Origin of the sequence: Sinorhizobium numidicum (assembly GCF_029892045.1) — a bacterium.
GTDB classification, from domain to species: domain Bacteria; phylum Pseudomonadota; class Alphaproteobacteria; order Rhizobiales; family Rhizobiaceae; genus Sinorhizobium; species Sinorhizobium numidicum.
The window spans coordinates 2,714,975-2,941,558 of the sequence record NZ_CP120368.1; the positions used below are offsets into that span (position 1 = coordinate 2,714,975).

Genomic DNA, 226,584 nt, shown 5'->3' on the forward strand with positions numbered 1-226,584 from the left:
TCGCCCGCTCCGGCGAGCGGATCGGCTGCCCGGGCGTAATGGAGCCGGTCTCCGCCCGCAACGCCGCCGAGCGGCTGGCAACCGCTATCATGCTGAGCCCGCTCGCCGAAGGCCTGCCCGGAACCAGCATGATCCGCGGCACCAGCGATCTGGTATTGATCGGTGACTTTCTAGACCCCGCGGAAAAGGTGATGGACCGGCTCGGCCCGCTTGCCCGCCGCGGCCTGCGCGGACATGTCGTCGAGATTGCCGACCCCGCCGAAGAGGTTTTCCCCTATGCCGGTCGCACCGAGTTCACGGATCCGGAAACGGGAGAAAAGCTGACTGCCGGTCGCGCCGAGATCCTCCGCGACGACTATCAGCGCGCCTATCTCGCGCGCCGCGACAGCCTGGGCACGAACCTCCGTCATCTCGGCTGGACCTTCATCCCCCACAGAACCGATCGGCCGGCATCCGAGGCGCTGGTGGCCGTGCATATGTATCTTTCGGGAATGCCCAGCCGGGCGACGCATGGGGGAGCGCTATGATCGGCGGCCTTCCCTTCCTCTTTGCCAACCCAGCCGTTCTGGCGGCACTTGTCGCGCTGCCGGTGATCTGGTGGCTCCTGCGCATGACGCCGCCAAGACCTGCAGCCGAAGTCTTTCCGCCGCTGCGCATTCTCGCGTCGGTGCTGAAGCGCGAGGAGACGCCGTCGAAGAGCCCGTGGTGGCTGACGCTCCTCAGGATGGTGATGGCGACCGCCGTCATATTCGCGATCGCCGATCCGGTCTTCAATCCGCGCAGCAACGCGCTCTCTTCCTCCGGTCCCTTGGCGCTACTGATCGACAACAGCTGGGCGACGGCACCCGACTGGGAGCAGCGGGTAGAGGCCGCCTCGGCGCTGATCGATGACGCCGAGGCGAAAGATCTTCCCGTGTCGATCGTCTTTACCGGCGATCGACAGCATGACGCGACGCCCGGATCGGCGGGAGCCGCGCGCAACCGGCTGGCTGCGGCCGCGCCCGAGCCGCTGCCTGCCGACCGAGGATCAGCGATCGCTGCCTTGCAAACGGCATTTGAGAACGCCCCGCCAGGGACGATCGCCTTCGTTACCGACGGCATCGAGGCCGCGGACGGCAAGACCATGGCACCGCTGGCCCAAATAGGCGCTGCCGCCCTCAAGGTCATCGAGGCGGACGGCAGTCAGGCGATAGCGCTCACCGGCACCAGCAACGACTCGACCGGCATGTCTGTCACCGCAACGCGCTTGAAGACCGACGACCGCCGCTCCTTGTCCCTTGTCGCCTACGACACGCGCGGCCGTGCGATCGCCGACGGCACGGTCGAATTCGCGCCCGGCGAGGCGACCGCCAAGGGAACGATCGAGGCTCCCTTCGAACTGCGCAACGACTTCGCCCGCATCGGCATCGAGAATGCCGCGACGGCCGGTGCCACCCACTTGCTTGACGACGGCTTCCGCCGGCGCCGCGTGGCGCTGTTGAGCGGCGAAGCGCGCGACCTCTCTCAGCCGCTGCTGTCGCCGCTCTATTACATCAATCGGGCACTGGCTCCCTACGCCGATCTGGTCGAGCCGCGGGAAACCGATCTGGCTGTGGCGATTCCCGAGCTCCTCGAACAGCGGCCGTCGGTTCTGATCATGGCCGATATCGGCCGCCTGCCGGAGGAGACCTACCCGCTTCTGACGAAATGGATCGAAAATGGCGGCACATTGATCCGCTTTGCCGGGCCTCGGCTTGCCGCAGCCCCCGCAGATGATCCGCTGGTTCCCGTCACGCTCAGGCAAGGAGAGCGTGCGCTCGGCGGCGCCCTTTCCTGGTCCGAGCCGCAGCCGCTTGCCGACTATCCCGTCAACAGCCCCTTTGCCGGCATGGCGCGTCCTACCGATATTTTCGTCAAGCGGCAGGTTCTGGCCGAGCCGACTGCCGATCTTGCCGAACGCACCTGGGCAAGCCTTGCCGACGGCACCCCGCTCGTGACGACGGCGGCACAGGGCGCCGGCCGCATCATCCTCTTCCATGTCAGCGCTGAAGCGACCTGGTCGAACCTGCCGATCTCAGGGCATTTCGTGGAAATGCTCCGTCGCAGCGTCCAGCTTTCGCGCAGCGGCGGCGTCGCCGGCGAAGGTAAACAGGTGCAGGCACAGGCATTGCCGCCTTACCGGCTCCTCAACGCCGATGGCCTGCTCGTGGCTGAGACCGGCAATGCACGTCCGCTCGACATCCTCCCGGGCAAGACACCGGTCGCGACACCGGAGAACCCGCCAGGGCTCTATGGCTCGGAAGACGGCTTCACCGCGCTGAACCTGCTGCCGCGCGACACGGAACTCAAGAAGATCGACATGACGACGGCAGGCCCCCATACCTTCGAGCGGCTGGCCGGCGCGGAAAGCTGGTCGCTGAAACCGGCGCTGCTGACGGCCGCGCTGCTTCTGCTTCTCGCCGACGCCGTCATCGTGCTCTTCATGAGCGGCGCTTTTTCGCGCATCCGTGTGGCGAGGGCTGCGGCGACGATGATCTTTATGCTGGCTGCGTCCGTCGTGCTCCTTCCGCCGCAAGCCTTCGCGGATGACACGCGCCCCGATGATCAGCGCATCCTCGAGCGATTGGATACAACGCACCTCGCCTATGTCGTCACAGGTGAAGACGATGTGGACCGTCTTTCCGAACGCGGTCTCATGGGGCTCACCGATTTCCTGACCTACCGCACGACGCTTGAGCCCGGTGCTCCGGTCGGGCTCGATATTTCCAAGGATGAACTCAGCGTCTACCCAATCATTTACTGGCCGATCTCTGCCAACGCGCCCATGCCGAGCCCACAGGCCGTCAGCCGCATCGATGCCTACATGCGCGCAGGCGGCACGGTATTGTTCGATACGCGCGACCAGTTTTCCTCGCTTGGCGGGTCCTCAGGCGGAACCAGCCCCAACGCGGAACGTCTCCAGGCCATTCTCGGCAATCTCGACATACCGCCGCTTGAACCTGTTCCCGCAGATCATGTTCTGACCAAGGCCTTCTATCTGCTTGCGAACTTCCCAGGCCGCTACACCGGCAGCCCGCTCTGGATCGAGGCGCAGCTCGACAACAGTGAGGAGCCGAGCAATCGGCCGGCGCGCGCGGGCGACGGGGTAACGCCGATCATGATCACCGGAAACGATTTTGCCGGTGCCTGGGCGATCGACGCAAACGGCGTCGCCCTGTTGCCGACGGTTCCGCCGGACGAGATGCAGCGCGAATATGCCTTTCGCTCCGGCGTCAACATCATGATGTACATGCTGACCGGCAACTACAAGGCCGACCAGGTGCACGTACCTGCTCTGCTCGAGCGGCTCGGACAGTGAGGGCCGATCGATGACCGTCGACTTTTCACCATTCCTTCCCTGGCCCTATCTTGCAGCGCTGACGCTCGTCGCCGCAGCCCTTGCGGCGTTCGGCATCTGGCGGCGCATTCGCGGAGCCTGGGTCAGGACGGCGGCGCTCGCCGCATTCTGCCTCGCTCTTGCAAATCCCGTCCTTTTCCAGGAAGAGCGCGAGCCGCTCTCCACGATCGTCGCTGTCGTCGTGGACCGCAGCCAGAGCCAGGATAACGCCGGCCGACGCGAACAGACGGACAAGGCGCTCGCCGACCTCAAGGAACGCCTCGAGCGGTTCCCGCAGATCGAGGCGCGTATCGTCGAGGCTGCGGACGGTCAGGAGAGCGAAGCGCCATCGACGAGGCTGTTCAGCGCACTGGCGACGGCACTTGCCGACGTGCCGCCTGCCCGCGTCGGCGGCGCCATCTTCATCACGGACGGCCAGATCCACGATGTGCCGGACGTCAACCAGAAACTCGGTTTCGATGCGCCCATCCACGGCCTGATCAGCGGCAAGCCGGGCGAGTTTGACCGCCGCGTCGAAATCGTCAGTGCTCCCCGCTTCGGCATCGTTGGCGAGCAGCAGAAACTGACTTTTCGCGTCGTTGACGATGGCGCGTCCCCCGGCGGCGGAGCCGAAGTCACGATCCGCCTGAACGGCAACGAGATCGCCAGGGAATACGTCGAACCCGGCACGGATATGCCTTTCAGTTTCACCGTGCCGCGCGGCGGCAACAATATCCTCGAATTCGCGGTCGATCCGGTTGCAGGCGAAGTGACGGAGGCGAACAACCGTGCCGTCCACGTGCTTGACGGCATTCGCGAGAACCTGCGTGTGCTGCTCGTCTCCGGCGAGCCGCATGCGGGCGAGCGTGCCTGGCGCAACCTCCTGAAATCCGATGCCGCCGTCGATCTCGTCCACTTCACCATTCTGAGGCCGCCGGAGAAGCAGGACGGCACGCCGATCAACGAACTCTCGCTGATCGCCTTTCCGACGCGCGAGCTCTTCGTCGACAAGATCAGCGAGTTCGACCTGATCATCTTCGACCGCTACCAGCATCGCGGCGTTCTGCCGATCCTCTATTACGACAACATCGCCCAGTATGTGCAGAACGGCGGCGCGTTGCTGATTGCAGCAGGGCCGGAGCACGCCGGAAACGATTCGATCGCGGCGACGCCACTCTCGGCCGTGTTGCCGGCAAACCCCACCGGCGTAATGAATGAAAAGGCCTTCTTCCCGCGGCTTTCGGACGAAGGAAAGAAGCACCCGGTGACGCGCGGCCTCGAAGGAGCGTCAAGCGAACCGCCGGGCTGGGGCCGCTGGTTCCGTACCGTCGACGTCGACAGGCCGCTCGGCCAGACGGTCATGGAAGCGGCCGACGGCAAACCGCTGCTCGTCCTCAATCGCGTCGGCAAGGGACGCGTGGCCATGCTGCTTTCCGATCAGGGCTGGCTCTGGGCCCGCGGCTTCGAGGGCGGCGGACCGCACGTTTCTCTCTATCGTCGCACGGCCCATTGGCTGATGCAGGAGCCGGCGCTCGAGGAAGAGGCGCTTACCGCGCGCGCCTCGGGCCGGACGTTGGAGATCACCAGGCAAACGATCGAAGGCGATCCCGGTCAGGCGACGCTTACCCATCCATCCGGCAAGACGGAGGAGATCACTCTTAGGGAAGGTGAGCCGGGCCTCTACAAGGCAGAGGTCAAGACCGACGAAATCGGTCTCTTCGAAGTGGCAAACGACGAGCTGACGACGCTGGTGCACGTCGGCAATGTCGATGCACCGGAATTCAAGGCCGCGATCTCCACCGAGGAAAGGCTGAAGCCCTGGGCGGAAAAGACCAAGGGCATCGTCCGCCGCCTCGCGGATGCGGACGGACCGGTCGATCTCCCGTCGATCCTGCCGGTGCGCGGCGCCGTGCGTGTCGCAGACGACCAGCGCCTGTCACTGCGCATGACCGACGAGACGGTTTTGAAGGGCATCAATTCGCTGTCGCTCTTCGCCGGCCTGTTCGGTCTTGCGGCGCTGCTCTTCCTGATCTCCGCCACCTGGTATCGCGAGGGCCGGTGACGAACGGCGAGATCACGATCACGGACCTGCGCAATGCTCCGCAGTTTGCGCCGGACATTGCCGATCGCATCTGGCGGGCCTGGTGGAGACCGAACGGATTCCCACTAGAGCACATCACCGCGTTGATCGGGGAGAATCTCGGCAACGGTCCACTTCCCTTCGCGATCGTCGCGCATCAAGGATCCACTTTTGTCGGCACGGCTTCGGTCATTGCTTCGGACATGGAAGAGCGGCCGGACTACACGCCTTGGGTGGCCGGGTCTGGGTCGATCCACCCTTCCGGCAGCGTGGCATCGGCAGCGCTATCGTCGACCATGCCGTACGTGCGGCACTCGCGACGGGCGCCAATCCCATCTATCTCTGCGCGCTGCCCACCAAAAGGCGCTTCTATCAGGGCTTGGGATGGTCACTGCATGAACAGGACGTCGGCGAACACCGGCTCGACGTTTTCACGAGTATCGGCTCGTTTCGGAATTCCGCGTCCGTTTCTGCGGATTGAAGATCAGGCGGCAGCGCCCTCGGCGGGCCGCCCAACAGGTTCGCAAGCAACAAGCGCAGCGCTGTCGTCGCGCCAGGCGATGACGCCTTCGAGCCGCGCGTGAATATCCGCCGCCATCGGCACGACCAGCACTCGGGCCGGATCGACGGGACCCGGGAAATCGAGTGCGCCGTAACGCACCTTCTCGAAACCGAGCGGTTGATAATAGGGTGGATCGCCAACCAGAATGACGGCCTCGGAGCCCTTCCGCCGCGCTGCCTCGACGGCGATGCGAACGAGTTCGCGGCCGATGCCCTTGTTCTTGTGTGACGGCCTTACGGCGAGCGGACCGAGGAGATGTCCGCTTACGGAGCCCGCCGTCACCGGGGTCATCCGCACCGAGGCGATCGTTTCGCCATCATCGGCGCAGATGAAGGACAGTGAACGGTCATGCGGCCCCTGCTCGCGGATTCGCGCCGCGGCCCGCGCAAAACGGCCCGGGCCGAATGCCTCTTCATTGATGGTTTCAATGGCTGTGTCGTGGGATGCGTCTTCGGTCAGATAGACGAGATCGTGCTTTTTCATGGATGTCGAGAACCGGCGTGCGAACGAGAATAAGGATGACTCGCCCAGAAGGGCGTTGGCAGCATCAGCGTCGTCGCAGGGTTCCCCACAGGATCATGGTTTTGATCGCTTCCGAAAATGAAAAAACTTGCCGATCGCCGATAGCAGAAAATCGCCGCCTGTCAAAGCCTAAAACGCACTGTTCGGAATTTGACACCTATCGGCGGCGCTGCGCTGCATTATGTATGAACAGACGGAAGGATCAGAAAGGAGCTCGGTCATGGGAAGGCTGGTGGATGGCGTCTGGCAGGACGTCTGGTACGACACGGTTGAAACGAACGGTCGCTTCAAGCGCAGCGTTTCGCAATTCCGCAACTGGGTTACCGCCGATGGGTCGCCCGGCCCCTCCGGCGAAGGCGGCTTCAAAGCCGAGGCGAACCGCTATCACCTTTACGTGTCGCTCGCCTGCCCCTGGGCTCATCGCACGCTGATTTTCCGCAAGCTCAAGAAGCTCGAGGAGATGATTTCGCTCTCCATCGTCGATCCGCTGATGCTCGCCCAGGGCTGGGAATTCAAAGGGGAGAACGGCGGCAGCGTCGATCACCTCTTCGGATCGAAGGCGCTCTGGCAAGTCTACGTTCGCGCCGATCCTACTTATTCCGGCCGCGTCACCGTGCCGGTCCTATGGGACAAGAAGACGAATACGATCGTCTCCAACGAGTCCGCCGAAATCATCCGCATGTTCAACTCGGCCTTCGACCACCTCACCGGCTCGACCGCGGATTTCTACCCGGAAGAACTTCGAGGTGAGATCGACGAGCTCAACGCACGCATCTACGACGCGGTCAACAATGGGGTCTACAAGGCGGGCTTCGCGACCAGCCAGGAGGCTTATGAGGAGAGCGTCACGGCGTTGTTCGCCATGCTGGACGAACTGGAAAGCCGCCTCGCCTCACAGCGCTATCTTATGGGAAGCCGGATCACTGAGGCGGATTGGCGGCTGTTCACGACGCTCGTCCGCTTCGATCCGGTCTATGTCGGCCATTTCAAATGCAACATCCGCCGCATCGCCGATTATCCGAACCTCTGCGCGTACCTGCGCGATCTCTATCAGGTGCCGGGCATCGCCGAGACGGTGAACATGCGCCACATCAAACAGCATTATTACCGCAGCCACACGATGATCAATCCGACCGGCATCGTGCCGGCCGGCCCCGAACTCAACCTCGCGGCGCCGCACGGGCGGGACAAGCTGTAAGCGGCTACCAGAATGTGTCAGGCGTTGCCGTTCCGGAGAGTTCGGCGAGCCGGCGACGGGTCGCGGGCGTCGTATCCTCCGGCAGGTCGTCGAGGGCAAAGAAATCGGCGGCGGCGATTTCCATGTCCGCCGTCTTCGGCCGCTCCTGGCGGACATTGTCGCAGCGGAAGAAAATGACATGGTCGCGCTTGCTGGTGTTGCGGTTGTAATAGACCTGGAAAAGCAGCGGCGGCGCCGTCAGTTGCAGATTGCCTTCTTCCTTGAGTTCGCGAGCGAGCCCCTCCACCGCCGTTTCATGCCGATCGAGACCGCCGCCGGGCAGATGCCAGCCTGGCAGATAGGAATGCCTGACGAGGAAGACCCGGCCCTGCTCGTCGAAGCAGGCAGCCCGCACGCCGAGCGTCATGCCACGCGACAGCGCAAAATAGCCATGGGCCAACCGCGTCAGGAGACGGAGCCGCCAATTGCGCAATTCCGGCGGGCGGTCCTGCTTCACTCGCCGCTCCTTTCGGCTCTACTGCATGATTCCTCGGAACCGATTTAACGAACATGCAGCAATTCAAAGTCTACGGCGAGCTTTGCGCGTCGCGCTGTAGGTCATCGGGATAACCCATTCAAGTGATTCCCCTTTCGCGGAATATGCGCTAGACGGGGGCGATGTTCAAACTCGCGCATATTTCCGACGTCCATCTCGGACCCCTGCCCGACCTGTCGTTTCGCGAACTCGCCTCGAAGAGGATCACCGGCTTCGTCAACTGGCACAGGAACCGGGCGCGCCATCTTTTCCCCGGCACGCTGGCGTGTCTGATGGACGATATCGAGAAGCGCGATCCGGACCACCTCGCGATCACGGGAGACCTCGTCAATCTTGCCTCGTCGCTGGAAATCGAAGCGGTCACCGAGTGGCTCGCGGAGGCAGGCGACCCACAGAACATTTCCGTCGTTCCCGGCAACCATGACGCCTATGTGCCCGGTGCTTACGAGAACACGACCCGCGCCTGGTATCCCTATATGCGCGGCGACGACAGCCCGCCCGTATGGACGAAGAACCGTCACTCCTTTCCCTATATGCGGGTCCGCGGCCCAGTAGCACTCATCGGCTGCTCGACGGCTGTCGCCACGCCCCCCTTTGCGGCAAGCGGCTATTTCGGTCCAAGACAGGCGCGCGCCACGGTGAACCTGTTGCGTGCGGCAGGTGAGGCCGGTCACTTCCGGGTCGTGATGATCCACCATCCGCCGATCCGAGGCGCGACCTCGATGCACAAACGCATGATCGGCATCCGTCGCTTCGCCGCGACGATCTCGTCCGGCGGCGCCGAGCTCGTTCTCCATGGCCACACGCACCTCAACACGGTCTACTGGCTGAAGGGTCAGACGGCGCCCGTGCCGGTCGTGGGCATCGCTTCGGCTTCGCAGGCGCCGAACGGTAGCAAGCCTGCAGCAGCTTACAATCTTTTCGAGATAACCGGAGAGCCTGGAAATTGGCATCTGACGCGCGAGCGCTACGCCCTCAATGCCGACGCAACCGGCGTAACGCTCGCGGAAACCACGCGTTTCTAGACGCCTGCAACCGCGAACATACGCATCGCGCCGTCAGAAATTTCCGATCGAGCCGAATATTCGACGGGCCTCACGCGTCTTAATCGCGTTCGAGGCCAGTGATCACCCGGGCGACATCCACGTCGGCCGGTTCCCGACGGGCGATGTTCATAGGAGACAGGCATGATCAACCGCACGACCGTTCTCTTCACCCTTGCTGCCTTTACGGCCTCGATCGCGAGCCAAGCTGCGATGGCCATCGGCGAGGACAATAGCGAGCCGCCCAAGAAAACGAAGACGAGCACCGAATGCCGGGAAGGACAAGTCTGGGACGCCAAGAGGAACAGATGTGTCGACGCGAAGAGGAGCGATCTCAGCGACGATATCCTGTTCGATGCCGCTCGCGAACTGGCTTATGCCGAGCAGTATGAAAACGCGATCGAGGTTCTCGGTGCCATGAAAGATCAGCAAAGCGCCCGCGTGTTGAACTATCTCGGCTATGCCAACCGCAAGGCCGGGCGCACGGAGCTTGGCATGCAATACTACAGGCGCGCACTTCAGGCCGACGAGAATTACATTCTCGCACGATCATACATGGGACAGGCCTTGGTCGAGCAAGGCCGGATGCAGGAAGCGAAGCTCCAGCTCGTCGAAATTCGCGACCGCGGCGGCGAAAACACCTGGGCCTACAAGGCCCTGCTGCAATCTCTCGGCGGTATCCGACAATATTGAGCGGCCGCCGGTAACATCGTGACCCCCGGCCGTTCAGAGTCGAGCACGCCGCTGCAGCCGCATTGAGCGATTACGGTGAGGCCAAGAGGGAAATCTGGATCCGGAATGCAAAACCTCCCTCCGTTCCCGCTCTCCCTTGCAGACTTCGGATCAAATGTTTCATATCATGCGTCTATTCGCGATCCTTTTCGCACGGCGAATAGACGCTTGATCCGGCACGTCTCCATTGGAAGAGCAATGCGCCCAGCGGCAGAAACGAAGGACTTCAGACGGGATTTGGTCAGCCTGCTGCCCAAATTGCGCCGTTTCGCAATGACGCTGACACGCAACCCCAACGATGCCGACGACCTTGTCCAGGAGGCTTGCGAACGGGCGATCACGCGCAGCCATCTCTGGAACGGCGAGGGTCGGTTGGAGAGCTGGATCTACGCGATGACGCGCAATCTCTGGGTCGACGAAATCCGCAAGCGCAAAGTTCGCAGCGGCAGCGGAACGATCGGTATTTTTGACCAGGACGAGTTGAATGTCGACGCTGCCGCTGAAAAAACAGTCTATGCCAACCAGTTGCAGAAGATGATCCTCTCCATGCCGGAGGGATTGGCCAGCGTGTTCCTGCTCGTCAATGTCGAAGGCCACAGCTATCGCGAGACGGCCGACATACTCGGGATTCCGATCGGCACCGTCATGAGCAGACTGTCGACGGCGCGGCTGCGGCTTGCGGCCATGCTGTCCGAGAATACGGAAAGGAGGGCCTGACCGTTGCTGCAGACGAAGGGTCTAGCGCTCGAAGTGCGGTTGTCCGCTTATATCGACGGCGAACTCGGCGAAGCCGAAAAGTCCGAACTCGACGCGTTGCTGGCGCATGATGACGACGCAAAGGCGCTGTTGGACCGCCTGAAGGCCGGCAATGCGTTTGGAAACAGGGCGTTCGAGGATTTCCTCCACGATCCGGTGCCGCTGGCACTGGTGCGCCAGATCAAACAGGGTCCTGGCATCAATCCCAGGTCCGAGCGTGTGACGACCTCCAATCTTCCCGCACGACACGCTCCCATCTGGCCGCGCATCGCGATTGCCTCATTAGCCCTGCTGCTCCTTGGCGGCGCTGTGGGCTTTGTTATAGGCAGCGCGAACATGACCCCCGAACCGGCGGACCAGGCCACTGCGCGTCCCTGGATCGAGGAGATTGCCGACTATCATCGCGTCTATTCCCGCCAGAAGCAGCACCTCGTCGAGCTGCCGGCTTCGCAGGCAGCCGAGATTGAAACCTGGCTCAAATCGAGCGTCGGCGTCGCCTTCAAGATTCCCGATCTCGCCCACAAGGACCTCACCTTCGAAGGCGCAAGGCTCCTGGTCGCCGACGGCAAACCGGTCGCCCAGCTCGTCTACCGCGATCGCGAGGGCGAGGTTTTCGCCATCTGCTTCCTCAAGGACGCTGGCGCGCTGCAATCGGACCAATTCGAGGAAAGCATTCGCGGCGATCTCGGGCTCGTCTCCTGGCAGAAAGGCGGCGTTTCCTTCGTGCTCGTAGGGCCGTCGTCGAATGCGGGATTGCAGGATCTCGCCGAAACGGCAGCGGCGAACATCTGACCCGGATTGAAGGGAGCGCTGGCGGCTTTCCGCCGTCATCCGCTGCCGGCACTCTCTCCCCGTTCCTGAGGAGAGAAAGGACTCGCCGTGAGCGCTCAATCCCTCTCCCCGCCTGCGGGGAGAGGGTCAGGACGAGGGGCAATCCACAGCCCTAAACCGAGCTAGATCAAAACCCTGCTCACTTCGCCATCGTTTCCAGGACCCGATTGGCGGCCGAGACGATCGCCTCGAGCGAGGCGGCGACGATGTTGGTGTTGATGCCGACGCCGAAGAGCGTACCGCCCGGATATTCGACCTCCACATAGGCGATGGCCGCGGCATTAGACCCGTGCTGCAACGAATGCTCGGAATAGTCCGCGACCGAGAGTTCGATGCCGAGATAGATCGACAGCGCGTTGATGAAGCCGTCGATCGGGCCGGTACCCTTGCCCTCGATCCGTCTGGTTTCGCCATTGTCGGTGATCTCGGCGGCAACCACGCGCAGGCTCTTGTGGTCACCAACCGGATAGGTGTGGTGGTCGACGAACTTGATGCGGGCGCCCGGCTGCTCCACGTAGCGTTCGAGGAAGCGTGCATGGATGCGCTTCGAGGGAAGCTCCTTGCCCTCCTCGTCGGTAATCCGCTGAATGTCCTCGCGGAACTCCACCTGCAACTTGCGCGGCAGATTGATTCCGTAATCTTCCTGCAGAATATAGGCGATGCCACCCTTGCCCGATTGGGAATTGATGCGGATGATCGCCTCGTAGCTGCGGCCGACGTCCCGCGGGTCAATCGGCAGATAAGGCACCTCCCAAAGCGGCTTATTGGCCTGCTTGATTGCCTTCATGCCCTTGTTGATCGCGTCCTGGTGCGAGCCCGAGAAGGCGGTGTAGACGAGTTCTCCGACGTAAGGGTGGCGCTCCGGAATGACCATCTGGTTGGAATATTCGTAGACTTCCTTGATCCGCTCGATATCGGAGCAGTCGAGCTTGGGGTCCACCCCTTGCGTGAACATGTTAAGCGCCAGCGTCACCACATCGACATTGCCGGTACGCTCGCCGTTGCCGAAGAGCGTGCCCTCGACACGATCGGCACCCGCCATCAGGCCCAGTTCCGTCGCGGCGATCCCGGTGCCGCGGTCGTTGTGCGGATGCAGCGAAATGATCAGGTTCTCGCGGTTGTCGAGATTGCGGCACATCCACTCGATCTGGTCGGCATAGACATTCGGCGTTGCCATTTCGACCGTCGACGGCAGGTTGATGATGAGCTTGTTGTCCGGCGTCGGCTTGACGACCTCGATGACCGCGTTGCAGATCTCCAGCGCCACCTCCAGCTCGGTGCCGGTAAAGCTCTCTGGGGAATACTCGAACCGGTAGCCGCCGCCCGCCCTCGCTGCCATGTCGGTGATCATCTTGGCCGCGTCGGTCGCGATCTGCTTGATGCCGGCGACGTCCTTGCCGAACACCACGCGGCGCTGCAACTCACTGGTCGAGTTATAGAAGTGAACGATCGGCCTGTGAGCGCCCTGAAGCGCCTCGAATGTACGCGTGATCAGTTCCGGCCGGCACTGCACCAACACCTGCAAGGACACGTCGGCCGGGACATTGCCTTCCTCGACGCACCAACGGGCAAAGTCGAAATCTGTCTGCGAGGCGGACGGGAAGCCGATCTCGATTTCCTTGAAGCCCATGTCCACGAGCAGGTGGAACATGCGCGCCTTGCGATCGTGACCCATCGGATCGACCAGCGCCTGATTGCCGTCACGCAGATCGACCGAGCACCAGACCGGCGCTTTGGTTATCGCCTTCGAAGGCCAGGTGCGATCCGACAGCGCGACCTGCGGGTAGGGCTGATATTTCATCGCGGCCTCGGGCATGCCGGTCTTGATGGAATGCGATTTCAGAATCATTGCAGCTTCTCTTCGTCACTGGAGCGTGGTTTGCCGCCTGCAATAACCGATCACCGGGGACATTGCGATGGCGAACGCCGTGCGGACCGCGCCTCTATGTTTAGCTCTTTGGGATTCGAGGAGCATCTGCCGGCAAGGCTTTTCGGCCGCCGGGCGCTCCTCAGCGAACCCGGCAACCGCGAGTAAGGCCGAGAAGAAGAAGCGAAGCGAAGGCGCGCGAAGGGGCACGGTTGTCACCGTGTCCGAAGAAGATCGCTGCGATCTTTTGTGCATTCGCCTGGGTCATGGGAAAGCCTATACACGGCTTGCCGCGCCAGAGCAAGGGAGGCGACACGGGGATATCTGCTTACTCCGCAAAGCAAAAAGGGCACCGGCGTTCGGCCGATGCCCTTATATTTTCTACAGCGCCGTGCGTCTTTTCAGACGCACAAAGGTCGCTGTAGCACTTTGAATTGCTGCATCTTTTTATCCTTAAAATCGGTTCCGATTTAAGAAAACATGCAGCAGTCGTCCTGACGAGATCAAATATCCGCGATCGACGTGATGATCTTCGAGACGAGGCCGTAAGCCTTCGCTTCGTCGGCGCCGAGCCAGTAGTCCCGGTCGGTGTCCTTGGCGATCTTCTCGACCGGCTGACCGGTCGCTTCGGAGAAGATGCGGTTCAGGCGCTCGTTCATCTTGATGATTTCGCGAGCTTGGATCTCGATGTCGGAGGCCATGCCGCGTGTGCCGCCGGAGGGTTGGTGCAGCAGAAAGCGGGTGTTCGGCAAGCAGACGCGCCGCTCCTTCGGCGGGGCGACATAGATCAGCGCGCCGGCAGATGCGACCCAACCGGTACCTATCGTCCAGACTCTCGGTTTCACGAACTTGATCATGTCGTGGATGCTGTCACCGGATTCGACATGACCGCCGGGTGAATTGACGAAAATACGGATATCCTCGTCGCTGGCCGAGGCCAGCGCAACGAGCTGCGAGCAGACTTTCTGCGCCAGCTCCTGGGTGATCGTTCCGTAGATGAAAATCGAACGCGACTTGAAAAGGTTCGCCTCGGTTTCCTTGCCCAACGGCAATTCGGTCTTCTTCTCTTCCTGTTCGTCGTCGTTCATCCGCATTCTCCGGACTCCTCATGAATGTCTTCCAAACCAGATAATGCGACTCGACGCCGAAAACAATGCGGATGGGCGGGCGAAGCAGGTCGTGCACGACGAACGCTGCCACCACGGTAAAATGCGATAACGTCAAATGCCGTATGGACAGCGGGCAGAAGCCCAATAAGATCAGCGATGTCGTTAGGGGCGGTGCAAGGTAGGGGGAACGACGCCTTTGCCCGCTCCAAGCAGAGAATCGATCAGCGGATGCCGAACAGACGCAACATCGGCGGCATCGGACCAAGGCAGGCGACCTCCCAAGCCTGTCGATCAGTGGGGACCAGAATGAAGAAACGCATCCTTATCGCCGCCGCCGTGTTCGGGACATCCGCCGCGCCAGCCTTCGCCCATCTCAATCCCTCCGAGCACGGCTCGCTGATGGCGGGCCTTTCCCATCCGCTCCTCGGGGCGGACCATGTTCTCGCGATGGTCGCCGTCGGCCTCTGGGCGGTCCAGATCGGCAGGCGGGCACTATGGGCGGTTCCAGTCGCCTTCGTCGCAGCAATGGCGCTGGGTTTCACACTCTCGGTCGCCGGCGTCGCCCTGCCCTTCGTCGAACCGGCGATCCTCGCCTCGGTCGTGGCACTCGGCCTGGTCGTCGCGATGGCCGTGCGACTGAGCCCAGCGAGTGCGGCAGCCGTTGTCGGACTCTTCGCGCTCTTTCATGGCCATGCCCATGGCGGCGAGCTCGGCGCGGCTGGCGCTTGGACCTTTGCCATCGGCTTCACGATCGCAACCGCCCTGCTCCATGCCGCCGGCGTTGGCCTCGGAGCAGCGTTTTCCCGGATCTCGAGCGGCGGCACTTTCGGCCGAATTGCCGGTGCCGTCACGGCGCTCGCCGGAGCGACGCTCATCCTTGGCTGACATGCGCGGTTGATCCGCAGCTCGGAATTCGTCGTAAGCATTCGCCCTCTACGACGAATCTTTTCCTCATCCCCAGGTCAGCGGATCCAGCCGAAGATAGAAGGCGAGCCGTCCGAGATCGGGGGCTGAAATCCCATGAATGTCGAAGAGCCTGTCCCGTGCGATTTGCGCGTCGTCCGGTCGGACCCAGCTTTCACGGGCGCTTCCGAGAAGAAGGGAAAAGTCGACATAGCGGTCCGCCGTCCCGAGCCGGCCCAAATCGATCAGCCCCGTACAGTTATGCGTTTCCGGGTCGACCATGAAGTTTGGCAGGCATGCGTCGCCATGACAGATGACGAGGTCCCGCGACTCCTCGGTGAGCCGCTGTGGCAACTCTCTCCGCAGATCGGCAAGCAGCTTACTTGGTGGCGTGTCCTGGAATTCGGGGTCCAGAAAATCCGGATTGACCGCGTCGCGAGCAACAACATCGGCTGCACGGTGGAACATAGTCTCGAGGCGCCGGTGGAATGGGCAGCCCCCTGCGGGCAGATCGTGAAGCAACTTGAGTTGCCGAACCATCGACGGCCATGCCAGCCGAAGATCGGGCGCGGACAGATCGCTCGCCGGCACGCCCGGCACGGCACTGGTGACGAGGCACGCCCCCTCCTCCGATGCGATCCAGTCGAGTACCGTTGGCGAACCTATACTGAACGCGGCCAACCATTCCGTTCGGCTGCGTTCGTTATCGAGCAGCACGGCGCCCTTGCCGCTCGATATTTTTGCATAGGCGCCGCCGCCGTTTCGGCGAAACACCCGGTCGCCGGATTCACCCCACCGGACGGGTGTCCATTCCGTTCCGGTGGGAAGCAATCTTTCGGCCGCATCGTTTCGTCTGTCCATGCAGGAAGAACCGTTTGGGGCAATCAACCGCGGCCACGATAGGTCGGCACGCCCTGGTCCGGCAGCCAGACGCCCTCCGGTGGTTTACCCGTCTGCCAGAAGACGTCGATCGGAATGCCGCCGCGCGGATACCAATAGGCCCCGATCCTGAGCCATTTCGGTGAAAGCAGCGACACCAGCCGCTTGGCGATGTCGATGGTGCAATCCTCGTGGAAGGCCCCGTGATTGCGGAAGGAATGGAGGAACAGCTTCAGCGATTTCGATTCGACCAGCCAGCCATCCGGGACGTAGTCGATGACGATGTGTGCGAAGTCCGGCTGGCCGGTCATCGGGCAGAGCGAGGTAAATTCGGGCGCCGTGAAGCGGACGAGGAAGTCGGTCCCGGCATGATTGCTCGGCACCCGTTCCAACACCGCCTCCTCCGGGCTTTGCGGCAGATCGACCTTTGCTCCCAGCTGTGAGAGTCCTGTTACGTCGGTTTTCGTCATTTCCGTGATGCTCCACAAGATCACGATGATTTTGGGTCATTAACGTGATCGATCCTAATAAGCTAGAGCGGGATGCGGGCGGAAGACCACATACAGTTCCTCACCCCGCTCTGCTGCGTGATTCCTTAAATCGGAATCGATTTAAGGCCAAAATCATGCAGCAATTCAAAGTGCTACAGCGACCTTTTTGCGCGTCTATTTAGACGCGCGGCGCTGTAGTCTTGACGCGCACCCCGTGCGCCTTTTCGCCTTCCGGCTCGACATGAATTGCGATCCTCGCGCCCGGATGAACCACGCGTATGGCATCCTCGATGCGATCGCAGATATCGTGTGCGTCGCCGACCGGCATCGCCTCCGGCACGACCATATGAAAATCCACGAAGATCGCCGGACCGGCCTGCCGCGTCTTCAAATCGTGAACGCCGAGCGATCCGCCGGCGGTTGCCGCAATCGCCTGCTTGATCGCTTCTTCCTCCTCCGCTGGCACGGCCTTGTCCATCAAGCCGTCGATAGACCGCGAAATGACCTTCCAGCCCTGGAAAAGAATATTGCCGGCAACGATCACCGCCAGCAGCGGATCGAGGATCGCATAACCGGTGGCGATGGCGAGAAGAAGGCCGACGATCACGCCCGCCGAAGTGATGACGTCAGAGAGAATGTGATGTCCATCGGCGCTCAAGGCCGGCGAGCGATGCCGCATGCCGGCGCGGATCAGGACATAGGCCCAGATTGCATTAATAACGCTGGCGGCAAAGTTGATCGCGAGACCGAGCGCCGGCGCCTCCAGCAGGACCGGCGCCCTCATCTCCGGCACCGCCTCCCAGATGATCAGCAGCGCCGCGGTCACGATCAGCACACCTTCGATAACCGCGGAAAAATACTCCGCCTTGTGGTGCCCGAACGGATGGCCGGCATCTGCCGGCTTTGCCGCGTAGCCGATCATCGCATAGGCGATCAGCGAGGCGATCACGTTGACGATGGATTCCAGCCCATCGGACAAGAGCGCCACGGAACCGGTCAGCCACCAGGCGAGCATCTTCAGGCCCATGACGCTGAGAGAAAGCGGCATGCCCCAGAAGGCGAGCCTCAGAATTGCTCGGTTGTCGGATCCGGCCATCTTCATTCCTCATGCAGATGCAAACGAGTTGCAAATGCAAGCCCATTCAAACGCAAAACCGCCCACGCGAATTTTCGCGCAGGCGGGTGATAGAGACCATATGGGCGATAACGAACGGCTTGTCAAAGGGTCGATCGGCCATGCGACTTCGCTCAGGGGGCCGAAGCCCAAAACAGCGCGCCTGTCTCCGGTGTTACGCTGCCTTGATCTTTGCCCTTTTCGCAAGATGCGCCACCACGTTCTCGATCATACGCATGCCGGCATCGCCGCCGAGCGTCATGATCGATTCCGGATGGAACTGCACGGCCGCGACCGGCTCCTTCATGTGCTCGATGCCCATGATCGTCCCGTCCTCGCTTTCGGCGGTGATCATGAACTCGAGCGGCAGGCTGGACGGATCGGCGAAGATCGAATGATAGCGTCCGACCGTCACCTCCTTGCCGAGGCCGGAGAAAACGATCCCGGGCTCCAGCACGCGGATGCGCGAAGGCTTGCCATGCATCGGGATCGCCAACTGGCGCAGATTGCCGCCATAGGCTTCGGCAAGCGCCTGCAGCCCGAGGCAAACGCCGAAGATCGGCAGTTCGCGCGCCCGTGCCTTCTTGATCGTCGCCTTGCAATCGAAGTCCTTCGGGCTGCCCGGACCGGGCGAAAGGACGACGAGGTCCGGCTTCACCCGGTCGAAGATTTCCTCTGCCACCGGCGTGCGGACGGTCGTGACCGTTGCTCCCGTCTGACGGAAGTAGTTTGCGAGCGTGTGGACGAAGCTGTCCTCGTGATCGACAAGCAGGATGCTGACGCCGGCTCCGACCGGGGCGACATCGCGCCCCGCCTTGGCGCTGTTGGCGGATTTGGCGTCGCGAATGGCTGCAATCATGGCGGAGGCCTTGAGTTCGGTTTCGGCTTCTTCTTCGTCCGGATTGGAATCGTAAAGCAGCGTCGCGCCCGCCCTCACCTCGGCGATCCCGTCCTTGATGCGGATCGTGCGCAGCGTGAGCCCGGTATTCATGTCGCCGTTGAAGCCGACCATGCCGATTGCGCCACCATACCACGCCCGCGGGCTCTTCTCATGGCTCTCGATGAAGCGCATCGCCCAAAGCTTCGGCGCGCCGGTGACCGTCACCGCCCAGGCGTGGCTCAAGAACCCATCGAAGGCATCCATGTCATCGCGCAGGCGTCCCTCGATGTGGTCGACCGTATGGATCAGCCGCGAATACATCTCGATCTGCCGGCGGCCGATCACCTTCACCGAACCCGGCACGCAAACGCGGCTCTTGTCGTTGCGGTCGACGTCCGAGCACATGGTGAGTTCGGACTCGTCTTTCTTCGAGTTCAGGAGCTTCAGGATCTGTTCGCTGTCGGCGATCGGATCGTCGCCGCGCTTGATCGTGCCGGAAATCGGGCAGGTCTCGATGCGGCGGCCGGAAACGCGCACGAACATCTCCGGCGAGGCGCCGACGAGATATTCCTGGTTTCCAAGATTGATGAAGAAGGAATAGGGCGACGGATTGATCGCCTTCAGCCGGTTGGAGATCTCCGAGGGGCGGCTATCGCAGCGCTCGTAGAATTTCTGCCCCGGTACCACCTCGAAGAGGTCGCCGCGGCGGAAGCTTTCCTTTGCCTTGACGACGAGCTCGGCATATTCGCCCGGGCGATGGTCCCCATGCGGCGGAATGCTGTCGACCGTGCGGAACGGCTCGGGGGCGATCTCTTCCGCCTTGCCCTCAGTCGACAGGCCATTTTTGGCAAAATCATAGCGATCGATCCAGGCCTTCGCAGCATAGTGGTCGACGACGAGGATTTCATCCGGCAGGAAGAGGACCATGTCGCGCTGATCGTCCGGCCGCTTCAGTTTGAGCTCGATCGCGTCGAACTGGAAGGCAAGGTCGTAGCCGAAGGCACCGTAAAGGCCGAGGCTCGCATCCTCCTCCGAATGGAAGAGGTTGGTCACCGCGCGCAGTACCGTGAACACCGTCGGCATTTTCGAGCGCTCTTCCTCGGTGAAAACGCGATCCGGCTCGTTGATGGTGAGATCGAGGCGATGGGCGGTCGACGCGCCGAGCGTGATATCGGCGACCGATCGCAGGTGCTCGGCGATCAGCGCCAGCAGAACTTCGCCACGCTCATTATAGGCCTCGATCCAGAGCGAACGACCGAAGGAGGAGATAGCGAGCGGCGGATCGACGATAGCGGTGTCCCAGCGCGTGTACCGGCCGGGATATTCGTAGTTCGAAGAGAAGACGGCGCCACGCCGCTCGTCGAGCTTATCGACATAGCCGGAGATCGCGTCGGTGTAGGAAGCATCGCGCCGCCTGCGGGTGACCACAATGCCGCCCTTGCTGGTGTAGGTTTCCGCGCCGTCTTTCAGAATTGCCGTTGCCATTCGCCTCGCTCCGTCAAAGCCCGGTCTCTCCACGCGGCCCGAACACGAAAAAGCCGCCTCGAAATCTCGGGCGGCTCCATCTCTCAATCACGCATGACTGGTCAAGGCCGCCTCAGCGAGCCCACCACCAGACCGAAATGTTCTGCGCGATCGTCATGGGCGAAGTGTTAGCGCGGCTTGCGGGCGCGCGCAAGCGGGAAAAACTCGGGCCGTATCTGGAGGCACCAAAAAAGAAAGACGGCCAAAGCAGCCGCCTTCTCAATTGGTTCGCCTCCGGTGCTCAGAAGCGCTGCGTCAGCGAGATCTTGAAGGTACGACCGGGTTCCGAATAGTACTCAGCAGGCTGCGTGAACGTGTTCTGAGTGTTGACCGCATCCCAATAAGTCTTGTCGAAGACGTTGTAGACGCCCGCATTCACCCTCAGACCCGGCATCTGTTCCGGTTCCCACCACCCCGTGAGATCCATGAGGCCATAACCCGGCGCCTTGAACGAGGACGTAGACTTCTCCGAGACGGATTTCACCGCGGTAAATATGAGATCGGTCCCCCATGTCTCGGTCGCGTAGCCGAGACCAAGCACACCCTTGAGCGGCGCTACGGAGCCGAGCACCTCGTCCGTATCGAGGTCCTTGCCATAGGCGTAGGCGAGCGCGGTGCGCACATGGAAGCCGTTGCTGAAGACTTTATGGGCGGATACTTCAACGCCATGAATGCTGACGTTGGCGCGATTGATCGCCTCGGTAATGCCGCGCGGATAGATGTCGTTCGGATCGTCATAAGTACGCTCATCAATGAAGTTCTTGTACCTGTTGTAGAAGGCACTCACACGCCCGCCGAAATCCTCATCCCCAAGCTTGGCGCCGATCTCGAAACCGTTGCTCGTCTCAGGCTCCAGATCGGGATTGCCAATGCGCAGATAGCTGCCGGGCGCGCCGTAGTTCAGATAGAGTTCCTGGGTAGTCGGTGCTCGGAAGCCCATGGCCCATTGCGCGTAAAGCTCGACCTGTTCGGCAGCCTGATAGGTGCCAAGCAGCTTCGGCGAGAGTGCGTCGCCGCTCTGCCCCGGAGGCAAACCGTCATAGTTCGGATTGCGCATATACGCTGCAGTGTTTTGCGGCGAATATTCATACCAGTCATAGCGAAGGCCGGGCGCTATCGCGAAGGGACCGTCACCGACCGAAATACGATCCTGCAGGTAGATGCCGAACTTCTTGCTGTCGACGTCAGGCGAATCCGACTGGTTCGTGTGAAGGAACCCGCAGGCAGGACTCGGGGCCTCGTCGCAACTATCATCACCCGACGAATATTGGTGAAGCTTTCCGATTGCGAATTCTCCGCCGAGCGTCACACGGTGCTGCAGGATGCCGGTGTCGAAGAACTTCTCCACATAGCCGCTCGCGCCGTAGCTCTCGTCCTCCGCCTCATTCAGGCGCGAATACTCGCCGATCACCGATGTGCTGCGGAATGCATCGGCGCCGTTTTCGCGCAGCAGGCGCTGCCAATAGATGACCGCCGAGGCATTGTCGAACCAAGCATCATCATCGACTGCCTCGAACTTGTAATCCAAGGACAAGCGTTCCCGTCGAGTGTTATCGAGCTTGTCGTAATCGCCGGGCCGGTAGTTGCCGAGAAGGCTTTGGCCGGCCATGAAATCAATGTCCTTGTCGCGATCGAAGCGTTCTGCCGTCAGCCCGAAGGTATGGCCGCTGTCGGTGTATTGTCTGACCTTGAACAGCAGATTGTTCTGATCGTAATCGGCGGGATCGGCTTCGGTGCGTGTCACGGAATAACCGCCGACATCGCCATTGCTTTTCCGTTCATGTCCGCGCTTGTAGCCGCCCTGGAATAGAACCGCCGTGTTGTCATAGCGGGCGGCCACGGCAGCAGAACCGCCGAGGCTCTCGTCTTCGCCGTCATAGGCGAATTTGAATATGCCGCCCCAAGTCTTGCCCTCGCCGATCAGGTCTTCCGGTTCGAGCGTGCGCAGGACGACCGCGCCCCCGAGCGCACCGCCGCCGGCCCGGCTGGAATCGGCGCCGCGAACGATGTCGATGGTCGAGAGAGCAGCGAAATCGAAGCTGTCGATCCCGCCGTCGGCATCGCGCGCTCCGTCATCGAGGAATGGAATGGCAATGCCGTCAATGGTCGTCAGCACCCGGGCGCCCTCGAGGCCACGAATATTGACGCTCCCATTCGTGCGGTTGAAGTTGACGCCCGGTTCCAGGTACCTACCCAAGTCTTCGAAACTCGATATCTGATGGTCATCGAGTTCCTTTTCCGTCACTTGCGACGCGAGTGGCGTGTCGGCTATGCCCTTCTTCTCGCCGCCCTTGACCTCCAGCTTTTTCAGCAGCGTCACGCGTCCCTGCTTTTCGGCAGCGGTCGCTTCATTGCTGGTGGTTGATTGCGCATGGGAGACGGCGATGCCGGCCAGGGTGACGAATGCCGTGCATGCGAGAAGAGCCAGGCGATGATGCCGGTTGAGCATGGACCAGTCCTTTTGAAAGTGTTGGCCGGGCTTGCTGTTGAGCGGCGAACTCAAGGGGCTGGCTGGGCAGTGTCGGGATCCGGCATGACGGATATGTCATCGCCTTATTTAGGCCACATAAAAAACATGAGTGAAATTGTCAATATAAATTTAGTGGTGCCACGGCCACCCCTCTCCGGCGCAACCGGCCTTCTCCTCAGTTTCAGCACATTTTGAAAGAGGATTGCTTCTCATGCGTTCCGGCCGCTTCGGCCACGCGGGGAACGGGAGGGACCTGCATGCGACCTGCCGCGGGAATGATGCTGCTGTCTACCATGATCCTTTCGGGGGTAAGCCTTCCCGAAAAGGGTCCTCTGCCGGTCGAGAAGCCCTCGACCACGGACGAACAAGCACCGCCGACGCCGACGCCGAAGCCGCTTGCGCCGCGCGCGAGCGAGCGCCCTGCGAGCAATCAGGGGAAGACGGGCTCCCTAGGCGAAAAAAAGACCCGGCAAGCGGAAGACGGTACAGCCCTCGATCCCGATCGTGACGGCGCAGAGTTGAGGGAGCCAATCCTCCGCGTGGAAGAGGAAGACCCAGCGGCGCATGCCACCTGCCTGGCTGCGCTGAAAGCGATCGGCAGCACCTACAGCGATGCTGCGCGCATCGATGAGCGCAATGGTTGTGGTATCGACAAGCCTATCGACATCACGGAAATTTTGCCCGGCGTCTCCGTGAAACCGGAGGGAAAAATGCGCTGCCAGACGGCATTGGCGCTTGCCCGCTGGACGAAGGAAACTGTCATCCCTGCCGCTCAAACCGCCTTTGGTTCGGAAGCCCGCGTTGCTGCACTGAACCAGGCCTCTGCCTATGTCTGCCGCTTGAGGAACAATGCGGAAACGGGCAAGATATCGGAACACGCACGCGGCAATGCAGTCGACATCGCCTCCTTCACGCTCGAAGGCGGCAAGACCATCAATATTCAGCCGCGCGACGAGGACGGCACGCTGGCCGGCGCGTTCCAGCGCGCGGTCACAGCCACCGCGTGCCTCTATTTTACGACCGTGCTCGACCCCGGCAGCGATGCCGCGCATGAGGACCACCTGCATCTCGACGTGATCGAACGGAAGAACGGCTATCGCTATTGCCGCTAGAGCATCCCGCTTTCAAGCGGAACCGCTGGAAGCGGACAAGATGCTCTAGAATCTAGAGTGCTAGAGCGTCCTTCGTGCGTTCACTTGAACGCACGGCGCTCTAGCGGGAGCACCGGGCGTGGTTTTCCGCGCCGCGAACGCCCTTATCCGCCTGCCGGCGCCTCCTCCCGCCTACGGGGAGAAGGCTAGGGCATGGGCGGATCTGGCCAATACGCCCGCACCAATCGATCTCCGCATTTCTAACTGGCCCCTACCGCCCCATACCCAAGCGCCACGAATTCGCCCGAGAAGAACCCTGCAATCTCTCCCTCGCCGCTGAGTTCGGCCGTCATCGCGAGGCGCGCCCTGCCCCGCCGCTCGAGCAGGCGCATGAAGCCCGGCCATTGACCGCTATCTTCAAGGCTCGAGCGAGCCGAAAAGGATCTGGCGATGGGCTTCAGATAATCCATGCGGTTGCTCTGTATGACCAAGCGACTGGAGATGCCGCTCAAGCGGAGCCGCACGTGCAGAAGCGACCACGCGGAAAGGATCGATAGCGCCGATGCGCTGCCGCCGAAGACCGTTTCGCGATGGTTGATATTCGGCGCCAGCGGTGCCCGAAGCAGCACATGGTCCCATTCCAGCGCGGCCACCTCGACCTGCATGGCAGCGGAAAGGGGGATGTGGGTGTGAAGGTAGGCCTGCAACTCCGAATGTGTCATGGTGTCTCCGTGTGGCTGCCTGAGAAGGCGGCTCTCCGCGCGTCAGTCGAGAAAAGGTAACTCTGGGGCGAGAGCAAATCGAGCGCTCGCATCGCCACAGCCGTTTTGCCGCACGAGGATCGTCCGCCTCGATTGAAACCGCCTCGGACCGACACGATCTATGGATCGGCGATGCGGACGAAAGTCCGGCGTTTCGCTCGTGTCCACGCCTTCGTTTCAAGGCCCGCTATCGAGGAGCAATCCATGCCGCTTACAATGTACAGACTTTCCATACCCGCCTTCACGCGCGGCTTTTCCGCCCTCGGCGGGATCCTCGACAAGGCCGAGGCCTTTGCGTCGGACACCGGCATACCGCTTGCCGAGCTCTTCGAGGCGCGGCTGGCGCCGGACATGCTGCCGCTTGCCGGCCAGGTGCAACGGGCAAGCGATACCAGCAAGAATGCCATCGCGCGGCTGACGACGCTGGAAGCGCCGCGTTTTCCGGATGACGAACAGAGCTTCGCCGATCTGCGCGGGCGGATCGCCAAGACCGTCGCATTCTTTGAGTCGGTCAAACCCGCCGATCTTGAAGGGAGCGAAAGTCGCGAAGTGACGCTCAACTTCACCAAGCTCAAGGTCAGTTTTAGCGGCGAGGATTACCTTCTGAAGTTCGTGCTGCCGAATTTCTACTTCCACGTCACCACTGCCTACGACATTCTCCGCCACAAAGGCGTGCCGATCGGCAAGCCCGACTATATCGGCAGCCTCGACTGAGCTCGCGATTCTAAAGGTTAGAGCGGGATGCGGGCAGAAAGCCGCGCACACTTTTCCTCATCCCGCTCCCGATCACGATGACTTTGGGTCGGGTCGGCCCAAAGTCATGAACGTGATCGATTCGATGAGTGAGAGAGCGGGATGCCGGCGGAAAACCGCGCACACTTTTCTTCATCCCGCTCTAGAACAGTCCCTCTATATTCCCCTCTTCATTGAGATAGATTCTCTCGGACGACGGCGCCTTCGGCAGGCCTGGCATCGTCATGATCTCGCCAGTGACGACGACGATGAAGCCGGCACCGGCGGCAAGCCGGACCTCGCGGATAGGCACCGTGTGGCCGCTCGGCGCGCCGCGCAGATTGGGGTCCGTGGAGAAGGAATATTGGGTCTTGGCCATGCAGATCGGCAGATGGCCATAGCCCTGGTCTTCCCAGGTTCTAAGCTGATCCCGCACCAGTTTGTCGGCGATGACTTCGCTTGCGTGATAAATATCCTTGGCGATCGTCTCGATCTTGTGGAAGAGCGGCATGTCGTCCGGATAGAGCGGCGAGAATTGCGAGTGGCCCGCATTGGCGAGTTCCACCACCTTCCGTGCCAATTCTTCGATGCCCTCTGAGCCTTGCGCCCAGTGTTTGCACAGAACGGCCTCCGAACCGAGGGTCGCGACATAATCCTTGATCGCCTGGATTTCCGCTTCCGAATCCGAGGTGAAATGGTTGATCGCGACGAGCACCGGGACGCCGAATTTCTTGACGTTCTGCACGTGCCGGCCGAGATTCGCGCAGCCCTTCTTCAGTGCCTCGATATTCTCTTTGCCGAGGTCCTCCTTCTTTACGCCGCCGTTCATCTTGATCGCCCGCGCGGTGGCGACGACGACGGCAGCGTCGGGCTTCAGGCCGGCCTTGCGGCACTTGATGTCGAAGAATTTCTCGGCGCCGAGATCCGCACCGAATCCGGCCTCGGTCACGACATAGTCCGCCAGCTTCAGCGCCGTCGTGGTGGCAATTACCGAATTGCAGCCGTGCGCGATATTCGCGAAGGGCCCGCCATGGACGAAGGCGGGATTGTTTTCGAGCGTCTGTACCAGGTTCGGCTGCATCGCATCCTTGAGGAGGACGGTCATCGCCCCATCGGCCTTGATGTCGCGGGCGTAGACCGGGCTCTTGTCGCGGCGATAGCCGATGATGATGTTGGCGAGGCGTTTTTCGAGATCTTTCAGGTCCATCGCAAGGCAGAGGATCGCCATGACCTCGGAAGCGACGGTGATATCGAACCCCGTCTCGCGCGGATAGCCATTGGCGACACCGCCCAATGAGCCGACGATCTGGCGCAGCGCCCGGTCGTTCATGTCCATGACGCGGCGCCAGGCGATGCGGCGGATATCGATCGCCTGTTCGTTTCCCCAGTAGATGTGGTTGTCAATCAGCGCAGCGAGCAGGTTATGCGCCGCGGTGACCGCATGGAAATCCCCGGTGAAGTGAAGATTTATGTCCTCCATTGGCACGACTTGGGCGTAACCGCCGCCCGCCGCACCGCCCTTGCTGCCGAAACAGGGGCCGAGCGACGCCTCGCGTATGCAGACGATCGTCTTCTTGCCGATGCGATTGAGGCCGTCGCCGAGGCCGACGGTGGTCGTCGTCTTGCCCTCGCCCGCCGGTGTCGGGTTGATGGCCGTCACCAGAATGAGGCGGCCGTTCTTCTTGCCTTTCTGCGCCGCGATGAATTCGGCGCTTACCTTCGCCTTGTCGTGGCCGTAGGGCAGCAGGTGTTCCGGCGGAATGCCGAGCTTGGCGCCGATCTCCTGGATCGGCTTCTTGCTCGCAGCGCGTGCGATCTCGATATCGGACTTGGCTCCCGCCATGGCGGCTCCCCCCAGCTTGCATTTCGCTCCGTCTCCACTGCGGAGCGCCTGCCCTTCAATTTCGCTATTTTTCGCCCGTCAGCGGGCGAGAATGTCGCGCATTTCGACAATGTTTGACCGCACCCGCAGGATGTAGAAGCCCATGGTCGCAAGATGCGTCGGCATGATCCAGCCGTCTTCGCGGCCGTTAGAGATGATAAGCGGCTGGATGCGGAGCGCCGCACGAAGCTGCTTCAGCGTCTCGGTGTAGATCGGCGTCAGGCCACGCTGCGCGACGACATTCTCGAAGTCGGCCCCGGCCGCTGAGAGAATGCCGTAATAGCCGTAGAGCTGGCCGAAGGCGAACCAGAAGCGGTCATCCGCGCGCGTATCGAACCAGCCGCCATTATGGAATTCCGAGCGTTCGCGGATGATCGCCGATGTATTGCCGAGGTCGTTCGCGACGCGGTCAAGAAACTCGACCATGTTGTCGGAGCGGCCGTCGAAGATCGCCTCGCACCTGCCGAGCGAAACGTTGAACTTCCGGAAATCGCGCATGGCCGCCCGATAGAAGCTCGGCGTCGGCGTCTTCGGGCCGAAGGGATTGACGCCGAAATACCAGGTTTCCTCATCGAACTGGATATTGCCGCGGGCGCTCTGCAGGTCGTTGTTGACGCCGGACGTACCGCGTACGCGCCCGAGCGAGTCGACGAGCTCCACCGCGGTGCGGCGCACGGCCTGATTGATGCCGCGCTGGAACGAAGCCTTGTTGTCGAGCCATGGCGTGTCGTCCCAATCAAGCCCGAACAGACCGAGCTTGTAGAGCAGCATCGAGGATATCCAGGCGTTCTGGTTGACGTTGAGGTCGATGAGATCGGCCGCGACGTCGACGATCGCCGAGGTCTGGCAGACCGTTCCCGCCGGCAATTGCACCGCTGACAGCGCTTCCGTCGTCGAAGTGTCCGCCACGGTCGCCTGGCTGGCGGCTGCCGCCGCACCGGTCGCTTGCCCCGTCGTGGTTGCGCCGGGCCCGCCAATCGGCGAGCCGGCCGGCACCTTGCGCTCCGCGAGCTTATAGCGGTCGACATAATCCGGATTGAAATTGGTCCAGACCTGCGTCTGCCAGATGAAGTAGCCGTATAACAGGATCAGGCCTAGCAGGATGAGACCGATCGGCCCTTTGATGATCCAGCTTCTGCCTCGGTACCAGTTCCCGAATGCGACAAAGGGCCAAAGGAGCCAGGCCACCGCCATGCCGATGCCACGGCCGATCGCCGTGAAAACACGCTGGAAAAACGCAACGATCGGATCGAACATGTTTTATTCCTCTTTGAGGCCGTAGAGCTTGTGGCGGAAGGCGGCCTTGTCTTTGAGATATGTGCCGGTGAGCGTCGCAACAACATATTCCCGGAACTTTTCGCTGTAGCGTTCGTAGGCGTCATAAAAGCCCTCTTTGTCGAACACGAAGCGCGAGACGAAGTCACGCGGGACGAGTTGCGAGATCAAACGATTGACCAGCCATTGATCCGGATGAGCGGGTCCGGCCCTGACCAGCAGGAAACGATTTTCCGGCGCTATCTCCTGCATCTTGATCGTGCCGGTCGCCGCGATCATTCGCGACATTTCCTGAAGGAAGGGATAGGTGCCGTCGCGCGCGACCAGCGCCGCGTTGCGATGAATCCACGTCTGCAGCCAGATCCGATCGGCGTTGATCAGTTCGGTGGTCGGATCGGCCTCGTTGATCAGCCCCCGAATGATCATGTCTGCCCGATGCTGGAAAAGACCGGAGTCCTGCACCCACGACGCCTGCGGCAGTTGCAGCCGGTTTGTCGCCGCCAGGAAATCGTAGATGCGTGCATGATCGGTGACGGCGATATAGCTCACCTGCCACGGCCGCGACCGCCGGAATCCGGGGACCGAAGGATCGCAGATCACCGTCGTCGTCTTCTGATCCAGGAAGACGTAGACGCCGCCGAAGTGATTGGCCCAGAACGCCTGGTGGCGGAAGACGAGCTGATCGGGCACCAGCGCATTCTGCCGGATGTCGCCGGTTGTCTTCGCGAGTTCCACCATCCGATTCAGCATCGCATCGTCGGACCAGGCGTTCGGCACCTTTTTCAGCCGGTCGACAAGCTCGCGAAGTTCGGTCGCCTTGCCGAGCATGTCTTCGGCGGAAAGCACCCGAAAGCGGACTTCGTTGATCGACAGGAGATCGTCTATATCTTCGACGACCGAAACCGAGTCCTCGATCTCGCCATAGAGGGCGTCCTTGATCGTGATCGCGTTGATCGCGCGGCTGTTGGCATTGAAGAACTCATGCATCAGCGCCGCGGTGTTGGAAAAGCTCGTATGAACGACCGGTAGCTCCACCTGCGCGGGCGTCAGGATGATGAAGCGCCGGTTGACCCGGTTCGGGTCGAGGTAGTCCCGGTCGCCAAGTTCACCGGCGATCTCGGGCGAGAAGCCGGTCATGTCGATGCTGAACCGCTCGAGCGCCGTCGGCTTCAAACCGAAACCCTCGAGCGCCTTGTTGTAGCGCGCAATGAGGTGCGGCTCCGAAATGTCGAGCAGCCGGCCATAGATCAGTTCGGCTTCGAGGAGGCGCTTCATAAGTGAACGCTCCGCGGGGTGTGGAGGCGGAGATCACGTCCCCTCTCCCCGCCTGCGGGGACAGGGTCAGAGTCACGGGCAAATCGCTGCAGGACGGCCGTCAACTCTGCCACCTTCCCTCCCGCTTCATCGTTTCGATCTCGCGGATTGCCCTTTCGCGTTGGCGTTCGCGGCGGATGACCTCGGCGACGGCCGCGTCGTCGGACTTGTCGGTGTAGCGGAACTCGCTGTCGGCATAGCGGTTGATTTCCTGCAGCACCATCTCGATCGTGATCGGCCCGCGCAGGTCCGCGATCATGGCACTCTTCTCGTCGTAGGACTTGTGCATAAAGGAGCCGGCATCCCTGAACCAGTCGTCCGGCAGTTCGACATCCATCGCCCGCATCTTGATCGCATCGGTAATGTTCCGGATCGCCCGGCCGGTGAAGCGCGGTTCCGCCTGCTTGATCATGTGCAGGTAGGCGCCGACGTCAGCGAGCGTCGCGATCTTGCCCTTTTCCTTCACGTAACGCTCCCAGACGGCTATGAGACCGTCTTCCTGCGGCCGGGCGTGCGTTGCATAGGATTGCGAAACGGCACGCTTGATCTCCTGGCCGGCATAGAGGTCGTGCTGGCCCAGCGGGATCTCGTGGTTCTTGCCGACAAGCAACGCGAAGATATCGATATAGTCGCCTTCGGTCTGCGGCCCGTCGACCAGCCACCGGGCGCCGGCGCGCTGGCGCAGCGCATCGTCGACATTCTCCGGATAGTTCGAGAACATGCCGAAGGTGCAGTTGCCGCGCACCACCGTCGAGGCGCCGCCGAAACTCTCCATCAGGACCGCCGTCACCTCATGCTGACCGGCCGAGGCGCGATCATCCGATCGTTTCGCCGCCACCTGATCAACATCGTCGATCGTGCCGAAGCCGATCGCCCGAGGGTTCATCACGTTATTGACGAACTCCTTGCAGTTCTGGCCGGACTTGCCCTGGTAGGAGGAAATCTGGTCCACGCCGAAGTTCTCGTAGTGGAAAGCATAGCCGGCGACGCCGCAATACTCGTGGAGCAGGCCGGCGAGCATCTGGATCAGGATCGTCTTGCCGGTGCCCGGCATGCCGTCGCCGATAAACGTGAAGAGAAAACCTCCCAGCTCGACAAAGGGATTCATCTGCCGGTCGAAATCATAGGCCATCAGCATCTTGGAAAGCTTCAGCGCCTGATATTTGGCGATGTGATTGCCGATGATTTCCTCGGGTTTCTTGAAGGTCATCGTGAGCGGCTTGCGCTTCTGTCCAGGCGCGACATCGAAGCCGTTCAACGTGAAATCGTCCTGATCGAGCCGTATGTGGACGGTCTCGAAGTTCTGCAATCCGGTGAAGCGCGCCTTGCGGGCGATCAGTCCTTCTATCGCGACGCGGGAGAAGGCCCGTGCACGCGCGGTCAAGGCACGGTCGTCCGGCGCACCGGCTATGCTGCGATCGAGTGCCGCGACCAAGCTCTTCAGCGCGTCCTGCGGCGTATCGAAGAGGAAATCCGGCTCCACCGCGTCGTCCACCGGCTCGCCCTCTCCCTGCAGCGTCGCGCCGAGATAGGCGGCAAGCGTGAAGGCGGCGACGTAGGCCAAAGCCGAAAGCAGCGCCTTGAACTGGCCCGCCTCCTCGCCGGCAAGCGGTGAGGTCGAATTGCGCGCCTGCAGCTGTTCGAGGTTCGTCTGCCGCGCGAAGACATCCGAGACGGCCAGCGCCACCTGAATGCCGCGGCGGGTGCGGTAGAGCACGGCGTGTTGCGCTGGTGAGAGCAGCGGATCGGCGCCGCGCACGGACTGGATGGTGCGCGCAAGCTCGATCTCGCGGGTGCGACGCTGGCCGCCGGTCGAGACGGTGGAGACAAAACGGCGGCCGGTGCCGGCAAGCGGTGTCCCTGCTGAAGTGTCGTCCCGTTCCAGGATGACCAGCTTGCTAACCAGGCTCTGCGCGGTCGCCTGATGCTTGGCGATATCCTCGTCGTGCAACGTCGTGAGGCCTGCGTTCAAAGTCATGGCTAAACCTCGCTCACCACCTGGTTGCCGGAAATGACATGCACTTTGTAGTCGCCGAAAACCTGGGCCGCCTCCCCGGCCGCATAGAGCGCCTGGTAAGCGTCGTGCGGTACCAGTGCGTGTTTCTCATAGGCGCTTACGCCCATGCGCGCGGCCTCGAGATTATCGGTATCGATGTGGAATTCCTCCTGCGCCGGCGTCGAGGACCAGAAGCCGCGGCTTGCCGGGCGTTCAGCCTTGGAAAAGACCTCCTGCACCGTCCAGGTCAAGAGCCAGGCATTCTCCGTCTTGCGTACCTTCGAGAGGATGTCGTTGATCCGCGCATTGTTCTCGGTGATCCCTGCCGAATAGAAAGGCCCGAGCACGATGCGCCGCAGCTGTTTCGGGTGCAGTTCCGGAAAATCCTTGTCCAGATTGGTGGCAATGGTTACCGGCGTCAGCGAATAGGCGCAGTTTTTCGAGGCGAAATCGTCGAAGCGACTTGCGAGCTCGGGATTGAGAAGTCCGCCGACCGGCAGCGGGATCTCGACGTCCGGATTGAGCTTGCCGTCGGCGGTAACCAGCATTTCGACGATCTTTTCGGAGGAATCCTCGATCGTTGCCATGTAGACCATCGGGAGCGTCTGGGTTCCATCGAAGGCACCCCAGGAGACGACGTAGTAAGGCCGCATCGTCTTCGGATTGACCGCAACTCGGATCGTCTCCGGCAGGATGAAAGGCGAGAAGATATCGCCCTTGCCGATCTGCTCGAGATAAAGCCTCTCCGCCATGCGGGCCTGCAGCGCCTCCGGAAAGGCCTTCTGCCGCAAGATGAAGTCGGCCATCTCCTCCCGCAGCGCATCGGCGGCGGGAATGCTCGCCAGACGCTTCTCCGCACTTTGGCGGTCGTTTTCGAGCTCCAGCACGTTCTGGAAGACCGGAAATCCGCTTTCGGCGCGCGAGATCCGGAAGTGCTCGACGAACCCGATGCGGTTTTCCCAGCAGGCGATCGAGGCTTTCAGCCGCGCGAGATAGGGAACGATAACCTCGCCTACGACCGTGTTCCGATAAAGCGGCGAATTGCGGTCGCCGAGAAAGAGCTCGAGCCCAGCCAAGGCGGCGCGGATGGAGGTGAAATATTGCCTTACGGCAACGGAGACGGCGGTGTTCATGCAAATCCCTCCGGCAGGTGCCGAAAGGCGCTCGAAGATCTGGTCATTGCCGCCTTGCCGATCACTGCTTCACGTAGTTTGCGGCATTATGCTTGTCCATCACCGCCTGGAAGCGACGGGCGAAGGCGTCGTCGGCCAGTTTCTTGCGCCGCTGAATCTCCTGCGTCGCCAGCATGTTCTTCTCATGCATTTCGAGCAGGTCGCCGATATGGCGCTGTGCGGCCGCGCCGATCCCGGCCATGGTCTCTTCGGCGGCCGTGTCGACCTGGCTGCCGAGCGTGTTGATCTTATGGGCGACATCCTGCTGCGCCGCCGTCTTCAGCGAATCCTCCAGTGCTTTGTAGAGCACGATGCGCTGTTCGGTATCGATCGTCAGTTTATTGATCAGCGTGTTCTGCGCAGCGATCTGGTTATTGAGCGAATCGACGAAGGTCTGGAACATCGCAGTATAGCGTTCCAGCGTCTGGCTCTCGGCAAGAAGCTCCTGCTCCTTTGCCTGCTTCTCGTTGTACTCGGTCGCGAGTTGCGAGCGCTCACCTTCAAGTTCGGTGCGGGTCTTCTGGTCGGTCGATGCCGCGATCCTGTTCTCGATGTCGAGCAGCAGCGGGTTCAGTTCCTCGATACGCTTCTGCGTCTCTTCAAGTGCAGCCATTGTGCCCTTGCGGCGTTCGATCACCTGGATGAGGCTCTGCTCGGAAGTCTTGTAGCGCTGATCGAGGATCGCCCTTTGCTCCTTGAGGATGCCGACAATCATATCGGACTTGGAGAGAAGCTCCTGAAGATTTCCGGCAAGCGACATGTTGCGCACGCGGTCGGTGCGCATGCGTTGCATCTTCTGCTTGGAGAAGATGCCGATGAGCTTCTCGTAGCCCGTATAGCTCTTCATGCTCTCGAATTCGGCACCGAAGACGTTGGTCGCGTCTTCCAGTCCGATGATCAGATCGGCGATGTTGGCCTCCATCACCTTCTGCTGCTTGATCACGTCCTGAATGCGGGCGTTCTCAATGTCGAAATCGACGTCGCCGAGCTTCGTGTCCGCCTTGGCGAACTGTTCGAGGACCACACCGGATTGTTCGAGCTTGCTGCGCATCTGCTCGACAACACTCTTCGTCTTCTCGATCTCGGCGTCAAAGTTCTGAAGAGTCGCCATTTCGTTCTCCCCTCGATCCACATAGGCCGATCTCTCGGCGCGCCGAATTATTCAGCCCTCGATTGCAGTTATATAAAGGACGTTTAGCCGGTCAGGACAAGTGTCGCGCCCATGCTTTTTCGCGCAGGGCGTTCTGCTGCCAACGAGTGATGAGGCGCCGGCTATTGGACCATTCGAAGATCCCTGAGATAGGCAATCACATCGGCGAGATCGACCGGTTTCTTCGCATGAATCGAACCCTTTGCGGGCAGCCTCATCTTCATTGCCGTTTCGCAAAGGCTCGGCCCTTAGCCTTCGCGCATTCGGTCTTCCCAATGGCGGCGGCAATAGGAAACATATTTCTCGTTGCCGCCGACATCCACCTGCGCGCCCTCGCGCACGATCTTGCCGGCTCCGTCGAGGCGCACCACCATCGTCGCCTTGCGACCGCAATGGCAGATCGTTCTGACTTCGCGCAATTCGTCGGCAATCGCAAGCAGAGCCATGGAGCCGGGAAAGAGCTTGCCCTGAAAATCCGTCCTGAGGCCATAAGCCATCACGGGTATGCCGAGACGATCGGCGACACGCGCAAGCTGCCAGACCTGGCCCTCCGCCAGGAATTGCGCCTCGTCCACGAAGACGCAGGCGATCTCGCCGGAGCCGTCACCGTTCAGGCGGTGGATAAGAGCGTAAAGATCGTCTTCGCGGTTAAACGGGATCGCCTCCGATTCGAGCCCAATGCGCGAGGCGATCCGGCCGGTACCGGCGCGATCGTCGAAAGCGGCGATCAGCATCACGACGCGCAAGCCGCGCTCCTGGTAGTTGTAGGCGGCCTGCAGGAGCAGCGTGCTCTTGCCCGCATTCATCGTCGCATAGCTGAAGTAGAGTTTGGCCATGTTCCCCGTCTCCGGACGTCGTGTCCCCGGGGTAATGACGGGGCTTGCGCCCGATGACCAGAGCATGGCCGCACCACCCACAGCTTTTCGCGCGACGCCGGCTAGACAGCCGCCTTTGCACATGAGCCACGGGCATGGGGGACCGCAGAAGCGCCATTTCGTGGGCATTGCGACATGGGGCGTCGCATTGTGCACCCCGTTAATGTACTGAGGCAATACACTTCCGTCGGCACTAAAGCGCTTGAACTCAAGCGCCATTGGTGTTTGGCTAAAATAATAACATAGGCAGGGGAACGACAACGATGATAAGGATGCTCTCTCTCAAATTCATGATGGCAGGTGCCGTTTGCATGGCAGCCCTGACTGCCGGAACCGCTGTCGCTGCCGAACCGGAAAGCTGTGGCACCGTCCGCTTCTCCGACGTGGGCTGGACCGACATTACCGCAACCACGGCTACCGCAACCACAATCCTGAAAGGGCTCGGCTACGAGACGGACGTGAAGGTGCTATCGGTCCCGGTGACTTATACGTCATTGAAAAACAAAGATATCGACGTTTTCCTCGGTAACTGGATGCCGACGATGGAGGCCGACATCGCGCCCTATCGTGAAGACAAGTCGGTCGAAACCGTGCGCGAGAACCTCGAAGGCGCGAAGTACACGCTCGCGACCAACGCCAAGGGCGCCGAGCTCGGCATCAAGGATTTCAAAGATATCGCCGCTCACAAGGACGAGCTTGACGGCAAGATCTATGGGATCGAGCCCGGCAACGACGGCAATCGCCTGATCATCGACATGGTCGAGAAGGACACATTCGGCCTCAAGGATTTCGAGGTGGTGGAATCCTCCGAGCAGGGCATGCTGGCGCAGGTCGCCCGGGCGGAGAAGGATGGTGAGCCGATCGTCTTCCTCGGCTGGGAACCTCATCCGATGAACGCCAACTTCAAGCTCACCTATCTTTCCGGTGGCGACGATATCTTCGGACCGAATTTCGGCGGCGCAACCGTGCACACGAACGTGCGTGCCGGCTACACCAGCGAATGCCCCAACGTCGGCGCCCTGCTCAAGAATCTAAAATTCTCCCTGCAGATGGAGAACGAGATCATGGGCAAGATCCTGAACGACGGCGAAGAGCCGGAGAAGGCCGCCGCGACTTGGCTGAAGGCCAATCCGGCCGCGCTCGAGCCCTGGCTCGCCGGCGTCACCACTAAGGATGGCGGCGATGGACTGGCAGCCGTCAAGACCGCGCTTGGTCTTTGATCGTAAGGCGGGGAACACCCCGCCTTTTTTCACCGCTTCGCGCGATCCTGTTTTTGACCTGACAAGACGGATTCACCTTCGTGGAATTTCTGACTGAAAACCGCATTCCCATCGGGGGCTGGGCCAAGGCGTTCGTGGATTGGCTGACAACGAATTTCGAACTGTTCTTCGATCAGCTCGCAAATTTGCTGTCGGCAATCATCTCCGTGCTGCTCTTTGTGCTCCAGACGCCTCACCCGCTCATCGTCATCGCCGCCGTGACCGCACTTGCCTGGTGGTTCCGCCGGTCGGTCGGCATCACGCTCTTCACCGGTCTCGGTCTGCTGCTGATCGTCAACCAGGGCTACTGGAAGGAAACGACGGAGACGTTGGCGCTGGTCCTTGCGGCTAGCTTTGTGAGCATGGCCGTTGGCGTTCCGCTCGGCATCGCCGCAGCGCGACGCGCCTGGATCTATGCCATCATGCGCCCGATCCTCGACCTAATGCAGACGATTCCGACTTTCGTTTATCTCATTCCGGCGCTGATCCTCTTCGGCCTCGGCATGGTTCCGGGCCTGATCGCCACGGTGATCTTCGCCATTCCCGCACCGATCCGCTTGACCCGCCTCGGCATCATCTCCACGCCACCCTCGCTGGTCGAAGCGGCCGAGTCCTTCGGCGCCACCCCTTGGCAGGTGTTGCGGAAAGTGGAACTGCCGTTTGCGACCCCGCAGATCATGGCCGGCCTTACCCAGACCATCATGCTGTCCCTGTCGATGGTGGTCATTGCCGCGCTCGTCGGCGCCAACGGCCTCGGCGTTCCCGTCCTCAGGGCGTTGAACTCAGTCAACGTGGCCAAGGGCTTCGAGTCCGGCCTCTGTATCGTCATCCTTGCCATCGTCCTCGACCGCCTGTTCCGCTCGTCCGATGAAGGAGATGGTGCATGACCGACACGGTTGTTTTCAAGAACGTCGACATCATCTTCGGCAAGAACCCTCAGACGGCCCTGCAGATGGTCGATCGGGGGAAAACCCGCGATGAGATCGGTGCCGCCACAGGTCTCGTACTCGGTGTCGCCGGCGCTTCGCTGACGATCAATGAAGGCGAAATCCTCGTCCTGATGGGCCTCTCCGGCTCCGGCAAGTCAACGCTGCTGCGCGCCGTCAACGGACTTGCGCCGGTCGTGCGCGGCGAGGTTGAGATCAAGACCACGAACGGCTCGTTGAACCCGTACCGTTGCAACGCCAAGTCGCTTCGCGACTTCCGCATGCATACGGTTTCCATGGTGTTTCAGCAATTCGCGCTGCTGCCTTGGCGGACCGTCGCCGACAATGTCGGCTTCGGTCTCGAACTGGCCGGCGTTCCCGATGCGGAACGAAAGAAACGCGTCGGCGAACAGCTTGAGCTCGTCAACCTGACGAAATGGGCCGACCGCAAGGTGAACGAGCTTTCGGGCGGCATGCAACAGCGCGTCGGCCTCGCCCGAGCCTTCGCCACCGGCGCCCCGATCCTCCTGATGGACGAGCCGTTTTCGGCGCTCGATCCATTGATCCGCACGCGGTTGCAGGACGAATTGCTCGAATTCCAGCGGCGGCTGAAGAAGACGATCATCTTCGTCAGCCACGATCTCGACGAGGCTTTCCGCATCGGCAATCGCATCGCCATCATGGAAGGCGGACGGATCATCCAGTGCGGCACACCTCAGGAGATCGTGAAGAACCCGGCAAACCAGTACGTTGCCGATTTCGTCCAGCATATGAACCCGATCACCATGCTGATGGCGAAAGACGTCATGCACACCGGCGTCGAACGCGCAGCGACGATCGCCGGCGTGACGGCAACTGCCAAGCCGACGACGCCGCTTGTCGACATTCTCGATGCCATGTCCCGCCAGCCGGGCAGCATCGGTGTGGTCGACAACGGCTCGGTCGTCGGCACGATCGACGCGCAAAACATTGTCGAAGGGCTCACGCGTCATCGCAACAAAAGTTGACGCGATCCGCCAAGGGGCCAATAAAACCCGGAGCGGCCGCTCCGGGTTTTTTATTATCGGGGAAGCGGTCGTTGGCAGAAGGAAGCGAATCATGAGCGACAAACCCAGCGTACTGCGCGAAACTGATGACGAGGCCCGCAAACTCGCCCGTGTCTTGCTTCGTTCGGCACGAAGCGGCGCGCTTGCGGCGATCGAGCCCGAAAGCGGCGGATTCCCTTTCGTCAGCCGCGTGCTGACCGGCATCGATGTCGATGGCGCACCGGTCATCCTTGTCTCTCAACTGTCGACTCACACCAAGGCGCTGCTTGCCGATCGGCGCGCGTCTCTCCTGACCGGCGACCCGGGCAAGGGCGACCCTCTCGCCCACCCCCGCCTGACCGTCCAATGCGACGCCGAAGAGGTTTCGCGCGAATCCGCGGCCCATGCCCGCATTCGCGAGCGATTCCTTCGCCGCCATCCCAGGTCCAAGCTTTACGTCGACTTCCCGGATTTCGGCTTCTTCCGCCTCAATCCGCTGCGCGCAAGCCTCAACGGCGGCTTCGGGCGCGCCTATGCACTGACGGCGGAGGACCTGATCATAAGCTCGCCCGCCGTGACCGCGCTCGCCGAGATGGAAAGCAGCGCGATCGAGCACATGAACATCGATCACGCCGACGCGGTGAAGCACTACGCGACAGTCCACTGCCGTGCATCGGATGGCGATTGGAAGGTCGTCGGAATCGACGCGGCAGGTCTCGATCTTTCCGATGGCGAGCGGCTGAAACGGCTCGAATTCGATGCGCCCATCCGGGATACAGCCGAATTGCGGCCGCTTCTGAAAAAACTTTACCGTTAATCGCCACTTAGCTACCCCCATTTCTTGCAGTGGGTGGTTGCCCTTTTATGCATCACGGCTAATTATCGTGCTTCGTCAAACATAACTACGTGTGATGTAATTTTCGCATGGAGCACGCAATGCAGCCTCTTTCGACTGAAAAACACGAGGAAGCCGAGATAGCAGCCGGTTTCCTCTCGGCCATGGCCAATCCAAAACGCCTGCTCATCCTCGATTCTCTGATCAAGGAGGAAATGGCGGTCGGCGCATTGGCCAACAAGGTCGGCCTCAGCCAGTCGGCTCTTTCCCAGCACCTTTCGAAACTGCGTGCCCAGAATCTGGTTAGCACCCGTCGTGACGCACAGACGATCTATTATTCGAGTTCTTCTAACGCAGTCATGAGGATTTTGGGCGCGCTCGCTGAAATCTACGGCGAAGACACCAAGGCCGTGGAAGAAAAGCCCCTCGTCCGCAAATCGGCGTAGTCTCCCAATACGTCCGCCGAGCTGGACAAGCCCCTAAAGCCCCGACGAGCAATCGTGCGGGGCTTATGTTTTTTCAGCGGCACGAGCGACGACGCCGAGTGCTGTTCTCAAAAAAGCTTCCGGCGCAAGGCGCCGGATCCGTGGGCTTGACGCTCATGGGCGCGCTGATAGTTTGACCAACGGGTAAAGAATCCGGCTTGGCCAGCAGTCAACCCGCCAGCAGTCGCCGAGGAGAACAGACATGTCGAACCGCCTTAACACAACGCCGAACGATCTGCGTGCCTTCTGGATGCCGTTCACGGCCAACCGGCAATTCAAGAAAGAACCGCGCCTCTTCGTCGGCGCCAAGGACATGTATTACACGACCCATGACGGGCGGACGGTGCTTGACGGAACTGCCGGGCTCTGGTGCGTCAATGCCGGTCATTGTCGGCCCAAAATTACCGAAGCGATCCGCGAACAGGCGGGCGAGCTAGACTATGCGCCGGCATTCCAGCTCGGCCATCCGAAGGCCTTCGAGCTGGCCAACCGGCTCGTGGATATCGCACCCGAAGGCTTGAACCATGTTCTCTATACCAACTCGGGCTCCGAGTCGGTCGATACCGCTTTGAAGGTGGCGCTCGCCTATCACCGCGCCAAGGGCAACGGCTCGCGCTTCCGGCTGATCGGTCGCGAACGCGGCTACCATGGCGTCAACTTCGGCGGCATCTCCGTCGGCGGCATCGTCTCCAACCGCAAGATGTTCGGCACGCTTCTGACCGGCGTCGATCATCTGCCGCACACGCACCTGCCCGGCAAGAACGCGTTCACCCATGGCGAACCGGAGCATGGCGCCGACCTCGCCAGCGAGCTGGAGCGCATCGTCACGCTTCACGACGCGTCCACCATTGCCGCCGTCATCGTCGAGCCGGTCGCCGGTTCCACCGGTGTCCTGATCCCGCCGAAGGGCTATCTCCAGAAGCTGCGCGAAATCTGCACGAAGCACGGGATCCTGCTGATCTTCGACGAAGTCATCACCGGCTTCGGTCGTCTCGGCACACCCTTTGCCGCGCAATATTTCGACGTGAAGCCCGATATCATCACCACCGCCAAGGGTCTCACCAATGGCGTGATCCCGATGGGCGCAGTGTTCGTGACGTCGGAGATTCACGATGCCTTCATGACCGGTCCGGAACATCTGATCGAGTTCTTCCACGGCTACACCTATTCCGGCAACCCGATCGCATCGGCAGCGGCGCTCGGCACCCTCGACACATACAAGGAAGAAGGTTTGCTGACGCGGGCGGCCGAGCTTGCCCCCTACTGGGAGGAAGCTCTGCATTCGCTGAAGGATTGCCCGCATGTCATCGACATCCGCAACATCGGACTGATCGGCGCGATCGAGCTCGAGCCGATTGCCGGCGAACCGACGAAACGCGCCTTCTCCGCCTTCCTCAAAGCCTATGAAAAGGGTCTGCTGATCCGCACGACCGGCGATATCATTGCGCTGTCGCCGCCGCTGATCATCGAAAAAGGACAGATCGACGAACTGTTCGACAAGCTGCGCGACGTGCTGAACAACAACATCTGAGGCTCGTTCTCGCGACCTACTGCATGTTTCGTGAAGTCGGAACCGATTCAAGGATGAAACCATGCAGCGATTCAAAGTGCTACAGCGTCCTTGTGCGTCTGAAAAGCGCACGGCGCTGTAGGACCCATTCCCCGCACGCGGGCAGAGGGTTACTGTTGTGAATCAAAATGAAAAGGCGGAGTGCACGCATGTCCGAGGCGCTGGAACGTTTTATCGATCAGGGCGTTGGCCGCAAGCCGGCAGACATCGTGCTCAAGGGAGGGCGGTTCTTCGATCTCGTCACGGGAGAGCTCGTCGCGTCCGATATTGCGATCTGCGGTGACCGGATCGTCGGCACCTGCGGCGATTATCAGGGACGCGAGGAAATCGACATTACCGGCCGCATCGTCGTTCCCGGCTTTATCGACACCCATCTGCACATCGAATCCTCGCTCGTCACGCCGCATGAATTCGACCGTTGCGTTCTCCCACTCGGCATCACCACGGTGATCTGCGATCCGCACGAGATCGCCAACGTGCTCGGCACCGAAGGCATCCAGTTCTTCCTCGATTCGGCGATGGAAACGATTATGGACATCCGCGTCCAGCTTTCGTCCTGCGTGCCGGCGACGCACCTCGAAACGGCCGGCGCCGACCTGCCGATCGAGCGGCTCGTACCCTTCCGCAACCATCCGAAAGTGATCGGGCTTGCGGAATTCATGAATTTCCCCGGCGTCGTGCATAAGGATCCGGTCTGCCTAGCAAAACTCGATGCCTTCCAGGGCGGTCATATCGACGGCCATGCGCCGCTGCTTCGGGGGAAGGAACTCAACGGCTATCTCTCGGCAGGCATTCGCACGGAACACGAGTGCACCAGTGCCGATGAAGCGCTCGAAAAGATCCGCAAAGGCATGCACATCCTCGTGCGCGAAGGCTCCGTCTCCAAGGACCTGCATGCCCTGATGCCAATCATCACCGAGCGGCTGTCTCCCTATCTGGCGCTCTGCACGGATGACCGAAACCCTCTCGACATTGCCGAACAGGGACATCTCGATCACATGATCCGAACGGCGATCGCCGCCGGCGTCGAACCTCTCGCCATCTACCGTGCCGCCTCGATTTCGGCCGCGCGCGCCTTCGGCCTTAAGGACCGCGGCCTGGTCGCGCCCGGCTGGCGCGCCGATCTCGTCGTCGTTGACAGCCTGAAAAACTGCAAGGCGCAAATCGTCTTTTCGGCCGGGCGGCGGGTGACGGATGCGCTCTTCGCCGGGCGCAAGCCGGTGGAGGCCGTTGGGCTCGACAGTGTCAAGGCGGGTGAGATCAAGGCCGCGGACTTCGGCATTCCCCATGCCGAGGGCGACACCTCGGTGATCGGCGTGCTGCCCGGGAAGATCATCACCGAACATCGTCGCTATCACCTGCCGGCCGAGGGTAACCAGACCGGCGTCGATCTCGACCGCGACATCATTAAGGTCGCCGTCATCGAGCGCCACGGCATCAACGGAAATCATGCCAACGGCTTCGTCCAAGGCTTCGGCCTGAAGAGGGGCGCAATCGCCTCCACCGTCGGGCATGACAGCCATAATATCTGCGTCGTGGGCGTCAACGAGGACGACATGGCGCTCGCCGCCAATAGGCTTGGCGAGATCAAAGGCGGCTTCGTCGTCGTGGATGGCGGCCGGGTGACAGGCGAGATTGCTCTCCCCATTGCCGGCCTGATGAGTCTGGAACCCTATGAGCGCGTGAGCGACATACTGCACCATTTGCGCCAAGCCGCCTTCGCGCTCGGCGCCACCCTGGAAGAGCCTTTCCTGCAGCTGGCCTTCCTGCCGCTGCCGGTGATCCCGCACTTGAAGATCTCGGACCGCGGCCTCGTCGACGTGGACAGGTTCACGCTGATCGGCTGAGCGATGGAGGGATGAGGAATACGCTCGCGCTTCGGTATTCCCTTCTCTCCGCATGATTGCTCAAGCTTAGACAAAGGCGCCCAGCACCGTCCCCACCGTCATCCTCGGCCCTGACCCGAGGATCCGTCCACAGGCTGCCAAAGCATGCTCGATCAGGTGGCGGCTTGACGTGATGCAAAGGCGCTGCCCCGCTTGGCGGCCGCGATATCGCCAGCGTCACATCGCGTTTGGGGCCCGCGCCGCTCCCCCGCTCATCGCAGCCTTCCGCAGAAAACGTCCAGGCCGGCGAGCGCTATTGCGTTGTCGGCGAAGGCCGGTGCAAAGCCGGGCATCGGCTGGACTTCGGCAACGGCGGTGTCGATCGCAAGCTGGACTGTCTGCGGTTCCCGCGTCAGATTGAAGACGAAGAGCAGCCGCTCGCCGTTCCCCTCCCTTATGAAGGTGAGGACATCCTGGTTTGAACCGATGAACGTCATATCCCCATCGATAAGCGATTGATGGGCTCTGCGGAACTCCAGCGTCTGGCGATAATGCTCAAGCACGGAGCCGGCAATGCCCGTTTGCGCGTCGACCGCCAATAGCCGCTGCGCTTCGCGCACCGGCAGCCAGGGAATGCTGGTGGAAAACCCCGCATTCACCAGATCCCTTTCCCAGACCATCGGCGTCCGGCAGCCGTCGCGGCCCTTGAATGCGGGCCAGAAACGGATGCCGTAGGGATCGCGCAGCTCGTCGAAGGCCAGCTCAGCTTCCGGCAAGCCCAGCTCCTCGCCTTGGTAAAGGCAGATTGAACCGCGCAGGACTGCAAGCAGGGAAATGGCAAGCTTCGCCACCTTCTCCTCCTCCACCTCGTGCTGCGCGAAGCGGCTCACGTGACGCATGACATCATGGTTGGAGAACGCCCAGCAGACCCATCCGTCGACGACGGCCGACTGGAAACGCTCGACGCAGCGGCGGATATGGCGTGCGGTGAATTCCGGCCCGAGAAGGTCGAAGGTATAGCACATGTGCAGCTTGTCACCGCCGCTGGTATAGTCGGCAACGATCCGCAAGGAGCGCGCCCCGTCGCCGACCTCGCCAACGGTGGCGCGGCCGTCATACTCATCGAGCAGCGCCCTCACCCGGCGGAGGAAGCCGATGTTCTCCGGCTGGCTCTTATCGTGGAGATGATCCTGCATCCCGTAAGGATTGACGTCCGGCGAATCTCTGGTCGTCGCATCCGGATCGGGAACAAGCGGCGGGTTATCCCGCAAATGCAGGTCGTGGAAGTAGAAGTTCACGGTGTCGAGCCGGAAACCATCGACGCCGCGATCGAGCCAGAACCGGACGGTCGACAGCACCGCCTCCTGCACCTCCGGATTATGGAAGTTGAGATCGGGCTGCGAGCTCAGGAAATTGTGCAAGTAGTATTGCTTGCGCACGCCGTCCCATTCCCAGGCAGGGCCCCCAAAGACTGACAGCCAGTTGTTCGGCGCCGTGCCATCCGGCTTCGGATCAGCCCAAACATACCAGTCGGCCTTCCGATTGGTTCTGTTCGAGCGGCTCTCGATGAACCAGGGATGCCGGTCCGATGTATGTGAGATCACCTGATCGATGACGACTTTCAGGCCCAGCCGATGTGCCTCCTCCAGCATCGCGTCGAAATCAGCGAGCGTGCCGAACATCGGATCGACGTCGCAATAGTCGGAGACATCGTATCCCATGTCCGCCTGCGGAGACCTGAAGAACGGAGACAGCCAGACGGCATCGACGCCGAGCGAAGCAATGTGCGGCAGCCGCCGGGTCACACCGCGAAGATCGCCGATACCATCGCCGTCGGTATCCTGGAAGGACCGCGGATAGACCTGGTAGATCACCGCGCCGCGCCACCAGTCTTCACCCGATCTCGATACAGTCTCCATCCCGCAAGTCCTCGTCGTTTCGGCCGTTCCGTAGCAGATGTATCTTCGGGAAATCGCCGAGTAAACTCAGCCCCGCAACATTCGCTTGCTGCGGGGCCAACAGATCGCTAACGCATTCTGGGAAGGGCAATTCGGAGAGGAGAAGCGAATGGCTGGCAGCATGCTGTCGATCGGTGAGTGCATGGTCGAACTGATGCAGGCGGAAGGAGACATGCTGCGCAAGGGCTATGCGGGCGATACTTTCAACACCGCCTATTACGCTCGCCTCTTCTTGCCGACCGATTGGAGTGTTGATTATTTCACCGCCGTCGGCACCGATATCGTATCGAGCGAGATGCTGGCGTTTATCGAAAATACCGGCATTGGAACGGGCCACATCCGCAGGATCGAGGGCTTGATGCCGGGCCTCTACATGATCCATCTGAAGGAAGGCGAACGCAGCTTCTCCTATTGGCGCTCGGCCTCGGCCGCGAAGCTGCTCGCGGAGGATCCCGAGCGGCTGCGGGCGGCGATCGAAGCGTCCGACGTCGTCTTCTTTTCCGGAATCACACTCGCGATTCTCGCGGCTAACACCGTCGAGACGCTGCTCACGGAACTGCGGCGGGCAAGAGCGAGCGGCAAGCGGGTCGTCTTCGATCCGAACATTCGCCCGCGACTTTGGGGCGAGCCGGCCCGGATGCGCGCGACCCTGGAGGCGGGCGCGCGGGCGGCCAACCTGGTCATGCCGAGCTTCGACGACGAGGCAGCGCATTTTGGCGACGAGTCGGTCGAAGCAACGATCGACCGCTATCGGGCACTCGGTGTCGAAGACGTTGCAGTCAAGGACGGCGCCCGGGGCGTCACGCTTCACTTTACCGGCGAAGAACGCGTCCATGTTCCCGCCGTGGCGGCGGCGGTCGTCGACACCACCAGCGCCGGCGACAGCTTCAACGGAGCGTTTCTTGCCCGCCTTGCGGCAGGCGACAGTCCGGCCGAGGCAGCGGCCTTTGCTGTGCGTGTGGCCGCGGCCGTGATCGGCCATCACGGCGCATTGATCCGGCGCGACAAGCTGGTGCCAGACCACATCCTTTAAGGCCGACGTGCAGTGTCCGCCCGCTTGCGGGTAGAAGGTGGCCGGCAGGTTGCGCGCTTTCTCCGCTCGCCCCCAAAACACACCCGCTTGGACCACGGTGATTCTGACTAGAATTCAACCGGCGGCCGATCGTCTCGGCACTGGCGCTCGATGAGGAAAAGTGTGCGCGGTTTTCCGCCCGCATCCTGCGCTAACTTATCAGAATCGATCACGTTCATGATTTTAGGTCGATCCGACCTAAAATCATCGTGATCTAGAGCGAATTTACTCAGCAATCGCCCGGAGCAGGATATCAGCGCCTCTTGCGCGCCTTGGATTCGTAGGGATTTTCCGACGCGCGGAAATGGATGCGGATCGGCACGCCGGGCAGGTCGAAATCGTTGCGCAGGCCGTTGATCAGGTATCGGGTGTAGGACTCCGGCAACGCCTCGGGACGCGTGCAGGAAATCATGAACCCCGGCGGGCGCGCCTTCACCTGGGTCATGTATTTGAGCTTTAGGCGGCGGCCGGAGACTGCCGGCGGCGGATGCTGCACTTGCTGCGCTTCCAGCCAGCGGTTGAGGCGAGCCGTCGAAATGCGGCGGTTCCAGACCTTGTCCGTCTCGATGATCGCCTGCATCAAGCGGTCGAGGCCGTAGCCCGTATGGCCTGAAATCGGGACGGCACGGATGCCCCGGGCCTGCGGCAAAAGGCGTTCTGTCTTTTCGCGGAGGTCAGCGAGCACCGTCTGCCAATCCTCGACAAGATCCCACTTGTTGAAGGCGAGCACGGCGGCGCGGCCTTCGCGCAGCACCAGATCGACGATCTGCAGGTCCTGCTTCTCGAAAGGAATCGTGGCATCGAAGACGATAACGACGGTTTCGGCGAAGCGGATGGCTCTCAGCGCATCGGCGACCGAAAGTTTTTCGAGCTTCTCCTGAACCTTGGCCTTGCGGCGCATGCCCGCCGTGTCGAACATCTTGATCGTTCGGCCACGCCACTGCCACTCGACCGAGATGGAATCGCGGGTGATGCCCGCCTCCGGTCCGGTTAGAAGCCGGTCTTCGCCGAGAAAGCGGTTGATGAGGGTCGACTTGCCGGAGTTTGGCCGTCCGACGATCGCAACCCGCAGCGGTTTGGTCTCGTCATAGACGGGCTCGGATTCGTCGTCCTCGTCACCGGTCGGACGGATATCGACATCGGTCTCGGCGACGTCGTCCCTAGGCGGAAATGCTCTTTCCTCGCCGAGCGCGGCGACGATCGCGTCGCGCAGGTCGAGCATACCCTGGCCATGTTCGGCCGAGATCGGACACGGTTCGCCGAGACCAAGCGTGAAAGCGTCGTAAAAGCCGCTATCGGAGCCGCGCGCCTCGGCTTTGTTGGCAACGACGATGACCGGTTTGCCACGGCGGCGCAGCATTTCCGCGAGCGTCTCATCGGCCGGCGTCAAGCCGGCCTTGGCATCGATCACGAAGAGCGAAAGATCGGCTTCGTCGATCGCCGCTTCGGTCTGCGCCCACATCCGCCCCTGCAAACTATCGGGCGCCGACTGTTCGAGACCGGCGGTGTCGATGATGCGAAACTTGAGGTCGACGAGCTTGGCGTCGCCCGGACGCCGGTCGCGGGTGACGCCCGGCGTGTCGTCGACAAGCGCCAGCTTCTTGCCAACCAAGCGGTTGAACAAGGTGGACTTGCCGACATTGGGGCGCCCCACGATGGCGACGGTAAAGCTCATCTCGAAATCCGTTTCTGCCTCTACAGTGCCGGCGTCTTTCAGACGCACAAAAGTCGCTGTAGCGCTTTGTTTTGCTGCATGTTTTATCCCTTAGACCGGTTCCGATTTAAGGATCATGCAAGTAGCGGCGCAAGAAAAAGCGTGAAGCGGTTCTCCGTCCGCATCCAGCTCTAACTCGTTAGCATCGATCCCGTTCATAATTGGGCTGATTAAACCCAAAATCATCGTGATCTAGGCTTTGCCGCTCGCGGCGATCACGTCAAGCAGCATCTGCGCGCGGTTCATGACGCCGCGCGGGCTCTCGCGGTCTTCGGCGATCTGCTGGAACCAGCTCTTCGCCTTGGTGTAATCGCCCGCCTTGTACGCCGCAAGGCCGAGCGCCTCGCGCGCGGAATGACGCATCGGGTTCTGCGGCACGGCCAGTTGCTCGACCTCCGAGGAGACCTGCTCATAGCTCCCGGCATCGACAAGCAGATAGGCCGCCCGCAGCCGCGCCACATCGCGAAGGGCAACTGGTATGCGGCTGTCCTTGCCGACCTCGGAAAATGCCGCGATCGCCGCGTCGGTTTCACCCTTCTGCGCCTGCAAGGTCGCCGCACGCAAACGTGCGAGGACCGGATAGGAGCCGTAGCCTTCCTGCTCCAGCTTCGTCAGCGCCGCAAGAGCCTCGTCCGACTTGTTTCCCTTTGCGAGATCAAGCGCCGCGAGGAAGGCATCACCCGACTGCGAAGAGGAGGATTCCTGCCAATAATCGTAACCGACCTTGCCGACGGTACCGAGAACGATCAGTGCTGCCAGCGCGACGATAAGGCCGCCGAACCGCATCCAGATAGCTCGCATCTGATCCGAGCGGAGTTCTTCATTCACCTCGCGGATAAAGCTGTCGTCTTGGTTCGCCATGTCCCGTCCCGGCTTCCCGGCCTTATGCTGGATTTAATCTAGAGCGAGATACGGGCGGAAAACCGCGGAAGCGTTTCCTTATCCCGCTCTAGGAATTTTGCGCCTTCTACCCGATTTTGCGCCGCTTGTAAGGGGGAAAGCGCTATTTACGCGAGAACGATCGGGGCGACGCCGATCACCAGCTCGTGCAGCCTCCAGACGATCACCCCATAGAGCGCCGCGCCGATCAGCACTGCCGCCACATCATAGTTATAGGAAACAAAGGCCGGATAGGTGATTTCGCCGGCGCGCCAACGCTTTTTCATCGAAATGCGGAGGATGACGCCCCATGCGAGGAAGGCGCCGAATAGCAGGACGGAGGACGTCTCGCCATTCGCAAGCAGATGGGCGAGCGCCCAGATCTTGATCGCCAGGATCGCCGGATGCTTGGTCGCCACCCGTATCCTGCCGGCCGGCAGGAAGGCTGCCACAAAACAGATGGAGGCGATTAGCATCAGCGCCACGGCAATATGCGCCAGTAACACCGGCGGCGTATAGAGCACGCCGGTCGTGGACCGCGCCTGATCGAAGCCGATCGCGATCAGCGCGAGGCCGACGATTGCCGCTATGCCGTGAATGGCGTGCCAGGTTCCGGTGCCGCCTCGCTTGATCACCGCCGCGCGAACGCCCGGCGCGAAACTGCGAACAAGGTGGATGCCCAGAAAGATCACGATACCCAAAACCAGAAGCGCCATGTCTCACTCCGCTGGATCACGACGACTTCGGGTTCAACCCAAAATCGTGAACGCGATCGATTCCAGAAATTAGAGCGGGATGCGAGCGGAAAGTCCGCTTCAATAGGTTTCCGCATCCCTTTTTATTCCTTCGTTTACCATCGCATAACGTTATCAACCGTGAATTTCCAGTCAGATCAAAGGATTGCCGCATTGTTGAAGAAGGGACGGCGCAAGCAAATCGTCGCAGTTGCCGATTCTCCCCAGAAGCCTCCCAAGAAGCCTCCGAATGCTCCAAAAAATTTTCGCGCTCTCATTCTGTCTTTTTCCCGCTCTCGCGCATGCCGCACCGCCGGCAACCCAAAACGACAAGCAGCTTGTCATCGTCTCCTTTGACGGCGCGCACGACAACGCGCTGTGGGAAAAGAGCCTCGCCATGGCAAAGCGCACCGGCGCGCACTTCACCTATTTTCTCTCCTGCACCTTCCTGATGACCAAGGCTGACGGGAAGCAGATCTACAAGGCGCCGGGCCAGAAGGCAGGCCGCTCGAATGTCGGGTTCGCGCAAAGCCGTGAGGAGATTGCGTTTCGCGCCGGCCATATCTGGCGGGCGCATCTCGAAGGACACGACATCGGCAGCCATGCCTGCGGCCATTTCGACGGCAAGGGGTGGAGCAAGGCCGATTGGCAAAGCGAATTTGCGGCCTTCCGCACCGCACTCCTCAACGTGTGGAAGAAGGCGGACAAGCCGGCGGCCGAACCTGAGGGCTGGGCGGATTTCGCCCGGACCGGCATCAAGGGTTTCCGCGCCCCTTACCTGTCTCTGAGCGACGGCTTGCTGCCCGCACTCAAGGCAGTCGATTTCACCTATGACGCCAGCCTTGTCACCAAGGGACCCGGCTGGCCTTCGGCGAAGGAAGGGCTGCCGCGCTTCGGCCTGCCGCTCATTCCCGAAGGCCCCTCGCGCCGGCCGGTGATCGGCATGGACTACAATCTCTTCGTCCGCCACTCGATGGGCGTCGAAAACAAAAGGGGCAGCACCCGCTTCGAGGAACGCACGCTTGCCGCATACCGCGAAGCCTTCCGCAAGGAATATCAGGGCGAGCGCATCCCGCTTCAGCTCGGCTTTCATTTCGTCGAGATGAACGGCGGCGCCTATTGGCGGGCGCTCGATCGCTTTCTGACGGAGACCTGCGGCAAGCCGGATGTCGCCTGCGTCAGCTATGCGGAAGCTTTGCCGCTGATCGAGGACGCAAGAAAGAAGGCGGATCGCTCCGCCTTCTGATTGCCGCCGATTAAAGCGCGAGTTCTTCCTTGCCGCCCACTTCAATGAACTGCTGGTCGATCTCCGGCAGCGGCTCTTCCTCGAGTATCGACTCGAAGGCACGCAGGCGCTTGTAGATCGACATCAGCTCGACGATCGTCGGCCAGGAATTCACCAGATACTGGAAGGACGAGGTAACCTGGCTGAAGGCACCGGAAATCTGGTTTAATGCCCCGAGCGAAATCTTGCCGGCAATGATCGACGGCGCCAGGATCAACAGCGAAAAGATATTGTTGATCTGCAGGTAGAAGATACGTGCGACATTGAAATACAGATAGTGGAAATAGAGCCGGAAATAGTTTCGGCGCACATTGTTGTAAAGCTCCGCGACAGTCGGCGGCTGCGCGCGATCGGCGTGATCTTCGCCATAAACCAGTTCCTTGCGGTAGGCCGCTTCCACGCGCTGGTTGCGGAACTCCAGCCCCGGGAGCTTGATTCCGACCACCGCCAGAAAGACAGTCCCAAAGAGTGACCACAACACGGCCGCCGTCACCAACGGATACGGAATGATTCCGACAATCGGGAGTTCGGTGACATTGGCTGACAGTCGAATGAGCACAGGCGTGAAGGCGATCAAAGTCATGACGCTATCGATCAGGCTGACGCCGAGGCCTTCGACAGTTGTCGAGAAGCGCATCGTATCTTCTTGGACGCGCTGCGATGCACCCTCCACGTGGCGCAGTTTATCCCAGTTCGCCATGTAATATTCATTCATCGCGGTGCGCCAACGGAAGATGTAGTGGCTGACGAAGAAGCGCGTCATCACCGCGACCGCAACGGCCACCATGGCAATCGCTAAAAACGTACCGATCTGCCCATAAAATTCCTCGGCCGTCACCACTGCTGCCTTCGAAACGGCAGCCTGAACAAGATCCCAGAAGGGGCCGTACCAGTTGTTGATCGCCACACTCACCTGGACCTGGAAATAGGTGACGAACAGGACGAGAGACGACCCCAATATGGACCAGCTTTGCCAGCGATGCGGGGAATAGACATACCAAAAAGCCGTGAATATCCCAACAACCAGCCCAAAGTAAATGTAGAACCACACGAAGGCCGGCGACCAGAAGGCCGAGATGCCGACGATCGGCGGCGCATCAGGCGGCGCGGGTGGCAGGCCGACGACCGCGCCCAATCTTTCACCCCAGGCATACCAGAAGGCAATGGCGATCAAAGACCAGAGAACGACGGAGATAAAGAACTGCTTTGGTTTGGGATAGAACGACTGGAACAAGGGACGGCACTCTCATTTTCTTGGAGGTCAATAACTTGCCTCCTGATGCGCCGAAACTAGGGCAAATCCCCGTACGCAACAATTACGTAATGCGGATGTTACAGTTATTTCATCAAGCTGCGCGAGTGCCGGCACGCCTCCACCACAGCCGTTAATGCCATGCAGGAACGCGTCACCGGCGGAGCGCAGCCCCAATGTCGCGCAGTTCCAGCACCATGACGACGCCGCAGCAAAGCAGAACGACGGCGGCCACCAACGTCGGCAATGCAAAGCTTCCGGTCCGCTCGGCAAGCCAACCGGCGACCAGCGGCCCGATGATCTGGCCGATGCCGAAGGCGGCGGTCATGAAGGCAAGGGCCCGGCGGGGGCTTTCGGGCGCAAGTTGGCGGCCGATCTGCAGGCCGTAAGCCGTGATCATCATGAAGGTCGCGCCCAGCATCAGACCGCCAGCGAGCGGCGCGAAAGGCAGGGGAAGCGAGACCGTCAGCACCAGACCGGCGGCCTCGACAAGGAGCCCGATGGCATAGACGCCTGCCAGACCGAAGCGCGGCACCACGAAGCGCCAGAGATGCACCGCCAGGGCGGCGGTGATGCCTGTCAGCAGCCAAGCGAGAAATTCGATGCCGCCGTGGCCGCCGCTTGCCCCACGCGCCATGGCGACGAGGAATGTGGCGGTAATCACATAGCCGAAGCCGAAAAAGCCATAGGTGAGCGTCATGACCGCGAGCGGCCGCGTCCAGGTGAGCGGCGCCTCCCGCTGCCCTCCATTGGCGGCGTGGTGGCTGCCCGGCAGCAGCGCGGCCACAAGAACAGTGCCGGCAAGCGCGACAAGCGCGCCGGTAAACCAGTCGGCCTCAGAGGCGGAAAAGCCGGCGACGCCCGTCAGCGGCGACGCCCAGACACAGATTGACGAAAGTGCAATCCCGAAGCCGACGCCGCCGAAATGCACCGACGGCACATGTTCCGATTTGGCAAGCAGCCCCTGCCCCAGCACGATGCCCGACACGAAGATCATGGCGAAGGCGCTCGCAAGGCCCGCGAGGAAGCGGATGATGCAGTAGGCGAGAACGGACGAGGTCAGCCCCATGGCTGCGAGCAACAGCGTCGTTGCCGCGAGCGCCGCAAGGCCGATCCGCCGTTCGTGGCCGTGCGCCCAGCCGTAGGCTGCGAGCACAGCGCCCGCGAGATAGCCGACGAAATTCGCCGAGGCGATCAGGCCCGCATCCGCCGGCGAAAGCCCGGCGTCCGCCATCATCGCCGGCAGGATCGGCGTATAGGAGAAACGCCCGAAGCCCATCGCGACTGCCATAGCGATCGCACCGGCAACCGCCGTTGCCGCAAGTTCGCCGTGGGAGGCGGAATGAGCGGAAACGGGTGGCGATTTTACGCCTTCGCCTTGCCCTGTCATGGAAAGATCGGCCGCACCATCAGTTCTGGATTGCCGGGACCCGCCGCGATCCTGCCGTCTCTTGAGATTGCTCATGCTTCTCTTATTGCATCGCAATAAGAACGCGACAAATCATTATAATTGAACGTTCCATCGACGGAATCGAACGCTTCATCCCGACGCGGCGCAGGGCGTAAACTCCCGCCGGCCACCCGTTAGCCCGGCAGCGTCACCACAAGCGGCCCGCCGCGGGTCACCACGACCGTATGTTCATATTGCACGGTCGGTGCGCGCGGTTCGCTATAGAGCGTCCAGTCGTCGTCTCCGCCCTCTGCCCAGTGGGCGCCCATCGACAGAAACGGTTCGACGGTGAAAACCATGCCCTCGGCCATCCGCCGCCGCTCGGAAGGATCGGGCCAGGTAGCGATTTCGCCGGGCTCCTCGTGCAGCGACCGGCCGATGCCATGGCTCGCAAGGTTGGTGACCAGCGAATAGCGGTTCTTGCGCGCGAATTCGCCGATCGCATTGCCGATCGCCGCCAATGACTGGTCCGGCCGCACCTGCTTCAGCCCGACCCACATCGCACGCTTGCCGTCCCGGCAGAGCCGGTCGATCACGGCGGTGACCGGCGGCACCGGAAACGACGCGCCGGTATCGGCGAAGATGCCGTCCTTCTCGGCCGAAACATCGATATTGACGAGATCGCCGCCGCGGATCACTCGATCGCCGGGAATGCCGTGAGCGATTTCCTCGTTGACGCTGATGCAGGTCGCACCAGGAAACTTATAGCAAAGCTCCGGCGCCGAGCGCGCTCCCGCCTCCTCCAGCACCTTGCGGCCGATGAGATCGAGTTCCGCCGTCGTGATGCCGGGTTCGAGGGCTTCGCCCATAGCCTGAAGCGCATTGGCGCAGATACGGCCGATTTCCTTCAGCCGTACGAGGTCTTCGTCGTTGTTGAGAGTCATGGCGTCTCGCTTTCGCGCCCACATGTAGCCTGTCGGCCGCCGATATTCCAGCGCCGAGAGCGGCGCTCACGCGCTTGCGGGCTGCGCCTGGCTATCCTCCGCCAGCGCTTTCCGGACCAGCGGCGCCACCTTGGTTCCATAGAGCTCGATACCGCGCATGATCTGGTCGTGCGGCATCGCGCCGATCGCCATCTGCAGCAGGAAACGGTCGTTGCGGAAGAGCTTATGGTGGGCGACGATCTTCTCCGCCACGGTCTCGGGATCGCCGAGGAAGAGGTTGCCGGTGGGGCTGCGCGCCTGATCGAAATGTGCGCGGTTCGTCGGCCCCCAACCGCGCTCGCGGCCAATGCGGTTCATGACTTCCGCCTGCGGGCCGTAGAACTGATCGGCGGCTCTTTCCGTGGTGTCGGCGATGAAGCCGTGCACGTTGATGCTCGTCTTGAGCTTGGCCGGATCTCGGCCTCCGCGCCGCGCCGCCTCCCGATAGAGATCGAACAGCGGCGTGAACCGACGGGGTTCGCCGCCGATGATTGCAAGCGCCATCGGCAAGCCGAGCGCACCGGCGCGCGCGACCGATTGCGGTGTTCCGCCAACAGCAATCCACAGCGGCAAGGGGTTCTGCAAAGGACGCGGATAAACGCCGCGATCGTTCACCGGCGGACGCAATTGGCCTGACCAGGTGACCTTCTCGCGCTCCCGCACTGCCATCAGCAGATCCAGTTTCTCAGAGAAAAGCTGGTCATAGTCATCCAGCGATTGACCGAAGAGCGGGAAGGACTCGATGAACGACCCGCGCCCGGCCATGATCTCGGCGCGGCCGTTGGAGAGAAGATCGAGCGTCGAAAACTGCTGGAAGACGCGGACCGGATCGTCGGAGCTGAGAACCGTAACGGCACTGCTCAGGCGAATCCGGCTGGTGCGTGCTGCGGCTGCCGCCAGGATCACCGCCGGCGCCGACGCCGCATAATCGGGCCGATGATGCTCTCCGAGGCCAAAAACGTCGAGCCCGACCTGGTCCGCGAGCTCGATTTCCTCGAGCAGATTGGCAAGCCGACGGCGCCCTTCAGCGCCCTTGTCGACCGCGTTTGGATCCACGTCCGCGAAAGTATAAAGCCCGAGTTCCATGACGCCTTCCTGTTGCCGATCACTCAGAAATAGTCGGCGTCCGAGCAGGCCGCAAATGCGCGTATGAGAAACAGAGCGTTTCCCCTACGGCGGGCAATTTGCTGCTTCTCATCCCGCTGCCCCAAAAAGTCCTCTCGACCTACGCCGCCATCAGCGTCCGCTTGACCGCACTGCGCCAGCCCTTGAGCTTCTCCCTCCGGGTCGCACCATCCATCTTCGGCTCGAAGCGCCGGTCGCGGGCCCAGGAGTTGGCGAATTCATCCTGGCTCGGCCAGACACCGGCGCGGCTTCCGGCGAGCCAGGCGGCGCCGAGCGCCGTCGTCTCGAGGATGATCGGTCGGTCGACCGGCGCGTCGAGAAGATCGGACAGCCGCTGCATCGTCCAATCGGACGCCACCATGCCTCCGTCGACGCGAAGCACCGTGTCCTTTCCGTTGCTGCGCCAGTCCCGGTGCATGGCATCGAGCAGGTCGCGCGTCTGGTAGCAGACGGACTCCAGCGCCGCGCGAGCGAACTCCGCCGGGCCGGTGTTGCGCGTCATCCCGTAGATCGCACCGCGCGCATCCGGGTCCCAGTGCGGAGCGCCCAGGCCCGTGAAGGCGGGAACCAGATAGACCTCCTGCGAGGGGTCGGCACTTTCGGCAAGCGTGCCGGTGTCCGGCGCCGCCTTGATGACCTTCAGCCCGTCGCGCAGCCATTGCACCGCGGCGCCCGCGACGAAGATCGAGCCTTCGAGCGCATAGGTGGTTTCGCCGTCAAGACGATAGGCGATGGTGGTCAGCAGCCGGTTCTTCGAGCGGACGATATCCTTGCCGGTATTGAGCAGCGCGAAGCAGCCGGTACCATAGGTGGACTTCAGCATGCCGGGCTTGAAGCAGGCCTGGCCGATCGTTGCCGCCTGCTGATCGCCGGCGACGCCGAGGATCGGGATCACCGCGCCGAAGTGGGACGGGTCGGTGACGCCGAATTCCGCGGCGCAGTCCTTCACTTCCGGCAGCATCGGCCGCGGAATGCGCAGGATTTCGAGCAGTTCGTCGTCCCAGGCATTTTCGACGATATTGTAAATCAACGTGCGCGAGGCGTTGGTGGCGTCGGTAACGAAGGACTTGCCGCCGGTGAGCCGCCAGATGAGGAACGCATCGATGGTGCCGAAGCAGAGCTCGCCCTTGGCGGCACGTGCCTGCGCGCCCTTCACATTGGAGAGGAGCCAGCTGAGCTTGGTGCCGGAGAAATAGGGATCGAGCAGCAGGCCGGTCTTCTTGGCGAAGGTCTTCTCCAGCCCCTTCTTCTTGAGCTTGTCGCAGAAGGCAGCGGTACGGCGGTCCTGCCAGACGATCGCATTGTGGATCGGCTTGCCTGTTTCACGGTCCCAAACGACCACTGTCTCGCGCTGGTTGGTGATGCCGATCGCGGCGATGGCACTTGCGGAAATGCCGGCCTTGTCGATCGCTTGCTTGACAGTGAAGACGACGGTTTGCCAGATTTCCTCCGGGTCATGCTCGACCCAGCCGGATTTCGGAAAGTGCTGCTTGAATTCCTTCTGACCGACGCCCGCGATTTTCTGCTTGCCGTCGAAGACGATCGCCCGCGTCGACGTCGTACCCTGATCGATCGCGAGAATATATCCGCCCATACACCCCTCCTCCGCAGCCATTTTAATCAGTTGGAGCAGGATGCGAGCGGAAAACCGCACACACTTTTGCCCATCCTGCACTTTTCGCCCTTCCTCAACGGCGACATTCGCAAGACTTCAATACGAGGGGAAAACGAATGTCAAACGAAAACAAAACGCAAGCCCTCTCGCCATTGCGGTGGACGTCAACTCTGCGTCGCCTGCCCCAAAAAACACAATTGTCACTGCCGCGCATTTGCGCGTAGGCTGAGGCTGTTGCGTCGCAAAAGAGGCGAGCGTGTGCAGAATGCAGGCCCGATTGAACTGAAGAGAGTCGGCCGACGACGCAGAGGGGGATACGAGAATGACGAAGACCGCGGTCATAACGGGTTCGACGAGCGGCATCGGGCTGGCGATTGCCAAAGCCTTCGCCAAGACCGGTGCCAATATCGTGCTGAACGGCTTCGGCAAACCGGACGAGATCAGGGCAGTGACGGACGAGATTGCCGGGCTCGGATCCGGCACAGTCATCTACCATCCCGCCGATATGATGAAGCCGGATGAAATCGCCGACCTCATGGGAACTGCAGCCTCGCGCTTCGGCGGTACCGACATCCTCGTCAACAATGCCGGCGTGCAATATGTCGAAAAGATCGAGGATTTTCCTGTCGAGCAATGGGACCGGATCATCGCCATCAATCTCTCCTCCTCCTTCCATACGATCCGCGCGGCAATTCCGGCGATGAAGCAGAGAGGCTGGGGCCGAATCATCAACATCGCCTCGGCCCACGGGCTGGTCGCGTCGCCGTTCAAGTCTGCCTATGTCGCGGCCAAGCATGGTATCATGGGGCTCACCAAGACGGTCGCGCTTGAGGTGGCCGAAAACGGTATCACCGCGAACTCGATCTGCCCCGGTTACGTGCTGACGCCACTCGTCGAAGCGCAGATACCGGACCAGGCGAGGACGCGCGGCATCACGGAGGAGCAGGTGGTAAATGAAGTGATGCTCAAGGGTCAGCCGACGAAGAAATTCATAACCGTCGAGCAGGTCGCCTCGCTTGCGCTCTATCTCGCCAGCGACAATGCCGCTCAGATTACCGGCACGCATGTCTCGATGGATGGCGGGTGGACGGCGCAATAGAGCGGGGATAACGGCATGGCACAGGCATCCGATAGCATCCGTTTCATTCTGAACGATACGGAGGTGGCGCTTTCGGACGTTGCCCCGACCACAATACTGCTCGACTACCTGCGGCTCGAACGCCGCCTGACCGGCACCAAGGAAGGCTGTGCCGAAGGCGATTGCGGCGCCTGCACCGTCCTCGTCGGCCGCCTTGCGAGCGACGGCCGAGGCGGCGAAAGCCTCATCTATGAAAGCGTCAACGCCTGCATCCGTTTCGTCGGCTCACTGAACGCGACACATGTCGTGACCGTCGAGCATCTGGCGGCCAGCGATGGTACGTTGCATCCGGTGCAGCAGGCGATGGTGGATTTTCACGGCTCCCAATGCGGCTTCTGCACACCGGGATTCGTCATGTCGCTCTACGGGCTATGGCTGACGAACGACAATCCAAGCCGCGCGGCGATCGAAAAGGCGCTGCAGGGCAATCTCTGTCGCTGCACAGGATACGAGCCGATCGTTAGGGCAGCGGAGGCAGCCGCCAAGGAGCGGCCATCGGCGATCTTCGACCCGATCACCCGCACGCGGGAGACCGTAACGGCGCGGCTAAAGGCGCTCCGCTCAACGGAAACGATCGTCATCCGCAACGGCGAGGACTGTCTGATCGTGCCGGCTGACGCCGCAGGCCTGGCGACCGTGCTTGCCGAGTATCCGACGGCGACGATCGTCGCCGGTTCTACCGATGTCGGCCTTTGGGTGACGAAGCAGATGCGGTCGCTCAATCCAGTCGTCTTCATCAACGGCATCTCCGAGTTGCAGCAGATGGGGGGGACTGAGGCAGGGCTGACGATCGGCGCCGGCGTCAGCTACACGGCGGCTTTCGAGGCTTTGTCTGACATCCATCCTGCCTTCGGCGGGCTCATCGACCGCATCGGCGGCGAACAGATCCGCAACATGGGCACGATCGGCGGCAATATCGCCAACGGCTCGCCGATCGGCGACAGCCCGCCGCCGCTGATCGTCCTCGGCGCGACGGTAACCTTGCGCTCGAAGGACGGCATGCGCATGCTGCCGCTCGAGGACTTCTTCATCGCCTATGGAAAGCAGGACCGAATGCCGGGCGAGTTCGTCGAAAGCATCTTCGTTCCCGCGCTGCCGCCCGGCGACCTTTTCGCCGCCTATAAGATTTCAAAGCGCCGCGACGAGGATATCTCCGCCCTGCTCGGCGCCTTCCGCGTTTCCCTCGACACGGACAATCGGGTGAAGGCGGCGCTCATTGCCTATGGCGGCATGGCGGCGACGCCGAAAAGGGCGAAGGCCGTGGAAATGGCCCTCATCGACCAGCCCTGGACGGAGACGACCATTCGCGCGGCGCAAGCAGCTTTCGAGACGGACTACCAACCGCTCACCGACTGGCGCGCTTCTAGCGCCTACCGCATGCTGGCGGCAAAGAACTTGCTGCTGCGGTTTTTCATGGAGAGCGCCGGTGAAACGGCCCAGCTCCAGCGTTTCGAGGACGTGGCATGACTGGTCGTTTCGAGGTCTATGGTTTTGGAATACCGCTCACCCTAACCCTCTCCCCGAGGGCCGGAAGAGGGGACGAGGGAATGCAGCCTATTCTGCAAACGGCGAAAGGGCGAAGCGAATTTATCCAGACACGCTTTCCCGCCACCCCGATGATGAGAGGAACCGAGCGAAGCGCCGCAACATCCCTTCGCCCCGTCTCGACAGGGAGAAGCTGGCCGGCAGGCCGGATAAGGGGCCCATCCTTCCGGAGGAACGGCTGAGATGGACAAGTCCACCTTCGAAGAAAACAAGACCATCGCCGGCCCCATCTACACGCCGCTCCGCCACGACAGCGCGCGCAAGCATGTCGCCGGCACCGCCGACTATATCGACGACATGCCGGAACCTGCCGGCACGCTGCACGGCGCGCTCGGCCTGACCGACCGGGCGCACGCAGAAATCCTGGAGATGGACCTCTCAACCGTCGAGGCCGTGCCGGGTGTCGTCTACGTGCTGACGGCAAAGGACATGCCGCATTCCAACGACATCAGCCCCACCCACCTGCACGATGAGCCGGTGCTTGCCGATGGCCGGGTTCAGTTCCATGGCCAACCGGCTTTTGCCGTAATTGCGGAGACGCGTGATATCGCCCGTCGGGCGGCGCGGCTTGCGAAAATCACCTATCGCGACCTGCCGCATGTCATCGATGTCACCGATGCCATGGCAGTGGGTGGCGAATTCGTCACCCCGCCGCTGACGCTCCAGCGCGGCGATGCGGAAGGCGAGCTGGAGCGGGCGCAGCGCCGGCTCAAGGGCCGGATGCGGATCGGCGGCCAGGAGCACTTCTATCTGGAAGGGCACATAGCGCTCGCGATCCCCGGCGAGGACGACGATATGACGGTCTGGGTCTCGACGCAGCATCCGAGCGAGATCCAGCGTATGGTCGCGCAGGTGCTTGGCGTGCCGTCCAACGCCATCACCGTCAATGTCCGCCGCATGGGTGGTGGCTTCGGCGGCAAGGAAACGCAGGGCAACCAGTTTGCGGCACTTGCCGCTGTCGCCGCGCGCAAACTTCGCCGTGCCGTCAAGTTCCGCCCGGACCGCGACGACGACATGACCGCCACCGGCAAGCGCCACGATTTCCTTGTCGATTACGATGTCGGCTTCGATGATGACGGGCGCATCCTTGCCGTCCACACGAATTACGCCGCGCGATGCGGCTATTCCTCCGATCTCTCCGGCCCCGTGACCGACCGCGCTCTCTTCCATGCCGACAACGCCTATTTCTATCCGAATGTGAAGCTGAATTCTCAGCCACTGAAGACGAACACGGTATCGAACACCGCCTTTCGCGGCTTCGGCGGGCCGCAGGGCATGCTCGGCTGCGAGCGGATCATCGAGGAGATCGCCTATGCGCTCGGCAAGGACCCGCTCGAAATCCGCAAGCTGAACTTCTACGGCGACAAGGATTCCGGCCGCAACGTCACGCCCTATCACCAGAAGATCGAGGACAACATCATCCGCCGGATCGTCGACGAGCTGGAGGCGAGCGCCGATTATCAGGCGCGGCGGACAGCGATCATCGACTTCAACAAATCGAGCCGGGTGATCCGCAAGGGCATCGCCCTGACGCCGGTGAAATTCGGCATCTCCTTCACCATGACCCACCTCAACCAGGCGGGCGCGCTCGTCCATGTCTACACGGACGGCTCGGTCCATCTCAATCACGGCGGCACCGAGATGGGCCAGGGCCTCTACACCAAGGTGGCGCAGGTTCTCGCCGAGAGTTTCCAGATCGATATCGACCGCGTGAAGATTACCGCGACGACGACCGGCAAGGTGCCGAACACGTCGGCGACCGCCGCCTCCTCCGGCTCCGACCTCAACGGCATGGCTGCCTTCGATGCCGCCCGGCAGATCAAGGAACGGCTCGTCGCCTTTGCCGCCGAGCGCTGGCAGACGACCGCCGAAAACGTCACCTTCGTCGCCAATCATGTGAAGATCGGCGAAGAACTGGTGCCCTTCGCTGAGTTCATCGGCCGGGCCTATCTGGCGCGCGTGCAGCTTTCCGCCGCCGGTTTCTACGCAACGCCGAAGATCCACTGGGACCGCGCCACGGGGCGAGGCACGCCCTTCTACTATTTCGCCTATGGCGCCGCCGTTTCCGAAGTTTCGATCGATACGCTGACGGGAGAATACCTGGTCGACCGTGTCGACGTGCTGCACGACGTCGGCCGCTCGCTCAATCCGGCGATCGACCTCGGCCAAGTCGAGGGGGGCTTCGTCCAGGGCATGGGTTGGCTGACGACGGAGGAGCTATGGTGGGACGAGAAGGGGCGTTTGAGAACGCATGCGCCGTCGACCTACAAGATCCCACTCGCATCGGATCGGCCGAAGATCTTCAACGTGCGCCTCGCCGAATGGTCGGAAAACGCAGAAAAGACCATCGGCCGGTCGAAGGCCGTTGGAGAGCCGCCCCTCATGCTGCCGATCTCAGTGCTGGAGGCCCTGTCGATGGCGATCGCCAGCGTCGCCGATTATCGCGAGTGCCCCCGCCTCGACACGCCGGCGACGCCGGAACGCATTTTGCTGGCGGTCGAGCGCCTCAGGCAGACGTAGCCGGCGTCCGCTGCTCATCGCAATGTTCGGTCTACCGCAGCATCTCGTCATCCTGCCGGGGCATGCGCCCGTCCAGGAATCCCAGGTCCTTTTTCATATAATCGGAGGTTGAGTCGAGATCGAGTCTCAGGCTGCGGCCCTTGATGCCACGAAGCGCGGAAGCGGCGATCCTCATTGCCCCGCTCAACGAGAGAAATGATTTTCTTTCAGCATGTTCCAATGTATCGCAAGTCATCTTGGCACCTTTTGAACGCGGTGAACTTGGCTTGCAGAATGGCGGGAAAGATGCTCGAATTCCAATCGAACATCCGTCTGCATGCATCAAGAGAACTTATCCATGAAGATGTCGAAGCAGTTCCCGCTGAATGCGCTGAGGGTCTTCGAGGCGGCCGCCCGCCTCGGCAGCTTCACCAAGGCCGGCGAGGAACTCGGCATGACCCAGACTGCGGTCAGCTATCAGATCAAGCTCATCGAGGAGAATGTCGGCGAGCCGCTGTTTTTGAGACGCCCCCGGCAGGTCGCGCTCACCGAGGTCGGCCAGCGCCTGGCGCCCAAGGTGACGGAAGCCTTCGAAATGCTGCAGGACGCCGTTTCGTCGGCCCGCGGCGATGTCGATGCCGCGCTTCTTATCCACTCGACCGCGACCTTTGCTTCGCAATGGCTCGCGCGCAACATCGGCAGCTTTCAGCTCGCCCATCCGAATATCGCGGTTCGATTGACTGCGTCCAACAATATCGTCGATATCAGCAAGGAAGCGGCCGATGTCGCTATTCGTTCCGGTAGAGGTGCTTGGCCCGGTCTCGACAGCCATCGTTTGATGAGGGTGGAATTCACCCCGATGCTAAGCCCGGCGCTCGCCGAGACCATCGGCGGCGTGCATGAGCCGCGCGATCTTCTGAAACTGAGGATCATCGGCCCGGACGACCCTTGGTGGTTGCTCTGGTTCCGGGCCGCCGGCGTTCCCGATCCCGATCTTGCCGGCCGGCCAGTAAGCCGGCTCGGCGCTCAATCCTTCGAGGCGCGCGCTGCCATGGCCGGCCAAGGCGTCGCAATACTTACTCCTGAGTTCTATGTCGACGATGTCGCACTCGGAAGGCTTTACCAGCCCTTCGATCTGCGCTGCCGCGACGGCCAGGACTATTGGCTTGCCCATCTGCATGCCCGGCGGAACGTCCCGAAGATACGCGCTTTTCGCGACTGGATTCTTGCGGAACTCAATCCGGATGCCGCTTGAGCCGACATGCGCGGACAAACGGCTCTATCCGGCTGAAATCGGTCCGTTTCACCGGCGCGCGCCGACCAGCGAATGCGGTTGAGCAATCAAATCGGCTCTTCCCCGTCTCCGTTTTTTTTCGCAAGGTGATCCGACCGACACCACAGCGCCGTGCGTCCTTTAGGACGCACAACGTCGCTGTAGCACTTTGAAGTACTGCATGTTTTTATCCTTAAATCGGCTCCGATTTGAGAACATGCAGCAGAGGGGACCTGAATGTACGAATTCGCCATCGCCTGGGAATGGCTGGCCTTTGCCGCGCGCTGGCTGCATGTCATCACCGCCATCGCCTGGATCGGCTCATCCTTCTATTTCATCGCGCTTGACCTCGGCCTCGTGAAGCGCGAGCACCTGCCCGCGGGCGTCTATGGTGAGGAATGGCAGGTGCATGGCGGCGGCTTCTACCATATCCAGAAATATCTGGTGGCGCCCGCCACGATGCCGGAGCACCTGACCTGGTTCAAATGGGAATCCTACATGACGTGGCTCTCGGGCTTCGCCATGCTTTGCATCATCTACTACGGCGGCGCCGATCTCTTTCTGATCGATCGCCACGTGCTGGACATCTCGGCAACCACCGCGATCCTGATCTCGGTCGCTTCGCTCGGCCTTGGCTGGATGCTCTATGATCTTCTCTGCAAGTCCCCGATCGGCAAGAAGACCTGGGGATTGATGGCACTGCTTTATGTGGTGCTCGTTGCCATGGCCTGGGGTTATACGCAGGTCTTTACTGGTCGCGCCGCCTTCCTGCATCTCGGCGCCTTCACCGCGACGATCATGTCGGCGAACGTGTTCTTCATCATTATTCCCAACCAGAAGATCGTCGTTGCCGAGCTGATCGCTGGACGCACGCCGGATCCGAAGCTCGGCGCCCAGGCAAAGCAGCGCTCGCTGCACAACAACTACCTGACGCTGCCCGTCATTTTCTTCATGCTGTCGAACCACTATCCGCTCGCCTTCGCGACGGCGTTCAACTGGATCATCGCGGCACTGGTCTTCCTGATGGGCGTGACCATTCGCCACTGGTTCAACACCACGCATGCGCGCAAGGGCAAACCGACCTGGACCTGGATCGTCACCGTGATCCTCTTCATCCTGATCATGTGGCTCTCGACGGTGCCTAAGGTGCTGACCGGAGAGAAGGAGGCCCAGGCAGCGCCGGCCTTTGCGCGCTTTGCCGATAATGCCCACTTCCCGGCGGTCAGGGATACGATCTCGACCCGCTGCAGCATGTGTCACGCGGCCGAACCCGTTTACGAGGACATCGCGCGCGCGCCGAACGGCGTCCAACTCGAAAGCGATGCGGAGATTGCCGCCCGTGCGCGCGAAATCTATATCCAGGCGGGGCGCAGCCATGCCATGCCGCCCGGCAATATAACCGACATGACGGCGGATGAACGTAGGCTCATAACAGCCTGGTTCGAGAGCGCCGTCGGGGAGACACGATGACATCCACCCTCATTCGCGGCCGCACCTTGAGTTTCAAGCGCGCGCCGCAGAGCATCGACGACAGCGCTGCCTATACATATGAAAGCGATGGCGCCCTGCTTATCGAGACTGGCAGGATAAGCGCTGCCGGAGCCTATGCAACCGTCAAGGCCGCGGCGCCCGAAGGAGTGGCGGAGATCGATCACCGGCCACACCTCATCGTGCCGGGTTTCATCGACACGCATCTCCATTTTCCGCAGATGCAGGTAATGGCCTCCTATGCGGCCAATCTGCTCGAGTGGCTGAACACCTATACCTTTCCCGAGGAATGCCGTTTCGTTGAAACCGCGCATGCCGAGCGGATTGCCAAGCACTTCTTCGATGAGATGGTTCGCCACGGCACGACGACGGCCACGGCCTACTGCTCGGTTCACAAGACCTCCGCCGACGCCTTCTTTGCGGAAAGCCTGCGGCGCGGCATGTGCATGGTGGCCGGCAAGGTGATGATGGACCGCAATGCGCCGCAGGGCCTGCTCGACACGCCCGAAATGAGCTATGACGAGACGCGGGCGGTCATTGCCGAGTGGCACGGCAAAGGCCGCAATCACGTCGCCATTACACCGCGTTTCGCCATCACCTCGACGCCGGAGCAGATGGAAGTCACAAAGTCTCTCGTCCGGGAATTTCCGAAGCTGCATGTGCAGACGCATCTCTCGGAAAACCGTGACGAGATCGCCTTCACCTGCGAACTCTTTCCCGAAGCGAAGGACTATACCGACGTCTATGCCCGCTACGGCCTGCTCGGACGGAAGAGCCTCTTCGGCCATTGCATCCACCTCTCGGAGCGCGAGGCCGATGCCATGAGCGAGACCGGCTCCGTCGCCGTCTTCTGTCCGACATCGAACCTCTTTCTCGGCTCCGGCCTCTTTCCGCTCGGCGCGCTGACACGGCGGCAAAAGCCCGTGCGCGTCTCCGTCGCGTCCGATATCGGCGGCGGCACCAGCTATTCCATGTTGAAGACGCTCGACGAAGCCTACAAGATCCTGCAGTTGCAGGGCGAACGACTGAACCCCTTCGACAGCTTTTACATGATGACCCGCGGCAATGCCGAGGCGCTCTCACTTGCCGATCGCATCGGCACGCTGGAGCCGGGCAGCGATGCCGATCTTACCGTCCTCGATATGGCGGCGACGCCGGCCATGGCGCTCCGTGCCGAAGTGGTCAATTCGCTCGCCGACGAACTCTTCCTGCTGCAGACCATGGGCGACGACCGGGCGGTCGCCGAGACCTATGTGGCAGGCACGCCGGCGAAATCAGCGCTCGGCCCGAACTGACCCGAGCGCGCCCTGCAACAGGTCAATTTTTTTGACCTGTTGCTTTTGCGGCTATTACAAGCCTCCCGAAATCATGATAAGGGCTCGGCGATCATCCATCGATGAAGGCCGTTTCCATGACGCAAATCCTCGAAATCCGCGACCTCAAGGCCCTTGCCAAACGGCGAGTTCCGAAGCTCTTCTTCGACTATGCCGACAGCGGCGCCTGGACGGAGGGCACATATAGGGCGAACGAAGAGGATTTCGCGAAGATCAAGCTGCGCCAGCGCGTCCTGGTCGATATGACTGATCGCTCGCTGGAAACGATGATGATCGGCCAGAAGGTGTCAATGCCGGTTGCGCTTGCCCCGACCGGGCTTACCGGCATGCAGCATGCCGACGGAGAGATGCTGGCAGCGCAGGCGGCGGAGGCCTATGGCGTCCCCTTCACGCTTTCGACCATGAGCATCTGCTCGATCGAAGATGTCGCTTCGGTCACGACCAAGCCCTTCTGGTTCCAGCTCTATGTGATGCGCGAGCGGGAATTCGTGCTCGACCTTATCGACCGGGCGAAGGCCGCGAAATGCTCGGCGCTCGTCCTGACCCTTGATCTCCAGATCCTCGGGCAGCGCCACAAGGACCTTCGCAACGGCCTGTCTGCGCCGCCGCGCCTGACGCCGAAGCATCTCTGGATGATGGCGACACGGCCCCGTTGGTGCATGAAGATGCTCGGCACCAAGCGACGCACGTTTCGCAACATCGTCGGCCACGCAAAAGGCGTTACCGAGCTCTCCTCACTCCACTCCTGGACCGCCGAACAGTTCGATCCGCAGCTTTCCTGGAAGGACGTGGAATGGATCAAGGAGCGCTGGGGCGGCCCGCTGATCCTGAAGGGCATTCTCGATCCGGAGGATGCCAAGATGGCGGCCAAGACCGGCGCCGATGCAATTGTCGTTTCAAATCATGGCGGCCGGCAGCTCGATGGCGCCCCCTCCTCCATCAGCATGCTGCCGCGTATCATCGACGCCGTCGGTCATCAGATCGAAGTTCATCTCGACGGCGGCATCCGCTCAGGTCAGGACGTGCTGAAGGCGATCGCCCTCGGCGCGAAAGGAACCTTCATTGGACGCCCCTTCCTCTACGGTCTCGGTGCCATGGGCAAGGATGGCGTGACGCTCGCGCTCGACATTATCCGCAAGGAGATGGACATCACCATGGCGCTCTGCGGCAAGCGACGCATCACCGATGTGGGGCGCGACATCATCGCGGAATAAGCTCCACCGATGTGCGGGATATCACCGAAAAACCGCTTTGCTTGTCCGGTTAGCTGCCCCTGTAGGTGGAATAGCCATAGGGCGAGAGCAGCAGAGGCACATGGTAGTGGCTTTCGGGATCGGCAATTCCGAAGCGCAAGGGAATGAGGTCGAGGAAAGCCGGACTCGGCAGCGCCGCACCCGTTTTCCGCAAATAGTCGCCGGCGTGGAAGAGCAGTTCGTAACTGCCGGCCACGAAACCCGCGCCCTCGACCAGCGGGCCGTCAACGCGCCCGTCGCTGTTCGTGTGAACCGTGCGGATCAACTGCCGTTCCTCGCCTTCCAGCCGATAGAGATCGATTCTTAACCCGTTTGCGGGCTTGCCCAACGCGGTATCGAGAACATGGGTCGTGAGGCGCCCGGTCTTGCTCATCGCGTTCTCTCCTTCAAAGCGGATTCGGGATAACGAAAGGCTCGTCGTAGAAAAATTCTTCGAGATTGTTGCCCGGCCCCTCCCGGTCGACAACGATGAAGTCGCTCACTGCGGCGACAGCCATCAGCGGGTGGTGCCAGACGTTGCGGCCATAGTTCACCCCTTGCCGTCCGCTCGCCAGAAACACCCGCGGAGCGCCGGGGCGCCCGCCTTCGTCTTCAGCGACCACGGCAAGCCAGGGCAGATTGTCGAGTGGTGAAAAACTCTGACTGCCGAGCGGATGGCGCTCCATCATCGTCACGGCATAAGGGAAGGCTCGCGGCTGGCCGCGAAAAATATTGATGATGACCTTGGCGTCGTCTCCGATAACTTCGGCTCGTGCAAGTGCATGAAATCGCTCGGTGTTCCCGTTGTTGATGAAGCGCGCCGACGCCGGATCGGTTTCGATGACGCTGCCGAACGGCGCGAACGCCTCCTTCGTCAGAGGCTCGATCGAAAGCATGTGCGGCATCAGGCCGTGCTTCCGGCTCTCGGGCCCTTAGCGCCGAGACTTTGCGGCGCACGGCCAATCGTGTCCGATCGGCAAGCCGAGAGGTCGGGAACGGCACTGTCAGGCATTATCTTCTCCTGGAAGCATGGATCGCAACCGCAAGCGGGCGATCTGCTCCACCTGCGCGCAGGCGGTTTCAAATTCCTCTTCCGCGGAATTGTCAATCCGCCGTTCGAAGGCAGCGAGAATATCGTCCTTCGTTAGCCCCTTCACGGCGATGATGAAGGGAAAGCCGAACTTCTTCATGTAGGCCGCGTTGAGCGCGGTGAAGCGTGCATGCTCCTCCGGCGAAAGCCGGTCGAGCCCTGCCGACGCCTGCTCGGACCGGGAATCGGCGGTAAGCTCGCCGGCGAGGGCCAGCTTGCCGGCGAGATCCGGATGCGCCCGCAAGACAGCAAGGCGTTCGGCCGGCGACGCCGCACGAAATGCGTTGCAGAGCGCGGAATGGATATTGCCCGCCGTCAGCCCGGCCGCTGCGGCGCGATCGAACGCCCGTTCCGCCACCCAAGGCGAATGCTCGAAGATACCGCCAAAGCGACGAACGAAGGCCTCGCGTTCGGACATCAGAGCGCACCCTCCGGTTTGTGGTGTTCATACCAGTGGCGCGCGATATCGATGCGGCGCGGCACCCAGACCTTCTCGTGGGACGTCACATAGTCGATGAACCGCGCAAGCGCCGCCGCGCGACCGGGCCGCCCGACGAGACGGCAATGCAGGCCGATGTTCATCATCTTCGGGCTGCCTTCCTTTCCTTCCGCGTAGAGCACGTCGAACGTGTCCTTCAGGTAGGTGAAGAACTGGTCGCCGGAGTTGAACCCCTGATTGGTGGCGAAGCGCATGTCGTTGGCATCGAGCGTATAGGGAATGATGAGGTGCGGCTTGCCGGGACTCAGTCCCGGCACCCAATAAGGAAGCTCATCCGCGTAGGAATCGCAGGAATAGAGGAAACCGCCCTCCTCCAGCACGAGCTTCAGCGTGTTGACCGACGGCTTGCCCTGATAGATGCCGAGCGGCCGCTCGCCCGTCAGTTCCGTATGCAGCCGGACGACCTCGCGGATGTGCTGCCGCTCGATGTCTTCGGGAAAGTCCTTGTATTCGAGCCAGCGCAGGCCGTGGCTCGCGAGCTCCCATCCCGCTTCCTTCATCGCGGCGACGGCTTCCGGGTTGCGCGCCATGGCAAGGGTCACGCCATAGACCGTCAGCGTCACGCCGCGGCTCGTGAACATCCGCCACAATCGCCAGAAGCCGGCGCGAGCGCCGTACTCGTAGATCGATTCGATGTTGAGGTTGCGCTGTCCCGGCCAGGGCTGAGCACCGACAATCTCGGACAGGAGGTATTCGGAAGCGGGATCGCCATCGAGAATGCAGCTCTCGCCGCCTTCTTCGTAATTCAGGACGAACTGCACCGCGATACGCGCATCGCCCGGCCAGCGCACCTGCGGCGGCGTGCGCCCGTAGCCTGCGAGGTCGCGCGGGTAGGAACTCTCTGCCATGAAATCATCCTTCGATTTTTCCGGAACGGTAGCATCGCGCACCGGATTGTCGAGATGAAAATGACCTCGAGAAAGGACCTTAAAGCGTTGCCGACACGGAGGTGGCGGTAAGGGCCAAAGGCGCGGCAGCGCCGTCCTGAGCGCCATCCGCCGTCGCACGCTTTGATCTGTCGCCGCGCGGGCGCGCGGAAATCTTGCCGAGCGGATGCTGCGAATGCACGCGCATCGGCGCCCCTGGATCCTGCTCGAGGAAGAGGGCAAGACTGTCGATCGCCAGCGGTTTCGTCAGATGCGGATCGAAGTGTTCCCGCAGGGGCGCCTCCAGCCGCCGCGCCGTGTCCGCGTTCAAGGGACCGGTGAGCGTCATATGAAAGCGATACTCGTCCATCACGTAAGGGTCGCCCCAGCGATGAAGATTGGTGAATTGCGGCGCCGTCAGCCGGTCGGGATCGGAACGCTCGATCTCGTCCTCGCTGAGCGGCGCCCGGAACCTGTCGAATGCCTGGACGACACGGGCGGCGAGCAGATGCATCGCGTGGCTCGGCACCTGCGGCACCAGACCCCAGCACTGGCTTAAACGAGCCGCCTCCATCCGCTCGAGCTCGAACGGCGTTTCGGCACTCGTGAAGTGCATCAGCGCCTTCAGCAGTTGCGCTTCATCCATATCGCGGTCGAGGCTGAAGGGTGCCATGATCATGGCGTGAAAGCCGAAGCGACGGGGAACGGCCGTGTGGAAGGCGATTTCCGCAACGGTCAAGCCGGCGACCGAAGGAAACTCCACCGGCTCACCGGAATAGACGCTGCGCCCGAGCCAGCTCGCTGCCGCAGCCGACAGCGGGTCTCCCATCGGCGGGGTGAAACAAATGGCGTACCGCATGGCGCATGCTCCGAAAGTCGATTCGATGGCCGCGTGTTAAGTGATTTGCGTGACAGATTGACGAAGTGCATAAGATCGCGAGCTCGCGAGCTGGCACTTCCGACGACAGCGCTGGTCGCTATCGCAGCGCTGCGATCTGGACCGCGCAGCGGAACGAGTCCGGAAGGTCGATTGTGGATCGACCCGCGATGTCATCGATCACGAACCGAGCGAGGACGTGTGCAATTCCGAAACTGACCTTGAACCCGCCCGTCAGCACGAACAGCTTCTCGTGATCGGGATGACGGCCGACCATGGGATCCCTTCCGGCCGCTTTGGGACGCAAACCGGCCCAGCGCTCGATGACCGGCGCAGCGCGGAGCGCTGGTACAAGGATTTCCGCCCGCCGTATCAGCGCGTCCAACTGGCCGTCGGTGGAAAACGGCTCTTCGAAATGGTTCTCGCTGGTGCTGCCGATGGCCACATGCCCGTTTTCATGCGCCACGATATAGAGCCCGTCGGTGAAGATCACCGGCGAGGACGGATCGACGTCGGCTCTGAGAAGGGCAGCTTGCCCTTTGACCGCGCTGCCGCTCGGCGCTTTCGTTGCTACTAGACGGTCGAGAAAGGAGAAACTCTCGACGCCCGCCGACAGGATGCAATATCCGAAGGACAGCGCCCGCCCGTCAGTGAGCATGAGCCGGCCGCGGCGCGGATCGATCGACGAGACCTCTGCGCCCTCCTCCACGCGAACAAGGGGAAATTGGTCGAGCGCTGCGCGTAGCGCCTGCAACAGGCTTCGCGGCGCCACTCTTGCTGCAAGCGTGTCGTGGACAAGGCCAAAGGATGCAGCATCGGCCACAGGCCAGCCGCAGGCGGCATCGGCGTTGTGAACATGCCAGAAGTACCGACGGCCGTCCGCGATCCAATGTCGCGCGGCGTCCTGCTCATGGCCGAGCGCGATTTCGCGCAGGTGCGGCTTGCCAAGCGGCATGAGCCGGCCGGAACGGCGATAGCCCGCCGAGAGACCCGTCGCGTCCTCGATTTGTGCGATCTCGCTTTCCAGCGAAACCAGGGCATCGAACTGGAGCTGTTTCTTGGCACCCCAACGATCGGGCATATGCGGCATGAGCGCGCCGAGCAGGCCGCCGCTGGCACCGGCGCCGAGATTCTGGCGCTCGAGGAGGCGCGTCTCGATACCGGCGCGGCCAGCCATCAAGGCGGCCCAGAGCCCCATGATGCCGCCGCCGACGATCAAAACTTCGCTCATCGATTGACCTTCACCGGTCGGAAGACTACAGCGCCGCGCGTCTTTTCAGACGCACAAAGGTCGCTGTAGCACCTTGAATTGCTGTATGTTTTTATCCTTAAATCGGTTCCGATGTAAGGAAACATGCAGTACGGCATTGCCATGACCGCAACCGATCTCCGCCAGACCCATCCGCCATCACGGCAAAGCCTTGAATGGCACGAGGGCGATATGCCCTATTCGATGGAATTTGGCGATCACTTTTATTGCCGCACCGACGGCCGGCTGGAATGCGGCCATGTCTTCCTCGCCGGCAATGGGCTGCCGGACCGCTGGTGCACGGGCGGCACCTTCAGGATCGGCGAACTCGGCTTCGGCACGGGCCTCAATTTCTGTGAGACCTGGCGGCAATGGAAACAGGCGCAAGCAACGGATGATGGCCGCCTGCATTTCACCTCTTTCGAGCGTTTTCCGATGCAGGCTGGCGAGATCGAGCGGGCGCTTTCCCATTGGCCGGAGATCGGTGAAGAGCGGCAGGCACTCGTCGCCCGCTGGCCGAAAGCGCCGGCAGGCCGTGTGGATATCGATTTCACGGATGCGGTGCGGCTGACGGTGGTCTGCGGGCTCGCGCTTGACCGCCTCGCCGCCTCCGAAGAGAGCTTCGATGCCTGGTATCTCGACGGCTTCGCGCCATCCCGCAATCCCGACATGTGGTCGCAAGAACTGATGCAGTTGGTATTCGACAGGACGGTACCCGGCGGCACATTCGCAACCTATGCCGCGGCCGGTTTCGTCCGCCGCAATCTTGCCGCCGCAGGTTTCCTCGTCGAACGCCGCCCCGGCTTTGCCGGCAAACGCGAGATGCTGCGCGGCGACAAACCGTGAAGCTACCGCGTCTTCCTTAAGTCGGCGCCGATCTAAGGATGCAAACATGCAGCAATTCAAAGTGCGACAGCGGCCTATGTGCGTCTGAAAAGATGCACGGCGCTGTAGCCGTCCCCGTCAGGGAAAGACGACCGCCTTGACCGTGGCAATCAGTTGCTCGGTCGGGACCGCCACGCAATTGCGATCGATCTCGGCGATGGTCTTCTCCTTGACCTGTGGCGAAAGCAACTTTCTGAAGTCGCCAAGCGTCTTAGGAGCCGCGCAGATCACAAGATTCTCGAAGGCGTTTTGGAGAGCATAGTGCTCCAGCTTTTCGGCGATCTCGGCGGCGAAGCGATGCTGCTCTTCGCGCACCGGATTGCTGCTGTATTCCATCGCCGAGCGGCCATAGCCGACAGACGAATGGCTGCGGCCGGGCTTGTCGGCCATAATATCCCGAACGCGCTTGGTTTCGATTTGGAATGCCTCCACTTCCGGTTGCTGGCGTTCGTCCTTCAGCAAGTTAACGCCCTTGACTATACGCGCCGTGTTTCCATCGGCCGCCAGTATCCAAATCCGGTTCCGCACTATTTCTCTCCATATCGTCGATGGTCGGCGAAGGCTCGATAGGCAGAACGGCCGAAGCCGTATCAAGTTCCCCTTCGCCATGGACCTTTCACATCCGATGTCGCGCGGGCCCTACTCCATGCGGGCGAGATAGGCATCAAAGCTGCGCTCCGGTGTCGGCTCGTATCGCTCGCGCCCCTTCTTGAGCGAAATGATCCTGTCAACCCGGAAATCGCGGAAGTCCTGGCGCAGTTCGCACCAGGCCGTCAGTAGCCAATAGTGCCCGAAAACGCTGAGACCGAGCGGCCAGATTGTACGCTCGGACGTTTGTTCTGCAAGACTTTCGTAAGTGATGCGCAGCTTGCGCTCTTCCGCGATCGCCTGACGGATGTCGCCGAGCAGTGCCGGCGGGTCGGGCTGGAGCGCGGAACGAAAGGCACGAAGCGGTGCGCCTTTCAATTTTTTCGCGTGATCAGCCGGCAGCCCGTATTCGATCTTCTCCATCGCCTCACGGGCTGCTTGCGCCAGCCGCCGGTCGCCAAGCATCTGCACGGCACGCACACCAAAAGCGAGCGCCTCCAATTGCTCGAAAGTGAAGGTGAGCGGTGGCGCATCGAAGGCTTCGCGCAGGAGATAGCCGACACCGCGTTCCCCGTCGATGGGCGCGCCCGACGCCATCAGATGCTCCATGTCACGGTAGATCGTGCGCGGTGCGACCTCCATCCTGTCGGCAATTTCGCGCGCAGTCATGGCGCGGCCAGTGGCGCGCATGAGTTGGATGATGCGAAACAGTCGGTCGGCGGGCCGCATGGTTCCTCCCGCAGCATTATGGCCATAAGGTTGGCAGTTGACCTGTGATTAAGTCAAGCGGTGTTCAGCCAAGGAGATGCCGATGACCGCCCAACATGTTCTCGAACTCGCCGTTTGCACCGTGACCGACAAGGAGGCGGCGCTTGTCGCCCGCAGGCGCGCCATGCTTGCCGTCTCCCGCTATCGCGGCTTCATCTCCTGGCGCGCCGTCACAGCGTGCGAAACGATGGATATGCTCGCCGACCTGGTCGAGTGGGAAACTTTGGATGCGGCACAAGCCGCCGGCGAGCGTGTTCTGACCGATCCGGAGTTTGCCCCTTACATGGCGACAATCAGCTCGGTAAAGCTGATGCAGCACTTCCTCACCGAGCAGCAGATTTGAAACGATGAAAGGGGCGCAAGCCGTGGCAGAACCGCTGAAGAATCTGTTGCATCCGGCGTCGTCCTCGAGATCGCTGACTGCCTCTCGCGGAAGTCAGCCGCATTCGATCGCGATCGTTTCGTTGCGTCGGCAAGTGACGGTCTCGAATCGCTGGAACTCATGCAACGATCCCTGCGTATCCGGGGATGCGCTTCTCGAGGGCCTGCCGCGCGACTTCCCAACGGCGGCGGCCATTCTTGAGGGCACGCTGCCGGACCGCGGCGAACCCGGCCTTATCGGCTGGGCGCTTCTTCCGGTGAGCCAGTTCGTCGCCGCGCGCGGGCTTGACGATTTCGAGCTGTCGCTGCTGCTGCTCCGCCGTCTGACGCCATATTTCACCGGCGAGTTCGGCATCCGCGCCTTCATCCATCAGGATCAGCATCGCGCCCTGGCAACGATTTCCCGCTGGGTCCACGATGACAATCATCATGTCCGGCGGCTCGCAAGCGAAGGGACACGCCCTCGCCTGCCCTGGGCAATGCGGCTGCCGAAGCTCATCCGGGATCCGGAGCCGATCTTTCCGATCCTCACCGCGCTCATCGACGATCCCTCGGATTATGTGCGTCGCTCCGTTGCCAACAGCCTGAACGACATCGCCAAGGATCATCCGGACCTCGTCGCAAAATTCGTCGCCGCGCACATGGACGGTGCATCGCCGGAACGCTTCAGATTGCTGCGCCATGCCTCGCGTACCCTGCTGAAGCAAGGGCACAAAGGCGCACTCGCTAATTTTGGCTTCAGCCTGCCATCCTGCATCGAGGCTGGTCTTTCACTCGCCACGCCGACCGTCCGCCTCGGAGGCGATCTCCTTTTCGGTTTGACGATGCGCAACTCGGATGGCGCGCAGCAGCAGGTCATGATCGACTACGCGGTGCACCACCGAAAGGCGAATGGCAGCACGTCGCCGAAGGTGTTCAAGTGGACGGCGACGACACTTGAACCAGGTTCAGTGCTCAAAATCGAAAGGCGCCACCCGATCAGGCCGATCACGACGCGGCGTTACTATCCCGGCACGCATCGCGTCGTCGTCCTCGTCAACGGCAAGCCCATGGCCAGTGCCGATTTCGAGCTCGCGATCGCCTGAGTTGAACAATCATTTCGCGCCTGCGAAAGATGTGCCCTTGACTTTTCCGCTGAAAACAACGATTTGGAGCCTGCGTCACCTTCAGGCCGCCGCGTGAGCGCGCCCTCGGCAACCACATCAAGCCGTGAAGAAGGAAAAGCGCGAGACATCGCCGCGAATTGCGGTCAGCACAGGCGCTTGACGATTTTTCTTTAACCCACAAGTTCCCAATTCACGCGGGGTTCTTGACGCCAGACGACACCGGAATTGCATCCTGCGGTTCCGGCGAGAGCGTTTGGCGCGCCCTAAAGGTATACGCATTGTCCACTTTTAAAGAGCTCGGTCTTTCCGAGCAGATCCTGGCGACACTCTCCGCCAATGGTTTCGAAAAGCCGACGCCCATCCAGGCGCAGGCCATTCCGCTGGTCTTGAAGGGCCATGATCTCATCGGCCTCGCACAGACGGGCACCGGCAAGACCGCTGCTTTCGGCCTGCCGATGATCGAGAAGCTCGTCGCCGACGGTAAACGTCCCGATCCGCGCAACATCCGCGCTCTCGTGCTTGCACCCACCCGCGAACTGGTCAACCAGATCGCAGCCAACCTCAAGCTTTTCGTGAAGAGAAGCCCGCTCAAGATCGGCGTCGTCGTCGGCGGCGTCTCGATCAACAAGCAGACCGAACAGCTCGCCCGTGGTGTCGACATTCTCGTCGCGACCCCTGGCCGCCTGCTCGATCTCGTCGCCCGCAAGGCGGTGACGCTGACGCAGGCTCGCTACCTCGTCCTCGATGAGGCCGACCAGATGCTCGACCTCGGCTTTATCCACGACCTGCGCAGGATCTCCAAGCTTGTGCCGAAAAACCGCCAGACGCTGCTCTTTTCGGCAACCATGCCGAAGCTGATTGCCGAGCTTGCCGGCGAGTACCTGACCGATCCGGTCAAGGTCGCGGTCACGCCTCCGGGCAAGGCCGCCGACAAGGTCGAGCAATACGTCCATTTCGTTCCCGGCAAGGACCTGAAGACGGTAATCCTGAAGCAGACGCTGACCGCCAATCCCGACGGTCTGTCGCTGATCTTCAGCCGCACGAAGCATGGCGCCGAGAAGCTGATGAAGCATCTCGACCAGGTCGGCTTCAAGGCCGCCTCGATCCATGGCAACAAGAGCCAGGGTCAGCGCGAGCGCGCGTTGAAGGCATTCCGCGACGGTGAAATCCGCGTGCTCGTTGCGACGGACGTCGCCGCGCGCGGCATCGACATCCCGGGCGTTACCCACGTCTACAACTACGATCTGCCGGAAGTGCCGGATGCCTATGTGCACCGTATCGGCCGCACGGCCCGCAATGGCCGCGACGGCATCGCGATCGCCTTCTGCGCGCCCGATGAAATCCGCCTCCTACGCGACATCGAAAAGCTGATGGGCATTCAGATCGCCGTCGCCAGCGGCGAGGCGCCGGCCGACCAGGCGCGTCCGTCGAAGGGACGCGGTGGACGTGGTAGTGGACAACATCGCGGCAATGGCGGACAACGTCAGGGCGGCGCGCCGCGCCGTGACCGGCCCGCACGTGAGCCGGGAGCGACGGCCGGCTTTGCCGGTGACGACCTGCTCCGCGACGATCGCCATGCGCAAAAGCGTGACCGCCGTGACGATGGCCGGCCGGAAGGCAACCGCAATCACGAAGCCAAGAAGCACCATGGCCGTCCCGGCGCGAAGCACGGTGCATGGCGCGGCCGCAACGAAGGCCAGGCTGGCGACCGCCGCGAAGGCGGCCAAGCCGTGCGCCGGGCCGACAATCGCGGCCGTCAGGGCTGAGGCACGGGGCGGAGATTGCGGGGAGATGGCGCGCCGACCGGCGTTCCTCACCCCGCAAAACCTCGATCAGGACCGCCCCGCCGGCCCTGTGAGCCCTTTTATTAGAAGGCTACTTCAGCAGCGGTCCGAACATTTACCTTGGCCCTGCCTGCATCGAAGCCGTCGAGCGTTTCATTGTGATGTGCAACGATCTCCGGAAACAGCAGGCTTCCTGAATCCGCTGTCGTGTGGCCATCGGCAACAAGCGTGACATCGTATCCAAGCGAAACGGCCCGCCTCACCGTCGTGTCGACACAGAACTGCGACATGCATCCGCCGATGACCAGGTGAGTTACCGACAACTGGTCGAGGCGCGCGGCGAGATCGGTTTCGAAGAACGAATCCGAACTCTTCTTGTGAACGACGACATCGTTCTCGGCGGGCGCGATTTCGTCGCGAATGGCCCAGCCCTCTGTCCCGACGGCCAATCGATGTTCATTGGCGCCGTCATGTTGAACCAGCACAACTGGAATTCTAACCACTCGAGCCCTCGCTTGAAGGGTCCGGAGCCGCGCGACTGTCTCGTCTAGCGCCGCATCGATATGCGGCTGTCGCTCCGGCGTGCCCTTGCCGGAAAGAATTGCGTTTTGTACGTCGATTATCAGAAGTGCTTTTGTCATTTTGATTTGAAGCTCCGAAGATCCGCCGCTTGTTTTTCGCCCGCCAGCGCCTGCGGCAATGCTTTGGGGTTCACTTAGCCGGCCGTAGCGTTGCTGGCTGGCTTGCTTGAGGGCACGGCGCTGTCGGTCTTGCGGTTGGTCAGATAGACCCCCGTGACGGCGATGATCGTGCCGATGATCATCGGCAGCGTCAGGGCTTCGCCGAAGAAGAGCGCCGCCTGCACGGCCGCAAGCGGCGGCACGAGATAGATTAGCGAGGCAGCGCGTGACACCTGGCCGCGGCGGATGAGGTAGAGCAACAGCGCGATCGCTCCCATCGACAGGCCGAGGACGGACCAGGCAAGCGCCGCGACGAGCTCCAGGCTCCAGGTCACGTGCAGGTCTTCGAGTATTAGCGCCAGCGGGACGGTCACGATCAGGGCTCCGGCATATTGCAAGGTCGCAATCGCCCGGATATCGCCGTTCTGCAGATGCCGCTTTTGATAAAGCGTGCCATAGGTCACGGCCGCCATACCGAGTACGTTGACGGCTACCGGCAACAGTTGGATCGGGGTTGCGGCAGGGTCGATCGCCAGCATCTTCGGGAGCACGGCGAGCGCAATGCCGCAAAAGCCGAGCGCGAGCCCGACCTGCTGCTGCCTGCTGAGATTTTCACCGATCAGAAACGGCGCGACGGCGGCCGTCATCAGCGGTTGCAGTCCGGCGATGATACCGGAAATTGCCGCCGGCACCCCCTGCCCGATCGCCCACCACACGGCGCCAAGATAGAGCCCGTGAAGGAACATGCCGGAAACGACCGCATGGCCGATCGTCGTCCACGAGCGCGGCCAGCGCGCTCCGGTCGCCGCGCAGAAGCCGATGAAGAGCAGAATGGCGAATATGTATCGCAGCACCAGGAAGGTCAGCGGATCGGCGAAAAAGGCCGCATATTTGGCGACGACCCAGCCGGTGGACCAGAGCAGGACGAAAATGGCCGGAGCCAGGCGGGCGAGCGTCATCGATTTTTCCCGAGCGAAGCGCTGTCGCATGACCCGCTTCGGGGTCTTTCGCGAACGGTGCCATTGTTTCGAGCCGCGATAGAACGCAAGCCGCGATCGGTCAAAGTAATTTTTCTGATGATCCGATCAGCGGATCGGAACCATTAAACGCAGCGACGAGGCGGACGGGGAGACGAACCCAGGCTCATACTCCTCGCGGTAGTGAAGGCGCGTCGTATCGAGGGTATATCCCTCGGCCGCGATCCAGTCGTACATCTTCTTGTACTGGACGAAGACGTCCCCGGTCTCCGGGCGATGCATCGTCGTTGCGAAGCGCATCGCCGGCAGATCCATGTGTTCTGGCTGAGCGAACGTCTGGCAGTCCTCACCCACATAGCCGAGCAGGTAGCTGAAGCCCTCCGGATGAACATTCCAGGAAAGGCCTATGAGCGTGGAATGATCGCGCGGATGAGTGCGCCGGCGATGTTCCTGCGTCTCGGCGATCAGCCGGTGGATAGCACCGTCGGCCGCCTCCATGAACGTACCTTCCCAAAGGTGCCCTGTGATCCGCTGCGCCGGCCGTTGCGCGATCTCGTATATTGCATCCATTCCGTCTGTCTCTGCTGGCGGCTACATTCATTTACCCGGATCGGTGGGATTATGCGCGCCTAGATGGGATCGGCCAAGCACACGACCGCCCGGCAATGCCGAAAATTCAGGCATCTGCTTTTTGACAAATCAGGAGACGAACTCCGCGGCTGGCCCAAGCGCGGGTTGTGAGCCGGCGGACAGAGAAAAACGCTTTTAGCCGCGGCAGAGGCCACGCGAAAAATTCTTCGCCAGCGAACGCGCACGCTTCTTGCATTGCATCAAACGTTGTACTCAAATGGTCGAAAATAAGGGGACCACGCCTTTGGCATTTGACGAAATGATGAATGCGGACAGCAGTCCGCGCCAGCCATATTCGACTTACAATGAATGGTACGCCAGCCAGGACCGAAATCGGCTCATAGCGAAATCGAAGGAAGCCGAAAACATCTTCCGCAAGACGGGTATCACCTTCGCGGTCTACGGACACGCAGACTCCTCCGAAAAGCTCATTCCCTTCGATCTCATTCCCCGCATCATTTCCGGCCGCGAGTGGCGGAAGCTCGCCCAGGGTATCGAACAGCGCGTGATCGCGCTCAACGCCTTCCTCGACGATATCTATCACAAGCAGGAGATCATCCGAGCCGGCCGCATCCCGCGCGAGCTGGTCGAGAAGAACGATGCCTTCCTGCCGCAGATGATCGGCTTCCGGCCCCCGGGCGGCGTCTACACTCACATCGTTGGCACAGATATCGTGCGCACCGGCGAAGACCAATTCTACGTGCTGGAGGACAACGCCCGCACCCCTTCCGGCGTCAGCTACATGCTGGAAAACCGGGAAACCATGATGCAGATGTTCCCGGAACTCTTCCATCAGAACCGCGTGCGGCCGGTGGAAAACTACCCCAATCTGCTTCGCCAGAGCCTCGCGTCGCTGGCGCCTCCCGGCTGCGCCGGCAAGCCGCGCGTCGCGGTTCTGACCCCCGGGATCTACAATTCCGCCTTCTACGAACACGCCTTTCTCGCCGACATGATGGGCGTTGAACTGGTGGAAGGCTCCGACCTGCGCGTCATCGACGGCAAGGTGAAGATGCGCACGACCCGCGGCTACGAGGCGATCGATGTGCTCTATCGCCGCGTCGATGACGAGTTCCTTGATCCGTTGACCTTCCGTCCGGATTCGGCACTCGGCATTCCCGGCATCATGGATGTTTATCGGGCCGGCAACATCACCATCGCCAATGCGCCCGGCACCGGCATTTCCGATGACAAGGCGATCTACTCCTATATGCCGGAGATCGTCGAATTCTACACCGGCCGCAAGCCGCTCCTTGAAAACGTGCCGACCTGGCGCTGCTCCGAGGCCCAGAGCCTGAAATACGTGCTCGAGCACATCGAGGAGCTTGTAATCAAGGAGGTCCACGGTTCCGGCGGCTACGGCATGCTCGTCGGGCCGACTGCGACCAAGCGCGAGCGTGCCGTCTTCGCCGAGAAGCTGAAGGCGCGGCCCGGCAACTACATTGCGCAGCCGACATTATCCCTCTCGACGGTACCCATCCTCGTCAACAAGGGCATCGCGCCCCGCCACGTGGATTTGCGTCCCTATGTTCTCGTCTCCGACAAGGTGCAGATCATCCCCGGCGGATTGACGCGCGTCGCGCTCAAGGCCGGCTCCCTGGTGGTGAATTCCAGCCAGGGCGGCGGCACCAAGGATACCTGGGTACTGGAGGACTGAGGCCATGTTGGGAAGAACTGCGAACGGCCTCAACTGGATGTTCCGCTATATCGAGCGTGCGGAGAACGGCGCCCGCCTGATCGACGCGGGCCTGCGCATGTCGCTCACCCGCAGCGAGGCGACCGAGGGCGACTGGGATGGGGTGCTGCAGAGCGCCGGCGTGCGAGAGCTTTATGATGAGGTGCACGAGACGCTGACGAGCAGCGACGCCATCGATTTCCTGCTGCGCGACCATGCCAATCCTTCGAGCGTCATGTCCTGCATCGACGCGGGTCGCCACAATGCCCGCATGGTCCGCACGGCGCTGACGCGCGAGACCTGGGAGGCGACCAACGAGTGCTGGATCGAGATGAAGGCGATGCTCGCCAAGAAGGTGCGAGCCACCGACCTTCCCGAGATCATCGAGACCATAAAGCGCTGCGCCGGGCTCATACGCGGCGCCTTTCACGGCACGATGCTTAGAAACGAGATCTTCAATTTCTCGCGAATCGGCACCTTCATAGAACGGGCGGATAACACCGCGCGCATCCTCGACGTGAAATATTATGTGCTGCTGCCGGCGGTCGCCGCGGTCGGGTCGTCAATGGACAATGTGCAATGGGAATCGATTCTCCGCTCCGTCTCCGCACACCGCGCCTACGGCTGGGTTTACGATGCCGAGTTGCGGCCGGCGAACATCGCCGACTTTCTGATTTCGAATGGCCGGATGCCCCGCTCGCTCGCCTATTGCTACGAGAAGATCGTCAGCAATCTCGGCTATCTCGCGCGGGAATACGGCGAAACGCATGCGGCCCATGCGACCGCCGAGCAAACGCTCACGTCGCTCCGCAGCCGCTCGATCACAGACATCATGGACCAGGGACTGCACGAATATCTCGAGGAATTCATCAGCCACAACAATCGTCTGGGACAGGAAATCTCCGACGGTTACCGGTTCAACTGAGATTCAGGAGAAAAGCATGCACCTGAAAATCAGCCATACGACCGAATATCACTACGATGAACCGGTGCAATTTGCGCTACAAAGGCTGCGCCTGACGCCGACCAACCACCCGGGTCAGACGGTTCTGAACTGGAAGACGCGCGTCGAGGACGCTGTGGTCGAAGTGAGCTACGACGACCACTTCGGCAACCGCACGCATCTCGTCAGTGTCGACGGAGAACGGACGACCTTTCGCATAATCGCAAGCGGCGAAGTGGATACGGAAGACAGAGCCGGCATCTTCGGCGCACACCAGTCCTATGTGCCACTATGGCTCTATGCGCGGGAAACCCCACTCAGCAAGCCGGGCAAGCTGATCCGCGATCTTGCGAAATCGCTTGACGGCGGCAGCGACCTCGAGCGTATGCACTCGCTGATGGCCATCATCCACCAGGCCGTCGAGTACAAGCCTGGGGAAACGCAGGCCGAGACGCCTGCGGAAGAAGCCCTGGAGCGTGGCAAGGGCGTCTGCCAGGACCACGCCCATATCCTGATATCCGCTGCGCGAACGCTCGGCCTGCCGGCCCGCTATCTTTCCGGTTATCTCATGATGGAGGGGCATCCGGAGCAGACGGCGAGCCACGCCTGGGCGGAAGTCCACCTCAGCGGGCTCGGCTGGGTGGGCTTCGATGCCGCCAACAAGATCTGCCCGGATGACCGCTATGTCCGTGTCGCGTCAGGCCTATGCTACCGGGATGCGGCGCCCATTGCCGGCCTGGTCCACGGCATCGCCAGTGAAACATTGAAGGTGGCCGTGACGGTCGAGCGGCAGGGACAAACGCAGAGTCAGAGCCAAGGACAGCAAAGTCAAAATCAGAGCCAGTAAGGCTTGCCATCCGGATTCGCCCCTCACCCGGCCTGCCGGCCGCCTCTCCCTCTCCCCGCGCGCGGGGAAAGGGCTGGGGTGAGGGGGATCACAATCGCAACCGCGCCGGCCGCGTCACCACGCACGGCGCGGAAGGGCGCCGGGGCGGGCTCAGCCGCCTCGCCCAATCAATGACTGTCGCGTTCGACGACCGAGCCCCGCGCCCCGACGAGGAAGTCGAGGTCGGCACCGGTGTCGGCCTGCATGACCGTCTTGACGTAGAGGCCGCCATAGCCGCCTATGAGCGGCTTGATCGGCGAGACCCAGGCTGCCCGGCGGCGGATGAGTTCCTCATCCGAGACATGAAGGTGCAGCTTGCGGTTCGGAATGTCGACTTCGATCAGATCGCCGTTTTTCACGAGCGCCAGAGGTCCGCCTTCGGCGGCCTCGGGAGCGGTGTGGAGGATGACCGTGCCATAGGCCGTGCCCGACATGCGCGCATCGGAAATGCGGATCATGTCGGTAATCCCCTTCTTCAGCACCTTCGGTGGCAGGCCCATATTGCCGACTTCGGCCATGCCCGGATATCCCTTCGGGCCGCAATATTTCAGCACCATGATGCAGTCTTCGTCGATGTCGAGGTCGTCGCGGTTGATGCGTGCATGGTAGTCTTCGATGCTTTCGAAGACGACAGCCCGCCCCTTGTGCTGCATGAGATGCGGCGAAGCTGCGGACGGTTTCAGCACGGCCCCCTTCGGCGCAAGGTTGCCGCGAAGCACCGCGATGCCGCCCGACTTCGTCAGCGCCTTCTCCGCCGGCAGGATGACGTCTTCGTTGTAGTTCACGACGCCCTTGACGTCGTTCCAGATCGTGTCGCCGCTGACGGTGATGACGTCGTTGTGAAGGAGTCCCATCTCGGCGACCGCCTTGATTACGACCGGCAGGCCGCCCGCGTAATAGAACTCCTCCATGAGATATTTGCCCGAGGGCTGCAGGTTGACGATCGTCGGCACGTCGCGCCCAAGCCTGTCCCAATCGTCGAGCGTGAGTTCGACGCCGACGCGGCCGGCAAGCGCCAGCAGGTGCAGCACCGCATTGGTCGAGCCGCCGACCGCGCCGTTGACGCGAATGGCGTTTTCGAAGGCCTGCTTCGTCAGGATATCGGAGGGCTTCAGGTCCTCCTTGACCATCTCGACGATGCGACGGCCGGTGAGCTGCGAAATCACCCGGCGGCGCGCGTCGACGGCGGGAATGGCGGCATTGCCGGAGAGCGTCATGCCGAGCGCTTCGGCCATCGATGCCATGGTCGAAGCCGTACCCATGGTCATACAGCTTCCTGCCGAGCGTGCCATGCCCTGCTCGGCGTCCATGAACTCGTCCAGCGTCATCTCGCCGGATTTGACCATTTCGGAGAACTGCCAGATAGCCGTGCCCGACCCGACATCCTTGCCGCGCCATTTGCCGTTGAGCATCGGGCCGCCGGAAACGACGATCGCCGGTATATCGACGCTCGCCGCGCCCATCAGAAGACTGGGCGTGGTCTTGTCACAGCCGCCGAGCAGCACGACGCCATCCACCGGATTGCCGCGGATCGCCTCTTCGACATCCATGGCCGCGAGATTGCGGAACATCATCGCCGTCGGCCTGAGCGTGCTTTCGCCGGTCGAGAACACCGGGAATTCTACCGGAAAACCGCCCGCTTCGTAGACGCCGCGTTTCACGCGCTCCGCAAGATCGCGCAGATGCGCGTTGCAGGGGGTAAGTTCGGACCATGTGTTGCAGATGCCGATGATCGGCCGCCCATCGAAGGTGTCGGCCGGAAGCCCCTGGTTCTTCATCCAGGAGCGATGCATGATGGCATTCTTGCCAGTACCGCCGAACCAGTCCTGCGAACGGAGCTTGCGCGGCCACTCAGCTTTTTTCTTCATCTCATATTCCTTCAGGGCCCGCAAACGGGCGGCGGGGAGACGCCGGCCTTAGGCCAGCGTGTAGGCTGTCTTGACGGTTGTGTAGAATTCGGCGGCGTATTTGCCCTGTTCGCGCGAGCCGTAGGAGGAGCCCTTGCGGCCGCCGAACGGCACGTGGAAATCGACGCCGGCCGTCGGCAGGTTGACCATCACCATGCCGGCCTCGGCATTGCGCTTGAAATGCGTCGCATGCTTGAGGCTGGTGGTGGCGATGCCGGACGACAGCCCGAACGGCGTGTCGTTGGCAACGGCGAGCGCCTCGTCGTAGTCCTTCACCCGGATGACGGCGGCGACCGGGCCGAAGATCTCCTCTTGGCTGATCCGCATCTGGTTCGTCGCTTCGGTAAACAGCGCCGGCTGCAGGTAGAAGCCGGGCGCGTCGCGCTGCAACAGTTCGCCGCCGAAGGCGAGCCTGGCGCCTTCCTGCTGGCCGATGGCGATATAGTCGGTGTCCTGGTTCAGCTGGCTCTGGTCGACCACCGGGCCGATATGGGTGCCGGCCTTCAGCGCGTCGTCGACGATCAGCCCGTTCATCCGCTCGGCCACCGCGGCGACGAAGCGGTCGTGAATGCCCGCGGTGACGATCACCCGCGACGAGGCGGTGCAGCGCTGGCCGGTCGAGAAGAAGGCGGAATTGACCGTCGCCTCGACGGCGACGGTGAGATCGGCGTCGTCGAGCACGACGAACGGGTTCTTGCCGCCCATCTCCAGCTGGAACTTGCGATTGTGTTCGACCGAGGCGGCGGCGACGCGTTTGCCGGTGCCGACCGAGCCGGTGAAGGTGATCGCCTGGATATCGGGGCTGTCGAGCATCGCCTGGCCGACGACCGAGCCCTTGCCCATGACGAGGTTCATGACCCCCTTTGGCAGGCCGGCGCGGTGCAGGATGTCGACGATCGCCCAGGAGCAGCCGGGCACCAGTTCGGCCGGCTTGAAGACGACGGTGTTGCCGTAACACAGCGCCGGGGCGATCTTCCAGGCGGGAATGGCGATCGGGAAGTTCCACGGGGTGATGATGCCGACGACGCCGACCGGCTCGCGGCTGATCTCGACGCCGATGCCGGGGCGCACCGACGGCAGCATTTCGCCGGCCAGCCGCAAGCATTCGCCGGCAAAGAAGTCGAAGATCTGGCCGGCCCGCACCGTCTCGCCGATGCCCTCGGCCAGGGTCTTGCCCTCCTCGCGCGACAACAGCCGGCCGAGTTCGTCCTTGCGCGCGAGGATCTCGTCGGCGGTCTTCTTCAGGATTGCATGGCGCTCGAGGATGCCGGAGCGCGACCAGGCGGGAAAGGCGGCCTTCGCCGCCGCGATCGCCGCCGAAGCGTCGTCGGCGGTGGCGCGGGCATATTCGCCGATCACGTCATTGGTGTTCGACGGATTGACATTGGCGACGCCGTCGCTGCCGACCCATTCGCCGGCAATCAGGTTCTGGTGAAGTGTCATGGGCCTTAAGCCTCCTTGTCTTCCTGCCGCGTTTCGACCGCCGAATGCGATCTGCGGCTCCTATAGCAGATATATCAGAGCTGATGTATGGCGATCTCTTCCTCTGCGGCGATCGCCAGCGGATTGCGCAGCGGCAGGCCAAAACCCGCAGCCTCGATCTCGAAGACGTCTCCCTCTTCGGTCCGGATACCGTCGCCGAAGGATAGCGTCGCCGTACCGAACATGTGCACGTGCACATCGCCCGGCGCGCGGAAGAGATCATATTTGAAATGATGGTACTCAAGATTGGCGAAGCTGTGGGACATGTTCACCTCGCCGGAGAGGAAGGGCTTCTCCCACAGGACCTTGCCGCTCCTGAGGATGCGCGATGCACCGCGAATGTCCTCCGGCGCGGAACCGATGCGGATCTCGGGCCCGAAGCTCGCCTGACGGAGTTTTGAATGCGCCAGCCAGAGATAGTTGACCCGCTCGGTCTTGTGGTCCGAAAATTCGTTGGCAACGGCAAAGCCGAGACGATACGGCACGCCCTTATCCGAAATGATGTAGATACCGGCCATTTCGGGTTCTTCACCGCCGTCCTCGGCAAATGACGGTGAAACCAAAGGTGTGCCCGGGGCGACCGCGGAGGTTCCGTTGCCCTTGTAGAACCATTCCGGCTGCACGCCCTTTTCGCCCGGCTTCGGCTTGCCGCCTTCAAGGCCCATCCGGAACATCTTCATCGAATCGGTCAGCGTTTCCTCCGCCGACTCGGTCGCCTTCTTGTGCATGGCGTCGCGCGTTGCCGCGGATCCGAGATGCGTGAGCCCTGTCCCAGTCAGATGCAGATGGGCGGGGTCGGGGTGCGTGATCGGAGAGAGCAGCCGTCCTTCGGCATAGGCCTGATCGAGATCGATTGCCTCGCCGAGCCCCTTGGCATCGATAATCTCCTTGAGGCTCTTGCCACTGTTGGCCGCTTCCATCGCCAGTCCGTAGACGCTTTCTGCGCCATTGACCGCGTGTGCTACTTCGCCCGGTGCCCGTACTGCGACCGCGATCGATCCGTCTTGCTTCCTGACTTGAGAAATCAGCACGTTCCTATCCTTCCTCGTCAACTTGAGCCTCGGTCGCCGCGCCCCATCCGTGACGCAGGCAATGCATCGCCGTCAGGTGGCTTACGCCACCCAATCCGGCGGCTGCGGCCGCCCGTTTATGTTCCTGGTTCAATAGGGCTGATCGGAACCGATCAGCCCTTGCCTTTGTTCTTGTTGTAGACATCAAAGAAAACGGCTGCGAGCAGCACGAGACCCTTGATCAGTTGCTGGTAGTCGATGCCGATACCCATGATCGACATGCCGTTGTTCATCACGCCCATGATGAAAGCGCCGATCACCGCGCCGGTGATCTTGCCGACACCGCCCGAGGCTGACGCGCCGCCGATGAAGCAGGCCGCGATCACGTCGAGCTCGAAGCCAACGCCGGCCTTCGGGGTGGCCGAGTTCAAGCGCGCCGTGATGATCATGCCGGCAAGTGCGGCGAGCACGCCCATGTTGACGAAGGCGTAGAACGTCAGCCGCTCGGTGTTGATGCCGGAGAGTTTGGCCGCTTTTTCATTGCCGCCCATCGCATAGATGCGGCGACCGATCGTCGAGCGCGTCGTGATGAAGGTATAGAGGGCAATCAGTACGCCCATGACGATGAGGACGTTCGGCAGACCACGATAGGTCGAGAGCTGGAAGCCGAGGAACATGGCGACGACGGCGATGACCGCCATCTGGATCGCAAAGAAGATGAAGGGCTCGTTGTCGGTCCCATGCTGCTCGTTGATCCGGCGATTGCGGAAGCCGGCATAGATTGCGAGTACCACCAGCGCCAGCACCGCGATGAGTGCGACATAGTTCTTGATGAGGCTCGTTGCAGGATCGGAGAGCGACAGGAAATCCGGAACGAAGCCCGTCGAAAGTAGCTGGAACTCCTTCGGGAAGGGTCCGATCGGCCGTCCGCCGAGGACCACGTAGGTCAGGCCGCGGAAAACCAGCATGCCCGCAAGGGTGACGATAAAGGAGGGAATCTTCTGATAGGCGACCCAGTAGCCCTGTGCCGCCCCCATGATGCCGCCGAGGATCAGACAGGCGGGCACCACGATCGCGAAATGAACCTGCCATTTGACCAGCATGATCGCTGAGATCGCGCCGATGAAGGCCACGATCGAGCCAACTGACAGATCGATATGGCCGGCGACGATGATCAGCAGCATGCCCAGCGCCATGATGACGATGAACGAATTCTGCAGCACCAGATTGGTGATGTTCACCGGACGGAAGAGGACGCCATTGGTCACGAACTGGAAGAACAGCATGATGACCACGAGGGCGACCAGCAGTCCATATTCGCGGATGTTGTTTCTGAGGTAGTCCCCGATAGACGGTTTGGTGGTGTGGGTGCTCGTATCGGCGACCATTAGTGTTTCTCCCCTGAACGCATGATGGCGCGCATGATGGATTCCTGGCTTGCTTCCGCCTTCGAAAGCTCGGCCACGATGCGTCCCTCGTTCATGACATAGATGCGATCGCAGGTTCCGAGCAGTTCGGGCATCTCCGACGAGATCATCAGGATGCCTTTGCCCTCGGCCGCGAGCTGGTTGATGATGGTGTAGATCTCATACTTCGCGCCGACATCGATACCGCGCGTCGGCTCATCCAGTATGAGGACTTCCGGGGTGGTGAACAGCCACTTCGACAGTACGACCTTCTGCTGGTTGCCACCCGACAGATTGACCGTCTCCTGATAGATCGAATGTGAGCGGATCCTGAGCTTCGAACGGTATTCGGAGGCGACCTTGGTCTCCTTGCGATCGTCGATGATGCCGTTCGATGCCACGGCGCTGAGATTGGCGAGCGTGGTGTTCTGCTTGATGTTGTTGATCAGCACGAGCCCCAATTGCTTGCGGTCTTCGGTGACGTAGGCAAGCCCCGCCTTGATCGCGCGGGGGATTGTGCTCACATCCACCGGCTTGCCGCGCATGGTCACCTCGCCGGTGATCTTGTGCCCCCACGACTTGCCGAAGATGCTCATCGCGGTTTCGGTGCGGCCGGCGCCCATCAGTCCGGCGATCCCGACGACTTCACCGGCACGTACGTTGAAGCTGACGTTGTGCAGGAACTGCCGATCGCGATGATACTGGTGGAAGACGTTCCAGTTTTTCACTTCGAGCAGCGTCTCGCCGATATTCGGCTCACGCGGCGGATAACGGTCCTCCATCGCGCGGCCGACCATGCCCTTGATGATCCGGTCTTCGCTGATGTCTTCCTTGTGACAGTCGAGCGTTTCCACCGTCCCGCCATCGCGCAGAATGGTGATCTGGTCCGCAACCTTTTTGATCTCGTTCAGCTTGTGCGAAATGATGATCGAGGTCATGCCCTGCTTGCGAAACTCCATCAGCAGCTTCAGCAGCGCGTCGGAATCGTTTTCGTTGAGCGAAGCGGTCGGTTCGTCGAGAATCAGCAGCCGCACTTTCTTCGAAAGCGCCTTGGCGATCTCCACCAGTTGCTGCTTGCCAACGCCGATGTCGGTGATGAGCGTTGACGGGGATTCGCTCAAGCCCACCTTTTTCAAGAGTTCCTGCGTCCGGGCGAAGGTCTGCGGCCAGTGGATCACACCCTTGCTGGCAATCTCGTTGCCGAGAAAGATGTTTTCGGCGATCGAGAGCAGGGGAACGAGTGCCAGCTCCTGATGGATGATGATGATGCCGAGATCTTCGCTATCCGAGATCGCGCTGAAGCTTCGAAGCTCGCTGTCGTAAAAGATCTCGCCCTCATAGGTGCCGGCGGGATAGACACCGCTCAGCACCTTCATCAGCGTTGACTTGCCGGCGCCGTTTTCGCCGACGAGAGCGTGGATTTCACCTTCGCGGACCTTGAACGAGACGTTGTCCAGCGCCTTGACGCCCGGGAACGTCTTGGTGATGCTCCGCATTTCAAGAATGATATTGTTCATATTCAGCCATTCCAGTGCAGTCTGCGAGAGACTGCAGGCTCCCTTCCTACTGCATGGTTCCTTAAATCGGCACCGACTTAAGATAAAACCACGCAGCAGTTGAAAGTGCTACAGCGATCTTTGGGCGTCGGAAGGACGCGCGATGCCGTAGATAAAAGGGTCCGCAACAGATTGCGGACCCGCCGGGTTCGACCGGATCAATTGTCGATCTGATCTTCCGTGTAGTAACCGGAGCCGACCAGAACTTCCTTCGCGTTGGTCTTGTCGACAGAAACCGGCTTCAGGAGGTAGGACGGAACGACCTTGACGCCGTTTTCATAGGTCTTGGTGTCGTTCACTTCCGGCTCTTTGCCCTCCATGATCGCGTTGACCATGCCGACCGTAACCTTGGCGAGTTCGCGCGTATCCTTGAAGACCGTCGAGTACTGTTCGCCGGCAAGGATCGACTTGACCGACGGCAGTTCCGCGTCCTGACCGGTGACGATCGGCATCGGCATGTCGCCGGAGCCGTAGCCAACACCCTTCAGAGCCGAAATGATGCCGATCGAGAGGCCATCATACGGCGAGAGAACGCCATCGACTTTGGCGTCGGTGTAGGTGGAGGACAGCAGGTTTTCCATGCGGGCCTGGGCAACAGCACCGTCCCAGCGCAGCGTTCCAACCTGGTCCATGCCGACCTGACCGGATTTCACGACGATCTTGCCGCTGTCGATCAGCGGCTGAAGAACCGACATGGCGCCGTCATAGAAGAAGAAAGCGTTGTTGTCGTCCGGCGAACCGCCGAAAAGTTCGATGTTCTTCGGCTCGGTGGCGCTGTCGAGCTTCAGGCCTTCGACGAGCGACGTCGCCTGCAGCACGCCGACCTGGAAGTTATCGAAGGTCGCGTAATAATCGACATTGCCCGAGTCGCGGATCAGGCGGTCGTAGGCGATGACCTTGACGCCGGCGTCAGCCGCTTTCTGCAGGATGTCGGAGAGCGTCGTGCCGTCGATGGCGCCGATCACGAGAACCTTCGCACCCTTGGTCACCATGTTCTCGATCTGCGCGAGCTGGTTCGGAATATCGTCGTCGGCGAACTGCAGGTCCGGCGTGTAGCCAGCTTCCTTGAACAGCTTCTCCATGGTCTCGCCGTCGGAAATCCAGCGGGTCGACGTCTTCGTCGGCATGGAAATGCCGACCGTGCCTTTGTCCTGTGCGAAGACGGGCGCAGCAAAGGACGCGACGGAAATCGCCGCGGCTGCGAGAAGCGAAGTAATCAATTTCATCAGATCTCTCCCAAAGATTTTGAAGCCGGCAGGCCCCGAACTATGCGCAGCGATCCACCGGTCCGGAGATATCATCCCCGACGGTGGTTCAAGGTGAAGGAAGCCCTCCCGGCCTTACATACTCCCGCATGCGCTGGCGCACAGGGTGGGAAACTGGAATCAATTGCCATAACTGTCAAATACAATATCGCTTTGCATGTATATCAAAATTGGTATACCGCACCAAAAGAGTGTGATTTTTGAATTCCTTGAATAACAGGACCGGGAAAATGAACCTGGACAGCAAGCCGAGCGCAGCCGTGCTAACCGTCGAACCGCTCGACACCGGCCTATTCCGGTCCGGCTTAAAGATCAATCACCTGCGGCTCATCCTGGCGATCGACGACCATCGTCGCATCAGCGCCGCTGCCGATTCGCTTGGCATTTCGCAGCCGGCGGCCTCGCGCATGCTCGCCGAGATCGAGGCCATCACAAAGGCGCCGATCTGCGCCCGCGTGGCGCGCGGGGTCGAATTGACCCGCTACGGCGAAGCACTCGCGCGGCGGGCACGCACGATCTTTCTCGAACTGCGCGAGGCCGAGCGCGAGATCAGCGAATTGAAGACGGGTAGCGGCGGCTCGGTATCGATCGGCTCCGTCACCGGCCCCGCCCTCGCGCTCGCTGTGCCCGCCATCCGTCAAGTTTCCACCGCCTATCCCGGCATCGAGATCAACGTGCAGATCGACAACAGCAACGTGCTGACCCGCGAACTCCTGGCTGCGCGCCACGATTTCATCGTCGGCCGCATCCCCGACGACCTCAATCCGCGTCTCTTCAATCTGGTCGAGATCGGCTTCGAGGAGGTCTGCCTGATCGTCCGAGAAGGCCATCCCCTGCTGGAAAAGGCATTCGCCGATGCCGACGACCTGCCGGGCTATGACTGGGTCTTTCAGCCGTCGGGGACCCTGCTGCGCCGCGCGGTTGAGGACAGCTTCCTCTCGGCCGGTGTCCGGCTGCCGGGAACTGTGATCAACACCTCTTCGATTATCCTGACGCTGTCGATCGTTAGAAACACCAATGCCATCGCGCCCGTCGCGCTCGACGTCGCCAATCTCGTGGCCGGCAACGGCACGCAAGTCGGCGAAATTCGTGTGCTGCAGACGAAATTTCCCATCCGAATCAAACCCTATGGATTGATCACCGCCGAGGGCCGTGCCCTGCCCCCGAGCGCGAAGTTGCTCTACGACCTCATCCTGAAACAGAGCCGGGCGTGATTAGGCTCGCACAATCTTCATCAGGCAGGCTCGGTGACGGCCTTCGCCTTCTCGCTACTGCATGTTTCCTTAAATCGGAGCCGATTTAAGGACAAAAACATGCAGCAACTCAAAGTGTTACAGCGACCTTTGTGCGTCTGAAAAGACGCACGACGCTGTAGCGCGTCGGTTCTCGCGCAGCTCTTCGGAGACTTCATGTTCGGCATGTCGGTATTCCAGTCGGTGCTTGAGCGGCTTAATGCCGAGCGGGACATCGAGGAATTGGACGATCACAGCGGATCGCGCCTTGCCGGGGTAAACCTTGCGGCGGGATTCGTTGCCTCTACGTCGCCGGAAGCGACTGCGGCGTTCGGCACGGTGGACCGTGCCTATCGTGAACTGGCATCGGTCGACAGAGCCGCACCGCTCGCAATGCCCGATTATTTAAGGCGCACGAGCCTCGCCGAGGTCGCGGGCGAACTGGCGCTCAGTGGCCAGGAAAACTCGCTGACACTGGCTGCCAAACGCAGGCGCTTTGCCGCCGCTAACCATCCCGACAGGCTGCCGGCGGAATTCCGGGCCAATGCCACCGTCCGGATGAAGCTCGCCAACATGCTCATTGACGAAGCGGCGCGACGCCTCCCGCGCGACGGCAGGTCGAAATAGCGTTCATTTCGGTCCGTCAGCGGGATCCGTCTTGTCGTCGCCCGATTGCTTGGGTTTGTAGAAGATTAATAGAGCGCACGCGGTATAGGCAGTAACGGCGAGAAAGATCATGCCCCAAATCGTCTGATCGCTCATGAACTCGACTGCCGTCCAGACCGCGCAGAGACCGACGATCAACAGGCGGATCCACAAGGGCCGATAAAAGGGATGGTCCGGATCGATGAATTTGAGCATCTTGTCTCTCTGGCGGAAATGCATGGTCGAACGCTTGCCACCTTGTAGGGGCAAACAGTCCGCCCCTGCAAGCGCGCCATCGTAAACCGATCTTGACGAGCGCGCCGCAAATGGAATAAAAATTCCGAAATCAGAGAAATTGGCCTTTTCATTCCGATGTCGCGAGGAACTGCCGCAAGCAGGAGCCGGGATCGGGACGGCAGGCAAGGGAGAGAGGCAGGCGCTCAAAGCGCGCGAACACCAGCCACGATCGCATCCATTCACCGATATGCGGCACCGCAGTCCGCGACGCCTTTGCACGATGAGCGTCAATCATCGCGCATCCACCCGGTTGCGAACCGGAATTCGAGAGAGACAGAGATGACAGTGAGATTTGGTCTTCTGGGCGCCGGGCGCATCGGCAAGGTTCACGCAAAAGCCGTCAGCGGCAATCCCGACGCCGTGCTCGTTGCGGTTGCCGACGCCTTTCCGGCCGCGGCCGACGCAATCGCCAAGGCCTATGGCTGCGAAGTGCGTACGATCGACGCCATTGAAGCGGCTGCCGATATCGATGCTGTGGTTATCTGCACGCCGACGGATACGCACGCCGATCTGATCGAACGTTTCGCCCGCGCCGGCAAGGCGATCTTCTGCGAAAAGCCGATCGATCTCGATGTCGAGCGCGTCAAGGCCTGCCTCAAGGTGGTGTCGGATACAAAGGCCAAGCTGATGGTGGGCTTCAACCGCCGCTTCGATCCGCATTTCATGGCCGTGCGCAAGGCAATCGACGAAGGCAGGATCGGCGAGGTCGAAATGGTGACGATCACCTCGCGCGATCCCGGCGCGCCGCCGGTCGATTATATCAAGCGCTCGGGCGGCATCTTCCGCGACATGACGATTCACGATTTCGACATGGCGCGCTTCCTGCTCGGCGAGGAGCCGGTTTCGGTCACGGCAACCGCCGCCGTGCTTGTAGACAAGGCGATCGGCGAGGCCGGAGACTACGACAGCGTCTCCGTCATATTGCAGACGGCATCCGGAAAACAGGCGATCATCTCGAACTCTCGCCGCGCCACCTATGGCTACGACCAGCGCATCGAGGTTCACGGATCAAAAGGCGCGGTCTCGGCGGAAAACCAGCGTCCCGTCTCCATCGAAATCGCCACAGGCGAGGGTTATACGCGCCCGCCGCTGCATGATTTCTTCATGACGCGCTACACCGAAGCCTACGCAAACGAGATCGAGAGCTTCATCGCCGCGATCGAAAGAGGCGCGGAGATCACTCCCTCAGGCAAGGATGGCCTTGCCGCGCTCGCGCTGGCCGATGCGGCCGTAAGGTCTGTGGTCGAAGAGCGCCTGATCAGCGTCGCCTGACCTGCTGCACGAGTCCGAGCCGAGACCGGACGCGCAAGCGCCCGGCCTCGGACTTTCCAAGTCACGCCTCCGCGCGTAGCAGCGTGCCGTTGGCTGGTGACAAAGCGCCGGCGGCGCTCGGCGCAAGTCCCGGCCGACCGGAAAGGAATCCTTGTATCTGCAAGCATCCCTCATTGATGATGATCTGCTTCTGCCGTTCCGTTTCGACGCCCTCGGTCACCACCGGTAGGTTGAGGCTGTGGCCGAGCGCGATGATCGCGCGGATGATGGCCTGAGCTGCTGGATCCCTGTCGAGTGCGGCCGTGAAGCTGCAATCGATCTTCAGCTTGTCGAACGGGAACGTCTGGAGATTGCTGAGCGAGGAATGTCCGGTGCCGAAGTCGTCCATGACGATGCGCACGCCGAGCAGGCGGAGCCGGACGAGCATCGCCAGCACGTCTTCCCTGTTGTGCATCAGCACCGCTTCGGTGATCTCAAGTTCAAGCCGCCGAGGCTCGAGGCCTGTGCGCTGCAAAATGCCTGCGATCCGATCGAAGAGGTTCGGAAGCAGAAACTGGACCGGCGATATGTTGACGGAAACGGGCAAAGGTTCGTTCCACCGGACCGCCTCCGAGCAGGCCTCTTCCAGCACCCATTCGCCGATTTGGATGATCGAACCGCTTTCCTCGGCAATCGGGACAAATACGTTCGGACCCACAAGGCCGCGGTCCGGATGCCGCCAGCGCAACAGCGCTTCGTATCCGATGGTCCTGTTGTCGCGGACATCGACAAGCGGCTGATATTCAAGGAAAAGCTGCCGCCTGGCGACCGCGTGCCTGAGATCGTTCTCCATCTGGCGCCGCGCGCGCACCGCCTGATCCATGTCGGCGTCGAAGAAGCAGGCGACGCCCTTGCCGGTTTGCTTGGCACGGTAGAGCGCCGTGTCCGCATTGTTGTAGAGGCGCTCCGCGGTCGTACCGTCGGCGGGGTAGATTGCGACTCCGATGCTCACGCCGACGGCCATGGGATCGCGATTGCTATCCATCTTCTCGGCAAAGAGCCTGAGGATCCGTTCCGACAACTGCCGCGCCGCTTCGGGCTGGGTGCCGCCGGGCTGCACGATCGCGAATTCGTCGCCGCCGAGCCGCGCGATCGTGTCGGCTTCGCCCGCGGCCGCGCGCAGGATATCGGCGACCTTGCGCAGGATCCGGTCGCCCTCGCCGTGACCGAAGATGTCGTTCATGGCCTTGAAGCGATCGAGGTCGAGACAGAGGATGGCGAGTTGTTCGTCCTTAGCCTCGGCGGCGGCGAGCGCCTGCTTCACCCGTCGGTCGAACGAACTGCGATTGGAAAGGTCGGTCAGCGCGTCGTGATGGGCCAGGTACTCGATGGTTCGTTCGGCCTGCTTGCGGGCGCTGAGATCGCGCACGAAGATCACGTCACATTGCCGGCCGCGATATTCGATGGTCCGGCAGATGTATTCGACCGGTATCCGCCGCCCCTCGGCATCGAGCAGGTTGACCTCTGTGGAGCCGTCGCTTCCGCGGCGGCCACCCGATATGTGCCGCTCCGGTACCTGCGCGAAGAATTCCTCCGGTTTCCTGCCCACAAGATCGCTGACCCTGCAGCCGCACAGACTGGCGAAGCGCTCGTTCGTGTCGATGATTTCATGGTCGCGAACGATCACCATGCCCTCAAGCGAGGCATTCGCCAGTCCGCGCAGATCCGTCAGGTGACGGTCGATGAAGAGCGCTCCGAAGACCATGAGAATGAGCGTCGTCGACGCGGCGATGACGCCGCCGGCGAGCCAGACCGTTTTGAAACCACCCGCCGCTGGTACACTTGGATCCGGCACGAGCGTAACGCCGCTCATCGAGGTGAAATGCAGGACGCAGATCGCGAGCACGAGCAGAAAGGTCGACGCGACCAGCCTGTGCGCGCCCTTGAGAGCTTGGAATGCATGAAGGGCAAGCGCGGCAAGCAGCGTGCCCAAAAGGACAGCAGCAAGGCTCGTGCCGGGATCGAAGCTAACCTGACCCTGACTGTGTACGGCACGCATACCCGTGACGTGCATGGCGGCAATGCCGAGACCGAGCAGGAGGCCGCCGCGAGCGAGCGCATAGGGGGAAGTTCCGGCCAGGCCGACCGAAAAGGCGATCCAGGACGCGGCGATCGCGACCACGATCGACAGCGTCGTGCCTTGCGGCCCATAGGCGATCGGAATGCCGCCGTCATAGGCCAGCATCGCGATGAAGTGCGTCGACCAGACGCCGACGCCGCAGGCAAAGGCACAAGCCGCGGTCCAAAGACGTCGCTGGCTGCCGTCGCTGCGCTGCGCGCGCTGCAATAGCAGCATCGTCGCCATGCTGCCCGCAAGACAAACGAGCGCCGCCACGACAATCAGGCGCCAGTCGTGGTCATTGTTTATGCATGCAATCACTGAGAACATTGCTGTCTCCCGAGTCGGCGACAGCTTCGCAATGAGAGGCTAAATAACCGTAAATTGTAGCCCGTACAGAACTCGCCTCTGAAATGTCGGGGAGCAGAACGATTGGATTCGGCGGTTGGAACGCAGACGGCATCGATTTCAAGCATGCCCCGTGGCGGTAACGTCGCCGTCGATCGCGCCGAGTGCCCGGTCGAGATGACCATCGAAGACGAGCCGCTGCTCGTCGGCGACGACCGTTATCTCCGGTGGCCCTTGCAGGCGCACCTGCGACGACTGCGCGAGGCCCTCCTCCATGCCCTTCTGAAGGAGATCGAAATAGCGCGTTCCCTGTCCGGTAACGAAGATCGGCATCGGCTCGTACAGGCTGAGCATGCGGGAAATGCCGTTGCCGAGCGCGATGCCGGCCTGCCGGAAGGCGTAACCGGCCATGCGATGTCCTTGACGTGCACTGGCCCCGATCTTGTCCATCTCCGAAAGCGGCACGAATTTCGCCGGTATCGTATCGGGCGGCACCTCGAAGGCGGTGCGCAGGATGCCGTAGAAACCGGCGGCTGCCTCGATGCAGCCGTAGGCGCCGCAACGGCAAAGGCCGGCGGATGTCGCATGCAGCATGTGACCGAAATTCGGTGCGGAGACGTCGAGCTCGCCCGTCCGGCCTTTTCTCGCCAGGCCGAGGCCTATACTGTGGCCGAGCGATACGGCGGCGAGTGCCTTGCAGGCACCTCCCTTCTCCTCGGCCCGGACGGCGAGCGCATGGGCAACCAGCAAGCTCTCGTTGCTGAGCATGATCCGCGCACGCCAGTCCGCACCCAGCAGCTTCACGAAATCGAGTTCTTCACTGCCGAAGACCGGCGACCAGATGAGCCGCGCGCCGTCGGCCCCTACCAGCCCCTTGCTGCTGATGGAGATGGCAAGCACCTCCTCCTTCGCGATGCGGGAGCGGTGAAGCAAGCGGTCAAGTGCCGCCGCAAACAGGCGCCCGAAAGCGGCGGTGCCGGTCAGGTCGTGGTTTCGTGCCTCTTCGAAGCGGTCAAGCAGGACACCGCCGTAATCGGCAAGGGAATATTGCACGATATCCGACGAGATCCGCACGACGATCACATAGCCGCAGTCACGCCGCGGCGCGAAAAGCACGCGCGGCCGCCCCCTTCCGCCCTGCACATGCTGCTCGATCTTGCCGATGACCCCTGCACGCTCCAGCTCAGCCGTGATGACGGAGACGGTGGCCGAGGCAAGGCCGGTCTGGGAGGATATTTCCGTGTGTGAGAGGGAGCCTTTCCGGCGAAGTGCTGCAAGCACAAGGGCGCTGTTCTGCTGACGCACAAGTTCAGTGCTGGACTTCGTCAGCATTGCGCATCCCTGCCGGTGACGGATCCTTCGAACACACGCTCTCCCAAAGCATCTGTTGAACGGAAAAAAAAGGCTACTGTTCGAAGTGCCACAGCAACCCTTGTGCGTCTGAAGGGACGCACAGCGCTCCAGGAAGCCCCTTGTTGACAGCCTTCTAAAACTCTGACATCTATTTTCTCGACTGTCGAGAAAAAACGTCCGCATACAGTGACGGCAATGTCTCGGCAGCGTGTTCACGGCTGGTCGGGGATGCGTGCGGGAGGTTCGTGCGCGCGGCGCAGTCATCTGGGAGGATAGAATGAAATCCATTTTGAAGCTGATGGCAGGGGCTGCCATCATCGCATCGGTGCATTCCGCGGCGATCGCCAAGGATCTGGTCGTCGGCGTTTCCTGGTCGAACTTCCAGGAAGAGCGCTGGAAAACCGACGAAGCCGCCATCAAGGCCGCGCTCGAAGCGTCCGGCGACAAATATATCTCCGCCGACGCCCAGTCTTCCGCTGCAAAACAGCTCACCGACATCGAATCGCTGATCGCCCAGGGCGCAAACGCCCTGATCGTGCTTGCGCAGGATTCCGACGCAATCGCGCCTGCAATCGAAAAGGCCACCGCCGAAGGTATTCCGGTCGTTGGCTATGACCGTCTGATCGAGAATCCGGACGCCTTCTACATCACCTTCGACAACAAGGAAGTGGGCCGCATGCAGGCGCGCGAAGTGTTCAAGGTGAAACCGGAAGGCAACTTCGTCTTCATCAAGGGCTCCTCCGCCGACCCGAACGCAGACTTCCTCTTCTCCGGGCAGATGGAGGTGCTGAAGGAAGCTGTTGACGGAGGCAAGATCAAGAACGTCGGCGAGGCCTATACGGACGGCTGGAAGCCGGAGCTTGCGCAGAAGAACATGGAGCAGTTCCTGACCGCCAATGACAACAAGGTCGACGCGGTCGTAGCTTCGAACGACGGCACGGCGGGCGGCGCGATCGCCGCGCTTTCGGCGCAGGGTCTCGCCGGCTCCGTTCCGGTCTCCGGGCAGGACGGCGACCACGCCGCACTCAACCGCGTCGCACTCGGCACGCAGACGGTTTCCGTCTGGAAGGACGCACGCGAGCTCGGCAAGAAAGCCGCGGAAATCGCCGCTGCCCTCGCCGGCGGCAAGACGATGGACGAAATCGAAAGCGTGCAGACCTTCAACGGCGGGCCGAAGGGCGTTGCCATGAAATCCGTCTTCCTGGCGCCGATGGCGATCACCAAGGATAATCTCAACGTCGTCATCGACGCCGGCTGGATTTCCAAGGAAGCCGCCTGCCAGGGCGTCGCTGCCGGCTCCGTCGCCGCGTGCAACTGACGGACGGGCACTTGGATTGACCTCAAAACGCCGCAACGCAACCGTTGCGGCGTTTGCATGAGGCCGCAACGGTTTTGCATGCGGGGTGACAGGATTGCGGCATCGCCGCCCGAGATGACCGCATGAGTACACTGCATGATTCCTTAAGTCGAAACCGGCTCAAGGACAAAATCGTGCGGCAATTCGAAGTGTTACAGCGACCTTTGCGCGTCTGGTTGGGCGCGTGGCGCTGTAAAAAACAGTGGGGGAACGGCGGCCATGGCCGACACAACGAATACCGCACACTTCAATAGCGCGCGCAGCGCCGTCGAAAGCCCGGTGAAGCGCTTCTTCCGCGCCACCGAAATCGACACCCGCCTCTTGGGCATGGTCGGCGCGATGCTGATCATCTGGATCGGCTTTGATTTTCTTTCCGGCGGGTTGTTCCTCACGCCGCGCAATCTCTGGAACCTGTCGGTGCAGACCGCCTCGGTCGCGGTCATGGCGACGGGCATGGTCCTCGTCATCGTCACGCGCAACATCGACCTGTCGGTTGGCTCGATTCTCGGCTTCGTCGGCATGATCATGGGCGTGCTTCAGGCCGAACTCCTGCCGCAGGTCCTCGGCTTCAACCATCCGGCCACCTGGATCATCACGCTCGCTGCAGGGCTTGCGCTCGGCGCGGCAATCGGCGCCCTGCACGGCATGATCATCGCCTTCCTGAACGTGCCGTCCTTTATCGTGACGCTCGGCGGGCTGCTCGTCTGGCGCGGCGCTACCTGGTTCGTGACGAGCGGCCGCACCGTCGCCCCCATGGACTCGACCTTCCGCCTGATGGGCGGCGGCACCGAAGGCTCGATCGGCGCGACGGCAAGCTGGATCGTCGGCGCCCTCGCCTGCCTGGCGATCGTCGCCAGCATCATCAACGCCCGCAAACAGCGCAAGCGCTTCGGTTTTCCCCGCCGTCCGGTCTGGGCCGAATACCTGCTCTCGGCGGTCGGCTGCCTCCTCGTTCTCGGCGCGGTCGCGATCGCCAACAGCTATCCCTGGCCGACCAACATCGCCCGCAGATTCGCAGACGCAAACGGCATTGTCTGGCCGGAAGGCGGCCTCTTCATCGCCCACGGCATCGCCATACCCGTGCTGATCGCGATCATGATCGGCATCGTCATGACCTTCATTTCGACGCGCCTGCGCTTCGGCCGCTATGTCTTCGCGATCGGCGGCAACCCGGAAGCGGCCGAGCTTGCCGGTATCAAGACGCGCTGGGTGACGGTCCGGATCTTCGCGCTGATGGGCATGCTCTGCGCGGTCGCTGCAGCGATCTCGACGGCGCGCCTCAACGCCGCCACCAATGCGCAAGGCGAACTCGACGAGCTCTATACGATCGCCGCGGCGGTCATCGGCGGCACTTCGCTCGCCGGCGGCATGGGGACCATTGCCGGCGCCATGCTCGGCGCGCTTGTCATGCAATCGCTGCAATCCGGCATGGTGCTGCTCGGCATCGACAGTCCGCTGCAGCGGATCGTCGTCGGCGTCGTGCTGGTCACCGCCGTCTGGCTCGACACCGTCTATCGCGCCCGCGCCAAATAATCAGGAGTCGAACAATGACTGAACAACGCACTCCGCTTGTGGAAATGAAGAACATTTCCATCTCCTTCGGCGGCATCCATGCGGTGGACAACGCGTCCGTTGATCTCTATCCCGGCGAGGTCGTCGCCCTGCTCGGCCATAACGGCGCCGGCAAGTCGACGCTGATCAAGATTCTTTCCGGCGCCTACAGGCGCGATGCCGGCGAGATCCTGATCAACGGCGAGCCCGCCGAAATTCACAATCCGCGCGACGCGAAGAAATACGGCATCGAGACGATCTACCAGACGCTCGCAGTCGCCGACAATGTCGATGCCGCCGCCAACCTCTATCTCGGCCGGGAGCTCCGCACCGCCTGGGGAACGCTCGACGACGTGGCGATGGAGGCGAAGGCGCGCGAGGTGATGGGCCGCCTCAACCCTAACTTCCAGCGCTTCAAGGAACCGGTAAAGGCGCTTTCCGGCGGCCAGCGGCAATCGGTGGCGATCGCCCGCGCCATCCTCTTCGACGCCCGCATCCTGATCATGGACGAGCCGACCGCAGCCCTCGGTCCGCAGGAAACCGCACAGGTCGGCGAGCTCATCAAGCAGTTGAAGCGCGAAGGCATCGGCATCTTCCTGATCAGCCACGACATCCACGACGTCTTCGACCTCGCCGACCGCGTCTCGGTGATGAAAAACGGCCAGGTCGTCGGCCACGCCCGCACCGAGGACGTGACCAAGGACGAGGTGCTCGGCATGATCATCATGGGCAAGGTGCCACCGAAGGCGATCCCCGGCCCTGGCGCCATGCAGATGGCGTAAGCGTTCGGGCAGGCGCAATCCATCATGCCGCGTCTCCGGACGCGGCATTTTTCTTCGGCCACGGCCGCCCCAAACGATGCGCCGCAACCACAGCCCCGCGGCGAAAGCGCATTTCCCCGCAATCTCCTGCAATTGACCATTGAAGCGACACGCAAGCTAGGCTAAGAACCGCTCACAGCCTGCTTCGGCGGCCCTGCCGCCAACGGATGCACCCGTAGCTCAGCTGGATAGAGTGTTGGATTCCGATTCCAAAGGTCACAGGTTCGAATCCTGTCGGGTGCGCCATTTTCCTCATGTCTGCGTCGCCACATAAGCGCGGACTCGTACCCGCGGTTCGCGGACTCTAGCCACCATAAACGCGGACTAGCTTTCTAAAATCGTCAAACGCGTCTCGCTGGTCGTGGGGTCAATGTGGCCATCCGCACCGATCGCACGCGGGCGTCAACCGCCTCCTCCGCCCCTGGACGAGCATGTCTGAGGCTGTTTTCGCCTCTTTGAAGCCGAATCCTTGCGTGTGCTCAAGGTTTGGAAAAACGTGGTTGATTTTGGGTTAATCGCCCCAAACGACCGCCTTTGCCCCTCCAAGCAGCCGTACCTGTGAGTAAACGCGCCCAAGCGGTCTCTTGGCATTGACGCCGCAAAAAGTCCCGTCACGACCCGTTGCGGTCATACGGATGAATGACCAAGAGGTCTGGAACTCTGGAAAAGCGGACGCTGATCAGGGCGCTCAACGCCCCCAAAACGCACCTGTCCGCCTTTTCATACGGATCGGACAGCGCTGCGTCCGGGCGGTTGACGGGATATATTACGTCGGAGACCTTCGCAGCGAGCTTATCCGGGCCATTCTGCTTGAGGAGCGCGCGGAAGCTTGGATGCATTCCACCGTCCTAGTAGGCGAGTGACCTGGGTGCCGACGCAACTCTCACCAGATCGGCAATCTTGCGCTCGTCCGAAGCCTGCCTTGCGACTACAGCGTGATCGGCGACATCTAGCCGCTTCGGGCATTCGGCCAAAGGGTCCGGAGCACTTCTCCTTCAAACTCCGCATTAAAGACGTAGCGCCGTGAGCAGGACGCGACCTTCGGCTCGCGGCGGCGCGCGCTTCGAATATGTCAGCGCCTTCCTTGAGGTTTTTTCAGAACGGCATGTTCGGATTGTCGCGATGCGCGACCAGATTTTCAGGCGTCATCCGGGCGGATAGGCCTGGACCTGGAATGCGCCCTGCCCGGCTCCAAATGCGCGGCTCGCAACTGCGTAGATCTCCCCCACTCCCTGGTCGGTGCGCGCGTAGCAGCCCAAGGATGAACGAGCGCCGTGAACCATCAGCGCCTCTCCGCTGTAGCCGAGAGCGCTTTCCAGCCTGTCCCGGACTGCCTGTAGCTGTTCGGCGGCGATGCGGTCTGCGTCGGCGCAGGGGCGTTCCGGATGCTCGCTGAGGTCGATCAATTCGCGGATCGCCTCGATCGTCAGACCCAGCTCGCGCGCCTGCTTGATGAAGGATAGACGCTCCTGCTCGCGACAAGATCGCCCGTATGAGAAAGTTGCAAACAGAGCTGGAGCGTATAGCCACGCACTGCCATAGCAGCCAGATTCGCGACTGCTATGTCATTCAGGCGCTGGCAAACCACGAGCTCTGCGAGACTGATCACGCCTGAGCGGCTATCCGGAAGGAAGTCATGCGGGCGAGGAACCGTTTGAACGCCTTCTTCTTAATCCGCTACTCGATCGGCACGGCGTAAAGCGCTACTCGCTTTCGGACGATTCGATATCCCATCTGCGCGGCGATTTTTTCTTCGAGTGCATTGAGGCGAGGTTCGGAAAATTCAATGATCTTGCCGGTCGAAATATCGATGAGATGATCGTGGGCCGCGGTGATCTCGTAACGCGCTTTGGCCGATCCGAAATGATGCGCGCTAACGACCCCAGCAGCGACCAAATGGCTCAAGTTTCTGTAGACCGTTGTGAGAGAGACGCGCCTTCCCCGCGACCGCAGCCGTTGGTGCAGCGTTTCGGCATCCGGATGATCCGGTCCGGCAATGAGCGCCTCGAGGATGTCGCGCAGGTTTGCAGAGGAGCGTAATCCGCGCTGCTGGCACCGGCTCTCAAGTTCCGCCAGTGAAAGCTCATCCATTGCTACACCACGAAATCCACGAGAAGCTCCCGGAACTTGTCGTTCCACGAAAACCACCGTTATTGCAGTTGCAAATCATTTGCATATAACTGTCCGCTCATCAACGCGCAAGATGATAGACAAGACCTCACGGTCGAAAGAAATAGAAACGGAGCTGGAGACCACGACCTTTGCGAGATCGATCACGCCTGACTGGGAACGCGGCGCGATGAGGTGGAGCGGGCGAGAAAGCCCTTGAACGCCTCGAGCGTCTCCGCGCTGGCATGATGTTCCATCCCCTCCGCGTCGATGCGCGCCGTTTCTGGCGACACACCGATGGAGCAAAGGAAGGATTCGACGATCTGGTGCCGTTCGCGGCAAAGTTCCGCGAGCTTCCGGCCGGCTTCGGTGAGAAAGATGCCGCGATAGCGGCGCTGCTGGATGTAGCCCTCGGAAATCAGCCGCTTCAGCATCTTGGCGACCGTCGGCTGGGCCACCCCGAGGCGCTGGGCGATATCGACCTGACGGGCCTCTCCGCCGTCCTCGATGAGGTCGGCGATAAGTTCGACATAGTCCTCGACGAGCTCGGTGCGGCGATTGTTCCGCGTCTGACGGAAGCTTTCGACCTGCGCGTCGGCATTGATCAGGGCCGTTTCGAAGGCGTGCCCGATTTTCTCATGCTTCGACAATCCAGATGTTCCTTGTACGGAATTGCTACGACTATGAGATAATATAGCCAATGCTATTTTTCAATCCGTGTTGGAACATTCATTGCGGGCCAGAACCCCGCAGCGCTTAGCTCTTCCATCAAATTATAGCACTTGCTATAATCCACTCACCATGCTCTATTTCATCTAAATTGCTAATGATAGATTGGAGCCAACATGCTTAGATGGGCGCAGGCGGCATTGAGCAGAAGGAGCCTGCTGTTGGGCGGCGGCGCGGCGACGATCGGCGCGGCAGCGATCTGCTCAACCAAGACGGCGGCTCAGGAAACGCACCGCTATCATGCCGCGGCAGGTGCACCCGAAGTCGCAGCCTCTGGGCCTTCGCACCAATCGGCGCACGGCGCGATGATCACCGTCGGCAGCGTCGACAACGAGCGCAACGGTTTTCACCCGACGAAGATGCTGACGGATTGGTATACCGGAATCGTCACCGATCTGCCGGATGGCCGTAAGCTCCGGACGTTCGAAATCACCGCCGAAGACAAGGAGATCGAGATCGCGCCGGGCGTGTTGTTCCCCGCCTGGACGTATAACGGCCGAGTGCCAGGCCCCGCGCTTCGCGCAACCGAAGGCGAGCGGCTCAGGATCGTCTTCAGGAACAACGGATCCCATCCCCACTCAATGCACTTCCATGGCATTCACGCGGCTCGCATGGACGGAGTGCCCGGCGCGGGCGTGATCGCGCCCGGAGACGAATTCGTCTATGAATTCGAAGCCAGACCTTTCGGCTGCCATCTTTATCACTGCCATGCCCTTCCTCTGGCGAGGCACATTCACAAGGGTATGTACGGTATCTTCGTCATCGACCCGGACCCGGCGCGTCACCCAGAGAATGCCGAAGTGGCAAAATCCCGCCTCCTCGGTTCGCCGGAAAATGCGGAATGGCAGGAGATGGCGATGGTCATGAACGCCTTCGACACCACTTTCGATGGTGAGAACGAGTTCTATGCCTGCAACACCATCGCCCATTGCTATGCCAAGGAACCGATCAAGGTCGAAAAAAGCCGGCCGGTGCGGATCTATCTGGTCAACATCACCGAATTCGATCCGATCAATTCGTTCCACCTTCATGGGAACTTCTTCGATTACTTCGACCAGGGGACGACGCTGACCCCGACGCTGCGGACGGTCGATCTCATCATGCAATGCCAGGCACAACGCGGCATCCTTGAGTTCACTTTCAAGGAACACGAAGCCGGGCTGTACATGTTCCACGCCCACCAGTCCGAATTCGCCGAACTCGGCTGGATGGGGATGTTCGATGTTGTGGAGACGCTGTCATGAACGAGAACCCGCGCAACTTTCCTCCCGTCTCCACCGTCGCCTCAAGCCCCCGACACCTTCTCTGGCTCGTTTTACCGTTAATCGTCCTCGTCGCGGCCGTGCTCTGGCTGTTGCAGACCGATCCTCTGCGAGGCTTCAACGACGGCGCTCCGCCTGTCGAGAACCTGACAGTCGAACGCACTGTGCTCGATCAGGACGGTCTGCGGCTCCAGGTGCGCGCCGGCGGATCGGAACCGATGACGATCGCGCAGGTGCAGGTCGACGCCGCCTACTGGCAGTTCACTCAAGAACCCGCCGGAACGATTTCCCGCGGCGACACCGCCTGGGTGGTGATCCCGTTTCCCTGGGTTCTCGGCGAAGCGCACAAGGTGACATTCGTCACCAATACAGGCGCGACCTTCGACCATGAAATTCCGGTCGCCGTCCCGACGCCGAAGGTCAGCGGAAGCAGGCTGGTCTCCCAGGCCCTCCTCGGTGCCTTTGTCGGCATCCTGCCCGTCGCGATCGGATTGCTGTGCTACCCGGCGCTCCGCGGAGCCGGCCGCAGCACCATGACCTTTCTGCTGGCCATGACGGTCGGCCTGCTCGCCTTCCTGCTCGTCGACACCATGATCGAAGCGCTGGAGTTCGCGAGCCAGTCGGCCGCGGTCTTCCAGGGCAGCGTGATGGTAGTCCTGATATCGGCTGTGACCTTCATGGCGCTCGTTGCGATCGGCCGCCGCCACGGTTCTCCGACGGGGCTTGCGCTGGCGACCTATATCGCCATCGGCATCGGACTGCACAATTTCGGCGAAGGCCTTGCCATCGGGGCGGCTTTCGCCGCCGGATCGGCGGGGCTCGGGACGTTCCTGGTGCTGGGCTTCACGCTTCACAACATCACCGAGGGCATCGGCATCGCCGCCCCCATCCTGAAGATCCGACCGAAGCTCGGTCATTTCGTGGGTCTGACAATGCTGGCCGGCGGCCCTGCGGTGCTGGGGATCTGGCTCGGCAGCCTGGCCGTCGCGCCCCAATGGACGGCAATCGCGTTGGCAATCGGCGCGGGAGCCATCGCGCAGGTTATTGTTGAAGTCACCGCTCTTGTCGGGCGTAGCGAGAGCGCCCGCCTTGATTACGCACGAATTCTCAGTCCTGCGGCGTTCGGCGGCATCGCGGCCGGGCTCGCGTTCATGTATGTGACGGCCATGCTCGTCAAGATCTGACGCCCATCCGCCAACCAGGGCGACCGCTGGTCCTCACCGGCGCCAAAGCGATCGCTGCGACCGGCCGAGCGCTTCTGACCGTTCTAATGATGGATATAGTCGGCTCGAGGGCGGCTTTGAGCCATGGGAGATGATCGGTGGCGAGCGGTCCTGGAACACCTCGATGGGAAGGTGAGCGCACGTGTGCCGGCATTCGGCGGACAGAAAATCAAGCACACCGGTGACGGCTATCTGCTGGCATTCACCGGCCCCACCCTTGCCATCGAATGTGCCGAGGCCCTGGCGGGACGCGAAAGCGCTGGGGCTGGATTTGCGGACCGGCATACACTGGAGAGTGCTGGCGGCGCGACGATGATTTGAGCGGTCTCGCCGTGCACCTGGCTGCGCGAATTATGACCGAAGCACCGCCCGGTTCGATCTTCGTTTCCAGGACCGTCAAGGACCTGGCAGTCGGTTCCGGCCTGCGCTTCGCCCATATCGGATCTCGAAACTTGAAAGGTATTCCCGAAAGCTGGGAGATTTACGTGGTGGAGCGTTGAGGCCGACTTTCGCCTAACCACCTCGCCTTCTATGAGGGAACGTCCTCTCGCCGATGCCGCTCCAGCCAGGCCTTCAGCGCAACCGCATTGTTCCGCTGTTCATCGCGCGCCGCGTAAAGCAGCGTCACCGGCCCCTCTCCGAGACGTTCGAGAAGATCGCTCACCGCCGCCTGCGCCGTCTCACCTTCGAGTTCCACGGCGTACGCCGAGCAAAACTCATCCCAGTTTTCAGGCTTTCCGTGGAAGCGCTGGCGCAGCGCGTCGCTCGGCGCGATGTCCTTCAGCCAGAGGTCGATCCGCGCCTTATCCTTGGCAATACCGCGCGGCCAAAGCCTGTCCACAAGAATGCGCGTTCCGTCGCCCGCCTCCGGCGCCTCGTAAATACGCTTCAATTGGAGTGATGCCATCCGCGCCCCCGCTTATGCAAGAATTCGCGGGCCGGCCGGTCACCGGCCCGCGAACAAGCTTGTGCCCCAAACCTGCAGCGCGCCGTGCGTCTTTTCAGACGCACAAAGGTCGCTGCAGCACTTTGAATTGCTGCATGTTTTTATCCTTAAATCGGTTCCGATTTAAGGAAACATGCAGTAGCGAAGCTTCCCTAATCGCGGATGAACGTCTGGATCTCGTCGGGCGTGACCTTGCCGTCCCTGTTGACGTCCACCTTGTCGAAAATCCGCCTGTGGATGGTGCTGATCTCCTCGAATGAAAGCGCGCCGTCATTGTCCGCATCGGTGATTGCGAACATGATTTTCATCATCTGCCGGTGCATCTGCATTCCCCTCATCCGATCGCGATGCCTCATACGGTCCCCACGCATTCCGTCCCCTCGCACCCTATCCGGCCGATCCGCTTGCACGTCCTGGTCGGGCATTTCCTCGGGCTGCGGAGCCGCGTCGGTCGCCTGTGCAGCAGCGAAGGTCGTTGCGCTGATGGTCATCAGCGCAGCAAGGGCGGCCACGGCTGGCAATCTCATTGGTGACATCTGAATTCCTCCTCCAGATTGGCCTACAGCGTCGTGCGTCTTTTCAGACGCACAAAGGTCGCTGTAGCACTTTGAATTGCTGCATGTTTTTGTCCTTAAGTCGGCTCCGATTTAAGGAAACATGCAGTAGGTCAGGTTTGTTGAAGCGGCTTCATCATCCGCAACAAAGGCACGGCCGTGCCGCCGCGGTCGTCGGATACCCGCTCCACCGGCTGGTAACCGCAAGCACGGTAGAGAGGTTCCCCCGCCATCGTCGCCATGAGTTCGACGCGGCTGAAACCTTCGGCGCGCGCAGCCTCCTCGCAGAGCGACAGTATCAGCCGGCCGACACCGCGGCGGGTGAAGTCCGGATGCGTGTACATGGCGCGCACCCGTGCCGGATCGGTCGTAGGATCGATCAGCGCCGCGTCGCGCCCCGGCGAGCGGTCTCCGCCATAGAGCGTCGCGCGACGGCTCCAGCCGCCGCACCCCGCAATGACACCATTCTGCTCGACGATAAAATAGGTGCCGTCGTCGATGAGTTGCGTATCGAGGCCCATGATCTTCCGGCTCGACGCGATCTCATCGGCATTCAGGAACGGCTTCTGCAGTTCGGAGATGGCCGCGTCCATCAGCGCCGCGAGAGCCGGAAGATCATCGCGGGTCGCCAATCGATGCTCCAGGGCGCCACCGGCCATGACAATGCTCCGCTGCTTATCCGTTCGCCAGATCGGAGGCCGCGGCCGCGCTGCGAACCGCCCGCCACGCCGCTATGATCGCATCTGTGGCCGTCTCCGCGGCCCGATCATCCGTCAGCCATGAAATGACGGAAACGCGCATTACCTTCCGGCCGCGCCAGGTCGCGCCGCCGGCAAAGCAGAGGCCGTCGGCCTGCACCCTCTCGATCGTCCGCTGGGTCAGCCGATCGGCCTCGTCCTCCGAGGCTCCCGCGCCGAAGCGCACCAGAAACTGATTGAGCATCACCTCGTTCAGCACCGTGATGCCGTTCTCAGCGCTCAATCTTTCCGCCATCGCATGGGCGATGCGGCAATGCCGCTCGATCATGGCTGCAATGCCCTCGCGGCCGAGGTGCTTGATCATCGCCCAGGTCGCAAATCCGCGGGCGCGACGAGAAAGCTCCGGCACGAAATGGCTCGGATCGCGCTCGCCTTCATGGCTCGGCGGCAGATAGCTGGCGGCAATCGTCATTGCCCGGCGATGGGCCTCTTCGTCACCAACGATGGCGTAGCCGCAATCATAGGGCGTTTGCAGCCATTTGTGGCCGTCTGTCGCCCAGGAATCGGCTTTGTCGGCGCCGTCGGCGAGCGCCTTCTTTTCAGGGCAGGTGCGCGCCCAGAGACCGAAAGCGCCGTCGACGTGGATCCATGCGCCGATCCGCCTGGCGACGGGGATGAGGGCGGCGAAATCGTCGAACGCGCCGGTATTGATCTGCCCCGCCTGGAGTATGACGATGCACGGGCCGGAGACCTTGCCGGCCGCTTCGGCAAATTTCGATGGAGCGATCCGCCCCATGTCATCGGTCTTCAGGCGAAAGACGCGATCTTGCCCCAGCCCAAGAAACTGCAGCGCCGAAAAAACGGTCGTATGCGCGTCGTCGCCGATCAGCACGGTAATCGGCGGCGCGCCGAACAGACCCTGCGCCTCGACGTCCCATCCGGCCTTCCTCAACACGTCGCCCCGCGCCGCCGCAAGGCAGACGAAATTGGCCAATGTCGCGCCGGTCACTAAACCAACGGAGCTTTCCCTCGGCAGATCGAGAAGATTGAGCAGCCAGTCTCCGGCGACCGCTTCGGCCGCGGCCGCGGCTGGTGCCGCATGGTGGTTGCCGGCATTTTGGCCCCAGGCGCTCGTCAACCAGTCGGCGGCAACCCCGACGGGGTGCGACCCGCCGATCACCCAGCCGAAAAACCGCGGGCCGGTCATCGCGTGCAGTCCCGGCTCCGCCTTTCCGGCAAGTTCCTCGATCACCTCGGGCCCGGAACTTCCTCCTTCGGGAACGGGCTCGCGGAACGCCTCCAGCGAGGCGAGATAGGAGACCTGCGGTCTCTGCGGGGCTTCGGATATCCCGTCGCGGAAGCGCGTCGCATGTCTTGCCGCGCGAAGAAAAAGATCGCTCACCGACCCGCCGCTCATCAAGCGCCTCCCTCAGGTGAGGCGGCAACGCCGCCGCACCATTGCGATTGAACCTATCGTCCTTCCGAGCGTCACGCTCCGCAGTACGTGCGAGCCGCAACACCTCTGCCCTATATGTCTCCGACCGCACCGGTCTGCCTCAGGCAGCCCCTCGCTCCTCGACCGGCCGCACATTCTGGTTCATGCGGAACAGGTTCTGCGGATCGTATCGCCGCTTGACCTCGACGAGCCGATGATAGTTGCCGCCATAGGCGGCCTCGACCCGGTCGATCTCGTCCTCAGGCATGAAGTTGATATAGGCGGTCCCGGCGGCATAGGGCTTGGCCGTCTCGAAGAGCCGGCGCGCCCAATCGATACAGGCCTGGTCCATTGCCGGTTCGCGCCAACGGGCGTGAACGTTCATGACGAAATGGGCGCTGCGCTGCGGAAATGCGGTGTCTTCCGCCGCAACACGCCCGGCGGCCCCGCCGACATGGGCGATGAATATTTCGCATTCCGGCCCGGGCAATTGCCGAACGGCATCGAGGAGAATGCCGATCGTCGTGTCGGAAAGCTCCATGAAATCATGGCTCTTCCAATAGTTGCGGGCACCCGGCGTCAGCAAGGGATCGAACGCCTGCTGCCAGCCGACGAAGGGGCTGGGACCGACGACGTCGGCGATCGGGTTTCCGATCGAGCGCAGGCCCCCGGTCGCCTTCTCCCCCACGTCGGGATCGCCGCAATAGCACATGGCGAGGACCAGGATCTCCTTGCCATGCCACTCCTCGGGGAGAAACGGCAGCGGCGGCGCCTGTCGCATCACAGCCCAGCAGGTCAGTTCATCCGGCGCGCTTTCCAGAACTTCGCGATATTGCTGGAGAACCTCTTGGGCGTCGGCGAAGGGATGCACGACGAGCCCTGCAGTAACCTGCGGACCAAACTCGTGAAGCTCGAATTCGAAGGCTGTGACCACCCCGAAATTCCCGCCGCCGCCCCTCAGAGCCCAGAAGAGGTCGCGATGCTCCGTCGGGCTCGCGCGCACCAATTCGCCATTCGCAGTCACGACATCGGCCGAAAGCAGGCTGTCGATGGTCAATCCGAGCTTGCGCGTGATCCAGCCGAATCCGCCGCCAAGCGTCAGGCCGGCGATGCCGGTGGTGGAGTTGATGCCGGTCGGCAGTGCCAGCCGAAACGCCTGCGTTTCCTTGTCCACATCGGCAAGCGTCGCGCCGGGCTCGACCCAGGCCCGTTTCGTCGCCACATCCACGCGCACTGATTTCATCGGCGACAGGTCGATCATCAGACCGCCATCGCAGATGGCATTGCCGGCGATATTGTGCCCGCCGCCGCGCACCGAGACGAGCAGCTCATTCTCCGCCGCGAACCGAACCGCATTGATGACATCGGCGGCTCCGGCGCATTGCACGATCAGCGCAGGCCTGCGGTCGACCATGGCATTCCAGATGGCGCGCGCCTCGTCATAGGCTGGATCGGTCGCGTTCAGCACGTGGCCGCGCTGCTGCCCCGCGAGTGCCTCGATCGCTGCGGCGCTGATCATCGTCTTTCCGGCGTGCAGATTGGTGAGGCTCATATCATTCATGATTCGCTCCTCCCGCGGTGAGCCCTTGCCCCAGAGCGCGGCATTCTGCTCTTTTGCCAGGCGCCTCGCAAGCGGCTGCTCGTTGCCCATGCGCCGGTACCGTCTCCAGGAATTCGGAAAGAGTAGGCCTGATACGGCGTCAAAATGCTCCACTGAGAATCACACCGGAGCGAGAGCGTCGGCAATCAAGCTCTGGGCAAGGTTAGGAGCAGAGAAAGCGAAACGCGACGCGCTTTGAAAAGCTTGGAGGCAGGTTTGGGCATGAAGGTCGTCATTCTCGCCGGCGGATACGGCACCCGCATCTCCGAGGAAAGCCATCTCCGACCCAAGCCGATGATCGAGATCGGTGGACGCCCGATCCTGTGGCACATCATGAAGATCTATAGCCATTTCGGCTTTTCCGATTTCGTGATCTGCCTCGGCTATCGCGGCTACATGATCAAGGAATACTTCTCCAATCATATCCTGCATTCGTCGGACGTCACGTTCAACATGGCGACGGGCGAGACCACCTATCATACGAAAACGGCTGAGCCCTGGCGCGTCACCCTCGTGGACACCGGCGCGGAATCCCTGACCGGCGGGCGCCTCAAGCGCGTCGCCTCCTATCTGGGCGACACCTTCTGTCTCACCTATGGCGATGGCGTCGCCGATATCGACGTCCGCGCCTTGACCGGTTTCCACAACCGGCACGGTCGGGAGGCCACGGTGACGAGCGTCGTGCCGCCGGGGCGCTACGGAGCGCTTGCGGTTGAAGCCGGGCAGGTCAACAGCTTCACGGAAAAGCCCGCCGGCGACAACGGCCGGATCAATGGCGGCTTCTTCGTGCTCAATCGTTCCGTGCTTGACCGCATCGAAGACGACCACACCGCCTTCGAGGAGGCGCCATTGGAAGGCTTGGTCCGCGACGGCCAACTGATGGCCTTTCCGCACGACGGCTTCTGGCGCCCCATGGACACGCTGCGCGACAAGAATCAGCTTGAGGAGCTTTGGCAGGAGAACCGCGCGCCCTGGAAGATCTGGTCATGACCCTTCCGCCCGATCCGGATTTTTGGGCGGGAAAACGCGTGCTTCTGACCGGCCATACGGGCTTCAAGGGCAGTTGGGCGGGATTGTGGCTGAAAAAGATGGGTGCCCATGTCGGCGGTTACGCCTTGCCCCCTGTTTCGGAGCCATCCCTCCACTCCCTGTTGTACGCAGACGAGTGCCCGCATGGGCAATTCGGCGATATTCGCGATGACGAGACACTCACCGCGATCATGCGGAAGACCGAGCCGGAGATCATCCTGCACATGGCGGCACAGCCGCTGGTGCGTGAAAGCTATGCGACGCCCGCCGACACCTTCGATGTCAACGTCATGGGCACGATCCGGCTTCTCGAAGCCGCACGCGCCGCGCACTCGGTAAAGGCCATTCTCGTCGTGACGACGGACAAGGTCTATCGCAACGACGAGAGCGGACGGCACTTTCAGGAAAGCGACAGGCTGGGCGGACACGATCCCTATTCGGGCTCCAAGGCCGCGTGCGAGATTGCCGTCGCAACCTGGCGCAGCGCCTATCTCAACGAGCGCGGCATCCGGATTGCGACGGCACGCGGCGGCAATGTCATCGGCGGCGGCGACTTTTCTACCGACCGGCTTGTCCCCGATATCGTACGTGCAGCCCTCTCCGGCACCAGGCTCAACATTCGCAGTCCGCTCGCGACGCGTCCCTGGCAGCACGTGCTCGATTGCCTCAATGGCTACTTCCTCTTTGCCGAAGCGCTCTATCGCGGCGAGAGCGACGTCGAGGCTCTGAACTTCGGCCCCTCGCCTGCTGAACGGCCGATTGCCGTGCGCGATGTGGCGCACGCCATTCAGGTGGCGATGGGTCTCGACCTGCAATGGGACGATGTCTCTTTGCTGGGCCAACCGCGAGAGATGCAGACGCTCGGTCTGGACCCGGCGCTCGCCGGGAAGAGCCTGGCCTGGCGCGCGCAACTGACGCAAGAACAGGCGATCGAATGGACTGCGCGCTGGTATGACGGCTGGCGCCGCGGCGAGCCGGCGCATCAACTCACGCTTGACCAGATCGACGCATTTACGAAAGGCCGCTGATCACGATGTCTCACTCATGCCGCTTCTGCTCGACCCCGCTGGCGACCGTTGTTGCGGATCTCGGAGCCACTCCTTGGTCCAACTCGTTTCTCGAGCCGACGGACGAAGCGATTGCAAGGGAACAGGCCTTTCCGCTGAAGGTGATGGTCTGTTCGGAATGCCTGCTCGTTCAGACCACCGAAACGGTGCCGGCCGACGAGATCTTCAACGCCGACTACCATTATCTCTCGTCGTTTTCGACGAGCTGGCTTGACCATGCTCGGTGTTATGCCGAGACAATGAGCGAACGCTTCAGCCTCGACCGCGGCTCGCAAGTGGTGGAGGTCGCCTCAAACGATGGCTATCTGTTGCAGTATTTCGCCGAGAAAGACATCCCGGTGCTCGGTGTGGAACCGGCAGCCAATGCCGCCAAGATCGCCGAAAGCCGCAATGTCCCCACCCATGTCGCCTTTTTCGGGCGGGAGACTGCAAGCGAACTGGTGAGGCGCGAAATTCGCGCCGATCTGACAGCCGCAAACAATGTTCTGGCGCATGTGCCGGACATCGCCGATTTCGTCAGCGGCTTCGCGATTCTATTGAAACCCGAAGGCGTTGCCACCTTCGAATTTCCCCATCTCCTACGCCTGATCGAAGGCATTCAGTTCGATACGATCTATCATGAGCATTATTCCTATCTCTCGCTCGTTGCCGTCGAACGCATTTTCGCCGCGTGCGGATTGAAAGTCTTCGACGTGGAGGAACTGCCGACCCACGGGGGCTCGCTCCGCGTCTACGCCCAGTTGACGACGGGTACCAGGGCGTCGACCGAAGGACTCGCGAAGGTGCGGGCAGACGAGGCGAGCGCCGGACTGACAAGGATGGAAAGCTATGTCGCTTTCGGCAAGCGGATCGCTGCCGTCTGCGAGGAGTTTCGTGCCTTCCTGGAGAAGGCCAGGAGCGAGGGCAAGACCGTGGCGGCCTATGGCGCGGCGGCCAAGGGCAACACGTTCTTGAATGTCTGCGGCGTGACGTCCACCGAGATCGATTTCATCGTCGACCGCAACGATCTGAAACAGCGCAAGCTCTCGCCGGGCAGCCATATCCCCATTCACGCCCCGGCCAAGCTCGAGGCCGCCAAGCCCGACTACGTCGTCATCCTGCCGTGGAACCTAACGGACGAGATCGTTGCCGCCAACGCTCAGATCCGCTCGTGGGGCGGCCGCTTCGTGGTCGCCATTCCCGAAGTGCGGCTGATTTGAGGGGCCGCGGCGACCGCAAGCCGCTCGCGTCGGCCTCAGGCACTTTGGCAGCACGCGATGGCCGTCAGATAAAGGCAAAGTTGCGGTCGCGCTCCGACATCTGCGTAACGTCGATGGGCCACGCGATATTCAGGCGCGGATCAAGCGCATTCAGGCCGCCCTCTGCATGTCCGACGTAAGGTTTATCATGGAGGTAAATCAGCTCGCAATTGTCGGTCAGCGTCTGGAATCCGTGCGCAAAGCCGCCCGGAACCATCATAGATCGCGCATTCTCTGCGCTCAGAACCTCGCCGTGCCACTTCAGATAGGTGGGCGAGTCCGGCCGCATGTCGACAGCAACGTCAAAAATTGCTCCGACCACACACGACACCAACTTAGCCTCGTCATGCGGGGAGCGTTGGAAATGCATGCCGCGGATTACACCCCTCACGCCGGTCATCGTGTGATTGATCTGGGCGATGACGCCGGTCGAGCCGAAATCGTCAAGCTCTTCTTGGCAAAAAAAACGCGAAAAAAAACCGCGCTCATCACCAATCTGCGTCCGCTCTACGATCACCAAGCCAGCGAGCTCAGTGGGGATACGCTTAAATCGCGACATTGCATAACCTCTAAATTGCGCGAATCGTCCACGATCCGGTCCGATGTCGTCCGCTTTCGGGCTGCGGGGCGCCACGCGGGTACGTTTTTTCGCAGACCTTGACCCAGACGTCTGAGAAGCTTCATTAGACGGTGAGCTTGATGGCCTCAACAGCATTTCCGATCGATCGAAAGACGTGGCACCCGGGAGCAATGAAATGATGAACATGGCTCCGCCAAGTCTCACCGCCATCCGCGATTGGAAGGGCATTTGACGACAAAAGTTCTTCTCACGGGCGCCACAGGTTTTGTCGGCCGTCACGTCCTCAACGAGCTGATCGAACGCGGCATGGTCGCATACCCTGTCGTTCGTGAGGGAAACGAAGAGAGATTTTCCGCCAGGGCGGGAATTGGTCGTGTTCTTTCGACGAGCGCGCTTTTTGCCGAATCTGATAGCTGGTGGGCCGAAGCGCTCGCGGATATCGACATAGTCGTTCATCTGGCGTGGTATGCCGAACCCGGCAAATACCTCACGTCACCGATCAATCTCGATTGTCTTGCCGGCACACTGGCAATGGCCAAGGGCGCCGCCGCAGCCGGCGTCAAACGCTTTGTCGGCATCGGCACTTGTTTCGAGTATGAGTTAACGGGCCGCCCCCTCACGACGGATACGCCGCTCAAGCCTTCAACGCCTTACGCGGGCGCCAAGGCGGCGGCGTTCCTGGCGCTCTCTCAATGGTTGCCGCAGAACGGCGTCGAATTTGCGTGGTGCCGTCTGTTCTATCTTTACGGCGAGGGAGAGGACGAACGACGCTTCGTCCCTTATCTCAGAAATTCGCTCGCCTCCGGCCGGAAAGCCGACCTGACCCAAGGCCTCCAAGTCCGCGATTTTCTAGATATTCGCGAAGCCGCCAGGATGATTGTGGATGTGTCGGTCAGCACCGCGCAAGGAGCAGTGAATATCTGTTCGGGCGTGCCGATAACGATCCGGGAATTTGCTGAGAGAATCGCCGACGAATATGGGAGGCGGGACCTGCTCAATTTCGGAGGACGGGCCGAAAACCTCGTTGATCCGCCCCATGTCGTGGGCGTCAAGTAACCGAAAGGCCAAGGGACCATCGATGAGATCAGGAAACGGCACGCGAGTGCTTTATGAGCAGCGCGACTTACCGATTTTTCAGAACAAGATGTACGACAGCATCAATGACGCGATTTCCTCGCCGCGCGGGGATATGTGCCTGGTAGAAGATCTTGACACCGGATTGGTCCGGAACGCGGCTTTTAAGCCTGAACTGATGATATACGACAGGAGCTATCAGAACGAGCAGGCGGTCAGTCGGTCATTTCAGGAGCATCTCGACAACGTCGCCAAGATCATCCTGAACACGATGGGACGCTCTGAACTCGTTGAGGTGGGATGCGGCAAAGCCTTCTTCCTGGAGAAGCTTCTGAGCGACGGAGTGGAGATCACCGGCTTCGATCCGGCGTACGAAGGCGCCAATCCGCGCGTCCGTCGGGAATATTTCCAACCGGGTTCCGGCATCGAAGCCAAGGGGCTGATCCTGCGACATGTACTGGAGCACATTCCCGACCCCGTCGCCTTTCTCGATCAGTTAAAACAGGCGAATGGCAATCAAGGAAAGATATATATCGAGGTGCCCTGCTTCGATTGGATTTGTCAGCGCAGGGCTTGGTTCGACATCTTCTACGAGCACGTCAACTATTTCAGGCTGTCCGACTTTCACCGCATCTTCGGAAACGTCATTTCGAGTGGCCGGATCTTCGGCGGACAGTACCTGTTTGTTGTCGCGGAGTTGAGTTCGTTGCGCCAACCGGTCATCGACGAAACCGATCGGGCAGATCTCCCCGATGACTTCACCCGCAAGCTCGACGGCCTGGATAAATCGAACCACGAACCCGCCCTGATCTGGGGCGGGGCATCCAAAGGGGTCATCTTCTCCTTGCTGAGAACGCGTGCGGGATTACCGGTGAAGGCCGTGATCGACATCAACCCGGCCAAACAAGGCAAATACTTGCCGATCACCGGCCTGCAGGTTGTCGCACCGCAAGATGTACTGCCGGATTTACCCGCTGGTTCAAACATCTATGTCATGAACCGCAACTATCTCGACGAGATCAAGCAGATGTCCAACAACGCATACACGTATATTGAGGTCGATCATGACTGATTTCCGAGCCGAGGTCGCAGCACGCATTGGCGAGATCGGTGCAAACAGCGAATTCCGTAAGAGCGCTGCCGACTTTCTGCGACAGTCGATCGGCCCCAAATACTCCTACAACTTCTTCTGGATGGGCCGCCCGATCATTCAGTATCCGCAAGATGTCGTTGCGATGCAGGAAATCATCTGGGCAACACGTCCCGATCTCATCATCGAAACCGGTATTGCTCATGGCGGCTCGCTCATCCTCAGCGCATCGATCCTGGCATTGCTGGACATGAGCGATGCTATCGAGGCGGGTACGACGTTTGATCCGCGCGCACCGCGCCGAAAAGTGGTCGGCGTAGATATCGATATTCGTGCACACAACCGGGAAGAAATCGAAGCTCATCCTATGTCGTCCCGGATTCATATGATCCAGGGTTCAAGCATCGCCCGCGAGGTCATTGACGAGGTTCACGCTTTCGCGAAGCCTTTCTCCCGCATCCTTGTTTGCCTCGACAGCAATCACACGCACGACCATGTGCTCGCGGAACTCGAGGCCTATGCCCCGCTGACGACGAAAGATAGCTACTGCGTGGTGTTCGACACGATCATCGAAGACCTCCCGACGGAAGCCTATCTCGATCGTCCCTGGGGAAAAGGGAACAATCCAAAAACCGCCGTCTGGAAATATCTTGAATCGCATCCCGAATTCGAGATCGATCATGCGATCGACCAGAAGCTGATGATTACCGTGGCACCGGACGGTTTCCTTCGGCGCCGCTGATCCGAGCTCGTCCCAGCATTATCGAGCAGGCGGGTTGCCTTCTTTAGCGGCAGTGACAGCTTTTCCGCGAAGAAAAGCGGCCTATCGCCGAGCTTCATCTACACTTGGAGTTCGCCTGAACCCCTTGCTCGCCACCATCAGGTTGCGCGTATAATCCTCGGCAATGCGGCCCGCGACGAGGTCAGTCGAAGACAGCCGTTCGACCACGCGACCGCCCTGCATCACTGCCAGGCGCTCGCACATATGGGTGACGACGCCGAGGTCGTGACTGACCATAATGAAGGTGAGCTTGCGGTCGCGGCGTATCTGTTCGAGCAGGTTGAGCACTTCGGCCTGCACCGAGGCGTCGAGCGCCGATGTCGGCTCGTCGAGCAGCAGGATCGACGGTTCGAGGATGAGCGCCCGGGCGATCGCGACGCGCTGGCGCTGGCCGCCGGAAAGCTGATGCGGATAGCGGAAGCGAAAGCTGGAGCCGAGTCCCACCTCGTCCAGCGCCTTCAGAATCCGGCGCTCGCCCTCGGCGATGCCATGGATCGCCAGCGGCTCCAGGAGTTGCCGGTCGACTGTCTGGCGCGGATGCAGCGAACCGTAGGGATCCTGGAATACCATCTGCACCGCGCGGTAGAACGCCTTGTCGCGGCGCGCACCGTGCAGCTTCCAGTCCTGTACGCGGATCGTGCCTTCCGTTACCGGAGCGAGGCCCGCGATCGCTCGCAGCAACGTCGATTTGCCCGAGCCGGATTCGCCGACGAGGCCGAAGGATTCACCGGCGGCAATGTCGACGCCGACGGCGTCCAGTGCCTTGAAGTCATCATAGGTAACGCTGAGATTTTGAACGGAAACGGTAGTTGTCACAACGCCCACTCCGGTTTGCGGTCGAGGACAGGCAAGGGATGGCGATCGGCGCCGATCACCGGCATGCAGTTCAAAAGTCCCTTCGTATAGGGATGTTTCGCGTTGCCGAGGTCCGATGCCGCGATCTCCTCGACGATCTTTCCTGCATACATCACGAGGACCCGGTCGCAGAAGGATGAAACAAGCCGCAAATCATGGGAGATGAAGATGAGCCCCATGCCGCGCTCCGCGACCAACCTGTCGAGGATCGATAACACTTCGAGCTGCACGGTGACGTCGAGCGCCGAGGTCGGCTCGTCGGCAATCAGAAGCTCGGGCCCGGCAACGAGCATCATGGCGATCATCGCGCGCTGACCCATCCCGCCGGAAACCTCGTGCGGATAAAGGTCGAACACACGGGCAGGGTTGCGGATCTGCACGGCGGCCAGCATGTCCAGCGCCCGTTCGCGCGCTTCAGCGCGGCCGACCTTCTCGTGCTGCTTCAGCGTCTCGACGATCTGCCGGCCGATGCTCATGACCGGGTTCAACGAATATTTCGGATCCTGCAGGATCATCGCGATGCGCTTGCCGCGGAGGTCCCGCCGGAGTTTTGGCGGGACGGAAAGCAGGTCGATGCCGTCGAAGGACAGCGTCTTCGCCGTCACTTCAGCATGGGGCGGCGTCAGCCCCATGATCGCCCTGCCCGTCTGCGATTTGCCGGAACCGCTTTCGCCGACAATGCCAAGGCGTTCGCGTCCGAGCATGAACGAGATACCGCGCACCGCCTCGATGACGCCGGTGCGCGTCGGAAAGCGGACCCGCAGATCCTCGACAGTAAGCAGCGCGCTCATTGGCCGCTCTCCCGCGGATCGAGCGCATCGCGCAGACCGTCGCCGAGCAGGTTGAAGCCGAGGCTGACGATGAGGATGGCGATGCCGGGCATGGTGGCGACCCACCATTGATCGAGGATGAAGCGGCGGCCGGACGCGATCATCGCGCCCCATTCGGGCAATGGCGGTTGCGCACCGAGGCCGAGGAAGCCGAGGCCGGCCGCTGTCAGGATGATGCCGGCCATGTCGAGCGTGACGCGCACGATCAGCGACGACATGCACATCGGCATGACGTGACGGAAGATGATGCGCGCCGACGAAGCGCCCATCAATTGCACGGCAGCGATGTAGTCGGAATTGCGCACCGTCAGCGTCTCGGCGCGGGCGACGCGTGCATAGGGCGGCCACGAGGTGATGGCAATGGCGATAACGGCGTTCTCGATGCCCGGTCCGAGCGCCGCGACGAAGGCGAGCGCCAGAACAAGCTTCGGGAAAGCGAGAAAGATATCGGTGATGCGCATCAGCACCGCGTCGATCCAGCCGCCGGCATAGCCGGCGACGGCGCCGACGATCAGCCCGACCGGCGCTGCGATGATGGCGACGAGGACGATTACCGAGAGTGTCAGCCGCGAGCCGTGGATCAGGCGCGAGAGGATATCGCGGCCCTGGTCGTCCGTGCCGAGCAGATAGCCATCGCTGCCGGGCGGCAGCAACCGCGCACCGGCGAGATCGCCGACGAAGGGCGAGTGCGGCGCAAGGATATCGGCAAAGGCCGCAACAAAGATCAGCGCCAGAAGGATGACGAGGCCGAGGACCGCGAGGCGGTTGGCCGAAAACCGCCGCCAGGTCATATAAGCCCAGCCGAGACGGGCTTGAAGCCGCGATTGCGGGCGATCAGAGAGCAGCCATTCGCGGCGCGTGATCGGGCGTGTTTCCGTGGCAAGGCTCATCGCGCGCGCGTCCTCGGATCAAGCGTCCGGTAAAGAAGGTCGGACAGGAGATTGAGGCCGATGAAGACCGACCCGATGATGATCGTTCCGCCGAGAACGGCGTTCATATCGGCATTCTGCAGGGAATTGGTGATATAGAGACCGAGGCCGGGCCAGGCGAAGACAGTCTCGGTCAGCACCGACCCCTCCAGGAGCCCGGCATAGGAAAGCGCGATCACGGTGACGAGCGGAACTGCAGCATTGCGTAGCGCATGCGCCCAGATGATCCGTGCTTCCGAGAGCCCTTTGGCGCGGGCGGCAACGATATATTCCTGCTGCAACTCGTTCAGCATGAAGCTCCGCGTCATGCGGCTGACATAGGCGAGCGAGAAGTAGCCGAGTAGCGACGCGGGCAGGATGATGTGCCGGAACACGTCGCGGAACACGTCCCACTGCCCCTGCCATAGAGAATCGACGAGGTAGAAGCCGGTGATCGGCGTGAACGTATATTCGTAGACGATGTCGATGCGACCGGGAAAGGCGACCCATTTCAGCCGGGCGTAGAAGACGAGGAGCGCCAGCAGCGCCAGCCAGAAGATCGGCACCGAATAGCCGATGAGGCCGATGACGCGCACGATCTGGTCGGCGATGCTGCCGCGCTTGACGGCGGCGAGGACGCCGAGCGGCACACCGATCAAGGCGCCGATCAGCGTCCCGAGTGTGGCAAGCTCGATCGTCGCGGGGAAAACGCGGCGGATATCCGTCATCACCGGATTGGTCGTCAGCACGGAAACACCGAAGTCGCCCGAAAGCGCCTGCCGGCAATAAATGATGAATTGCTGGTAGAGAGGCAGGTTGAGCCCCATGGCCTCGCGCGTTCGTTCCACCACATGGGAGGGCGCCCGATCACCGAGAACGGCCAGAACCGGATCGATCGGGACCACGCGGCCAATGAAGAAGGTGACGGCGAGAAGGCCGAGGTAGGTCGTCGCCACGACGACAAGAAACTGCAATGTCGTGGCAACGATCTTTCGCGGACGGGCGCGCCGGCGCCCATCCATTCGTTCTGTTCCGCTCATGCTCAAGGGAACGGTCCTTTCGATTATTCCTTGGAGACGTTCCAAACGTAATTGGTGTCGAAGCTCGGCCCGAGCTTGAGGCCGTTGACGTTGCCGCGAAGACCCGCGACTTCCGTCTGCTGGAAGATGATGACGAAGGGGCTATCCTCGAGAACGCTCTTCTGGAGTTCCTTATAGATCTCCGCACGCTTGGTGCTGTCGCGCTCGAGAAGCGCTTCCTTGGTCTTTTTGCTCAGCTCCGGAACGTCCCAGGCGTTGCGCCAGGCAAGAGTCTTGTTCGTACCCTCGTCGGAATTGTCCGGATTATTGGTGAACGTATCGGCGTTCGAGTGCGGGTCGAAATAATCCATGCCCCACTGGCCGATATACATGTCGTGGTTCCGGGCGCGGTATTTCGTCAGCGTCTGCTTGCCGTCACCCGGGATGATCTCCAGCTTCACGCCTGCCTGTCCGAGTGTCTGCTGGAAGGATTCGGCAACGCCCGTGATCGGCTGGGTGTTACGCACATCCATGGTGACAGTGAAGCCGTCCGGATAGCCGGCCTTCGCCAGCAATTCCTTGGCCTTGGCGACGTCGAACTTGTAGGGGTTCTCATCGAGGGCACCCAGGACGCCCTTCGGCAGGAAGCTCTGGTGTATTTCGCCGATACCCTTGATCAGTGTCGCGCCGATCGCGTCGTAATCGACGAGATATTTGAAGGCTTGTCGCACCCCAGGCTTGGCGAGCTTTTCATTCTTCTGGTTGAGGCTGATGTAATAGACCGTGCCCTTCGGCGCGCTGGTCGTCGCAAGATCTCCATTCTTGGAAACAGCCTCATAATCCCCCGGCTCGAGGTTACGGGCGACGTCGACGTCGCCAGCTTCGAGCGCGAGACGCTGGCCGGAGCTTTCCTTCATGTGCCGATAGATGACGCGGGCGAGCTTCGCCGGTTCACCGTAGTAGTTGTCGTTGCGCTCGAGCACGACCACTTCGTTCGCCCGCCATTCACGCAGCTTGAAAGGGCCGGAGCCGGCATAACCGGTTTTCAGCCACTCATTGCCGAAATCGTTGTCGTATTTGTATTCCTTGGTTGGCTCGACCGTTTTGACGTGTTCGAGCACCAGTTTCTTGTCGACGACCGAAGCAACGGTGGCGGTGAGGCAGTTCAAGACGAAGCTTGGCGCATAGGGTTGGTCGACAGTGAAGACGAAAGTCGTCTCGTCGGCGGCCCTTGCCTTTTCTGTGACGTTGTCGCCGTTAAGCCCGAACTGCGCGAGAATAAAGGCCGGGCTCTTGTCGAGCTTGATGGCGCGCTCGAAGGAGTAGGCGACGTCTTCGGCGGTGATCGGATTGCCCGAGGCGAATTTCATGCCGGACTTCAGTTTGAACGTATAGGTCAGGCCATCGTCGGAAACGGTCCAGCTTTCGGCGAGATCGCCGATCACCTTCGTCGTGTCGTTGAGATCCAAGCGGACGAGCAGACTATAGGTATTGCTGGTCATCTCGGCGGTCGAAAGCTCGAAAGCTTCGCCCGGATCCATGGTGATGATGTCATCGAACGCAAAGGCCTCGACGAGCGTGTCCTTCGGCGTTTCGGCAAAGACCGGCTGGGCGGCGCCCATGACCATGGCAAGCGCTGCGGAGGCGGTCAGCAGGCGAAAACGTCCATTCAGCTTGTGCATCATGTTGCAGTTCCCTCGTTTGCACCCTTTGCGGGCTCTTCTTCATAAAATCAGGCTGGCTCGTGCCATGCCTGTCCCAGAACTCTCAGCCGGTGCATCAAAATAGCCAAAACCTCAAGCTTTTCAACGACAAAAGCGAGATTTGTGAACTTTTGTGCACTTCAGTGTGAACTTTCGCTATCGCTAATATGCAAGTCTTGAGCAAGCAACGGCAGAATTTCATTTAAAAACAAATTCCAGAAAATGGAGTAACGCGGTGAATTCTTCTTGACATCATAGTTGGAGTCGCTCTAATGACCAACATTCCCCAACAATCAGTTTGAATAAAAGGACCGCTCCGGGCGGCAATATTTCGTTATGGCAAGACCGTATGGCAATTATCTTCAGGAACGTAAGGGTTGGTATCAGTTCCGCTTTACCATTCCCAAGGACCAGCGGGCGCGCTTTGGCGGCAAGGAGCAAATCCGGAAATCGCTTGAAACGAGGGACAAGCGGCAAGCGCTGATCAAGATTGGTCCGCTCGTGGAGCAATACACGGCAATGTTTCGTGCTTCGGACACAGGCGAACTCACCATTGATCGCGTGAAGGACACAGCCGGATATCTCGGCTTCACCTACCATCCTGCACAGGCATTCCAGACGGCAGCAATTCACGAATCCATTGCGATGCTGTCTCAAGCTTTGACCGCGCGCGAATTGGTCGCCAAACCGAACGTAATCGAGCGGGCGGCTTTCGGTGGTGCTGTCGAAATTCCCGCGTTGCCGGTGTCGAAACTTTACGCTCGTTTCAAAGAAATCGATCCGGGGCGCGTAAAGCCCGGAAAATCGCCTGAAAAGGCACGGAAGGCATGGAAGCGGTACGAAACGAAGATCAATGAATTCGTCAAAGTGATGGGTGACCTTGACTGTCTGAAGCTCACCCGCAAGACGATTTTGGAGTACCGGATAAAGCTAATCGAACGCGTCCATCACGGCGAATTCAAGAGTGCCGCCGCCAACGAATTTCTCGAAAAAATACGCACGGCTTGGCGGAAGGTCATAGACCACGATTACGAAGAGCTAAACCTAACCGACCCATTCGATAAGGTCGAAGGAATCGACTTTAAAGACGGCGGAAAGCGCGTAGATTTTACCGAAGCCGAAGTGAAGGAAATCCGACTGAAATTGGAAGCTTCGGACGTGAATGACGAACTGAAGGCGTTGATGTTGATTGCGCAAAACACCGGCGCTGGTGCCGACGAGTTGGTCTATATGACCGCCGAAGACATCGTGCTTGATCACGGGGTTCCGCACATAAAATTGCGTCCGAATATCCATCGGACAGAACTGAAGAACGGAAATCGTCCGCGTAATATTCCGCTGATAGGTGCTGCATTGGAAGCCGCCCGGAGACATCCGAATGGCTTCCCCCGATATTGCAAGCCATACGGACCTGATTATGTGAGCGAAGAGTCCGCGACGATAATCAAACAGGTTTGCCCGGACAAATCGTTCGGTTCATACAGGCACCGGATCGTTACCTTAATGCGGAATAGCGACTGTAAGGACCAGTTCCAGAACGCCGTAATGGGGCACCAACTACCGGCATGACCGGATATTACGGAAGTGCCGTATGGCTCGGTAAAGTGGAGGAAGCACTAAGAAAATCACTACCCGAAGACGCATAGAACCAAACCATTTTACATCAACACAATATGACGAAAGCGAAAGCAGCAATGCACATTTTTATTATGACCACGTCATATCCAACGACGGATATGAAAATTGCAGGAACCAGAATTTACCTACGAAGGCTTGATCAGAAACACGAAGAAGCGCGAACGATTTTTCAGGCTCTATAACCTGATCATAAACGATCTGATGCGCGACGGTCATTTTCAGGCAGCACACACACGAGCACGACACAGGAAGCGAATTGCCGACGACATCAAGGAGGCATTCGGAATTGTAGTTCCCGATCTGGTGATAAATCAATAAGCAACAGACAGGAGAAAAACAGACATGAGCACACTCATACACATTTTCCTTCTGCTCGGAATCGCGTTCTTCGCCACTCAGCTTTGGGGGCAAGCCGCTGTTAGTTTCGTGGGCGGGTGCATTGCTCCTGCTTTGGATTGCCGTGTGGGTCGGGGGACATCTTTTCCGCTTCATATGGGCACTGTACAACGTCGATTGGCGCGGTGCTTGGAAGGAATATGGTTGGACACGCCAACAAGAGGAACGCAAAGCAAGCTTCCGGAACACCATGAGCAAAACCGCTATCGGCGCTGCTATTCTGGTATTCACGTTCGGGTTGGAGATGGGTAGTTTTGCCATCGGCTTAATGTTGGGGGGAATATGGGAAGTCCTGTCGCTCTTCACTCCCTTTGTGTTTTGGGGTGGTGTCGTCTGGTACTTGGCTCGGGAAGGCAGGATACGGGAAACCGAAGCAGCATCGGCGGGGAACCAACCGGCATAATGAGCAAAAACAACACCGAATACGAGTAAGGCTGGTGGATCAAATCGCCAGCCTTTTTCTTTTGGCAGTTCCTTATTCGCCCTTCATCACGTGGCGAAGTCGCCAAGACAGATCTGTCAATCGCTGGTCAAGCTCCGACATCTTGCGATCAGCGTGGAGCGAATACGCAACGGTGGTGGTGCCAACCATCACGGCAGCAAAGACCGGACCGCCCGTCTCCCCAACTAGCCAGATGATAGCGCCGTACAAAATGGCTAAGATTGTTTTCTTAGTGATCATCTGCATTTTTCGATTGCCCCTTTTCGATCTAATTCGTGACCAGCGCGACCAATTTGCGTTCAGCGACGCAAGCCTCAAGGAGCGTATTGGGTCAAAATCTCAACGGTCCTTTGATTTTTTTCTCTGCTCATCGGTAATAAAGCAGCCGCCCGGTAAAAGACTGGTGCTGACCATATAATTAGTGTCGCCCCTCTTGTAGAAAATCATAACGTTAGATTTTTTATCTTCCAACCAAACAAGGCAATCGTCATCCACTCCGATGAGTATTGGTTCTCCCAAAGATCGGGTTAACATCTGTTCAAGCCAACCATCGGGAATCACCGGTGGTTCTTGCTGAAGCATACCTCTGAATCTCCCAAGGTCGAATGTAATGGCTTCGACTTTGCCCTGGACTTCGTACGAGTGGTTAAACCCGATGCGCGTGAATACTTCTGACGGTAGCTTTACGGAAATCCACGAATTGTTGTTACTATTCGTTTCGAAGGGGTAGGCTTCTGCTATCTTCTCGATGGGGTCGCCAATTTTCACTTTGTCGAGACCCATAGGGTATGGAGACTTCGCTGTGAAAATGTTCGCTTTCTGAGACTCGAACAGTTCTGTTTTTAGTTTGGCAATAGACTTGTCTTTCAAAGCAATGACTTTTCTGAAGTCTTCAACTTCCTTATTCAAGTTAGTGATTTGATTTTTCAGCCCGTTGATCTGCCGTTCGAGACCGTGTTTGTCGTCATCCCTCTTCTTCAGGCCTTCCTTCAGAAGCTCTGCCGAATGCGTTAAGGAAGCCGTCATCGTCGGAACGATCCACTGAAACGTGGCTACAGTACAAACTCCCACTGTTGCAACGACGCCGGCAGCACAAAGAGTTAACGGATGATCGGTGATGGAGGGCACGTAAGGTCTCACATAGGTTTTGTTGTAGGAGCACGAATCTAATCGTAAAAGGTACAACCGTTGATAAGCTAGAGGGAAGCGCTGCACCCATCTGCTTTTTTTATCGAAATGTTGATCCAGCCAGCGGACTGTTGAGGTCCGGTGAACTGCTCTGCGAACTTGCGCAGGGCCTCGTTTCCCGGTGCTCTTCGTCGGCCTTCTCATCGTCACGATCGTTTCATGTGGGGATTGGGTTTCGAGCAAAGACCCCCTTCGTATATCGCTGGCACATTGGGTTTTGGGGTTCGTCACCGCCATGAACGTCGTTCGGGCTTCGCAAATGCCGGGAATCGGATATGCCGATGTCGTGAATGGGGCAAACGGCTGTTCCGGCACGATCGGATTGGGGTAAAGAACCGTTTCGTTTGGGCGACATCCTTTTCTGAATCCTCGCCTGACTTTACTCGTGCCCAACACTATGGAGACTCGCAAATCTGATAGTCACTGTGACCTTTAATTCTGCCGAACTGGACTCTGGTGAGTGGGGCTTTTCTCGCTGGCGGGTTAATGGCTATTTCCTGCCCGATCCCGATTCACGACATCAAGGATTTTCGAAAACAATGCGGCTCGGAAACAAAATGACCGTACCGGTGGTCTTGGCAGTATCGCTATCGGTGGCGCTAATGCTTGGGGCGTTCATCGCCGGTTGGACCGCCAATAGTCCCGACGATTGCAGCGGTACGTTTAGCTGCCTCTCTGCGAATGAGTGGGGCGATTATCTTGCGGGTGTTTCTGCACCGGTTGCCTTCGTTTGGTTGGTGACCGCCGTCTTCATACAATCTCGAGAATTGGCAGAGCAGCGTAAAGAATTGGCGCTAACTCGCGAAGAATTCAAGCTCAACCGGGACGTGCTCAAAGGACAAGCAGACTCATTTGCGGCTCAAACAGAAGCGTTGATGCAAGAGCGTGCAACCGAAGAGTTCCGAGAGCGGGTGCGCGTTCTCAGGGTATGGGTTGAAAGAACCCATTCGAACTTCCAAGAGGTTCATACCGGGTACTCGGAGAACGGGAATCCCCTTAGCGAGCGGAAGGATACCGGCTATCTCACCGCCGACATGCCGGCGGAGCCGACCACCTATTTCGCTGAATTGATCCGACGTATCGCCGTCTCAATCGCGAACCTTCGGCTTGGAGAGCAAGGAGTTGACGTCGCGTGGCTGGCCTACGGCAAAGTAACTGAAATCTACGCCCTGGAACAACGCTTGCTGAAGATCGTGGAATTGAAAGACAGGGTGAGTCCGTCGCGATGGCGGTGCTAAGCGATCCCGATTTCGAATTTGTCTTGTCTAACTACCCTAAAACCGAGCAAGAACAACTGGCAGCAGAAGCAGCGCGCCAGGAAGCCGATTTTTGACAAGAAGAAGTCTTGAGGCAGCGTGACAGCAGCGCAAAGCCAAGGAAGCATAGGGGGCAGGAAGAACGGTGCCCCTTCTTTTTTGTTCTAATCCGTGACCAGCGCGACCAACTTGCGTTCCACGACGCAAGCCTCAACGAGAGTGGTTTCGTCATTCAGAACGCGAAGTAGCGTTTGTTGATCGGGCATTCTCATCACGCACCGATATATCGCCATGGCGCCAAGCTCGCCTTCGTCGGGATCATTCTCGTTGAAGTCGCGACGTTGCTCCAAAGCGGCAGCTTGGCATTGTTCAAGCGCATCTGTGAAATAGAGTAGATCGTCGTTGCCCGGAGAAATCTGGTACGCGTACACAGTGGCTGTTTCCATCTTTGGGATACCCCCTTCTAGAGTCACCCGCGCAGGTATAGTCCAATCGTTGTGGATTGAAATTGTCGGATCTTACAAATCGGGTCGGGGTGAGGAATGACCATCTCATCGTTTCGATATAGCTTGCGCTCGCTACGTCGGCGACTGCACCAAGAGAAGTCGCCAGCTTTTTTGTTGGGAACTGCCGTGTAACTCATGGGAGCCTACAAACCGATTGCCATGCGCCAACAACCCGTGGTTTATTCAGCCGCAAGCAGGGTGCGGCATGGCTTGGGACACCAAAAACAATTGGGCTGATATTGCAGAGTTGCGGGTAGACGACACCGCGACCGACAGCAGTTTCGCCAGCGACACAGAATTGCGGCTTGAACTGTACACCGGCACTTATGAGCTTGATCTTGATTGCCGGAGGGTCTTCATCGGCTTTAACAGGGTCACGCTCAAGCTCGACTGTCACGGTACCGAAATAGCACTCGGCGACCGTTACGGCGACACCACCCCTTCGAATGATATCACTACGAAGCACAATATCCAGAAGGATACGACCATCAAAGCCACGGCAGAAGGCGGCTTGAAGCTGGATACAAGCACCGCCCTGACTGGCATTCCCCTCACGGCTGGTCTCTCCGGGGAAGCTTCACGGTCTACATCCACCAAGAGCGAGACAGACACGTTCAGCACGTCGCGTCACGTGACAGCAAAGCCCAACGGGAAATGGGAAATCTCATCACTTAATGCCAACGAACCGCTGTCGGCGAAATATCTGACTACGGAGCACGCTCTGTGCTTGGTAAAGCCAAAGCCGAAAACGAACCGGGCTGGCGTTCAGGCTCATTTGTACGCGCACAAGAACGACTTGGTCATTGCTTCCCCCGAGGAAAAGAAATCGCGGTTCTCGCTTCTAAACGGAGAGAACCGAAACAAGGAAAAAGTCTTCAAAATCCTCCTTGGCAAGGTGATGGTGGGCGGGAAAGAGGACCTTAATCCAAAAGTTCACGTGCAACTCTCAAAGATCAGCAGCTACGATCCGAATGATTAATCTCACTCCGGAAATATCCGATGCGGACAAAGAAAGGCTGTCTGCAATCGCCGAATATGAGGGAACCAATTTTTCGACGCTGGTGTCCCTTTCCGGCTTATCAAAAACCGACGACTTTATCGGAGCCGACCTGTCCAACGTCGATTTCTCAAATTCCGACTTGAGGGGCTTCAACTTCACTGACGCGGACCTTTCCGGGTGCTACGGCGTCAGCTTTCAAATAGACGAAACCACCAATTTAACCGGTGCAAATGTTTCGTCTTCGATCTTCGCATTGGAGAAGGAAAAACGCGAATTCTTCTCCATGCACAAAGACCATCTTGCGCTCTTCACTCGGCTCCAAAAGGAATATTGGACGACGGGAGCGCTGTGGGTTGGCGAAAACTTGCGTCGAACTTCGAAGAATTTTGAGGCTTCCGCGAAGATAGCCAAATACCTCTATGCCAGTGTCAAGGACGAAACCTACAAGAACCAAATACTGTATGGCATTCGTAGCACCTTTAGGACAGAGGAAGAGTACAAAGAATTTCTGTTAAACCAACTGATTGACCCTCAAATCACGCAAAGATCGCTCAGAGGTGTGATTGACATCCTGGGGAAAAGATTTGCGAGTGATCCCGTCGTAAATCGAATTCTCCTGCTGCACCTTGGTCACGAAAACAAAGATATTCGAAAACTTTGCATTCCTCCCGTGATGACAAGGCGCTTCTTCTCTCAAAACCGAGACGCGATCTTTACGCGCATCAAGAATGAGTCGGACCCCTTTTTGAGGATGACTTACACTCAACATTTTGCGGCGAACGCCGGTCCACGTGCTGCTCAACTTCTCTTCAATGAAGACAAGAAGGCTTATCACGATTACGCAGTTCCCATCGATGATCGCCTGTTTTTCGGCTTCGTGAGAGGCGCTGTACGCGCACAGAAAATCGCACGTAAAGCAGCCCGCATCCAGAAAGGCATGAACGTATCGATGGGTACGGACGTAAGGTATGACGAGGTTGTCGAAGCAATGGATTTTTTTGAACCCGAATTGCGCAGGTTTCGGGACATGGGGTTGCCTCTGAAGCTGGCGTATTCAGTGGACGGCTTCAAGAGGCAACTTCGGGCGGTGCGTGAAGACATTATCGAAGTCGAATGATCAGAGTCCAGAACATGAACAAGCAATCGCCGAAACCAGCAGAAGAACACGTTGTGGAGGTACCAGCAAAGGAACCCGCAGTATGCGGAATCGTGATGCCGATTTCGGCAATGGGCGATTATGATGAAGCCCACTGGCTACGAGTCCGTAGAATTCTTGACAGGGCTATTGAAGCCGCAGATTTCAAGCCTCGAATGGTCAGCGAGAGCGAGGAAATCGCCGTCATTCAAGAAAGCATTGTCCAGAACCTGTATGAAAATGACATCGCAGTGGTCGATGTCAGCGGAAAAAATCCGAACGTGATGTTCGAGCTTGGCTTGCGCTTGGCTTTTGACAAGCCCACTGTCATCATCAAGGACGACGCTACGTCGTACAACTTCGACACTTCACCAATCAAACATATCGGGTATCGTCGCGATCTTCGATTTGACGATGTTGAACGCTTGCAGACTGAGGTTACTGCCGCGATAAAAGCGACATTGGCGAAGAAGGCGGCGGACGAGAATTACTCGCCGTTTCTCAAGACGTTTGGCAAATTCAAGATCGCGCAATTGGAAACGAAAGAGGTTACCGAGAGCGAGTTTCTTGCCGCGCGTCTCGCGTCAATTGAAGACAGACTGGTAAGCCTGTCACACACCTTGTCGCTTGTCCGGATGAGTGATGCCAATCCGAGTGAACGAGTGCGCAATGCGCAAACACTGACCAAGAATACCCTTTCGACCGTCATCGACGAGACTTTGGCTATGTGGTCACCACTACTCAAGAATGATTCAGACCTTGGCGACTTCGTCAAGGACATCACGGAAAGAATGAAGCATCGCGGATTGAGCGTATCGAGGGAAGTTGTCCACGACGCTGTCAAGCAACGGCTAAGCAAACCGGACATATTCAGTTAAGCGTTTAATCTCCCGACACGACGCCTCAATTCAGTTTTTTTGGAAGGGGCCGGTCGGTTCATAGTGAAGCCGGGATTTCGATCAGGTTTGCCCTGTAGTCGGTCCGACCTTTGTTATAGACGCAATTGGTAACGCGCTTTGCCGCTCCCTTGTCCTTCCCGCGACCAAACCGCATCCGGTTCATATCCAAATACAATTCCGCTTCTTCGCGTGTGTATCCGGCGTCCCTGAACGCACATGCGGCGGCAAAGAAGTTGGTGTCACCCGATCCGGCTTCGCCTTCTCCCGAAGCCGCAACCACAAACTTCTCGATAATGTCGACAGGCTCAATTTCACGTATCTGCATCCACACAACATTGTTCGCGTGGTCCATGCCCTTCCCTTGCTTGGCTTCCTTCAGTGCGCGCTTCAGGAAAAACCGGACGTCAAATAGTTTCGCCTCTTGAGCAAGGATGTCGGTCCAAACGATTTCTTCAATCGGTGCACCGCACTCGGAAATCGTCGGCATGAAGAAACGAGCGTTGACCGTGCCGCACGAACCGGCATCAACGCTAAAATCTTTTGCGAAGCGAACCCAAATATCAGCGCGAATGAGCTTGAAGATATGGCTATAGCCTTCCGCATCGACGGCTTCACTAAGCGGGATGACGACGCGAATGCGCGGCTTCTTGATCGTGCTGCTATGAGTGTAGAAGATCAGGTGCGTAATACCGTTCTGCTTCAACCATGCCGACAGTTCACGAGGATCGCGCTTGCACTTGTCGATGTCGAGAATAAGCAACCGGCTCGTTAGACCGTCACCACCACGGAACATCTTGCCGTCGAGCTTGTCCGCTGGCTTCTCATTGTTGATGGCTGCATTCTCAAGATAGGCAAAGATGCCTTCGAATGAATTGACCGTAGCGAGCTTCGGGTTGAATTCCTTGCGCTCCCATTCAGAGAACGGGAAGCCTCTCGGCTGTTCGACTGCATCTTGAGCGGCAATGCGTTGGTTTGCGCGCTTGTCGGCGGATCGGGTGGAGTCGCTTGCCGGGGTGGATGCCTTCAGTGCAGGAATACCAAGGTCGATAAGTTCCGGATCGGCGCAGCCTGGAATTAAAGATTGAATGTATCGAGCCGAAGCCATGTCCGGGCAAACGAGGTGCACAGTCTCCGTGCAATCCTTGACGCGAAAGCTCGTGCGACCATGCCACTGATAAATGCGCTCCCATGCAGTTGCAGCGTAAACGTCCTTCTTGGTCATTCCACAGATCTTGGCAAGCACGTTGAACGTCTCCGGAATGGGGTTAAGTGCAGCCATGTGGATTGAGGCATCGTAGCTCAGATATTCATTCGAGCCGCGCGGATCGGGAGAGACGTAGGTTACTCGACCGCCCTTCAGCGTCCACTTGAAGGGCTTATCGGTGCCCTTCTGAATGTTGGTGGTCCAAATGTGGTCACGAATTCCGACACGCTTCAGAAGCTCCTGAAACGCCTTGCCAGCGGCAGTAACGTATGTCTGGCGTCCGCCTTCGATTTCATCAAAGCGACCGCTGGAAATGTCACGTTCGGACAAGCCGTAGAGCTTCACGTACGGTGCCTTGTGCGAAAGGTCCGTATATTGCAGACCAGCGCGAAGACCCTCATGCGGGATGAAGTTCACTTCGCGTTTCCAATAGCGATAAAGGATCGAACGTTCGAAATTGGCACCGAGAATGATGGTCTCTTGGTAATCAGCCAAAACGTCGGGCTTCATGAAGAAGTTGAAATACAGCCACTCTTGCTTGCCCTGCACGATCCGACCAAAGCGCTTGGCATCCACCAGAACGCGATAGATCGGATTGCAGAGAAGAACGAAGATTTCTTTCAGGTCTTCATCAAGGTGTTGGTGCTTGACCAGCACAAGCTTCAGATCGACCAGAGCCTTGGTGATAGTCAGATCATAATAGCCGTCTACTTCTGTAAGCCGATCAGCTTCAGAAAAAGCTTCAATGAAGGCATCCCGCAACAACGGGATCTCCTTGAAGTTGATGCCACGGACATCATAGATGTTCGGGATTTCATCGAAAACCATCACCCTGTTTACCGGCTTCTTGAAGCGGCGAAGGGCAACAGCTTGGTTGACGATGACGACTTGATGTTTGCCCCGGACCTCACTGGCGTAGCGTCTCCGACAGGTGCGGGTGTGCTTGCCATCGACCATGATCAGCTTGTAGCTGATGCCCTGCTTCTTCAGTTCGGTCGCATACGCCGCAGACAGTTGGTTCGTCTGTGTTCCGATCACATACCGAGTGTCGGGATTAGCCTTGATATGCTGGATGCAAGTGAAGGTCTTACCGGCACCAATCGGTGCATCTACGAAGTAAACATCGGTGCGAAGCGATTTGTTGATAAAAGAAATTACGTTGGTTTCAATTTCAGTAGTAGTCATTGATCCTTTCTGCATTAGAAATTGTTGAAATAGAAAAGGTCCGTGTGCTGATTGGGCTACCACACGGACCTTTTGACCTATTTCTATTTCAGGCAGAAGGATACTGTGGAAACCAAGCTGATGCATTGACCTATGGAAATAAGCCAATACCCAATCAGCTTGTGTTCCATTACAGTTATATAGGGGAAATCTCTCTGTAGAGATGCATATAATGGCACATAACTGTTGCTCATTCAATATTTTTTTTAAACATGAACTATTTCCTGCTGATCATGGCTTATCCACACGTCTTGCCCTTCGGGCAAGTGCGCTTCGCGCATGTAATAGGTCTTCGGGTATTGATAAAAACGACCGGAACCCAATTAAACGATAAGGTCTAACGACCTTCCGTCGAAGACGGTGACTTACATCCTCATTCATTTTTGATCGTTTTTGACACGTTCTTGTAAGAATAACTCTTAGAACTGCGTGTCAATTTCACTCGATTTGAATCGGTAGATTATAATCAACCGTCCTTCAAGCAAGCGCGTAAGCGATCGTCTTTAACTAGGTTCCGCCCTTTTTGAGGGACAGCCTATCTCAACACCAGTTACGTGCCCGAAGGGCACTTGCCGAAGGCAAGACAGCCGAATCCATGGGGACAAGCAACGATAAGCCGGATTCTCGATTTACCATGTAATGTTGTAGCATAAAAACAGATTCTGAACTTGTATATACAAGAACTCTGGTAATGATGACATTATGCGGGAGCGCCGCCTGTCCGCTGCCGAATTCACCCAAAACCCCTTCAACGTTGAACAATATGCCGCCCGGATCACAACAGCCATGCCGCTTGAACGACCGTGTGACCGAGCATCATCAACAGGGCAAACACCAACGTCCGCAACATGGAAAACATCATCCGGAACGTGGCGATCAGGACGGAACAGGTAATGGCATAGCGCCCGACAGCGTGACTTTCGAAGCCACGGGACGTGAGCTTTAGTTGATCGGGGATTTTGGGGGCTTTCGGCAAGGGCGACTCCTGCTGTTGTTGTCCGTGCAGAAAGGAAGTGCTCTGCCCGCTCGGAAGTCTAGTGTAGTTGTGCTACATCGTCGTTGGCAGACCGTCCGCCTAACCGCTTTGCCCGCTGTACACAGTCATCCAGAGGGCGATCGGCAAAAAGAAAAAGGCGACCGAAGCCGCCTTAGTTCGCCTGTTGCCTTCTTATTCCTGCTATTCCGCTGATACCCGATCCCGCTTGGCGATCTTCGCGATAGTCGCCCTGCTTGCTCCTGTAGCGTTCTGGATTTGCGTCCACGACATGCCCTTATCGAGCATGCTGGCAATCCCGTCATTGCGCTTCACGTTCTCCTGTCGCCCTTTGTAGCGTCCGTCTGCCTTGGCTTTCGCCTGTCCTTCGAACTGCCGCCGCCGCCGATCCTCGTAATCCTTGCGCGCGATAGCTGCCAACATGTCGAGCATCATGCCGTTAATCGCTGCGAACATGCGTCCGGTGAAATCATCGCTGGAATTGGTGAGCATCCAAGACGTTGGCAAATCCAATGCGACAATCCGCACCTGTCGAGCATCAATCTCACTACGAAGCTTCTGCCAATCGGGGGCAGCCAGACGAGACAGGCGGTCAACCTGTTCGATTAGCAGCACATCACCGGGACGCGCATCCTTCAGCAGCCGGAACAGTTCCGGGCGGTCCAGCTTCGTACCGCTCTCATTCTCAATATAGGTCGATATGATCTGAAGACCGCGTTCATTAGCGAATGCTTCAAGAGCAGCACGAGCACGAGACGCGTCTTGTTCGTCGGTGCTGGCTCGAAGGTAGAGACGAGCGAACATGAAAATTCCTATTTGGTTCAGTTAGAATGGTTCACTTTTATATGGTTCATTTTGAATGGTCAATCGGTCTATAATGAACCGATGGGAAATAGTTCAGTGGATGGAACCCCCTAAGTGAACCGGTCCAGACAACAAAAAAGGCGACCGATGCCGCCCTACCCTTTTTCGCACATTCGCCGCAAATCCGGCTTGTCATAGAGCGGCGGCTTCTTCGCCTTTGGCTTTGGTTCCTTTGCCGGTTTCGGATTGGGAATGACTTCGTCCAGATACTTTTCGTGGATCGTCACCGGATGCTCGTAACCGGGAAGGTGCAGTGTGACCATGCCATTCTCCCACGTCTTGGACACGTGAGCACGGATAACGGCGATGTCGCCTTTCACGGGTCGTTTAGCCATCCCTAATATTTGGCGCGTCACTATTGCGGGGACAAGTAGCGCTTTCGGGCGATCAACAATGCGTTGCGTTCCTATTCCTTTACACGCTAACATATAAAAGCAGGTTGAGAATGCCGCCCTGTTTCGCGCCCTTAATGGAGAGGCTTTATGAGAATCCTTATTGCGTCTTTGGCTTTTTCTCTAATTTCCGCCCCGGCTTTCGCATTGTGCGTCGGCACAGAAACCCTTTCGTCCTGTACCGATGCAAGCGGCAACAGTTATACAGTCACACGCATGGGCAACACGACCTTCATGGATGGCACCAATGCCCGTACCGGCTCTGATTGGTCTCAGACGAGCACGACTATTGGCAACTCTACCTTTCACAACGGCATTGATAAGGACGGCAATAGCTGGAACTCGGCATGCATCAACGGAATCTGCAACTAAGCGGTCTTTTGTACCGATAGAAGGCGGAAAAAGCGGGGAAATCCCGCCTTTGTCATATCTGCCGATGCGGATCAGGGCGAAAACACCGGCGGTAATTGGAGCACAAGCGCCCCGCTCTCCACGCTGCGCAAGCTCATTTTGAATGGTCAATTGCGGTTAGTGAACGGCTGAAACGCTGGTGTTGATCGGCGCTCACTTCAAAATCGAGCTTGGCAGTTTGCCCGATCCGCAACTGATAATGATTTAGAATAGCGAACATCACTCAAAATGGAGAAGCGAATGAAATCAAATAGTTTCGGCAGCTTTATTCAGACCATCGTCATTTCTGTTCCCAACGAGAATGCGGAACAAGTCGCATCGATACTCGGCATAGAGCCATTCGAGATAATCGACAATCAGGCACGCTTCGAATGGACACGACAGACGACCCGGAAGGGCGATGATGAGGACGTTGTGTTCGACCTATCCCGAGAACTCGGTTTCGATTTCGAATGGCGTATCGATTGGGACAAATCGGACTATTGACGGCTACCGGCGGTAGACGGCTTCAATAGGCACGTATCTGCGGGAGAACCAACCGTCGCTTGCGCGAACGGCAACACGGAGGCTAATACCCTCTTGCCTTCGCGACTCCCTCACTAACGTCCCCTGAGCAAGTCCCGTCACCTTTAGAAGCTAAGGCGTCTTTCGCGATCCATTCTCCGTCAGCAAATAGGAAGGACTCGAATACGCAGGTCTCCCAAAAGCTGTCGGTGTACCACCGAGCCACCATGAGATTGCTGTTTACGTTGAATTCCAGTGTGAGTCCCTGGTTAAATTCACCGCCTCTGGGAAAGCTGAAGAGCTGTCCTGTCCTGTTGTTGGCGACTACAACACTTGTGCAACCGGTACCGCATCCAAACTGAATGACCGAGTACTCTCCTGCGAAACCGGACCCATCTTTCATTCCTTCCAAGATGCGAGTCTTGAAAGAAGAAAACGCCTTATCGCGCACGTTAAAGTCCGGCTTTCGGGTTGCCCCTACGTAAGTTTTTGCTGCTGGAAAATCTGAAAACGCAAAAGCGTTTCGATCAGTTGCGAAGGCTGGGGAAGCGAGAAGGTAAAGAAATAGCATAGCCCTTCTCATGCGTATTCACTCCCCACATCCATCGAGGCATTCGCCGTCGTCTATCGTGCTCTCAAGGTATTCCTTGTAGGAAGTAACCTCTGCCGAGAGCACGCATTGCCTTTCTTGCGTCACCGAAAGAACTTTGCCATTCCTCAACTTAAAGACGAGGCTGTTGGGGACACCCTCGACGTGGGAAAAATAGACATCAACAACACCGACTGAATTCTTGGTGATGAATTCACTAACTTCAAAGCCGCTCAAGCACTTAGCCGCACCAGCAGCCGGGCTTCCGAGAGCTATGATAGTAAATGCGGTGAAGAAAATACGAATCATTTGCCCACCCCGGTTATTCTTCAACATAGTATGGTCCTGCGGTCACACAATTTAATGGCGGATTGGAGTTGCCACAGACCGGCTTGAGAAGCTTGTCAGCGGCTGCGGAAGCCGGTTCTCCCCGCTTAGAAATGCCGATTTAATATCTTGGACTTGATCTCTTGAAACTCATCGTCCGAAATCGACCCGGAATCGAGAAGTGCTTTGGCTCGATTAATCTCACCTGCGACTATATCTGAGGGTGATACATCGATTGTTTTTCCCGAGATTAGGGTAGGATTCAAAGGCTCGGATGGGCCACTTTGTTGTGGGAAGCCGTGGAAATTTATCCCGCCCGAAGCGGCTCGCTTTTCTTCGAGGCCACGGACGCGGCGCTTTTCTTCCCATGCTTGTTCTTGGGATTGTGCGAAGGTGTAGACCTTTGCCGCGTCATCTGGGCTGGCGCCCGCAAGCTGCATCGATCCACCGGGCGGGTCTATAAAGGAGAAGGATAGAGCGGTGCCGGAAAGCCCCGGAATAATATTCTCGCTCATCTGCGCGTCACGCAAATCCTTCCATTTCCTGTCCATCATTTGATATCCACCAAGCAAATTCCGCTTTATGAATATAACTCTATTATTCGTTGTAAAGATGGAGCGGCGACGTCGAAATAATGATATGGCACGGTACTCAATGGCGCTCGCAACTATACGCTCGCCATCCACCAACATTGTATCAATCTTCGATGCAACTTTGCGCTTACGTTTCGCAGAACCGAAAAAAACGAAAAAGAAATACAGGGGGATAAGGATAATACCTATGAGTGATGATGCCAAAAAAGTAAGTATCACGATCAACAGGATAATATTAATGATTGCGCGCACGTTGCCTCCTACACGTCGAATCTCAGGTCCAGATTGGACATAATCATTTTGGACTTACAATCAGCAAGAGAAACTTGGCGGAACATCGCCTCGGCATGGAGTTGCCTGCCGCCTTTCCAAAGCTTTCTCGTAGTTCTTCTTTTCAGGCGGTTCAGGACTGGTCGTGGGACAGGGCTTCTCGAAAGTCTGATCAGTTGTCGTCAGTGAAGCGGGGGTCGTTGTTCGGCACAATCAAACCGCTACCGCTATTGAGATCACTGCTGGCGTTTTCCGGCGGCGCAAGGCTCATGTCGCCGATGAGAAATTTGGACGCGAGCCAGCCAAGAAAAGCAAACAACACGATTGTCCGCACGATGAAAAAGAAAATCCGGCTCAGCATTCAGGTCATTCCTCAGATATGAAGGTCAACGTAGTTATCAGGTAGCTCAGGGGCACCAAGTTGCCTCTGCCGCTCTACGCGTGAGTTGCTGGTATCCCTGCCCCTCGACAACGACGCAAGGCGTCGGTTATCTAGTTTTTAGATATCTCCTTTTTAGATATATTTGAAGAGCCCATTTCATCGAAATGGGGTCTTCTCTGTGCAAAAAACGTTAGGTTCCAGAGGACACGAAGCCCTGGTGGCTCTCCTAATCGAAAAGCGAAAAACGGCGGGTCTGACTCAGGACGATCTCGCGAGGGCGGTGGGCGAGCACCAGTCCTTTGTTGCTAGGCTTGAAAGCGGGCAAAGACGCATTGATGTTATTGAGTACATCGCACTCGCTGAGGTCATGGGCTTCGATGCCGCCGAAGCCTTGAAGCAACTGATTTCAGAAGTTGCAGAAGAGAAAATGCTTTAAGGCGTACCGACAATACAGCGGGGGATTGCGCTCGCAAAGGCTTGCAATTTTAGACGCCCAATCCTGTTCTAGGAACGCGGTTCCGATTCGCAATTGCTGGGGGCTTCATGAGACGGAATATTATTGCAAGCGCGCTGCTCTCGGCGGCGCTAGTTAGTAGCTGTGCCACAACGAGCGAAATGCCGCTCGCGCAGAACATGGTGAGGCTTGACACGAACGCTAGTGGCTTGATTTTCACCAGTGCAGCCGGTGCGATCACCATGAAGAAAGCCGCGGAAGCGACCCTGAAGCGTGGCTACAGCCATTTCAGGCTTGAACAGGCTCAAATGGCACAGGGTTCCCGGTTCGTGGGTATGAACACCTATGGAAGCGGGACCGCGCAAGCGAGCGTCTACGGCAACACGGCTTACGGAAGCTATAGCGGCTCGTCGTTCAGCACGCCCATGTATGCGCCGACCGCGCAAATAGGCGTCACGGTCGTCATGTTTCACGCGAACGAAGCTGGTGCCCGTGGCGCATTCGATGCCGCGGACGTGCTGGCGAAGAAGGGCAAAGTCTAAAAGCCTTCCGTCCCTTCCAAACGCCGAACGCTTTGCATCGATGGAAGGCGTTCGGCAAACTTAACCTTACGAACTTTCTATGCAGTCCCGTCGAAGGCGACAAATTGCAAGCAATGTCATGGTCGGAAGTGCTTTTTTCTGATGGGACCGTCGGCGATGCTCTCACTCGGTTTGCGCATGAATAGGCATTTGTTGAGAGACGGGTCTCACTGGTTAGAAATTAGAGTTTGATGACGGGGCTTTAGCATGGTGCATGGACGCAGCGTTCGCCTTTATCTGGTCGATGGGTCGCCCACAGGGATCATAACCGCAGAAATAATGAACTGGACAGGGCATGTTCTTGTCACCCCACGTTCCCGCCTCGCCGAAGCCTTGCAAAGAGGTGAGGCAACACGGACCGGCGTATACTTTCTTGTTGGGGATGACCCTGAACAACCGAGCAAGTCGCGTGTTTACATCGGAGAAGGCGACAGCGTCGTGGATCGCATAAAATCGCATTCCAAAGACAGCCAGAAGGATTTTTGGACCCGCGCTTGTCTCGTCACTTCGAAAGATACGAACCTGACAAAGGCACATGTTCGCTATCTCGAAAACCGGTTTGTTGAACTTACAAAGTTGGCGGACCGGGCGAATGTCGCCAACGGCAATGAACCGGCGCGCAAGAGCCTACCTGAGAGCGACGTTGCGGATATGGAGTTCTTCATCGATCAGGTGCAGGTGATTTTGCCGGTTGTCGGCTTCGATTTCCTGCGACCGAAGGCACATGCGCAGATTGCAAATACTATTGATGAATCGCCAGCAGGTACGGGAATTCGACTCGATCTCGTTATGACGAGCGGAAAGTATGGGTATGAAGCAAGAGCTATCGAGTTGGATGGCGAAATCACGGTTCTGGCTGGATCGCGGGGAACGACTGAGAGTTTTGCGACGAATATCTATGCCTCATTACGACAACAGCTGATAAATGACGGGCGTTTGGTTCATACGGACGATCCTAACTTTGTCGAGTTCTCGGAGGACGTGACGTTTGCAAGCCCCAGTGCGGCGGCGGCTGTGATCAAAAATCGAAACACCAATGGTCGCACCGCGTGGCGTTTGGTGGGAGCAGGTCAGAGCCTGAAAGAATGGCAGGACAGCCAACTTGGAATTCCGAGCGGCGACAACTGATCCTTGTTGCCCGCGAGAGGAACAGCGCGCACCAGCAGATCAAGTGATGATGAACAAACGGGGAGAGGCGAGGTGCCGATAACGAAAGGGGCAGGAAACCCGGATTGGACATGGGATGAGACACTCCTAGCGCTGGACCTGCTTTATCGCCACGGAGCGCCCATCGATCGCAACCATTCGGACGTCCGCGACCTGTCAAATGCCCTCAGGGCGGCGGAAATCCATCCAAAAGACAAACGGAAGGACAACTTCCGGAATCCGGACGGGGTGGCGCTAAAATTACAGAACCTCCAATCCGCCATCGATCCTGCCCGCGGTCTGTCGTCATCAAAAAGGGACCGAGAGATTGTGGCAGAGTTTCCTCTGTCGAGAAAGCACGAGCTAGCCAACATCGCGGCGGCAGTCTTGCGCGAATTATCGGTTGAACCGCAGCCCAATGAAGTACCTGAGGACGAGATTTTCGTTGAAGGTTACGTCATTACCGCTTCACACCGAAGTCGTGATCGGCGCCTCCGCAGACGGCTTCTCGACAAACGTGGTGACGAGAGGCTCGTATGTGAAGTGTGTGACTTCTCCCCACCCTCGCTCCCCAGGGCCCTACGCGAGAGCTTTTTTGAGGCGCATCATGTCGTGCCGCTGGCAGATGCGGTTGGACAAGTATCAACCCGCCTAAGTGATATGGTTCTGTTGTGCGCTGGATGCCACAGGTTCGTCCATAAGCTCATATCGAGCCAAAGGAGGTGGGTGAGTATTCAGGAAGCCCGGTCCGTACTCGCGACATAGAGCCCTCGGAACCCGCTACTTTACTCGGATCGATGCAGATTGAGACGCGCTCCCCTTGGCTCCGAACAGCAGGGGCGGTGGTTCTTCCTGAGACCGGGGTTTCCTTTGGACAGGGTCTGTAAGCTTCTTGCTCGTCTGGTTGTGCAGCCTTAGCGTGCCATCTTCGGTTATGGGCGGGGAACTTCAGGCGGATGGCATTCAGAGAGACTTGGAAGAGCGTAAACTGGCTTTGGGTGGCGGGTGTTATCACACTTGCCTACGCCGCTTGGGTTATTTGGGTTTTGGGCTGGGAGCGCATTCGCGGCTTTTTTCAAAACGCGGACACCCAATTGAATGCAGTCGGCGATTTCTTGGCAGGCACGTTTGCGCCTGTCGCACTGATCTGGCTTTGCGCGGCGGTTTTCACCCAACGGCAGGAGTTGAACGATACCCGCGACCAGTTCGCCGAAAGCAAGCGGGTGACGGATGAACAACTAAAGGTCATCCACAGCCAAAATGCGTTTTGTCACTCCAGCACAATCAGGCAGTCGAGAACGCCAAGCAGGCTTACACACTAAGTCTATTTGATAAGCGCTACCAGATTTATGAGAAGTTCAAGCGGTTTGGCGAAGCCCACGAGCGCAAAGACTACGATGGGGAATCCTATTTGGAGATGACCCATCTCGCGCACGAAGCAGCGTTTGTGTTTGATCGGTCAATCGAGGACTGGCTTCATGAGATTGCACAGCAGATTCATGACTATAACGACTTCATGGCAGACAACCCATTATCGAGGGAATCGGACATCTTCGGCAACGAAGTGGTAGTGGACGACGCCCACAATGCGCAACTTAAAAGGCAATACGGCAGCTATAAGGCTTGGATCAGGGAGCAATTCCTCCCGATGGAGAGTAACCACAAGTTTTGGCACTTCATGTATGTGAGTGACCGACCTTTCATGGACGGGTGACAGGCTCGTCATAGGTTACGAATTCACAGAGACCCCGGCTCAGTCCGGAGCTTTTATTGCTGGACCAGCGGATAACGTTCACTCAGCTCTTGTACAATCAGGAGCGGCGACAGCGTGAGCACTTCGACAGGATAAAGACCAGCTTGGTTGTCTGGTTCGACCTTCAAGTCGAAATCCCAATAGTGCTTGATTGCCTCTTCATAGGTCTTCCCGCGTAGCGGCGGAATGCACATGATGAAGCCCTGATGATACGGGATCGTCTCACTATCAAAGCGCACCTCATAGAGCCGATCCTTCGGGCAGGAGGTCCGCCTATACCACAAAGCGTCTTCGATGTTTTGACAGACAAAGCAGCACTCCAAGCGCGACGGCTTGTTCGGATAATGCTGGGCTCGGTAAACCTCCATATCCCGCTCACGCTCGTAGTGCTTGTGCTTCTCACCCACTTCTCTGAGGATTCGCCCCCAGTTTCCCGGTTCGATCATTTCTCCGGGTTTGAACTCGTAGTGGTTCACCCAAAAGCCTCGTGTTCGCAAAAGCAATACTTACCCCCACGCATCTTTTCACCCCGCCGAATAAGACAGGGAGTGTGAACTTTCGTGTGAACTTTTGGGTTGCAAGAAGTCTAAAAGCCAGCTATTTCAAGGGCTTCCAAGCCTGATCAAGGACTCTCAGCCAGTTCTCCCGGCATATTTTTGCCAGTTCGGCGTCACCATATCCGGCGTCCCTCAGCGCGGCAACGAGCTTCTGATTGCCCGCAGCGTCGGCGATTTCTTCCGGGATCGTCGCACCGTCGAAATCCGATCCGAGGGCGACACAATCGATGCCCATCCGCTCCACCATGTAGTCGACGTGGCGCACCATGTCGGAAAGCGGCGTCGCCGCATTCTCCTGCCCGTCGGCGCGCAGCATGGTCGTGGCGTAGTTGAGGCCGACAAGCCCGCCGCTCTCTCGAACGGCGTCAAGCTGCCTGTCGGTGAGATTGCGCGCAACAGGCGTCAGCGCATGCACGTTGGAATGGCTGGCGACGAGCGGCTGATCGGTCGTCCTCGCCACATCCCAGAAACCCTTTTCGGTAATATGGGCGAGATCGATGAGGATCCCGAGCCGGTTGCAGGCCCTGACGAGCTCGAATCCGGCCTCGGTCAGGCCGGCGCCCGTATCCGGCGACATCGGGTACGCAAAGGGCACGCCGTGACCGAACACATTGTGGCGGCTCCATACGGGTCCCAGCGAGCGAAGCCCCGCGGCATAGAAGGTTTCAAGCGCCGTAAGCTCGGGTCCGATCGCCTCGCAGCCTTCCATATGCAGCACCGAGGCAAAGATGCCGTCCGAGATCGCCGCGCGAATTTCTGCAGTCGAACGGCAGAGGCGCCAGGCGCCCGCGCGGTCGAGCTTTATCGCGATATCGGCGAGTTCCATCGCGGTGGCGAGCGACGGCAGGTGGTCGAGGGGCACCGACAAGGGCGTGCGATAATGGCCGTTGCCGTCCGGCGTTTTCAGCGCCAGCTCCCCCGAGGGGACATAGATCGCCGATAGCCCGCCGGCGAGACCGCCCGCTTTGGCGCGCGGGGCATCGATGTGGCCCTTTTCAATTCCGCCACTGAACTCCGCGACCGGATCGCCACCGCTGCGCGCTCGCTGCCAGAGGCGCAAAAGCACGTCGTTATGGCCGTCGAATACCGCCTGCATTTTCGAAAATTCCTCGTTATATCAGGGAGATCGAATGGATCGTCGCGATGCCGCATCGGGAAAAGCACAACGGCGATGCTATTGAAAGGCATCGGCCATTTCAATGAATTTCCGGGGAGCTTCAACCGCGCGCGCTGTAGCGAAATGTTGCAGAAAAGTCGCAATCGGCCAGCGAGCGGCAGTCGGGCAATAGGCGAACTGCCATCTGTAAGGTGTCCAGACGCGCAAAATCTGCCATTGCTCTCGCCCACGCCAGCCTCCTTCCGATCGCGGTCATGAGGACCGCCGAGGCTGCACCAGGAGAATTTGGGTTGCTGTCGATACGCAACACGCGCGTGGGAATACGGCTGAGCCGCGCATTGCTCGGTCTTGGGTTGTTCTTAGCTCTGGCCGGCTGCGGCGGCCGCCCGGTCGGCGTCCTGGTGCCCTCCGGTTCCGCTCCCGGCGCGTCGCAGATCGATCTGCTGGTGGCGACCACCCGTGCTTCATCCGACGATCCCGGCATCCTCTTCACCGGTGAGCGCGCCCCAGAGCTCTCGCTGACCGAAATCGTCGTTTCCATTCCGCCGGACAAGAACCGTCAGGTGGGTCAGGTCCAATGGCCGAAGAGATTGCCGGCCGATCCGACCCGCGATTTTTCCACTGTCAGCGTCAATCCGCTGGAGCCCGGTCCGGAAGCGCAAGGCTGGCTGAAGGCGCATCTGCCAAAGAACCGCCGCGTGCTGATCTTCGTTCATGGCTTCAACAACCGGTTCGAGGATGCCGTATATCGCTACGCACAGATCGTCCACGACTCAGGCACCGACGTCGCCCCCGTCATCTTCACCTGGCCGTCGCGGGCAAGCATCTTCGACTACAACTACGACAAGGAAAGCACCAACTATTCGCGCGATGCCCTCGAAGAGCTGCTGCAGCGCGCTTCCCGCGATCCCTCGGTCGGCGAGGTCACGGTGATGGCGCATTCAATGGGTTCGTGGCTGACGGTCGAAGCCCTGCGGCAGATGGCAATCCGCGATGGCCGCATTGCCGGGAAGATCACCGACGTGATCCTCGCCTCGCCAGATCTTGACGTCGATGTCTTTGCCAAGCAGTTGGAGGCGATGGGCAAGTCGCGGCCCAAGTTCACGCTTTTCGTTTCCCGCGACGACCGGGCGCTGACGATCTCCCGGCGGATCTCCGGCAACATCGACAGGCTCGGACAAATCGATCCATCCGTGGAACCTTATAAGAGCCAGCTCGAGAAGGCAGGCATCACCGTGCTCGACCTGACGGCGCTCAAGGGCGGGGACAGGCTCAACCACGGCAAGTTCGCCGAAAGTCCCGAAGTGGTGCGGCTCCTCGGCAATCGTCTTATTGCGGGGCAGACCGTGACGGATTCGGATGTCGGCCTTGGCGAACGCGTCGGAGCGGTTGCGCTCGGCACCGCCCAGACCGTCGGCAGTGCCGCGAGCGTCGCGGTCTCGACGCCGATCATGATCTTCGATCCGCGCACGCGCGAGAACTATGACGACCAGGTTCGCCGTCTCGGCCAGTCGATGGAAAACACGGTCGGCTCGGCCGTTACGCCATGAATTGCGTCGACGGCGTGCCGATCGCTAATGAAACGTGGACTTGGAGAAGAGGTTGAGAACCAGCACGCCGGTGATGATGAGCGCTAGCCCGAGGATGGCCGGCAGATCGAGCTTCTGGCCGAAGCCCAGATAACCGACGCACGAAATCAGCAGGATGCCGAGGCCGCTCCACAGCGCGTAAGCGATCCCAACGGGAATGTAGCGCAGCGTATAGGACAGGAAAAAGAAAGCGACGGCATAGCACAGCACCATGATCGCGGTCGGTGCCGGGCGCGTGAAATGCTGCGCCGCCTGCATGGCAGAGGTGCCGAGCACTTCGAAAACGATGGCGATCACCAGAACGGTGTAGAGCATGGCGGGGTTCAAGGGACGTCTCCGACTGGTGGTTACGACAAGAAATGTGCGATATGGGCGAAACCGCCCACGCTTCGCAGTCGCGCTATTGCAGTGAGAGCGCTTTGAGATTCCGAAACAGATTTGCCCGCGTCGAGGCGTCGATCTCATGGCTTTGCAGCAGATCGGCAAGCCAAATGCCGTCGGCGGCAAACCGGGCGAGAAGGCAATTCGGCGAGGAGTCGGTCGCCGCGAACTCCGTCGCGCGGCGCGCCACCCAATCGCGCCAGCGCGCCTTGAGGTTCGGCTCCGCGAGCAGAGCAATCGTCAGCACCTGCCAGCCTTGCCTCTCCGCTTCCCCGTCGAGCGCGAAGCACACGGTAAGATAAGCGCGCGTAAAACGTCCCTTCTCGACATCATCGTCCGCCATCGCCGCCTCGATCGCCCTGTCGAAGCGCGCGACGAGCTCATCGAAGAGGCCATCGAGCAAAGCCTGCTTGCTCGGAAAGTGATGAAGCAGCCCGCCTTTGCTGACGCCGGCCGCCTGCGACACCGCATCGAGCGTCATGCCGGCGATCCCCTGCTCCAGCGACAGGCGTGCCGCAACCTCCAGCAGTTGCTGGCGGACCTGTTCCGGCTGCTTCTTCCTGTGATAGGCGCTCGTCATACCCTCATAAAGATACCGTCTGGACGGTTTGTCAAGCGTTTTCGCCAACGGGACCGCTGCCGCGATGAAACGCCGCAAACCAAAATCGCGAAACTCATTGTGGTGACGGAGGCGGCGATATACGAAATTCCGCAAAGGAATGGCTCATGACCGAAAGCGAAACGACGACGCTCTACGGGGCGATTGGTGGCGACGCCACGGTACGCGCGCTAACGCGCCGCTTCTACGAACTGATGGACAGCCTGCAGGAAGCGGCCCGCTGCCGGGCCATTCATCCGCCGGACCTCTCAGGCAGCGAAGAGAAACTCTACGAATATCTGACCGGCTGGCTGGGCGGACCGCCGATCTATGTGGAAAAGCGCGGCCATCCGATGTTGCGCCGTCGGCACTTCGTCGCGGAAATCGGCCCGGCCGAGCGCGACGAGTGGCTCATCTGCTTCACCCGTGCGCTCGAGGAAACGGTGTCTCACCAGAAATTGCGGGCAATCATCCTCGAGCCGATCACGCGGCTCGCGCATCACATGCAGAACAAGGAATAGCAACGATGGCGACCCGCGGACTGCGCTCGACCGTGCTCTTTGTTGCCGGACTGATGGGGCTCGCCGGCGTCGCCGCGGCCGCAGCCGCCTCGCACGGAGCGGACCCGCGGCTTCTCGGCGGAGCGTCCGCCATGTGCCTCGCCCATGCGCCGGCACTCGTCGCGCTCCATGCCGGATGGGCGCATTTCCGTACGGCCGCGGTCGCCGCCTTGTTGCTCGCCGTCGGCACCGCGCTCTTCGCGGCAGACCTCACCGCCCGCCATGTGACCGGCGCCGGCCTTTTTTCGATGTCGGCGCCACTTGGCGGCCTAACCATGATGGCCGGCTGGCTTGCTGTCACGCTCGGTGCGTTCTTTCCCCGAGCGAAAACTCAGGCGCCTTCGACCACCGAATAACCTTCGAATTTCGGCGGCCCGACATACATCGCCCGGTTATCTCCGGCGCTTTTATGCGCCGCGCGAAAATTTTCCGACTTGGTCCAGGCGATGAACGCTTCCTTGCTTTCCCAGGTCGATTTCGAGATGAACGGCGTATAGCCCTCCTCCGGGACGCTGTCGCCGCGGAGAAGATGGAACTCGATGAAGCCGGGCATCTCGGCAAGGCTTGAATCGCGCCCCTTCCAGACGGACTCGAACGCCTCCTCCTGGCCGATGGCGATGCGGAAACGATTCATGGCGAAATACATGAGTTAGCTCTCGAGCACTTTCTTATCCGCAGAGGACCTTGCCGCTGCATGCGGGAATGGAAGGATAGCGCCGTCAACCGCAGGCGCAAGCCCAATGGGATCCTTACCGGGCTGTCGCGCCTGCCAAGCGGGGAACTCGGTGACGTTCGGATTGTCCTCCAGCATCCGCGCACGGCGGGTCAGCAGCTCGTAGAGTTCCGGGACTAGCCCATCGCCGAATTGCGACGCCAGCTTGTGCAAGCCGATCAACATCATCTGATCGGGACCTTCATCGTTCATCGTCAGTACTCCAGACGCCGTCATCACAGGCGACGCAGACCATCGTTTCTTTCGAAATTCAGCTTTCGCGGTTGTTGGCGGTGGTGAGATCCTGAAGTGCCCGCTCCAGGCTCGACTTCGAGCCATTGCGCAGCGGCACGAAGGCCTTGCCCCACTTCTTGCAGCCGGTTTTTACCCGAAGACACGCGTCATGGCTGATGCAGTCGATCGGGCAGAAGACACAATCGACGGAGGGAAGGACACGGTCGATGCGCGATACCGCCTCGCGCAGCCCACCGTCATGGTGGATGAGTTCCGCGCCATAGGAACTGGCGATTTCCCGCAAATGGGCGACCTGGCAATCCCGGCCGCCGACATAGAGGAAGCTGCGCCCCTCGAGCGTCACTTTACCGTCATCCCTTGAGGGCTCTCGTGTTTCATTGCTCGTTTTGCCCTTGCCGCCCTTTGCTGCACTCTGGTGGCGCTTGCCGCGCATCCGTCTCTCCATCTTGCTTCGGCGATGCGGGCCAAGCCGCCAATCGCCATCAGGATTTGTTTTCGGGCACACCGATCGGTTGCGCGTAGGCGGCAACTTATTAAACTTGATAATGAGAGTAAAGTATAAACATGAGTGTTGTAGTCATCTTAAAGCAGAAAGTTTTTTGGCCCGGAAAGACGCTCCGGCGGGGGGCCGACAAGAATGTACTCATCGCCAGCGACTGCGCCTTTGCGGCTGTCGAAAGCAAGCTATTCAACGGTTGAAAGCGAGCGGAATGGTGAAGACCCAACTGTCGCGGCCCGCACCCGCAGGAATTTTCGGAAAGGGTGCCGCTCGGCGGACGGCATCCAGGGCCGCCTCGTCGAGAACAGGCGAACCGGCGCTCCTCGCGAGGCTGACGCCCGCAACGCCACCACCGGAGGTTACGGTGAAGCGCACATGGGCAACACCGCGCAGGCGTTGGCGCTTGGCCTCGGCGGGATATCTGAAGGCGCGATTGAGCTTGCTTCGCACCTTGCCGGGATAGTTCGAAACGGCGGCATTGCCCGACTGTTGTGCAGAACCCGCATTGTCACCCTTGGCCGCGCTCGCGGTGGCGTTTTCCGCACCGTCCGCCTGGCCCTTTTTCTGCGACTTCGCCTGATCGCCCGCTTCGCCCGCCTTCTTCCGCGTTATCTTTTTCTTCTTCGCCGGCTCCTTCTTGGGTTCCGGCTTCTCGACTTTGGGCTTCTCGATCTTTTCCGGTTCCGGCTTCTCTTTCGGAACAACGGTTTCGACCGGAGCGACGGTAGCGGTGACCGCCGCCTCGGCGGCCTGCGGTATCGGCACCTGCTCCGCCGGCAAAATGACGTCGGCTTCAGTTGGCGTTACATCGGAAGGCTGCTGTGCGGCGGCGTCCGGCGTTGTGGGCTCGACATTCTCTGCAACCTCCTCCGTCGGCTGGATCTCGGTCGGCTTCAGTTCTTCAGGTGTATCTTCCATCGGCTCGACGACCTCGGAAGGATCGCCAGCCTGCAACGTCTCCTCGAAAGCGTCTCCCAGCAGGGTGACTTCGGTCGCGGCGCCGCCGGCCACCTGAACGTCCTCCACGCTGGGCGTGAAAAGCATCGCGCCGCCGGCATGCGCCAGCAACGAAAGGCCGATCGCCGCCATCCATTTCACCGTATGCTTCATCCAAGCCTTGCCTTCGTTGCGACACAAGCGACCAGACCGCTCAGCCCTTGAGCTCAACCGCCGCCTTGGAGCCGGTCTTGAGGCCCGTCATGCAGTCGCCCTTATCGACACCGTCGCCTACGCAGGCCGGCGCGTCATTGATCAGCAGGCTTTTCACCGTTTCGCATTTCGTACCCGGCAGGTCGAATTGCCGAACCTTTGTCTTGCCGGCCGGCAGGTCGCGAAAATCCAGCACCGCCATGCGCTCGACCAGCCCCTTCTGATCGAAGAGGACAAATTCGAACGAAACTTTCGAGAGCGATTTTTGCAGTTCATTGCCGGCGACGAAGGTCAGCTTGCAGCCTTTCTCCGAGGGAACGATCTCGTTGAGCTCGATCGTGAGCCCTGCCGAAGCGGCAGCGTCCTGCGCTCCGGCCGGCCCCGCGAGGGAGAGAACTGCAAATGCACACGAGAAAGCGAAACGGGAAAAATGCGTCATCGAAACACCACTCACTGTTCGCGCTTCGGAGGCTGCCAGCGCATGCCGCTTGACGCGATCGATTAACTTGACTGTAACAATCCGGTATTGCGTCCATAAATAAATATGACTAAAGAAGTCAAGATACTTAAACGGAATACGCGGGAGGATACGGGAAAACTGTCTCGTTCCGATCCTCGTGAACTGGCCAGCCGTGACACCGAACGACACCGATACCCAACGATCTCCGCAGCCGACCACGACCCATCGAACACAGCGGATCGTGGAGAGCCACGATCTCTTTCGCGGCGAAAGCGAGATCCTCATTTCCCACGACGGCGTGATCTACCGAATGAGGATCACCCGCCAAGGCAAATTGATTCTGAACAAATAGGCAGACGACAATGATCGACAGCATGCGCCCCACGCCTTCCGAAATCCGCGCCTACCGCGCCGCGAATCCGAAGCTGCGGGAGCGTGACATTGCCGCCCAGCTCGGCGTTTCGGAAGCAGCACTCGTCGCTGCCGAATGCGGTCTCACGGCAGTCCGCATCGACAGCGACGCCAATCGTTTCCTGCAGCGCGCAGAGGAACTCGGCGAGGTCATGGCGCTCACCCGCAATGAAAGCGCGGTGCATGAAAAGATCGGCGTCTATGACAACGTCAAAGGAGGTCAGGCGGCTATCCTGGTGCTGGGTTCCGAGATCGACCTGCGCATCTTCCCGAGTGCCTGGGCGCACGGCTTTGCGGTTTCAAAGACGGATGCGAACGGGGACGTTCGCCGAAGCCTGCAGTTTTTCGACAAATGGGGTCACGCCGTCCACAAAGTTCATTTGCGTCCCGCTTCCAGCATCGCGGCTTACGACAAGATTATCGAAGACCTTCGCCTGGCGGACCAGTCGCAGGACTTCAACGCGGATGCAAGCGCTCCCTCCGGCGACAGCGAGCCCAATGCCAGTCTTGACGCCGCGGAACTGCGAGACCGCTGGACGAAGCTCACCGACACGCATCAGTTCCACGGCATGCTGCGCAAGCTGAACATCGGCCGGCGTCAGGCCCTGCGGACGATCGGCGACGATCTCGCCTGGCGGCTCGATACCGCGGGCGTCGAGATGATGATGCGCGGCAGTGCCGAAACCGAGCTGCCGATCATGTGCTTCGTCGGCAATCGCGGCGTCATACAAATTCACTCCGGATCGCTCGCGAATATCGGTACGATGGGCCCTTGGCTCAACATCATGGATCCGACATTCCACTTGCACCTGCGCAAGGATCACATCGCCGAACTCTGGGCGGTGCGCAAGCCGACCACGGATGGACATGTGACTTCGCTTGAAGGACTCAACGCGAAGGGCGAGATGATCATTCAGTTCTTCGGCAAACGTAAGGAAGGCTTTTCCGAAAGGCCGGAGTGGCGCGGCCTCGTCGAACGTCTGCCCCGCCTCGACACCACCGTCGCAGCCTGAGGAACGCTCATGACGACCGGTCTCGACTTCCGCCGCCTACGGCTCTGGGAACTGGCGCTCGCCGCCTTCGCACTGTCGGCGCCTTTGGTGCTGCCCGCCCTCGCTCCCGGAGGCCCGTCTTTCCTGCGTCCGGCAATGGCCGAGGGCATGGAGCAGCCGGACGTCTCGCGCGTGGTTTCGGTTGGCGGCGCGATCACCGAGATCATCTATGCGCTCGGCGAGGAGAGCCGGCTTGTCGGGCGTGACTCCACCAGCACCTACCCGGAAGCGGCGACCAAACTGCCGGATGTCGGCTATATGCGGCAACTGGCACCGGAAGGCATCATCGCCGTCAATCCGACGGCAATCGTGGCCGTCGAAGGCAGTGGACCGCCGGAGGCGCTGTCCGTTTTGAAGGAAGCGAACATTCCCTTCACCAGCATTCCCGAGACCTATGACAGGGAAGGCATCGTCGCGAAAATCCGCGCGGTCGGCGCATTCCTTGGCGTGAAGGACAAGGCGGAAGCCCTGGCTGCATCCGTCGAGAAGGATCTGGACGCGGCGCTCGCCGAGGAAGGCAAGCGTCCGCAAAGCGAACGCAAGCGTGTCCTCTTCATTCTCAGCACGCAGGGCGGAAAGATCCTGGCATCGGGCAAGGGCACTGCCGCCAGCGGCATTATCGACCTCGCCGGCGCGGTCAATGCCGCCGGAGCTTTTCCGGGCTACAAGGCCGTGACGGACGAAGCGATCATCGAGGCAAAGCCGGACGCGATCCTGATGATGGACAGAGGCGGCGATCATGCGGCAAGCACGGACGAATTGTTCGCTCTTCCGGCGTTGAGCCTGACGCCCGCGGCGAAAAACAAGGCGCTGATCCGCATGGACGGGCTGCACCTGCTCGGTTTCGGCCCGCGTACAGCCAGCGCAATCAGGCAATTGAATGCGGCACTCTATGGAAAAAAGACCAATGCCTCGCAATGAGGCCCTGCAAACCAACATGGGCGCGCCTGCCTTCGCCGCGAGAATCACTCGGGAGTGGCAGGCCGGAAACCGTGCGAGCCTGGCGCGCCTGCTGATTGCCGTGCTGGCAGCGCTCGCGGCCGCGACCTTCGTGACGTCGATCATGACGGGCGCCGCGGATGCCTCGCTCGCCAATGTCTTCCATTGGCTCGTTGGCGACCGCACGGTCGATCAGGTGCTGAGCGCGCGCGATCGCATCATCATTCTCGATATTCGCCTGCCGCGCGCCGTGCTCGGCATGCTGGTCGGCGCTTCGCTCGCCGTTTCCGGCGTCGTGATGCAGGGCCTCTTCCGCAATCCGCTGGCCGACCCCGGGCTTGTCGGCGTCTCGTCCGGCGCGAGCCTCGGCGCCGTCCTGGTGATCGTGCTCGGCAGCGCAACGTTCGGCCCGCTGTTCGCGCTCGTCGGCTTCTATGCGCTTCCGATCGGCGCTTTTCTAGGCGGCCTTGGCACAACCCTGCTCCTCTATCGGATCGCAACGCGCGGCGGCCAGACCTCGGTGGCGACGATGCTGCTCGCAGGCATCGCGCTTGCCGCGCTCGCCAATGCGGTAACGGGCGTGCTCGTCTTCATTGCCGACGACAAGCAATTGCGTGACCTCACTTTCTGGAACCTCGGCTCGCTTGCGGGCGCCAATTGGACGAAGATCGTTGCCGCCGGTCCGATCATCCTCGTCTCGCTCGCCGTCGTGCCCTTTCTGGCGCGCGGGCTCAACGCGATCACGCTCGGCGAGGCTGCGGCATTCCATATGGGCATTCCAGTCCAGCGGCTGAAGAACATCGCGGTCTTCGGCGTTGCCGCGGCGATCGGGGCATCGGTCGCCGTCAGCGGCGGCATCGGCTTCGTCGGCATCGTCGTACCGCACCTCCTGCGCCTCGTCATCGGCCCGGATCACCGCTACCTGCTGCCTGCTTCCGCCCTGCTCGGCGGCACCATGCTGCTCTTTGCCGACATGCTGGCCCGCACGATCGTCTCGCCCGCCGAACTGCCGATCGGCATCATCACCGCCTTTGTGGGAGCACCCTTCTTCCTGTGGGTCCTGCTGCGCGGGCGTTCGAACATGGGACTTTGACCGAGGGCTATGATCAGCGCTGCCAACCTTTCTGTCCGTCTTGCCGGCAGGCCGGTGCTCCACGGTGTCTCGTTCGACGCCGCCCCCGGCGCGATGACGGCGATCGTCGGCCCGAACGGCTCGGGCAAAACCACCACATTGAAGGCAATCTCGGGAGAGATCTCCCTTTCCGCTGGCAGGGTAACCATCAACGGCCGTGATCTCGCCGGCCTGAGGCCCTGGGAGCTCGCGCTGAAGCGAGGCGTCCTGCCGCAATCGACAGTGATTTCTTTTCCCTTCACGGTACGGGAAATCGTCCGGCTCGGGCTCTCAGCCGGCGCAGCCTCCGATGCCGCCACCAATGATCGTATTGCCGCCGAGGCGCTCAACGCCGTAGACCTAGCCGGCTTTGGCGGACGTTTCTATCAGGAGCTGTCCGGCGGCGAACAGCAGCGGGTCCAGCTCGCGCGCGTCCTCTGCCAGATCTCGGAACCGGTCGGCGATGGGGAACCTCGCTACCTCCTGCTCGATGAGCCGGTATCGAGCCTCGATATCCGTCACCAGCTGACGATCATGCGGCTCGCGCGCCAGTTCTGTGAAAAGGGCGGCGGTGTTGTCGCGGTGATGCACGATCTCAATCTCACGGCGATGTTCGCCGATCGGATGATCATGATGAAAGCTGGCCGCGTCCGCGCCAGCGGAGCCCCAAAGGACGTTTTAACCGACGAGACCATGGAAGCTGTATTCGGCTGCCGAATGCGCGTGGGTGTCGCACCGGGAAACGACGTGCCCTTCGTGCTGCCGCAAACCGCTACCGCCTGACGAATTCGCGGAACAGTCCCCGTAAGGCCAAGCCCCGTCGAAACAATTTCTCTTTTCGTGCGTTAGTTGCTTTGCTGCTCTTTGAACTCGTGTCGGAGAGCAAACACCTTTGCCGGCCGCTTCTGCCGGCATCACAGCGAAAGGGAGCACATAACATGGTAGGTCTCTTCTCGAGCTCAGGTGCCAGGAAACGCAACGGTGCGGGTCTGGAACAATCCATCGAAGAGCAATTGCAGGAAATGCGGGACGACATTGCTGCATTGGCGAGCGTGCTGACTGATCGTGGCGCGGCTGTTTCGAAGGATGCCAAGGGAAAGGCCAGGGATCTGCGCGAACAGACCGAAGCGGGCCTTCAGGATCTCCTGTCGAATGCCGAGGAGATTCTTTCGGAACTGCGCAGCCGGTATTCCGGCACAGAACGCCAGGTTCGCGAGGCAGTTCGCGAGCACCCGGTCGCCACTCTAGGCGTGGCTGCCGCACTCGGTCTTCTCGTCGCCGCCTTGCTGCGCCGTTGACATGGCAAGGACAATTGGGGCGGCACAACAGCGCCGCGCGTCTTATGCATGGGTTGGAGATTTCGTCTTCACGCCAGTGAAGGCGAATGTTGCGGCGGGATGACCGGGGAGTAAGTCATGGGAACGATCGGAGCCCTCCTGTCCGCCTGGTTCGCCGCGGACATCAGTGTCGCCGCCTCGCGCTTCAAGCGCAATTTCGTTCTCTGGTCGATTATCGCACTGTTTCTCGGCACGGCTTACGTGTTCGCCCTGATTGCGGTTTCGATATTTTTGAGCAACCGCTATTCGCCGCTCCTCGCCGCGTTCAGCATTGCCGCCGCTCTGTTTTTGACCGCCCTCATATTAATGGCCGTGATGGCTGTGCTTCGTGCGCACGATCGACGCCTTGCGAATGAACGCCGGAGCCGGGCGATCGCACAGGCAAACGTGGCCCTTTTGGCCGCCAACAGCATTCTTCGCAAACGGCCGCTCCTGGCCGTCGTCACCACGGCAGCTCTCGGCGGCCTGCTGGGGTTCGGCAGCAAGGGCGGGCGGCGCAAGCGGCAAAGGAGATAGCTCTCTTGCCGGCTCTATATGCCCTATAGCGGCAAGCGAATAAGCGCCGTCACGCCCGCCGGCATGTATTCCACTTTGACCGAACTGCCGATGATCTTGTCCAGGCTGCGCTCGATCAGGATCGAACCGAAGCCGCGGCGCCTCGGCTCACGGACGGGCGGCCCGCCGACTTCCGTCCAGGTCAGATGCAGCACCGCGTCCCCGTCCTCGACGACGCCGCGCGCCGTCAACACGATCTTGCCCTTCGGCACCGAAAGCGCACCGTACTTCACCGCGTTCGTCGCCAATTCATGCAGCACCAGGCCGAGCCCCACGGCCTGATCCGGACCCAGCAGGATCTCGTCCTTATGCAATTCGACCTGTTCGGCGTAATCGCTGACATAGGGCCGCAACTGTTTCGAAATCAGCTCCGCCAGGCGAATCGTGCCCCATTCATAATCCGACAAGAGGCCATGCGCTTCCGAAATGGCCTGAAGTCTGCCGGCAAAAGCTGCCATGAACTCGGCGGGATCGCTGGTCTGCCGCAGCGTCTGGCGCGCAAGCGATTGCAGCATCGCGAGCGTGTTCTTGACACGGTGGTTCAGCTCCTTGAGCAGGAGGCGCGTGCGCTGGACGGAAGCCTGCTGGTCGGAGACGTCGATCGTCATGCCGAGAAAGGTCAGCGGCGCGCCCTTGCTGTCGCGATCATGCACCCTGCCGCGGCCGAGCAGCCAGCGTCCGCTCTCACCGATCCGGAACATGCCGTCATATTCCTCGTTGGCGGCCATCGCCTGCCGAAGCTTCGAGAAAGTCGGGGCGCGATCGTCGGGATGGATCGCCGAGAAAACTGCTCTGGCGCCAACGGTACGTTCGGCTGGAAGACCGAACATCCGCATCATCGCGCCGTTGCCCGCCACCGTACCGGCACGGATATCCCAGAGCCAACTGCCGACATTCGCGGCATCAAGCGCCATGGCAAGGCGTTGTTCCTCGCGCGAAAGTGCGGCTTCCTTAAGTGCGCGTCGACGCGCCTCCTCCTTCAGTTTGAGGAGAGAGGCGGCGATGCCGGCGATCCGCCTCAGCTCCTCGACCTGTTTTGGTGCGACCTCGCGGCGCGGCGCCACATCGAAGACACAGACGGTGCCCACTGCCTGTCCGTCCAGAAAGATCGAAGCACCCGCATAAAAACGCAGGAATGGTGGCTGAACCACCCTCTGCTCGTGACGGAACGCCGGGTGTAGAGAGGCATCGAGCACGAGAAAGGCACCGCCCTCGGCCTGCGCGATGGTATGCACGCAAAAGGAATCATCGGCGGGCATGCGCGTTTCCGTCGTTCCCACAGCGGCCTTGAACCATTGCCATTCGCGATCGACGAGGCTGACGAGCGCAATCGGTGCGTCGAACAGGCTCGCCGCGAGCTTCGCGATCTCGTCGAAGTCGCCATCCGGTATCGCCATGTCCGGCGCGGCCGCGTGCAGCATCCCAAGCCGCTCCGGTGCATCAAGCACCTGCGCCACCGCTGAAAGCATTGCTTCTGCCTTCTCACGCATCCGGCCAAACTCCAAACTCGCGCAACCGCCAGGATAACCGAACAGATACCACAGGCCAGTCACCGAAAGCGACTGCGCCTACTGCATGACTCCTTATCAGAACCGATTTTAGGCGAAAATTATGCAGCAACCCAAACTGCTGCGGCGACCGTTTGCAAACAACCGCCTCCGACTTCAAGCGGTCCGGCTTGGAATGTGCACGAGAATTAGGAAACGAAGGCACGCGAGGTGATGGGCGCAGAGGTTTCGTCCGGCCCGTAGTCGTTCTCGCCCCGCACCTGGAGAATCTCCTGAAGGCGCTGGCGCGCGCGATTGACGCGGCTCTTGATCGTGCCGAGCGCGCAGCCGCAGATCGTGGCGGCCTCTTCATATGAAAAACCGGAAGCCCCGACAAGGATGATGGCTTCGCGCTGATCGGGCGGCAGTTGGTCCAGGGCGCGGCGGAAATCCTGCAGATCGAGCGAGCCATATTGCTCGGGGTGGTGGGCGAGAGTTTCGGTAAAATGGCCGTCGCTATCTTGCACCTCGCGGCCGCGCTTGCGCATCTGGCTGTAGAGTTCGTTGCGCAGGATCGTGAAGAGCCAGGCTTTCATGTTGGTGCCCATCTCGAAATGGTCCTGCTTGGCCCAGGCCTTCATGATGGTGTCCTGCACAAGATCGTCTGCCCGGTCGTGGCGCCCGATCAAAGACATGGCAAAGGCACGCAGGCTCGGCAGCGCGGCAAGCATCTCACGCTTGAACTCTTGGTTTTCGGATGGCATCCCGATGCCTACTCCCTGCCCTGCAGAACGGATTGCCGTTCCGCTGCTTCCAGCTTTTCCAGAAGATCGAGAAAGCGGGCCGGTATCGCCTCCTCCTGCACCGATTGATAGAGCGCCTTCAGCTTCGCCGCGATCTGCGCATTCGGATCGTCAGTCGTCGGGTTTTTGCCGATCGTCCGCCCTGCCCCTGAAGTATATCTCATTTTACAATTATCGCCTTCAAGTGTTCGCCTGCCCCATAACGCACCGCAAAAATGAAATGTTCCGCAGCGGAACCTTTTTTTCGGCGAGACGTTTCCGCAGCGGAACAAATTTAAAGATATTACCGAGGGAGTCCTGCATGACATTGTCCACCCGGATTGCTCCATTTTTGCCCTATCTGCGCCGTTATTCCCGCGCCCTGACCGGGTCTCAAACCTCGGGCGACGCCTATGTCGCAGCCGTCCTCGAAGCCCTGATCACGGATATGTCCATATTCCCTGAAGCAAGTAACGACAGGGTGGCATTATTTCGTCTCTACACATCGCTTTTCGGTTCGTCGTCCGTTCTGGTCCCGGAGCCGGTTTCCCCCTTCGCCTGGGAGCAGCGGGCGTCGGTCAATCTTGCCGCGGTCTCGCCGCTCGCGCGCCAGGCTTTTCTGCTCGTTTCCGTCGAGGGTTTTACTCCGCACGAGGCCGCGGAAGTGCTTGATGTCGATGCGAATAAGTTGAGCGCGCTCCTCGACCGTGCATCTCAGGAAATCTCCCGTCAGGTCGCAACCGATATCATGATTATCGAGGATGAACCGCTGATCGCGATCGACATCGAGCAGATGGTCGAAAGCCTCGGCCACCGCGTCACGGGTATCGCGCGCACCAAGGACGAAGCCATCGAGCTCTACGAAAAGACAAAGCCGAGCATGGTGTTGGCCGACATTCAGCTTGCCGACGGCAGCTCGGGCATCGATGCGGTCAACGAGATTCTCAAAACCAGCGCCATTCCGGTCATCTTCATCACCGCATTCCCGGAGCGGCTGCTGACGGGCGAAAGACCAGAGCCGACCTTCCTTGTCACCAAGCCTTTCAATCCTGAGATGGTCAAGGCGCTGATCAGCCAAGCACTGTTCTTCAACGAATCGACGAAAGCGGCCGCCTGAGTTCCGGTTTCCGGATCGTGAGTCTGGTTTCCGGATTCCGGCACGGTCGCTTTGTTGCCATAACGCAAAACAGCCAGTGCCGAGGGAAGGGCACTGGCTGAGCTTGTTCAACTCACAGAGGGGATGTGAGTTGTGCGACCGGCGGTATGCCTCCGACGTCACATTGGGGGCGATGTGCGTCACCGTCCGGCTGTCACAAAAACGCGCGAAGCAGGAAAAGGTTCCACCGCAAAAACGGCGTCGCCAGAGCGGGATGAGGAAAAGTGTGCGCGGCTTTCCGCCCGCATACCGCTCAACTTAAATACAATCGATCACGTTCATGACTGGGTCGATTCGACCGAAAATCATTGTGATCCACTGCATGTTTCCTTTGATCGGAGCCGATTTAAGGGAAAAACATGCAGCAATTCAAAGTGCTACAGCGACCCTTGCGCGTCTGAAAAGACGCAACGGCGCTGTAGCGCGCCGCTACTCTATCGCCTCCAGCTCGGCGCGATGCCGATAAAGCGCGAGAAAGTGTCGGTAATCACGGTCATAGACGCTGCGCAACGCGGGATCCGGAATACGTTCCTGTCCGGCGGACGACATTTCGATGCCGGCCTGCGCGAGGTCCGGATAGAGGTCGCCCGCGACGGCCGCCGCCATTGCCGTGCCGAGCAGCACCGCATCGGGCGCTTGAGGGGCAATCACCCGGCAGCCGGTCACGTCGCAATAAAGTTCCATCAGCAGCGGATTGCGCACATGTCCGCCGGTGACGTGCAGCGTATCGAGATCGTAGCCGGCCTCTTTCATCATTTCGAGAATGTGTCTGATGCCGAGGGCGATCGCGACACAAGTTCGCCAGTACAGACGGCAGAGGGCATCGAAGGAAGAATCGAGCGGAAGCCCGCTGATGACGCCGAGCGCGTGCGGATCGGCAAGCGGCGAACGGTTGCCGTGAAAGTCCGGAAGGACATGCAACCGATCGGCGAAATCGGCACCCTGCAGGGCGCGAAGTTCCTGGACACGTTCGATGATTTTCATGTGCATCTCGGCCGTGGGTTCGCGTCCGCCCCCGTGCATGTGCACGATGTGATCGAGCAGCGCTCCGGTCGCCGATTGGCCGCCTTCGATCAACCAGAAGCCGGGCAATACCGCTTCGAAATAGGGGCCCCACATGCCGAAGCCAGGCTTCATGTCCCTGGAGAAGGCGACGATGCAGCTCGAAGTTCCGGCGATCAGCGCCAATTGGCGTTCGAGCCTCGCCGGATCACCGGCAAATCCGCCGAGCACGCCGAGCGCCCCGGCATAGGCGTCGATCAGTCCCGGGGCGACCCGGCATTCGGTGTCGAGCCCGAGCTCCTCTGCCGCGGTCGCGCTCAGGCGGCCGACGGCGCGGTCCACCGCTAACGTCTCTTCCGGCAAGCGGCCTCGATCAAGAAGGTCCTCGAGACCGATCCGCTCGAGATAGTCCTGTTGCCAGCCGCGGGGCCTGTGGGCGAGATAGTTCCATTTCGCCGTCAGGGTGCAGCGCGAGCGGGCCGCGCTTCCCGTTGCCCGCCATGTCGTGTAGTCCGCGAGATCGAAGAAATAGCCCGCCTCCTCCCATTGTCTCGGCAGGTTTCGCTTAAGCCACATCAGCTTCGGCATTTCCATCTCCGGCGACATCACCCGGCCCGAATGATCGAGGACGGGATGCTGCGTCGCCGTACAGAAATCGGCCTCCGCCAAGGCCCTGTGATCGAGCCAGACGATCGTGTCCCAGCGTGCGTCGCCTTTGCGATTGACCGATAGGGGCGCACCGTCACGGTCGCGCACGACCAGCGAACAGGTCGCATCGAAGCCGATCGCGGCGATATTCTCGGCGCCCACGCCGGCTTTCTCCCGGGCCGCCCTGACCGCTCCGCAAACGGAGGCCCAGATGTCCTCGGAATCGTGTTCGGCGTGGTTTTCTTCCGGCCGGTTCATGGCGATCGGTCGGTCGGCCCGCGCCAGAAGCGCGCCCTTCCGATCAAAGATGCCGGCGCGGGCGCTACCAGTTCCGATATCGACCGCAACGACGTACTCGCGCATCAATGAATGTCCCCGTCCCGAGATGGTGATTGATTATAAGACGTCGGAGGGAGATGCGGGCAAAAAACCGCTTGTCCTCCTCCCGGTCATTGCCGGACAAACTGTATCAATTCGCTCATGTCGTCAAACAGCACGTCGGGATGAAGATTGGCGAGCGCCTGCCGGTGGCGGTGGTTTCGCGCGTGGCTGGCACCTGCGAAGGCAAAGACGCGCATGCCCGCCGCCTTGGCGGCCTCGATGCCGGCCGGACTGTCCTCGATCACGACGCAGTTCGCCGGTTCGTAGCCCATTTGCGCGCTCGCATGCAGAAACAGATCGGGCGCCGGCTTGCCATGCGCCACCATGCTGGCGCTGAAGATGTTCGGTTCGAAGAGATCGAGCAGCCCGGTGACGGTCAGCGACAGCCGGATGCGCTCCGGCTGGCTCGACGAAGCTACGCATGAGGCGGCGTCAAGCTGCTCGACGGCGTTGCGTATCCCGAGGACCGGCTTCAATTCCTCCCGGAAACGCGCATAGAGCCGCATTCGCATGCCTTCGAGAAAGGCGTCGTCGGTTGCAAGCCCATGTTCGTCGTGCAGAATCGCGGACATGCTCTTTAAGCTACGGCCGAGAAAGCGCTCGCTCGCCTCCTCCGCCGTCATCGAAACGCCGGCAGCACCCAGCGCTTCGACCAGCACGTCGAGGGAGATAGGTTCACTGTCCACCAGCACGCCGTCACAGTCGAAGATCACCAGCCTGGACGCCTGGTCCGCCATTGCGCTATTCCCCGAGTTTGCCGTCCAGATAAAGCTGGAGCGTGGCGCGCGTACCCTTTTCCCAGAGGGTTTTCAAGGCGTGGCCGAAGCGGCGGCGGAAAAGATCGGATTGCACCACGTCGCCGAAGATGTCGGAAAGCGCGAGGAAGGCCAACGGGTCGTCTTTGGCCGCAAGGGCAGCCGCATGCAGGCGATCGGCGCTCGCGTCATTGAAGACGATATCCTTGCCGCTATCGGATTTGCCGGCAAAGTAGCGGCACCAGAGCGCGGAGACGAGCGACAGGCCGACCACGTCCTGGCCGTGCCGCAAGCGATCGGCCGTTGACGGAAGGATGAATTTCGGCTGGCGGTTCGAGCCATCCTGAGCCAGGCGCGGGATGGTATCGCCGATCTTCGGGTTGGCAAAACGGCTCTCTATAAGGGTGTAATAATCCTTCAAATCCGTGTCCGGGACCGGAGGAATGACCGGGATGATTTCCTCATGTTCGAGCTTGGCGAGGAACGAGCGGATCAGCGGCTCCTCCATCGCCTCGTGGACGAAATGAATGTCGAGCAATGCGGCCGGATAGGCGATCGCCGCATGACCGCCGTTCAGGATGCGGATCTTCATGTGTTCGTACGGCGCGACATCCGGCACGAACTGGACGCCAACCTTTTCGAGCGCCGGGCGCCCCTGCGGGAAGTGGTCCTCCAGCACCCATTGCTTGAACTCCTCGCAAAAGACCGGCCAGACGTCGTCGATGCCGTACTCCGAAGCGACGAAACCGATTTCGCGGGCGCCGGTCGCCGGCGTGATGCGGTCGACCATGCCGTTCGGGAAGGCGACATTGGCATCGATCCAGTCCGCGAAGCCGGGATCCGAAAGGCGCGCGAGACCGGAAACGGCCGCATGCGTCACCTCGCCGTTGCCGGGAATATTGTCACACGACATGATGGTGAATGGCGCGATACCCCTTGCCCTGCGCTCGGCAAGCCCAGCCAGAATGAGTCCGAAGACCGTCTTCGGCGCTGCCGGGTTCCTGGCGTCTTCGGCGATTGCGGGGTGGGACGGGTTGAAAACGCCGGAAGCCGGATCAATGAAATAGCCGCCTTCGGTGATCGTCAGCGAGACGATGCGAATGAACGGGCTTGCAAGCTGCGCCACGATGGCCGGCGTATCTCCTGGCTTCAGATAGGCAATCATCGCGCCGGTAATATGTGCGCCGGTCCGGTTGTTGTCCTGCTCGACGACGGTCGTCAAGAAGTCCTGCGCCTCGAGCTTGGCGCGCATGACTTCGTCGGATGGCAGCACCCCCGCACCGATGATCGCCCAATCATGATCGCGCCCCAGATTGAAAAGGTCGTCGAGATAGACCGCCTGATGCGCACGATGGAAATTGCCGACGCCGAAGTGGACGATGCCGGCTCGGAGATCATGCCGATCATACTTCGGAACGCCGGCCTTGGCCTTGATCGCATCGAGCGTGGCGAGGGAGAGTTTGGTGGTCATCCTATGTTCCTTTTCAAGAACCCGTCATTCAACGAGCCTCAGCTCATCCAGTTGCCGCCGTCGACGTTGTAGGTCTGCGCCACCACGTAATCGCTTTCGGACGAAGCGAGGAAGATCGCCATGCCGGTCAGATCCTCGGCCGTTCCCATGCGCCCGTAGGGAACGGCTTCGCCGACCAGCCGCTTCTTTTCGCCGAGAGGACGATTTTCATATTTGGCGAACAGCGCATCGACTCCTTCCCAGTGCTCGCCTTCGACAACGCCGGGGGCGATGGCATTCACATTGATGCGATGCTTGATGAGATCGAGCCCGGCCGATTGGGTGAGGCTGATGACGGCGGCTTTGGTTGCGCAATAGATCGCCACCAGCGCCTCCCCCCGCCGGCCGGCCTGGCTTGCCATGTTGATGATCTTGCCGCCGCGTCCCTGAGCGATCATCTGTTTGGCTGCCGCCTGCAGCGTAAACAGCGTGCCGGCAACATTGATGGAGAAGAGCCGCTCATAGCTCGCGCGCGTGATCTCGACGATCGGCGCCAGATCGAAGAGGGCGGCATTGTTGATGAGAATATCGAGACCGCCGGCCTTTTCGACGGCGGCCGCTATTGCGGCATCGATAGACTCCTGCCGCGTGACGTCCATCTGAACAGCGTAGGCCGCCGGCCCGATCTCGGCAGCCGTTTGCTGAGCGCGCTCGATATTGATGTCGGCGATCGCGACTTTAGCGCCTTCGCGCACGTAGGCCTCCGCGAAAGCGCGGCCGATTCCCCGCGCCGAACCCGTGATCAGCGCGCTCTTACCTTCAAGACGTTTCATCGAATTGCGAGTCCCTTTTCGTCAAACTTGTGCACGCGTTGCGGATCCGGCGTCAGGAACACCCGGTCGCCATGTGTTACGGCGAAGTCTCCGGCGACGCGCGCCGTCAGCGTGCCGATGCCATCGGCGTTCACATGCAGGAAGGTATCTGAGCCGAGGTGCTCGGCCACGCCGACCGTCCCCCGCCAGGTGCCCTGCTCCTTCGAAAGCACGAGGTGTTCGGGACGAACGCCGATCGTATGCGCCTGGAGGGCGGCCGCCGGCGCCCCGGAGACGAAGTTCATCTTCGGCGAGCCGATGAAGCCGGCGACGAAGAGATTGTCCGGCTTGTGATAGAGATCGAGCGGCGAGCCCACCTGCTCGATGCGGCCGCGGTTGAGCACGACGATCTTGTCGGCCATGGTCATGGCTTCCACCTGATCGTGGGTGACGTAGACCATCGTCGTCTTCAATTGCTGGTGCAACTGGCTGATTTCGAGCCGCATGTTGACGCGCAGCGCCGCGTCGAGGTTCGAAAGCGGCTCGTCGAACAGAAACGCCTCCGGCTGACGGACGATGGCGCGGCCGATCGCAACGCGCTGGCGCTGGCCGCCGGAAAGCTGACGCGGTTTCCGATCGAGATAATCGGTAAGGTTGAGAACGCGGGCCGCGTCCGCGACCTTCTTGTCGATCGCCGCCTTTTCCTCGCCCGCCATCTTCAGCGGGAAGGCGATGTTCGAGCGCACGCTCATATGCGGATAAAGCGCGTAGGACTGGAACACCATTGAGAGGCCGCGTTTTGCCGGCGGCAGGTCAGTCGCGTTCTTGCCGTCGATGACGATCTCGCCGTCGCTGACGTCCTCCAACCCGGCGATCAGTCTCAGCAATGTGGACTTGCCGCAGCCGGACGGTCCGACGAAGACGACGAATTCGCCGTCGGTGATATCGAGGTCGATCGACGGGATGACGGCATGGGCGCCGAAAACCTTCGATACGTTCTTGAGTGTGATGCTTCCCATGGTCGTACCCTTATTTGACCGCGCCGAAGGTGAGGCCGCGTACAAGCTGTTTCTGCGAGAACCAGCCGAGAATGAGGATGGGGGCGATTGCCATCGTCGAGGCCGCCGAAAGCTTTGCGTAGAAGAGGCCCTCCGGGCTGGAATAGGAGGCGATGAAGGCGGTCAATGGTGCCGCCTTCGCCGCACTGAGGTTCAAGGTCCAGAACGCCTCATTCCAGGCGAGAATGATGTTGAGGAGCAGCGTCGAGGCAATGCCGGGGATCGCCATCGGCGTCAGCACGTAGATGATCTCCTTGGCAAGCGAGGCGCCATCCATACGCGCCGCCTCGAGGATCTCGCCCGGGATCTCCTTGAAATAGGTGTAGAGCATCCAGATGATGATCGGCAGATTGATGAGCGTCAGCACAATCACCAGTCCGGTCCGGGTGTCGAGAAGACCGCTGTTGCGGAACATGAGATACATCGGCACCAGCACCCCGACCGGCGGCATCATCTTGGTGGAGAGCATCCACATCAAGACATCCTTGGTGCGTTTCGTCGGTGCGAAGGCCATCGCCCAGGCGGATGGGATGGCGATGAGGAGACCGAGGAGCGTCGAGCCGAACGAGACGACGACCGAATTCATGAAGTGCTTGAAGTAGTTCGAGCGGGCCTGCACTTCATGATAGTTCTCGGTGGTCCAGTCGAAGAAGAGAAGTACGGGCGGCGAGGCAATCGCTTGCGCCTCCGTCTTGAAGCTCGTCAGGAACGTCCAGAGGATCGGAAAGAAGATCAGTATGCCGACCGTCCAGGCGACCGCCGTGGTGACCAGTTTGCGTTGGGTGGAAACGTTGCGTGCCATGATTCAAGCCTCCAACGTCTTGCCGATCATGCGCATCAGGAAGAATGCGACGATATTGGCGAGGATGACGGCGATGATGCCCCCGGCGGACGCGCCGCCCACGTCGAACTGTAGAAGCGCCTGCGCATAGACGAGGAAGGTCAGATTCGTGCTCTGTGTGCCGGGGCCGCCGTTGGTGGTGACCAGGATTTCGGCAAAGACCGACAGCAGGAAGATCGTCTGGATGAGGATCACGACGGTGATCGCCCGGGAGAGATGCGGCAGAACCAGATAGATGAAACGGCTCCAGGCGCCGGCCCCATCCATCTGAGCGGCCTCCTTCTGCTCCTCGTCGAGCGACTGCAGCGCCGTCAGCAGGATCAACGTCGCGAACGGCAGCCACTGCCAGGCGACGATGACGATCACCGACATGAGCGGCGCGTTGGCCAGAAAGTCGTAGGGCTGAAGACCGACAAGCTTGGCGAGCCAGGCAAAGAGCCCGTTCACCGGATTCATGAACATGTTCTTCCAGACCAGTGCTGCCACCGTTGGCATGATCAGGAACGGCGCAATCACCAGGATACGCACGATCCCCTGCCCGAACATCGGCTGGTCGAGAAGAAGCGCAAGCCCGATGCCGCCGATCACCGTGATGAACAGCACGCCGAGAACAATTGCGAGCGTGTTGAAGATCGCCTGAAAGAAGGCCGGATCGGTCAGGAAGTAGGTGTAGTTGGAAAGACCCGCGAACTCCTCCATTCCCGGCATCAGCAGGTTGTAGCGGAGCAGCGAGAAATAGATGGTCATCGCCAGCGGCACGATCATCCAGGCTAGAAGCAGAAGCACCGAGGGCGCGATCATCAGGCGCGCAGCGGAGCGGGTGTGCAAGGTCGCCATGGCGTCCCCCATGTGAATGTCAACGCTGTTCCAAGAGAAGAAGCCGCGCGGTTCTCCGCGCATGCCGGACATCCCTTTTCGATCTCGGCGACTTGGACCGAACCGTTCCAAGAATCGTCGACGTGATCTTAAAAGCTGGAGCGGGATACGGGTGGAAAGCCCGCCTGACCCCTTCCCGCTCCAGGAGTTGCCGGAGCGCCTGCCGTTTCCAACCGGCACCCCGGCCCTTGGGAGCCTTATTTGATGTAGCCGGCCTTCGTCATTTCGCGTGTCGTCAGTTGCTGCGCACTCGCAAGCGCCTGATCGACACTCATCTGACCGGCAAGCGCCGCCGAGAACTGCTGGCCAACCGCCGTGCCAAGCCCTTGGAATTCCGGGATCGCCACGAATTGCACGCCGACATAGGGCACCGGCTTGACAGCCGGGTTCTTCGGATCGGCCGCGTTGATCGAGTCCAGCGTCATCTTCGCGAATGGCGCCGCCTTCTGGTATTCCGGATTTTCATAAAGCGAGATGCGCGTGCCGGGAGGCACGTTTGCCCAGCCTTCCTTCTCCGCAACAAGCTTCAGATAGTCCTTGCTGGTCGCCCAGGCGATGAACTTCTCGGCGGCTTCCGCCTTCTGCGAGCCCGCGGGGATTGCGAGATTCCAGGCCCAGAGCCAGTTGCCGCGCTTGCCGAGGCCGGTATCAGGCGCGAGCGCGAAGCCGACCTTGTCGGCAACAGTCGATTCCTTCGGATTGGTCACGAAGGAAGCCGCGACCGTCGCGTCGATCCACATGCCGCACTTGCCGGTCTGGAAGAGCGACAGGTTTTCGTTGAAGCCGTTCGACGAGGCACCGGGCGGTCCGGCGTCATTCATCAGCTTGACGTAGAAATCGAGCGTCTTCTTCCACTCCGGCTGGTCGAACTGAGGCTTCCAGTTCTCGTCGAACCAGCGCGCCCCGAAAGCGTTCGCGGTCGCGGTGAGGAAGGCCATGTTCTCGCCCCAACCCGCTTTGCCGCGCAGGCAGATGCCATAGATTTCATTGTTCTTGTCGGTGATCTTGCGCGCCGCATCGGCAATGAAGTCCCAGGTCGGCGCGTCGGGCATGGTCAGGCCCGCCTTTTCGAACAGGTCCTTCCGATACATGACCATCGAGCTCTCGCCGTAGAAGGGCGCCGCATAGAGCTTGCCGTCGATCGTCAGGCCGGAGCGGATCGCCGGCAGCAGGTCGTCGACGTCATAATCCGGCCCGAGATTTTCGAGCGGCAGCAGCCAGCCCTGCTTGGCCCAGATCGGCACTTCATAGGTGCCGATCGTCATGATGTCGTACTGGCCGCCCTTCGTCGCGATGTCCGTCGTTACGCGCTGGCGCAGCACGTTTTCCTCGAGCGTGACCCACTCGAGCTCAATGTCCGGATTTTTCGACGTGAAATCGTCCGTCAGCTTTTGCATCCGGATCATGTCGCCGTTGTTCACGGTCGCAATGGTCAGGGTTTCTGCTTGGGCCAGACCCGCCAGAGCGACTGCCGAGCACGTGCCCAGCAGGAAAGTTCTTAAATTCATCGACTTCCTCCCAGAAGAAAATGAGCATTTGCTTTGCTCATGGGCAATTACTCACCCGTTGCCGCAAAAAGTCAATCCGCATTCGTTGCTGCGGTGCAAACGAAAGGCTAACGGCTTGTTTTTCGTTCGGATTATTTTATCGGAGGCGGTTCACAGGAACGGCCAGATCATGAAGATCGCGCAGCCTCGAAATCGGTTTGCCCGATTCAAGCGCCGAGCAGATAATCGGCCGTGGTTTCGTCGGTGATCAGCCCGTTGATGATCCTGCCCTTGAGGGCCGCCCTGAGCGCCTCATATTTGCGCCGGCCTTTGGCAATGCCGATGACCGAAGCCCGGTCGCGGGGCGGCAGCGGAACGGAGGCGACGCGTTCGTTGATGCTGCCGGTCAGCAGTTCGCCCTCATGATCGAACATCCACCCGCAGATCTCCCCGGCGGCACCGGCAGCCGTCAGCCGTGCCATTTCGTCTCGCGCCAGAAACCCGTCCTCGCAGAGCGGCGCGTCGGGACCCAGCTCGCCGACGCCGACGAAGGCGGCATTGGCCTCCGCGCCGAGTTGCAGGGCAATTTTTACGAGACTCTGATTGTGAAGCACTTCCCGCTCTTCAGCCGACGAGACGAGAACCGGCAAGGGCATGGGAAAATGCCGCGCCTTGATTGCGTCCGCCATGCTGAAGATGACGTTGTAGTAGGCTGCCGAACCATCGAGCCTGATGTTGCCGGTCAGAGAGACGATGCGGTGTTGCGGGCATTCCATGGAAGGCAGTTGGTCGATCGCCGCCTTCAGCGTCCGCCCCGTTCCGATGGCAAGCACGACGGGGTCCGTCGATTTCAGCCAGCGCTCGATCTCAGCTGCACCGGCCTCCGCGATACCGACCGTTGTCGACATCGAGCCCGGGTCGCTCGGCACGATATCGACATGCTTCAGCTCGTATTTGTCCTTGAGCCGGGCCGCCGCCTCGAGGCAGGCGGCAATCGGATGATCGAGCCGCACCTTGATCAACCGCTCGGCCATGGCAAGGGAAACGAGGCGCTGCGCCGACTGTCGCGAAATGCCCATGATCGAGGCGATCTCGTCCTGCGTCCGGCCTGCGACATAATACAGCCAACCCGCGCGGGCGGCATCGTCGAGCCTGTTGTTGGTTTCCGCCCTGCGCGCCATGTATTCGTCTCCTTCCCTTTGATTTGCTGCCACTATTTGCCGTGCGCTGTCAAACAAAGCCGGAAATCGATCGGCGCTTCAGGCAAAAACGCTCGGGTTTTCCGGGATCTGCGGGAAACGCGACCAAACTTTTACCGTTTGATAAAAAAATAAAGCGTGTTACCGTTCCCTCATCCTGAGAAAACATTGGGAGCCAAAAATGGGAACGACGCAATCTGGGATCCTCGGCGGCAGGCTGCCGCTCGCGGAATACGAAACCAATTTCTCCGATCTGCATCCGCCGCTCGACAAGCACGAGGCCCTGGTCGCCGCCGACCGCTGCTATTTCTGTCATGACGCGCCCTGCATGACGGCCTGTCCCACCTCCATCGATATCCCGCTGTTCATCCGGCAGATATCGACTGGCAATCCGATCGGCTCGGCGAAGACGATCTTCGACCAGAATATACTCGGCGGCATGTGCGCCCGCGTCTGTCCCACCGAAACGCTCTGCGAGCAGGCCTGCGTCCGCAATACGGCGGAGGAGCGCCCGGTCGAGATCGGTCGGCTGCAGCGTTATGCGACCGACGTCGCGATGAGAGAGAACAAGCAGTTCTACACGCGTGCCGCCTCTTCCGGTCGCAGGGTTGCTGTCGTCGGCGCCGGTCCGGCAGGCCTTGCCTGCGCCCATCGGCTGGCCGTCAACGGCCACGATGTCGTCATCTATGATGCCCGTGAAAAATCCGGCGGCCTCAATGAATACGGCATCGCCGCCTACAAGTCGGTCGACGATTTCGCACAGAAGGAAGTCGACTACGTTCTGTCGATCGGCGGCATCGAGATACGCCACGGCCAGGCGCTCGGCCGCGACTTCTCGCTCCCCGACCTGACGGAACAATATGACGCCGTGTTCCTCGGCCTCGGCCTTGCCGGCGTCAACGCGCTCCGGATCGAAGGCGAGAATGCCGAAGGCTTTGAGGACGCGGTCGATTTTATTGCCGCACTCCGCCAGTCGAAGACCAAGGCCGATATTCCCGTCGGCCGTCGCGTTGTCGTGCTCGGCGGCGGCATGACCGCGATCGACGCGGCCGTTCAGGCAAAGCTGCTCGGGGCCAAGGAGGTGACGATCTGCTATCGCCGCGGCAAGGAGCACATGAACGCCTCCGAGTTCGAGCAGGACCTTGCGGCCTCCAAGGGCGTCACCATCCGCCACTGGCTGCAGCCGAAGCGCATTGCCGTAAAGGACGGCAGGGTCGCCGGCATCGAACTCGAATACACGACGATCGAAGACGGCAAGCTGACGGCGACCGGCGAAACGGGTATCATCGCAGCCGACCAGATCTTCAAGGCAATCGGCCAGACCTTCGAGGCTTCCGAACTTGGAGCTTTGCAGCTTCAAGGCGGACGCATCGTCACCGATGCCGGAGGCCGCACCTCGATCGCCAATGTCTGGGCGGGTGGCGATTGCGTGCTTGGCGGAGAGGACCTCACGGTTTCCGCCGTTGCCATGGGCCGCGATGCCGCCGAATCGATCAACCGGGCTTTCGCCGCGGTAGCCCCGCTGGCGAGCGCCGTTGCTTGAAAAGCAGAACAGGATCGAGAGGACGAGAACAATGGCTGATCTTCGCAACAATTTTGTCGGCATCAAATCCCCGAACCCGTTCTGGCTCGCCTCGGCGCCGCCGACGGACAAGGCCTATAACGTCGAGCGCGCCTTCAAGGCCGGCTGGGGTGGCGTCGTCTGGAAGACGCTCGGCGAGGAAGGACCGCCGGTCGTCAACGTCAACGGCCCGCGCTACGGCGCGATCTGGGGCGCGGACCGGCGGCTGCTGGGCTTAAACAATATCGAGCTCATCACCGACCGCGATCTCTACGTGAACCTGCGCGAGATGAAGCAGGTGAAGATGAACTGGCCGGACCGCGCGCTCATCGCCTCGATCATGGTGCCTTGTGAGGAGAACGCCTGGAAGGCGATCCTGCCGCTGGTCGAGGAAACCGGCGCCGACGGCATCGAACTCAATTTCGGCTGTCCGCACGGCATGTCCGAGCGCGGCATGGGCTCTGCGGTCGGCCAGGTGCCGGAATATATCGAAATGGTCGTCCGCTGGTGCAAACAGTACACGCGCATGCCTGTGATCACTAAGCTGACGCCCAACATCACCGATATCCGCAAGCCTGCCCGCGCCGCCAAGGCCGGCGGCACCGACGCCGTGTCGCTGATCAACACGATCAACTCGATCACCGCGGTCAATCTCGACACCTTCTCGCCGGAGCCCTCGATCGATGGCCGCGGCAGCCATGGCGGTTACTGCGGCCCGGCAGTCAAGCCGATCGCTCTCAACATGGTTGCCGAGATCGCCCGCGATCCGGAGACATACGGCCTGCCGATCTCCGGTATCGGCGGCATCACCACCTGGCGCGATGCGGCCGAATTCCTGGCCCTCGGTGCCGGCAACGTGCAGGTCTGCACGGCCGCTATGACCTACGGATTCAAGATCGTTCAGGAGATGATCACGGGTCTCTCGGACTGGATGGATGCCAAGGGCCACCGCACGCTCGACGACATCACCGGCCGCGCCGTGCCGAACGTCACGGACTGGCAGTATCTGAACCTCAACTACGTCGCCAAGGCGAAGATCGATCAGGACGCCTGCATCAAATGCGGCCGCTGTCACATCGCCTGCGAGGACACCTCGCACCAGGCGATCACGCAGTTCGTCAACGGCGTGCGCCATTTCGAGGTGATCGAAGAGGAATGCGTCGGCTGCAACCTCTGCGTCAATGTCTGTCCGGTCGAGAACTGCATCACGATGGAACCGCTTGCCGCTGGCACGATCGACAAGCGCACCGGCAAACCGGTCGATCCGAACTACGCCAACTGGACGACCCATCCGAACAATCCGATGGCCCGCCAAGCCGCGGAGTAACGGAAAGATCAATCAGAAGGCCGCCGGAGAGATACCCGGCGGCCTTCTGTACTACACTTACCCGGCGCTAGAGCATCCCGCTTTCAAGCGGAACCGCTGCAAGCGGACAAGATGCTCTAGAATCTAGAGTGCTAGAGCGTCCTTTGTACGTTCACTTGAACGCACGGCGCTCTAGAATTCGATCACCACCTTGCCGAAGGGTCCACGATCGAGATGCGCGAGCGCCTCGCGGAATTCGCCAAACTTGTATCTCTTGTCGATGACCGGTTTCAATCCGGCCCGGTCGATCGCGCCGACCAGATCTTCGAGCGCCCGGCGGTGCCCGACGCTGATGCCCTGCAGCACCGGCGATTTCAAAAGCAGCGGCGCAACCGGTCCCGAAATCTCGAAACCTTCCAAAACGCCGATCACCGAGATGCGCCCATCCGCCGCGACTGCCTTCAGCGATTGGCCGAGACCGGTGCCGCCGGCGATTTCGAAAATGTGATCGGCGCCGTGGTCGTCGGTCAGCGCATAGACACGCTCCACCCAGTCCTCCGTCAGACGGTTGATGCCATGGCCAGCGCCGAGTGCCAGCGCGCGCTCAAGCTTTTCCTCACTACCTGAGGTCACGATCACTTCGGCGCCGCTCGCCTTGGCGATCTGCAGACCGAAAAGCGCGACCCCGCCCGTGCCCTGCACGACGACGCGGTCGCCGGCCCTTAAGTGCCCCTTCTCAATGAGCGCAAACCAAGCCGTGAGGCCGGCGCATGGCAAAGTGCTGGCCTCAGCGGCATCGAGGCTTATGGGCGCCGCGACGAACCAATCTTCGGGAAAGGCGACATATTCGGACATGACGCCCGGGAGCACGCCGCCGAGCGTGACATAAGAGGGCGTCCTGCCGTTTCCGGGCCGCAAACCGTCGAGCCAGCCGGGGGCAAAGGTCGATATCACGCGCTCCCCGACCTTGAATCGCCGAACGTTCTTGCCAACCGCTTCGACCATGCCGCTCATGTCGGAAGCCGGCACGAAGGGAAAGGTCAGATCCAAGCCCATGCCGGTTTCAAGCACCAGCTTGTCGCGGTAGTTGAGCGACACGGCTGTCGTGCGCACCAGGATCTCGCCGTCGCCGACTTCCGGCACCCGGCGTTCCGCAATCTTCAGATTGTGCGGTCCGACTGTTTCCGTGCTCCATGCTCTCATCCATTTTGACATGCTCGTTCCTTTCACATCGATGGTGATCGGGGCGAGCATAGTGTTGAATTCTGAGCGCCAGTTGCGATAAGATTTCCCTTTATTGGTTCTCTAGTGGATACAATCGCATGGAGCGTTTCACCGGCATTTCGGTATTTGTGGAAGTCGCCGATGCCGGCGGCTTCTCGGCAGCCGCGGAGCGGCTCAACCTTTCGCGATCGGCGGTCGGCAAGACGGTGGCCCGGCTTGAGCAACGGCTCGGCGTCCGGCTCTTTCATCGCACCACACGAGCGCAGAGCCTCACCGATGAAGGGCAGCTCTTCTACGAGGGTTGCCAAAAGGCGCTTGGTGAAATCAGGACCGCGGAAGCGCTTCTCGAATCCGGCAGGCAGGAAATTCGCGGCCGGCTGCGCATTTCGATGCCGGTCCTCTTCGGCCGCAAATGCGTAACGCCGCTGCTTGTCGATCTGCTTCGCGCTCACCCGCGTCTGCAACTCGATCTTTCCTTCAACGACCGCATCGTCGATCTGCTCGATGAAGGCTTCGATCTCGCGATCCGCAATGGCTCGGTCGGCAATGATTCCGGGCTGATGACGCGGACGATCGCGGAACAGCGCATGACGGTTTGCGCCTCTCCCGCCTATCTCGCTGAACGTGGCGCGCCAAAGACGCTTGCCGATCTCGCGGCACATGACGCGGTGGTCTACAGCCGAGGCGAGCAGCGTCCTTGGTCCTTTCCGTCGAACGGCGATGCCGCGGAGACCGTTCTGCCGAAAACGCGCCTGCGGCTCGACGATCTGGCCGCCATCGCCGATGCTGCCGTCGACGGCCTCGGCCTTGCCTGGCTGCCCTGCTGGCTGGTGCGCGAACGAGTGCAGCGCGGCGAGCTCGTTCGCGTGCTGACCGATCGGCCCGCTCTGATCTTCAAGGCGTACGCCGTCTGGCCTCGAACGCAGCACATGCTGCCGAAGCTGCGCGTCGTGATCGACCGGCTCGCTGCGGGCCTGCCGCGCATTATGGAGTAGAGTGAGGGACCCGGCGGAATAATATGGGCAACCGGCGCGGCACAAGACACAAAAACGAAACAGTTTGTGTACGAATCGTAAGTTGTCGGCACCGCCGATCTGGATAATAAGAAAGAAAAACAGAAGCGGCCGGTTTGATGCCGGCGGACCGGGCAGACCGCTTGACGATCATTTCCGCCAACCTGCGCAAGAAGACGCACCTGATTTCCGGGACGGTGCTCGGCATATTCATTCTCTGCCACTTCTTCAATCATTCTCTCGGCTTGATCTCCCTCGATGCGATGGAAGCGGGGCGGCGGGCGTTCAATCTTGTCTGGCACAGCCTGCCCGGCACCATTCTGCTTTATGGCGCCCTGCTGCTGCACTTCCTGATGGCGCTCGATAGTCTCTACCGACGGCAGACGCTCAGGATGCCGGCCGGCGAGGCGCTGAAGATCGTCTTCGGGCTGAGCCTGCCGTTTCTGCTCGGCGCGCACGTGGTTGCCGCTCGAGTGGAGCCGATCTTCTCGGGGATCGATGCCGACTACCCGGGCATCCTGCGTGCGCTCTGGTCAAGCTCGATCAACACAACCAGGCAGACGGTGGCGCTGCTCTTCGTATGGAGCCACGCCTGCCTCGGCGCCTGGTTCTGGATGAGGGCTCGAAGCTGGTTCCCGCGTTACGAGATCCTGCTCTACACCGTCGCCCTGCTCGTCCCCATTTTCGCGCTGCTCGGTTTCGTCAACGGCGCCCGTTCTGTTGGGCGCGACTATGCCGAACATGGCGGCTACGGCGACAAGGCCTATGCGAGCCAGGCGCAACCGCGGGTCGATCCCGCCCTGCTCGAGAATATCAGGCTGGCGCTCTATGGCGGCTTCGGAGGCGTGATCGCCGGAACCTTCGCGCTGCGCGCCCTGCCCGCACGCGGCCGAATTCGCGTCCGTTATCCCGACGGCCGTGTCGCAGCCGTCAGCCTCGGCTTCAGTGTGCTTGAGGCGAGCCGCGCCGCCGGAATACCGCATGTTTCCGTCTGCGGCGGGCGCGGCCGTTGCTCGACATGCCGCGTGCGCGTGATCCAGGGCCTCGAAGGCCAGCCCAAACCGGAAGCGGCCGAACTCGCGACGCTGACCCGCATCGGCGCTCCCGAGAATGTCCGCCTGGCCTGCCAATTCCGACCCGTTCACAGCGTCACCGTCGTGCCGATCCTCGACACCGACAGCCTAGGCATCAAGACACAGCTCGCCCGGCAGAACGGCGGCGGGCGCGAGCGCCGCGTCGCGGTACTCTTCTGCGATCTGCGTGATTTTACCCGCATCGCGGAGCACAAGCTGCCCTATGACACGGTGTTCCTGTTGAACCGCTACTTCGAAATGGTCGGCGGAGCCGTGGAGGGATCCGGCGGCGTCGTCGACAAGTTCATCGGCGATGGGGCGCTCGCAATCTTCGGGCTGAAGACGTCTCTCGATGAAGCATGTCGTCAATCGCTCACGGCCGCCGTCCGGCTGTCCCAGGGCATCCGGACGCTCAACCAGACATTTGAAGGCGAACTCGAACAGCCGCTGAGGCTGGCAATCGGGTTGCATGCAGGACCGGCGATCATCGGCGAGATGGGCTACGGTCAGGCGACCTCGCTGACGGCCGTCGGCGATACGATCAACACGGCGAGCCGCCTTGAGGGCCTGGCGAAGGAGCATGACGTCGAGCTTGCCGTTTCCGCCGAGCTTGTCCAACGCGCCGGCCTGAGCTTCGAGGGCAAAAGGCGCCTGGAGATAAGCCTGCGCGGCCGGCAGGCGACGCTCGAAACCTGGATCATCGGCAATGCCGAGGACATTGCCGAAATCTTGCCGACCGCCGTCTAATCCAAATTCTCCGATAACGGCTGCTCGCGTACTTGCAGGCCATCGACGAACAGGCGCTCCAGAAAGCGCGCGGCATCCTCGAAGCGTCCGTCGCCCGCATTCTCCTGGCCCAGCACGGCGCGCACCTGCACGTCGAAATCGGCATAGTGCTGCGTCGTCGACCAGATCGAGAAGATCAGGTGATAGGGATCGCACTTGGCGATCTTGCCCGCCTTGGCCCAGGTGCGGATGACCTCGGCCTTCTCGTCGACCAGTTGCTTCAGTGGGCCCTTGAGTTCGTCCTCTATGTGGGGAGCACCCTGCAGGACTTCATTGGCGAAGAGCCGGCTCTCGCGGGGAAAATCGCGGGCCATCTCGAGCTTGCGCCGGATATAACTGCGGATTTCGGCGACCGGATTGCCCTCGGCGTTGAACTCGCGCAAAGGATCGAGCCAGGTGTCGAGTACGCGGTCGATCAACGCCCGGTGCATCGCCTCCTTGGTGCGAAAATAATAGAGCAGGTTCGGCTTCGACATACCTGCCACTTCCGCGATCTGATCGATGGTCGAGCCGCGGAAGCCGTTCGCCGAAAAGACCTCCAGTGCCGCTTCGAGAATCTGCTCCTCCTTCTCCTCCTGGATTCGTGTACGTCTCTGAGTCCTGGCCGCTCTTGGAAGTACCATCTTGCCCCCTGCCGATGCCGCAACAAAGCGTTGCGAAACCCGATCTGCCCAAAGTTCGGACGCGCCATTTTCTTGGGCAGCAAGTCCTTTTTTTCTTTTTCCGGCTTGAGTGCCGCGACGGAAGTTGTAATGTTTACCAACCGGTCAAATTATCAGTCAGATTGTTGGCAAAGGCAACGGCTGATCGAAAGGCATAGAAACAAAGCCTCGATTTGACCACGGGAACATGAGGGCTACCCTCGGCGGTACAGCCGAAAAAAGAGGAGACCGCCATGGCAGCACCTGGCGAGAATAGGCGCGTCAATGCCGACCGCCTGTGGGATTCGTTGATGGAGATGGCGAAGATCGGCCCCGGCGTTGCCGGCGGCAACAACCGCCAGACATTGACGGATGCGGACGGCGAAGGCCGCCGGCTTTTCCAGTCCTGGTGCGAAAAGGCGGGGCTCAGCATGGGCGTCGACAAGATGGGCACCATGTTCCTCACCCGCCCTGGCACCGACCCGGATGCGCTGCCCGTCCATATCGGTTCTCACCTCGACACGCAGCCGACCGGCGGCAAGTTCGACGGCGTGCTCGGCGTCTTGAGCGGGCTCGAGGTCGTACGCACGATGAACGACCTCGGCATCAGGACGAAGCACCCGATCGTGGTCACCAACTGGACCAATGAGGAAGGCGCACGTTTTGCACCTGCCATGCTTGCCTCCGGCGTCTTCGCCGGCGTCCATACGCTCGAATACGCCTATGCCCGCAAGGATCCGGAAGGAAAGACTTTCGGCGACGAATTGAAGCGGATCGGCTGGGTCGGCGACGAGGAAGTCGGCGCGCGCAAGATGCACGCCTATTTCGAATATCACATCGAACAGGGACCGATCCTCGAGGCCGAGAACAAGCAGATCGGCGTCGTCACCCACTGTCAGGGCTTGTGGTGGTTGGAAATCACCCTGACCGGCAGAGAGGCGCACACCGGTTCGACGCCCATGAACATGCGCGTCAATGCCGGCCTCGCAATGGCGCGCATCCTTGAAATGGTGCAGACCGTTGCCATCGAAAACCAGCCGGGCGCCGTCGGCGGCGTCGGACAGATGTTCTTTTCGCCCAACTCGCGCAACGTGCTGCCAGGCAAGGTCGTCTTCACCGTTGACATCCGCTCGCCGGATCAGGCCAAGCTCGACGGAATGCGCGCGCGGATCGAAGCCGAAGCGCCGAAGATCGCCGAGGCGCTGGGCGTCGGCTGTTCCATCGAGGCGGTCGGACATTTCGATCCCGTGACCTTCGACCCCAAGCTCGTGGCGACCGTGCGCGCTGCCGCCGAGAAGCTCGGCCACAGCCACATGGACCTCATCTCCGGCGCCGGTCACGATGCCTGCTGGGCTGCGAAAGTTGCGCCGACCACGATGATCATGTGTCCCTGTGTCGGCGGACTCAGCCACAACGAGGCGGAGGACATATCCAAGGAATGGGCGGCCGCCGGTGCGGACGTCCTCTTCCATGCCGTCCTCGAAACGGCAGAGGTCGTCGAGTGAGCTTTGCGGGCGGGACGAAGTTTCCGCCTTTTTTATTGGCGCTCCCGCGCCCGCCGAATGCATCGTCGCGAAGGAAACGGACCAATGAGCACTGTCATCAAGGGTGGAACCATCGTCACGGCCGATCTCACCTACAAGGCCGACGTAAAGGTCGAGGGCGGCAAGATCGTCGAGATCGGGCCTAACCTCACCGGCACCGACACGCTCGACGCGACCGGCTGCTACGTCATGCCGGGCGGCGTCGATCCGCACACGCACCTCGAAATGCCCTTCATGGGCACCTATTCCTCGGATGATTTCGAAAGCGGCACGCGCGCGGCGCTCGCCGGCGGCACGACGATGGTCGTGGATTTCGCGCTACCCTCGCCCGGCCAGTCGCTGCTCGAGGCGCTCAATATGTGGGACAACAAGTCGACCCGCGCCAATTGCGACTATTCCTTCCATATGGCGATCACCTGGTGGAGCGAGCAGGTCTTCAATGAGATGGAGGCCATCGTCAAGGACAAGGGCATCAACACGTTCAAGCACTTCATGGCCTATAAGGGCGCGCTGATGGTGGATGACGACGAAATGTTCTCGTCTTTCCAGCGCTGCGCAGCACTCGGCGCCCTGCCGCTGGTCCATGCCGAAAACGGGGATGTTGTAGCCCAGTTACAGGCGAAGCTGCTCGCCGAAGGTAATAATGGACCTGAAGCCCATGCCTATTCACGGCCGGCGGAAGTCGAGGGCGAGGCCACCAACCGCGCGATCATGATCGCCGACATGGCCGGCTGTCCCGTCTACATCGTCCACACCTCCTGCGAACAGGCGCACGAGGCGATCCGGCGCGCCCGCGCGAAAGGCATGCGCGTCTTCGGTGAGCCGCTGATTCAGCACCTGACGCTCGACGAGACCGAATATTTCAACAAGGACTGGGATCATGCCGCCCGCCGGGTGATGTCGCCGCCCTTCCGCAACAAGCTGCACCAGGACAGCCTCTGGGCCGGCCTTGCCTCCGGCTCGCTGCAGGTGGTCGCGACCGACCATTGCGCTTTCACGACGGCGCAGAAACGCTTCGGCGTCGGCGACTTCACCAAGATCCCGAACGGCACGGGCGGGCTGGAAGACCGCATGCCGATGCTCTGGACTTATGGCGTCAGCACCGGCCGCATCACCATGAACGAATTCGTCGCGGTGACTTCCACCAACATCGCCAAGATCCTCAACATCTATCCGAAGAAGGGCGCGATCCTCGTCGGTGCCGATGCCGACCTAGTCGTCTGGGATCCGAAGCGATCGAAGACGATTTCGGCTAACACCCAGCAATCGGCGATCGACTACAACGTCTTCGAGGGGAAGACCGTCACGGGACTTCCACGCTTTACGCTGACGCGCGGCGTCGTGGCCATCGAGGAAGGGACGGTCAAGACGCAGGAAGGCCATGGGGAATTCGTCCGGCGCGACCCCTTCCCGGCGGTCAGCACGGCGCTTTCGACGTGGAAGGAAGTGACGGCGCCGCGCGCCGTGCAGCGCATCGGCATTCCGGCGAGCGGCGTTTGACGGATCCCAGATGCCGCATTTCTCATCCGCCACGCGCGAAAAGGCATTCGCTGAAAGGCTAGGCGGGCACCAGTGCGTCCAGTTCCGGCAGGAGGACGACGCTTTCCTGCTCCTTCGGATCTGTCCGGGCGATCACCGCCGTACAGGGGCTGTCGGAAAGGTTTGCCGGCAGGTGCGGCACGCCGGCCGGGATGTAGAACATCTCCCCCGCTTTGACGATGACGTGCTCTTCGAGCCGCTCGCCGAACCAGGTGTGCGCCTCGCCGCTGAGAACATAAATCGCCGTCTCGTGGCTCTCGTGAAGATGCGCCTTGGCGCGCGCGCCGGCCGGCATGGTCAACAGATGCATGCAGATGCCGGTGGAGCCCACAGTCTCCTGCGCGATGCCTTCGAAATAGTTGAGCCCCTGCTTGCCGGCATAGCCGTTGCCCGGGCGAACCACGCGACAGCCAGGATTGGATGATCGAGACATGAGTGTTCTCCAGAATTCGCTGAAAAACTCGCAACATGAGCCATCGGCGGCGAATCCGCGATTGCATGTTGCGGGCCCGGATAGCAGTCTGGCACAGACAAGCGACAATGAGAATCCGTCCATGACACCCAATTTCGCCTCCGTGGTCTCGGCCCGTAACCTCGGCCTGACGTTCCAGACCAGCGACGGGCCGGTCAATGCATTGACGGGCGTGAACCTCGACGTGGCCAAGGGCGACTTCGTTTCCTTCATCGGTCCCTCCGGCTGCGGCAAGACGACGTTTCTGCGCGTCATCGCCGACCTCGAGAAACCGACCTCCGGCAGCATTTCAGTCAATGGCATGACGCCGGAGGAAGCCCGGCGGCGGCGCGCTTATGGCTATGTCTTCCAGGCCGCGGCGCTTTACCCGTGGAGGACGATCGAGAAGAACATAGCATTGCCGCTCGAAATCATGGGGCATTCCAGACAGGAGCAGAAAACGCGGGTCGAGCGGACGCTGGAGCTCGTCAACCTTACGGGCTTTGGCAAGAAATACCCGTGGCAGCTCTCCGGCGGTATGCAGCAGCGGGCGTCGATCGCCCGCGCGCTCGCCTTCGATGCGGACCTGCTGCTGATGGACGAACCCTTCGGTGCCCTCGACGAAATCGTCCGCGATCATCTCAACGAGCAACTCCTGAAGCTCTGGGCACGAACGGCAAAAACCATCTGTTTCGTCACCCATTCGATTCCGGAAGCGGTCTATCTTTCGACCAAAATCGTCGTCATGAGCCCGCGCCCCGGCCGCGTCACAGATATCATCGAATCGCCCCTGCCAAGGGAACGGCCGCTCGGCATTCGCGAGACCCCGGAATTCCTGGAAGTCGCCCATCGCGTCCGCGAAGGCTTGAGAGCGGGGCACAGCTATGACGAATAGCTGTACTACCCAAGTGCGGTGCCGAGATGCGGCTTTGGCGGACATGGCCGCATGCGCCGCTATTCTCAATCGGTGGATAGACGCCACGCTGTGGATGCCAAGAGTTCATCCGGCAACCGATGTGGAGCGGCACTATCGAGAAACGGTCTTTGCAAACGGACCGATCATTATCGCCGACTATCAGGGTGAAACCGCAGGCTTTCTCGCCCTCTCCGCGGAGAACTTCGTGACGGCGCTTTACGTGGCAGAACGCCACCGAGGTGCCGGAATCGGAACCGCGCTGCTCCGCGAAGCGAAGAAGCGCGCAATTGACGAGCTTAAGCTTTGGACTTTTGAACACAACACGGGTGCTCAGCGCTTCTATGAACGCGAAGGCTTCGTACCGGTGCGCAGAACGAGTGGCGAGAACGAGGAGGGTCTGCCGGACATTCTCTATCATTGGCGCGCCGAGCCTTTGAGCAGAAGGGAGGCGTGATCATGCGCGAAGAGAGCTTTCTCAGGGACAAGCTGCTTCCCATCTCCACCGTCGTCATCCTGTTGATCGCCGTCTGGTACGTCGCAGTCATTTTCCTCAACGCGCCCTTCGAACGCGACAGCGCAGCACGCGCAGGCACCGAGATCGGATTTCCCGAGATCGTCCGCAATACTATGGCGCAGGAGCGCCCTGTCCTGCCCGCACCGCATCAGGTGGTCGCCGAAATTTGGGACACCACCGCCAACAAGGCGATCACATCGAAGCGCAGTCTGGTTTATCACGCCTGGATCACGCTTTCGGCGACACTGCTCGGCTTCGGCATCGGCGCCGCGCTTGGCATCCTTCTCGCCGTCGGCATCGTCCACAACCGCGCCATGGACCGCTCGCTGATGCCATGGGTGATCGCCAGCCAAACGATACCGATCCTGGCGATCGCGCCGATGATCATCGTCGTCCTCAATGCCATCGGCATTGCCGGCCTGCTGCCGAAGGCGCTGATCTCCACCTATCTCTCGTTCTTCCCGGTGGTGGTCGGCATGGTCAAGGGGCTGCGCAGCCCGGAAACGATCCAGCTCGATCTGATGCATACCTATAACGCCTCACCGGCCCAGACCTTCTGGAAGCTCCGCTGGCCCTCCTCCATGCCCTATCTCTTCACCTCGCTGAAGGTCGCGGTCGCGATTTCGCTCGTCGGCGCCATTGTCGGAGAACTGCCGACCGGCGCGGTGGCCGGGCTCGGCGCCCGCCTGCTTGCAGGCTCCTATTACGGCCAGACGGTGCAGATCTGGGCGGCCCTGTTCATGGCGGCAGCACTCGCCGCCGTCCTTGTGATGATCGTCGGGCTGGCGCATTCGGCGGTCCTGAAGCGCATGGGAGCGAAGCCATGAACCTTCCCGCTCTCGCCGGCGCCATCCTCTTCTGGCTTCTCGCCTGGGCTTTCAACCAATGGCTGGTCCGCCAGCATTTTACGAACCGCACGGCCAATAGCGCCGCACGCTTCGCCGTGCCGCTGATCTTCGGCGTCACCATCCTGGTCCTCTGGGAAGGCGTCGTTCGCGGTTTCGCCATTCCGTCGGTCCTGTTGCCGGCACCGTCGATGATCTGGCAGCGGCTCGTCAATTCGCTGCCGACGCTCGCGGCGGATTTCCGGCAAACCTTCCTGAAGGCCGTGCTGATCGGCTATGCGCTCGGCTGCGGCCTTGGCTTCGTTGTGGCAATCCTCATCGACCGCTCGCCTTTCCTACAGAAGGGCCTGCTGCCGCTCGGCAATTTCGTCTCTGCCCTCCCCGTCATCGGCGTCGCCCCGATCATGGTCATGTGGTTCGGCTTCGATTGGCAATCGAAAGTCGCCGTCGTCGTCATCATGACTTTCTTCCCGATGCTCGTGAACACGGTCTCGGGCCTCGCCGCCGCGAGCCACATGGAGCGCGATCTGATGCGGACCTATGCCGCGACATGGTGGCAGACGCTCGTCAAGCTGCGTCTGCCCGCGGCATGGCCTTTCATTTTCAACGCTCTCAAGATTAACTCCACGCTGGCGCTGATCGGCGCGATCGTGGCCGAGTTTTTCGGAACGCCCATTGTCGGCATGGGCTTCCGGATCTCCACGGAAGTGGGGCGCATGAACGTCGACATGGTCTGGGCCGAAATCGCCGTCGCGGCGGTGGCTGGCTCCGCTTTTTACGGGGTGGTCGCGCTCGCCGAGCGGGCCGTTACGTTCTGGCATCCGTCCGTCCGCAGTGGCCGGGCCTGATAATGAAGCAACGATAAGAGGGAACCGATATGAACAAGAAACTTGCATCTCTGCTGGCAGCGGGCGTCTTTTCGCTTGCCGCTTTCCATGCCAATGCCGCCGACAAGGTTACCCTGCAGTTGAAGTGGGTCACGCAGGCTCAGTTCGCCGGCTACTATGTCGCCAAGGACAAGGGCTTCTATGAAGAGGAAGGCCTCGACGTCGAAATCAAGCCGGGCGGCCCGGATATTGCCCCCGCGCAGGTAATTGCCGGCGGTGGGGCCGACGTCATCGTCGACTGGATGCCCTCCGCGCTTGCCACGCGCGAAAAGGGCGTACCGCTCGTCAACATCGCCCAGCCCTTCAAGAAGTCCGGCATGATGCTGACCTGTCTGAAGGAATCCGGCGTCAAGAGCCCGGAGGACTTCAAGGGCAAGACGCTCGGCGTCTGGTTCTTTGGCAACGAATATCCGTTCCTCTCCTGGATGTCGCAGCTGAAGATCCCGACCGATGGCGGGCCGGACGGCGTCACCGTTCTCAAGCAGGGCTTCAACGTCGATCCGCTGATCCAGAAGCAGGCGGCCTGCATTTCCACGATGACCTACAACGAATATTGGCAGGTCATCGACGCCGGCATCAAGCCGGAGGACCTCGTCACCTTCAAATATGAAGACCAGGGCGTCGCCACGCTTGAGGACGGTCTCTATGTTCTCGATGACAAGCTCAAGGACCCGGCCTTCAAGGAAAAGATGGTGAAGTTCGTCCGCGCCTCGATGAAGGGCTGGAAATATGCCGAGGAGAATCCGGACGAGGCCGCCGACATCGTGCTCGAAAACGACTCGACCGGTGCCCAGACGGAAAAGCACCAGAAGCGCATGATGGGCGAAATTGCCAAACTGACGGCCGGCTCGAACGGTACACTTGACGAAACCGACTACAAACGCACGGTTCAGTCGCTGCTTGCCGGCGGTTCCGATCCGGTCATCTCCAAGGAACCGGAAGGCGCCTGGACGCATGAGATCACGGACGAAGCGTTGAAATAAAACGCCACCCGAAGTAATGGAGAGCGCGTGGCACTCGCCGCGCGCTTTTCTTGTTTCATGTTCGGCAGCTACGATTGCTGCGATCGGGACGAAGAGCGGTCAAAAAGTCGCGGCCGAAGGCTATTGTTAAGCTTGCGTTTAGGTTGCATCAATATTGCAATCGCAACACGCCGCCAAATAGAAATAATGAGGCACCATCGCTTCCTCGCCCTTGTAAGCATTTGCTACGCCGATTACATAGGCCGGAACGTTTGGTTGAGGGCAAGCGTAGGGAGGAACCTGTTTTTCTCTAGTCTTGCCCTTTTCGGGAAAATTCTCCCCCATCCGGCGCCTCCGGTTTTGAAACCGCTGCATCGGAACGATTTTGAGTTTGTGGACCGTGATCGCTATCCTGGCCAGGCAGCCGGCAACGAGGCATGGAACACAAGGAAATAGCATTTATTGCAGCCGGACTTTCGCCTTCTGAACGGCGGTCGGGCGTGATGTTTTCAGTGTCGGGAAAATAGGCCGATGGCTCAGAAACTCCTACCTCTTTTCGGCGCTTGCGCAGCGATGACGCTGTACGCATTTTCCGGTGTCTCGGCAGCCGAGGAAGCGGCCAAACCGCAGCAGACGCAGACTTTGCCCTCCATCGTCGTCACGGAAGCGATAGAACGCACGATCAGCGACCGCGTCATCGCCACCGGTTCGATCGAGGCGGTTGAGGAGACCTATGTGTCGCCGCTCGTGGACGGTCTTTCCATTCGGTCGCTTAATGTCGATGTCGGCGACAGGGTCGAAGAGGGCAGCACGCTGGTCGTCCTCAACGATGACGCGCTGCTACTGCAAAAAAGCCAGCTCCAAGCCAATCTGGCCAAGACGGAGGCCTCGCTCGCGCAACTGCGCGCCCAGCTTGCCGAAGCTGTGGCAAATTCGGAAGAGGCGACGCGGGTTGCTGATCGTGCCGTACGGCTATCGCAGAGCGGCGCGGTATCCTCTGCCGAGGCCGACCGCCTGAAGGCGCTCGCCACTGCGGCGCGCGCGCGTGTCCGCTCCGCCGAACAATCGGTCAGCGTCGCGACCGCGGATATCAAGGTGGTCCAAGCGCAAATTGACGATATCGACCTACGCCTCGCGCGCACGGCCGTCAAAGCGCCGGTCAGCGGCGTGATCTCGGCCAAGAACGCCAAGATCGGCGCGATCGCCAGTGGCAGCGGCGAACCGCTTTTCGCCATCATCCGCGACGGTGCGATAGAGATGAAGGCCGACGTCGCCGAAGCCGACATGATCAAGCTCGCCGTCGGGCAGCCGGCGACGGTCAAGCTCGCCGGGAGCGACACAGCAGTCGAGGGCAAGATCCGGCTGATCGCACCGACGGTCGATCCGCAGACCCGTCTCGGCAAGGTTCATATCAGTCTAATCGACACGGCCGCGGCGCGCGCCGGCATGTATGCGAGCGCCATCATTACCGTCGAGCAGAAGAACACAGTGGTTTTGCCGCAAACGGCTGTTACAGCCGAAAACGGCAAGACGATCGTCCGTAAAGTCGAAAACGGTGTCGTCCGCCTGGTGCCGGTCAAAACCGGAATTCAGGACGGACAGTTCGTCGAAATTCTCTCCGGCCTGGAGCCAGGCGAGCAGGCAGTGGCAAAGGCCGGCGCCTATGTGCGCGACGGCGACCGCATCAATCCGGTCAAGCCCGCGCAGCCGGCAACCAACTGACGGGAACAGAGACCATGAACTTCTCAGCCTGGTCCATCCGCAATCCGATCGCGCCGATCCTGGCCTTCTTCGTGCTCATGGTGCTCGGCTGGCAGTCGTTCAATTCCCTGCCGATCACGCGCTTCCCCAACATCGACGTGCCGATCGTTTCGATCAGTGTCACGCAAAGCGGTGCTGCCCCCGCCGAGCTCGAAACCCAGGTCACCAAGGAAATCGAGGATGCGGTCGCCGGCGTTACCGGGGTGGACCATATACAATCGACGATCACCGACGGCAGTTCCAACACTTCGGTTATCTTCCGGATGGAAGTGCCGACGACTCAGGCGGTGCAGGACGTCAAGGATGCGATCGACCGCATCCGCAGCGATCTCCCGACCTCCATCGAGGAACCGATCGTCTCCAAGGTGGATGTCGAAGGCCAGGCAATCCAGACCTTCTCGGTCTCCTCACCCGGCATGACGCTCGAGGAGCTCTCCTGGTTCGTCGACGACACGATCAAGCGCGCGATCCAGGGCCAAAGCGGCATCGGCCGTGTCGATCGCTATGGCGGCTCCGACCGCGAGGTGCGGATCGAGCTCAATGAAGATCGCCTGAACTCCTTCGGCATTACCGCTGCCGACGTCAATGGCCAGCTTCGCCGGATGAACATGGATCTCGGTTCCGGCCGCGGTCAGGTCGGCGGCAGCGAGCAGGCGATCCGCACGCTTGGCGATGCGCGCGACGTGGCTCAGCTTGCCAATACCATGATCTCGCTGCCGAATGGCCGCTTTGTCCGCCTGTCGGAACTCGGCACAGTGACGGACACCTATGAGGAGCCGAAGTCGTTTTCGCGCTTCAACGGCCATCCCGGCGTCACTTTCGCCGTGTTCCGCGCCAAGGGCGCCAGCGAAGTGACCGTCGCCGAGACGGTCGCCAAGACGCTCGACGAAATCCGGGCAAAAAATCCGGACGTCACCATCGAAATGGTCGACGATTCGGTCTATTTCACCTACGGCAATTACGAGGCCGCGCTTCACACCTTGATGGAAGGCGCGCTGCTCGCCGTCGTCGTGGTGATGCTGTTTCTGCGCAACTGGCGTGCGACCTTGATTTCGGCGATCGCGCTGCCGCTCTCGGCCGTTCCTACCTTTTGGGTGATGGACCTTCTGGGCTTCTCGCTGAACCTCGTCAGCTTCCTCGCAATGACTCTGGCGACGGGTATTCTCGTCGACGACGCGATCGTGGAGATCGAAAATATCGAGCGGCATATCCGCATGGGCAAATCGCCCTATCGCGCCTCGATCGAGGCGGCGGACGAGATCGGCCTCGCCGTTATCGCGACGACATTTACCATTATCGCCGTCTTCGTGCCCGTCTCCTTCATGCCGGGCATTCCGGGACAATATTTCATTCAGTTCGGTCTGACGGTCGCCGTCTCGGTCTTCTTCTCGCTCCTCGTAGCGCGTCTGATCACGCCGGTCATGGCCGCGTATCTGATGAAATCGACCGATGTCGGCGGCCACCACGGCGACGACGACAGCGCCATCATGAAGCTCTATACGGGTCTCATCAGAGTGACGACCCGCTGGCGCTATACGACGCTGCTCGCCGCCATCGCCTCCCTCGTCGTTTCCGTCTACTTCCTGTTCCAGGTCCCCGGCAGCTTCCTGCCGCCGGAAGACAACTCGCGCGTCAGCCTGTCGATCGAACTGCCGCCGGACGCGATGCTCGAGGATACGGACCGGACGACGACCGAGATTTACAACCGCGTCAAGGATATCGACGGCGTCGAGAACGTCTTCGTGCTCGGCGGCGCCTCGCCGAAGGGCGATCTCGAGTTGCGCCGCGCCGCCGTCACCGTGCTTCTCAAGAAGCTCGATCACTCGCTCGTCAACAAAATAGTCAATGACGTGATCGGCCGGATGCCCCTTATCGGCCAGTATCTGCCGAAGCTGCCGCCCGCAGGCCGCATCAAGCCGCAATCGCAGATCGAAAAGGAGATCTTCACAAAGCTCCGCTCGATCCCGGACGTCCGCGTTACCAAGCTCAACGATCGCGGCGAGCGCGACCTGTCGTTCAACCTGCTTTCCAACAATGAGGCAGATCTGGACGAGGCCGTTGCGACCCTCGAGGCGAAACTGCGCAGCGATCCGCTGCTCGCCAATGTCAGCCCCGACGGCGCGCTGCCGCGGCCGGAACTGCAGATCCGCCCGCGCGACGAGCAGATGTCGCGCCTCGGTATCACCACGGCGCAGATTTCCGAGGTGATCCGCGTCGCCACCATCGGCGATATCGACGCGGCGCTGAGCAAGATCGCGCTTGACGGGCGACTGATCCCGATCCGGGTCCAGCTCAATCGCGATTTCCGCACCGACCTGGCGGCGATCCGCAACCTCAAAGTCCAAACAGCGTCCGGCGCTACCGTTCCACTCTCGAGTGTCGCGGACATCAACTATGCGGAAGGGCCGAGTTCGATCAAACGCTACGACCGCTACCGCGTCGTCACACTCGGCGCCGATCTACCCGTGGGCGTAGCACTCGACACCGCATCGGCCCGCTTCAAGCAGATCGCGGCCGAGGCCAAGCTCCCCGCCACTGTCGAGTTTCTCGAAAGCGGCGACGCCGAGGTGCAGGCCGAGATGCAGCAGAGTTTCGGCAATGCCATGCTGCTCGGCCTGATGATGGTGCTGGCGGTGCTCATTCTCCTGTTCAAGGATGTGATCCAGCCCTTCACCATTCTCTTCTCGCTGCCGCTTGCGATCGGCGGCGTCGCTGCCGGTTTGATCCTGACGCAGAACGCGCTCTCCATGCCCGTGCTGATCGGTATCCTCATGCTGATGGGCATCGTCACCAAGAACGCTATCCTGCTCGTCGACTTCGGCATCGAGATGATGCATCACGGCATGGACCGCACCCTGTCGATGATCGAAGCCGGCCGCAAGCGTGCCCGACCTATCGTCATGACCTCGATCGCCATGTCCGCCGGCATGCTGCCGTCGGCCCTCGGCGTCGGCGAAGGCGGTTCGTTCCGCGCGCCGATGGCGATCGCGGTGATTGGCGGTATCATCGTCTCGACGGTGCTGAGCCTCGTCGTCGTCCCCTCCTTCTTCCTGATCATGGACGACCTGTCGCGGCTGCTTGCTTGGATCTTCGGCCGCTTCATCGGCAAGAAGGAAAAGGAAAGCCTGCCGCTCGACCGCGAGACGCTGACCGAACTGGTAGGCGAACACGGCAGCACGATCGAAAGCCTGCAGGACCGCCTCAAGATGCTGGAAGAAGAGAGGCGCGGCGGCAAGTCCGACCGGAAGGTCATCAGCCATCCGGCGCTTGCCGCGGAATAGAGCGACCGAACTGTTTCATGCTCAGGCAGCAAAGCCCGCGCTTGCGAAATCGCGGGCTTTTTCGCGGAATGCTTGATCGGAGTTAATTCGCCGCTTTCAAAGTAACGCTGGAGCCTGGCACCGTTCTAAAAGATCGGCTCATCGAAATCCGTGACCAGCACGCGTTGGAGGGGTCTGAAAGCGCTGCCTCCAAGCGGCTCAGGGGTGAGATGATTCAGAGTCCCCCATGCACGGTCAGGAACTCGACGATCCGGTCGATGCCGTCTCCGCGCTTCATATCGGAGAACACGAAGGGCCTTTCGGCGCGCATGCGCGTCGCGTCGCGTTCCATCACGTCGAGATCGGCTCCAACGTAAGGGGCGAGATCCTTCTTGTTGATCACCAGCAGATCGGATCTGGTGATCCCCGGACCGCCCTTGCGGGGGATTTCCTCGCCCTGGCAGACGGAGATCACATAGATCGTTAGATCCGCCAGGTCGGGCGAGAAGGTCGCCGCCAGATTGTCCCCACCCGACTCGATAAAGACCACATCGAGATCGGGAATCCGGCGGTTGAGATCCGCGATCGCCTGAAGATTGATCGTGGCGTCCTCGCGGATCGCGGTATGCGGACAGCCGCCAGTCTCGACGCCGACGATCCGCTCCGAGGGTAGCGCCTGCATGCGGACCAGCGCCTCCGCATCCTCCTTGGTGTAGATGTCGTTGGTGACGACGGCGACGGAATATTTCTGCCGCATCGCCTTGCAGAGTTTTTCAGTCAGCGCCGTCTTGCCGGAGCCGACCGGACCGCCGATGCCGACGCGAAGCGGACCGTTTTTCGATGGCATCTTCTCTGTCCTTTCCACGCGCTTGTCGCTACGAGCGAAACAGGCGCGAATGCAGGTTTTCGTGTCTCAGGGACACAATATCGGCCATGATCGCGGCCGAGCCAAGATCGTCGAGCGAGCCCCGCGCCGCGCGCACGGCGGTGTCGGCGATCAACCACTCGAGGTGCGCAAGGACACCGACGCCGTCGCGTTGACCCGTGACGCCGCAGCGAATGGCAACCGACACGGCATTTGACATCGTCGCGTTGAGATAGGCCGCCAGCGCGGGTTCGAGCCCTGTATGATGCGCCCCGGCAACCGCGCCGACGGCTACCGGATAGGCGGCGTTCGGTCCTAGCACTTCGAACATCGGATGTGGCCAGTGGCCGGCAGCGGCGAGAAACGCCTCGCCGAGGAGCATGGTTTCCATCTGCCGCTCGCGCGAGCCGGCCAGCGCCTCCGCCAGGTCTCTGACCGCCCGCAATCGCGCCGCATCTTCGAAACCGCGATAGCTCTCGGCCAGGAGCAGCGAGTCGTTCCATGCAGTGCCGTTGCTGAGGAGCGTTTCGAGCCAAAGTCGCAAGTCGTCGGCGTTCGTTACCAGGCTATCGTGAACCGCCTGTTCCAGGCCGCCGGAATAGGAGAAGGAACCGATCGGAAAGGCTGGCGAAAGCCAGGTGACGAGGCGCAGAAGCGCCTGCGTATCGGCGTGCTCAGTCATGGTGATGGTGATCGCCGCCGTGCCCATGATGATGGGGGCCGCCGGTCCCGTGATACGCGCCGCGCAGGGGATGAAAGGGTTCGACCACTTCGCTCACCACTGCGCCAAGCCCTTCGAGCATGACGCGTATGACGGGATCGCGGGCGATCAGGATCCGATCAGCCTCGACCGCTGCAGGCAGATGCCGGTTGCCGAGATGCCAGGCGAGTTCGGTGAGGTGCAGCCCGTCGCGCGGGCGGATTTCGTAGAGTGCCTCCTCGGCCGCCTTGATCTCGATATAGCCGCCGCCCTCCAGCACCAAGAAGTCGCCATCTGCGAGCATCACCGGTTCCTTGAGATCGAGCATGACCACGTCGTCATTTTCGAGATGCAGCAGCTTGCGGCGCAGATGCCGCTGATCATGCGTCAGGATAAGGCGATGCAGCGGCGCTTTGTCCTTGGGCCCCGGCGACAGAACCTCGGTCGAACGATAGGGCACGTCAGACCACCTCGACCTTTTCGGGATGAACGATCTCGATGCGGGCTTCGGCCAAAAGATCAGCCATCGCTGCTTCGAAAGTCTTCAAATGCGGCTCGGCGAAGTGTGCGTCCACCGCCGCTCGGCTCTTCCAGGTTTCGACGAATACCAGCATGTCGGGATCGGCAGGTTTACGGTAGAGCTCATAGCTGATGCAGCCCTCCTCGCGGCGCGTGGCCTCGATCAGCGGACCCGCGAGTGCCACGACCTCATCGGCCTTGCCCGCATGCGCCTTCAGATGTGCGATAACGTAAACCATTGAACCGTCTCTCCGACCGTCGCCACTCTAACAAGAAAAAGCCCCGGCGCCAGCAAGAAGGCGAAAATCGAAAATGACTTTCGGGGACCTGCTTGCGGTAGCCGGGGCTTACGTCGCTTTCAGTAACGTCAGCCTATCAGGCAGCGATCTTCTGGGATCTCAGGCTCGCGAGGATGTTCTGCGGCGAGGAAACGCCGTAGGGGTCGCTATCGCAATTGTCGCAATAGCCTTCCTCTTCGAACCACTGTTCGACGACGCCATTGTTGACGACGGCGGCATAGCGCCAGGAGCGCATGCCGAAGCCGAGATTGTCCTTGGCGACAAGCATGCCCATCTTGCGGGTGAACTCGCCCGAACCGTCCGGGATCAGCTTGACGTTCTCGAGGCCCTGCGACTTGCCCCAGGCGTTCATCACGAAGGCGTCGTTGACCGAGATGCAGTAGATCTCATCGACGCCGAGGGCGCGGAACTCGGGCGTGAGCTTCTCGAAATCCGGAAGCTGATAGGTCGAGCAGGTCGGGGTGAAGGCGCCCGGCAGGGAAAACAGGATGACGCGCTTGCCGGCGAAATAATCATCCGACGAGACATCCTGCCAGCGGTACGGATTGGAACCGCCGACGGCTTCGTCACGGACGCGGGTGCGGAAGGTTACAGAGGGAACTTTTCTGCCTAGCATCATTATCTCCTTCGAACTGGCTGCCGGCGGCGTCAGTCTTGGGAGGAAACAACACCGTCGGCCGAAAACGAGTGCCCTTCCTAACGGAGATTCCGCTGCAGCGCAGCATGAAAGCATCGATTCAGGCGGCACCGCATGGCAGCCATGCGTCGAGAGCATGGCTTCGGCAGCCGCTCAGAACAGGAAATATCGCTGCGCCATCGGCAGCACCGTCGCCGGTTCGCAGGTCAGCAACTCGCCGTCGGCGCGCACCTCGTATGTTTCCGGATCGACCTCTACATGCGGCGTGAGGCTGTTGTGGATCATCGATGCCTTGCCGATGCCGCCACGGGTATTCTGGACGGCGACGAGTTGCTTGGCGACGCCGAGCCTTCCGGCCAGTCCTGCGTCCAGCGACGCCTGCGAAACGAAGGTCACGGAGGAATTGGTCAGGTTCTTCCCAAAAGCTCCGAACATCGGCCGGTAGTGCACCGGCTGCGGTGTGGGGATGGAGGCGTTCGGGTCACCCATCGGCGCCGCCGCGATCGAGCCGCCGATCAGCACCATGTCGGGTTTCACGCCGAAGAAGGCCGGGTTCCAGATGACGAGATCGGCACGCTTGCCGACTTCGAGCGAGCCGATCTCATGACTGACGCCATGGGCGATCGCAGGGTTGATCGTGTATTTGGCGATGTAGCGCTTGACGCGGAAATTGTCGTTGTCGCCGGTCTCTTGGGCGAGCCGCCCGCGCTGGCGCTTCATCTTGTCGGCCGTCTGCCACGTGCGGATCGCCACTTCGCCGACACGGCCCATGGCCTGGCTGTCGGAGGAAATGATCGAGAAGGCACCGATATCATGCAAGATGTCTTCGGCCGCGATCGTTTCCTTGCGGATGCGGCTTTCGGCGAAAGCAATGTCTTCCGGAATGGAAGGCGACAGGTGGTGGCAGACCATCAGCATGTCGAGATGCTCCGCCAGCGTGTTCAGCGTATAGGGCCGTGTCGGGTTGGTCGAAGACGGAATGACGTTTGGCTGGCCGCAGATCTTGATGATGTCCGGCGCGTGGCCGCCGCCCGCTCCTTCCGTGTGGAAAGCGTGGATCGTCCGCCCTTTGATTGCGGCGATCGTATCCTCGACGAAACCGCTCTCGTTCAGCGTGTCGGTATGGATCATCACCTGCACGTCGTATTCGTCGGCGACAGAGAGGCAGCAGTCGATCGCAGCCGGCGTCGTGCCCCAATCCTCGTGCAGTTTCAGCGAAGTCGCGCCGCCGAGCACCATTTCCACAAGCGCGCCGGGCTGCGAAGCGTTGCCCTTGCCGGCAAAGGCGAGATTCATCGGAAACGCATCGGCCGCCTCGATCATCCGGGCAATGTGCCACGGCCCCGGCGTGCAGGTCGTCGCCAGCGTCCCGTGCGCCGGCCCGGTGCCGCCGCCGAGCATGCAGGTAAGCCCGCTCATCAGCGCCTCTTCGATCTGCTGCGGGCAGATGAAATGAATATGGCTATCCATGCCGCCGGCGGTGACGATCTTACCCTCGCCAGCGATCGCCTCGGTACCTGGGCCGACGATGATCGTGACGCCGGGCTGCGTGTCCGGATTGCCGGCCTTGCCGATCGCGACGATCCGCCCGTCCTTGAGCCCGATGTCGGCTTTGACGATTCCCCAATGATCGACGATAAGCGCATTGGTGATCACCGTGTCGACCGCGCCGCCCTCGCGCGTCACCTGGCTTTGGCCCATGCCGTCGCGGATGACCTTGCCGCCCCCGAACTTCACCTCTTCGCCATAGGTCGTGAAATCCTTCTCGACCTCGATGAAAAGCTCGGTGTCGGCAAGCCGCACCTTGTCCCCAACCGTCGGACCGAACATGTTGGCATAGGCCGCGCGCGACATTTTATAGGACATGGGCTCAGGCTCCTTGGGACAAGTCTGACGAATGGGATTGATGAAGACGGCGAAGGCGCCCTTCGGCGGCAAGCGCATCGACATAGCGGCGCTCGGCAGCAAAAGGATGCCATTCCCAGCCGCTGTGGCCGAATCCGGCAAGAAGGATATCGTCCCCGCCGGACGCAAAAGCGGACAAGATGTCGGCGATCACCACCAGGCCGCTCGACGGAGCGACGTAGGGCGGCGGCTCGAAGCGAGCCAAGTCATGTTCCAGTCGTTCGTGCGTTTCCACCGGAACAACCCGATGCCGCCGCCCGGTCGCCCGGGCGAAGCTCTCGAAGCTGATCGTATAGTCGTCGCAGAAGTCATCGAGATCCGGATGCGTTTTCGCGAGATCGGCCCGCATTGCGGCGAACCTCGCGCCAGAACGGACGCTCCATATTTCACGCGCTTGCCGCACCGCTTCGCTGGTCTTCCAGCGGCCGCCGCCGAGCATCGAAAGGGCCGGGCGACCCGTGTTGCAGGCGGCGACGATATCGGTCTTCATGCCGCCTCTCCCGACCGAGCGGCAATCGTTGAAACGGACGACAAGATCGGCGGCATCGATCATCGCGGCGGCACCTTCCGGCACATCGCCATTTCCCACGATCATGATGGTGCGGCCGGTCATCGACGATCAGCTTCCGGCGAACTCGAGGCGCCGTTTCATAGCTTGCCCATCACCTGCTGGCGGAAGCCAAAAACCTCGCGCTTGCCTGAGAGCGGGATCAGTGTCACCTGTCGGGTCTGACCCGGTTCGAAACGAACGGCAGTGCCGGCCGGAATATCGAGCCGCCTGCCGCGCGCTGCCTCGCGATCGAACAGCAGACCCGGGTTCGTCTCGGCAAAATGATAGTGGCTGCCGACCTGTACCGGGCGGTCGCCGGAGTTGGAGACCTCGATGGTGATGGTTTCCAAACCGGCGTTGAGCTCAACGTCACCGGCGGCTGCGATGATTTCACCTGGAATCATGTTCGTCCCCCTATGCGGCGTCGGTGCGCGCGCAGCCTTCCGGCTTCACGATACGTTCGGTCGAGGCCGGATATTTCAACAACAGTGCCGCCGGGCGCACCGGACGGCGCACCAGTTCGCCGCCGCAATTCGGACAGGTCCCGCCCAGCCTGCTCTCGACGCAATCGGCGCAAAAGGTGCATTCGAATGTGCAGATCATCGCGTCTCGGCATTCGGGCGGCAAGTCGCGGTCGCAGCATTCGCAGTTCGGGCGCAGGCTCAGCATCGCCGCCTCCTAGCGGATCGGTTCGTGAACGGTGACGAGCTTCGTCCCGTCCGGGAAAGTCGCCTCGATCTGGATGTCGTGGATCATCTCCGCAATCCCCTCCATCACCTGATCGCGGGTCAGCACATGCGCGCCCGCCTCCATCAGTTCGGCAACGGAGCGGCCGTCGCGTGCGCCTTCGACGACGAAGTCGGTGATGAGGGCAATCGCCTCCGGATGATTGAGCTTCACGCCTCGTTCCAACCGCCGGCGCGCGACCATCGCCGCCATGGAAATCAACAGTTTGTCTTTTTCGCGCGGAGTGAGATTCATGCGTCGCCATCCAGATTGATTGCAGGATCAAAGAGTCCAGACTCTCGGCACAGACGCGTCCTTACGCAAGTGCGAAATGAGCGGGATGAGGATTTTTCTGAGTATGAACCCGTCGGGCGCGACGACACGGGCGACGAGCTTGTCGCGCCCGCCCACTTGAAAATGACTGACGCCGGCGCAAGCGTATCCCGCAAGTGCGCCGCGCAGCCTCGAAAGCATCAGTTCGCAATCCGGCGCGGTATAGAAAAGTGTCGCAAAAGCTGCCGCCCCGTCGAGCACCGCGCGCCGGCCGGCGAGTATGGCTATCTCATCGGTAAGCGCAAGGTTTTCCGCGTGGAGCAGTTTGTCGCCGCTTCGGATCCGCCAGCGATCGCGAAAGAGGCCGGCATGGACCACCTCGCCCATCGCCTTACGGCCGAGCAGAACCGCTTCGACCGCCAGAAAGGATGCATCCTCGGCGAGATCAACCTCCAGCGAGCGCGACAGGGACGCCCGGTCGAAGAGGATCGTCTCCTGCGGCAGCCAATCGACCCGCCCTCCCGCAGCGACCGATATGCACGTCGCGATATCCGCCGTGCCGGCGCTAGCCCTGTAGATCTTTTCGCAAGCCTGCGTCGTCAGCGTCAGGCTCGTTCCCTCGCCGGCCTCGAAGGCCCAGGCCAGGCGGTCGCCGCCCGTGACCCCGCCCGAAGAGTTGATGAGCACCGCTTCCATTGATGCGTCGAAGGTCTTCGGCAGGCGGATCTTGGCGCAGCCTTCCTGATAGAGCTCGGCGATGCGCGTGCGCCCGCCCTGCGGTTTGGCGACAAGCCGCCCTTTTCCCCACGCCCTTTGCGGAGCAACGATCGCCGTTTCATTCATGAAGAGCCGTCAGATGTCCTCGCGGCACGGGTCGCTCGGGCACCGCGCAATCAAATGATCCGCTATCGTCGGAAACCACGCAACCAAAGTCAAGGCATTGTTTCGCAATAGAAATTGTCACCTGTGAAAGATGCGGCCTCTCGCGTGATGCCGTCGCAACTCAGACAACCCGGTCCGGTGGTTCCCGCCCGGCGAAGAATGCACTGAGATTGTCGACGACTTTCATGCCCATCGCCGTGCGCGTCTCCTCCGTCGCGCTGCCGAGATGCGGCAGAAGCACGACATTTTCGAGTGTCCTGAGCCGTACCGGCACCTGCGGCTCCGCCTCGTAGACATCGAGCCCCGCGCCGCGGATCACGCCTCGTTCCAGCGCATCGATCAAGGCCGCCTCGTCGATCACATCGCCGCGTGCCGTATTGATGAGACAGGCTCCCGGCTTCATCGCCGCCAGCCGGCCGGCACCGATCAGATGCCGGTTTTCGCCGCCGCCGGGGCAATGCAAGGAAACGAAGTCCGCGGCCTTCAGCACATCCTCGATGGTGTCGAGCTGGCGGGCGCCCAAGCGTTTCGCCTCCTTCGACGCAATCCTGGAGCGGTTGTAGAAAACCACGTCCATATCGGAGCCGAAGTGACAGCGTTTTGCCATGGCCTTGCCGATACGGCCGAAGCCGATGATGCCGAGCGTCTTGCCCGTGACCTTGGTGCCGATCATATGTGTGGGACGCCAGCCCTCCCAAGCGCCGGCCCTCACCTGCCGCTCGCCCTCACCAGTCCGCCGCGCGACGGCGAGCAGCAGCGATACGGCGAGGTCCGCGGTACAATCGGTCAGAACACCAGGCGTGTTGGTCACCACGATGCCGGACGCCTTTGCAGCGGCATATCGATGTGGTTGTAACCCACGCCGAAATTGCCGAGAATCTTGGTGCGAAGCCCGCCGGCAAAGATTTCCGCAGGCAGCCGATCGGAGACCGTCGGGAGCACGGCGTCGAAATTGCGGAGCGCGGCTGCAAGCTCTGCAGCATCCATCGCCACGTCCTGTTCGTTCAAAACCGTCTCGAACCGTTCGGCAAGAACCTCCTCCACAGCGCGAGGCCACCTGCGAGTGAGAAGAATGCGCGGCTTTGCTGTCATCGGACCTCTCCCAAAACACCGGCTCCGGATAGTGCAAGAAATCCGGTCAGTGGCTAGCCGTTTTCTCCGCAAAACAGAAGGGGCGCCGGTTTTGGCGCCCCTTCTTCGGCGGCACTACAGCGTCGTGCGTCTTTTCAGACGCACAAAGGTCTCTGTAGCACTTTGAATTGCTGCATGTTTTTGTCCTTAAATCGGCTCCGATTTAAGGAAACATGCAGTAGGCTTACGCTCTGCGGCTTAAGACCTTGCGAACTCCAGGAGGTCGTTGTTGAGCTCCTGCTTGTGAGTGTCAGCGAGGCCGTGCGGGGCGCCCGGATAGACCTTGAGGGTCGCATGCGGGACGAGTTTCTTCGAGGCGCGCGCCGCCGCGTCGATCGGCACGATCTGATCGTCGTCGCCGTGAATGATGAGTGTCGGTACGTCGAACTTCTTCAGATCTTCAGTGAAGTCGGTCTGCGAAAAGGCGACGATCGAATCGTAGGTGTTTTTGTGACCGGCCATCATGCCCTGCAGCCAGAAGCTGTCGATCATACCTTGCGAAGGCTTCATGCCCGGCCGGTTGAAGCCGAAGAACGGACCGGAGGCGATGTCCCTGTAAAGCTGTGAACGATCGGCAAGGCTCGCCGCCTGGAGATCGTCGAACACCTCCTTCGGCAGGCCGCCGGGGTTCGTGTCGGTCTTGACCATCAGCGGCGGCACCGCAGAGATCAGGCCCGCTTTGGCCACACGGCCGGTGCCGTGGCGGCCGATATAGCGAGAAATTTCGCCGCCGCCGGTCGAGAAGCCGGCAAGGAAGATGTCCTTTAGGTCCAGTTGCTCGATCAGGTCGGCGAGATCGTCGGCATAGTGATCCATGTCGTTGCCTTCCCAAGGTTGGCTGGAGCGGCCGTGGCCGCGGCGGTCATGGGTGATCACACGCAAGCCGTTATTGGCGAGATGGAAAGCCTGGGCTTCCCAACTGTCGGACGACAGCGGCCAGCCATGGCTGAGCACAACGACCGGGCCATCCTTCGGGCCCCAGTCCTTATAGTAGATTTCGACGCCGTCGCGAGTGGTGATCCTGCTGCTCATGTTCGTTGCTCCTTTGCTGGTGCTCGTGATCGATGTCGAGCCGCTCGCGGCTGCCGCCGGTTTGGCTGCGGATATAGCGGCGGCGGCCGTGGCGGCGCCCAATGCGCCGGCCAGCATATCTCTCCGGGAGACGCCATTCGCGGTCGCGCTTACCTGAACGTTGGTCATTTGACATGCTCCTTGTCCCGTTGTGCAGCTTGGCTGCTCGTCCATAACTTCTCGATTAATCGTTTGCGATATCACCTTGCGATGGCTTAAAATCGCTAACGATTAAATCGTGCACAATGTTTATCGCTCAAAATTTCTGCTGTCAATCCATTGCGATTATATCGCGAACGATTTATTTTGGGGTATGATGATTTTGGATCAAGGCAATGGCAAAAGCAGACGTTCCCGCCTCCGACGACCTTATGAAGCTCGACAATTTCCTGTGTTTTGCAATCTATTCCGCGAACCACGCCTTCACGCGCGTCTACAAGCCGCTTTTGGACGAGCTAGAACTCACCTATCCGCAATACCTCGTGATGGTCGTGCTATGGGAAAAGGACGACCAGACCGTTGGCAGCCTGGGTGAAAAGCTGTTTCTCGAATCGAGTACCCTCACGCCGATGCTGAAACGCCTTGAGGCGATGGGTTATGTTTCGAGGGTTCGCGACAAGGCCGATGAGCGGCAAGTGCGGGTGCGGCTGACCGACACCGGTCGCGCGCTGCGGGCGAAGGCGAAAGCCGTCCCCCTTGGGATCGCCGGCGCCACGGAAATGGAGCCCGCGGAAATTTCCCGGCTCAAACAGGAGATTGCAGCGCTTCGTGCATCGCTGCTGAAATGACGCGAGTCGCGCCGCCTGTGCGTCATGCGCAGAAACGAACGAAGGCCCGGCGCTTTCACGCCGGGCCTTCCCATTCCTTCTACAGCGCCGCGCGTCTTTTCATGCAGCAGCCAAAACGATGACTATTCGTTCTGGAAGTAGCTGTACTTGCCGTCTTCACCCTTCTTCCAGGTGTACATGACGTAGTCCGGACGGGTAATGTCGCCCTTTTCGTCGAAGCTGAGCTCGCCGATCGCGGTCTTGAACGGGCCCTTGGCCTTGAGGGCTTCTGCGACAGCCTGCGGATCATTTCCGCCGGCTGCCTTGGCACCGTCTGCGATCACTTGAAGGGCCGCATAGGCATAGAGCGTGTAGGCCTCCGGTTCGAAGCCCGAGGCGCGGAACTTCTCAACGAGCTCCTTGGCGGCCGGGCTCTTGCGCGGATCCGGTGCAAAGGTCATCAGCGTGCCGTCGACGGCGTCACCGGCGATCGAGGCCAACTCGTTCGAGACGATACCGTCGCCCGACATCATCGTTGCCTTCAGGCCCTGGTCCTTCATCTGACGCATGATGAGACCGGCTTCGGTGTGCAGGCCGCCGTAATAGACGATCGAAACGCCGGCTTGCTTCATCTTGGCGATGAGCGCGGAGAAGTCCTTGTCGCCGGTGTTGATGCCTTCGTAGAGTGCCTCGGTGACGCCGGCTTCGTTCATCGACTTCTTGGTTTCATCGGCAAGGCCCTGGCCATAGGGCGTCTTGTCGTGAACGACCGCGACTTTTGCGTCCTTGAAGTTGGCGGCAATATAGGCGCCGGCAACTGCGCCCTGCTGGTCGTCGCGGCCGCAGGTGCGGAAGGTGTTCCAGAGACCGCGCTCGGTGAACTGCGGATTCGTCGACGCTGGCGTGATCTGCAGAACGCCGTTCTCGGCGTAGATTTCCGAAGCCGGAATGGAAACGCCCGAGTTGAAGTGGCCAACGACGAACTTCACGCCATCGGCGACGAACTTGTTGGCGACCGAAACGCCCTGCTTGGCGTCGGAAACGTCATCGCCGAGTACGATCTTGATCTGTTCGCCGTTGATGCCGCCTGCAGCATTGATGTCGGCAGCCGCCTGCTCCGCACCTTTCTGGAGCTGGGCGCCGAAAGCCGCATTCGGGCCGGTCAGCGGACCACCAACACCGACGAGAATGTCAGCCCATGCGGTGCCGCTGAAAGCGACCATTGCTGTCAGCGCTACAGCCGACAGAAGAGACTTTTTCATCTTGTTACTCCCAAATATTCGAGCGGGTCTCGTTTCCAAGCCTGCACAATGCCCACCATCATTGCGCCGGTGTTCTTTCGCACCGGCCGCTTCCGACCGGCGCGCGCTGTTCCCTTATTTGGCCTTCCAGGAGAAAGGCGAGGCTTTTTCATAAAGCCAATAGTAGATGTTAGTCATCTGCTTGGTCCGGTAGTACCGGAAACCGGCGGTAGCAAACAACAAAAGGACGATCGTGTCCACGATATAGTATTGCAGGCTGAACATCGTGCCACCGAAGAGAGCATGATGGATGAAACGGATGCCCCAGCCCAGCAATGCCACATAGAGCAGCAGCCGCGGAACGCCGTGCCAGCTTTCCGCGACGCTTTTCCCGGTCCTCCACGCGGTCCAGCCGCCGAGAACACAGGTGATGAACAGAAACTGCCAGATCGACGCTTCTTCGTAGAGAATTCCCTGCATGTCACTTAACTCCAGGCGCGGCGCGTCAATGGCGACCGCCTTCGAGATAGGCCGAACGGACCTCCGGATTGGCCATGAGCTCCTTGCCCGTACCGCTCATGGTCACCTTGCCATTGACCAGGACGTAACCGCGGTCCGAGAGCTTGAGCGCGCCGAAGGCGTTCTGCTCAACGAGAAACACGGTGAGGCCCTCCTGCTTGTTGAGCTTCTTGATCGCCTCGAAGATGCCCTTGATGATCAGCGGCGCAAGGCCGAGCGAAGGTTCGTCGAGCAGCAACAACTTCGGCCGCGCCATCAGCGCCCGCCCGATCGACAACATCTGCTGTTCGCCGCCGGACAGCGTTCCGCCGCGCTGCGCCTGCCGTTCCTTCAGACGCGGGAAGAGCGTGAAGATCTTCTCGACGTCCTCCTTGAAGTGCTTGAGATTATCGAGGCTCGCCCCCATCTGCAGGTTTTCCATGACCGTCATGCGCGGGAAGATGCGCCGCCCTTCCGGCGACTGAGCGATCCTCAGGCGAGCGATCTCGTGAGTCGGCAGCCGCGTGATGTCCTGACCGTCGAACATAACCGAGCCGGTACGCGCCTGTGGACTGCCGCAGATTGTCATCATCAATGTCGACTTCCCGGCGCCGTTGGCGCCGATCAGGCAGACGATTTCTCCACGATGTACCTCGACATCGACGCCGTTCAGCGCCCGGATATTGCCGTAATAGGTCTCGACGCCTCTCACATGCAGCAGCGACGCAGTCATGGGTTGATGCCTCCCTGCCCGCCTTCGATTACCTCGATTTGTTCGATCACCTCTTCAACCTCTTCATCCTCGACACCCAGATAGGCCGCGATGACCTTTGGATCGTTCTTCACGAAATCCGGATTGCCGTCGGAAATCTTCTGACCGTATTCAAGCACGACCACGTGGTCGGAAATCTCCATAACCACGGACATGTCGTGCTCGATCAGCAAAATGGAGGTGCCGGTCTCGCGACGGATGGTCTGCAGCAACTCGTTGAGCGCGTGCGACTCGCGCGGATTGAGACCGGCCGCGGGCTCGTCGAGGCAGAGAAGCTCCGGCCCGGTGCACATGGCGCGGGCGATTTCGAGCCGCCGCTGCGCACCGTAGGGCAGATCGCCGGCCGGGTCGTCGGCGCGGTCGATCAGCGATGCCATTTCGAGCCAGTGCTTGGCGACCTCGATCGCCTCCCTGGATGCCTGACGATAGGCAGGGAAGCCGAGCAGACCGAGGATGGTGTAGCCGGAAGCCAGCATAAGCTTGTTGTGCTGTGCGACGAGCAGGTTTTCGAGAACCGTCAGGCCAGAGAACATGCGGATGTTCTGGAAGGTGCGTGCCACCTTGGCATGCTTGGTGATTTCGAAATCGGGCAGGCGCTCCAGCAGAAATTCCTTACCGGAATTCTGCTTCATGGTGATCATGCCCATCGTCGGCTTGTAGAAGCCGGTGATGCAGTTGAACACCGTCGTCTTGCCTGCGCCGTTCGGACCGATCAATGCGGTGATGTCGCCGCGCTCGGCCTCGAACGAGAAGTCGTTGATGGCCATGAGACCGCCGAAACGCATCGACAGGTGCTCGACCTTGAGAATGGGGTCTTTCGTCATTGTCCTTGTCTCGAGGGCCATCAGCCGTGTCCCTCCTTGGTGAAGCTGCCGGAGACGGACCTGCGTTTGTGCAGGAACGCGGTCGGTTCGCGCGATCCAACGAAGCCGCGCGGCTTCCAGACCATGACGACGACCATGGCAAGGCCGAAGATCAGCATGCGATAAAGCTCAGGCGTGAAGTTCGGTCCGAAAATCATCTTCAGGAATGCAAGCTCGCGCAGGATTTCCGTGCCGCCGATCATCACCACCGCTGCGACCGCGATGCCCGTCAGCGAGCCCATGCCGCCGAGAACGACGATGGCGAGAATGACGGCCGACTCGAGAAAGATGAAGGATTCCGGCGAGACGAAGCCCTGGCGCACGGCGAAGAACGAGCCGGCAAAGCCGCCGAACATGGCACCGGTGGCGAATGCCGTGAGCTTGGTGGTCACCGTATTGATGCCGAGCGACCGGCAGGCGATCTCGTCCTCGCGAAGCGCTTCCCAGGCCCGACCGATCGGCATGCGGCGCAGACGGATGGTGACGAAAGCCGTCAGGAGCGCAAGGCCGAGGATCAGATAGAACAGGAAGATCTTGTAATAGGCCGACGAGATGGGCAGCCCCATCAGCGCCGCGAAGCCATCCTTGGAAGCATCGAACTTGATGCCGAACAGCGTTGCCTTGGCGATGCCGGATACGCCGAACGTGCCTTTCGTGACCTCGGTCCAGTTGATCAGCACGAGACGAATGATTTCGCCGAAGGCGAGCGTGACGATCGCGAGGTAGTCGCCGCGCAGGCGCAGCACCGGGAAGCCGAGGGCCACGCCCCAGCAGGCGGCAAGAAGGCCCGCGACCGGCAGCAGTACCCAGAAGGACAGGCCAAAATAGCTGGAGAGCAGCGCATAGGAATAGGCGCCGACCGCGTAGAAGGCCACGTATCCGAGGTCGAGCAGGCCGGCGAGGCCGACGACGATGTTGAGGCCCCAGGCAAGCATCACGTAGATCAGGATCTGGACGCCGAAATTGTCCACCCACTTCAGCGATCCCTGGACGCCGGTGAGCGCCAGGATAACCGGTGGATAAAGAACCAGCGCCACGATCGCGATCGTCGAGAAGTTGCGACTGAAGAAGTTTTCCTCCTTGACGATTTCAGGCGCCGCCGCTTTTACCGCCTTCCGCTGGGCAAGCCAGGGCTGAACATAGGCAACCATCAGGAACCGGCCGCCCATGGCGATGGCGATAAAGATCACGAGCAATCCCCAGCGCTGGGTGAGGATCAACTCGTTGCGAATGTTCTGGTCGGTCTTGAGGCCGACGAAGAGCACGAACAGCCCGAGCGTGATAAGCCCCGCGAAAACAGCCTCGCGCAGGGCCCGCGCCGTCAGCTCAGTGCCGGCGCTTGCAGTTGTAGACGCTATGTTTGCCATGGAATTATACCTTCTCGACTTCCGGTCGTCCGAGAATGCCCGAAGGCTTGAAGATCAGGACGATAGCGAGAATCGAGAATGTCGCGACGTCCTTGTAGTCGATGGTGAAGTAAGCCGACCACAGCGACTCGATCAGACCGATCAACAGCCCGCCGAGAACGGCGCCCGGCAGCGAGCCGATACCGCCGAGAACGGCAGCGGTGAACGCCTTGACCCCGGGAACGAAACCGTCGGTGAAGACGACGACACCGTAATACATCAGATACATCGTACCGGCGACGGCTGCGAGCGCTGCGCCCATGACGAAGGTCACCGAGATCGTGCGATCGACGTCGACGCCAAGCAGCGCCGCCATCTTGCGGTCCTGTTCGGTGGCACGCTGCGCACGCCCGAGCGGTGTCCGGTTGACGATGTACCAGAAGACGGAAAGCAGGATCGCCGTAATGATGATGATGATGATCTGCTTCAAGGAGACGGAGATACCGAACAGATCATAGACCGAGGAAACAAGCGGCGGGATCGGCTTGTTGCGCGGTCCCTGTGTCACCTGAACGAAGTTCGACAGCACGATCGACATGCCGATGGCCGTGATCAGCGGCGCCAAGCGGAAAGACCCGCGCAGCGGACGATAGGCCACCCGCTCGATGGTCCAATTCCAAAGCGCCGCCGCAAGCATACCGACAATCATCATAAGCAAAAGCGCCAGTACAACCGGTATGCCTGCCATGAATGATGTGAGAAGCAGAAAGACAATCAACGCGGCGAAGCCGCCTAGCATGAAGATATCGCCGTGGGCGAAGTTGATCATGCCGATGATGCCGTAAACCATGGTATAACCTATCGCGATCATACCATAAATAGACCCAAGCGTCAGCCCGTTGACGAGCTGCTGGATAAAATACTCCATCAATCTTCCCCTGGACCAGATCCTCACGGTCCGGTCTCTTGTTATTTAGTTCTCATTCTTGAGCATGCTCTTCGCCCGATTCCATACCTCTTTCAAATGAAAATGAAAGCTAAAAAATGCGCGGCCAACAAATTCTTCGGCGATAAAATCGATTTGACGCTTTTGCAGCCAGAAAAAACAAAAAAATTGCAGCTTTCGCTCGTTAAGTAATCAGCTTTGGCCGCAAAAGCTCGGGAATCGACGCGAGTCGCCCCCGATCCTCGGCTCACATGGTTCTCCCGCGTCGTTGCGGAATCCGGCAAAGAAACGGATTCTCGGATTGATCCAGGGACGCTATCGGTATTCTCGGCCTTCTCGCGCGAATCGGCGCGGCGGAGCCGGAAAGATGGGAGACGATGTTAGAGATATTGGAAAGATCGGCCATCGCCGCCGGACGCGCGATCCTGGACATTTACGATGCCGGTCCCGCCGTCACCTACAAGCTGGATTCCTCCCCGGTAACCGACGCGGATCATCGCGCCGAGCGCATCATCCTTGCCGATCTTGCGGCTGCCTTTCCCGATATCCCCGTCATCGCCGAAGAAGCCGCTGCCGCCGGACACGTACCCGACATCACAGGCAAGCCGTTCTTCCTCGTCGATCCGCTGGACGGGACCAAGGAATTCGTCGGCCGCAACAGCCATTTCACGGTCAACATAGGACTGATCGAAAAGGGCGTTCCGGTTGCCGGCGTCGTCTATGCACCGGCTCTCGGCATGCTTTATTCGGCGCGCGCCGGAAAGGCGAAGAAGGCGATGGTCGAGCACGACCGCATCGCCAGTCCGTGGACGATCATCGGTTGCCGCAGCTGCGGCGATCGTCTCGTCGCCCTCACCAGCCGCTGGCACAACAGCGCGGAGACCGTCGCCTATCTCGCCGAGCACGGCATTACCGACTACGAGGCCGTCGGCTCGTCGCTGAAGTTTTGTCTGCTGGCCGAGGGCCTCGCCGACATCTATCCGCGCTTTAGCCGCACGATGGAATGGGACACCGCCGCCGGAGATGCCATTCTGCGGGCGGCAGGCGGAGAGACGCTGACAATGGAAGGCACTCCTCTGACCTATGGCAAACGCAACCAGCCCAACGACAGCGACTTCGCCAATCCCTGGTTTGTTTCGCGCGGCAAGGTCTGAGTAGGCGCTGTCGGTGCGTAATGGACTTGTCCGCCATCAGACCCTATTTCTGCGTGATTATCGCAACAAGGGTTCAGCGCCATGTCTTACTCCGCCATTGCCAGGAATAACGTTGCCGTCGTCACGGGCGCCGCGTCCGGCATCGGGCTTGCCGCGGCAAGGCGCTTCGCGCAGCTCGGTTTGAAAGTGGTCCTTGCCGATCTGCCCGGCGAGCGATTGCAAACGGCCGCGGCGGAGGTGGGGAAAGTCGCTGCGGGCGGAGCGGCCGATGTCGCCGCAATCGCCACGGACGTCTCCCGGGCGGACGATCTCGTGGCGCTGGCACGCGCGACATACGAGCGCTTCGGCCATGTGCATGTGCTTATGAACAATGCCGGCATACAGCCCGGTAGCTCGCTGTTTGGCCCGGTGGAGAATTGGGAAGCCGTGATCGGCGTCAATCTTTGGGGCGTGATCAACGGTTCGCGGATTTTCGCCCCTGCCATGATCGCGCATGGCGAGCCGGCACTGATCATCAACACGGGCTCGAAACAGGGTATCACCACACCGCCCGGCGATCCCGCCTATAATGTCTCCAAGGCAGGCGTGAAGGTTTTCACCGAGGCACTGCAGCATGAACTGCGCAATACCGAAGGCTGTCAGGTCAGTGCCCATCTGCTGATACCCGGTTTCGTCTATACGTCGCTGACCGCGCAGGGGCGCACGGAAAAACCGGCCGGCGCCTGGACGCCCGACCAGACGGTAGACTTCATGATGGAGAGCCTGGCCCGCGCCGATTTCTATATTCTCTGCCCCGATAATGAGGTCGTTCGGTCGACGGATGAGAAACGCATCCTGTGGGCGGCGGGCGATATCGTCGAGAACCGGCCCCCTCTTTCGCGCTGGCATCCGGACTACGGTGAAGCCTTCAAGGCGTTTCTCGCCGGCAATAAAGATTGACGGCGAACCAGCTGATTCGCACGATCAGCTCTTTACTGCCTGGTTCCTTAAATCGGAACCGATTTAAGGAACAAACCAGGCAGCAATTCAAAGTGTTACAGCGACCTTTGTGCGTCTGAAAAGACGCACGGCGCTGTAGGAAGGACGAAGACTGTGACGAGCGGCATTCACCACATTACCCTGATCGCCCGTAAGGTGCAGGCCAATGTCGATTTCTACGCCGGCTTTCTCGGCCTCCACCTCGTCAAGCGGACCGGCGGCTACGAAGATCCCAATCAATTGCATCTCTTCTACGGTGACGCATCGGGTACGCCGGGTTCGCTCGTCAGCTTCCTGATCTGGGAAGACGGCTCCCCGGGGCGGGTCGGCCATGGCCAGCCGAGCGAGATTGCATTTGCAATTCCGGCGGAAAGCATCGGCTTCTGGCTGACGCGCGCCCTGCAGTTCAACATCCAGACGACCGGCCCGGCCCAGGAGTTCGGCGAACCGGTGCTGCGGCTGAAGGATCCTGACGGGGTGATCGTCAAGCTGGTCGGCACGAATGCGCTCGCCGAGCCGGCTCCCTGGGCGAGCCGCGACATTCCCGAAACGGACTCGATCCGGCGGCTGCGCGGCGCAACTGTTCTGACGGAAAAACCGAAGGACACGGCCCACTTTCTTCAAAGTCATTTCGGTTACTCGGAGACGGCAGCGGCCGACACGATCCGCCGTCTCACGTCGTCGTCCGGAGATGTTATCGACGTCCGCGATGCGACCGGTTTCTGGAGCTCCGCGCCCGGCACCGGCACGATCGATCACATAGCCTTCCGCGCGCTGGACGAGGCGACGGTGCTTGCTGTCCGCGCCGATCTTCAGCAGGAGCATGCCGGTCCGACGAATGCGCATGACCGGAAGTATTTCTTCTCCCTCTATGTGCGTGAACCGGGCGGCTCACTCTATGAACTCGCTACCGATGGGCCGGGTTTTGCAATCGACGAGGCTGCGGACGCGCTTGGCTCGAAGCTGTTCCTTCCGCCGCACCTTGCCGCAGACCCGGCAGCGACATTGGTCAAGCTTCCGCAATTCGCATTGCCCGGCGAGCCGCGTCTCACACAACGGGACCTACCCTTCATTCATCGGTTCTACCATCCGGAAAAGATGAACGGACGCACCTTCGTGCTGCTGCATGGCAGCGGCGGCAACGAAACCGACATGCTTCCCTTCGGGCACCAAATCGACCCGCACGCGACACTTATGGGTGTGCGTGGCCGCAGCAACGAGGAAGGCTTTCCCCGTTGGTTCCGGCGCCTCTCGGAGACGACCTTCGACCAGAAGGACATCCGTTCCGAGGCAGACGCTTTCGCCGCCTTCGTCGAAGGCGCACGGGACGGCTACGGGCTTGATCCCGACGAAACCGTCTTCGTCGGCTATTCGAATGGTGCCAACATGCTCGCGGCGGTGATGCTGCTCCATCCCGGCATTGTTCGGAACGTGGTGCTCATGCGGGCGATGGCCGCCCTCGAAAACCCGCCGAAAGCCGATCTTGCCGGGACGAAGATTCTCATGCTCACCGGCAAGGAGGATCCCTACGGCAAGCACGCTCCGAAGCTGAAAACGGAGCTTCGCGAAAGCGGCGCGAGCTTCGAGGCGGTCGACCTCGACATCGGCCACGGGATCGGTCCGGAGGACGTCGCTGTCATACGTCCGTGGCTCACTGAAAACGGTCTTTGAAGTGTGCCGGAACACCCGGAACTACGGCTCTTTCACCGTCGCGACGTAGTCGGCGAAAGCCTTGACGAAGCCGCGCAGCCGCTCCCGGGTCTTCTCGTCGATGAGCTGCCGGTCACCGTCGAAGAGCGTATCTGCTTTCGGCACCATCAGCCGTTTGCCCGACCAAAGGTCGGCGCCGAGCGTTCGCATCACGGCAAGCCAGGCATTCTGGCTGAGAATGGTCCCGAAACTCCCCGGTGAAGCACCGGCCAACGCGAAGGGCCGACCACCGAACACCTTTCGAATGTCAGCGGGCGGGCGGCTGAGCCAGTCGATCGCGTTCTTGAAAACGCCAGGCATCGAATTGTTGTACTCCGGTGTGAAGAGGATCACGCCGTCCGCCGCAATGATCTTCTGCTTCAGGTCGTTCGCCGCCGCCGGAACGCCGCTTTCTGCCTCGACGTCGCCGTCATAGAGCGGAATGCCATGCAGTGTCGCAGTCTCGAACTCCACGCCCTCGGGCGTGACGGATTTTGCCGCATTGAGCAGTGCCGTATTGAAAGAGGCTTTTCGCAGGCTGCCGGATATGCCGAGAAGTTTCGTCATGAATGATGGACTTCCTCTTGATGTTCTGCGCCAAGGCGCAAGACGATGTTACCGCTAGAACTAGAGGTGAAGAGGCAAAAGGAAAGTCGGAGACTGGCCCGGCTTTCCTTCTGCTGATGATGTAGAGCGGCATCCGAACGGTGCGCGAACAGTGCACCACTGCCCGTCTTCGCTATTCCAGCGGCTTCAGCCTCGCTTCGATCTGGGCCCGCTTCGGCTCCAGGAAAGGAGGCAGCGACAGGCTTTCGCCGAGCGACTCCATCGGCTCGTCAACGGCAAAACCCGGCCCATCGGTCGCAATCTCGAACAGAATACCGTTCGGCTCGCGGAAATAGAGCGAACGGAAATAATAGCGCTCGACCTCGCCGCTCGAAGGCAGGCGGAACTCCTTCAGGCGCTCGGTCCATTGGTGCAGCGTCTCCACGTCCGGCGCGCGGAAGGCAACATGATGCACGGCGCCTGCTCCCTGACGGGCGATCGGCAGGTCCGGCTGTACCACGACGTGCAATTCGGCCGCCGGTCCGGCCTCACCCATCGAGAAGACGTGGACCTCGCCGATACTGTCGGGCGAAGCGTAACGGCGCACCTCCTTCATATTCATCACATGGGTGAGCAAGAGCGCGGTGTTGGTGATATCCGGCACGCTGATGGTGATCGGCCCGAGGCCTTTGATCTGGTACTCGGCGGGGACCGGGCTCTTTTCCCAAGGATGCGACCGCGCAAGGCCGCCGTCATCGACAAGCCGAAGGCGCTGGCCCTCGCCGTCCTCGAAATCGAGCGACGTCCGCCCGTCGATTTTGCTGACGTCACCGGATGTCACCTTCAGATCATCGAAGCGCCGCTTCCACCACTTGACGCTTTCGGCACTGCCGACCCGCAGGCCGGTGCGCGAAATGCTATGTGTGCCTCGCCCCTCGGGCCCGACCGGCCAGTCGAAGAAGGTCAGGTCCGTACCGGGCGTTGCCTGCCCATCGGCATAGAAGAGATGGTAAGCGGTGGTGTCGTCCTGGTTCACGGTCTTCTTGACCAGCCGCAGCCCCAGCGTCTGCGTATAGAAGCGCAGGTTCTCTGGCGCATTCGCGGTAATCGCCGTCAGATGGTGGATACCTGTCAGTTGCAAGCTCATGACTGCCTCCACTGCATAATTCCTTAAATCGGGTCGATCTGAGGATAAAGTTATGCGTTAGTTCAAAGCAATACAGCGACCTTTGCGCGTCTGAAAAGATGCGCGGCGCTGTAAGCGGCATTTCGGTTGAGCAGAATATCGGGCCGGCCATGCGTTTCAAAAAGAGGAAACGCGTCGAACAGATTGTTCTCTGTCCGCGAACGATCCGGCGGCTCAGAAGCGCTTCAAATCCCTGAGATAGGTATTCTCCGAGCGCGAGATGGCAAATTCTTGCGGATTGATCTCGGCAAAAATCAAGGTCTCGTCGGCGGAATTGGCTTTTGCCAGAACCTGCCCGTCCGGAGCCGCGATGCGGGACAGGCCGGCGAAGGAGAACATCGCGTCGGAACCGCAGTGATTGATATAGGCGAGGAAGACCTGATTTTCGAAGGCCCGTGTCTGGATCATGTGATCAGTGATGAAGGTCCCCGACCAACCGGCCGGAAGGGCTGTCGGCACCAGCACGGCGTCCGCGCCGGCAAGCGCAAGCCGGCGGACATTCTCCGGAAATTCGACGTCGTAGCAGATCAGCATGCCGCATGTGACGCCCTGGTGTTCGAAGAGGCGGGTCGACGGTTCACCCGGCGTGAACAGCGAGCGTTCGTAGTCGCCGTAGAGATGCGATTTCCGATAAACAGTGGGTGCGGCATCGCCGTCGACATGGACGGCACTGTTGTAGACGGCGCTACCCTCGCGTTCCGCGAAGCCGGCAATAATCGCGATGCCGGCATCGCGCGAGATCCGCCGCAACTGCTGAACGATGGGCCCGTCCGCCATCTCGGCAAGATCGCGGATCACCGCGCCGGCGCCGTAACCCGTGACTCCCAGCTCGGGCGTTATCAGCAATGTCGCGCCCTTGCCGGCCGCTTCGGCGGCCGCCCGCTCGATGCGGTCGAGATTGGCGGCGACGTCACCGTCAATGCTGTTCATCTGCACGGCCGCAAGCTTCATCACTTTCCATCCGATGACATGGCGCCGAGCAGCTTCGGCAGGTCCCCGAAACGGGCAACCAGACTGAAGATGATCGCGGCCGTGGAGACGAAGAGGACCGTCACCGACGCCATGGTCGGCGTATAGCCGTACCGCAAGGCGTTGAAGATCTTGATCGGCAGCGTCTCCATCGTGAACCCGACGGTCATGTAGGCAACGATATATTCGTTGAGCGAGAGCACGAAGGCAAAGGCATAGCCGGAGACGATATAGGGCAGGATCAGCGGCAGCACGATCGTGCGGAAAATGGTGCGATCGTCCGCGCCCATGGTCGCGGCCGCCTCGACCAGCGAGCGGTCGATCGAGGTAAAGCCGAGCGACAGCGTGACGAGCGGCAGCGTCACGAAGAAGATCGCGTGGCTGACGACGGCCGTCCAGGGTTGGCCGTAAAAGCCCGCCGTCGCCCAGAAGGTCAGGAGACCAAGCGCCGTGATGACCGGCGGCAGAGTGAAGGGCGCCACGCCGAGAAGCTGAAAGATGTTTGCCCAAGGCGCCACCCGCCGCCACAGGAACCAGGCAAGCGGCAGCGCGATCGCGACGGCGAGTGCTGCCGAGAGAACTGCGAGCGTGACCGAAGCGACGAGCGCGTTCCGCCATTCCGGATTGGTGAAGATCTCGCCGTACCAGGAGACCGAAAGGCCCTGAGGCGGAAAGGCGAGCGTCTGCTTCTGATTGACCGAGACGCCGGCGACCACGATCAGCGGCAGGGCGAGAAAGAGGGCGATCAGGAAGAAGTAGAACTTGCGGAAAATGGACGTCATGCCACTTCTCCCTTCCGTCCTGCAATGACGGTCAGGGCGACGAGCCCGAGCGTCACAAGCACGAGGAATACGGCCATCGCAGCGGCGAACGGCATGTTGGACTGGTAGATCGCCTGATCGGTGATCAGCACCGAAAGCGTCCAGTGCTGCGGACGGCCGAGAAGTTGCGGCAGCAGATAGGAGCCGAGCGCGAAGATAAAGACCATGATGAGCGTTGCAATGATCGTGTTCCTGAGCGTCGGCACGACGACGGTGAAGAACGCCTTGACGGGCGAGGCGCCGAGCGTGCGGGCGGCCTCCGTCAAGGTCGGATCGAGGCGGACGAGCGCCGGGAAAAGCACCAGCACCGTGTAGGGGAACGCCTGGTAGACCATGCCGGTCAGCACAGCGGAGAAACTCGGTGTCAGCGCCTTGGCCTCGGTCATCAGGCCGAGCGCCACGAGGATATTGGTAATGCCGGCCGTGCGCGAAAAGAGGGTCGACCAGGCAAAGCCGATGATGACCTCGGAGAGCGACAGCACCGAAAGCAGCACGACGAGCCAGACGACCTGCACGCTGCGCGCCATGCGCGTCAGGAGATAGGTGAAGGGCAGCGCCAGCACGACGCAGCAGACGGCGACTGCGATCGCCAGAGACAACGAAAAGCCGAGCACGCCGCCGAAGAAGGCCGAAAGGAAGCGGGCATAATTATCGTAGACGAAGGCCGGCGTGTAGAAGCCGCCCTGCTGGCGCTGGAAGAAGCTGACGGCGATCATCGTGCCGAAGGGCACGACGAAGAAGATGGTGAGCATCGCCGCGGGGAAGAGAAGCGGCGCGTAGTCACCGATTGTCTGGGGCGGTTCGCGTCTCATTTCCGCAGCACCACACAGACATCCGGAGTGAGCGCGACGCCGACCGGCTGACCGACGGTGACGTCCGGCCGGGCGCGTGGCGTCGAAACCGCGACGATCTGGCGGCCGGCGAGGTCGACGAAGGTCTCGATCGTGCCGCCGAGATCACGCACGAAGGTCACCGTGCCGGAAAGCGCACCGGCACCGGGTGCAGTCAGATGCACATCTTCGGGGCGGATCGAAAGCATCGCTTTCGCCGCACCCGGGGGCAAGGTCAGACCCGGCACCGGCTGGCCAAGCACAGTCACATGGCCCAATGTATCCGCCTCCGCCTCGATGAGGTTGGTCTGGCCGATGAAGTCGGCGACGAAACTGTCCGCTGGCCGGCGATAGATCTCGATCGGCGAGGCCGCCTGGCGGATTTCACCGCCGCTCATGACGACGACCGTATCGGCCATCGTCATCGCCTCGCGCTGATCATGAGTGACGACGATGGTGGTGATGCCGAGCTTCTGCTGCAATTGCCGGAGTTCCACCTGCATCGCCTCGCGCAGCTTGGCATCGAGCGCCGAGAGCGGCTCGTCGAGCAGGAAGAGCTTCGGCGAGATCGCGAGCGCCCGCGCGATCGCCACGCGCTGGCGCTGGCCGCCGGAAAGCTTGGAGACCGGCCGGTCCGCGTAGCCCGTGAGATGGATCATCGAAAGCAGTTCTTCGACCCGCTTCTTTTGATCCTCCTTTGGCGCATTGCGGATGCGCAAGGGATAGGCGATGTTTTCGCCGACCGTCAGGTGCGGAAAGAGCGCCAGCGACTGGAACACCATGCCGAGATTGCGCTTGTGCGTCGGCACCCGGGTAATGTCCTCGCCGTCGAGCCGTATGGCGCCCGCCGTCGGCAGATCGAGCCCGGCGATCATCCTCAGAAGCGTTGTCTTGCCGCAACCCGATGGGCCTAACATGCAGACGAAGGTGCCGTGCGGCACCATAAGGTCGACGTCATTGACGGCCCGGAAGGCTCCGAACTCCTTGACGACGTTTTGAAGGGCAAGTCCCGACATGTGTTCCCCGTCCGACAGCGCCGGCGTTCTAGCGGAAGCGCACGGTCGCGGCAGCATTTTGAGTTTCAGCATAAGATTATCCCCAAACTGCTGCGCGTTTAAGGGATTATGCACTGAGCCATGCAAACCCGCCCCGATGATCGGGGCGGATTGTTGATTGTCGCAAAGCGCACCGTCAGCCGACGATCAGTTCCGTCCACTTCTGGTTCAGCCAATCCGATTTCGTCTGATAAAGATCGTAGCGCGGGACGATCGGCTCGATGTCCGACGACACGGCAGCGAATTCTTTGTCCGTCAAATCGGTCGACTCGCGCTTGACCGTCGGCGAAGTGCCGACCTTGCGCGAAAGCGTCGCCTGGATCGTGGGCTGGCACATATAGTCGATGAAGATATGCGCCTCCTCGGACTTCTGCGAGGCGCGCGACAGCGCCCAGCAACCGGAATCCTGAATGCCGCCTTCTTTCGGAAAGGTGGAGCGGACCGGATGTCCATCGGCCGCGGCAAGACCGGTCACGTCGTGATAGTACTGGCCCATCGGGATTTCGCCCGACTTCAGCGCCTGCTCGAACTGCGCTTCATCGCGATACCAGAGGCGAACATTCGGCTTCACTTCGGCAAGCTTTTCAAAGGCCTTGAGGACGCCTTCTTCGGTATCGAGCGCATTGGTACCACCCATGAAGGTCTTGGCGGTCACTTCCAGCAGGAAGGAGTTCGAAACGAGTGCCAGCAGGCCGAGCTTGTCGGCATTCGCCGGATCCCAGAAAGCCGCCCACGAGGTCGGAGCTTCCTTGTAGACATTGGTGTTGGTGACGAGCGTGATGTACCAGGAGACTGCCCCGACGCCAGCAACGCGGCCATCCGGATATTTGTTGATGAAGCGGTCGAGCAGGTCCGAGGCGTTCTTGATCTTAGCCATGTCGATCGGCGTCCATAGGTCGGTCGACTGCCCTTTCAGCATTGCAACCTGCGACATCATCGAGACGTCGGCCGGGGCTTGGCCCGCACGGGCGGCCTGCTCAAGCTGAACCAGCCAGGCTTCACCGGTCGGCTCGGCGACCGATTCAATCGCAATGCCCGTCGTCTTGGTGAAGTCGGGGAAGATGTTCTTGTCGAAGGAATCCTTGAAGTAGCCGCCATAGACGCCGACCTTCAACGACTTATCCTGCGCCCGAAGCACGGCCGGCATCGCCAGCATCGATGCACCGGCAAGCCCCGCCCCCAGCAGCGTGCGGCGCTTGATGGAATTGATGTTCATCGCATGTCTCCTTTGTTTTGGCGGCACTCGCCACGTTCCCTGTTGTAGTTGATTTCTTACATCTTTTCGGTCTCGATGCATCAGGCCGTAATGAGAAGAATGTGAGTGCGTTTCTGCCCCGCATCCCAGCCGCACTTACCGGAAAGAATCACGCGTTTTCGGGTCTCTCAAGCCAAAATCATCGTGATCAGATCGCTCGGTCGCCGCGCCTTATCGACATCATACCCTCCCATGCGTCCGTTGGCGCATGCGATATCAACCTCTCCCGGTAATGGCCGGGCTGAAGACCATCAGGCTCAGGATCTCGAAAAGCACCTGCGCTCCGGCATGAGCGGTATTGGTCGTCGCGTCGTACTGCGGCGCCACCTCGACGACGTCGCCGCCGACGAGATTGATGCCTTTGAGGCCGCGGATCAGTTCCAGCACTTCGCGGGTCGTCAAGCCACCGACCTCCGGGGTACCGGTGCCCGGCGCGAAACTCGGATCGAGGCTGTCGATGTCGAAGGAGAGATAGGTCGGTCCGTCGCCGACGATCTTCATCGCCTTTTCGATGATGGCGGGGATGCCGAGGCCGGTGACTTCCTCCGCATGGATCACGGTCATGCCGGCCTCATAGGAGAATTCCCAGAGATACTCGGCCGAGCCGCGGATGCCGATCTGGACGACACGGGTGGGGTCGAGCACCCCGTCAAGGACAGCGTTGCGGAATGGGCCGCCATGGTGAAACTTGGTCAGATCAAAGGCACCGCCGGTGTCGCAATGGGCGTCGATATGGATTAAGCCGACCGGCTGCTTCTTGCCAACGGCTTTGAGGATCGGATGAGTGATCGAATGGTCGCCGCCGACCGAGAGCGGCACGACGCCCGCGTCGACGATCTGATTGAGGCGCTTCTCGATGTCCTCATGGCTGAGCTCCAGGCGATAGCGGCTGCGGAACGAAACATCGCCGATATCGGCGACCCGGAGAACATGCACCGGCGCGCAGCCGAGAACATGATTGTAGGGCCCGATGCGCTCGATGGCACGAAGCGCGCGCGGTCCGAAGCGCGAGCCGGGGCGATTGGTGACGCCGAGGTCCATCGGCACGCCGACGATCGCCACCTGAAGATTGCCGAAATCCGGATCTTCTGCATCGACCGCCATGTGCGGCGCCGTCAGGAAAGTCGGAATGCCGGAATAAGGTGCAAGGCGCGTGCCGCTCTTGGTGAAGATCTTGTCCGCGACCTTGCGGAAGGTCGGGTCGAAGAGTTCGCCGCCGTGGCTTTCGCCATATTTCGCCTTCAGTTCGCTGAGCTTCTTTTCGTCCCAGGCCATGTGCCCGAACCTCCATGTTTTTAGCCGGGGCATGCGCAAGGCGCTCCGCAAATCGCGTTTCGCGGAATTCGCCGGCCGGATCGGCGCAATCATGTTCCCCAGGCTCTTGCCTTTGTTGAGGCATATTAGGAGACAATTCTTCTGGAAAATCAATTGACATTGTTATAGCGTTTCGTGTGAGGAAAATTCACATAATTGCCATCCCGTCCGGAGCTCTCCTTCTTGTCGAGCCGCCTCCCCCCGCTGAACCCGCTACGTGCCTTCGAGGCTACCGCCCGGCGCGGTTCCGTTTCTGCGGCGGCGCGAGAACTCAACGTCACCCATGGGGCGGTCAGCCATCAGATCCGCGCGCTCGAGCTTTCCTTCAACGCCACCCTCTTCGAGCGCGGCGGCAAGCGGCTGAGATTGACGCCGCAGGGCGCGCTGCTGCTGCCGGCCGTCACTCACGCCTTCGCCGAGATCGCCGCGGCGACCGCGGCAATGACCCGACCGGCGACGAGCGGCGAACTCCGGATCACCTGCGTTCCCGCACTGCTCTCCTTCTGGATGATCCCGCGCCTGCATCAGTTCACAGAGCAATTCCCCGACGTGCAGCTGACGCTCATAGCCTCCAACGACGAAGCGCATCTGCATTCCCCTGACGTCGATATCTGCTTGCTCTACGGCGACGGCAATTGGAGCGGTTGCTGGGCGAAGCTCTGGAGCCGTCTCGAGCTCTTTCCCGTCGTCAGCCCGACGCTGCTCAACATGCGCCCGCTCCGCTCCATACGCGATCTGCGCGACCATGTGATGCTGCACGGCGACGACGGCCGCGAATGGAACACCTGGCTTACCGCGGCCGACGCGACCGATCTTCAACGCGGACGTCAGCATTTCATGAGCGATGCGCGGCTTTCGACCGAAGCGGCGCTGCACAACCAGGGCGTGGCGCTCGGCGATACGATCACCGCCGGCAGCCTGATCGCCCGCGGCGAGTTAATCGCTCCCTTCGATCTGACCGTGCCGGCCAATGATGCCTTCTTCGTCGCTTGCCGCAACGAGGTCCGTGCCGCGCCGATCGTCCGCGTTTTCATCGACTGGCTGTTCGCAGCGCTCGAAAGCGACCCGATGCCGGAACTGCAGGTCTCTGCACGCACGATCATCCGCAGCCGGATGTCGAAACCGGACGCCGGCGCGCGAGAGTCGCCTACGGACAGTTTTCAGCCCGTCTCTTCGCCGACGCATGGCCGTCGTCGCGAGCCGCCCCAGAAACGCAAGATCAAGTCCTAACGCCAGATCAAGTCCTAACCAACGGAAATTCAACATGCCGCATTTCAACCCCCTCGTCGAAAAGCTCTCGCCGCCGCCGGTCCCGTCGGTGCTCACCTGGGCCAAGGCCTACGACGGGGCAAGAGGCCCGCTGATCGATCTTTCCCAGGCGGTACCCGGTTATCCCGCTCATCCGGACCTGTTGAAATGGCTCGGCGAAGCTTCCGCCTCCACGGCTTACACCGGCTACGGCGCGATCGAAGGAGAAGCGGAGTTGCGCGCCGCCTATGCGGCCCATGTGGCCGCGCTCTATGACGCGACCGTTTCTGCCGACAACATTCACATCACCTCCGGCTGCAACCAGGCTTTCATCTGCGCCGTCATGGCGATTGCCGGCGCGGGCGACACCGTTCTGATGACGAATCCCTATTACTTCAACCAGGAAACGACGCTGGCGATGCTCGGGATCAACGTCGAACTTGCACCTTGCGACGCGGGCGCCGGTTTCCTGCCGGAGGTCGAAACGATCGCTTCCGCGCTTCGGCCGGGCATTCGCGCATTGGCTCTCGTTTCCCCGAACAATCCGACCGGCGCGGTCTATCCGCCGGAGCTGCTTCAGCGAATCTATGAACTCAGCCGGGCAAACGGAACCTGGCTGATCCTCGATGAAACCTATCGGGACTTCCTGCCGGACGCCGCTGTTGCCCCGCATAGGCTGCTTCGGGCCGAACGCTGGCAGGATGGCTTCATCGGTCTCTACAGTTTCTCCAAGTCCCTTTGTATTCCCGGCCATCGCCTCGGGGCGATCACCGCCGGGCCGGCGGTCGTCGAGCAGGTCACCAAGATCATGGACAACCTGCAGATCTGCGCCCCGCGCGCCGCGCAAGCTGCGGTCGCCAAGGCCATACCGGCCCTTGCCGACTGGCGGCTCGCCAATCGCGCCGAGATCGCCGCCCGCGCAAAGGCGCTGAAGGACGTCATGAGCCGCCTGCCGCAATGGAAGCTGCAGGCAGTCGGCGCCTATTTCGCCTATATCCGCCACCCCTTCCCCGATATCGACTCTCAATTCGTCGCCGAGAAACTGGCAAAACTTGCCGGCGTCCTCTGTCTGCCGGGCGATTATTTCGGCGAAGGCCAGGAGAACTATCTGCGCTTCGCCTTCGCCAATGCCGATGTCGCGACGATCCTGAAACTGGAAGAGCGCCTTGCCGGTTTCAACCTACCCGGCATCTGAAACCGGACGTTCAGCCGCGGCGCGCGATCAGAATGCCTACCAGCACGATCGCGCCGCCGATCGCCTGCATTAGGCCGACCGGCTCGCTGAGCAGCAGCCAGGCGAGAATTGCTGCCACGACGGGCTGCAACAGCAGCGTCAGCGACGAAAAGGCCGGCGGCAGATAGGCCAGCGCATAGGTTATCGCCACCTGGCCGCCCGCGTGGCTGACAAAGGCGAGACCGAACAGCATCGCCCATCCGAAGGCACTAGGCGGCAGCAGCTCGGGCTCGGCCAACAACGTCATCGGCAACATGCAAATGGCTGCCGAAGCCGTGCTCCAGATCATGATCCGGTTGGTGCTGAAACGGCTTCGCAACTGGCCTATCGCCAGAATATAGCCCGCATAGAACATGGCGGCGACGATCGCGATGCCATCGCCCAGGAGGTCGCCCCCGCCGAGTGCCGCTGGCCCGCCCTTCAGGACAACCACGCCGGCAACGGCCGTGGCAAGACCGGCGAGAAAGATGCCGCTGACTTTGGAGCGGAACAAGAGCCAGCTTGCAAGCGTAACAAAGACAGGAGCAACGTTGGCGAGCAGCGTTGCGTTGGCGACGGAAGTCATCGTCAGCGAGAGGTGCCAGGCGGCAAGATCAATCGCCAGCAGTACGCCCGGCAGGATCAAGGCCGCGTAGTCGGAAAGTCGCTGCGGTCGCCGATCGGCGACGTTCCCATTTTGGACCCATGCCCAGGCAACAAGCGGGATCAAGGCGAGCGCCACGCGCCAGAAGGCGGTCGCCATCGGCCCAACCTCCGAGAGCCGCACGAAGATCGGCGATCCGCCTATGGCTGCACCGCCAAGCAGCAGTGCTGCCATGGCAAGCGAATTGCGGGAAGAGGCGGAACTGACGGCTTGGGTCACGGGCGATGTCCGGCGAGTAGACTTCTGGCGAGCGCCGCAGGATCGATGGGCGCAGCAAGCCAGCTATCAGACCTGTGCATCGGGCAACAGCGGCAATTCGCCAAAAGAGAGACAAAAAACGGCGGCCGCACGAAAAGCGTGCAGCCGCAATTGCTCTGGAGTTCTCGCCGATCAGGCGGCGTCGGGGAGGTGTACCGTCTTCACCTCGAGAAAATCCTCGAGACCGAAGATGCCGCCTTCACGCCCGTTGCCCGATTGCTTGTAGCCGCCGAAGGGGCTCCCGTAGCGATGCGGTCCGCCGTTGATATGCACCATGCCGGCGCGCAGCCGCGCGGCGACCCGCTCGGCCCGCTCCGGATCGCCGGTCTGGATATAGGCGGCCAGCCCGTAACTGGTGTCGTTGGCGATCTCGATCGCTTCCTCCTCTGTATCAAAGGGCATGATCGAAAGGACCGGGCCGAAGACCTCCTCGCGGGCGATCCGCATTGTGTTATCGACATCGATGAAAATCGTCGGCTTGACGAAATAACCAGTCTCGAAACCTTCCGGCTTGCCCGGTCCGCCGGCTAGAAGGATCGCGCCTTCGGCCACGCCCGCCTCGATCAGCGCCTGCACCCGCTCATACTGGATATGGCTGACGAGCGGGCCGATATGCGAACCTTCCTTCGTCGGATCGCCGACTTGCGCCACCCTCGCCACGTGCCTGGCGATGTCCACCACCTTATCATAGACGCTCCGCTCCACGAGCATCCGGGTCGGCGCATCGCAGGACTGGCCGGAATTGTTGAAGCATTCAAGAATGCTGGCGGTCACCCGCTCCTCGAGATCGGCGTCGGCAAAGACGATGTTCGGCGACTTGCCGCCGAGCTCCAGCGTCACGCGTTTGACCGTATCGGCGGCATCCTTGCTGACGGCGATACCGGCACGGGTCGAGCCGGTGAACGACACCATGTCGAGGTCCTTGTGTTTCGAAAGCGCGGCACCGGCATGGATGCCGTCGCCGTTGACGAGGTTGAAGACGCCCGGCGGGAAGCCGGCCTCGTCGATCATTTCCGCGTAAAGCATGGCATTGAGCGGCGTGAACTCGCTCGGCTTCAGCACGCATGTGCAGCCGGTCGCAAGCGCCGGCACGACCTTGAGCGCGACCTGGTTGACTGGCCAGTTCCAGGGCGTGATGAGGCCGCAGACGCCGATCGGCTCCCGCAACAGCGTGTCGCCGTTAGGAAGCTTCTCGCGCAGCTTCAGCCGTTTCAGCGCGTCGATATAGCCCTGCAGGTGGCCGATGCCGACATCGGCCTGCTGCTCGCGGCTCATGGTTTTCGGCGCGCCGAGCTCCGCAGTGATCGTTTCGGCCATCTCGTCGTAACGGCGCTTGTAGATCGCCAACAGCTTTTCAAGCAGCGCCAAACGTTCCTCTACGCTCGTCCGGCTATAGCTGGCGAAAGCCTTCCTTGCGGCGGCAACCGCGCGGTCGATGTCGACGGACGTGCCCAGGGAAATGACGGCGATCGGCTTTTCGGTTGCCGGATTGAGCACATAGAGATCATTCTGCGTGACCGGATCGACCCATTCGCCGTTGATGTAGAATTTTCGTTTGTCGAGCATTCGCTCCTCCTTCCCGTCAGAGTGTCTTTTGAGCGCTGCCAACTGAAGGCTACGACGCAAGCAGTCACCCCGCAAGGGGAACGAGCTCGCGCTTGCGGGCGCTCACGACATCGGCGCGAGACGGCGACGCTTTCATGCGCCGCCTGACGACGAGAGGAGAACACTGCTTTGCGAAGATCGCTGCAGCGAATCGGTTAGAGTGCGCCGAGCACCAGCGCCGAGATGAAACTGAAGGCAGCTGCGAGCGCGATCGTGTGGGGAATGAGACGGCGGGACAACAGCCGCCGCTCAGATGGTGCCCCGTAGGTCGTGTATCGGGACTGGCTCATCGGTTTTGCAGCGTTCATCGCATCTCTCCGCAAGTTCCGGACGGCACCAGCGTCCTGCTGTATTCTTCTCCTATATTCTCCATTGAGTTTATAGATATTATTTTCCGCAGATCGGGTCG

Annotated in this window: 218 protein-coding genes, 1 tRNA gene and 4 pseudogenes (1 of these 223 running past the window's edge); 97 read left to right on the forward strand and 126 right to left on the reverse strand. The window is 60.6% G+C overall.

The genetic code is table 11. The features are described 5' to 3' along the window. The 4 genes and pseudogenes from PYH37_RS24245 to PYH37_RS24260 form a co-directional block, all read left to right on the forward strand. On the forward strand, positions 1–527 hold the 3' portion of the coding sequence (locus PYH37_RS24245) for a DUF58 domain-containing protein (RefSeq protein WP_280734004.1). The gene continues 394 nt to the left of window position 1, outside the view; only the last 527 of its 921 coding nucleotides appear in the window; its start codon lies off the left edge, out of view; it ends in the stop codon at positions 525–527. Beyond that, positions 524–3,337: a DUF4159 domain-containing protein gene (locus PYH37_RS24250; protein ID WP_280734005.1), complete on the forward strand. Its 2,814-nt coding sequence runs from the start codon at positions 524–526 to the stop codon at positions 3,335–3,337. The genes PYH37_RS24245 and PYH37_RS24250 overlap by 4 nt, the downstream gene beginning before the upstream one ends. 10 nt (positions 3,338–3,347) lie before the next feature. Beyond that, entirely contained in the window at positions 3,348–5,417 is a 2,070-nt protein-coding gene (locus tag PYH37_RS24255; RefSeq protein WP_280734006.1) for a hypothetical protein, read from the forward strand. Next, positions 5,396–5,916, forward strand: a pseudogene (locus tag PYH37_RS24260) (GNAT family N-acetyltransferase). Before PYH37_RS24255 ends, PYH37_RS24260 begins: the two are co-directional and overlap by 22 nt. Before the next feature lie 3 nt (positions 5,917–5,919). Here the strand turns inward: PYH37_RS24260 and PYH37_RS24265 are convergent. Then, positions 5,920–6,480 (reverse strand): GNAT family N-acetyltransferase, encoded by a 561-nt coding sequence (locus PYH37_RS24265; RefSeq protein ID WP_280734007.1) that lies wholly within the window; start codon positions 6,478–6,480, stop codon positions 5,920–5,922. A 259-nt stretch (positions 6,481–6,739) separates the two neighbouring features. On the opposite strand from PYH37_RS24265, the gene PYH37_RS24270 reads away from it, so the two are divergent. After that, positions 6,740–7,717: a glutathione S-transferase family protein gene (locus tag PYH37_RS24270; protein ID WP_280734008.1), complete on the forward strand. Its 978-nt coding sequence runs from the start codon at positions 6,740–6,742 to the stop codon at positions 7,715–7,717. Positions 7,718–7,721: 4 nt separating this feature from the next. Here the strand turns inward: PYH37_RS24270 and PYH37_RS24275 are convergent, their stop codons facing one another. Beyond that, complete coding sequence (locus tag PYH37_RS24275; RefSeq protein WP_280734009.1) at positions 7,722–8,213, reverse strand: NUDIX domain-containing protein; 492 nt, start codon at positions 8,211–8,213, stop codon at positions 7,722–7,724. A 161-nt stretch (positions 8,214–8,374) separates the two neighbouring features. Here PYH37_RS24275 and PYH37_RS24280 point away from each other — a divergent pair, with 161 nt between their 5' ends. From PYH37_RS24280 to PYH37_RS24295, 4 genes are all read left to right on the forward strand, one after another. Continuing rightward, positions 8,375–9,277, forward strand: a complete 903-nt coding sequence (locus tag PYH37_RS24280) for a metallophosphoesterase family protein (protein WP_280734010.1) — start codon at positions 8,375–8,377, stop codon at positions 9,275–9,277. A 162-nt stretch (positions 9,278–9,439) separates the two neighbouring features. Further along, positions 9,440–9,988, forward strand: a complete 549-nt coding sequence (locus tag PYH37_RS24285) for a tetratricopeptide repeat protein (protein WP_280734011.1) — start codon at positions 9,440–9,442, stop codon at positions 9,986–9,988. Between the two features lie 237 nt (positions 9,989–10,225). Next, on the forward strand, positions 10,226–10,744 hold the full coding sequence (locus PYH37_RS24290; RefSeq protein WP_280734012.1) for an RNA polymerase sigma factor: 519 nt from the start codon (positions 10,226–10,228) through the stop codon (positions 10,742–10,744). 3 nt (positions 10,745–10,747) lie between these two features. After that, complete coding sequence (locus PYH37_RS24295; RefSeq protein ID WP_280734013.1) at positions 10,748–11,575, forward strand: anti-sigma factor family protein; 828 nt, start codon at positions 10,748–10,750, stop codon at positions 11,573–11,575. A 178-nt stretch (positions 11,576–11,753) separates the two neighbouring features. On the opposite strand, the gene leuA is transcribed toward PYH37_RS24295, so the two are convergent. Both leuA and PYH37_RS24305 read right to left on the reverse strand, forming a co-directional pair. Beyond that, positions 11,754–13,463 carry a 2-isopropylmalate synthase gene (gene leuA, locus PYH37_RS24300; RefSeq protein ID WP_280734014.1) on the reverse strand — a complete coding sequence of 570 codons (1,710 nt, stop codon included), beginning with the start codon at positions 13,461–13,463 and terminating at the stop codon, positions 11,754–11,756. A 521-nt stretch (positions 13,464–13,984) separates the two neighbouring features. Beyond that, entirely contained in the window at positions 13,985–14,575 is a 591-nt protein-coding gene (locus tag PYH37_RS24305) for an ATP-dependent Clp protease proteolytic subunit (RefSeq protein ID WP_425336120.1), read from the reverse strand. A gap of 321 nt (positions 14,576–14,896) precedes the next feature. Between PYH37_RS24305 and PYH37_RS24310 the strand changes: the two genes are divergently transcribed. Further along, a complete protein-coding gene (locus PYH37_RS24310) occupies positions 14,897–15,475 on the forward strand; it encodes a HupE/UreJ family protein (RefSeq protein ID WP_280734016.1) in 579 nt (192 codons plus the stop codon). 66 nt (positions 15,476–15,541) lie between these two features. Here PYH37_RS24310 and PYH37_RS24315 read toward each other — a convergent pair whose 3' ends face one another. The 6 genes from PYH37_RS24315 to PYH37_RS24335 all read right to left on the reverse strand — a co-directional run bounded on the left by PYH37_RS24315 (position 15,542) and on the right by PYH37_RS24335 (position 22,830). Beyond that, positions 15,542–16,354 carry an APH(3'') family aminoglycoside O-phosphotransferase gene (locus PYH37_RS24315; protein ID WP_280734017.1) on the reverse strand — a complete coding sequence of 271 codons (813 nt, stop codon included), beginning with the start codon at positions 16,352–16,354 and terminating at the stop codon, positions 15,542–15,544. Positions 16,355–16,377: 23 nt separating this feature from the next. Then, the gene (gene queF / locus PYH37_RS24320; protein ID WP_280734018.1) at positions 16,378–16,842 is read right to left on the reverse strand and encodes a preQ(1) synthase; all 465 of its coding nucleotides are present in this window, start codon (positions 16,840–16,842) and stop codon (positions 16,378–16,380) included. Positions 16,843–17,041: 199 nt separating this feature from the next. Then, the gene (locus tag PYH37_RS24325) at positions 17,042–17,959 is read right to left on the reverse strand and encodes a cation diffusion facilitator family transporter (RefSeq protein ID WP_280734019.1); all 918 of its coding nucleotides are present in this window, start codon (positions 17,957–17,959) and stop codon (positions 17,042–17,044) included. Between the two features lie 193 nt (positions 17,960–18,152). After that, positions 18,153–20,342 (reverse strand): anthranilate synthase, encoded by a 2,190-nt coding sequence (locus tag PYH37_RS24330; protein WP_280734020.1) that lies wholly within the window; start codon positions 20,340–20,342, stop codon positions 18,153–18,155. A gap of 112 nt (positions 20,343–20,454) precedes the next feature. After that, the gene (gene trpLE, locus PYH37_RS32510; protein WP_425336167.1) at positions 20,455–20,499 is read right to left on the reverse strand and encodes a trpE operon leader peptide TrpLE; all 45 of its coding nucleotides are present in this window, start codon (positions 20,497–20,499) and stop codon (positions 20,455–20,457) included. A 123-nt stretch (positions 20,500–20,622) separates the two neighbouring features. Beyond that, positions 20,623–22,830: a TonB-dependent hemoglobin/transferrin/lactoferrin family receptor gene (locus PYH37_RS24335; RefSeq protein WP_280734021.1), complete on the reverse strand. Its 2,208-nt coding sequence runs from the start codon at positions 22,828–22,830 to the stop codon at positions 20,623–20,625. A gap of 278 nt (positions 22,831–23,108) precedes the next feature. Between PYH37_RS24335 and PYH37_RS24340 the strand changes: the two genes are divergently transcribed. Continuing rightward, positions 23,109–23,963 carry an extensin-like domain-containing protein gene (locus PYH37_RS24340; protein WP_280734022.1) on the forward strand — a complete coding sequence of 285 codons (855 nt, stop codon included), beginning with the start codon at positions 23,109–23,111 and terminating at the stop codon, positions 23,961–23,963. Between the two features lie 239 nt (positions 23,964–24,202). On the opposite strand, the gene PYH37_RS24345 is transcribed toward PYH37_RS24340, so the two are convergent. Continuing rightward, on the reverse strand, positions 24,203–24,664 hold the full coding sequence (locus PYH37_RS24345; RefSeq protein ID WP_280734023.1) for a YiiD C-terminal domain-containing protein: 462 nt from the start codon (positions 24,662–24,664) through the stop codon (positions 24,203–24,205). Positions 24,665–24,907: 243 nt separating this feature from the next. Between PYH37_RS24345 and PYH37_RS24350 the strand changes: the two genes are divergently transcribed. Next, the gene (locus PYH37_RS24350; protein ID WP_280734024.1) at positions 24,908–25,417 is read left to right on the forward strand and encodes a DUF1993 domain-containing protein; all 510 of its coding nucleotides are present in this window, start codon (positions 24,908–24,910) and stop codon (positions 25,415–25,417) included. A gap of 181 nt (positions 25,418–25,598) precedes the next feature. Here the strand turns inward: PYH37_RS24350 and PYH37_RS24355 are convergent, their stop codons facing one another. The 7 genes from PYH37_RS24355 to PYH37_RS24385 form a co-directional block, all read right to left on the reverse strand. Next, positions 25,599–27,278, reverse strand: coding sequence for a formate--tetrahydrofolate ligase (locus PYH37_RS24355; protein ID WP_280734025.1), 1,680 nt, complete (start codon positions 27,276–27,278; stop codon positions 25,599–25,601). A gap of 78 nt (positions 27,279–27,356) precedes the next feature. After that, complete coding sequence (locus tag PYH37_RS24360) at positions 27,357–28,574, reverse strand: DUF2333 family protein (RefSeq protein WP_280734026.1); 1,218 nt, start codon at positions 28,572–28,574, stop codon at positions 27,357–27,359. A 3-nt stretch (positions 28,575–28,577) separates the two neighbouring features. Continuing rightward, positions 28,578–29,867, reverse strand: a complete 1,290-nt coding sequence (locus PYH37_RS24365) for a DUF6638 family protein (RefSeq protein WP_280734027.1) — start codon at positions 29,865–29,867, stop codon at positions 28,578–28,580. A 100-nt stretch (positions 29,868–29,967) separates the two neighbouring features. Beyond that, on the reverse strand, positions 29,968–31,884 hold the full coding sequence (locus PYH37_RS24370; RefSeq protein WP_280734028.1) for an AAA family ATPase: 1,917 nt from the start codon (positions 31,882–31,884) through the stop codon (positions 29,968–29,970). A gap of 2 nt (positions 31,885–31,886) precedes the next feature. Further along, on the reverse strand, positions 31,887–33,035 hold the full coding sequence (locus PYH37_RS24375; protein ID WP_280734029.1) for a hypothetical protein: 1,149 nt from the start codon (positions 33,033–33,035) through the stop codon (positions 31,887–31,889). A gap of 61 nt (positions 33,036–33,096) precedes the next feature. Next, positions 33,097–34,185 (reverse strand): coiled-coil domain-containing protein, encoded by a 1,089-nt coding sequence (locus tag PYH37_RS24380; RefSeq protein ID WP_280734030.1) that lies wholly within the window; start codon positions 34,183–34,185, stop codon positions 33,097–33,099. A 287-nt stretch (positions 34,186–34,472) separates the two neighbouring features. Continuing rightward, positions 34,473–35,060 carry a thymidine kinase gene (locus PYH37_RS24385; protein WP_280734031.1) on the reverse strand — a complete coding sequence of 196 codons (588 nt, stop codon included), beginning with the start codon at positions 35,058–35,060 and terminating at the stop codon, positions 34,473–34,475. 302 nt (positions 35,061–35,362) lie between these two features. On the opposite strand from PYH37_RS24385, the gene PYH37_RS24390 reads away from it, so the two are divergent. From PYH37_RS24390 to ade, 7 genes are all read left to right on the forward strand, one after another. Continuing rightward, complete coding sequence (locus PYH37_RS24390) at positions 35,363–36,319, forward strand: choline ABC transporter substrate-binding protein (RefSeq protein ID WP_280734032.1); 957 nt, start codon at positions 35,363–35,365, stop codon at positions 36,317–36,319. An 80-nt stretch (positions 36,320–36,399) separates the two neighbouring features. Further along, complete coding sequence (gene choW, locus PYH37_RS24395) at positions 36,400–37,245, forward strand: choline ABC transporter permease subunit (protein ID WP_280734033.1); 846 nt, start codon at positions 36,400–36,402, stop codon at positions 37,243–37,245. Continuing rightward, on the forward strand, positions 37,242–38,291 hold the full coding sequence (choV, locus tag PYH37_RS24400) for a choline ABC transporter ATP-binding protein (protein ID WP_280734034.1): 1,050 nt from the start codon (positions 37,242–37,244) through the stop codon (positions 38,289–38,291). Before choW ends, choV begins: the two co-directional genes overlap by 4 nt. Positions 38,292–38,382: 91 nt before the next feature. Continuing rightward, positions 38,383–39,126 carry a HugZ family pyridoxamine 5'-phosphate oxidase gene (locus PYH37_RS24405; protein WP_280734035.1) on the forward strand — a complete coding sequence of 248 codons (744 nt, stop codon included), beginning with the start codon at positions 38,383–38,385 and terminating at the stop codon, positions 39,124–39,126. Positions 39,127–39,245: 119 nt separating this feature from the next. Beyond that, positions 39,246–39,590 (forward strand): ArsR/SmtB family transcription factor, encoded by a 345-nt coding sequence (locus tag PYH37_RS24410; protein ID WP_280734036.1) that lies wholly within the window; start codon positions 39,246–39,248, stop codon positions 39,588–39,590. Positions 39,591–39,831: 241 nt separating this feature from the next. Next, on the forward strand, positions 39,832–41,160 hold the full coding sequence (aptA, locus tag PYH37_RS24415; RefSeq protein WP_280734037.1) for an omega-aminotransferase AptA: 1,329 nt from the start codon (positions 39,832–39,834) through the stop codon (positions 41,158–41,160). Between the two features lie 188 nt (positions 41,161–41,348). Then, the gene (ade, locus tag PYH37_RS24420; protein ID WP_280734038.1) at positions 41,349–43,046 is read left to right on the forward strand and encodes an adenine deaminase; all 1,698 of its coding nucleotides are present in this window, start codon (positions 41,349–41,351) and stop codon (positions 43,044–43,046) included. Positions 43,047–43,297: 251 nt separating this feature from the next. On the opposite strand, the gene bglA is transcribed toward ade, so the two are convergent. After that, entirely contained in the window at positions 43,298–44,944 is a 1,647-nt protein-coding gene (bglA, locus tag PYH37_RS24425) for a beta-galactosidase BglA (RefSeq protein ID WP_280734039.1), read from the reverse strand. A gap of 148 nt (positions 44,945–45,092) precedes the next feature. Between bglA and PYH37_RS24430 the strand changes: the two genes are divergently transcribed. Beyond that, positions 45,093–46,016: a sugar kinase gene (locus PYH37_RS24430; RefSeq protein WP_280734041.1), complete on the forward strand. Its 924-nt coding sequence runs from the start codon at positions 45,093–45,095 to the stop codon at positions 46,014–46,016. Positions 46,017–46,308: 292 nt separating this feature from the next. Here PYH37_RS24430 and der read toward each other — a convergent pair whose 3' ends face one another. The 3 genes from der to PYH37_RS24445 form a co-directional block, all read right to left on the reverse strand. Continuing rightward, positions 46,309–47,730 (reverse strand): ribosome biogenesis GTPase Der, encoded by a 1,422-nt coding sequence (der, locus tag PYH37_RS24435; RefSeq protein ID WP_280734042.1) that lies wholly within the window; start codon positions 47,728–47,730, stop codon positions 46,309–46,311. A 231-nt stretch (positions 47,731–47,961) separates the two neighbouring features. Beyond that, the gene (locus PYH37_RS24440) at positions 47,962–48,630 is read right to left on the reverse strand and encodes a tetratricopeptide repeat protein (RefSeq protein ID WP_280734043.1); all 669 of its coding nucleotides are present in this window, start codon (positions 48,628–48,630) and stop codon (positions 47,962–47,964) included. Positions 48,631–48,776: 146 nt separating this feature from the next. Further along, a complete protein-coding gene (locus PYH37_RS24445; protein ID WP_280734044.1) occupies positions 48,777–49,364 on the reverse strand; it encodes an NnrU family protein in 588 nt (195 codons plus the stop codon). A 268-nt stretch (positions 49,365–49,632) separates the two neighbouring features. On the opposite strand from PYH37_RS24445, the gene PYH37_RS24450 reads away from it, so the two are divergent. Further along, a complete protein-coding gene (locus PYH37_RS24450) occupies positions 49,633–50,628 on the forward strand; it encodes a polysaccharide deacetylase family protein (RefSeq protein ID WP_280734045.1) in 996 nt (331 codons plus the stop codon). Between the two features lie 10 nt (positions 50,629–50,638). Here PYH37_RS24450 and sbmA read toward each other — a convergent pair whose 3' ends face one another. From sbmA to glpK, 5 genes are all read right to left on the reverse strand, one after another. Beyond that, complete coding sequence (sbmA, locus tag PYH37_RS24455) at positions 50,639–51,901, reverse strand: peptide antibiotic transporter SbmA (RefSeq protein WP_280734046.1); 1,263 nt, start codon at positions 51,899–51,901, stop codon at positions 50,639–50,641. A gap of 172 nt (positions 51,902–52,073) precedes the next feature. Beyond that, positions 52,074–53,309: an MFS transporter gene (locus PYH37_RS24460; protein WP_425336168.1), complete on the reverse strand. Its 1,236-nt coding sequence runs from the start codon at positions 53,307–53,309 to the stop codon at positions 52,074–52,076. 194 nt (positions 53,310–53,503) lie between these two features. Continuing rightward, positions 53,504–54,253 (reverse strand): type I methionyl aminopeptidase, encoded by a 750-nt coding sequence (map, locus tag PYH37_RS24465; protein WP_280734048.1) that lies wholly within the window; start codon positions 54,251–54,253, stop codon positions 53,504–53,506. Positions 54,254–54,319: 66 nt separating this feature from the next. Next, entirely contained in the window at positions 54,320–55,378 is a 1,059-nt protein-coding gene (locus PYH37_RS24470) for an LLM class flavin-dependent oxidoreductase (protein WP_280734049.1), read from the reverse strand. 139 nt (positions 55,379–55,517) lie between these two features. Beyond that, positions 55,518–57,011: a glycerol kinase GlpK gene (gene glpK / locus PYH37_RS24475; RefSeq protein ID WP_280734050.1), complete on the reverse strand. Its 1,494-nt coding sequence runs from the start codon at positions 57,009–57,011 to the stop codon at positions 55,518–55,520. 343 nt (positions 57,012–57,354) lie between these two features. On the opposite strand from glpK, the gene PYH37_RS24480 reads away from it, so the two are divergent. The 7 genes from PYH37_RS24480 (at position 57,355) to PYH37_RS24510 (ending at position 67,523) form a co-directional block, all read left to right on the forward strand. After that, entirely contained in the window at positions 57,355–58,131 is a 777-nt protein-coding gene (locus tag PYH37_RS24480) for a 3-hydroxybutyrate dehydrogenase (RefSeq protein ID WP_280734051.1), read from the forward strand. Positions 58,132–58,146: 15 nt separating this feature from the next. Continuing rightward, positions 58,147–59,637: a xanthine dehydrogenase small subunit gene (gene xdhA, locus PYH37_RS24485; protein WP_280734052.1), complete on the forward strand. Its 1,491-nt coding sequence runs from the start codon at positions 58,147–58,149 to the stop codon at positions 59,635–59,637. Between the two features lie 261 nt (positions 59,638–59,898). After that, positions 59,899–62,235: a xanthine dehydrogenase molybdopterin binding subunit gene (gene xdhB, locus PYH37_RS24490; RefSeq protein ID WP_280734053.1), complete on the forward strand. Its 2,337-nt coding sequence runs from the start codon at positions 59,899–59,901 to the stop codon at positions 62,233–62,235. 337 nt (positions 62,236–62,572) lie between these two features. Further along, a complete protein-coding gene (locus tag PYH37_RS24495; protein WP_280734054.1) occupies positions 62,573–63,469 on the forward strand; it encodes a LysR substrate-binding domain-containing protein in 897 nt (298 codons plus the stop codon). 255 nt (positions 63,470–63,724) lie between these two features. After that, positions 63,725–64,957 carry a urate hydroxylase PuuD gene (locus PYH37_RS24500; protein WP_280734055.1) on the forward strand — a complete coding sequence of 411 codons (1,233 nt, stop codon included), beginning with the start codon at positions 63,725–63,727 and terminating at the stop codon, positions 64,955–64,957. Next, positions 64,954–66,270, forward strand: a complete 1,317-nt coding sequence (gene guaD, locus PYH37_RS24505) for a guanine deaminase (RefSeq protein ID WP_280734056.1) — start codon at positions 64,954–64,956, stop codon at positions 66,268–66,270. The genes PYH37_RS24500 and guaD overlap by 4 nt, the downstream gene beginning before the upstream one ends. Positions 66,271–66,386: 116 nt before the next feature. Beyond that, entirely contained in the window at positions 66,387–67,523 is a 1,137-nt protein-coding gene (locus tag PYH37_RS24510) for an alpha-hydroxy acid oxidase (RefSeq protein ID WP_280734057.1), read from the forward strand. A gap of 49 nt (positions 67,524–67,572) precedes the next feature. On the opposite strand, the gene uraH is transcribed toward PYH37_RS24510, so the two are convergent. The 6 genes from uraH to PYH37_RS24540 all read right to left on the reverse strand — a co-directional run bounded on the left by uraH (position 67,573) and on the right by PYH37_RS24540 (position 72,104). Next, entirely contained in the window at positions 67,573–67,935 is a 363-nt protein-coding gene (uraH, locus tag PYH37_RS24515) for a hydroxyisourate hydrolase (protein ID WP_280734058.1), read from the reverse strand. Positions 67,936–67,948: 13 nt separating this feature from the next. Continuing rightward, positions 67,949–68,446, reverse strand: a complete 498-nt coding sequence (locus tag PYH37_RS24520) for an ureidoglycolate lyase (protein WP_280734059.1) — start codon at positions 68,444–68,446, stop codon at positions 67,949–67,951. A gap of 99 nt (positions 68,447–68,545) precedes the next feature. Continuing rightward, on the reverse strand, positions 68,546–69,049 hold the full coding sequence (gene uraD / locus PYH37_RS24525) for a 2-oxo-4-hydroxy-4-carboxy-5-ureidoimidazoline decarboxylase (protein ID WP_280734060.1): 504 nt from the start codon (positions 69,047–69,049) through the stop codon (positions 68,546–68,548). Further along, entirely contained in the window at positions 69,049–69,978 is a 930-nt protein-coding gene (gene puuE, locus PYH37_RS24530) for an allantoinase PuuE (protein ID WP_280734061.1), read from the reverse strand. Before puuE ends, uraD begins: the two co-directional genes overlap by 1 nt. A gap of 79 nt (positions 69,979–70,057) precedes the next feature. Then, complete coding sequence (locus PYH37_RS24535; protein WP_280734062.1) at positions 70,058–70,855, reverse strand: DUF1045 domain-containing protein; 798 nt, start codon at positions 70,853–70,855, stop codon at positions 70,058–70,060. 118 nt (positions 70,856–70,973) lie between these two features. Beyond that, entirely contained in the window at positions 70,974–72,104 is a 1,131-nt protein-coding gene (locus PYH37_RS24540; protein ID WP_280734063.1) for an NAD(P)/FAD-dependent oxidoreductase, read from the reverse strand. Positions 72,105–72,245: 141 nt separating this feature from the next. Here PYH37_RS24540 and mnmC2 point away from each other — a divergent pair, with 141 nt between their 5' ends. After that, the gene (gene mnmC2 / locus PYH37_RS24545; protein ID WP_280736151.1) at positions 72,246–72,968 is read left to right on the forward strand and encodes a tRNA (5-methylaminomethyl-2-thiouridine)(34)-methyltransferase MnmC2; all 723 of its coding nucleotides are present in this window, start codon (positions 72,246–72,248) and stop codon (positions 72,966–72,968) included. A 117-nt stretch (positions 72,969–73,085) separates the two neighbouring features. Here the strand turns inward: mnmC2 and PYH37_RS24550 are convergent, their stop codons facing one another. Together PYH37_RS24550 and PYH37_RS24555 are read right to left on the reverse strand one after the other, a co-directional pair. After that, on the reverse strand, positions 73,086–73,535 hold the full coding sequence (locus PYH37_RS24550) for a host attachment protein (RefSeq protein ID WP_280734064.1): 450 nt from the start codon (positions 73,533–73,535) through the stop codon (positions 73,086–73,088). A gap of 111 nt (positions 73,536–73,646) precedes the next feature. Beyond that, on the reverse strand, positions 73,647–74,324 hold the full coding sequence (locus PYH37_RS24555) for a helix-turn-helix transcriptional regulator (RefSeq protein WP_280734065.1): 678 nt from the start codon (positions 74,322–74,324) through the stop codon (positions 73,647–73,649). 82 nt (positions 74,325–74,406) lie between these two features. Here PYH37_RS24555 and PYH37_RS24560 point away from each other — a divergent pair, with 82 nt between their 5' ends. From PYH37_RS24560 to PYH37_RS24570, 3 genes and pseudogenes are all read left to right on the forward strand, one after another. After that, positions 74,407–74,706, forward strand: a complete 300-nt coding sequence (locus tag PYH37_RS24560) for a hypothetical protein (protein ID WP_280734067.1) — start codon at positions 74,407–74,409, stop codon at positions 74,704–74,706. 22 nt (positions 74,707–74,728) lie between these two features. Then, positions 74,729–75,829: pseudogene (locus tag PYH37_RS24565) on the forward strand (DNA alkylation repair protein). Between the two features lie 299 nt (positions 75,830–76,128). After that, positions 76,129–77,616, forward strand: coding sequence for a DEAD/DEAH box helicase (locus PYH37_RS24570; protein WP_280734068.1), 1,488 nt, complete (start codon positions 76,129–76,131; stop codon positions 77,614–77,616). 101 nt (positions 77,617–77,717) lie between these two features. On the opposite strand, the gene PYH37_RS24575 is transcribed toward PYH37_RS24570, so the two are convergent. The 3 genes from PYH37_RS24575 to PYH37_RS24585 all read right to left on the reverse strand — a co-directional run bounded on the left by PYH37_RS24575 (position 77,718) and on the right by PYH37_RS24585 (position 79,861). Further along, positions 77,718–78,275 carry a cysteine hydrolase family protein gene (locus PYH37_RS24575; RefSeq protein WP_280734069.1) on the reverse strand — a complete coding sequence of 186 codons (558 nt, stop codon included), beginning with the start codon at positions 78,273–78,275 and terminating at the stop codon, positions 77,718–77,720. Positions 78,276–78,349: 74 nt separating this feature from the next. Next, positions 78,350–79,273, reverse strand: coding sequence for a DMT family transporter (locus PYH37_RS24580; RefSeq protein ID WP_280734070.1), 924 nt, complete (start codon positions 79,271–79,273; stop codon positions 78,350–78,352). Positions 79,274–79,399: 126 nt separating this feature from the next. Continuing rightward, positions 79,400–79,861 (reverse strand): GyrI-like domain-containing protein, encoded by a 462-nt coding sequence (locus PYH37_RS24585; protein ID WP_280734071.1) that lies wholly within the window; start codon positions 79,859–79,861, stop codon positions 79,400–79,402. A gap of 319 nt (positions 79,862–80,180) precedes the next feature. Here PYH37_RS24585 and PYH37_RS24590 point away from each other — a divergent pair, with 319 nt between their 5' ends. The 3 genes from PYH37_RS24590 to PYH37_RS24600 are packed head-to-tail and all read left to right on the forward strand — an operon-like array spanning position 80,181 to position 83,383. Then, the gene (locus tag PYH37_RS24590; protein ID WP_280736152.1) at positions 80,181–81,575 is read left to right on the forward strand and encodes a circularly permuted type 2 ATP-grasp protein; all 1,395 of its coding nucleotides are present in this window, start codon (positions 80,181–80,183) and stop codon (positions 81,573–81,575) included. A 4-nt stretch (positions 81,576–81,579) separates the two neighbouring features. Then, positions 81,580–82,518, forward strand: coding sequence for an alpha-E domain-containing protein (locus tag PYH37_RS24595; protein WP_280734072.1), 939 nt, complete (start codon positions 81,580–81,582; stop codon positions 82,516–82,518). Positions 82,519–82,534: 16 nt separating this feature from the next. Next, the gene (locus PYH37_RS24600) at positions 82,535–83,383 is read left to right on the forward strand and encodes a transglutaminase family protein (RefSeq protein ID WP_280734073.1); all 849 of its coding nucleotides are present in this window, start codon (positions 82,535–82,537) and stop codon (positions 83,381–83,383) included. Between the two features lie 167 nt (positions 83,384–83,550). On the opposite strand, the gene araD is transcribed toward PYH37_RS24600, so the two are convergent. From araD to chvE, 6 genes are all read right to left on the reverse strand, one after another. Then, entirely contained in the window at positions 83,551–85,290 is a 1,740-nt protein-coding gene (gene araD / locus PYH37_RS24605) for an L-arabinonate dehydratase (protein WP_280734074.1), read from the reverse strand. A gap of 48 nt (positions 85,291–85,338) precedes the next feature. After that, positions 85,339–86,772, reverse strand: coding sequence for an aldehyde dehydrogenase family protein (locus PYH37_RS24610; RefSeq protein WP_280734075.1), 1,434 nt, complete (start codon positions 86,770–86,772; stop codon positions 85,339–85,341). Between the two features lie 74 nt (positions 86,773–86,846). Next, positions 86,847–87,842 (reverse strand): AraD1 family protein, encoded by a 996-nt coding sequence (gene araD1 / locus PYH37_RS24615; RefSeq protein ID WP_280734076.1) that lies wholly within the window; start codon positions 87,840–87,842, stop codon positions 86,847–86,849. A 152-nt stretch (positions 87,843–87,994) separates the two neighbouring features. Next, positions 87,995–89,209, reverse strand: a complete 1,215-nt coding sequence (gene mmsB, locus PYH37_RS24620) for a multiple monosaccharide ABC transporter permease (RefSeq protein WP_280734077.1) — start codon at positions 89,207–89,209, stop codon at positions 87,995–87,997. Further along, entirely contained in the window at positions 89,209–90,744 is a 1,536-nt protein-coding gene (mmsA, locus tag PYH37_RS24625) for a multiple monosaccharide ABC transporter ATP-binding protein (RefSeq protein ID WP_280734078.1), read from the reverse strand. The genes mmsB and mmsA overlap by 1 nt, the downstream gene beginning before the upstream one ends. A gap of 197 nt (positions 90,745–90,941) precedes the next feature. Continuing rightward, positions 90,942–92,009, reverse strand: coding sequence for a multiple monosaccharide ABC transporter substrate-binding protein (gene chvE, locus PYH37_RS24630; protein WP_280734079.1), 1,068 nt, complete (start codon positions 92,007–92,009; stop codon positions 90,942–90,944). 269 nt (positions 92,010–92,278) lie between these two features. On the opposite strand from chvE, the gene PYH37_RS24635 reads away from it, so the two are divergent. Both PYH37_RS24635 and PYH37_RS24640 read left to right on the forward strand, forming a co-directional pair. Further along, positions 92,279–93,262 carry a LysR family transcriptional regulator gene (locus PYH37_RS24635; protein WP_280734080.1) on the forward strand — a complete coding sequence of 328 codons (984 nt, stop codon included), beginning with the start codon at positions 92,279–92,281 and terminating at the stop codon, positions 93,260–93,262. 195 nt (positions 93,263–93,457) lie between these two features. After that, on the forward strand, positions 93,458–93,907 hold the full coding sequence (locus tag PYH37_RS24640; protein WP_280734081.1) for a hypothetical protein: 450 nt from the start codon (positions 93,458–93,460) through the stop codon (positions 93,905–93,907). A 3-nt stretch (positions 93,908–93,910) separates the two neighbouring features. On the opposite strand, the gene PYH37_RS24645 is transcribed toward PYH37_RS24640, so the two are convergent. Then, positions 93,911–94,141: a hypothetical protein gene (locus tag PYH37_RS24645; RefSeq protein WP_280736153.1), complete on the reverse strand. Its 231-nt coding sequence runs from the start codon at positions 94,139–94,141 to the stop codon at positions 93,911–93,913. Between the two features lie 360 nt (positions 94,142–94,501). On the opposite strand from PYH37_RS24645, the gene iolG reads away from it, so the two are divergent. Beyond that, positions 94,502–95,494, forward strand: a complete 993-nt coding sequence (gene iolG, locus PYH37_RS24650; protein WP_280734082.1) for an inositol 2-dehydrogenase — start codon at positions 94,502–94,504, stop codon at positions 95,492–95,494. A 61-nt stretch (positions 95,495–95,555) separates the two neighbouring features. Here the strand turns inward: iolG and PYH37_RS24655 are convergent, their stop codons facing one another. Together PYH37_RS24655 and PYH37_RS24660 are read right to left on the reverse strand one after the other, a co-directional pair. Next, positions 95,556–97,922 carry a bifunctional diguanylate cyclase/phosphodiesterase gene (locus tag PYH37_RS24655; RefSeq protein WP_280734083.1) on the reverse strand — a complete coding sequence of 789 codons (2,367 nt, stop codon included), beginning with the start codon at positions 97,920–97,922 and terminating at the stop codon, positions 95,556–95,558. 138 nt (positions 97,923–98,060) lie between these two features. Then, positions 98,061–99,272 (reverse strand): ROK family transcriptional regulator, encoded by a 1,212-nt coding sequence (locus PYH37_RS24660; RefSeq protein WP_280734084.1) that lies wholly within the window; start codon positions 99,270–99,272, stop codon positions 98,061–98,063. A gap of 298 nt (positions 99,273–99,570) precedes the next feature. Between PYH37_RS24660 and xylF the strand changes: the two genes are divergently transcribed. From xylF to PYH37_RS24680, 4 genes are all read left to right on the forward strand, one after another. Next, entirely contained in the window at positions 99,571–100,611 is a 1,041-nt protein-coding gene (gene xylF, locus PYH37_RS24665; protein WP_280734085.1) for a D-xylose ABC transporter substrate-binding protein, read from the forward strand. Positions 100,612–100,869: 258 nt separating this feature from the next. Beyond that, positions 100,870–102,183, forward strand: coding sequence for a sugar ABC transporter permease (locus tag PYH37_RS24670; RefSeq protein WP_280734086.1), 1,314 nt, complete (start codon positions 100,870–100,872; stop codon positions 102,181–102,183). 14 nt (positions 102,184–102,197) lie between these two features. Further along, entirely contained in the window at positions 102,198–102,983 is a 786-nt protein-coding gene (locus PYH37_RS24675) for an ATP-binding cassette domain-containing protein (protein WP_280734087.1), read from the forward strand. 208 nt (positions 102,984–103,191) lie between these two features. Further along, a tRNA-Arg gene (locus tag PYH37_RS24680) sits at positions 103,192–103,268 on the forward strand. A gap of 1,064 nt (positions 103,269–104,332) precedes the next feature. Here PYH37_RS24680 and PYH37_RS24685 read toward each other — a convergent pair. The 3 genes and pseudogenes from PYH37_RS24685 to mntR form a co-directional block, all read right to left on the reverse strand. Beyond that, positions 104,333–104,491, reverse strand: a pseudogene (locus PYH37_RS24685) (MerR family DNA-binding protein); the annotation flags it as partial. Positions 104,492–104,699: 208 nt separating this feature from the next. Then, positions 104,700–105,113: a Fur family transcriptional regulator gene (locus PYH37_RS24695; protein WP_280734088.1), complete on the reverse strand. Its 414-nt coding sequence runs from the start codon at positions 105,111–105,113 to the stop codon at positions 104,700–104,702. Positions 105,114–105,295: 182 nt separating this feature from the next. Next, the gene (gene mntR / locus PYH37_RS24700) at positions 105,296–105,781 is read right to left on the reverse strand and encodes a manganese-binding transcriptional regulator MntR (protein ID WP_280734089.1); all 486 of its coding nucleotides are present in this window, start codon (positions 105,779–105,781) and stop codon (positions 105,296–105,298) included. Positions 105,782–105,976: 195 nt separating this feature from the next. On the opposite strand from mntR, the gene PYH37_RS24705 reads away from it, so the two are divergent. The 4 genes from PYH37_RS24705 (at position 105,977) to PYH37_RS24720 (ending at position 108,845) form a co-directional block, all read left to right on the forward strand. Further along, complete coding sequence (locus PYH37_RS24705) at positions 105,977–107,104, forward strand: multicopper oxidase domain-containing protein (RefSeq protein WP_280734090.1); 1,128 nt, start codon at positions 105,977–105,979, stop codon at positions 107,102–107,104. Beyond that, on the forward strand, positions 107,101–108,306 hold the full coding sequence (locus tag PYH37_RS24710; protein ID WP_280734091.1) for a ZIP family metal transporter: 1,206 nt from the start codon (positions 107,101–107,103) through the stop codon (positions 108,304–108,306). Before PYH37_RS24705 ends, PYH37_RS24710 begins: the two co-directional genes overlap by 4 nt. Positions 108,307–108,477: 171 nt before the next feature. Further along, positions 108,478–108,666 (forward strand): hypothetical protein, encoded by a 189-nt coding sequence (locus PYH37_RS24715; RefSeq protein ID WP_280734092.1) that lies wholly within the window; start codon positions 108,478–108,480, stop codon positions 108,664–108,666. Positions 108,667–108,698: 32 nt separating this feature from the next. Then, positions 108,699–108,845 carry a hypothetical protein gene (locus PYH37_RS24720; RefSeq protein ID WP_280734093.1) on the forward strand — a complete coding sequence of 49 codons (147 nt, stop codon included), beginning with the start codon at positions 108,699–108,701 and terminating at the stop codon, positions 108,843–108,845. 29 nt (positions 108,846–108,874) lie between these two features. Here PYH37_RS24720 and PYH37_RS24725 read toward each other — a convergent pair whose 3' ends face one another. From PYH37_RS24725 to PYH37_RS24745, 5 genes are all read right to left on the reverse strand, one after another. Then, complete coding sequence (locus tag PYH37_RS24725; RefSeq protein WP_280734094.1) at positions 108,875–109,252, reverse strand: DUF488 domain-containing protein; 378 nt, start codon at positions 109,250–109,252, stop codon at positions 108,875–108,877. A gap of 191 nt (positions 109,253–109,443) precedes the next feature. Further along, positions 109,444–109,827: an EF-hand domain-containing protein gene (locus PYH37_RS24730; protein WP_280734095.1), complete on the reverse strand. Its 384-nt coding sequence runs from the start codon at positions 109,825–109,827 to the stop codon at positions 109,444–109,446. A 131-nt stretch (positions 109,828–109,958) separates the two neighbouring features. Beyond that, entirely contained in the window at positions 109,959–110,504 is a 546-nt protein-coding gene (locus tag PYH37_RS24735) for a GNAT family N-acetyltransferase (protein WP_280734096.1), read from the reverse strand. Positions 110,505–110,520: 16 nt separating this feature from the next. After that, positions 110,521–111,960 carry a pyridoxal phosphate-dependent decarboxylase family protein gene (locus tag PYH37_RS24740; protein ID WP_280734097.1) on the reverse strand — a complete coding sequence of 480 codons (1,440 nt, stop codon included), beginning with the start codon at positions 111,958–111,960 and terminating at the stop codon, positions 110,521–110,523. Between the two features lie 139 nt (positions 111,961–112,099). Beyond that, complete coding sequence (locus PYH37_RS24745) at positions 112,100–113,539, reverse strand: FAD-binding oxidoreductase (RefSeq protein ID WP_280734098.1); 1,440 nt, start codon at positions 113,537–113,539, stop codon at positions 112,100–112,102. Positions 113,540–113,800: 261 nt separating this feature from the next. Between PYH37_RS24745 and rfbF the strand changes: the two genes are divergently transcribed. From rfbF to PYH37_RS24760, 3 genes are read left to right on the forward strand one after another with little or no spacing between them, the layout of a single operon-like run. Beyond that, positions 113,801–114,568 carry a glucose-1-phosphate cytidylyltransferase gene (rfbF, locus tag PYH37_RS24750; RefSeq protein WP_280734099.1) on the forward strand — a complete coding sequence of 256 codons (768 nt, stop codon included), beginning with the start codon at positions 113,801–113,803 and terminating at the stop codon, positions 114,566–114,568. Beyond that, positions 114,565–115,635 carry a CDP-glucose 4,6-dehydratase gene (gene rfbG, locus PYH37_RS24755; protein WP_280734100.1) on the forward strand — a complete coding sequence of 357 codons (1,071 nt, stop codon included), beginning with the start codon at positions 114,565–114,567 and terminating at the stop codon, positions 115,633–115,635. Before rfbF ends, rfbG begins: the two co-directional genes overlap by 4 nt. 5 nt (positions 115,636–115,640) lie before the next feature. Continuing rightward, positions 115,641–116,873 carry a class I SAM-dependent methyltransferase gene (locus PYH37_RS24760; RefSeq protein ID WP_280734101.1) on the forward strand — a complete coding sequence of 411 codons (1,233 nt, stop codon included), beginning with the start codon at positions 115,641–115,643 and terminating at the stop codon, positions 116,871–116,873. 64 nt (positions 116,874–116,937) lie between these two features. Here the strand turns inward: PYH37_RS24760 and rfbC are convergent, their stop codons facing one another. Next, the gene (gene rfbC, locus PYH37_RS24765) at positions 116,938–117,471 is read right to left on the reverse strand and encodes a dTDP-4-dehydrorhamnose 3,5-epimerase (RefSeq protein ID WP_280734102.1); all 534 of its coding nucleotides are present in this window, start codon (positions 117,469–117,471) and stop codon (positions 116,938–116,940) included. A gap of 249 nt (positions 117,472–117,720) precedes the next feature. On the opposite strand from rfbC, the gene PYH37_RS24770 reads away from it, so the two are divergent. Genes PYH37_RS24770 through PYH37_RS24780 form a run of 3 tightly spaced genes read left to right on the forward strand, consistent with a single transcriptional unit; the run spans position 117,721 to position 120,398 of the window. Next, positions 117,721–118,548 carry an NAD-dependent epimerase/dehydratase family protein gene (locus PYH37_RS24770; RefSeq protein ID WP_280734103.1) on the forward strand — a complete coding sequence of 276 codons (828 nt, stop codon included), beginning with the start codon at positions 117,721–117,723 and terminating at the stop codon, positions 118,546–118,548. Positions 118,549–118,594: 46 nt separating this feature from the next. Continuing rightward, complete coding sequence (locus PYH37_RS24775; RefSeq protein WP_280734104.1) at positions 118,595–119,638, forward strand: class I SAM-dependent methyltransferase; 1,044 nt, start codon at positions 118,595–118,597, stop codon at positions 119,636–119,638. Continuing rightward, entirely contained in the window at positions 119,631–120,398 is a 768-nt protein-coding gene (locus PYH37_RS24780) for a cephalosporin hydroxylase family protein (protein WP_280734105.1), read from the forward strand. Before PYH37_RS24775 ends, PYH37_RS24780 begins: the two co-directional genes overlap by 8 nt. An 81-nt stretch (positions 120,399–120,479) precedes the next feature. On the opposite strand, the gene PYH37_RS24785 is transcribed toward PYH37_RS24780, so the two are convergent. From PYH37_RS24785 to PYH37_RS24805, 5 genes are read right to left on the reverse strand one after another with little or no spacing between them, the layout of a single operon-like run. Next, positions 120,480–121,253: an ABC transporter ATP-binding protein gene (locus PYH37_RS24785; RefSeq protein WP_280734106.1), complete on the reverse strand. Its 774-nt coding sequence runs from the start codon at positions 121,251–121,253 to the stop codon at positions 120,480–120,482. Beyond that, complete coding sequence (locus PYH37_RS24790; RefSeq protein WP_280734108.1) at positions 121,250–122,083, reverse strand: ABC transporter ATP-binding protein; 834 nt, start codon at positions 122,081–122,083, stop codon at positions 121,250–121,252. Before PYH37_RS24790 ends, PYH37_RS24785 begins: the two co-directional genes overlap by 4 nt. Continuing rightward, positions 122,080–123,012, reverse strand: coding sequence for an ABC transporter permease (locus PYH37_RS24795; protein ID WP_280734109.1), 933 nt, complete (start codon positions 123,010–123,012; stop codon positions 122,080–122,082). Before PYH37_RS24795 ends, PYH37_RS24790 begins: the two co-directional genes overlap by 4 nt. Then, a complete protein-coding gene (locus PYH37_RS24800) occupies positions 123,009–124,052 on the reverse strand; it encodes an ABC transporter permease (RefSeq protein WP_280734110.1) in 1,044 nt (347 codons plus the stop codon). The genes PYH37_RS24795 and PYH37_RS24800 overlap by 4 nt, the downstream gene beginning before the upstream one ends. A 41-nt stretch (positions 124,053–124,093) precedes the next feature. Beyond that, positions 124,094–125,734, reverse strand: a complete 1,641-nt coding sequence (locus PYH37_RS24805; protein ID WP_280734111.1) for an ABC transporter substrate-binding protein — start codon at positions 125,732–125,734, stop codon at positions 124,094–124,096. 354 nt (positions 125,735–126,088) lie between these two features. Between PYH37_RS24805 and PYH37_RS24810 the strand changes: the two genes are divergently transcribed. Then, positions 126,089–127,321 carry a DUF6538 domain-containing protein gene (locus tag PYH37_RS24810; protein WP_280734112.1) on the forward strand — a complete coding sequence of 411 codons (1,233 nt, stop codon included), beginning with the start codon at positions 126,089–126,091 and terminating at the stop codon, positions 127,319–127,321. Between the two features lie 508 nt (positions 127,322–127,829). Further along, positions 127,830–128,189: a hypothetical protein gene (locus PYH37_RS24815; protein WP_280734113.1), complete on the forward strand. Its 360-nt coding sequence runs from the start codon at positions 127,830–127,832 to the stop codon at positions 128,187–128,189. Between the two features lie 72 nt (positions 128,190–128,261). Here the strand turns inward: PYH37_RS24815 and PYH37_RS24820 are convergent, their stop codons facing one another. Both PYH37_RS24820 and PYH37_RS24825 read right to left on the reverse strand, forming a co-directional pair. Continuing rightward, on the reverse strand, positions 128,262–128,474 hold the full coding sequence (locus PYH37_RS24820; protein WP_280734114.1) for a hypothetical protein: 213 nt from the start codon (positions 128,472–128,474) through the stop codon (positions 128,262–128,264). A gap of 93 nt (positions 128,475–128,567) precedes the next feature. Next, positions 128,568–129,356: a hypothetical protein gene (locus PYH37_RS24825; protein ID WP_280734115.1), complete on the reverse strand. Its 789-nt coding sequence runs from the start codon at positions 129,354–129,356 to the stop codon at positions 128,568–128,570. A 485-nt stretch (positions 129,357–129,841) separates the two neighbouring features. Here PYH37_RS24825 and PYH37_RS24830 point away from each other — a divergent pair, with 485 nt between their 5' ends. Further along, positions 129,842–130,654, forward strand: coding sequence for a hypothetical protein (locus PYH37_RS24830; RefSeq protein ID WP_280734116.1), 813 nt, complete (start codon positions 129,842–129,844; stop codon positions 130,652–130,654). A gap of 182 nt (positions 130,655–130,836) precedes the next feature. Here PYH37_RS24830 and PYH37_RS24835 read toward each other — a convergent pair whose 3' ends face one another. Beyond that, the gene (locus PYH37_RS24835; RefSeq protein ID WP_280734117.1) at positions 130,837–131,118 is read right to left on the reverse strand and encodes a hypothetical protein; all 282 of its coding nucleotides are present in this window, start codon (positions 131,116–131,118) and stop codon (positions 130,837–130,839) included. Between the two features lie 265 nt (positions 131,119–131,383). On the opposite strand from PYH37_RS24835, the gene PYH37_RS24840 reads away from it, so the two are divergent. The 3 genes from PYH37_RS24840 to PYH37_RS24850 are packed head-to-tail and all read left to right on the forward strand — an operon-like array spanning position 131,384 to position 134,191. After that, a complete protein-coding gene (locus tag PYH37_RS24840; RefSeq protein WP_280734118.1) occupies positions 131,384–132,157 on the forward strand; it encodes a hypothetical protein in 774 nt (257 codons plus the stop codon). Further along, the gene (locus tag PYH37_RS24845; RefSeq protein WP_280734119.1) at positions 132,150–133,295 is read left to right on the forward strand and encodes a pentapeptide repeat-containing protein; all 1,146 of its coding nucleotides are present in this window, start codon (positions 132,150–132,152) and stop codon (positions 133,293–133,295) included. Before PYH37_RS24840 ends, PYH37_RS24845 begins: the two co-directional genes overlap by 8 nt. 14 nt (positions 133,296–133,309) lie before the next feature. Continuing rightward, a complete protein-coding gene (locus PYH37_RS24850; protein WP_280734120.1) occupies positions 133,310–134,191 on the forward strand; it encodes a hypothetical protein in 882 nt (293 codons plus the stop codon). Between the two features lie 58 nt (positions 134,192–134,249). Here the strand turns inward: PYH37_RS24850 and PYH37_RS24855 are convergent, their stop codons facing one another. The 4 genes from PYH37_RS24855 to PYH37_RS24870 all read right to left on the reverse strand — a co-directional run bounded on the left by PYH37_RS24855 (position 134,250) and on the right by PYH37_RS24870 (position 138,761). Continuing rightward, the gene (locus PYH37_RS24855; protein ID WP_280734121.1) at positions 134,250–136,601 is read right to left on the reverse strand and encodes a hypothetical protein; all 2,352 of its coding nucleotides are present in this window, start codon (positions 136,599–136,601) and stop codon (positions 134,250–134,252) included. 814 nt (positions 136,602–137,415) lie between these two features. Continuing rightward, entirely contained in the window at positions 137,416–137,616 is a 201-nt protein-coding gene (locus PYH37_RS24860; protein WP_280734122.1) for a hypothetical protein, read from the reverse strand. A 201-nt stretch (positions 137,617–137,817) separates the two neighbouring features. Further along, positions 137,818–138,438: a recombinase family protein gene (locus PYH37_RS24865; RefSeq protein ID WP_280734124.1), complete on the reverse strand. Its 621-nt coding sequence runs from the start codon at positions 138,436–138,438 to the stop codon at positions 137,818–137,820. Between the two features lie 155 nt (positions 138,439–138,593). Beyond that, complete coding sequence (locus PYH37_RS24870) at positions 138,594–138,761, reverse strand: hypothetical protein (RefSeq protein WP_280734126.1); 168 nt, start codon at positions 138,759–138,761, stop codon at positions 138,594–138,596. A 219-nt stretch (positions 138,762–138,980) separates the two neighbouring features. On the opposite strand from PYH37_RS24870, the gene PYH37_RS24875 reads away from it, so the two are divergent. Both PYH37_RS24875 and PYH37_RS24880 read left to right on the forward strand, forming a co-directional pair. Beyond that, positions 138,981–139,262 carry a hypothetical protein gene (locus PYH37_RS24875; RefSeq protein WP_280734128.1) on the forward strand — a complete coding sequence of 94 codons (282 nt, stop codon included), beginning with the start codon at positions 138,981–138,983 and terminating at the stop codon, positions 139,260–139,262. A gap of 279 nt (positions 139,263–139,541) precedes the next feature. Beyond that, entirely contained in the window at positions 139,542–139,787 is a 246-nt protein-coding gene (locus PYH37_RS24880) for a hypothetical protein (protein WP_280734129.1), read from the forward strand. 607 nt (positions 139,788–140,394) lie between these two features. Here the strand turns inward: PYH37_RS24880 and PYH37_RS24885 are convergent. From PYH37_RS24885 to PYH37_RS24895, 3 genes are all read right to left on the reverse strand, one after another. Next, positions 140,395–140,730 carry a hypothetical protein gene (locus PYH37_RS24885; RefSeq protein WP_280734130.1) on the reverse strand — a complete coding sequence of 112 codons (336 nt, stop codon included), beginning with the start codon at positions 140,728–140,730 and terminating at the stop codon, positions 140,395–140,397. A 98-nt stretch (positions 140,731–140,828) separates the two neighbouring features. Next, positions 140,829–141,566 carry an SHOCT domain-containing protein gene (locus PYH37_RS24890; protein ID WP_280734131.1) on the reverse strand — a complete coding sequence of 246 codons (738 nt, stop codon included), beginning with the start codon at positions 141,564–141,566 and terminating at the stop codon, positions 140,829–140,831. Positions 141,567–141,756: 190 nt separating this feature from the next. Next, on the reverse strand, positions 141,757–141,945 hold the full coding sequence (locus PYH37_RS24895; protein WP_280734133.1) for a hypothetical protein: 189 nt from the start codon (positions 141,943–141,945) through the stop codon (positions 141,757–141,759). A 199-nt stretch (positions 141,946–142,144) separates the two neighbouring features. Here PYH37_RS24895 and PYH37_RS24900 point away from each other — a divergent pair, with 199 nt between their 5' ends. From PYH37_RS24900 to PYH37_RS24920, 6 genes are all read left to right on the forward strand, one after another. Continuing rightward, entirely contained in the window at positions 142,145–142,402 is a 258-nt protein-coding gene (locus tag PYH37_RS24900; RefSeq protein ID WP_280734134.1) for a helix-turn-helix domain-containing protein, read from the forward strand. A 179-nt stretch (positions 142,403–142,581) separates the two neighbouring features. Further along, on the forward strand, positions 142,582–142,962 hold the full coding sequence (locus PYH37_RS24905; protein WP_280734135.1) for a hypothetical protein: 381 nt from the start codon (positions 142,582–142,584) through the stop codon (positions 142,960–142,962). A gap of 246 nt (positions 142,963–143,208) precedes the next feature. Then, entirely contained in the window at positions 143,209–144,129 is a 921-nt protein-coding gene (locus PYH37_RS24910) for a GIY-YIG nuclease family protein (protein ID WP_280734136.1), read from the forward strand. A gap of 630 nt (positions 144,130–144,759) precedes the next feature. Then, complete coding sequence (locus PYH37_RS32515; protein ID WP_425336169.1) at positions 144,760–144,912, forward strand: hypothetical protein; 153 nt, start codon at positions 144,760–144,762, stop codon at positions 144,910–144,912. Positions 144,913–145,103: 191 nt separating this feature from the next. Further along, on the forward strand, positions 145,104–145,469 hold the full coding sequence (locus tag PYH37_RS24915; RefSeq protein ID WP_280734137.1) for a hypothetical protein: 366 nt from the start codon (positions 145,104–145,106) through the stop codon (positions 145,467–145,469). Next, positions 145,415–145,861 (forward strand): hypothetical protein, encoded by a 447-nt coding sequence (locus PYH37_RS24920; RefSeq protein ID WP_280734138.1) that lies wholly within the window; start codon positions 145,415–145,417, stop codon positions 145,859–145,861. The genes PYH37_RS24915 and PYH37_RS24920 overlap by 55 nt, the downstream gene beginning before the upstream one ends. A gap of 53 nt (positions 145,862–145,914) precedes the next feature. On the opposite strand, the gene PYH37_RS24925 is transcribed toward PYH37_RS24920, so the two are convergent. Both PYH37_RS24925 and PYH37_RS24930 read right to left on the reverse strand, forming a co-directional pair. Continuing rightward, positions 145,915–146,376, reverse strand: coding sequence for a hypothetical protein (locus PYH37_RS24925; RefSeq protein ID WP_280734139.1), 462 nt, complete (start codon positions 146,374–146,376; stop codon positions 145,915–145,917). A 121-nt stretch (positions 146,377–146,497) separates the two neighbouring features. Then, positions 146,498–147,553, reverse strand: coding sequence for a dipeptidase (locus PYH37_RS24930; RefSeq protein WP_280734140.1), 1,056 nt, complete (start codon positions 147,551–147,553; stop codon positions 146,498–146,500). 335 nt (positions 147,554–147,888) lie between these two features. Between PYH37_RS24930 and PYH37_RS24935 the strand changes: the two genes are divergently transcribed. Further along, on the forward strand, positions 147,889–149,124 hold the full coding sequence (locus PYH37_RS24935) for an alpha/beta hydrolase (protein WP_280736154.1): 1,236 nt from the start codon (positions 147,889–147,891) through the stop codon (positions 149,122–149,124). 24 nt (positions 149,125–149,148) lie between these two features. Here PYH37_RS24935 and PYH37_RS24940 read toward each other — a convergent pair whose 3' ends face one another. Continuing rightward, positions 149,149–149,478: a DMT family transporter gene (locus PYH37_RS24940; protein ID WP_425336170.1), complete on the reverse strand. Its 330-nt coding sequence runs from the start codon at positions 149,476–149,478 to the stop codon at positions 149,149–149,151. Positions 149,479–149,563: 85 nt separating this feature from the next. Continuing rightward, positions 149,564–150,124, reverse strand: a complete 561-nt coding sequence (locus PYH37_RS24945; protein ID WP_280734142.1) for a TetR/AcrR family transcriptional regulator — start codon at positions 150,122–150,124, stop codon at positions 149,564–149,566. Positions 150,125–150,270: 146 nt separating this feature from the next. Between PYH37_RS24945 and PYH37_RS24950 the strand changes: the two genes are divergently transcribed. Then, positions 150,271–150,663 carry a globin domain-containing protein gene (locus tag PYH37_RS24950; RefSeq protein ID WP_280734143.1) on the forward strand — a complete coding sequence of 131 codons (393 nt, stop codon included), beginning with the start codon at positions 150,271–150,273 and terminating at the stop codon, positions 150,661–150,663. 5 nt (positions 150,664–150,668) lie between these two features. Then, complete coding sequence (locus PYH37_RS24955) at positions 150,669–151,058, forward strand: DUF423 domain-containing protein (RefSeq protein WP_280734144.1); 390 nt, start codon at positions 150,669–150,671, stop codon at positions 151,056–151,058. On the opposite strand, the gene hmuQ is transcribed toward PYH37_RS24955, so the two are convergent. From hmuQ to PYH37_RS24980, 5 genes are all read right to left on the reverse strand, one after another. Further along, on the reverse strand, positions 151,034–151,348 hold the full coding sequence (hmuQ, locus tag PYH37_RS24960; protein WP_280734145.1) for a heme-degrading protein HmuQ: 315 nt from the start codon (positions 151,346–151,348) through the stop codon (positions 151,034–151,036). The two genes, PYH37_RS24955 and hmuQ, sit on opposite strands and share 25 nt — an antisense overlap. Positions 151,349–151,351: 3 nt before the next feature. Further along, a complete protein-coding gene (locus PYH37_RS24965) occupies positions 151,352–151,627 on the reverse strand; it encodes a hypothetical protein (RefSeq protein ID WP_280734146.1) in 276 nt (91 codons plus the stop codon). A 58-nt stretch (positions 151,628–151,685) separates the two neighbouring features. Further along, complete coding sequence (locus PYH37_RS24970) at positions 151,686–152,102, reverse strand: DUF2325 domain-containing protein (protein ID WP_280734147.1); 417 nt, start codon at positions 152,100–152,102, stop codon at positions 151,686–151,688. Positions 152,103–152,357: 255 nt separating this feature from the next. Further along, positions 152,358–153,278 carry an energy transducer TonB family protein gene (locus PYH37_RS24975; RefSeq protein ID WP_280734148.1) on the reverse strand — a complete coding sequence of 307 codons (921 nt, stop codon included), beginning with the start codon at positions 153,276–153,278 and terminating at the stop codon, positions 152,358–152,360. A 40-nt stretch (positions 153,279–153,318) separates the two neighbouring features. After that, on the reverse strand, positions 153,319–153,756 hold the full coding sequence (locus PYH37_RS24980) for a hypothetical protein (protein ID WP_280734149.1): 438 nt from the start codon (positions 153,754–153,756) through the stop codon (positions 153,319–153,321). A gap of 259 nt (positions 153,757–154,015) precedes the next feature. Between PYH37_RS24980 and hemP the strand changes: the two genes are divergently transcribed. The 7 genes from hemP to PYH37_RS25015 all read left to right on the forward strand — a co-directional run bounded on the left by hemP (position 154,016) and on the right by PYH37_RS25015 (position 159,143). Continuing rightward, positions 154,016–154,129 (forward strand): hemin uptake protein HemP, encoded by a 114-nt coding sequence (gene hemP / locus PYH37_RS24985; protein WP_342394679.1) that lies wholly within the window; start codon positions 154,016–154,018, stop codon positions 154,127–154,129. Positions 154,130–154,139: 10 nt separating this feature from the next. Continuing rightward, the gene (locus PYH37_RS24990) at positions 154,140–155,201 is read left to right on the forward strand and encodes a hemin-degrading factor (RefSeq protein ID WP_280734150.1); all 1,062 of its coding nucleotides are present in this window, start codon (positions 154,140–154,142) and stop codon (positions 155,199–155,201) included. Between the two features lie 9 nt (positions 155,202–155,210). Next, entirely contained in the window at positions 155,211–156,161 is a 951-nt protein-coding gene (locus PYH37_RS24995) for a heme/hemin ABC transporter substrate-binding protein (protein WP_280734151.1), read from the forward strand. Next, positions 156,148–157,272 carry a FecCD family ABC transporter permease gene (locus tag PYH37_RS25000; protein ID WP_280734152.1) on the forward strand — a complete coding sequence of 375 codons (1,125 nt, stop codon included), beginning with the start codon at positions 156,148–156,150 and terminating at the stop codon, positions 157,270–157,272. Before PYH37_RS24995 ends, PYH37_RS25000 begins: the two co-directional genes overlap by 14 nt. A gap of 9 nt (positions 157,273–157,281) precedes the next feature. Continuing rightward, entirely contained in the window at positions 157,282–158,073 is a 792-nt protein-coding gene (locus tag PYH37_RS25005; protein WP_280734153.1) for a heme ABC transporter ATP-binding protein, read from the forward strand. A 155-nt stretch (positions 158,074–158,228) separates the two neighbouring features. Further along, the gene (locus PYH37_RS25010) at positions 158,229–158,588 is read left to right on the forward strand and encodes a glycine zipper domain-containing protein (RefSeq protein ID WP_280734154.1); all 360 of its coding nucleotides are present in this window, start codon (positions 158,229–158,231) and stop codon (positions 158,586–158,588) included. 117 nt (positions 158,589–158,705) lie between these two features. Continuing rightward, positions 158,706–159,143 carry a hypothetical protein gene (locus tag PYH37_RS25015; RefSeq protein WP_280734155.1) on the forward strand — a complete coding sequence of 146 codons (438 nt, stop codon included), beginning with the start codon at positions 158,706–158,708 and terminating at the stop codon, positions 159,141–159,143. Between the two features lie 23 nt (positions 159,144–159,166). Here the strand turns inward: PYH37_RS25015 and PYH37_RS25020 are convergent, their stop codons facing one another. The 3 genes from PYH37_RS25020 to rsiA1 all read right to left on the reverse strand — a co-directional run bounded on the left by PYH37_RS25020 (position 159,167) and on the right by rsiA1 (position 161,636). After that, complete coding sequence (locus tag PYH37_RS25020) at positions 159,167–160,672, reverse strand: sensor histidine kinase (protein WP_280734156.1); 1,506 nt, start codon at positions 160,670–160,672, stop codon at positions 159,167–159,169. Positions 160,673–160,878: 206 nt separating this feature from the next. Then, positions 160,879–161,433, reverse strand: coding sequence for an RNA polymerase sigma factor (locus PYH37_RS25025; RefSeq protein WP_280734157.1), 555 nt, complete (start codon positions 161,431–161,433; stop codon positions 160,879–160,881). An 8-nt stretch (positions 161,434–161,441) separates the two neighbouring features. Further along, positions 161,442–161,636 (reverse strand): anti-sigma factor RsiA1, encoded by a 195-nt coding sequence (rsiA1, locus tag PYH37_RS25030; RefSeq protein ID WP_280734158.1) that lies wholly within the window; start codon positions 161,634–161,636, stop codon positions 161,442–161,444. A 137-nt stretch (positions 161,637–161,773) separates the two neighbouring features. Between rsiA1 and PYH37_RS25035 the strand changes: the two genes are divergently transcribed. Beyond that, entirely contained in the window at positions 161,774–162,568 is a 795-nt protein-coding gene (locus PYH37_RS25035) for a response regulator (protein WP_280734159.1), read from the forward strand. 468 nt (positions 162,569–163,036) lie between these two features. Here the strand turns inward: PYH37_RS25035 and PYH37_RS25040 are convergent, their stop codons facing one another. From PYH37_RS25040 to PYH37_RS25080, 9 genes are all read right to left on the reverse strand, one after another. Beyond that, positions 163,037–164,620, reverse strand: coding sequence for an FGGY-family carbohydrate kinase (locus tag PYH37_RS25040; RefSeq protein ID WP_280734160.1), 1,584 nt, complete (start codon positions 164,618–164,620; stop codon positions 163,037–163,039). A gap of 86 nt (positions 164,621–164,706) precedes the next feature. Further along, positions 164,707–165,375 (reverse strand): HAD family hydrolase, encoded by a 669-nt coding sequence (locus PYH37_RS25045; RefSeq protein WP_280734161.1) that lies wholly within the window; start codon positions 165,373–165,375, stop codon positions 164,707–164,709. Between the two features lie 4 nt (positions 165,376–165,379). After that, complete coding sequence (locus PYH37_RS25050) at positions 165,380–166,864, reverse strand: mannitol dehydrogenase family protein (protein WP_280734162.1); 1,485 nt, start codon at positions 166,862–166,864, stop codon at positions 165,380–165,382. Positions 166,865–166,902: 38 nt separating this feature from the next. Next, positions 166,903–167,676: an L-iditol 2-dehydrogenase gene (locus PYH37_RS25055; RefSeq protein WP_280734163.1), complete on the reverse strand. Its 774-nt coding sequence runs from the start codon at positions 167,674–167,676 to the stop codon at positions 166,903–166,905. Then, positions 167,673–168,674, reverse strand: coding sequence for an ABC transporter ATP-binding protein (locus PYH37_RS25060; protein ID WP_280734164.1), 1,002 nt, complete (start codon positions 168,672–168,674; stop codon positions 167,673–167,675). The genes PYH37_RS25055 and PYH37_RS25060 overlap by 4 nt, the downstream gene beginning before the upstream one ends. A 10-nt stretch (positions 168,675–168,684) precedes the next feature. Next, positions 168,685–169,515 carry a carbohydrate ABC transporter permease gene (locus PYH37_RS25065; protein WP_280734165.1) on the reverse strand — a complete coding sequence of 277 codons (831 nt, stop codon included), beginning with the start codon at positions 169,513–169,515 and terminating at the stop codon, positions 168,685–168,687. Positions 169,516–169,518: 3 nt separating this feature from the next. Then, positions 169,519–170,391, reverse strand: a complete 873-nt coding sequence (locus tag PYH37_RS25070; RefSeq protein WP_280736156.1) for a carbohydrate ABC transporter permease — start codon at positions 170,389–170,391, stop codon at positions 169,519–169,521. Between the two features lie 236 nt (positions 170,392–170,627). Next, entirely contained in the window at positions 170,628–171,938 is a 1,311-nt protein-coding gene (locus PYH37_RS25075; protein WP_280734166.1) for an ABC transporter substrate-binding protein, read from the reverse strand. A gap of 206 nt (positions 171,939–172,144) precedes the next feature. Then, positions 172,145–173,098: a sugar-binding transcriptional regulator gene (locus PYH37_RS25080; RefSeq protein WP_280734167.1), complete on the reverse strand. Its 954-nt coding sequence runs from the start codon at positions 173,096–173,098 to the stop codon at positions 172,145–172,147. Between the two features lie 199 nt (positions 173,099–173,297). Here PYH37_RS25080 and PYH37_RS25085 point away from each other — a divergent pair, with 199 nt between their 5' ends. Both PYH37_RS25085 and preA read left to right on the forward strand, forming a co-directional pair. Further along, positions 173,298–174,659, forward strand: coding sequence for an NAD(P)-dependent oxidoreductase (locus PYH37_RS25085; RefSeq protein WP_280734168.1), 1,362 nt, complete (start codon positions 173,298–173,300; stop codon positions 174,657–174,659). Positions 174,660–174,690: 31 nt separating this feature from the next. Next, the gene (gene preA, locus PYH37_RS25090) at positions 174,691–176,004 is read left to right on the forward strand and encodes an NAD-dependent dihydropyrimidine dehydrogenase subunit PreA (protein ID WP_280734169.1); all 1,314 of its coding nucleotides are present in this window, start codon (positions 174,691–174,693) and stop codon (positions 176,002–176,004) included. Positions 176,005–176,175: 171 nt separating this feature from the next. Here preA and PYH37_RS25095 read toward each other — a convergent pair whose 3' ends face one another. Continuing rightward, entirely contained in the window at positions 176,176–177,198 is a 1,023-nt protein-coding gene (locus PYH37_RS25095; protein ID WP_280734170.1) for a zinc-dependent alcohol dehydrogenase family protein, read from the reverse strand. 107 nt (positions 177,199–177,305) lie between these two features. On the opposite strand from PYH37_RS25095, the gene PYH37_RS25100 reads away from it, so the two are divergent. Continuing rightward, on the forward strand, positions 177,306–178,202 hold the full coding sequence (locus PYH37_RS25100) for a LysR family transcriptional regulator (RefSeq protein ID WP_280734171.1): 897 nt from the start codon (positions 177,306–177,308) through the stop codon (positions 178,200–178,202). 161 nt (positions 178,203–178,363) lie between these two features. Next, positions 178,364–180,040 carry an adenylate/guanylate cyclase domain-containing protein gene (locus PYH37_RS25105; RefSeq protein ID WP_280734172.1) on the forward strand — a complete coding sequence of 559 codons (1,677 nt, stop codon included), beginning with the start codon at positions 178,364–178,366 and terminating at the stop codon, positions 180,038–180,040. Here PYH37_RS25105 and PYH37_RS25110 read toward each other — a convergent pair. After that, positions 180,037–180,702, reverse strand: coding sequence for a TetR family transcriptional regulator C-terminal domain-containing protein (locus PYH37_RS25110; protein WP_280734173.1), 666 nt, complete (start codon positions 180,700–180,702; stop codon positions 180,037–180,039). The two genes, PYH37_RS25105 and PYH37_RS25110, sit on opposite strands and share 4 nt — an antisense overlap. Before the next feature lie 272 nt (positions 180,703–180,974). Here PYH37_RS25110 and PYH37_RS25115 point away from each other — a divergent pair, with 272 nt between their 5' ends. Beyond that, entirely contained in the window at positions 180,975–182,225 is a 1,251-nt protein-coding gene (locus PYH37_RS25115) for a Zn-dependent hydrolase (protein ID WP_280734174.1), read from the forward strand. An 84-nt stretch (positions 182,226–182,309) separates the two neighbouring features. Beyond that, positions 182,310–183,764 (forward strand): dihydropyrimidinase, encoded by a 1,455-nt coding sequence (gene hydA, locus PYH37_RS25120; RefSeq protein WP_280734175.1) that lies wholly within the window; start codon positions 182,310–182,312, stop codon positions 183,762–183,764. A 58-nt stretch (positions 183,765–183,822) separates the two neighbouring features. On the opposite strand, the gene PYH37_RS25125 is transcribed toward hydA, so the two are convergent. Next, positions 183,823–184,236 carry a cupin domain-containing protein gene (locus tag PYH37_RS25125; RefSeq protein ID WP_280734176.1) on the reverse strand — a complete coding sequence of 138 codons (414 nt, stop codon included), beginning with the start codon at positions 184,234–184,236 and terminating at the stop codon, positions 183,823–183,825. 121 nt (positions 184,237–184,357) lie between these two features. Here PYH37_RS25125 and PYH37_RS25130 point away from each other — a divergent pair, with 121 nt between their 5' ends. The 5 genes from PYH37_RS25130 (at position 184,358) to PYH37_RS25150 (ending at position 188,399) form a co-directional block, all read left to right on the forward strand. After that, the gene (locus tag PYH37_RS25130; protein WP_280734177.1) at positions 184,358–185,149 is read left to right on the forward strand and encodes an ABC transporter ATP-binding protein; all 792 of its coding nucleotides are present in this window, start codon (positions 184,358–184,360) and stop codon (positions 185,147–185,149) included. Positions 185,150–185,243: 94 nt separating this feature from the next. After that, positions 185,244–185,624: a GNAT family N-acetyltransferase gene (locus PYH37_RS25135; protein ID WP_280734178.1), complete on the forward strand. Its 381-nt coding sequence runs from the start codon at positions 185,244–185,246 to the stop codon at positions 185,622–185,624. A gap of 2 nt (positions 185,625–185,626) precedes the next feature. Continuing rightward, entirely contained in the window at positions 185,627–186,511 is an 885-nt protein-coding gene (locus PYH37_RS25140; RefSeq protein ID WP_280734179.1) for an ABC transporter permease, read from the forward strand. Then, entirely contained in the window at positions 186,508–187,377 is an 870-nt protein-coding gene (locus PYH37_RS25145) for an ABC transporter permease (protein WP_280734180.1), read from the forward strand. The genes PYH37_RS25140 and PYH37_RS25145 overlap by 4 nt, the downstream gene beginning before the upstream one ends. Positions 187,378–187,406: 29 nt before the next feature. Then, positions 187,407–188,399 carry an ABC transporter substrate-binding protein gene (locus PYH37_RS25150; protein WP_280734181.1) on the forward strand — a complete coding sequence of 331 codons (993 nt, stop codon included), beginning with the start codon at positions 187,407–187,409 and terminating at the stop codon, positions 188,397–188,399. A gap of 138 nt (positions 188,400–188,537) precedes the next feature. On the opposite strand, the gene PYH37_RS25155 is transcribed toward PYH37_RS25150, so the two are convergent. Then, positions 188,538–188,723: a hypothetical protein gene (locus PYH37_RS25155; RefSeq protein WP_280734182.1), complete on the reverse strand. Its 186-nt coding sequence runs from the start codon at positions 188,721–188,723 to the stop codon at positions 188,538–188,540. Positions 188,724–188,909: 186 nt separating this feature from the next. Here PYH37_RS25155 and PYH37_RS25160 point away from each other — a divergent pair, with 186 nt between their 5' ends. Next, positions 188,910–190,100 carry an efflux RND transporter periplasmic adaptor subunit gene (locus PYH37_RS25160; protein WP_280734183.1) on the forward strand — a complete coding sequence of 397 codons (1,191 nt, stop codon included), beginning with the start codon at positions 188,910–188,912 and terminating at the stop codon, positions 190,098–190,100. A 14-nt stretch (positions 190,101–190,114) separates the two neighbouring features. Then, the gene (locus tag PYH37_RS25165; protein ID WP_280734184.1) at positions 190,115–193,420 is read left to right on the forward strand and encodes an efflux RND transporter permease subunit; all 3,306 of its coding nucleotides are present in this window, start codon (positions 190,115–190,117) and stop codon (positions 193,418–193,420) included. Positions 193,421–193,634: 214 nt separating this feature from the next. On the opposite strand, the gene ureG is transcribed toward PYH37_RS25165, so the two are convergent. The 13 genes and pseudogenes from ureG to PYH37_RS25230 form a co-directional block, all read right to left on the reverse strand. After that, the gene (gene ureG, locus PYH37_RS25170) at positions 193,635–194,246 is read right to left on the reverse strand and encodes an urease accessory protein UreG (protein WP_280734185.1); all 612 of its coding nucleotides are present in this window, start codon (positions 194,244–194,246) and stop codon (positions 193,635–193,637) included. 28 nt (positions 194,247–194,274) lie between these two features. Further along, on the reverse strand, positions 194,275–194,946 hold the full coding sequence (locus tag PYH37_RS25175; RefSeq protein WP_280736157.1) for an urease accessory protein UreF: 672 nt from the start codon (positions 194,944–194,946) through the stop codon (positions 194,275–194,277). Continuing rightward, a complete protein-coding gene (gene ureE, locus PYH37_RS25180; protein ID WP_280734186.1) occupies positions 194,939–195,424 on the reverse strand; it encodes an urease accessory protein UreE in 486 nt (161 codons plus the stop codon). The genes PYH37_RS25175 and ureE overlap by 8 nt, the downstream gene beginning before the upstream one ends. Before the next feature lies 1 nt (position 195,425). Then, positions 195,426–195,722 (reverse strand): putative quinol monooxygenase, encoded by a 297-nt coding sequence (locus tag PYH37_RS25185; protein ID WP_280734187.1) that lies wholly within the window; start codon positions 195,720–195,722, stop codon positions 195,426–195,428. 136 nt (positions 195,723–195,858) lie between these two features. Continuing rightward, on the reverse strand, positions 195,859–196,398 hold the full coding sequence (locus PYH37_RS25190; protein ID WP_280736158.1) for a peroxiredoxin: 540 nt from the start codon (positions 196,396–196,398) through the stop codon (positions 195,859–195,861). Positions 196,399–196,572: 174 nt separating this feature from the next. Then, on the reverse strand, positions 196,573–198,285 hold the full coding sequence (ureC, locus tag PYH37_RS25195) for an urease subunit alpha (RefSeq protein ID WP_280734188.1): 1,713 nt from the start codon (positions 198,283–198,285) through the stop codon (positions 196,573–196,575). 4 nt (positions 198,286–198,289) lie between these two features. Continuing rightward, positions 198,290–198,937 carry a Urease operon accessory protein gene (locus PYH37_RS25200; RefSeq protein ID WP_280734189.1) on the reverse strand — a complete coding sequence of 216 codons (648 nt, stop codon included), beginning with the start codon at positions 198,935–198,937 and terminating at the stop codon, positions 198,290–198,292. A 35-nt stretch (positions 198,938–198,972) separates the two neighbouring features. Further along, entirely contained in the window at positions 198,973–199,278 is a 306-nt protein-coding gene (locus tag PYH37_RS25205) for an urease subunit beta (RefSeq protein WP_280734190.1), read from the reverse strand. Positions 199,279–199,288: 10 nt separating this feature from the next. Beyond that, positions 199,289–199,543, reverse strand: coding sequence for a DUF1272 domain-containing protein (locus PYH37_RS25210; protein WP_280734191.1), 255 nt, complete (start codon positions 199,541–199,543; stop codon positions 199,289–199,291). A gap of 9 nt (positions 199,544–199,552) precedes the next feature. Then, positions 199,553–199,855, reverse strand: a complete 303-nt coding sequence (locus tag PYH37_RS25215; RefSeq protein WP_012066611.1) for an urease subunit gamma — start codon at positions 199,853–199,855, stop codon at positions 199,553–199,555. Positions 199,856–199,882: 27 nt separating this feature from the next. Beyond that, positions 199,883–200,716 carry an urease accessory protein UreD gene (locus PYH37_RS25220; protein ID WP_280734192.1) on the reverse strand — a complete coding sequence of 278 codons (834 nt, stop codon included), beginning with the start codon at positions 200,714–200,716 and terminating at the stop codon, positions 199,883–199,885. Positions 200,717–200,876: 160 nt separating this feature from the next. Next, positions 200,877–201,847, reverse strand: a pseudogene (locus tag PYH37_RS25225) (2-hydroxyacid dehydrogenase). A gap of 237 nt (positions 201,848–202,084) precedes the next feature. Then, the gene (locus PYH37_RS25230; protein ID WP_280734193.1) at positions 202,085–202,918 is read right to left on the reverse strand and encodes an alpha/beta fold hydrolase; all 834 of its coding nucleotides are present in this window, start codon (positions 202,916–202,918) and stop codon (positions 202,085–202,087) included. On the opposite strand from PYH37_RS25230, the gene PYH37_RS25235 reads away from it, so the two are divergent. Further along, positions 202,917–203,075, forward strand: coding sequence for a hypothetical protein (locus PYH37_RS25235; RefSeq protein WP_280734194.1), 159 nt, complete (start codon positions 202,917–202,919; stop codon positions 203,073–203,075). The two genes, PYH37_RS25230 and PYH37_RS25235, sit on opposite strands and share 2 nt — an antisense overlap. 217 nt (positions 203,076–203,292) lie before the next feature. Next, complete coding sequence (locus PYH37_RS25240; protein WP_280734195.1) at positions 203,293–203,745, forward strand: MarR family winged helix-turn-helix transcriptional regulator; 453 nt, start codon at positions 203,293–203,295, stop codon at positions 203,743–203,745. Between the two features lie 122 nt (positions 203,746–203,867). On the opposite strand, the gene PYH37_RS25245 is transcribed toward PYH37_RS25240, so the two are convergent. From PYH37_RS25245 to PYH37_RS25270, 6 genes are all read right to left on the reverse strand, one after another. Beyond that, positions 203,868–204,986: a branched-chain amino acid ABC transporter substrate-binding protein gene (locus PYH37_RS25245; RefSeq protein ID WP_280734196.1), complete on the reverse strand. Its 1,119-nt coding sequence runs from the start codon at positions 204,984–204,986 to the stop codon at positions 203,868–203,870. A 114-nt stretch (positions 204,987–205,100) separates the two neighbouring features. Beyond that, entirely contained in the window at positions 205,101–205,445 is a 345-nt protein-coding gene (locus tag PYH37_RS25250; RefSeq protein WP_280734197.1) for a DUF6867 family protein, read from the reverse strand. A 25-nt stretch (positions 205,446–205,470) separates the two neighbouring features. After that, positions 205,471–206,196, reverse strand: a complete 726-nt coding sequence (locus tag PYH37_RS25255) for an ABC transporter ATP-binding protein (RefSeq protein ID WP_280734198.1) — start codon at positions 206,194–206,196, stop codon at positions 205,471–205,473. Next, entirely contained in the window at positions 206,193–207,080 is an 888-nt protein-coding gene (locus tag PYH37_RS25260) for an ABC transporter ATP-binding protein (protein ID WP_280734199.1), read from the reverse strand. Before PYH37_RS25260 ends, PYH37_RS25255 begins: the two co-directional genes overlap by 4 nt. Further along, the gene (livM, locus tag PYH37_RS25265) at positions 207,080–208,465 is read right to left on the reverse strand and encodes a high-affinity branched-chain amino acid ABC transporter permease LivM (RefSeq protein WP_280734200.1); all 1,386 of its coding nucleotides are present in this window, start codon (positions 208,463–208,465) and stop codon (positions 207,080–207,082) included. The genes PYH37_RS25260 and livM overlap by 1 nt, the downstream gene beginning before the upstream one ends. 4 nt (positions 208,466–208,469) lie before the next feature. Further along, positions 208,470–209,372, reverse strand: a complete 903-nt coding sequence (locus PYH37_RS25270; protein ID WP_280734201.1) for a branched-chain amino acid ABC transporter permease — start codon at positions 209,370–209,372, stop codon at positions 208,470–208,472. A 395-nt stretch (positions 209,373–209,767) separates the two neighbouring features. On the opposite strand from PYH37_RS25270, the gene cysQ reads away from it, so the two are divergent. The 3 genes from cysQ (at position 209,768) to PYH37_RS25285 (ending at position 213,193) form a co-directional block, all read left to right on the forward strand. Beyond that, positions 209,768–210,544 (forward strand): 3'(2'),5'-bisphosphate nucleotidase CysQ, encoded by a 777-nt coding sequence (gene cysQ, locus PYH37_RS25275; RefSeq protein WP_280734202.1) that lies wholly within the window; start codon positions 209,768–209,770, stop codon positions 210,542–210,544. Positions 210,545–210,625: 81 nt separating this feature from the next. Beyond that, positions 210,626–211,483, forward strand: a complete 858-nt coding sequence (locus tag PYH37_RS25280) for an SDR family NAD(P)-dependent oxidoreductase (protein ID WP_280734203.1) — start codon at positions 210,626–210,628, stop codon at positions 211,481–211,483. A 153-nt stretch (positions 211,484–211,636) separates the two neighbouring features. Continuing rightward, positions 211,637–213,193, forward strand: a complete 1,557-nt coding sequence (locus PYH37_RS25285; RefSeq protein ID WP_280734204.1) for a VOC family protein — start codon at positions 211,637–211,639, stop codon at positions 213,191–213,193. Between the two features lie 21 nt (positions 213,194–213,214). Here PYH37_RS25285 and PYH37_RS25290 read toward each other — a convergent pair whose 3' ends face one another. The 8 genes from PYH37_RS25290 to speB form a co-directional block, all read right to left on the reverse strand. Then, on the reverse strand, positions 213,215–213,778 hold the full coding sequence (locus tag PYH37_RS25290; RefSeq protein WP_280734206.1) for an NADPH-dependent FMN reductase: 564 nt from the start codon (positions 213,776–213,778) through the stop codon (positions 213,215–213,217). Between the two features lie 172 nt (positions 213,779–213,950). Next, positions 213,951–214,904 (reverse strand): ring-cleaving dioxygenase, encoded by a 954-nt coding sequence (locus tag PYH37_RS25295; RefSeq protein WP_280734207.1) that lies wholly within the window; start codon positions 214,902–214,904, stop codon positions 213,951–213,953. A 213-nt stretch (positions 214,905–215,117) separates the two neighbouring features. After that, entirely contained in the window at positions 215,118–215,897 is a 780-nt protein-coding gene (locus tag PYH37_RS25300; RefSeq protein WP_280734208.1) for a carbon-nitrogen hydrolase family protein, read from the reverse strand. Then, complete coding sequence (locus tag PYH37_RS25305; protein WP_280734209.1) at positions 215,894–216,694, reverse strand: ABC transporter permease; 801 nt, start codon at positions 216,692–216,694, stop codon at positions 215,894–215,896. Before PYH37_RS25305 ends, PYH37_RS25300 begins: the two co-directional genes overlap by 4 nt. Next, entirely contained in the window at positions 216,691–217,545 is an 855-nt protein-coding gene (locus PYH37_RS25310; protein WP_280734210.1) for an ABC transporter permease, read from the reverse strand. Before PYH37_RS25310 ends, PYH37_RS25305 begins: the two co-directional genes overlap by 4 nt. Next, a complete protein-coding gene (locus tag PYH37_RS25315) occupies positions 217,542–218,579 on the reverse strand; it encodes an ABC transporter ATP-binding protein (protein ID WP_280736159.1) in 1,038 nt (345 codons plus the stop codon). Before PYH37_RS25315 ends, PYH37_RS25310 begins: the two co-directional genes overlap by 4 nt. A gap of 175 nt (positions 218,580–218,754) precedes the next feature. Further along, positions 218,755–219,834, reverse strand: a complete 1,080-nt coding sequence (locus tag PYH37_RS25320) for an ABC transporter substrate-binding protein (protein WP_280734211.1) — start codon at positions 219,832–219,834, stop codon at positions 218,755–218,757. A gap of 255 nt (positions 219,835–220,089) precedes the next feature. Beyond that, entirely contained in the window at positions 220,090–221,148 is a 1,059-nt protein-coding gene (gene speB / locus PYH37_RS25325) for an agmatinase (protein WP_280734212.1), read from the reverse strand. A 222-nt stretch (positions 221,149–221,370) separates the two neighbouring features. On the opposite strand from speB, the gene PYH37_RS25330 reads away from it, so the two are divergent. Both PYH37_RS25330 and PYH37_RS25335 read left to right on the forward strand, forming a co-directional pair. Then, positions 221,371–222,417 (forward strand): LysR substrate-binding domain-containing protein, encoded by a 1,047-nt coding sequence (locus PYH37_RS25330; RefSeq protein WP_280734213.1) that lies wholly within the window; start codon positions 221,371–221,373, stop codon positions 222,415–222,417. A 34-nt stretch (positions 222,418–222,451) separates the two neighbouring features. Next, on the forward strand, positions 222,452–223,630 hold the full coding sequence (locus PYH37_RS25335; protein WP_280734215.1) for an aminotransferase: 1,179 nt from the start codon (positions 222,452–222,454) through the stop codon (positions 223,628–223,630). A 10-nt stretch (positions 223,631–223,640) separates the two neighbouring features. Here the strand turns inward: PYH37_RS25335 and PYH37_RS25340 are convergent, their stop codons facing one another. From PYH37_RS25340 to PYH37_RS25350, 3 genes are all read right to left on the reverse strand, one after another. Beyond that, complete coding sequence (locus PYH37_RS25340; RefSeq protein WP_280736160.1) at positions 223,641–224,486, reverse strand: DMT family transporter; 846 nt, start codon at positions 224,484–224,486, stop codon at positions 223,641–223,643. Positions 224,487–224,702: 216 nt separating this feature from the next. Then, positions 224,703–226,136 (reverse strand): aldehyde dehydrogenase family protein, encoded by a 1,434-nt coding sequence (locus PYH37_RS25345; RefSeq protein ID WP_280734216.1) that lies wholly within the window; start codon positions 226,134–226,136, stop codon positions 224,703–224,705. A gap of 194 nt (positions 226,137–226,330) precedes the next feature. Further along, positions 226,331–226,483 (reverse strand): hypothetical protein, encoded by a 153-nt coding sequence (locus PYH37_RS25350; protein ID WP_280734217.1) that lies wholly within the window; start codon positions 226,481–226,483, stop codon positions 226,331–226,333. Positions 226,484–226,584: the final 101 nt, after the last annotated feature.

What these genes read in the sequence shown, in the direction of transcription:
- PYH37_RS24250 (WP_280734005.1), top strand. Translation starts at nt 524, where the DNA reads ATGATCGGCGGCCTTCCCTTCCTCTTTGCCAACCCAGCCGTTCTGGCG.
- PYH37_RS24255 (WP_280734006.1), top strand. Translation starts at nt 3,348, where the DNA reads ATGACCGTCGACTTTTCACCATTCCTTCCCTGGCCCTATCTTGCAGCG.
- PYH37_RS24265 (WP_280734007.1), bottom strand. Translation starts at nt 6,480, where the DNA reads ATGAAAAAGCACGATCTCGTCTATCTGACCGAAGACGCATCCCACGAC.
- PYH37_RS24270 (WP_280734008.1), top strand. Translation starts at nt 6,740, where the DNA reads ATGGGAAGGCTGGTGGATGGCGTCTGGCAGGACGTCTGGTACGACACG.
- PYH37_RS24280 (WP_280734010.1), top strand. Translation starts at nt 8,375, where the DNA reads ATGTTCAAACTCGCGCATATTTCCGACGTCCATCTCGGACCCCTGCCC.
- PYH37_RS24285 (WP_280734011.1), top strand. Translation starts at nt 9,440, where the DNA reads ATGATCAACCGCACGACCGTTCTCTTCACCCTTGCTGCCTTTACGGCC.
- PYH37_RS24290 (WP_280734012.1), top strand. Translation starts at nt 10,226, where the DNA reads ATGCGCCCAGCGGCAGAAACGAAGGACTTCAGACGGGATTTGGTCAGC.
- leuA (WP_280734014.1), bottom strand. Translation starts at nt 13,463, where the DNA reads ATGATTCTGAAATCGCATTCCATCAAGACCGGCATGCCCGAGGCCGCG.
- PYH37_RS24305 (WP_425336120.1), bottom strand. Translation starts at nt 14,575, where the DNA reads ATGCGGATGAACGACGACGAACAGGAAGAGAAGAAGACCGAATTGCCG.
- PYH37_RS24310 (WP_280734016.1), top strand. Translation starts at nt 14,897, where the DNA reads ATGAAGAAACGCATCCTTATCGCCGCCGCCGTGTTCGGGACATCCGCC.
- PYH37_RS24315 (WP_280734017.1), bottom strand. Translation starts at nt 16,354, where the DNA reads ATGGACAGACGAAACGATGCGGCCGAAAGATTGCTTCCCACCGGAACG.
- queF (WP_280734018.1), bottom strand. Translation starts at nt 16,842, where the DNA reads ATGACGAAAACCGACGTAACAGGACTCTCACAGCTGGGAGCAAAGGTC.
- PYH37_RS24325 (WP_280734019.1), bottom strand. Translation starts at nt 17,959, where the DNA reads ATGGCCGGATCCGACAACCGAGCAATTCTGAGGCTCGCCTTCTGGGGC.
- PYH37_RS24330 (WP_280734020.1), bottom strand. Translation starts at nt 20,342, where the DNA reads ATGGCAACGGCAATTCTGAAAGACGGCGCGGAAACCTACACCAGCAAG.
- PYH37_RS24335 (WP_280734021.1), bottom strand. Translation starts at nt 22,830, where the DNA reads ATGCTCAACCGGCATCATCGCCTGGCTCTTCTCGCATGCACGGCATTC.
- PYH37_RS24340 (WP_280734022.1), top strand. Translation starts at nt 23,109, where the DNA reads ATGCGACCTGCCGCGGGAATGATGCTGCTGTCTACCATGATCCTTTCG.
- PYH37_RS24345 (WP_280734023.1), bottom strand. Translation starts at nt 24,664, where the DNA reads ATGACACATTCGGAGTTGCAGGCCTACCTTCACACCCACATCCCCCTT.
- PYH37_RS24350 (WP_280734024.1), top strand. Translation starts at nt 24,908, where the DNA reads ATGCCGCTTACAATGTACAGACTTTCCATACCCGCCTTCACGCGCGGC.
- PYH37_RS24355 (WP_280734025.1), bottom strand. Translation starts at nt 27,278, where the DNA reads ATGGCGGGAGCCAAGTCCGATATCGAGATCGCACGCGCTGCGAGCAAG.
- PYH37_RS24360 (WP_280734026.1), bottom strand. Translation starts at nt 28,574, where the DNA reads ATGTTCGATCCGATCGTTGCGTTTTTCCAGCGTGTTTTCACGGCGATC.
- PYH37_RS24365 (WP_280734027.1), bottom strand. Translation starts at nt 29,867, where the DNA reads ATGAAGCGCCTCCTCGAAGCCGAACTGATCTATGGCCGGCTGCTCGAC.
- PYH37_RS24370 (WP_280734028.1), bottom strand. Translation starts at nt 31,884, where the DNA reads ATGACTTTGAACGCAGGCCTCACGACGTTGCACGACGAGGATATCGCC.
- PYH37_RS24375 (WP_280734029.1), bottom strand. Translation starts at nt 33,035, where the DNA reads ATGAACACCGCCGTCTCCGTTGCCGTAAGGCAATATTTCACCTCCATC.
- PYH37_RS24380 (WP_280734030.1), bottom strand. Translation starts at nt 34,185, where the DNA reads ATGGCGACTCTTCAGAACTTTGACGCCGAGATCGAGAAGACGAAGAGT.
- PYH37_RS24385 (WP_280734031.1), bottom strand. Translation starts at nt 35,060, where the DNA reads ATGGCCAAACTCTACTTCAGCTATGCGACGATGAATGCGGGCAAGAGC.
- PYH37_RS24390 (WP_280734032.1), top strand. Translation starts at nt 35,363, where the DNA reads ATGATAAGGATGCTCTCTCTCAAATTCATGATGGCAGGTGCCGTTTGC.
- choV (WP_280734034.1), top strand. Translation starts at nt 37,242, where the DNA reads ATGACCGACACGGTTGTTTTCAAGAACGTCGACATCATCTTCGGCAAG.
- PYH37_RS24405 (WP_280734035.1), top strand. Translation starts at nt 38,383, where the DNA reads ATGAGCGACAAACCCAGCGTACTGCGCGAAACTGATGACGAGGCCCGC.
- PYH37_RS24410 (WP_280734036.1), top strand. Translation starts at nt 39,246, where the DNA reads ATGCAGCCTCTTTCGACTGAAAAACACGAGGAAGCCGAGATAGCAGCC.
- aptA (WP_280734037.1), top strand. Translation starts at nt 39,832, where the DNA reads ATGTCGAACCGCCTTAACACAACGCCGAACGATCTGCGTGCCTTCTGG.
- ade (WP_280734038.1), top strand. Translation starts at nt 41,349, where the DNA reads ATGTCCGAGGCGCTGGAACGTTTTATCGATCAGGGCGTTGGCCGCAAG.
- bglA (WP_280734039.1), bottom strand. Translation starts at nt 44,944, where the DNA reads ATGGAGACTGTATCGAGATCGGGTGAAGACTGGTGGCGCGGCGCGGTG.
- PYH37_RS24430 (WP_280734041.1), top strand. Translation starts at nt 45,093, where the DNA reads ATGGCTGGCAGCATGCTGTCGATCGGTGAGTGCATGGTCGAACTGATG.
- der (WP_280734042.1), bottom strand. Translation starts at nt 47,730, where the DNA reads ATGAGCTTTACCGTCGCCATCGTGGGGCGCCCCAATGTCGGCAAGTCC.
- PYH37_RS24440 (WP_280734043.1), bottom strand. Translation starts at nt 48,630, where the DNA reads ATGGCGAACCAAGACGACAGCTTTATCCGCGAGGTGAATGAAGAACTC.
- PYH37_RS24445 (WP_280734044.1), bottom strand. Translation starts at nt 49,364, where the DNA reads ATGGCGCTTCTGGTTTTGGGTATCGTGATCTTTCTGGGCATCCACCTT.
- PYH37_RS24450 (WP_280734045.1), top strand. Translation starts at nt 49,633, where the DNA reads ATGCTCCAAAAAATTTTCGCGCTCTCATTCTGTCTTTTTCCCGCTCTC.
- PYH37_RS24460 (WP_425336168.1), bottom strand. Translation starts at nt 53,309, where the DNA reads ATGACAGGGCAAGGCGAAGGCGTAAAATCGCCACCCGTTTCCGCTCAT.
- map (WP_280734048.1), bottom strand. Translation starts at nt 54,253, where the DNA reads ATGACTCTCAACAACGACGAAGACCTCGTACGGCTGAAGGAAATCGGC.
- PYH37_RS24470 (WP_280734049.1), bottom strand. Translation starts at nt 55,378, where the DNA reads ATGGAACTCGGGCTTTATACTTTCGCGGACGTGGATCCAAACGCGGTC.
- glpK (WP_280734050.1), bottom strand. Translation starts at nt 57,011, where the DNA reads ATGGGCGGATATATTCTCGCGATCGATCAGGGTACGACGTCGACGCGG.
- PYH37_RS24480 (WP_280734051.1), top strand. Translation starts at nt 57,355, where the DNA reads ATGACGAAGACCGCGGTCATAACGGGTTCGACGAGCGGCATCGGGCTG.
- xdhA (WP_280734052.1), top strand. Translation starts at nt 58,147, where the DNA reads ATGGCACAGGCATCCGATAGCATCCGTTTCATTCTGAACGATACGGAG.
- xdhB (WP_280734053.1), top strand. Translation starts at nt 59,899, where the DNA reads ATGGACAAGTCCACCTTCGAAGAAAACAAGACCATCGCCGGCCCCATC.
- PYH37_RS24495 (WP_280734054.1), top strand. Translation starts at nt 62,573, where the DNA reads ATGAAGATGTCGAAGCAGTTCCCGCTGAATGCGCTGAGGGTCTTCGAG.
- PYH37_RS24500 (WP_280734055.1), top strand. Translation starts at nt 63,725, where the DNA reads ATGTACGAATTCGCCATCGCCTGGGAATGGCTGGCCTTTGCCGCGCGC.
- guaD (WP_280734056.1), top strand. Translation starts at nt 64,954, where the DNA reads ATGACATCCACCCTCATTCGCGGCCGCACCTTGAGTTTCAAGCGCGCG.
- PYH37_RS24510 (WP_280734057.1), top strand. Translation starts at nt 66,387, where the DNA reads ATGACGCAAATCCTCGAAATCCGCGACCTCAAGGCCCTTGCCAAACGG.
- uraH (WP_280734058.1), bottom strand. Translation starts at nt 67,935, where the DNA reads ATGAGCAAGACCGGGCGCCTCACGACCCATGTTCTCGATACCGCGTTG.
- PYH37_RS24520 (WP_280734059.1), bottom strand. Translation starts at nt 68,446, where the DNA reads ATGCCGCACATGCTTTCGATCGAGCCTCTGACGAAGGAGGCGTTCGCG.
- uraD (WP_280734060.1), bottom strand. Translation starts at nt 69,049, where the DNA reads ATGTCCGAACGCGAGGCCTTCGTTCGTCGCTTTGGCGGTATCTTCGAG.
- puuE (WP_280734061.1), bottom strand. Translation starts at nt 69,978, where the DNA reads ATGGCAGAGAGTTCCTACCCGCGCGACCTCGCAGGCTACGGGCGCACG.
- PYH37_RS24535 (WP_280734062.1), bottom strand. Translation starts at nt 70,855, where the DNA reads ATGCGGTACGCCATTTGTTTCACCCCGCCGATGGGAGACCCGCTGTCG.
- PYH37_RS24540 (WP_280734063.1), bottom strand. Translation starts at nt 72,104, where the DNA reads ATGAGCGAAGTTTTGATCGTCGGCGGCGGCATCATGGGGCTCTGGGCC.
- mnmC2 (WP_280736151.1), top strand. Translation starts at nt 72,246, where the DNA reads ATGACCGCAACCGATCTCCGCCAGACCCATCCGCCATCACGGCAAAGC.
- PYH37_RS24555 (WP_280734065.1), bottom strand. Translation starts at nt 74,324, where the DNA reads ATGCGGCCCGCCGACCGACTGTTTCGCATCATCCAACTCATGCGCGCC.
- PYH37_RS24560 (WP_280734067.1), top strand. Translation starts at nt 74,407, where the DNA reads ATGACCGCCCAACATGTTCTCGAACTCGCCGTTTGCACCGTGACCGAC.
- PYH37_RS24575 (WP_280734069.1), bottom strand. Translation starts at nt 78,275, where the DNA reads ATGACAAAAGCACTTCTGATAATCGACGTACAAAACGCAATTCTTTCC.
- PYH37_RS24580 (WP_280734070.1), bottom strand. Translation starts at nt 79,273, where the DNA reads ATGACGCTCGCCCGCCTGGCTCCGGCCATTTTCGTCCTGCTCTGGTCC.
- PYH37_RS24585 (WP_280734071.1), bottom strand. Translation starts at nt 79,861, where the DNA reads ATGGATGCAATATACGAGATCGCGCAACGGCCGGCGCAGCGGATCACA.
- PYH37_RS24590 (WP_280736152.1), top strand. Translation starts at nt 80,181, where the DNA reads ATGATGAATGCGGACAGCAGTCCGCGCCAGCCATATTCGACTTACAAT.
- PYH37_RS24595 (WP_280734072.1), top strand. Translation starts at nt 81,580, where the DNA reads ATGTTGGGAAGAACTGCGAACGGCCTCAACTGGATGTTCCGCTATATC.
- PYH37_RS24600 (WP_280734073.1), top strand. Translation starts at nt 82,535, where the DNA reads ATGCACCTGAAAATCAGCCATACGACCGAATATCACTACGATGAACCG.
- araD (WP_280734074.1), bottom strand. Translation starts at nt 85,290, where the DNA reads ATGAAGAAAAAAGCTGAGTGGCCGCGCAAGCTCCGTTCGCAGGACTGG.
- PYH37_RS24610 (WP_280734075.1), bottom strand. Translation starts at nt 86,772, where the DNA reads ATGACACTTCACCAGAACCTGATTGCCGGCGAATGGGTCGGCAGCGAC.
- mmsB (WP_280734077.1), bottom strand. Translation starts at nt 89,209, where the DNA reads ATGGTCGCCGATACGAGCACCCACACCACCAAACCGTCTATCGGGGAC.
- mmsA (WP_280734078.1), bottom strand. Translation starts at nt 90,744, where the DNA reads ATGAACAATATCATTCTTGAAATGCGGAGCATCACCAAGACGTTCCCG.
- chvE (WP_280734079.1), bottom strand. Translation starts at nt 92,009, where the DNA reads ATGAAATTGATTACTTCGCTTCTCGCAGCCGCGGCGATTTCCGTCGCG.
- PYH37_RS24635 (WP_280734080.1), top strand. Translation starts at nt 92,279, where the DNA reads ATGAACCTGGACAGCAAGCCGAGCGCAGCCGTGCTAACCGTCGAACCG.
- PYH37_RS24640 (WP_280734081.1), top strand. Translation starts at nt 93,458, where the DNA reads ATGTTCGGCATGTCGGTATTCCAGTCGGTGCTTGAGCGGCTTAATGCC.
- PYH37_RS24645 (WP_280736153.1), bottom strand. Translation starts at nt 94,141, where the DNA reads ATGCTCAAATTCATCGATCCGGACCATCCCTTTTATCGGCCCTTGTGG.
- iolG (WP_280734082.1), top strand. Translation starts at nt 94,502, where the DNA reads ATGACAGTGAGATTTGGTCTTCTGGGCGCCGGGCGCATCGGCAAGGTT.
- PYH37_RS24655 (WP_280734083.1), bottom strand. Translation starts at nt 97,922, where the DNA reads ATGTTCTCAGTGATTGCATGCATAAACAATGACCACGACTGGCGCCTG.
- PYH37_RS24660 (WP_280734084.1), bottom strand. Translation starts at nt 99,272, where the DNA reads ATGCTGACGAAGTCCAGCACTGAACTTGTGCGTCAGCAGAACAGCGCC.
- xylF (WP_280734085.1), top strand. Translation starts at nt 99,571, where the DNA reads ATGAAATCCATTTTGAAGCTGATGGCAGGGGCTGCCATCATCGCATCG.
- PYH37_RS24670 (WP_280734086.1), top strand. Translation starts at nt 100,870, where the DNA reads ATGGCCGACACAACGAATACCGCACACTTCAATAGCGCGCGCAGCGCC.
- PYH37_RS24675 (WP_280734087.1), top strand. Translation starts at nt 102,198, where the DNA reads ATGACTGAACAACGCACTCCGCTTGTGGAAATGAAGAACATTTCCATC.
- PYH37_RS24695 (WP_280734088.1), bottom strand. Translation starts at nt 105,113, where the DNA reads ATGGATGAGCTTTCACTGGCGGAACTTGAGAGCCGGTGCCAGCAGCGC.
- PYH37_RS24705 (WP_280734090.1), top strand. Translation starts at nt 105,977, where the DNA reads ATGCTTAGATGGGCGCAGGCGGCATTGAGCAGAAGGAGCCTGCTGTTG.
- PYH37_RS24710 (WP_280734091.1), top strand. Translation starts at nt 107,101, where the DNA reads ATGAACGAGAACCCGCGCAACTTTCCTCCCGTCTCCACCGTCGCCTCA.
- PYH37_RS24720 (WP_280734093.1), top strand. Translation starts at nt 108,699, where the DNA reads ATGACCGAAGCACCGCCCGGTTCGATCTTCGTTTCCAGGACCGTCAAG.
- PYH37_RS24725 (WP_280734094.1), bottom strand. Translation starts at nt 109,252, where the DNA reads ATGGCATCACTCCAATTGAAGCGTATTTACGAGGCGCCGGAGGCGGGC.
- PYH37_RS24730 (WP_280734095.1), bottom strand. Translation starts at nt 109,827, where the DNA reads ATGTCACCAATGAGATTGCCAGCCGTGGCCGCCCTTGCTGCGCTGATG.
- PYH37_RS24735 (WP_280734096.1), bottom strand. Translation starts at nt 110,504, where the DNA reads ATGGCCGGTGGCGCCCTGGAGCATCGATTGGCGACCCGCGATGATCTT.
- PYH37_RS24740 (WP_280734097.1), bottom strand. Translation starts at nt 111,960, where the DNA reads ATGAGCGGCGGGTCGGTGAGCGATCTTTTTCTTCGCGCGGCAAGACAT.
- PYH37_RS24745 (WP_280734098.1), bottom strand. Translation starts at nt 113,539, where the DNA reads ATGAATGATATGAGCCTCACCAATCTGCACGCCGGAAAGACGATGATC.
- rfbF (WP_280734099.1), top strand. Translation starts at nt 113,801, where the DNA reads ATGAAGGTCGTCATTCTCGCCGGCGGATACGGCACCCGCATCTCCGAG.
- rfbG (WP_280734100.1), top strand. Translation starts at nt 114,565, where the DNA reads ATGACCCTTCCGCCCGATCCGGATTTTTGGGCGGGAAAACGCGTGCTT.
- PYH37_RS24760 (WP_280734101.1), top strand. Translation starts at nt 115,641, where the DNA reads ATGTCTCACTCATGCCGCTTCTGCTCGACCCCGCTGGCGACCGTTGTT.
- rfbC (WP_280734102.1), bottom strand. Translation starts at nt 117,471, where the DNA reads ATGTCGCGATTTAAGCGTATCCCCACTGAGCTCGCTGGCTTGGTGATC.
- PYH37_RS24780 (WP_280734105.1), top strand. Translation starts at nt 119,631, where the DNA reads ATGACTGATTTCCGAGCCGAGGTCGCAGCACGCATTGGCGAGATCGGT.
- PYH37_RS24790 (WP_280734108.1), bottom strand. Translation starts at nt 122,083, where the DNA reads ATGAGCGCGCTGCTTACTGTCGAGGATCTGCGGGTCCGCTTTCCGACG.
- PYH37_RS24795 (WP_280734109.1), bottom strand. Translation starts at nt 123,012, where the DNA reads ATGAGCCTTGCCACGGAAACACGCCCGATCACGCGCCGCGAATGGCTG.
- PYH37_RS24800 (WP_280734110.1), bottom strand. Translation starts at nt 124,052, where the DNA reads ATGGATGGGCGCCGGCGCGCCCGTCCGCGAAAGATCGTTGCCACGACA.
- PYH37_RS24805 (WP_280734111.1), bottom strand. Translation starts at nt 125,734, where the DNA reads ATGATGCACAAGCTGAATGGACGTTTTCGCCTGCTGACCGCCTCCGCA.
- PYH37_RS24810 (WP_280734112.1), top strand. Translation starts at nt 126,089, where the DNA reads ATGGCAAGACCGTATGGCAATTATCTTCAGGAACGTAAGGGTTGGTAT.
- PYH37_RS24820 (WP_280734114.1), bottom strand. Translation starts at nt 128,474, where the DNA reads ATGCAGATGATCACTAAGAAAACAATCTTAGCCATTTTGTACGGCGCT.
- PYH37_RS24835 (WP_280734117.1), bottom strand. Translation starts at nt 131,118, where the DNA reads ATGGAAACAGCCACTGTGTACGCGTACCAGATTTCTCCGGGCAACGAC.
- PYH37_RS24840 (WP_280734118.1), top strand. Translation starts at nt 131,384, where the DNA reads ATGGCTTGGGACACCAAAAACAATTGGGCTGATATTGCAGAGTTGCGG.
- PYH37_RS24845 (WP_280734119.1), top strand. Translation starts at nt 132,150, where the DNA reads ATGATTAATCTCACTCCGGAAATATCCGATGCGGACAAAGAAAGGCTG.
- PYH37_RS24850 (WP_280734120.1), top strand. Translation starts at nt 133,310, where the DNA reads ATGAACAAGCAATCGCCGAAACCAGCAGAAGAACACGTTGTGGAGGTA.
- PYH37_RS24855 (WP_280734121.1), bottom strand. Translation starts at nt 136,601, where the DNA reads ATGACTACTACTGAAATTGAAACCAACGTAATTTCTTTTATCAACAAA.
- PYH37_RS24865 (WP_280734124.1), bottom strand. Translation starts at nt 138,438, where the DNA reads ATGTTCGCTCGTCTCTACCTTCGAGCCAGCACCGACGAACAAGACGCG.
- PYH37_RS24870 (WP_280734126.1), bottom strand. Translation starts at nt 138,761, where the DNA reads ATGGTCACACTGCACCTTCCCGGTTACGAGCATCCGGTGACGATCCAC.
- PYH37_RS24875 (WP_280734128.1), top strand. Translation starts at nt 138,981, where the DNA reads ATGAGAATCCTTATTGCGTCTTTGGCTTTTTCTCTAATTTCCGCCCCG.
- PYH37_RS24880 (WP_280734129.1), top strand. Translation starts at nt 139,542, where the DNA reads ATGAAATCAAATAGTTTCGGCAGCTTTATTCAGACCATCGTCATTTCT.
- PYH37_RS24885 (WP_280734130.1), bottom strand. Translation starts at nt 140,730, where the DNA reads ATGTTGAAGAATAACCGGGGTGGGCAAATGATTCGTATTTTCTTCACC.
- PYH37_RS24895 (WP_280734133.1), bottom strand. Translation starts at nt 141,945, where the DNA reads ATGCTGAGCCGGATTTTCTTTTTCATCGTGCGGACAATCGTGTTGTTT.
- PYH37_RS24905 (WP_280734135.1), top strand. Translation starts at nt 142,582, where the DNA reads ATGCCGCTCGCGCAGAACATGGTGAGGCTTGACACGAACGCTAGTGGC.
- PYH37_RS24910 (WP_280734136.1), top strand. Translation starts at nt 143,209, where the DNA reads ATGGTGCATGGACGCAGCGTTCGCCTTTATCTGGTCGATGGGTCGCCC.
- PYH37_RS24915 (WP_280734137.1), top strand. Translation starts at nt 145,104, where the DNA reads ATGGCATTCAGAGAGACTTGGAAGAGCGTAAACTGGCTTTGGGTGGCG.
- PYH37_RS24930 (WP_280734140.1), bottom strand. Translation starts at nt 147,553, where the DNA reads ATGCAGGCGGTATTCGACGGCCATAACGACGTGCTTTTGCGCCTCTGG.
- PYH37_RS24940 (WP_425336170.1), bottom strand. Translation starts at nt 149,478, where the DNA reads ATGCTCTACACCGTTCTGGTGATCGCCATCGTTTTCGAAGTGCTCGGC.
- PYH37_RS24945 (WP_280734142.1), bottom strand. Translation starts at nt 150,124, where the DNA reads ATGACGAGCGCCTATCACAGGAAGAAGCAGCCGGAACAGGTCCGCCAG.
- PYH37_RS24950 (WP_280734143.1), top strand. Translation starts at nt 150,271, where the DNA reads ATGACCGAAAGCGAAACGACGACGCTCTACGGGGCGATTGGTGGCGAC.
- PYH37_RS24955 (WP_280734144.1), top strand. Translation starts at nt 150,669, where the DNA reads ATGGCGACCCGCGGACTGCGCTCGACCGTGCTCTTTGTTGCCGGACTG.
- hmuQ (WP_280734145.1), bottom strand. Translation starts at nt 151,348, where the DNA reads ATGTATTTCGCCATGAATCGTTTCCGCATCGCCATCGGCCAGGAGGAG.
- PYH37_RS24965 (WP_280734146.1), bottom strand. Translation starts at nt 151,627, where the DNA reads ATGAACGATGAAGGTCCCGATCAGATGATGTTGATCGGCTTGCACAAG.
- PYH37_RS24970 (WP_280734147.1), bottom strand. Translation starts at nt 152,102, where the DNA reads ATGCGCGGCAAGCGCCACCAGAGTGCAGCAAAGGGCGGCAAGGGCAAA.
- PYH37_RS24975 (WP_280734148.1), bottom strand. Translation starts at nt 153,278, where the DNA reads ATGAAGCATACGGTGAAATGGATGGCGGCGATCGGCCTTTCGTTGCTG.
- PYH37_RS24980 (WP_280734149.1), bottom strand. Translation starts at nt 153,756, where the DNA reads ATGACGCATTTTTCCCGTTTCGCTTTCTCGTGTGCATTTGCAGTTCTC.
- PYH37_RS24990 (WP_280734150.1), top strand. Translation starts at nt 154,140, where the DNA reads ATGATCGACAGCATGCGCCCCACGCCTTCCGAAATCCGCGCCTACCGC.
- PYH37_RS24995 (WP_280734151.1), top strand. Translation starts at nt 155,211, where the DNA reads ATGACGACCGGTCTCGACTTCCGCCGCCTACGGCTCTGGGAACTGGCG.
- PYH37_RS25000 (WP_280734152.1), top strand. Translation starts at nt 156,148, where the DNA reads ATGCCTCGCAATGAGGCCCTGCAAACCAACATGGGCGCGCCTGCCTTC.
- PYH37_RS25005 (WP_280734153.1), top strand. Translation starts at nt 157,282, where the DNA reads ATGATCAGCGCTGCCAACCTTTCTGTCCGTCTTGCCGGCAGGCCGGTG.
- PYH37_RS25010 (WP_280734154.1), top strand. Translation starts at nt 158,229, where the DNA reads ATGGTAGGTCTCTTCTCGAGCTCAGGTGCCAGGAAACGCAACGGTGCG.
- PYH37_RS25015 (WP_280734155.1), top strand. Translation starts at nt 158,706, where the DNA reads ATGGGAACGATCGGAGCCCTCCTGTCCGCCTGGTTCGCCGCGGACATC.
- PYH37_RS25020 (WP_280734156.1), bottom strand. Translation starts at nt 160,672, where the DNA reads ATGCGTGAGAAGGCAGAAGCAATGCTTTCAGCGGTGGCGCAGGTGCTT.
- PYH37_RS25025 (WP_280734157.1), bottom strand. Translation starts at nt 161,433, where the DNA reads ATGCCATCCGAAAACCAAGAGTTCAAGCGTGAGATGCTTGCCGCGCTG.
- rsiA1 (WP_280734158.1), bottom strand. Translation starts at nt 161,636, where the DNA reads ATGAGATATACTTCAGGGGCAGGGCGGACGATCGGCAAAAACCCGACG.
- PYH37_RS25035 (WP_280734159.1), top strand. Translation starts at nt 161,774, where the DNA reads ATGACATTGTCCACCCGGATTGCTCCATTTTTGCCCTATCTGCGCCGT.
- PYH37_RS25040 (WP_280734160.1), bottom strand. Translation starts at nt 164,620, where the DNA reads ATGCGCGAGTACGTCGTTGCGGTCGATATCGGAACTGGTAGCGCCCGC.
- PYH37_RS25045 (WP_280734161.1), bottom strand. Translation starts at nt 165,375, where the DNA reads ATGGCGGACCAGGCGTCCAGGCTGGTGATCTTCGACTGTGACGGCGTG.
- PYH37_RS25050 (WP_280734162.1), bottom strand. Translation starts at nt 166,864, where the DNA reads ATGACCACCAAACTCTCCCTCGCCACGCTCGATGCGATCAAGGCCAAG.
- PYH37_RS25055 (WP_280734163.1), bottom strand. Translation starts at nt 167,676, where the DNA reads ATGAAACGTCTTGAAGGTAAGAGCGCGCTGATCACGGGTTCGGCGCGG.
- PYH37_RS25060 (WP_280734164.1), bottom strand. Translation starts at nt 168,674, where the DNA reads ATGGGAAGCATCACACTCAAGAACGTATCGAAGGTTTTCGGCGCCCAT.
- PYH37_RS25065 (WP_280734165.1), bottom strand. Translation starts at nt 169,515, where the DNA reads ATGGCACGCAACGTTTCCACCCAACGCAAACTGGTCACCACGGCGGTC.
- PYH37_RS25070 (WP_280736156.1), bottom strand. Translation starts at nt 170,391, where the DNA reads ATGGCGACCTTGCACACCCGCTCCGCTGCGCGCCTGATGATCGCGCCC.
- PYH37_RS25075 (WP_280734166.1), bottom strand. Translation starts at nt 171,938, where the DNA reads ATGAATTTAAGAACTTTCCTGCTGGGCACGTGCTCGGCAGTCGCTCTG.
- PYH37_RS25080 (WP_280734167.1), bottom strand. Translation starts at nt 173,098, where the DNA reads ATGGCGCGCAGGGCGGAAACCAACAACAGGCTCGACGATGCCGCCCGC.
- PYH37_RS25085 (WP_280734168.1), top strand. Translation starts at nt 173,298, where the DNA reads ATGGGAACGACGCAATCTGGGATCCTCGGCGGCAGGCTGCCGCTCGCG.
- preA (WP_280734169.1), top strand. Translation starts at nt 174,691, where the DNA reads ATGGCTGATCTTCGCAACAATTTTGTCGGCATCAAATCCCCGAACCCG.
- PYH37_RS25095 (WP_280734170.1), bottom strand. Translation starts at nt 177,198, where the DNA reads ATGTCAAAATGGATGAGAGCATGGAGCACGGAAACAGTCGGACCGCAC.
- PYH37_RS25100 (WP_280734171.1), top strand. Translation starts at nt 177,306, where the DNA reads ATGGAGCGTTTCACCGGCATTTCGGTATTTGTGGAAGTCGCCGATGCC.
- PYH37_RS25110 (WP_280734173.1), bottom strand. Translation starts at nt 180,702, where the DNA reads ATGGTACTTCCAAGAGCGGCCAGGACTCAGAGACGTACACGAATCCAG.
- PYH37_RS25115 (WP_280734174.1), top strand. Translation starts at nt 180,975, where the DNA reads ATGGCAGCACCTGGCGAGAATAGGCGCGTCAATGCCGACCGCCTGTGG.
- hydA (WP_280734175.1), top strand. Translation starts at nt 182,310, where the DNA reads ATGAGCACTGTCATCAAGGGTGGAACCATCGTCACGGCCGATCTCACC.
- PYH37_RS25125 (WP_280734176.1), bottom strand. Translation starts at nt 184,236, where the DNA reads ATGTCTCGATCATCCAATCCTGGCTGTCGCGTGGTTCGCCCGGGCAAC.
- PYH37_RS25130 (WP_280734177.1), top strand. Translation starts at nt 184,358, where the DNA reads ATGACACCCAATTTCGCCTCCGTGGTCTCGGCCCGTAACCTCGGCCTG.
- PYH37_RS25135 (WP_280734178.1), top strand. Translation starts at nt 185,244, where the DNA reads ATGCCAAGAGTTCATCCGGCAACCGATGTGGAGCGGCACTATCGAGAA.
- PYH37_RS25140 (WP_280734179.1), top strand. Translation starts at nt 185,627, where the DNA reads ATGCGCGAAGAGAGCTTTCTCAGGGACAAGCTGCTTCCCATCTCCACC.
- PYH37_RS25145 (WP_280734180.1), top strand. Translation starts at nt 186,508, where the DNA reads ATGAACCTTCCCGCTCTCGCCGGCGCCATCCTCTTCTGGCTTCTCGCC.
- PYH37_RS25150 (WP_280734181.1), top strand. Translation starts at nt 187,407, where the DNA reads ATGAACAAGAAACTTGCATCTCTGCTGGCAGCGGGCGTCTTTTCGCTT.
- PYH37_RS25155 (WP_280734182.1), bottom strand. Translation starts at nt 188,723, where the DNA reads ATGGGGGAGAATTTTCCCGAAAAGGGCAAGACTAGAGAAAAACAGGTT.
- PYH37_RS25160 (WP_280734183.1), top strand. Translation starts at nt 188,910, where the DNA reads ATGGCTCAGAAACTCCTACCTCTTTTCGGCGCTTGCGCAGCGATGACG.
- PYH37_RS25165 (WP_280734184.1), top strand. Translation starts at nt 190,115, where the DNA reads ATGAACTTCTCAGCCTGGTCCATCCGCAATCCGATCGCGCCGATCCTG.
- ureG (WP_280734185.1), bottom strand. Translation starts at nt 194,246, where the DNA reads ATGCCATCGAAAAACGGTCCGCTTCGCGTCGGCATCGGCGGTCCGGTC.
- PYH37_RS25175 (WP_280736157.1), bottom strand. Translation starts at nt 194,946, where the DNA reads ATGACTGAGCACGCCGATACGCAGGCGCTTCTGCGCCTCGTCACCTGG.
- PYH37_RS25185 (WP_280734187.1), bottom strand. Translation starts at nt 195,722, where the DNA reads ATGGTTTACGTTATCGCACATCTGAAGGCGCATGCGGGCAAGGCCGAT.
- PYH37_RS25190 (WP_280736158.1), bottom strand. Translation starts at nt 196,398, where the DNA reads ATGCTAGGCAGAAAAGTTCCCTCTGTAACCTTCCGCACCCGCGTCCGT.
- ureC (WP_280734188.1), bottom strand. Translation starts at nt 198,285, where the DNA reads ATGTCCTATAAAATGTCGCGCGCGGCCTATGCCAACATGTTCGGTCCG.
- PYH37_RS25200 (WP_280734189.1), bottom strand. Translation starts at nt 198,937, where the DNA reads ATGACCGGCCGCACCATCATGATCGTGGGAAATGGCGATGTGCCGGAA.
- PYH37_RS25205 (WP_280734190.1), bottom strand. Translation starts at nt 199,278, where the DNA reads ATGATTCCAGGTGAAATCATCGCAGCCGCCGGTGACGTTGAGCTCAAC.
- PYH37_RS25210 (WP_280734191.1), bottom strand. Translation starts at nt 199,543, where the DNA reads ATGCTGAGCCTGCGCCCGAACTGCGAATGCTGCGACCGCGACTTGCCG.
- PYH37_RS25215 (WP_012066611.1), bottom strand. Translation starts at nt 199,855, where the DNA reads ATGAATCTCACTCCGCGCGAAAAAGACAAACTGTTGATTTCCATGGCG.
- PYH37_RS25220 (WP_280734192.1), bottom strand. Translation starts at nt 200,716, where the DNA reads ATGAATGAAACGGCGATCGTTGCTCCGCAAAGGGCGTGGGGAAAAGGG.
- PYH37_RS25235 (WP_280734194.1), top strand. Translation starts at nt 202,917, where the DNA reads ATGTTCGTTGCTCCTTTGCTGGTGCTCGTGATCGATGTCGAGCCGCTC.
- PYH37_RS25230 (WP_280734193.1), bottom strand. Translation starts at nt 202,918, where the DNA reads ATGAGCAGCAGGATCACCACTCGCGACGGCGTCGAAATCTACTATAAG.
- PYH37_RS25240 (WP_280734195.1), top strand. Translation starts at nt 203,293, where the DNA reads ATGGCAAAAGCAGACGTTCCCGCCTCCGACGACCTTATGAAGCTCGAC.
- PYH37_RS25245 (WP_280734196.1), bottom strand. Translation starts at nt 204,986, where the DNA reads ATGAAAAAGTCTCTTCTGTCGGCTGTAGCGCTGACAGCAATGGTCGCT.
- PYH37_RS25250 (WP_280734197.1), bottom strand. Translation starts at nt 205,445, where the DNA reads ATGCAGGGAATTCTCTACGAAGAAGCGTCGATCTGGCAGTTTCTGTTC.
- PYH37_RS25255 (WP_280734198.1), bottom strand. Translation starts at nt 206,196, where the DNA reads ATGACTGCGTCGCTGCTGCATGTGAGAGGCGTCGAGACCTATTACGGC.
- PYH37_RS25260 (WP_280734199.1), bottom strand. Translation starts at nt 207,080, where the DNA reads ATGGCCCTCGAGACAAGGACAATGACGAAAGACCCCATTCTCAAGGTC.
- livM (WP_280734200.1), bottom strand. Translation starts at nt 208,465, where the DNA reads ATGGCAAACATAGCGTCTACAACTGCAAGCGCCGGCACTGAGCTGACG.
- PYH37_RS25270 (WP_280734201.1), bottom strand. Translation starts at nt 209,372, where the DNA reads ATGGAGTATTTTATCCAGCAGCTCGTCAACGGGCTGACGCTTGGGTCT.
- cysQ (WP_280734202.1), top strand. Translation starts at nt 209,768, where the DNA reads ATGTTAGAGATATTGGAAAGATCGGCCATCGCCGCCGGACGCGCGATC.
- PYH37_RS25280 (WP_280734203.1), top strand. Translation starts at nt 210,626, where the DNA reads ATGTCTTACTCCGCCATTGCCAGGAATAACGTTGCCGTCGTCACGGGC.
- PYH37_RS25290 (WP_280734206.1), bottom strand. Translation starts at nt 213,778, where the DNA reads ATGACGAAACTTCTCGGCATATCCGGCAGCCTGCGAAAAGCCTCTTTC.
- PYH37_RS25295 (WP_280734207.1), bottom strand. Translation starts at nt 214,904, where the DNA reads ATGAGCTTGCAACTGACAGGTATCCACCATCTGACGGCGATTACCGCG.
- PYH37_RS25305 (WP_280734209.1), bottom strand. Translation starts at nt 216,694, where the DNA reads ATGACGTCCATTTTCCGCAAGTTCTACTTCTTCCTGATCGCCCTCTTT.
- PYH37_RS25310 (WP_280734210.1), bottom strand. Translation starts at nt 217,545, where the DNA reads ATGAGACGCGAACCGCCCCAGACAATCGGTGACTACGCGCCGCTTCTC.
- PYH37_RS25315 (WP_280736159.1), bottom strand. Translation starts at nt 218,579, where the DNA reads ATGTCGGGACTTGCCCTTCAAAACGTCGTCAAGGAGTTCGGAGCCTTC.
- PYH37_RS25320 (WP_280734211.1), bottom strand. Translation starts at nt 219,834, where the DNA reads ATGAACATCAATTCCATCAAGCGCCGCACGCTGCTGGGGGCGGGGCTT.
- speB (WP_280734212.1), bottom strand. Translation starts at nt 221,148, where the DNA reads ATGGCCTGGGACGAAAAGAAGCTCAGCGAACTGAAGGCGAAATATGGC.
- PYH37_RS25335 (WP_280734215.1), top strand. Translation starts at nt 222,452, where the DNA reads ATGCCGCATTTCAACCCCCTCGTCGAAAAGCTCTCGCCGCCGCCGGTC.
- PYH37_RS25340 (WP_280736160.1), bottom strand. Translation starts at nt 224,486, where the DNA reads ATGGCAGCACTGCTGCTTGGCGGTGCAGCCATAGGCGGATCGCCGATC.
- PYH37_RS25345 (WP_280734216.1), bottom strand. Translation starts at nt 226,136, where the DNA reads ATGCTCGACAAACGAAAATTCTACATCAACGGCGAATGGGTCGATCCG.
- PYH37_RS25350 (WP_280734217.1), bottom strand. Translation starts at nt 226,483, where the DNA reads ATGAACGCTGCAAAACCGATGAGCCAGTCCCGATACACGACCTACGGG.